The sequence below is a fragment of the Paenibacillus sp. FSL R5-0527 genome (genome assembly GCF_038008055.1).
Lineage (GTDB): Bacteria > Bacillota > Bacilli > Paenibacillales > Paenibacillaceae > Fontibacillus > Fontibacillus macerans.
Genome location: NZ_JBBOYI010000001.1, coordinates 3,252,201 through 3,482,886, shown reverse-complemented (window position 1 = coordinate 3,482,886; position 230,686 = coordinate 3,252,201). Strand labels below are relative to the sequence as shown.

The following is a 230,686-nucleotide window of genomic DNA, read 5'->3' as shown; positions in this document are numbered from 1 at the left end:
TCCGTGGTTTATCCCAAACTAATGACCTTCTCCGCCCATTCCCGATAAAACCGCTCCTCATGAGACACGAGGATGACGCTGCCTTGAAATTGGCGCAAAGCGTCCTGTAAAGCCGCTTTCGTTTCCGCATCCAAATGGTTCGTCGGTTCGTCCAGGATCAGAAAATTGCAAGGCGCAAGCACCAGCCCGCACAATTTGACTTTGGATTGCTCGCCGCCGCTCAAAGTGCGGATTTCCTGGGTAACCAGATCGTCCTTCAAACCGCACAACGCCAGGTAACGGCGGATTTCCTTCATGCCAAGACTCGGATATTGTTCAGAAATGATTTGCAGCGGGGTAAGCGCGCCGTTTGCCCATTTCAAATCCTGTTCGAAATACCCGACTTTGACCTGCTCCGAAAACCGGAACCGTCCGGAAACCGCGGCAATCCGCCCAACCAGCGTATTCAGCAGCGTCGATTTGCCGATCCCGTTGAACCCGGTAATCACGAGCTTTTGTCCCCCCATTACGGAAAAATGGATTTTCGGCAACAGCGGAGCGCCATACCCGACCTCAAGATCGCTGACTTTGAGCGAGGTTTGCGCGGACAGCGGGAGCTCGCGGAAACGGATCGACGGCTTATGAGTAAACGCGGGCGGAGCCAGCTTTTCCATCCGTTCGAGCTGCTTCCTGCGCCCCTGGGCAATTTTGGAGTTGACGCCGGCGATATTCCGGCGGATATACTCCTCGGTCTTTTCGATCTTTTTCTGCTGAGCGTGATACCGGCGCACGTAATCCTCCCGCAGATGCTCCTTTTGCCGCAGGAAGTCGGAGTATTTGCCGTAATATTTTTTGACCGTTCCGAACTCGATGTCGCAGATACAGGTCGTCACCTTCTCCAAAAACTCGAAGTCATGGGACACGACGATAAAGGCGCCGGCAAAATCCGCCAGATAACCTGCCAGCCACGCGACATGCTCCTTATCCAGAAAATTCGTCGGTTCATCCAGCAGCAAGACGTCCGGTTCTTCAATTAAAAGTTTGGCCAATATTACCTTTGCCCGCTGTCCACCGCTTAGCTCCCCGATTTGGCGCTGCAAACCGATAGCGTCGAGGCCAAGTCCCGAAGCGACCTTCAAAATCTGGCTGTCGACCTGGTAAAAATCCCGGGCTTCCAGCTTCTCCTGATATTCCGCAGCCTGGAGCAGCATGGCGCTATTGCCGGTCGCCGCGCTTTCCTCGTACAACCGGTTCATGCGGCGCTCCATCTCAAACAAATCGGCATACGCCGTCTTCAGATATTCGGCAATCGTATCGTTTCCGTCGATTTCGGCATATTGGTCCAAATGTCCGATCTGAATCTGGGTTTGCCATTTGACGCTGCCTTGATCCGGCATGATTTCGCCCAGCAAGACGCGGATCAGCGTGCTTTTTCCGGCCCCGTTTTGGCCGACGATTCCCATGTGTTCGCCTTTATATAATTCAAAGGAAGCATTGTCGTACAACTTTTTGTCTCCAAAACTATGCGATAGGTTTTCAACTTGAAGTAAGCTCATTTTTCATCCTCTTTTCTTGGCTCTGACCAGCACATTTTTACGCTAACGGTTGCCATTGCGCTTATTTGGCCGAAAAGATGGGGGTTCCTTTTCTAATGGTTGTCAAAGCGCTTATTGGTGCAAAACAGCCCCTTTTCCCAAGAAAAACCGGGAAATAAGCTACCTGGAAACCGTTACATTTCGAAACTCCCCATTTTGGCTCAACTAGCCGCGCTCACAACCGTTAGATTTTCGCACCGTAGAGCGAAATAAAAAAAGCAGAGAGCGGCGTCCTTCGGACGCCGGCCCTCTGCTTGATGTTTAAGGCGCAAGTCAGCCAAACGGTAAAAACGTACGGCGAACTCGCGGCCAAATACAAAGGGCCATCGACAAGCGTTGTCGACGGCCCTTGCGCTCAATCGGCTAATGGTCACACTTAAAGAAGCATAGTGAACCTACGCTTTTTAAAAAAGACCATTCAGCCGATGAATATAGGAAGCTTTACGCTCCCCCATTAAGCTCCGCACAACGCTTCATCGTGTTCATTTGTACGGAGCGGCTTGTTCTGACGAGTTTGACTAACTTGATATACATTCCAGACCCCCACCTTTTAGAGGTTGCTCAAAAAGTTACTTAAGAAATATTATCACATGCTGGTTACAGGGGTCAATTCGGATACAACGCCGCGTGTTGCATCTTCCGGTATTCGCTTGGCGGCAGCCCGGTCGCCTTTTTGAACTGGCGCGAGAAATAAAGGGCATCGTTAAAGCCGACCGAAGCGGCGATCTGGTCCACGGTGAGCGGTCCGGCCAAAAGTTCCTTCGCCTTCTCGATCCGCACTTTCATTAAATACTGCTTCGGTGAAAGTCCCGTTCGCGCCTTGAAAGCATGAAACAGATGGGCGCGGTGGTAGCCGAGCCTACGCGACAGCTCGCCGATGCTGATCGGCTGGTGGTATTGCAGCGTAATCCAGCGGACCGCCTGCTCCACCTGCCGGTCGATCATCGCGGGCTCCATCGTTTCGGGGGCAGGCAGCATTTCCCGGGTCGCGAGTCCGAGCTGATGGAACAACAGCGTCAGCCATCCCGACGCCTCCAGGCTCTCCAGCCTCGGGTCGTCCGCATGCCGGAACGCCGACCGAATCCGGGTGTAAGGGCGATGCAAGGCCGCGATGTCCCCGGAATGGCAAACAGGACTGCCCGGCGTAATGCCGACGTCGGCCAGCTGCCTGGAGACGCCCGCTCCTTTTAAGGCGACCCATGCATAATGCCACGGATTTTGCGAATCAGCCTCATACGAAAACAATACGCCCGGAAAAATGACGAAAGTATCGCCGGGACAGCAGCGGCGGTATTGATCCTTCCAGCGAAACTCCCCTTCCCCCTCCAGGACGCTGTGGATGAGATAATAGTCATGGACGGACGGTCCGATTTTATGAGCGGGATGAGGACGGCCTTCCCCGCTGAACAGCAGGGTGACGTCTTTTTCCCGGAAATCGGGATTGATGTTGTCTTCAAACATGTAATGGTCGGGAATCATCACAAACCTCCGGATCAAGACTTTTTCGGCTTCCTTGCCAGTTTACCGCACTCCAAATCCTCCATACAACAACATTTATCCATATCTTTCTTCGATTCCTCCATACTTTTCCCCTTCCGCCTAGGCTATATTGAAGGCATGAATATAAGCTCAACTGCATACTCAAAAGGAGGAGTTTTTTCATGTCGAAAATTACATTTATCGGGGCTGGAAGCACGGTTTTTGCCAAAAATGTGCTGGGCGACTGCATGCAAACGCCCGCTCTGCAGGGATTTGAATTGGCGCTGTATGATATCGATCATGAGCGGCTGCGGGACTCGGAGAACATGCTGAACAATCTGAAGCGCAGCAGCGGCAGCACCTGCGTCGTCAAAGCTTACAGCGACCGCAAAGAAGCCTTGCGGGGGGCAAAATACGTGATTAACGCCATCCAGGTCGGCGGCTACGATCCCTGCACCATCACGGATTTCGAAATCCCCAAAAAATACGGGCTGCGCCAGACCATCGCCGACACGGTCGGGATCGGCGGCATCTTCCGCAACCTCAGGACGATCCCGGTCATGCTGGAATTCGCGGCCGATATCCGTGAAGTCTGTCCCGACGCCTTGTTTTTGAATTACACAAATCCGATGGCCGTGCTGACGAACGTCATGAACACGTACGGCCAAGTCCGCACCGTCGGGCTGTGCCACAGCGTTCAAGCCTGCATTCCCGACCTGTTCAAAAGCTTGGAAATGGACAAAACCGGAGTGCAGGCGAAGATCGCCGGAATCAACCACATGGCCTGGCTGCTGGAGGTTACCCGGAACGGCGCGGATTTGTACCCCGAAATCAAACGGCGGGCGGCGGAAAAACAAAAACAGCCCCACAAGGACATGGTGCGCTTTGAGATGATGCTGAAATTTGGGTTTTACATCACGGAATCGTCGGAGCATAACGCCGAATATCACCCTTACTTTATCAAGCGCAATTATCCCGAGCTGATCGACCGCTTCCAAATCCCGCTGGACGAATACCCGCGCCGCTGTGTGAGTCAGATCGCCAATTGGGAAAAAATGCGGGAGGAGCTCGTGAACAACGCGGAATTGAAACACGAGCGTTCGCATGAATACGCCTCCTATATCATGGAAGCGATTGAAACCGACGTGCCGTTCAAAATCGGCGGCAACGTGATGAACACCGGGCTGATTCCCAACCTACCGAAGGAAGCTTGCGTCGAAGTGCCTTGCCTGGTGGACGCCAGCGGCGTCACTCCGACTTATGTCGGCGATCTTCCGCCGCAGTGCGCGGCTTTGAACCGGACGAACATCAACACCCAGCTGTTAACGATCGAAGCGGCTATCACCGGCAAAAAAGAGCATATTTACCACGCGGCGATGCTGGACCCCCACACTTCGGCGGAGCTGTCCATGGACGATATCGTTGCGTTATGCGACGACTTGATCGAAGCGCACGGCGACTGGCTGCCGGCTTACCGCTAAAAGCCCAAAGCGCGCGGGAGAAAAAATCTCCTGCGCGCTTTTTTTGACAATATTATGGCGCCCCTCGGCATCTTGCTCGAAGATAGACTTCTATGTTACTGTGATGACAGCAATCTTTTAATAGTAATAATTTCGTTTAAGTATAATATATGCAAACGCCTAGCGTAGAAGGGTGATATTCCATGACACGTTCTATAAATACGGCAAACACGGCAGAAGAATGCGATACGAGCTGCCTGGGATCGGCGGCGGATTTGGCTGCGGTCAAAGCGGAGTTAATCGATGACCAGGCGGCGGTTCAGCTTGCCGATTGGTTTAAGGCTTTCAGCGATCCGACGCGCGTGAAAATCATCAGCGCCCTGCTAAAAAGGGAATTGTGCGTGCATGATTTGACGGTGCTGCTCGAAATGGGGCAGTCGGCCGTTTCCCACCAGCTGCGGTACTTGCGCAACCTGAGAATCGTTAAACGGCGCAAGGTCGGAAAGACGGTTTATTATTCGCTTGACGACGCCCATATCGAGCAAATTTTTCTTCAAACCCTCCAGCACACCAACCACGGATGATACGAAAACCGCGGGTCGGCCCCGTCCCGGCCCCGGCGAATAGCACGCTCCGGCCCGGGACGGGAGCGGGATCGGCGATTGCCCATCTCGCCCACCCCCATTCCCTTAACTCAAGTTGGGCTTGATCTTTAATACGCGCATCGCGTTCAGAACGGCAAGCAGAGTGACGCCTACATCCGAGAACACCGCTTCCCACATCGTCGCAATCCCAAACGCGCCCAGGAGCAGGAAGACCGCTTTGACGAGCAGCGCAAAAATAATGTTCTGCCATACGATGCGCCGGGTGCTCTTCGCAATATGAATCGCCGAAGCCAGCTTGGAAGGCTCATCGGTCATGATGACGATATCGGCCGCTTCAATCGCCGCGTCGGACCCAAGGCCGCCCATGGCCACGCCGACATCCGCTCGGGCCAACACCGGCGTGTCGTTGATCCCGTCGCCGACGAACACGATCTTTTCTTTGCCCGCTTTCTGGCGGTCGATCTTCTCCAGTTCCTCCACCTTATGCTGCGGCAGCAGTTCGGCCCGGACCTCGTCGACGCCCAGCTTTTTGCCGATCGCTTCGCCTACCGCCTTGATGTCGCCCGTCAGCATCACAATCTTCTTCACGCCGAGATTTTTCAGAGAACGGATCGCCTGTGCCGAATCCTCCTTGACCTCGTCGGCAATGACCAAATAACCGGCATATTGCTTATCGATCGCGACATGCACGATGGTGCCCAGCTCGGCAGGCGCGGCGAAAGCGATATTTTCCCGCTTCATTAGCTTCGCGTTGCCCGCCAGCACCTCCCTGCCTTCGAACATAACCTGAATGCCGTGGCCCGATATTTCGTTGTACCCCGCAAGCAGCTCTTCTTTCAGTTCCCTTCCGTAAGCTTCCCTGATCGACTCCGCGATCGGATGGGTGGAGTGCATTTCGGCAAAAGCGGCCTGACGCAGCAGCTCCTGTTCGGTCCATCCGTTTTGCGGATAAATGCCGTTCACTTTAAAGGCGCCTTTGGTCAGGGTCCCCGTTTTATCGAACACCACATATTTGACGTCATTCAGGGCTTCCAGGTAATTGCTGCCCTTAACCAGCACGCCGTTCTTGGAGGAAGCGCCGATGCCGCCGAAGAAGCCGAGCGGAATCGAAACCACCAAGGCGCAAGGACAGGAAATGACCAGGAATACCAGAGCCCGGTATACCCAATCCGCGAAGGTCGCGCCGCTAATGATCAGCGGAGGAAGAACGGCCAGCAAAGCGGCGACGATGACGACAAACGGCGTATAGTAACGGGCAAATTTCGTAATAAAGTTTTCCGTCGGGGCCTTTTTGCTGCTTGCGTTCTCGACCAGATCGAGAATTTTGGCCACGGTCGACTCGCCGAACACCTTCGTAACCTCGACCGTCAAAACCCCGTTTTTGTTGATAAATCCGCTCAGCACATCATCGCCGGCGGCCACTTCGCGCGGTACGGACTCGCCGGTCAGCGCCGAGGTATCCATAGCCGAGCTTCCTTCCGCGACTTTACCGTCAAGCGGTACTTTCTCGCCAGGACGAACGACGATGAAATCGCCGATCCGCACTTCCTCCGGACTCACCCGTTTGATCTCGTCGCCCGCCTTCAAATTGGCAAAATCCGGGCGGATGTCCATCAGTGCGCTGATCGATTTCCGCGACCGGTTGACGGCAATGCTCTGGAACAGTTCGCCAATCTGGTAAAAGAACATGACGGCCACGCCTTCGGGGTACTCCCCGATCACAAACGCGCCGACGGTTGCGATCGCCATCAGGAAGTTTTCATCGAACACCCGGCCTCTGACGATGTTTTTCAGCGCCTTGTAGACGATATCCCCGCCCACAACGAGGTAGGAGGCCAGAAACAGGATCAGCTTAAGCTCCTGGCCCAAGGATAACGATAACGCCGCCGCGCCGATGATAAAACCTGCAGCCAGGCGGGCGACCATGATTTTAAGGGTTTGCGCCCCGTGGTCATGGGAATGGCCGTGTCCATCCTCAGCCGCTTCGGCACCGCGATCGTCAGCATGATCATGATCATGGCCGCGGCTGTGGCCGTGGTTATGGCCGTGGTTATGGCCGTGGTTATGGCCGTGGTTATGGCCGTGGTTATGGCCGTGGTTATGGGTACGTTTAATTCCCGCCGCTCCTTGCTCCAATACTCTGACGTCAGGCTCCAGCGCGCGGATTTTTTTCTTGGTCTGCTCAAGGATCTCCTCGCTGCGATCCATGGCCATTTCCATGGTTAACGTTTTGTTCACAAAATTCACCGAACAAGCCGAAACCCCGTCAATGTTCTGAACACCGGTTTCGATTTTCATAGCGCAGTTCGCGCAATCCAAGCCTTCCAGAACGAATTTGCGTTTAACTATACCTGCAGCCGTTTCCATCCGCTTGCTCACTCCTCAATATTAAAACGATATATGAGTAAATGTTCATATATAGTATATTCTTGTTGGTTAGCCAGTGTCAACGAAATTCGGCACAGCTTGGCCCCCTTTTTCTGCGGTTCCGACGCGGATAAAAAGGAGCCGGTTACCTGGCCCCGAATAATAGGTACCTAAAGTGCCGTTATTTTGAAGGCCGAGGTCCTTCGCGGAGGTGGGGAGGTCAGCGCAGCCGTTTCAATGGCCGGCCGTTCCAAGCACCGATTTCTAGGTTGATCCTCGCTTTTTTCCCCTAAGAAGAGCCGCCGCCATGCCCGCATGATTTGGAGAGCGGGTCCCTCCATGGCCCGGGGCTTCATTTTTTACTCATGCGCACCCATAAATATTCTTTGGGCCCTGCTGCAGATCAACATCCGTTGGCCAGACCCTTTGCACAATTATCCCGTTTGATCAGGAAGCAGAGATGAAGATATATTCAGGAGTGGAAGATTATTTGGGAAAAGGGGGTATGTTTGTGATAAGCAGTCATGTTCGAGATCATTATAAACAGATTCGGGAGAAGGGAAGCAAACCTGACGGGAGGAATGGGACAAGACACCGAAAAAAATGAAGAGACCGTGATCTTTCTGCAGCCTGAATCCGTTTGCAGCAACGTCTGTAACGTTCAATCACTTCTATCAGGCCGCAGCCGCAAGGGGCTGGTTCGGTTGGCGCGCGATCAGCTTGCGGTAAGGGATCGCCGGAATCGCCACACACATCTGCAGTAACTTCTGCCGCATCGTTTCTTCCGCTCCAGGCAGTCCTCCTTGCAGGCGCAGCCGGCGGCGTCCGGTGTATTCGTTCAGATACGCCTGCAGATGCTTCAGTCCCAAGGCTCCATACGTACTCTTCAGCGATTCCCACGCCTCTCTCACCACTTTCCGCAAAGGCGCATACAGCCGAAAGGCCTGAGGGAAGGACTGCACCGTCGATGTACGGACATCCACATGCCCGTTAATGTACTCGGTTAGATCGTGACGGTTTGCCTTTTCTTCGCCTCCCCGCTTATGCGGCACCAGGCGGATTTTGACCTGCTCCGGCTCGCCCGACTCCGTGACCGTGCAGCCGGCTACGACCGCCGAGGCGTACGGATGCGAAAGCTGACACCGGGACGGATTACGCCCATACTGATCGCTGTTCACCTTCACGTCTCCAGAGAGCAGCTCCCGGGCATCGAACTCCCCCACGGCATGGCGTATGTTGTGCAGCAGCGACCAGGCGGTCTTGTAGGTGACCCGGATCACCTTGCTCAGCCGCAGCGCCGAGATGCCGCCCTCCAGCAGGAATAAATCCAGCGCCTTGAACCACTTGAGCAAGGGCAGATGCGTTCCTTCAAAAATCGTGCCGACCAAAGGCGAGGTTTGATGCTTGCACTTTCCGCACTCGAACAAGGGGATATGCCGGGAGGTCAGACGGCTGCACCGGGTGTGAGCGCAGCGCGGGCAGACGAAGCCGCTTGGCCACTTCATCGCGATCAGCGCCTCCATGCAGTCCTGCTCACTGTTAAAACGGCTGCTGAATGGTTGAAGTTCCGTTCCCGCATTGACTTCCATATCCGCTCGCCCCCGAATCAAGAATATACGAACATAAGTTCCATTTATTTCATTATACCAAACACGCGTTCTCTTATCAAGCTGAAAATCTCACTTGAACCGCCTCATTTTTTCCTCATCTTTTTTGTTTTTTTCATCTCTCTTTTTTGGAACCCTTGACTTGCTCTAGCCCCACCCCCTGCTCCCTGAACGTAAGGGATAATCGTGCAAAGGCAGGAACACCAAGAGACGAACGCTATAAACAGCCGCATTAGATTTTTTTACATACTAAGGTATTTGTTAAATTCAGACTATTGAAAAGACACTTTAGTTGACATGGTTTTGACCACTTTGATCTGGGAGTGCTTATTATTGCAATTAAATTTGGAACTTTTTCTTTTATTTGTATACTTGGAGCCCCGTTGTTTTCATGTTGGCAGCTATAATCTTCCATCAACTTTTACCGCTACCTCCGCTTTTCTTGGAGTAATCCGATTTTTAGTTATCCCAATACTTGCACTTTTTGTCGTATTGAAATAAGGGTTCCAGCCGTTTTTCCCACACCTTCAAGATCTGGCCGATTCCACTCTCCGCCAGCACACCAGTGAAGAACCGCATATACGATCGGCTCACCCGAGTCGATCCATCCCTGGTCACTTTACAACAATCAGCAGCATTTTAAAGGCTTCCTCTACCGCCTTCAGGCCGTGGGGAATGTTTGCCGGCATAATAATAGTTTCGCCTTCTCTAACAGTGTGCACTTCATCGCCGATCGTAATCTCGGCTGTGCCTTCGATGACATTCACCATCGCATCCCCGGAAGAAGAGTGCTTTTTGATTTCTTCTCCTTGATCGAGCGCAAACAAGGTCATTCCAAGGTCCGGACGCTGCACTAGCGTTTTGCTGGAACTCTGGTGTTGTTCAACCGTTATTTCATCCGCCAATTTTAATACTTTTGCCTGCGGTAATTTATTAATGTTCATGTTCATTCCTCCAAATATATAAAATAATGTTGTTCGTCTTAGTCAATTAGCCAATTTGCACAAATTTGCATCTGCCCACCGCTTGGAGGGCATGTTTTTTTTGCGCCGAAATCACGACGGAATCCCCTTCGTTTAATGCCAGCTTCTTCCCGTCAACGGCAACTTCAAGCTGTCCCTCAAAAACATATAACAATTTGGGCGCCCCGGCAGATTCGGAGCTTATGCTTTCATTATCTTCAAAGGCAAAAAGCACCGCGTCCACGCCAAGATATGAAAAAAAGCGGCTGTTAATTTGCTGGCTGCGGTATTGCACCAGTTCCTTTACGGCAAACGTTTTTTCCGGCTCAAGGTTCATAGCTTTCTCCTTTCCCTTCGTAATTTACCTCATTGTAAATCCGCCAACCCGCAAAAAGAAGGATTCAAATCAAATTTTCAAGGCGGTTCAAGTAATTTTTTGGTTGGATTTCAATCCTCTGCCGGACAAGCCGCGAGATATACAATCGAGTTGTTCCTAAATCCATTCCACAGGAGGTTTTCAAATATGCAACCCGGATTCGAAATCAGCAAGGACGTATACTGGATCGGAAAAATCGACAACCGCGAGGTTCCCTTCCACCGGCTGCTTCTGACCAAAGGCACCACCTACAATTCCTATCTGCTGAAAGCCGGTAAACCCACGGTGATCGACACCGTCGATATGGAATTCGGCAGAGAGTTCGCCGATCATGTCACCGAACTGATCAACCCGCTGGATATCCAATATATTGTCATCAACCATACCGAACCCGATCATTCGGGCGGACTTGCGGCCTTGGCCGCCAGGGCAACCAATGCCACGATTGTATGTACGGAAGTAGCCGTTCCGGAAATCCAGCAAATGTACAAGCTCCAGCACCGGCAATATCTGGCGGTCAAGGACGGCGATATACTGGATATCGGCGGCAAAACGCTTCTATTTAAAGAAACACCTTATCTGCACACCGAAGAAACGATGATCACTTACTGCGTGGAAGATAAAATCTTGTTTCCTTGCGACATCTTCAGCACCCATGTGGCCGTAAACAGCTTGTTTGCGGATGAAGCCGGGTTTGATGTCACCGAGGATTTTACCGGCTATTACCGGGCCATCATTCATCCGCACAGAAGATATGTGCGAACCTTAATCGAAGCCGTCAAAGACTTGGACATCCAAATGATCGCCCCGTCGCATGGTTTTATTCTCCGCAGCGACATCGGCAAATTTATCCGTTTGTATGCCGAACTCAGCACGGAAACCAAGCAAGACAAAAAGGTGGCCATCGTTTATGCAACGCTTAAAAACAACACCAAAAAAATGGCCCAAATCCTAAAAGACAGCTTCGAGGAAAACCGTATCGGCGTTGAGCTATGGGACGTGGATAAAGCGGATGAAGCCGATGTGCTGAACAGCATCGCCGCCGCCGATGCCGTTTTTATCGGCAGCTCCACCAAATATGCGGATATGACCGGCAAGCTGGAAAGCCTGCTCAAGAAACTTCCGGACATGAATCTGGAGGGGAAGCTTGGCGCGGCTTTCGGTTCGTACGGATGGAGCGGCGAAGCGATCGAAGTCGTGCAGGATTACTTGAATGCCACAAATATGCAGGTGCAAAGCACCTCCAACGTGATCAAAACGACCGGCATGACCCATGTTGAATTCCCGGTGCGCATCCGATTCACCCCTAATGACGAAGACAAAGTCAGAAAAATCAAAAACGCCGCCGAGTTCGTCGCGGATCTGCTGCTTAGCGTGATCTAAGGGCCCTACGAAAGGAGAGAAAACCATGTCTGAACATCGTCATTACGTTATTGTTGGCGGCGGCGTAGCCGCCATCAGCGCGGCCAAAGCGATCCGCGATCGGCAGGAAGCGGCGGAAATCTCCATTTTCGGCGATGAATCCGGCCTTCCTTATAATCGAGTGAAATTGTCCAAAGGATTATTCACCGATTTGCACAGCGACAACGTGTTGATTAAGAAAGAGAAATGGTACCATGAGCACAAAATTGCTTATTATGGCGGGACACCGGTCACTTCCATCGATCCGGACTCCAGGACGATCACAACCGGAGACGGACAGACGGTCCGGTACGACAAGCTGCTGCTCTGTACGGGGGCCGTTAACCGTAAACTTTCTCTTGAAGGCGCGTCTTTGCCTCAAGTTCACAATATCCGCAGCAGAAACGACGCGGACAAGCTGAAACAAGCTTTGCGTGACGGAGACCGAATCTGCGTTATCGGCGGCGGCATCCAAGGGGTGGAAACCGCCTGGTCCCTGAACCGGGCCGGCTATTCCGTCACGATAGTCGAAGCGTCGCCGCGGCTGATGGCCCGCCAACTGGATGAACGGGCTGCGGCCATTCTTACGGAAAAAATCGCCGAACAGGGAACTGAGGTAAAGCTGGGACAAAGCGTCCGAAGAATTGCCGGCATCAACGGCGTCGAAGGCGTGGAGCTTGAAGACGGTTCATTTTTGCCCTGCGAGCATGTCGTATATTCGATCGGGGTGATTCCCAATGCCGAGTTAGCCCGCCAAAGCGGACTTGAAGTCGGAGCCGGGATTGTCGTTAATGAGCACATGCAAACCAGTGCCGAACACATTTATGCCGCCGGCGATGTTGCCGAATTTCACGGCAGGGCGGAAGGCCTGTGGAACAGCGCTATGGAACAAGGCAAAATCGCCGGGGCCAACATGGCGGGCCATGCCGCCGTTTACCGCCGGCCGGTGCCGATGACCGTATCCAATGCGTTTGATGCTCCTTTGTTCTCCATCGGCGTGACGGATGAGCAGCAATGCGACAATAGCCTTTGCGGTCCGGATTCTGGGCCATACAAACGGATTTTTATCAAAAACGGGGCGATTTGCGGAGCTGTTGTTTTTGCCAATGTCAGCGCTGCTCTGCCTTATAAAGCGGCCATAGAGCAATCCCTTGAAATCACGGAAAAGGAGCTTGTCCGCAGTTTAATCCATTAAAAATTCAAACCAGAGGAGATGCTGCAAGATGAAAAAATATATATGCCAGCCTTGCGGTTATATTTACGATCCGGCCGTTGGAGATCCCGATGAAGGTATTTCACCGGGGACCGCTTTTGAAGACCTTCCCGAAGACTGGGTCTGTCCGGTTTGCGGCGAAGACAAAAGCCAGTTTCTGCCTATTGAAGATTAGCCGTTAACCCAAACAACGCCCCGCTCTCCGCAAAACGACGGCGGAGAACGGGGCGTTGTTCTGATTAATCAATAAAGTCATTCAGTCTTTGGATATCGCAAATCGTAAGCTCCCGTGTTCCGTTGAGTTCAATAATTCCCGCCTGCTCGAATTTACTGAACTTGCGGCTGATGGTTTCTCTTGTAACGCCCACATAGTTGGCCATCTCTTCACGCGATAACGGAAGTCTGATCTTAATTCGATCTTGCTCCTGATCCGCTTTGCCGTATTTGCGGCCAAGCTCCAAAATCATATAGGCGATGCGGATTTCGGGATCGTTTGTGGCCAGACTTTGCGCCAGGTTCTCCGTAGCGGCCAAGCGCTTGGTAATGCTCTGCAGCAGCTTTAACGTTATATCCGGATTTTCCTGAATGATCAGTCCCATATCCCTTTTGGTCAACAGGCAAACATCGGTGTCTTCCAGCGCATAGGCGCTAAAATTGCTGGTCTCGCCGCTGTTGAATATACTCAATTCGCCGAAAAACTCACCCGTCGAAAGAACGCGCAAAATTTGCTCTTTGCCTTGCGCCGTAATTTTCAACAGCTTCACGTAACCCTCGCGGACAATAAACAAAGTTTCCGAAGGTTGTTCTTCCAAAATCAACGCTTGTCCCTTTCGATATTTCCGATGTTTGATCATCGTGCTGATCTTGGCCAGATCCTCTTCGGACAACGAAGCAAATATAGGAACTTTGCGAGTGCACAGCGCCTCGCTGCAATGGCGGCAGCTTTCCATCGTACTTTCCCCTTTTTTCCAACGTCAAGCTCTTAGGACATTAAATTTTTACTTAAAAATAGCATAAACAGGCTGTTCAGCTTGTGATTGGAGTCACGAACCATTGCTTTCACTTTTTGAATCCGCTTTCTCAAATCATATGATCGGTTTGCTCCGCACCCCGTTGACGCAGTACGAAACTTAATAAAAGACCGGCGAGCAGAAAGCTGACCAGCATGGCGATGAGGCCATTCCAGCCGTAATGGGAATAGAAAAGCCCTCCGATGGTGCCGCTCACGCCGGAACCCACATAATAAAAGAACAAATACAGCGATGAAGCCTGGGATTTGTGTTCGGTGGCGATCATGCCAATCCAACTGCTGGCAATGGAATGTCCTCCAAAGAAACCAAAGGTAAACACAGAGATGCCGGCGATGATCATGCCCAAACTTCCCGCGAGCGTCAGCAGGGCGCCGGTCAGCATCATGCCCAGCGCCAGACCCATCACGGCATACCGGCCGTATTGGTCGGCCAGCTTGCCCATCCATGTGGAACTGATCGTTCCCATCACATAAACGATGAAAATCCACCCCACCAGCGTCTGGCTCAATTCGTACGGCGGAGCCGTCAGCCGGTAGCCGATATAATTGAACAAGGTGACAAAGCTGCCCATCAGGACAAAACCGAGCCCGTACAAACAGAGCAGGCGCACATCCTTGCATTGGCCAAGCAGTGTGGACAAAATGTCCCCAAAGGCAAACGTCTGGCGTTTAAAATGGCGGGAAGCGGGCAGCCAATACCAAAAGAGCAGCACCGCCGCCAGACTAAACAAAGCGATTGCCCCTACCGCCACCCGCCAGTCAAAAGCATCCGTCAGCATGCCGGTGATCACGCGGCCGCCCATGCCGCCCACCGAATTGCCGCTGATGTACAGCCCCATGGCATAGCCAAGGCTGGCCGGGTCGATCTCCTCGCTCAGGTAGGTCATGGCGATCGCCGGCAGGCCGGCAAGTACGATGCCCTGCACGACGCGAAGCGCGAGCAGGGCGCCAAATCCCGGACTGCAGGCAATGAGCAGGGCGACGAGCGCCGCCCCAAGCAGCGAGCACCCCATGACCACCTTGCGGCCCAGACTGTCCGACACCGCCCCGACAAACAGCATCGTGACCGCCATCGTCAGCGTCGAAATCGACAATGACAAGCTGGCGACCGCTGGCGAAACGCCAAACTCCCGGGAAAATTCGGGCATCAGCGGCTGCAGGCAATACAAAATCGCAAAGGTGCAGAACCCCCCGGCGAACATCGCCAGGGCGGTGTTCCGAAATGACCGCGTGCCTTTCAGGATATATTCCATGGAGTGATCAAGACCTCTTTTCAAAGTTACACTCTCACCGCTACTTACAACTACTGTACAACTACTGTACAAAAAGTTTGCGGTCCAGATGCGTCAAAAACTCATATCCATCCTTCGTAACTACGACGGTATCCTCGATCTGGAAGCCTCCGGCGCCAAGCTCGTAATACGGCACCTCCACGCAGAACACCATCCCTTCCTGCAGTTCCCGGTGGTCTCCCGGGGCAAGCACGATGTCGTCATACAGCTCCAAGCCGATGGCGTGGCCTACATGCTGGCGGCGGTAATGAGGAATCCCGCCGCGCTGCACCGTTTCAACGGCGGCTGCGAACACCGCCGAAGCCTTGACTCCCGGGCGCACCAGCTCCAGCGCCCGCTCCCAGCCGCCGCGGACGGCCGCGAAATGCCGCTGCTGCCACTCGGACGGCTGTCCCAGCACCACGGTGCGTCCGGTATCCGCCCAGTAGCTGTCGAGCTGACAGCACAGGTCGAACCGCACCTGTTCACCCGGCCGTACCCGGTGGAAATAGTGCTCGATCAGCGGCAAGGCGCTGCGCGGTCCCGCCCCGACCGCGATCATCGCCGGCGTTCCGCCGGCGCGGATGATCCGGTCCCGGTAATGGGCGGCCAGCTCTTCCTCGTGGACCCCGTCCGCGATCAGATGGATCATTTCCTCCTCGATCCGTTCATTGAGCTCGGCGGAGCGCCGCAAACGGGCGACCTCTGCCGCCGTTTTCACCTGGCGGACCTCCCGGAACAAGCCGTAGGCCGGGCGGACATGGCCCGCCGGCAGCGATTCGCCGAGTCTGGCGTAGAGCGCCGGGTTGATGCGCATTTCGTCCACGCCAAGCGGTCCCTGCGGAATATCCAGATCCTTCAGAGCCGCGGCGAGCGCCTCAAGCGGGCCCGGGTACACCGCCGTTCGCCCCAGCAAGTCATAAAACAAATCGATATCGGGCGTCGAGGGCTGTCCTACGGGCGAACCTTCGACAAAGAAGTCGCTGAACAAATACAGCTCCGCGTCCGGCACGCCCATCTGCGCGATCACGCCCAGCCGGTTAGTCGGTAAAATTAGGCGCGGACGAGCCCCCGCATCCTTTGGCAATACGGCGTAAATCTGCATCGACCAGTTGGTCGTCCTTAGCGGCGCCCCGATCACGTAAGCGATGTTCTCCGGCGTGGTGGCGACCAGCGCCTGCAGCCCTTCCCGCGCCATCACGCTTTCCGCGCGTTCCCGGTTGGCCATGCCGCCCCGGACGGCCTCCGGCCGCACTCGCACTTCCTCTGCACTCATTGACGGTTCCTCCTTCGCTTTCCATAGCTTGCATTTGCAGCTATTCATCCTTTTTTCCCAGCACCTGCTGAACCTGCGGCGCCGAGCGCAGCAAAAATCTAAGCCCCAGGAACAATACCAGCGCCAATAGCAGCATCAGCGTCGATACGACCGCGATCGTCGGGTCCTGCCATTTTTCCATATACAGGAACAGCTCGATCGGCAGCGTATTATTCTGCGGGCGCAGGATCAACAAGGCCGTCTCCACCTGATCAAAAGTAAAGATAAACGACAGCGCTCCGCTCAGCAGCAGCCCCATGCGCATCTGGGGCAGCGTGACCGTGAAAAAGGTCCGGGCCGGACCCGCGCCCAAATCGGCCGCCGCCTCTTCGTACTCTTTTTTCAAATTGGCCAGCGTGCTTCCGATAATGGACAGCACAAACGGCAAAATCGTGACCGCTTCCCCAAGGATCAGGGCAAACAGGCCGCCGGCGATCTTCAGCCGGGAGAATAAAATCAGATAAGCGACGCCCAGGGCGATTTTCGGCACGACCATGGGGGACATAAAAATCGCGCGCAGCAGATTACGTCCGGGAAAACGGTAGCGCTGAATCGCCAGCGCGGCCAGCGTGCCCGCCGTAAGCGCCAGCAGCGTAGCGCAGCCGGAGGCGATCACGCTGTTGCGGAAAGCCCGCAGAAACTGCGGCTGCGAAGCCAGATTTTCATACCATCTGAGCGACAGCCCCTGCGGCGGAAACACGCTGTAAGAGGCCGGGGTCAGCGAGGCGATCACGACGATGATCAGCGGTGCAAGCAAAAAGAGGCACACCGCCAGCGCGACGACCGTCAGCGTTACCCCGATCCATTTCGGTCTAAGCCGCATGCCGTTTCCCTCCTTTGGACCGCTGAAAAGCAAGCAGATCGGCAAGCCGGTTCAGCGCCCAAACCGCCAGGGTCGAGGCCAGAATCAGAAACAGGCTGGCCACGGCGGCCATCGGCCAGTTGGTGTCCAGGGTGCGCTGATAAATAAACGTCGGCAGCGTCATCACTCTTCCCCCGCCGATCAAGGCGGGCGTCGTAAACGCGGTCAGGCATAACGTGAACACGATCTGAATGCCGGATACGATGCCCCGCACCGACAGCGGCAGGGTAATCGTCAGGAACGCCCGTACGCTTCCCGCGCCCAGGTCGTGGGCCGCCGCCTTCAATTGGCTGTCCTGCTGCACCAGCACGCTCAAAATCGGAATTACCATAAAGGGTAAAAAAATATGCACAAGCGCGATGATCACCCCGGTTTCGTTAAACGTCATCTCAAAGCCGTTCTCTGTGAGTCCGAGCTTGATAAACAGCCAGTTCAGCAGGCCTTGCCTAGATAGCAGCACCATCCAGGCGTAGGATTTGACGACCGCGCTGACCAGCAGCGGCATAAACGTAATCAGCAGCAGGGTTTGCCGCCATGCCGGCTTGCGGACGCCGGCCAAATAATAAGCCAGCGGATAGGCGAGCAGCAGCGTAATTCCGGTCACCTTCAGCGCCAGCGAAAAGGTGTCCCCGATCAGCTTCCAATAATACGGATCGCCGAGAAACGCGGCGTAGGCTTCCCATTGGAAGGCCGGAACAAGATGTCCTCCGGCAAACGAATCGAAGCTGTAGCGGCCGAAAATAAACAGGGAGCCGATATAAATAATGCCCATGAGCAGCAGGGACGGCAGCAGAAGCAGCAGCGCCGCGCCCCAGGACCTGTCCGGCGGCGACCAGCGCCGACGCCGGCGATTTGCCGCGGCCTTCACGCTTCCCCCTCCCCGTCTCCGGGCAGCAGAATCGCGTCCTTCGGCTCCCACCCGATCGGAACGGATTCACCGGGCTCATAGCGGCGGTTCCCCGGATAATGCGGGACGTTCGCCGTCAGCCGGTGCTCGCCGTCAAGCCGCAGCCCGTATTGCAGAAACGTGCCGCCGTAGCGCACGTCCTCCACGATCGCGTTCAGCGTGTTGCCGAGCTGCGCGGCGTCCTCTCCAACCCGGACGTATTCGTAGCGGATGGAGATATTGCCCTGCCCGCCCGCGGCTAGCGCAGCGCCGCCGGGACCGACATGGACGCGGGAGAGCGCGCCGGCCGCCCGGACGGTAGCCGCGCCGCCGGCTAGCGAAACAAGCGTGGCCGGCAGCAGATTCGTGTCGCCGATGAATTTGGCGACAAAGCTGTCCGCCGGACGCTCGTAAATTTCGTCGGGCGTGCCGTACTGCAGCAGCTTGCCGCCGCGCATCACGCCGATCCGGTCCGAGACGTTCAGCGCTTCTTTTTGATCATGGGTTACAAAAATAAACGTCGTCCCGGATTCCCGCTGAATCCGCTTCAGCTCGCGCTGCATGTCCAGTCTGAGCTGGGCGTCGAGCGCGGACAACGGCTCGTCCAGCAGCAGCACCTTCGGCTCGTTGACGAGCGCCCGGGCGATCGCCACCCGCTGCGCCTGGCCGCCGGAGAGCTGGGCGACGGAGCGGCCGCCGTAGCCGGGCAGCTGAACCAGCTCCAGCGCCCGTTCGACCTTGGCGCGGATCTCGGCTTTGCTGCGCCCCTTCATGCGCAAGCCGTAAGCGATATTTTTGTACACATCCATATGCGGAAACAAAGCAAGCTGTTGAAAAATCATGTTGGTGTCTCGGCCGTACGCGGGAATTTTCGTCACATCCCGGCCGGCGAGCAGGACCCTGCCTTCGTCGGGCCGATCGAGCCCTCCGAGCATGCGCAGCAGCGTTGTTTTTCCACAGCCGCTGGGGCCGAGCAGGGAGACAAACTCCCCCTGCTTCACCTCAAAAGAGACGGAATTCACCGCATACTGCCCGCCGAATTTTCTGACGACGTTTTGCGCTTCAATCGCCGTTTGTTTCTCTGTCTCGGGCATCCCAAGCCGCCCCCTCCCATGCCGTTTTGATTAATTCAGCTTCGTCTTGACCAGACGGTCCCAAAAATCCTTCCACACCGAGGCATCTTTCGCCATCGTCGCCCAGTCCGGGTTCAGGCCTTTGTTTTGCTCCTCGACGGAGAAGGACGGATCATCCTTGTATTTGTCGGGGATGGCCGCGGCGGTGCTCGTCACCGGCGTTCCCGTAACTTCCGCGTAGCGGGTCAGGTTTTCCGGAGCCAGCAGCTCGTTAATGATTTCGTTGGCCACCCGGGTCTGCTCCGGGGTCGAACCCTTGACGACTTGCAAGGAATAAGGGAACGAAATAAAGCCTTCCTTCGGAATGGCGACGCCCAGCGGCAGCCCTTCATCATCGATCCAGGTTTGCGCGGTTTGCGAGCTGAACGGAGCGATCAGCGCTTCGCCGGACACCAGCATATTTTTCAACTGATCGTTGGAGGTTACCAAGGAGCGGACTTGATCTGCGTGCTCCGCCCAGAATTTAAACGCCGCTTCCGGCTTTTCATAAGAGGCGCCGAGCTCCTGGCCCTTCAGTTCGATGACCGGCGCAATGTAGGCGTAAAACATATAGTCCCAAAGCGCGACTTTGTCCTTGAATTCGCTGTTTTCCCACAGATCGCTCCAGCTTGTCGGCGCTGTTTTCACCAGATCCTTGTTATACACAAGCGCAAAATTGCTCACGCCCCATACGATCCCCCGGTTGTCCGCGGTGTGGTACTGCTTGGGAATATCCTGCATATGCGTCACGATCGCCGGGTCCAGCGGCTCCCACATATCGTCGCTGATGCCCTTGGCGGAAGCGTCGGCATTGAAATAGCCGAAATTCACCACCGGATTGTTGGGGTCGGCGTTTTTGGCCGCCAGCATTTTCGGATACATCACGGAGTTGGAGGATTCCACAAATTCAACCTCCACGTTGGGATGCTCCTTGATGTAGTTCGCGACGACCTCTTTCGGAACGACATCCTGATTGGCGCCGGCCCAAATGAACATGCTCAGCTTGATTTTTTCCCCCGAACCGCCGTTACCGGCCGGAGTCGTCGGCGAATTGGCCGCGTTGCTGCCGCCATTGCCACCGTCATTGCCGCCTTCGGCGCTGCCGCCGTTTCCCGCGCCGTTGCCGCAAGCCGCAAGGAATACCAGGGACAGGACCAGCAGGATGGATAAAGATACGATCGATTTCGCTCTAAATTTCATTGCAATCGAACCTCCTGATTAAATATGAATTGGATTTTGAAAAAAAGTCCTTGCCGCGCGCCTCACATTATCCAAGCAGCAATTTGCGGTGAATTTCGCCCATGATGTCCGCGGCGTCGCTTGGCCGCACCTGCTCCCCGGCCGCAATCCTCCGGTCCGCCTCGGCCATCGTCCGGCGCTTCAGATAATCGCGCAGGGCGAGCGGATATGCCGCCAGGGCCGCGCCGACGGCAAGCTGCAGCTCATCGCTCCAGACCGCCTCGAAGCGTTCCCGCGCCTCTCCATAGTGGAAGGAAGCCGTCAGCTTAGGCGCTTCCGCTCGCGTGAGCCGGGTCGCTTCGCCATCCACTTGGCCGGCGCGCAGGATGACGCCGTATTGCTCCCGCGCGGCCGCCTCGGACACTAGGCCGCTGCGCACATCGTTTAACACGGCTGCGGGGTCCCGCTCATACGGGCTGCCGTATCCGCCGCCGCCCTGCGAGAGAAAGGCAACCGTGTCGCCCGGCTGCAGCAGCAGCTCATCGATGCGTCCGAGATTCTCCTCCGCGGCTTGTCCGGCGTTTTTCAAAGCCACCCCGTGCGCCCCGGCCCGGCCGCCAAGTCTCCCCCACGGCTGAAACTGGATGCGCTCCATGTTCCGCGCCGTCAGCACCGTATCGGGACTCAGCACCTTGAGCCGGAGCTCGATCCCGCTGCCGCCCCGGTATTTGCCGGCTCCGGCGGAATCGGCCCGCAGGCCGTAACGCTCGATCAGCACGGGCATGTCGGCCTCCACCGTCTCGACCGGAATGTTGCGCAGATGGCCGACGGCAAAATCCATGCCGTCGATCCCGTCCTTCATCGGCCTCGCTCCGGAGCCGCCGCAGATCGGCTGAATGACGCCCACCTTTCGGCCGCCGGAGACCGGATCGGTCATCGCCAGCATCACGATTGCGGCTTGTCCCGCGCCGGCCGCCGGCAGCTTGTTTTCCTGGGCCCGGCTGAGCGCACCGGTCAGCACATCCATCAGCCGGATGAAGGTGGAAGCCCGCGCGCCGACCGCGGCCGGGAATTCCGGATTCAGGATGCTGGCCGGCGGCGCCTCGTTGCCGATCATCCGCACCATCCCAGAGTTCCAGGGAATCGACGGGTCCAGCGTGCGGAAGTAGCGGGTTAGCGCCGGAACCAGGTAATAATGCCCTTGCTTGTTCAAGGTCGGGATATTAAACGACGCTCTCACCTGGGGATCGGTTCCCCGGAAATCGAGAAATATCCCGTCCCCCCTGACGATCAGAGCGCACCGCAGCCGCACCGGATATCCCCCGGGCCCGCCCTCGATGTAGTCCCAGAACTCGTACGTCCCGTCCGGGATGTCCGCGATAATCTGCCGCACCCGCGTTTCCGCGTAAGCGAGCAGATCCTCGATGCCCCGCTCGATCTGCTCCGGTCCGTATCGCGCGATCAATTCGGCAAGTCTCTTTTCCCCGCGGTTCAGCGCGGCCATCAGCGCCCGCAGGTCCCCCCAGTTCTGATCGGGGATGCGGCAATTGTGCAGGAACATGTTCAGCACCTGCTCGTTCAGCGCGCCGGCTTCGTACAGCTTGACCGGAGCGATCCGGATGCCCTCCTGATGAATATCGTAAGCGCTTGGCGAGACGCTGCCCGGCACCTTGCCGCCGACATCCGAGGAATGAATAAAGCAAAGCCCGAAGGCGATAATCCGCCCGTCATGAAAAAAGGGCTTCAGCAGATAGACATCCGGCAAATGGGTGGCCATGGCGCCGGTGGTATAGGGATCGTTGCAAATCACGATGTCCCCTTCCCGCCACGGCTCGCCCGCGGCGAGCACCTCCTCGGCCGGAATTCCCAGCGACAGGCTGTATCCGGTCTCCAGCGGGGAGCCGAAGGTTTCGCCCTTTGGCGACAGCAGATAGGTGCCGAAATCGCCCGTCTCTTTGACGAACGCCGTGAAGCCGGTGCGGAGAACGACACCCGCCATTTCCTCCACGATCGCCTGTACCCGGTTTTTGAAAATTTCCAGAAACACCCGGTCGGTACTCATGCTTCCGCCTCCCCGATCATATTGCCCAGCATGTCCCGGCGGACCCGATAACCTGGGGGAACAAACACCGTCGTATCGTACTCTTCAACGATGACCGGACCGGACAGCGCAGGTGCGGACTCCTCCGGCAGTTCGGACCGCTTCAGTACGCTGGCCGTCCATGACCGGCCGTCAAAGAACAACTGGCGCTTGTCCGGTGTGCCAGGGGCGGAGCGATCCGCCGTGCGTTCCGGCGGGCGGATCGCCCCCGCCTTGCGGGTAACCCCGACCACCGAGGCCCGGAGATTGACGAACATGACGGGATCGCCGGGCTGGCTGATGCCAAAAATGTCATGGTACCGCTGATGAAAACGCCGGATCGCTTCAGCTTCCGCCTCCGCTTCTTCCGCGGGAAGCGATACTTCAATATCGAAGGCTTGCCCTTCATAGCGCATATCGGCGCTGAACAGCACATAGCTCGTCTCCAGCGCGATCCCCCGGCTGCTCTCCTCGCTCAGCCAGCGCCCTCCCTGCTCCTTCAAGCCTTGTAACGTCGCGCCGACTTCTCCGGGCTGCAGCTGCTGCTCCGTCTTATAGACCGTGCGGACGAAGTCGTTGCGCAGGTCGGCGACCACGCAGCCGGTCGCGCACAGCGTGCCGGGGGAAGGCGGAACGAGCACCCGCCGGATGCCCACCTCGCGGGCCAGCAAAAATGCGTGGGTCGGACCGGCTCCCCCGTAGGCCAGCAGCGTAAAGTCCCGGGGATCGATCCCTTTGCGGGCCATGAGCGGCGTAAACTGCGCGTACATATTGGCGGTCGCCACGTCGATGATCGCTTGGGCGGCCGCGCGGGAATCAAGGCCGATCCGCTCCCCGAGCCCGGTCAGGACCGCGGCGGCGAGCCGCTCGTCCAGCGGCATGGCGCCGCCGAGAAAGCGCTCGGGGTGAATGATGCCGAGATGCACGTAAGCGTCCGTGGTCGTCGCCTCCTGGCCGCCCCGGCCGTAGCAGGCCGGTCCGGGATCGGCGCCCGCGCTGCGCGGACCTACCTTCAGCACGCCCGCCGCATCCACCCAGGCGACCGAACCTCCGCCGGCGCCGATCGCCGTCACATCAACCGCCGGAATGATGACCGGAAAATCGCCGACCTGGTTTTCGCTCGAGTAGGCCGGCTCGCCATCGATCACCGCCACATCGACGCTCGTGCCCCCCATATCGAAGGTGATCACCTTGTCGATGCCGGCCAGACGGGCGACATGCGTGGCGCCGATGACGCCGGACGCCGGACCGGAGAGCAGCGTTTTGACCGGCTCCTGGGCCGCGCGCCAGGCGGTCATGATCCCGCCGTTGGACATCGTGGACAACACCTGCGCCCGCAGCCCCTGTTCCGACGCCCCGGCCTCCAGGCGCTGAAAATATTCGCTCATGCGCGAGCCCACATAAGCGTTCATGACGGTGGCCAACGTTCGCTCGTATTCCCGCTGCTGCGGCCAAACCTCGCTGCTCGCCGAAACGAATACGCCGGGAAATTCACGGCGGATCAGCTCGGCCGCCTGGCGCTCATGCTCCGGGTTATGATACGCGTGAAGGAACGAGACGGCGATTGCGGTAACCCCTTCTTCCAGCAATTCCGCTACTGCCCGACGCAGTTCTTCCGGACGCAGCGGACGGTAGATCCGTCCATCCGCCAGACAACGCTCATCGATCTCCTTGACGAGATGGCGGGGAATCAGGGGCAAAGCCTTGTCCCCGTATAAATCCGTCGTATTCTCCAAACGCAGCCGGCGGATTTCCAGCACATCGCGAAAGCCGCCGGTAACAAGGAGACCCGTCTTCGCTCCGTTTCGCTCAATCAAGGTGTTGACTCCCAGCGTCGTACCGTGGACAAACAGCTCAATCGCCCCGATGTCGATGCCGTTGTCCTTTAACTGCCGCAGCGCGTTAAAGATCGCCTGCTCCGGAGCGGAAGGTACGGATGGCGTTTTAAGCGCCGCCGCTACCTCGCCCGAACGGCCGGTCAGCATCACGTCGGTGAAGGTTCCGCCAATATCGATGCCCAGACGGTATTTTTGGGTCATGTTGACCTCCCCTTTGTAATTTTTAGTGAGAGTTTAAAAAATCAGGCAGCTACCTCTTTTATCGTTTTTTTGGTTCCTTGGCTTAATACCGCTTTAAGAGCGGGGACCGCCAAAGTAAGTGCGGACATCCTCGATTAGCTGATTGATATGGTTGACCATGGCGGACGCCGCCTCGTAGGGAGAATGGCTCTCGATGCAGCCGATGATTCTGCGATGATCGACAACCAGTTCGCTGCCGACCGCTTTCCGGATCGTGGCCGTTGCCGGCAGATGGGCTCCCTCGCCCCAAACGAGCCGCAAAGCGTGAAGCAGGATCGGGTTGCCGGCAGCCCTGGCGATTCGCTCATGGAACTCCCGGTCCTCCGCGATCGGAATCCTGCCCTCGGACAAAGCGGTTTCCTGCAGGGCGATCGATTCCCATAAAAGAACGATATCCCGTTCGCTGGCGTTAGTGGCCGCAAGCCATGCGGTCTCCCGTTCCAAAGCCCGTCTCGTCACCAATATATTGATTAGCGATTGCTCGTCGGATATTTTCAGGGCGTCAAGCAGCTTGGAATTGTCGCGCAGTTGGGCAAGCTGCCGGTTCAGCTCCGTGAGCCGCTCCTTGCCCGCAGCCGTAAGCAAACGCCCTTTCCGGCCGACGCTTTCGGTATACCCCAGCGTATCGAATTCCATCAGCTTCCGGCCGATCGACGCCTGGCTGAGCCCGAACTTCTTGTCCAGCACAAGCACCAGCGTCGTGGCGCCGACCGGGGTTTCCTGCTTATCCAAATAAGAGAGCAGCTCATACTCCAGTTTCATCTGGTCGTATTCTTTGGCAATCATACGTTCCTCCTGCCTGAAGATCATTAATAATCAGTGATGATTAACAAAAATTTAAATGAATAATCGGCTCGGATTCCAGGATGAATTTTATTCCCAGTTATGGAATCCTCAACGATTTAAAGAGATTATATAGCCGTTTTTGCGTCTTGTCAATTAATCTCATGGGATAAGTAAGGATTTAAATATTCAATATTTTTCCATTCCTTTTGTTCGCGGCGGAGCGGCGCTGGGCATATCTAGTTTTACAGCCTTACAGCTTTATAGCTTTACATTATTTACAGATTTACAGACTTACAGATTTTCAGATTTACAGCCCAACAGATTAACAGCTTAATAGCTTAGTAGATTAATAGCTTTACATCAGGCTACCCATGAGAAACTCTGGCGAAAAACATAAGGACAAAAAAGGGCGTTATTCCAGCGGTATCCATCCATTTGAGAGAAATAGAGACGATTTTTGCCGCTATTTTCCCCAGTCGCAGGGAAATGCCCCCAATCTAGACCATTCATAGGGAAATAAGTACAAAAATGCCGCTAATGAGGATGAACGGGCCTGGCTCCGAATAATAAGTACATAAAGTGCCGCTATTTTAAAGGCAGACGGCCGGCCGGCAGCGGTCGTCGGCAGGCGATCGGTCATTCCAGCAGTCGGCTGTCAAGCACCGATTTACTACATCTGTCAATTCAATCATAACAAAAAAGCCCCGACCACAACCGTAAAAGCTATGATATCGGAGCCATTTTAATGAACAAACTAATCTTATTTGTTCAGCGTTACTTAGTGCTGGTGAAACAGGTTTTAGAGTAAAGTATGTCCGTTACTGAAAATAACTTTGGAATTCGGGATAATGGATATACTTGAGGCCGCCAAAGCTGCTTACCGCGCCGGTATATGTCGTCGCGAACTTTTTGACATCGTTGCCGGAAGCGGAGTAGGCTTTAATAATCGGGTAACTGTACTTCGTTGCAGGATTAAAGCCGGTCACCGTTCCGTTTGGCGCCGGTAATGCATAAGGGGTCGCAACCGGCCCGTTCTGCCCTTTGTTGGTATAGGAACCCACATCCTTAACCGTTGCCGCCGGGTCAATCGTAATCTCCGTATCCCAATATCCGCTGGAAGCTTTTCTGAAGTTGTTGAACCTGTTGGCATCGGAGTACACATGCGCCCCTGCTCCGCCGATAATAGAGGCATATCCCGCGTCATCCGTGCTTGGCAATGTTCTTTGGATAAAATTGTTCAACACGTGCAGGCGCCCGTTTCCCGACTGTGGGGTCCGCCGGACGCAGGAATCAAAATAATTGAGCATCACGGTGGCATTGTTTCTGATTAAAGAGCTCGTTGTCCCAAAAGCCACTGTCCAGTAACGATGATAAAATTTATTGTACGATAAAGTAACGTAGTCCGGATCGGTATTGGTATAGGTGCTGGTATTTACCCAAACGAATTTTCCGACTTCATCCTTGTCTATCGGCAAGCTTGAATTAAAGGTGGTATGGTCGATCCAGACATTGCGCGATCCGTAGATAGCAATCGCTACAACGTCCTCCCTGTTCTTTACTTCAATATCAAGGTTCTTGATAATAATATTATTGCTGACTTTCTCAACCTTGAAATAATCGTCGGTACGCAACCGGGGGTCAGTAAGCCGATTGGCGGCAAATGAACCGATGATGGTCTTGTTTGAAGCGATCCGCAGATCATAGGTTTCCGAATTGGCATTGTCTATATTGCTGGAGATGACAACGGTCAGCGGATTCGGATCGAGCAACGCGCTTTTTAGTTCGGCGAGCGTGTTAACGAATACTGTTTTTCCCAAAACGCCGCCAATAGTCCCCGTTTTCTCCACTCCGTTCAAATCTTTGGCAAAACCCGCGAACCCAACGAGACCATCGGACACCAATTTCCATTTATGCGTAGTGTTTCCGCTGTACTTTCCAATCATCGTTTTGTTTGTGTGCAAATTCAGCACCAGCGCCATGTTGGTGTCGGCCTTGTTGACAATCCGGTAAGTCAGATAATCTCCGTTAATATCCTTGTCCACCCCGATGATTCTCCATAACTGCTCATCCTTTCCGGAATCCTGATAGAGAACAAGCGCATTGCCCTCCGCCAGGGACCAGTTTAAAGGAGACAGCAGAAGATCGGTTTTTTCATTGATCAGCTTAAAGTAAACGCCATCCGCAGTAACAAATCTCCATCGCTCATTGCTCTCGCCATTCGTCGGCCACACATTAACTTCGGAATTGTTGCTGTATCCGAGAATGTTGAGATTCCAGCCTTTGTTCACATTTTCAAGACGCATGGCCTGATACGGATATGAAAGCGAAGCCGCAGCTGTTTCAGCGGAAGCCATACTGGTTTCCGTCGTGGCCGCGACCACATTCAACAGCATGGCTAATGCAAGAATGATTACTCCAATCCTCAACCGTTGAGCGACTTTTGACATGAATCCCCCTCCTCTTCATACATGAATTTGAAAAAATAATAATTTTGAATATATTTCCACCTCCCTTCCCAATTATATAACAGCGCTTTCATAGTTTACAATATTTATATATTTTTTCCATTAAAAATAATATAACGTTTATAGATGGTTTTTCTTGTAATATAAGGAATTTACGGCTCCGAAACTTATTCTTTCTTATATCTTAAAAAAGCACTTAGACAAAGCCCGCGTCATCCGAAAATGAATACAGACTCCAGCCTAAGTGCTTCTATCAAATTATTCTCTACCTTATATCCCTATATCCCTGAGTCGTTTTATTATCTGCTTAGCTTCCCTTTCTGACGAAGGGCGTCCGTGCCTTCACGGTCCAGGATAAAATCCGTTCCTGCCTCCAGAATGATAACTCCATAATCCTGGCGGGCGCCTTCCACGGAGACAAATCCGCTAAGAACATCTTCGAGGACGAGCCGGGGATCACGCTGCCACGGATCTCCCCAGCCGCCCCCGCCGGCCCGGTGAAACTCGATGATGCCACCGCCGTTCATAGGCACGTGAAACGCCGTTTCCCGCACTTCCAGCGGTGCTTTGTCTCCGGAGTGAAGGACAACCAGATTGGAAGGCGCATCCTCCCCGCCGCACAAGCCGCGCGTGGTGTTCCGAACCCCCGCCATCATGACGCTGGTATGGCTGGGTTCCAGGTGCTGGATCAGCACATGAAGCCCTGGTGCGCCCCGCCACTGTCCGACACCGGTATAATCCGCGGTGTATTCGTGTTTCAGCACGCGGCTGGGATACTGAATTTCATTCATCTCGATGGACGGCAGGATAACCCCGGTCATAACCGGAGGGTACAGCCCCCAGCCGTCAGTTTCATAGGCCCCGCCGGCGCCGCCGGTATAGCCGAAGAAATTCAGGTTCACCCAAGGACGCCCGTCTTGATATTGTCCGTTTGTATAGGCAAGCGGAAGCTTATGCGCATTCACTCCGACGCGCTCGGGGGCGCATTGGGAGATGGCCAGCAAGACGGCCTCGGCAATTTCCGCTCCCGTACAAGCCGTCGCATGTCCGCACGGAGCCGGCGGCTTCGGGTTCACGACGCTGCCGAGCGGGGCTTTGACCGTAACCGGGTTCATGTACCCTTCGTTGATCGGGATACTCTCGTCACAGCAAGTGGAAATAGCGACAAACGCAAACGACGTTGTATTCGACAGCGGGCTGTTGATGAACCCGGGCACCTGTGGCGCCGAGCCTGCAAAATCGATCGTCAGGTCACTGCCGGAGACGGTTACGGTAGCCTTCACTTTAATATCCCGGTTTCCCTGAAAATCATGGTCCGCATACGTCTCCGCGGTATAAGTGCCGTCCGGCCAGCTTGAGATTTCTTCCCGCACCCGCCGCTCGGTATACTCGATCCGCTGATCAATCGCCTGCCGCACCGAAGCGTAGCCGTATCGGTTAAGCAGCATTTCCGCCCGCTGCGCCGCCAGCTTGCAGGCGCCGATCATAGCATCTAGATCGCCTTCCAGCCAGTGAGCCAGCCGGTTGTTGGCCGTAATCAGCTCGAATACGTCCTGTCTTTTCTCACCGCGTTCGTACAGCTTGAGCGGCGGAATCCGCAATCCATCCTGCCAGATGTCGCGGGATCGCGGATTGTACCCGCCCGCCACCGGCCCGCCGTTATCGCCCATATGGCTGCGGACGGCCGGAAGCAGCACCGGCCGCCGCCCGTGAAAGACCGGCATGACAATCGTCCAGTCCAGACTGTGGGAGCCGCCGTAATAAGGGTCGTTCACGAGCAAAATGTCTCCGGGATGCAGATCGTTTTTAAACGCGTCCAGCAGCTCATCGACAGCGCTGACCACCGCGTACAAATGCAGGGTACAGCCGGGGGCCTGGGCCACCAGCCGGGTACGGCCTTCCATAAAATCGAAGACGCCGGTCGTGAAGTCGTGGGCTTCATTAAACAGAGGCGATCTGGCGGTCCGCGTTACGGCGGCGCTCATCTCCTCCGCTACGGAATCCAGCGTTCCGCCAACGACCTGCGACAAAATCCATTCATTAACGGGACGGGCCATCGTTATCCTCCTTTACCAGTCGTTTCAAAGGTTCGGCCGAAGCGTAGCGGTATTCGAGCGCGGCCCCTGCCGCAACCGGGATGCCTTTTGCCGTTCCGCTATGAACTCCGTCTCCGGCAACAATACGCACATCCGTGCCTCCTTCGGGAACAAAAATAGAGGCCTCATACTTGCCGCGAAGCACGTCCAGCCGCACCTCCATATCCCCGTCTTCAAGCCGCTTCCGGTATCCGATGCGCAGCCCGCTCCGCCACTCCAGCTCCTCGGCGGAGACCAGCCGGCGGGCTCCCTGCAGCACGGATGCGCTCCATCCGTTTTCCGCAATCGCGAAACCGGGCTCCAGAAATACCGGCTCCATTGGGGTCTGCGAACCGACGGGCGGATACAGAACGGTCAAGGGAGAAGGGCCGTGAACCGCCGGAAATGCAGGATCGGCTTCGGCGCGCATCGCCTGCGTTACCGCAGCGGCCACGGCTTGTCCGGACGTCAAGAACCCAAACGCGGTCGCCGCCGGAAAAGCCGCGTGGACCAGGCTGCCTTCCGGCAAAACAAATTCAAAGACGTCCAGCAGTCCGTCATTGATCTCCAGATCTTCCAATGAACCGGCCAGAAGCGCCGTCACCGCACAAGCCGACGCAGTCTCCCGGCGAATATTATAAGGAAGCGATGCCTGCTCCGAAGTTCCGGTAAAATCAAACTTCCAACGCTGATCCCGCCGCTCCATTTGCAATTGCACGCTGACATCCGCCTCGGCTATAGGCAGCTTCGCCGCGCCCGAAAGAGGGCCTGTCACAGCAGGCAGCAGTTCAACCGTCCTAAGTCGCATACGCTCGTTCATCCGCTCGATCGCTTGATGCACCGCAGGCAATCCGTAACTGCCGACCACCGCTTGAATCGATCGGCGCGCTTCCTCAAGGCAGGCTTGCATGGCCAGCAAGTCGGATTCCAGCAGTTCCGGAGATCTGCTGTTGGCCAGCACGAAACGGCGCACGTCGCGCTGGAGCTTGCCTCCCTTGTACAGCTTCACCGGCGTTAACCGCATGCTTTCCTGCCACACTTCAAAGGCTTCCGGATTATAACCTCCGGGGATTTCACCGCCCAGATCGGCCATCTGGGCCCGGATCACCGGACTAACGATAAGCTCCCCGTCCGCAAATACCGGCAGCAGCATCGTCAGGGTCTGTCCTTTGGTGCCGCCTTTATATACATCCGCGGAAATCAGAACGTCGCCTTCCTCAAGATCGTAAGCGAAATAATCCAGCAGATGGCGGGACACCGACCTGAGGGCGTACAGGTGCTCGATTTCGGATTGTACCTGATGGACCAGCGATCCGTCCCCTGTGACCAATCCGGCGGCATAAGCTCCGGATTCGGCGATCAGAGCGGAACGGGACACGCGCCGAAGCCGCTCACCCGCAAAACGGCTGACCGAAGCCAGCTTGCCGTAAATGATCTGATCTGAAATCTGGTGTGCGGACGACATCGATTACACCCCTTCTCTCTCGCGTCTGACTTCAATGATGCAGTTCCCGCCCGCATCGATTAACGCTTCATGGCCCGGATAGACGACGACCGTCGTTCCCCATTGTTCAATGACCGCCGGACCGACAATCAGATTGCCGGGCACCAGCTTCGAACCGTCGTAAATGTTCGTCTCTTCCGGTTCGATTCCGAAATGAACCCGGCGCACTTCCATGAGCGCCGCCTGCGGATCTTCGCCTTGGAATGGGGCTTCCCGCAGCTCAATGCGTTCGCGAACCCCGATCAAATCCAGGCGCAAATTCAGGATTTCCACCTCTTGTCCGGTATTTTTATGCGCATATAAGCGTTCATGCATGTCATGGAACTGGGAGATCGTGGCATCCATATTTAAAGCGGTCACTTTGCGCGTTCTCGTCCGGATCGGCACGGTCACTTCATGAACTTCGCCCGCATACCGCATATCGACATAACGGCGGATTTCTTCGTGCAGCTTCAGCCGCGAATGGCCGCCAAGCTTCTCTCTCGCCGCTTGCTCCATGCCTTCGAATACTTCATTCATTCTGCTTAGATCCAGATCGCCGCCCGCAGCATAAAAGGTCCGCAGCTCCGTTACCTTCAAGTTGGCGACAACGTCGCCGAGCGCGCACAGAACAGGAGCAAATCCGGGCACAATGACCATTTCAATGCCCAAATCCTCGGCCTGCCGGCCGGCGTGCACAGCTCCGGCTCCGCCGGCGGCAAGCAGCGCAAACCGGCGCGGATCATGCCCGCGCTGCGTCGTGACAAAACGGATCGCGTTGGACATATTATTGTTCACGATCTCGGAAATCGCCAACGCCGCCTCGATCACGCTAATCCCAAGCGGTTCGGCGATATGTTTGCGGATGGCCTCCTCGGACAATGCCCGGTCCAGCTTCATCTCGCCGCCAAGAAAATGGTCCGGATTCATGTAACCAAGCACCAGGTTCACGTCCGTTACGGTCGGTTCCGTGCCGCCACGTCCATAACACGCCGGGCCCGGTGTGGATCCGGCGCTGCGCGGACCGACGCGCAGCATGCCGCCGGCGTCGATCCATGCGATGCTGCCGCCTCCCGCTCCCACCGTATGGATGTCCAGCATCGGCAGCGCCACCCGGTAACGGCTGATCCAGCTTTCCGTTGTGAGGGTTGGCTGCAGGTTCTCGATGACGGATACATCGTAGCTGGTTCCGCCCATGTCTACCGTGATCAAGTCGGTATAACCAAGCCGCTCCCCCAAAAATGCGGCGGCGGTAACGCCGCCCGCAGGGCCTGACAGCAGGCAGCTGGCAGCCAGCCGGCCGCTCTGCACGATATTTTGCACGCCGCCCCCCGACTGCATCACGAACAGCTCTCCGGCAAACTTAAGCTCCTTCAGCCGGTATTCAAGACGCTCCAGATAATGCTTCATGGCCGGAGCCGTGTACGCATTGACCACCGTCGTACTGACCCGCTCAAATTCACGGATTTGCGGAAGCACCTCCACCGACAGCGTGACGAAGATATCCGGGGCAACCTCCGCGAATATCGCTTTCACTCTCTCTTCATGCTCTGAATAAAGGAAGCTGAACAGGAAACAGACAGCCACCGCCTCGACACCCTCGGCCTGAAAGAACGCCGCCGCCTCCCGCACGGCTTGTTCATCCAACTCGCGAATAACTTCCCCCTGTGCGCTTACACGCTCAGGCACGCCGATCCGCAACTTGCGCGGAACAATCGGATGCGGGGCCGGAAGACGCGGAGAAAACACGCTCTCTTTATAAGAACGGCGAAACTCGATTTCATCGCGGAACCCCTCCGTCGTGATCAAGCCGACCTTGGCACCGGAATACTCCAAAATCGTATTGGTGGCCACGGTTGTGCCATGGACGAGGAGCGTGCAGTTTTTCAACAGCTCTTCCGCCGTCATCCCAAGCTCGCCGGCGATCTTGGCGATCCCTTGGATCACGCCGTCCGACGGATCGGGAGTGGAAGGGGTTTTCGTCGCCGTAATGCGCCCTTCATCATCGAGCGCGGTAAGATCGGTAAACGTCCCGCCCACGTCAATTCCTAGTTTCCAGCTTTTTGTTTCAGTCAAAGCCATCGTTTACAACCTCCTGCTGTGTTCATCGTCATCATCGAATTGAAAATCATGCCTAGGCTTAAGATCAGTAGCCGGTGGAATCCTCGGTGGACTTGCCGAGTTCGAACGGTATCCGCAGCGCCCGAAGTACCCCGGTGATAATCGGGTAAATAAGCAGACCCAGGATGGTGGAATTAATCGGACTGATCCCCCACGCGATATGGGAGGCGATAAGCCCGGCCGCAATGACGGCCAAGATCGCCGCCGCGTTGATGGCCGCATACTCCGTTCCCTGTCCGAATGCATACTTTCCGCGGCGCACAAACCAATGATCCGCAATCATGACCCCAGCAATCGGCGGTACATATACCCCTAAGAAGTTCAGAAAAGGCACGAAATGATCCTGATACCCGGTCAAAGCGATCACGATGCCGAGTGCGCCCATGACAATCACAAGAATATATTTCGGCAGCCGCACGACATTGCGCAGCCCCAAAGCGCCGGTATAAAGATTGTTGTCATTGTTGGACCACTGGGCAAAGACGAGGATCAAAAAGGCGAAAAAGCCCATGCCCAGCTTGGCCATTACGGCCGGAATGTTCGGGGTCGAACCGAGCTCCGGAATCTGGGCGGCAAAGGTCATGGCCGCACCGGCGATCACCGAGAAGATACCGCCGATGAAATACCCGGCCGCTGCGCCGAATCCGCCGGAGAAAGGGGTTTTCCCGTATCTCGTTACATCCGGAAAAACGACGGCCCCGAGCGCTGCATTGCCGACCACCAGCGTAACCCCGGCAAAGAGGCTCATCAGATCGCCTGTCGGCTGCACCGCAAATAAATTGGCGAATCCGCCCGTTTGATCGGCGGCGACCCAAATGCCCCAGATGGACAGCAGAACGACCATCGGCACAGCTACAAAACTGAGGTACGTAATGCCTTTGTACCCGATCAGCGCGGTCAGCATCATCAGCGCGCCGCCCCAAATGATGGCCACGTTCGGATCCGCAAACCAATATCCGGGGAACATCTGCTCGATGGTGGAGCCGAAGAAGGCGACCTGCCAGCCGAACCAGCCGATGCCCATGGTGAGCGAGAGCAGAATTCCGAACAGGCTGGCCCCCGTCCGGCCGAAAGCTTGTCTGGCCAGCACGGTGGTGGAAACGCCATATTTTGCGCCCATCCAGCCTTGAAAAAAGCCGTATACCGCCAAGATCAGCATGCCCAGCAGTCCGGCCAAAATCGCCTTTCCGAAGGTCATGCCCGCCGCTAACGAACCGCCGACAAAAATGGTGGACAACGAAATAATCCAGCCGCAGCTGGTGAAAGCAACGTTTAACAATCCTTTTCGCTCGGATTGCGGTACTGCCTGAATGGCATAATCATCCAGTGTAACAGGTTTCGTCTGTTGTGGTGCCGTTGACATGTGGATTCCCCCGTTTTCGTGAATATGAGCTTACCGCCCTTTATGCTTTTATTTCGTATTCAATCTCGGCGCCCCGTTTGATCGTATTGCCGATGGTGCAGATTCTGGAGGCTTGGGTAAGCAGCCTCTCCTTATAAGGCTCTTCCAAATAAAAAGGGAGCTCCACCTGTACGCGGAATTTCTCCACCCGCGGCGAGCCTGCCTGCGCTTTGAAAGGTTCGACTTCCACACGAAGCGCTTCGTCCGTGATTTCATCCTGTTCCAGGAGGCGAACCAGCGAGACGGCAATACACATGCCGAGCGCCTCGCACATAATATCCATCGGCGAAAATTCAGCGCCTTCCGGCGGTTTATAAGCATAATCGCTTGTCGTTCGATAGGAGCTTCCGTCCCACGCTACAGTAATCAATGCTGTCCCTTCTTTCCATCCGGTTAATTAGATGCCCAGCAATCCGAAGAATTCGAACCTGGCCGTCTGGGCCGAAATTTCGTCCAGCGTAATATCCGACAACGGCGACTCCGGAGCCTGAGGGCCGAACAGCCATCTGGCGATCATCCCTTCAATAAGGCTCATCAGCATCGCCGCCCGCAGCTTCGGGTCGATGGTCTGCGGGAGCATCCCCAGTTCCATGGCCCGTTCTATGTTGCGCCGGAAAGCCTGCTCCATCTCGATGCGTGCCTCGCTCGCCGCCTGGCGGATCGCTTCGTCGGAAGCCCCGCTGCCCAGCAGCAGCTCCATCAGATACCGGTTCGCGCTGGCAAAACGGAACAGATTTTTCAAAAGGGCTTCGGATGCTTGAACCATGTCAACCACCGTGCCCGAATGGGTCCGGTACCCCTGTGAAATCACCTTGGAAATTTCCTCGCGTCCATTGGCGATAATCTCCAGCGCGATGGCCTCTTTGCTTTTGAAATGCCAGTAGAACGTGCCCTGCGCCACGCCCGCCTGATGCACGATGTCCGATATTTTGGTTTTGTGATAACCATTTTTGGCGAATAATTCAACCGCGATACTCAGCAGCTCCCGCCTTCGTTCCATGCTTTTTCCTGAGTAAGCTTCCTCCGGCAACGCCATCCCTCCCGATTGACTCGTCAGTCAGTTTTTTGTAATTAATCCTATCTAAAAACTATGAATTCGTCAATGGGAAATTCCCGTAAAAGATTTGCCGCCGGTTAACGGCGGGGTGAAACCCAAACAAGGCCTTTCTTCAAAGCGGACGCACCGGGCTTCCATTCCTTGAGAAAGGCTCTTTATTCTTCTCTTCTATGTGTTTGATAAGGTGGATACAGTAGAATGGCGGTTCGCCGGCACAGGCAAACCAAGGTTTTCCCTTAGCGTGCCGCCTTCGTATTCGGTTCGGAACAGGCCGCGATTCTGCAATTCAGGAATGACGCCATCGACAAAATCTTCAAAACCGCCCGGCACATAAGGGGGCATAATGTTAAACCCGTCAGCCGCAAAACCTTCGAACCATTTCTGGATATGGTCGGCCAGTTGGATGGGCGTACCGACTACGATCCGATGCCCGCGCGCTCCCGCAACCTCCCGGTATAACTGGCGCAGGGTGAGCCCCTTGTCCCGGGCCAGCTTCATCAGCAGCTGAGGCCTGCTCTTGCGGCCGCTCGATTCCGGAATATCCGGAACAAGGCTGTCCAAGGAGTAGCCGTGCAAATCGTAATCAAAACGCTCCTGCAGCGTCGCATATGCCTTGGTATCATCAATGAAGCTTTGCAATTCCTCGTATTTGTCCCGGGCTTCCTTCTCCGTTGCCCCGATAACGGGGAACAATCCGGGCAGGATATGAAGGTGCTCGGGCCGCCGGCCGTATTTCGGCAGCAGCCCCTTCAGGCCGTTGTAGAACGCCTGCGCATCTTCGAAGGTTTGCTGCGCCGTGAACACCACCTCGCCAATCCGGGCGGCCAGCTCCTGCCCCGGTCCCGACGAACCGGCCTGGATGATCACGGGTTGCCCTTGCGGGCTTTGGGATACATTCAGCGGACCCTTCACAGCGAAATATTTGCCCTTATGATTCAGCTCATGCACTTTACGCTTGTCGATGTACTCCCCTGTCTGCTTGTTCACAATATAAGGATCCGGTTCCCAGCTGTCCCAAAGCCCCTTTACGACCTCTACGAATTCCGCCGCGCGTTCGTACCGGACACTGTGCTCCAGATGATCCGTTTGGGAGAAATTCAGGGCCGCTTCACGGGTTGATGTGGTCACTACGTTCCATGCGGCCCGGCCTTGGCTGAGCTGATCCACCGACGCGAGCAGACGAGCCAGATTAAAAGGATCGTAATAGGTCGTTGAGGCCGTCACCGCCAGACCAATCCGGCGGGTGACGGTGGACAGCGCCGCCAGCAAAGTGATCGGCTCAAAGCGGGCCACGACGGATGGTGAACTGTCGGCCGACGTTGTCAGTCCATCCGCCAAAAAGATCATATCCAGCTTCGCCCGCTCCGCGGTCTGGGCAAGCTGCTTGATCAGCTCAAAATTTTCGCTCCCGGACTGCGCTTGGGGATGCCTCCATCCAACCGCATGATGGCCTGCACCTTGGATAAACAGCCCGAGCTTCAGCTTCAGCTTCCGACTCATCTATAGCCGCACCCCTTCCTGTTCCTGATGTTCCGCCGCGAATTGATTGGCCGGGCGGGCCAGCCCCAGATTCTCGCGCAGGGTCGTACCGCGATAATCGGTATGAAACAGCCCTCTACGCTGCAGCTCGGGAATGACCAGATTGGCGAAATCCTCGAGTCCTGACGGCAGCGCCTGCGGGCGAATAACAAACCCGTCGCAGGCTTCCCTGGCAAACCAGTGCTCCAACTCATCCGCAACCTGCTCGGCCGTGCCGGCAAAGGTGCGATGCCCGTTGCCTCCGGAGACCCGCTCAATCAGCTGGCGGATCGTGAGCTTCTCGGCTTCGATCATATTTTTCAGCAGCTCGAAGCGGCTCCGGTTCTCATTAATGGCGGCGGGTTCCGGCAGCTCCGGCACAGGACCGTCAAGCGGGTAGGAGAAAAGGTCCACCTTCAGCCGCTTGGAGAGCCGATGCAGGCCCAATTCGGGAATGATGGATTCGCGAAGCTCGGCCTCTTTTTCCTTGGCTTCCGATTCGGTGGCGCCGACAATGACGCTGAAGCCCGGCACGATTTTCACATCATCGGGGTTGCGCCCGTATTTTAGGACCCGGGATTTCACGTCCGCATAGAAGGCCTGGGCATCCTCCAATGTCTGCTGGGCCGTATAGATCAGCTCCCCGATACGGGCCGCCAGCTCCTTGCCGTCTTCCGAGGAACCGGCCTGGGCCAGCACCGGATAACCTTGGGGCGGGCGCGGCAAATTCAAAGGGCCTTCCACCGCAAAAATATCACTCCGGTGCCCTACCGTATGAATCCGGTCCACATCGGCATAGATCCCTCCGGCTTTGTCAAAGAGCAGCGCCTCGTCCTCCCAACTGTCCCACAGCTTGGTGGCAAGCTGCACAAACTCCAGCGCGCGCTCATATCGCGCGGTATGCTCGAAATTACGTTCCCGGCCAAAATTGAGATGCGTCTTCCCGATGCCGGTGGTGACGATATTCCAGCCCGCACGCCCGCCGCTCAGATGATCCAGGGAAGCAAACAGTCTGGCCGTGTGGTAGGGTTCCGTATAGGAAGTGGATACGGTTGCCACAAGCCCGATCCGGTTCGTTACCGCCGCCAGGGCGGATAGCAGCGTATAAGGCTCCAGGCGGTTTAGCGCCTGGAACTTCACATTTTCCCCCAGCTCATAACCATCCGCCAAAAATACGGTATGGAACTTGGCTTGCTCGGCAAGCTGAGCCATTTTTTTGTACAAGGTAAACTGCGTGACCCCTTCAGGCTCGGCTGAAGGCAGCCTCCAGGCGGTCTCGTGAAAACCGGTGCTGTTCATAAAAAAATTCAATATCATCTGGCGATTCCGATGCGTGCTCATTCGTTCCTTCACCTCAGCCTTTTTTTGGATTATGTCAGCGGAAAGTGACACGCCGCACGGTGACCCGGCATATGCTCTTTGAATGCAGGCCGCTCGCGCCGGCAAATGTCCCGGGCAGCCGGGCAGCGCGTATGAAAGCTGCACCCCTCAGGCGGGTTGGCCGGACTGGGAACCTCCCCCTGCAGCACAATACGCTGCTTGTTCTCCCGCGGATGCGACACGGGAATGGCCGACAGCAGCGACCGGGTATACGGATGCAGCGGACGCTTAAACAATTCATTCCTGCCTGCCAGCTCAACCATTTTGCCTAGGTACATGACAGCGATTTTGTCGCTGACAAACTTCACCGTGGCCAGACCGTGTGCGATAAAAATAAACGTAATGCCATGCTCCCGCTGGAGCTTTTTAAGCAAATTCAGAATCTGGGCCTGGATCGATACATCAAGCGCCGATACCGCTTCATCACAGACGATCAGCTTGGGCCTTAAAGCCAGCGCTCTGGCGATGCTGATGCGTTGTCTCTGCCCGCCGCTGAACTCATGCGGATAGCGGTTCAAATGAAACTCGCGCAGGCCGACGGTTTCCAACAGCTCGATCAGCCGGCTCTCCAAGGACTCCCCTCTCGGCAGCCCATGGATGCGAAACGGCTCGGCGATTATATCGCGAACCTTAAGCCTTGGATTAAGCGAAGAGTACGGATCTTGAAAAATCAGCTGCAGGTCGGCCCGTACGCTAAGCAGCTGCCTCTCGGACATACCGGTCAGCTTCCGGCCCTCAAACCATACTTCGCCTCCGGTCGGCTCCTGCAATTGAAGGACCAGTTGACCAAGCGTTGACTTGCCGCAGCCCGATTCCCCGACAATCCCCAGCGTCTCCCCTTTATTCACAACAAAGCTAAGATCATCCACCGCCCGGACGAGCCCTTTTTGGGTGCCCAGCCAGCCCGTTCTGTAGGGATAATATTTTTTCAGGCCGGTTACTTTCAAGAGCGGACTTGCTTCGTTCTCTACAATAGCGCTGCTCATGATTCCCCTCCCTGAATCAGCGGGTAAAAGCATCTCACCGCATGGCCCGGATGCACCCGCTCCAGCTCCGGCTTCTCCGTTTCGCACCGTTTGGCCGCATAGGGACATCTCCGCTGAAAAGCGCAGCCGCGCGGGAGCTCGTGCAGTCCCGGAACCGATCCCTTGATGGAATACAGCTCCTCCTGCTCCTCATAAATCCGGGGAAGCGACCTGAGCAGGCCGGATGTATACGGATGGAGCGGCTCGTCGAACAGCCTGCTGACCGGCGCTTCCTCAACAATCTCGCCGGCATACATGACCATGACCCGGTCGGCCATTTCGGCAACAATCCCTAGATCATGGGTGATCAGAATCACGCCCATATTGCGGCTGCCGCTCAGCTCCTTGATGGTTTCAAGGATCTGGGCCTGAACGGTAACATCCAGCGCCGTGGTCGGTTCATCCGCAATCAGCAGGCTGGGGTTGCAGGATAAAGCAGAGGCAATCATCACGCGTTGTCTCATCCCGCCCGAAAGCTGATGGGGAAAATAATGCACCGCTTTTTCCGGGCTCGGAATGCCGACGATCCGCAGCAGCTCCACGCTTTGAAGCCTGGCCTCTTTCCGGCTTAAGCCCGCGTGCGTTCGCAGCGCCTCCGCGATTTGGCTGCCAACGGTAAATACAGGATTAAGTGAAGTCATTGGCTCTTGAAAGATCATCGATATTTCATTGCCGCGGATTTTTCTCATTTCGTGTTTGCTCAAATCCAGCAGGTTGCGCCCTTTCAGCCTGATCTCGCCGGCAATTTCCCGGCCGGATGAATCAAGAAGGCCGATAATCGACAGGGATGTCACACTTTTGCCCGAACCCGATTCTCCGACAATGCAGAGCGTCTCTCCTCTTTTTACCTGAAATGAAACCCGGTTTACCGCAGGAACGAGACCTTCCCTTGTCCTGAAAGACGTACGCAGTTCCTTTACTTCCAGCAGCACTTCGGGCATACTCTCATCTCCTCCCTAATTGGCTTAACCCGCACGCCCATGTTCTATTTCAGTTTGGGATCCAGCCAGTCGCGCAGCCAATCCCCCACAAAAATAATCGCCAGCACCGTAAGCGTGATAGCGAGTCCGGGAAAAGTCGCCACCCACCAGCTTGTCGCCAAATACTGCCTGCCGTCGCTGAGCATGCCTCCCCACGAGACCGCAGGCGGCTGAATGCCCAGCCCCAAAAAGCTCAGCGCCGCTTCGGATATAATGACTCTGCCCACGCTCAGTGTAGCAATCACGATAAAAGAAGACATCATGTTCGGAAGAACATGGACGACCATAATCCGGAGCGCTTTGGCTCCGCTGACGCGGGCAGCGCGCACATAATCGCGCTCGCGAACGCTCAGCACTTCACCGCGGACCAGCCGGGTATAATTGACCCAGCCGGTGATGCCAATGACAAAGATCAGGGTGCCAAGCCCTTCGCCAAGCACCAGCATGAACAGCATCATGAACAAAATGTTCGGAATCGAGACAAATGCATCCGTCACCCGCATAATGATTGCATCAACCCATGAACCGTAATAACCGGACAACAAACCGAGCGCAATGCCGATAAGGCCCGAGATCGCCACGGAGCAGAAACCGACGATGAGCGACACGCGGGAGCCATAGATGATTCGGCTCCATATATCCCGGCCCAGCCCGTCAGTCCCCAGCATATATTCCCGTGAACCGCCCTCCTCCCAGGCCGGAGGAAGCAGCTTCAGCGCGATTGCGGCTTTTGCCGGATCATGGGGCGCAATATAAGGTGCCGCCAGCGAGATCGATACGATCAGCAGCAGCATAATCAAGCCGACGGCGCCGGTCTTGCTTTTCAATAATCGCTTCAAGCCCTCCCCCGGTTTACGAGTGTCTGTACGGGAGGACAGAGCAGGCAAGGCCGGGGAAGCTTCTGCCTGAACGGATTCGGCCATTTCCATCCCCTCCAGTCTCCATGAAAAATGGTCGCTGCGCTCCGGGTCATTCTTTGAGTGTGATGTCCTCCACATAGAACATTTCGTCCGGACGCGGCGTGAACTCGATTCGGTTGTTGACTCCATAGTTGAATTTATTTTGATACAGGAAAATTCTCGGGCGATCCTCAGCCAAAATCTCTTGTACTCGCTGATACTGCTTTTCCCTTTCCTCGTCATTCAGATTGACGGCGGCTTGCCGCAGCAGCTCATCCACTTCCGGGTTGCTGTAGTCGGTCTGGCCTTTGGCGTTGTCCGATCTGAATATTTCCAGCGGCAGCGGGGCTTCAAACATGGAGTTGCCTTTGCCCTGAAGCGCCAGTTCCTTAAAGGTGTTGGAGTTGTCTTTTTGCTTGTATTGGGTCTGTTCCAAAATTTCAAGGTCGACTTTAAAGTTGGCCTCCGCCAGATAGGCGGCAATCGCTTCCGCTACTTCTTTCGTACTGGCCGGGCTGCTCAGCGTCAAGTCCACGCCGTCCGGATATCCGGCCTCGGCCAGCAACTGCTTGGCGCGTTCAGGATCGTAAAGGTTCGTGTCGAACAGATCCGGATTAAAGCCAAGAATGCCCGGCCCCACGGCTTGCTGAGTAGGCACGCCCGCTCCTCCCAGCACATTGTCCACCAATGCCCGCTTATCGATGGCAAGCTCAATCGCTTCGCGAATCCTGGGATCGGCCGTGACCGTACCCGGGGTCTGGCGTACGAGCAAGCTCTGAACCCTGGCGCTCTCAAGTTCGGTATAGTAGGTTTTGCCGCTGTCCTTCACCCGCTGAATATCACCCGGCGGAATGATGACCGCGATATCAACGGAGCCGGTCAAAAGCTCGGAGATGCGTGTTGTCGCTTCGGGTATGGTACGAAAAACGACCCGGTCCCACTTGGGCTCGCCACCGTAATAGTCCGTGTTTTTAACCAATTCGACCCGATCGTCTTTAATCCATTGCACAAACTTGTAAGGCCCTGTACCCACCGGCGCGCTGTTAAAGCCTTCCACGCCTTTCTCCTGGAAATAGGCCGCCGGCAAAATGCCGGAGCTGATGCGGCTGAGCCTTGACAGCAAAATCGGGTCCGGTTCCTTCGTAATGATATCGACGGTAAAATCATCAATCACATCCACACGGTCAATGATGTTATAGGAGGAATAGTCGATCAGGGACGGATCACGAGCGGCCCGCTCCAGCGTGAATTTCACGTCGGCAGCGGTAAACGGGTCGCCGTTATGAAATTTGACTCCCTCCCTCAGCTTGAAGCGCCATGTCAACTCGTTCGTTCTTTCCCAGGAGACGGCAAGGCCCGGCAGTTTCTTTTTCGGGTCGGAGCCATCCTTTTTCACGAGATAATCAAACAGATTGACATGAATCGATTCAACTTGCGTATTGCCGTGGTCATGAACATCAAAGGTGATGTTGTCAATGGTGTTGGCGATGGTCAGCACCTTCTCTCCCCCACTGCCTCTGCCGCTGGCAACACCTCCGCCGTTGCCGCCGCAGCCGGTGATCACCAGTATCCATACGAGTACGGCCAATGGCATTTTGATCCATCGTTGCATGTTTTCCCCCGCCTTTCTCGAACTAAATGGACCAAAGAGACCTATGAGCTGTATTTGATCCGCGGATCGAGCAGTTTATAGGTAATGTCCGTGAACAAATTTATTAAAATGACAATGAATGCTATTACAAACACCGCGGCCTGAATGATCGCCATATCATGCGTATTGATCGCTTGGACAAGCAACTGCCCCATCCCCGGCCAGGAGAATACCGTTTCCGTAACCAGAGAGCCGCTGAGCAGATTGGTGAACTGCAATCCGGAAATGGTCACGACCGGAATCAGTGCGTTGCGCAGAGCATGCTTGCCCAAAACGATGATTTCCCGCAGTCCCTTGCTTCGGGCTGTTCGGATGTAATCCTGACCGATAATATCGAGAAAGCTCGATCGAATGAGACGTGTCATTTCCGCCGCAATGCCGGAACCCAGCGTGAGGGCGGGAAGAATCAAGTGGGACAAGCCGCCTCTGCCCGATACGGGAGTCCATTCAAGCTCCACGGAGATCAGCAGGATCAGCATGATGCCGACCCAAAAGCTGGGCATCGCTTTGCCGAGAACCGATATGCCCGAGATCAGCAAATCCAGAAAAGAGTTTCGTCTGACCGCCGACCAGATGCCAAGCGGAATGGATAGGCAGCACGCCACCGCCATGGAAGCCGCCGCCAGCTCGAAGCTTGCGGGCAATCTCTCCAATACGATCGGCAAGGCGGTTTGTCCGTAGCGGAAGGAATCCCCGAAATCTCCCTGCAGCAAATTGGATACAAAAATTTTATACTGCACCCATACCGGCTGATCCAGGCCGAGAGCCACCCTTAAGACTTCCCTGTCTTCCGGTGTAGCTGTATCCGGGAGCAGCATGGACACGGGATCGCCGGTGACATGCACTAGGATGAACACTATCAGGGTGATGATCAAAAGCACCGGAATCACTTGCAGCAGAGAGCGGATGAGATACTTGGCCATAGGCTATTTTCCTTGGGTCGCGGCTTTTTTCCCGGAATCGTTGGCAGCGTTCAGCACTACTTCACCCGTAATCGTCTGCGGGTTAAGCAGCAAATTGTAAATCGGGCAGACTCGCTCGACGGTTTCGTGAAGATGCCTAATTCTCTCCGGCTCCTCATTAGAGGTAATATGAATTTTGTAATGAATGTTATGGGGGTAGATGGGAATCTCTTCGTATCCCTCTTGTCCGGCCAGCGGATGCTCCTGCCCATGAACTTCAACTTCCAGCGATTCCAGCGAGACCCCCAGCTTGGCAGCCTGGATCAGCGTGATATGGGTCAAGCAGCTCCCCAGAACGCCTAACTGGATCTCCGGAGATGCCGGTCCAAGACTGTAGCCCGCAAAATTTTCCGGACTATCGCTGATGATCTGAAAATCCCGGATGCGGATTTCACGGACCCCGCTCCTTCCTGCCGCACGTACTCTGGCCGAATAGTTTCTTGGCTGGGGATTGGCAAGCGCCTGCTCATGAAGCTTCTGTGCAGCGGCTCTTTTCTGGGCAAGGTATTCGTTTAATGTGGTCATAGGTGGTTGTCATCTCCTCTTTGCTCTACTTTTTGCTTACAACACTGCAGCTCGTGTCACCACCAAAACCCCGAACCCGGGACATTTATTCATCTTTATCCCATGGTTTTAGTAGGTATTAGAACGTGGAATCCCCGTCTTCTTCATGACACTGCGCTTAATGTGAAGTTGTTATTCACTTTAACCGAACTGACCTAATAAATAAAATACGAAATCGTGATGACAGGCCATATGAAATTCCTATGACTATTATATTGCGGGTTGAACTATCTATTAGTGAAATTGGTCGAAATCGATCGCTTTCATAAACTGCACAAAGGCCCTTACCTGATTAAGCTGCAACGATTCCTCATGATAAAACATGAACGTCCGGCGAATGATGGGCTCGCCTTTCTTGTTTTTAATTTGGATTTGCATCAGTGGTTCCCCGCTGAAATACAAACCCGGCATAACGGCATAACCCAGACCGCTCAGTACCATTTCTCTGGCGGAATCCGCGTGATCCACTTCCATCCCGACCTTGGGCGGCACGGAATAGTGATCCGACCACCAATTATCGATTTCGGCCTTCAGCGCGAAATCCGTAATGTAATCGATTCGCGGCCGATCCGGCAGCTCGTCCAGCGTTAAAGGCTCCTTGGACACGACACACAGCGTATCCTGGAACAATAAATGCTTCCCCTCATTCCATGTGTAATCGCCCCGAACGAATCCGATATGAATATCGTGATTGAAGATCATGTTGTGAATGGACTTGCTGCGGCCGGTAATCACCTTATATTCAACCTCAGGATACAACTCCTTAAACATCTTCAGAACCCGGGGAAGCTTGTTTTTCGTAAAAAAATAGCCGACCCCAAGCCTGAGCGTCCCCGTGACCTGTCCTTCCAAATTAAGCAGATCATCTTTGATTTTTTGATATTTTTTGATCATTTCCTCAGCGGCCTTGGCCATATATTCGCCTTGAGAGGTAAAATCCACGCCGCGTCTTCCCCGCTGGACGATCGTAATATCAAATTCCTTCTCAATCTGTTGGATCCGAGCTGTCAATGCAGGTTGTGACATAAACAAACTCTGGGCCGTCTTGGTGATGTTCCGATGCTTGTAAAGCTCCTGCAGGATGCGCCAATCCCGGGTTTCCAATTCATATCCCTCCGTTCTGTATATGGCAATCCCTTGGTTCAAAGGAATATTTAAAATAATATATATCACTTCTATTTAAATGTATAGTTTTTATATCGATTTAGTATGATTGAACCATTTAAAAAGAACAAGAGAGCTTTGATCCAACAAAACAGCGCCGCATACCTTTGTAATCAGGTTGCGGCGCTTCGCTGTTTCATTAATACATTCTGATATTATCGAAGCCCGAGGCTATTTCTCCAATTTTTTTTGCAGAGGTATAGATAGAAGCTTTTCGAGCAGCAAGGTGCCTGGACCCGTTAAAGCAAAAGCTATGACCGTTCCGATCCCCACGATCCCGCCGAACAAGAATCCGGTGCTTAAAAAGATCGCGTCTACACCGATTCTGCCGAGATCATACCTGATTCCTAATTTTGATTCCGTATATCGCAAAATCGCGTCTAAGGCGTACATGCCATTGCCAAAATTCATCAACAACACATAAGTCATGGAGAAACAAAAGTTAGCCAGGATGACGATGACGATTTTGCCTACTAGCGATAAATCCGCCAGCTCCATATTGGCAATAAACGGATGAATCCAATTAATCAAGGGCCCGATCAAAAAGGAATACATGATGGAAGAAAAACCGATCGATTTACGATTTAACAAAAGACCCGCAGCCAGAAAAACAATACTTACGGAAAAGCTTGCAAGACCGACACTAACTCCAAGACTTTTATGCAATCCATCCAACAAAACCGTTAATGTATCGGAGCCTATATTGCACTCGATAAATAAATTAACGGCTAGGGCGCTTAACAGCGTGGCAACGACCACAATCATCAAACGCCCGCCAAATTTCCCAAGGGCCGGGAGATTGCGCAACCTCAATCCAAGTCTTCTCCATTGGAAGCAATCACTTTTTGCATCCAGTAAAAGCTGTCTTTCCGGAGGCGCTTTTTGCTGCCCTTGCCGTAATCATCCTGATCCACGTAAATAAATCCGTAGCGTTTGCTCATTTCCGAGGAAGAACAGCTAACGATATCAATAGGCCCCCAAGCATAATAGCCTCTTAGATCCACCCCATCCTTAATGGCTTCTTTCATTTGCTCGATATGAGCCCGGTAATAGTCCACCCGATAAGGATCATGGATGGTATCGTCTTCTTCCAATTGGTCATGGTAGCCAATCCCGTTCTCCGTGATATAAATAGGGCACTGATACCGGTCATAGAACAGGTTGAGAAAAGTGCGCAGACCGATCGGATCAATCGTCCATCCCCAAGGGTTGGCCGGAAGTTCGGTATTGCGGTAAGGACCTGTTTTGTTTTTCATGCTCTCTTCATCGACAATACGAGTGTAGTAATAGGAGAACGACATAAAGTCGGCCGTATGCTTCAATGCTTCTTCGTCGCCCTCTGCAAATTCGACGGTAATATTGTTCTCGTGAAAATAACGGAAAGCATAACCGGGATAATATCCACGCAGTAACACATCGGAGAAGAAGTACTCCATTTGATTATTGCGAACGGTGGCGAAGACATCTTCCGGTTTGCAGGTTGCCGGATAGGCCGGTCCCCCGCAGAGCATCATCCCGATCTGCAAATTAGGATCCAGGCTTTTGGCATACTTCGTGACCAAACCGCAAGCCACAAATTCATGATGCACACCTTGATATTTGGCGGAGGCTAAATCATCCACTACATCTTCCGCAATGCCCAGATGATTAAAGGATTCGTGAATAATTAAGTTGATTTGATTAATAATAATCCAGTATTTTACTTTTTTATGATAACGATCCAGAATCACTTGGCTAAAGCGGACGAAGAAATCGATCATTTCCCTGGAGTACCACCCTTTATAGGCCAGGGTCAAATGCAGCGGCATTTCGTAATGGGACAGGGTGATCATCGGCTCCATGCCATTCGCAATAATTTCGTCGATCAGATCATCGTAAAATTTTAAACCTTCTTCATTTGGCTCCGCTTCGTCACCATTTGGAAAAATTCTTGTCCAATTGATTGAGGTGCGGAAAGTCTTTAGTCCAAGTTCACGGAGCAATTTCAAGTCTTCTTTATAAGTGTGATAAAAATCGATTCCCCAACGTTTCGGAAAAACGCGATCCTCGCTTTGCATAGCTTCCTTAACATAGTCCGTAGTCAGTTCCAAATTGTACTTTTTATCTAACGGAATTTCATCCGTAAATTCATTAATATCCGCTACACTTAACCCTTTTCCGTTCACATTATAGGCACCTTCCGCTTGATTGGCGGCGATGGCTCCCCCCCATAAAAAATCGGAGGGGAATCCTGTTGGAATGTTCTTCATTTGATTACTTCCTTTCATTATTTATTGATCATTTATTTATTTATTGATCATTTCCAATTGGGTCAATCTGTGGTTAAAGCTCTCGAAAATATCAATTAATCGCTTGGCAAGATTTATTTCACTATAGACCGTCATAAGCGTGTCTTGCGCATGGGCAAATAAAACCGAATACTCGCCTTGTTCGCCTTCCGTTTCTTTTTGGATGCAATTCGTTTGCACGCGATGAGCGATCACAATTTCGTCGTTGGCTAATTTCATCTTCTCCTTCGCTCCGGCAAAGTCGCTGTTTTCAATGTCCTTTAACGCATCCGTACAATGCTTTCTTGCTTCCCCGGCGTGCAAAATGATTTGCATCGCCTCTTGAGCTACTTGTTCCGAGATCATAATAAAGTCTCCTTTATAGAGGTTGTTCATAGTTTAATTGGTTTGCGGCATTTCTTTTTCAAGTTCTTGTTTTTCGTAGGTTTTGAAAAATGGGTACCAAATCAGCGTAGCTACCCCGACGCAGATGAGCATCAAAATAAGGCCTGTGATCGTTCCTGTCGTAATCCACGTGGAGATTGGAAAAGGAGCGTACCACAGATCGAAGATCACTTTCGGGATGGGGCCGAAAGGAATGACTTTCGTCCCGATCCAAACGAGCGCCGGCAAGATGATCCCTATGATCCACATCGGCAGCATCAATAAGGGGTTCCATACGATCGAACCGAATACCAAAGGCTCGTTGATATTAAAGACGGCGGGTATAAAGCTTGCCCGGCCCAGCGCTTTTAGCTTGGTGCTTTTAGAGAACGCATGCATAATAACCAAGGGTAACGTACAGCCCACGCCGCCTACAAACAAGTATGCGGAAAAAATCGTTTCGGCCGTTACGAGATTATGGGCCCCCATAGTCGCGTTAGCGGTAATCGCCGCCAGAAAAATCGGTTTGGTGACCGGGGTTAACACCCAGCTGGAGATCCCCATGGAATATAAGAAACAGTATAAAAATATAATCAGCATGAATCCCCAAGGCGTCTCTACCACGCTCGCCAACGGCATAAAAATATTTAAAATGATGTTGTAGATATCAACATGAACGAGATCGACCAACACCCAAGCCATAACCAACGTGATGCCGATAGGAAGCATGGAATCAAACCATGCTCTGACAAAGTCCGGGATGACAGATTCTTCTTTGAAAAAAGAGAATTTTCCGAAAAGACTCATGATATATCCGGTGAACAGAGCGGCGATGATGGCAACGAACATGCCGCCGGTTCCCAAAGAACTATGGGAAAAGCCTACCGTACCATCTTTGACGACCTGGGGACTGATGATGATCAAGAAAACAATCAAACTGGTGCAACCGGCGATAAACCGCTGCTTTCTTAACTTCTTTTTCTCCATCAAATTGAACGGAATCAGGAAAGAAACGAGCAGCGAAAGCATGCCCATCGTCCATCCGAACGGAACCCAAAAATTAGGGTAATTCTTGATCTGATAGACATCACCGGGGATGGTGAGCAGGCAAAATACCGATCCCAGAAGAATGAAAGGCAACAGTTGCATGACGGAATCCTTGAGCGTGACGATCCATACATTGTTATTGACTTTGTTCATCTTCGGAGAAAAGTCGTTTTTCAGCCATTCCATTAATTTGTTCATTTTTCTTATCCCCTTTTTAGCTGTTCAACTCACTCAGCAAATCATCTAAAGCCGCTTCCCCATCCAAAGTGGAATAATAAGAAGGCTTCATTAAGAGCACTTTAACATCGGTGTCTTTGGTAAGCTCATTGATGTCCTCCATGATATAAGCCAAGTGGGGGCCGACTAATAAGGCATCGATGTCATGGATGTAATTTTCGATTTCCGCTTCCCCTCTGGCTTTGATATCCATATTCAGGTTTCTCTTTTTAGCGGCCTTTCTAATATTGGCAGCCATGAAACCGGAACTTGCTCCAGATCCGCAAACTAATAACACGTTTAACATTTCTTTTGTATTTCCCATGGTAAATCCTCCTTGTTTTTCTGTGACTGTACATCGATTGAAGTTTTTCTTATAATGATTTGACAGCGCTATCTTTGTTACAACCAAACTATAATACAAACCCCAAAACGGGCTCAAATAAAAAACTGCACCCCTATGGTGCAACATTTTAAAGTGAGGAATCACCTATGAAAACGCAGTATATTGATTTAATTCAATATTTAACAAAAAACAACAATGATTGGATTTCATCGCAAAATTTAGCGGACGAATGCGGCGTGTCCAAACGCACCATCAAATCTTATATCAGCGAGATCAATGCGATTCACCACGGGTTAATCAGAGCGTCGAATAAAGGTTATAAGGTCGATACGGACAAAGTAAATCTGTTTCTGGCAAGTGAACAAAAAGCGATCCCGCAAACCCAATCCGAAAGAATGGCTTTTATTCTGAAAAAACTGGTGCAAACCACTGAGCCGATTTGTATTTACGATTTAAGCGATGCGCTGTTTATCAGCGAATCAACGCTTAGACTTGATCTGAAGCTGGTCAAAGAAAAGCTGGCTAAAAATAACTTGGAATTGCAGTTGAGTAAGGATCATATTGGGCTAAAAGGAAAAGAAAAAGATAAGCGCAAGCTAATGAGCAGTATTTTGTACGAAGAGGCCAACGGAAGTTTTATTGACATTGATAAAATCAAAGGATTTTATAAAGAGCTCAATGTCGATTACATTCGGGAAGTCGTCGTTGAAACCTTTTCCGCCCATCACTTTTTTACGAATGATTTTTATTTAACCAATGTGGTTATCCATATCACCATTGCCCTCGACAGAATGAAACATGATTTTCAGTTTTTAAATAAAACCGTGAATTATAACATGGACAATACCGCCTATAGCATCGCCAAAGAAATCGCCTTTAAGCTAGAATCGTATTTTCATGTCACCTATCCGGATGAAGAAATCGCCGATTTGGCGATCTTGATTTCGTGCAATGGGACCAATGTGAACTTTACGCAAATTGAAGTCAGCGACCTGGAAAATATCGCCGGCAAAGATTGCATTGATTTGGTCAGTGAAATCGCCACCGACTTGGATAAGTATTACTACATCAGTATTGCCGATTCCGATTTTATTACACGTTTTACGCTGCATGTCAAAAACCTGTTAATGAGATTAAAAAATCATCATTCGACGAAAAATCCATTAACGAGCACGATCAAACGAGAATGCCCGCTCATTTACGATTGCGCCGTTCATGCTTCGCATGTGATTAAAGAAAAAACCGGTTATATCATCAGCGACGATGAAATCGCTTATTTGGCTTTTCACCTGGGGTATGCCATTGAATTGCAGCGGCAATCGAACGTAAAAATCTCGTGTACGGTGCTGTTTCCGCTTTACTACAACATGAATGTGCAGATCATCAACAAATTGCAGCAGTATTTTGGCGATGATATTTCGATTCATTCGATTGTAACGGATGAGAGCGATTTGAATCATGCAACCAGCGATTTTATTATTTCCTCCGCCCAATTGCACAAAATTCCGGAAGTGCCCTATGTCGTGATTACGCCGTTTTTTATCGAAAGCGACCGGGAAAAAGTATCGGACAAAATTTTTGAATTAAAAGAACAAAAAAAGAAAAGTCAATTTGCGACCCATTTGAAATTGTTTTTGGACGAAAGGCATTTTTACAACTCGGCAACCTTGTCCGAGAAGGAAGAGGTTTTACGTTTTATCTGTCACATTATGCACCGGGACGGTTATACGGACGAGGATTTTTTGGACAAAATTATGGAACGGGAAGCTATGTCGTCGACCGCGTTCGGACACGTGGCCATCCCGCATGCGATTAAAATGGAATCCCGCAAAACGGGGATGTTCATTTATTTGAATCCGAACGGGATCAAATGGGATGCTTCCACCGTGAAAATCGTATTGTTGCTCACCGTCAGCGGAGAGGACCGGAAGATTTTCCGCGACGTGTTCGATGCGCTCGCCACCATCTTGACGGACGATAAAAATGTGAATTTGTTATCCGCTACTCACAGCTTTGATGATTTTATCAATAAATTAATCGCCTGCTGGGAGTGATCTATACCAGAAAACAATGGTAATGAACTATGACTTTTAGGGTTCGTGTCTTGGTGTCCCTGCCTGTCTGCCTTTGCACGATTATCCCTTTTGTTCTGAAAAACTCATTCTCTCGAATCTATCTGCTTCTTCACCAAATATTTACTTTTCCCGAGCTTGTCCGTTTCTCTGCTGCCTGATCAGACGGGATAATCATGCAAAGCGTCCGGACAGCGAGTGTTGATCTGCCGCCTAACCCATCGGCCTTCCTTGTCCTCAAGCTTTCGGGCGCCCTTCCGCGTTTCTTGCCACGATCGGTTGAGCCCTTACTTTAGGCGATTAGTTGCAAAAAAAAGCATGCGCTCCCGGAAGGGGAACGCATGCTTTTGGTTTTTTGGACAAATCCGCCGCCGGCCGGAACTACGCCTTGATGGCGTATTTTTCGCGCGCCTGCTTGGTGGCCTCGACCATATTGCGCAGGGAGGCGACGGTTTCCTCGTATTTGCGGGTTTTCAGGCCGCAATCCGGATTGATCCAGAATTGGGCCGGATCGAGAACACGCAGGGCCCGGTCGATCATCAAGCCCATTTCAGCGGCCGAAGGCACGCGCGGGCTGTGAATGTCATATACCCCGAGGCCGATCTCCTTGTCGTAGGTGTTCTTCTCGAAGCTTTCGATGAGCTCCCCGTGGCTGCGGGAGGTTTCGATCGAGATGACATCGGCGTCCAGCGCGTTGATCGAATCAATAATGTCATGAAATTCGCTGTAGCACATATGCGTATGGATCAGCGTCTCGTTTTGGACCGTGGAGGTCGACAGCCGGAACGCCCGTACCGCCCATTCCAAATAAGCCGGCCATTGTTCCCGTTTCAGCGGCAAGCCTTCGCGCAGCGCCGGTTCGTCGACCTGGATCATGCCGATGCCCGCGGCTTCCAGCGCCTCCACTTCTTCCCTTAGCGCAAGCGCGATCTGATAAGCCACTTCTTCGCGGGATTTATCGTCGCGCACAAACGACCAGTTCAAAATCGTCACCGGACCGGTCAGCATTCCTTTCACCGGCTTATCCGTTAGCGACTGGGCGTACACCGTTTCCGCCACGGTCATCGGCCCTGTCCATTCCACATCGCCATAGATGACCGGAGGTTTGACGCAGCGCGAACCGTAGGACTGCACCCAGCCGTTCGCCGTAAAGGCAAACCCGTTCAATTTCTCCCCGAAAAATTCCACCATATCGTTCCGTTCAAACTCGCCGTGCACCAACACATCCAGCCCGAGTTCGGCCTGCAGCTCAATCCAAATCCCGATCTGCTCTTTGATAAACGCCTCGTAACGCTCGCCCGTCCATTCGCCCTTGCGCCATTTTTGCCGGGCGCTGCGGATTTCCGGCGTCTGCGGGAAGCTGCCGATCGTTGTCGTCGGCAGCAGCGGCAGGTTCCAGCGCTTCCGCTGGAGCTTGCTCCGCACTTCATAGCTGTCCGGGCGGGAAGTCGGCTGCGTGTCCAAAGCGGCCATCCGCTGCTGGACCTGCCGGCTGTTGCGGGACGGCGACTGCTGCAACGCGCGGCGCGCATGGTCTGCCGTTTCCGCTTCAGCGCGAACGGCTTCATAGCCGAGCCGGCCGGCCTTCGCCAGCAGCGCGACCTCCTCCAGCTTCTCGTCCGCAAAAGCGAGTGCTCCGCGCAAAACAGGCTCCAGCGTCCGCTCATTTTCGGCGCTGATCGGGACGTGCAGCAGGCTGCAGGAAGGCTGGATTACAATCCGGTCCGCCGGCACCGCTTCCACCAGCGTCTGCAGCGTCTCCAGCTTGCTGTCCAGGTCCGCCCGCCAGATGGCGCGGCCATCGATCAAACCCGCGCCCAGCAGCTTGCCTGCGGGAAACCCGAACTCGCGAACCGCCTGCAAATTGCGCCCTTTGTCATGCACGAAATCCAAACCGATGCCGTGAACCGGAAGCGCCGTGACGGCTTGGTAGTGATCGACCGCTTCGAAGTACGTTTGCAAAAACAGCTTGATGCCCGGCGCTTCTTGCGCCAGCTTGTCATAAATGCGTGTGACGCGTTGAATTTCTTCTTCGGCCAGCGAAGTGGCAAGAATCGGTTCGTCGATCTGCACCCATTCGGCGCCTTCCGCCGCCAGTTCCTGCAAAATTTGTCCGTACAGCGGAAGCAGCTTGTCAATCCAGCTGTCTAGCTGATCCGCTGCGTACCCCTTGGACAGCTTCAGGAACGTATACGGCCCGACGATAACCGGTCTGCCTTCGATCCCCAGCTCCCCTTTGGCCTCGCGGTAAGCTTCAAGCGGGCGGTTGCGGGTCAGCTTGGGCTCGAGGTTTTCCTCCAGCTCCGGCACGATATAGTGGTAGTTCGTATTAAACCACTTCGTCATCTCGCAGGCCGCTGCCTCACGGCTGCCTCTAGCCATGGCGTAATAAACGGATAAATCCGGCGTTCCGCCTTCGTAACCGAACCGTTGCGGAATCAGCCCGAACATAACGGCCGTGTCCAGCACATGGTCATAGTAAGTGAAGTCGCCGACCGGAATCGCTTCGATTCCTTTTTCCTGTTGCAGCTTCAAGTTCTGAAGCCGTATGTTTTTGAGTTCCTCGTGGAGCTCCTTTTCCTCCAGCTTGCCGGACCAGTAAGCTTCCAACGCCTTCTTCCACTCGCGGTTTCGTCCGATGCGGGGATACCCCAAATTAGCGCTTTTCATATGCCTCTCACTCCTCGTTTCATCCTTCTCAAAATGGTTAGGAATAAGATAGCATACTTTAAAGTTTATAGAGTAAATCTAATTACCTATTACCTGTTATAACCAAAAACTATATCAACGCGCTTCGTTCACCACCGTTTGCTCCAACGCCTCAATATAGGCCGCACCCAGCTTGGTCAGTTTGGCGTTGCGATGGCAAATCCACCCCACATTGATCGTTTCGTCGCTGGCCAGCGGAACCGGAATAATCTCATTTCCGTTCAGGTCCGAGCTAAGCACGCCGGTGGAGATCGTGTACCCGTTCAAGCCGATCAGCAGATTAAACAGGGTGGCCCGGTCGTTCACCTTGATGCTTTTCCGATGGGAAAGCGTGCTCAATATTTCCTCGGCAAAATGAAACGAATTGAACTCCCCCTGCTCGAAATATAAATACGGATAATCCTGGAGCTGATCCAGCGTGACCACGGCATGCTGCGCCAAAGGATTGCGGATGCTGACAAAGATATGCGCCTTCGCCTTAAACAGGCTGTTAAAAATCAAATTCCCGTCCTTCAGCAGCCGGTTGATCACCTTCGAATTGAATTCATTGATATATAAAATGCCGATTTCGCTGCGCTGGCTTTTGACGTCCTGGATGATTTCGTGCGTTTTGGTCTCCCGCAAGGCCAGCTCGTATTCGTCCTGCCCGTATTCCTGAACCAGCTGCACAAACGCGTTAACCGCAAACGCGTAATGCTGGGTGGAAACCGAGAAATGCTGGGGCGACGGCTTGGCGTTCAGGTAGCGGTTTTCCAAAAGTTCCGCCTGCTCCATCACCTGTCTCGCGTACGCGAGGAACTCGGCGCCTTCCTTGGAGAGCGTAATGCCTTTGTTCGTCCGCTCGAAAATCGTCATCTGGATGTTCTCCTCGAGCTCCCGGATGGCGTTGGAAAGGCTGGGCTGGGAAATAAACAATCTTCTCGCCGCCTCGTTCATCGAACCGCGGTTGGCCACTTCCACGACGTAACGAAGCTGCTGTAACGTTATTTTCATAGATATATTCACCCTTTGGCATTCATCGATGATACAGGTTTCTCCTAACGTAACACCGAACCCGTTTTAGGGCAAGCACCCGGGGAATTTATACCAAAGCAAGTACCCGCCTCTCATTGGAAAAATCCAATAGATTGGCGGGATCGAACGTGATTTGCAGCTCTAAATGGAAAAATCCAATAGATTTTGCTCAGATTGGGCGTTTTGCTCCCTGCCGAGCTTAATCTATTGGAAATATCCAATGAGTGTCGCTGTATTCACTTTCCAATTTCAATTCTATTGGATTTATCCAATCAGAACATTGTGTCAGGCCGTATATGCTAATTCCTACTCGTTCAGCGCAGCCTTCAGGGCCTGCAGATTTTGACGCATCACGCCAATGTAATCCAGCCCCTTAGCCAAGTCTTCTTCGGTCAAGCCTTCGATCGGATTCAAAACCGCCGACTTTGCCCCGATTTCGGAAGCGATCGTATCGGCCACCTTGGAGGACACCAGGGTTTCAAAAAAGATCGTCTTCACGTTGTGCTCTTTGGCAAACTGGACGATTTCGGCCATCTGGGATGCCGACGGCTCCTGTTCCGGCGACAGCCCGGCGATCGGCACCTGGGTCAGCCCGTATTGTTTGGCCAGATAACCGAAGGCGGCATGCTGGGTAATAAAGTCCTTGCGCTTGCTGTTCTTGAGCGTTTCGGCAAATTCCTTATCGAGCGCCTCCAGCTCGGCTGCATATGCATCAGCGTTGGCTTTAAACTGGTCCGCGTATTGCGGAGCCGCTGCGGACAGTCCCTTTTCAATGTTGCGAACCTCCTCTATCGCCAGCGCCGGCGACAGCCACACATGCGGATCCAAGCCGCCGTGATCGTGGTGATGGCCGCTTTCACCGTGACCATGTTCGTCTGCTTCATGCGCATGTTCACCTTCCTTATGCGCATGCTCATCTTCCTCATGCACATGTTTACCTTCCTCATGCACATGTTTACCTTCCTCATGCGCATGCTCATCTTCCTCATGCGCATGTTCGCCATCTTCATGGACATGCTCACTTTCCTCATGCACATGTTCACCTTCTTCATGTACATGGTCACCTTCTTCATGTACATGTTCACCTTCTTCATGTGCATGCTCACCGTCCTCATGCGCTGCTTCGCCATGTGCATGCTCATGCTCATCTTCCGCGCCTTCCACGATCTTAAGCCCTTGGCTGGCTTCGATAGCTTTCAGCCCTTTTCCCGTGGCGCTCTCCAGCACCTGGTCCACCCAGCCTTCCATCCCAGCTCCGTTGTACACGAGTACGTCAGCCTCGGTAATCGCGGCCATGTCCTGGGGCGTCGGCTCCCAATCATGCGGCTCCATGGCGGCGGGAACGAGGTTTTCCACGTTGGCCAGATCCCCCGCTACATGGCGCGTAAATTCGTACATCGGATAGAAGCTCGTTTTAATTTCCAATTTTTCCGAGGCCGGTGTATTCGCGGACGCTTCCGGCGCAGTGGACGAGCCGCCCGTTCCCGCGCTATTAGCAGGCGTATTAGCGTTTGATCCGCAGCCGGCCGCAACCAACATCATGGATAGAGATAAAGCGATGAAACTACGATTCCAAAATTTCATTTTTCATGTACTCCTTCTTTTTAATTTGTTGTGTGGCAGCCCGCCGGCCGCGAACCCGCAGCAGCTTTTGCAATAGGATCGTGACCACCAGAAAAACGAGCAAAATCAAGGCGATCGTTCCCCCGGGCGGGGTGTTGATGTAATACGAAACGCTTAAGCCGGAAAAAACGCCAACCAACCCGGTGCCGACAGAGATGGCGATCGCCGCCGCAAAACCGGAAGCGATGCGCAAAGCCAGCGAGGCCGGCAGTACGATTAGCGCCGACACCAGCAGCACGCCTACGACGGGCATGGCCGCGGCTACGGTCATCCCGGTCAACACCGCGAAGGAAAAGGACAGCAGCTTAACCCGGACGCCGGAAATCGCGGCGGTTTCCTCATCGAACGTCAGATGATAAAGCGGGCGCCGCAGCAGAATAAAATAAATCAAACCGGCCAAAGCAACGACAGCGATCAGGAACAATTGAGTATCGCCAACGGCGACAATGGAGCCGAACAGATAAGAGCTGAAGCTTTGACTCAAATTTTGCTTCACGCTCATAAGCACGACGGCAAGCGCCAGCCCCGAATTCATGATGATCGCTACCGGCAGTTCGCTGTATGTACGGTAGGAACGGCGAAGCTGCTCGATGACGACTCCTCCGGCAATGGCCACCGCAAAACCGCTGAGCGCGGGATTCAGATGCAGCACCGAGCCCAAAGCCACCCCGGCCAGGGATACATGGGACAACGTATCCGCCATCAACGCCTGGCGGCGAAGCATAAGGTAAACTCCGAGCAGCGGAGCGATAATCCCGATTAAACCTCCTGCCCAAAAGGCGCGCTGCATGAATTCGTAACCAAACATCGCCATCCTTCATCCTCCTCCCGCTCCAACCTAATCAATGTGTCGAGATACGGCGCCGTTTCCTCCAGCCCGTGGGTAACCATAATCACCGTTCGGCCTCGATTTGTTACGTCTTGCCTTAACAGCTCGTAAAGGGCCGTCCGGCTCGCCGCATCCATGCCCGTAGCGGGCTCATCCAATATGAGCACCTGAGGCTCCTGGGCCAGGGCCCGGGCAATGCAGACGCGTTGTTTTTGGCCTCCCGACAGTTCGCCGATTTTACGATTACGAAGCTCCCACATGCCCACCTGTTTCAAGCTTCGCTCCACAACCTGCCGCTGTTCCTCTTTGAACCGGCCAAACAACCCCAAGCGGGAATAACAACCGGAACGCACCAACTCGATAACCTTGCTGGGAAAACCTGCATTAAAGGAAGACACTTGCTGCGGCACATAGCCGACAACCACCTTTGAACCGTCTTCCTGGAACCGGTTAAACCTCACCGAACCGCTCCAAGGCTTAAGCAGCCCCAGCATCAGCTTCAGCAAAGTCGACTTGGCCGTACCGTTAGCCCCCGCAATGCCGATAAATTGTCCGGTATGGATGTCAAGGGACAAGTTTTCGATGACGGGCTCGTTCCCGTATCCAAAAACAACCTCGCGCATGGACGATAAAATCATGCTAACCCCTTCTCTTAACCGTAATTATTACGTATTAACATCAAATATATTATCGTAATCATTACGATTTGTAAACCCCTTTGCTGTTTTACTTATTCATTAGTTGTGGCGGAATGGGCACCTTTCCCTGGATTTTTAAATATATTGAGGAAAAGGGGGGATTAGAAATGGAACTGAATGGGGCCGAGGTGCGGCGGGGGTTATTTCTAGCCGCGGTGTGCAGTCAGACCTACGCGCAATTTTCGAACGAAGACGGATCGTTTGTCCTCCCGCCCGGTTATTCGCTGTTTGATACGATCGAAGCCAAATCCTTCATCGGCGTTTGGGAACGGTTTGGGTTTATTCTGCAATCCCCGGAGGAGATCGTGATCGCTTTTCGCGGCACCAGTTCGACGACCAACTGGATCGCCGACGCCATCGCCTCGCAAAAAAGCTGCGGTTATATCAAGGAGTCCTCCCTCACTCACCGCGGCTTCACCGGCATTTACGCTTCGGCCCGGAAGCAGGTCTTGTCCGCCCTGCGCCGCTTGCCGCAGGAAAAACCCCTTTTCGTTGCCGGCCATAGTCTAGGCGGGGCCCTTGCCACCTTATGCGCCGTCGACATGGCGGCAAACACCGCGCGTACCCCCGTTTTGTTTACGTTCGGCTCCCCGCGCGTCGGTGATCCCGATTTTGCCAAAGCTTTTGCCAAATACGTCCCCAACAGCTACCGGATCGCCAACCCGTTCGACGTCGTTACCCATGCGCCGCCCTATATCTACAAGCTGCCGAAACGAGAAAAAACGTACTATTACCGCCACGTTCCGGCTTCCTGCCCGCTGATTTTCCAGAACGGCTCCGTACCCGCCAATCACGTCATCGAAAGTTACTTTGCGGAACTGGCCAAGCTGGATGCGGATTACGCCGAGCGGCTGGCCGCGGCAAGCCCGGGGTTTTGCCCGGTATCCTCTCGTCTATCGTCAAATTCATTTGTTTAAGAACGACAATAGGGGAGCCACCTCAAACCGACTTTTCCCAACATTGCTTTAAACTTGCCTGCCATAGAATAAAAAAACAACGAGAATTTTTTAATCCTCGTTGCTTCCTGTTTTGCGCTTTTGATATAAGCCATATAGCCCATATGCGTAACTGTAATCGTATTCAAGTGTTGTTGTTATTTGCTCTGGTAATGGCAATGAATAAGTTATCGCCATAGTTTGCAATGCGCTTAATGGGTATTGTTTCTTCTTATCCTTTTTCGTTCCAAATATTTCTTCAGAGCCATTTTCCTGCTTGGAAGGTCCATCACAGACGGTTTGATGAAATCCTATCTCACCATCTTCTGAAATAGTAACCAATGGGACATGCTTTTAACCGATTCCGGATCAATAGCTGCATTTAACTGAATATCGTTTTTGAAATATTTTTGAATCTTAGCTACAATCTGTTTTGCATATCCCGGGTCCTGGTCCATTTTCTCTTGAACAGCAGGATGAATCATGACAACATGAAGTCCCTGTTGTATTTTTTCAAGATCACGTTGTACCCAAGGTTCATATCCTGTAGCCGTTTGGGCCTGAGGTTTCCACGCCCTCAATTCATTGATCGTATTTTCATCAATCTTATCTTTAAATAACTTTGAAGTTGGAAAGTCCAACCGGTTCCAGTATTTAAATTGAGATGCATCCAGTACGTGATATTTCAGATCCGGATAAATTCCCTTCAGACTCTGCTCTGCATTAACAAAAGTGCTTGTTTTCTCTGACTTTTCTGTTTTCCGTGTTGCAGTACTTAATATGTTTTGAAAATCGAGCACAGGCACCGAACTGTCATTATTAACGTTGTTGGGGTAGTTTAGTAATCTAAAGTAATCCAATGACGCAAATGACGCAACATTATGTATGTTCATTCATATTCCTCCCCATGAAATTTTTGGTTGCTAATCTTATAGCAAATTTATCGGTTAAATTGCTCCGCTTTTTATATCATATTTGTCAGTTCATCTTCTCATTTACAACCGGCTTGTTTTTCGCTAATATGGTTTACATCTTGTAATTGGTTACACTGTGTAAATCAAGGGGTGTTATGATGAGCCGTCAACTATCCAAATCAGCTAAGTTTCCGCTTTACATTCTGATGCTGAATTTGTTTATCGCCCTGTTGGGGCAAGGTATGGTCATCCCTATCCTGCCCGACTACCTCAAACAATTTGATGCGGCGGGGACGGCGGCAGGGTACCTTGTGGCCGCTTTCGGAGCGGCACAGTTTCTTTTCTCGCCGATCGGCGGGCAGCTGTCCGATAAATGGGGCCGCAAAAAATTAATCATGCTTGGCCTTTTCCTAACCGTTCTGTCCGATCTAATGTTCGCCGCGTCGACTTCTCTGCAACTGCTGTATTTTGCCCGGTTTATCGGAGGCATTGGACTCGGCTTGATGGTTCCTTCCAACATGGCTTATGTCGCGGATATTACAACACCCGGAACGCGGGCGAAAGGGATGGGTTACTTGGGCGCCGCCATGAATCTGGGCATGGTGCTGGGCCCCGGACTAGGCGGCATCATTGCTGAATTGGGCATACGGGTTCCCTATTTTTTTGCGGCCGGGATGGGTCTTATAGCGACGCTGCTGACGATCTTCTTGCCGGAAACTTTGACGCTTGAAAAAAGGCAGTCGCTCAGCAAACAAACGAATCGCGAACCGATCACCCGGCAATTTCTGAATTCGTTCCGGACTCCCTATTTCCGCTATCTTCTGCTTATCCTGGTCATGACGTTTGGCTTGGTGAACTATGAAACGGTTTATGCCCTTTTTGTGGAACAGAAATATGGATTTAACGCCGGAAAAATCTCCATCATCATTACGGTAGGCGCCGTTGTAGGCATTATTGTGCAGGTTTGGCTGCTGGATTGGATCATCAAGCGGCTCTCAGAGATGAAGCTGATCCGGTTGTCCTTGATCATGACAGGCATAGCCCTCCTGCTGATGCTGATCAAGATCAATCTAGGATATCTTTTGGCCGTATCCGCTCTGTTTTTCGCTTTTAATGCCTTCTTAAGGCCAACGGTCAGTTCGCTGATCGCCAATGCGGCCGGGGACCGGCAAGGCTACGCTTCCGGGCTCAACACCACTTATACGAGCATAGGAAATATCCTCGGCCCGATGATCGCCGGGGGGCTGTTTGACAAACATATCGATTTACCCTATATTTTGGGGGCAATCATTCTGCTGGCTACCCTGTTTTTAACAGGGGACAGCCCAAAATCGAAGAAAGAGCGGATCGCTGTCCATGACTGAGAACTGGCACCAAACCCTGAAAAACAAAAACCGGGAAGAGCTGATCGCGGCCGGCAAGGAGCTTTTTATGAAGCAAAGCTTCCTCAATGTCAACATTAAGGACGTATGCGGCAGGGCCGGGGTCAGCCGGGTCACTTTCTATAAGCATTTCCAATCCATGGACGAGCTGATCTTTGAGGTCCAGATGGAACTGCTGGAGAGCATGACCGAATTTGTGCAAAGAACGGCGGCAGGCGCATTAAACGGCAAGGAACAGCTCCGCTCCATGCTGGACGCTTGGATTGATTTTGCCGGGCAGCATCCCGGATATATCAAGTTTATCCTGCTGTTTGACCTGCATTACGAAGCTTATGAATCAAACCAGGAGCTTAAGGAACGTTATGAACGCTTTATTGATGAGAGGAAGGAACAGCATTTTCTGGGCGAAGCTCTTGAAGCCGGAAAAAAAGACGGCTCCCTAAACCCCGACCTTGACGCTTTGGAAACCGCTCAATTCATCTTTACCTCGATGATGGGACTGCTGCAAAAATTGAGCCTGACTCCCATGAATCAATGGGGCCTCATTCCAAAACAGTTTGCGGAAATGCTGATGCAGCATGTAAGTGCCGCCCCGGCCTCCGGGTAGAGAGGCCACCCAAACCGGTGGCCCCCCTCTACAGAACCCTACTAAATCTGCCCGCTCTCCATTAAGCGTTTATCCAAGCTTCTGCCGAATTGCCTTTATTTTTTCCTCTGTAAAAACTCCCGAGTCCAACAAATCTAAAATCGACAGGACCCCTCCGCGCGAGCCCCAGCTTCCTTCTTCAATGACCTGAAAGGATACCCACCATGTTGGGGGAGGTTCCGGCACTTCAAGCGCTTTGCCTAAACAGTCAAGAATATTCTCAAGGACCTCTTTTCGAACTTCTTTAGGCCAATCGCCATCACCAATACATTAACTGTAATAATATCCCGCCCGGGCGCATCCGCCAGCAATTTACCTCCAATAGCCATATGTTCCGCGGAATACTCCGCAAAGCGGACTTGAAACCCGTCGCGTGCCGGGGGACAAAATTGACCTACTTCCGGGATAAGCACAGCATCGGTTAAGCTTTCCGCCAAAAGACGGCGTTGCTCCAATGTAATACGGCCTTCCGGATAATGGACTGCAATCATTGTCATCGTTTTGCTACACTCCTTTTTCTAATATGGGTTTGCAGGAAACCACAATACCCTGTTCCCCTACGAGCAACCAGCCCGTAAATACACATTAAATCCACCGCAACCCCTTGTCAACATTAATTATTAAAATAATATATATTATAAATATATATAGGGTGTGCCCGGAACTGAAATGCTTTATAATGAAAACAATCTGATTTTTCAAAAGTACAGGGGAAATAAGCTAGGAGGTAATGAAATGGCGCCGTCGTCCGGAAAAATGAACACCATGTTCGCCGTTCTAGGTATACTTACGTTAGGCCCGCACACGGGTTACGATATTAAGCAGCATATGGAGAAGAGCACCCGTTATTTTTGGAATGAAAATTATGGGCAGATTTATCCCGTGCTTGCCGAACTCCTGGAACGCCAGGATGTCACCGTGCATGTGAAACGTCAAAAAGGAAAGCCGGATAAAAAAGTGTACAGCATTACGGAGCAAGGGAAACAGACGTTAAGCGATTGGCTGTCCGAGCCTATGGAACATATGGTGATGCTCAAAAAAAACGAGCTGCTGCTAAGGGTGTTCTTTGGCAGCAATGCCCGGCCTGAAATAATCATTCAACATATAAAGGACCACAAAAAAAAGTTGGAAGAAGCGCTGCAGATGTTTCTGGGGCTTGAAGAGTGGCTTAAAAAACAAGAGTCGGACGACCCCAATATCAAGTATTGGCTGATTACAAATAATTATGGAAAAGCTCAGTTCAGCAGCCTGATGCGCTGGTGTGACGAGAGTATTAGAGAATTGGAAAACTATATCGCCAAAACGTGATATCCAAGTTAAAATAAGGTAATTCGAAAAACAGGCTTAAAACCAGGGAGGTATGAAAATGGTGCAGGATCATTTAATCCGTATCGAAGGAAAGGCCGTTGAACTGCGTTATGCGCGCGTCACGGATCTGGACGCCTATTTCGCCTTTTTGCAGGATGTGGAGATGCTCCGTCTGACGGGGAGCCAGGGGGATTTTACCCGGGAAAGTACGGAAGTTTGGCTGCAAAAGATCAGCCAGGCGAATGAGGACCGGATCGACTTGATCATCGTAAGGAAGGATTCGGGCGAATTGATTGGCGAAGTGGTCTTAAACGAGATCGATCCCGTAAACCGGAGCGCAAACATCCGGATCGGGATCAAAGGAACCGAACATCGCGGCAAGGGGTACGGAACGGAAGCGCTGATGCATATGCTGCGTTACGGCTTCGAGGTCTTGCGGCTGCACCGGATTCATTTGGGGGTTTACTCGTTTAATCCGCGCGCAATTCATGTGTATGAGAAAATCGGCTTCCACCGGGAAGGAGTGCTGCGCGACGAGCTCTTTATGGACGGCGGATTCCATGATTTGATCCTGATGTCGATGCTGGAGGACGAATTTCGCGCTCTGCATTCCCAAGAAAGTACATAACGGCGCCTAACAGGTGTAACTAAAGCAAAAAAAGGATGAGGTGACGGATATGGGCAACGAATTAATTCGAGCATTTCAATTGTTGAAAGAAAAAGAATGGGTGGACTTGACGCATACGTTTGGTCCGGACTCCCCTCATTTTGCGGCTTTTCCCGACGCCGAATTTACGACTTTGTTCGATCATGATGACGGTTTTTTGGCGCAAAGCTTTACGTTCGCAGGGCAATACGGAACCCACCTGGATGCCCCGATTCACTTTGTCCGGAACAAGCGCTTTCTGGACGAGCTGGAGTTGAAGGAGCTGGCGCTCCCGCTCATTGTGATCGATAAATCCAAGGAAGCTGCGGAAAACCATGACTATACCCTCAGCGTAGAAGATATTTTGCAATTTGAAGCCGAACACGGCGAGGTCGCGGAGGGCTGCTTTGTCGCTCTGCGCACCGATTGGAGCAAGCGCTGGCCGGATAAAGAGGCGTTCAGCAACAAGGATGCCGACGGCAACAGCCACACCCCCGGCTGGTCGCTGGCGGCGCTGAAATTTCTGTTTCAAGAACGGAACATCAAAGCGATCGGCCATGAAACGTTTGACACGGACGCAAGCAGCGATTATCAAAAAAACGGCGCCCTTCTCGCCGAGTATTACGTGCTTGAGCAAGACACTTATCAGGTTGAACTGATGCGCAATTTGGATAAAGTGCCCGCCACGGGCGCCGTTATCTTTAACATCGTACCGAAGCCGCACAAAGCATCGGGATTTCCGGTGCGATCATTTGCCATTTTACCGTAACCCCCCCAAAATGGAACGCGCCGTTGCCAAAGCGGCGTGTTTTTTACTACAGCCCGTCAGCCTCCAGATTTCTCTTCTCGCTCCATCCGAGCGTACCTGCTTCGTACTCCAGCTTTCTTGGTCTATTGTTGAAAGGAATAGTTGCAAAATGTACAGTTGCTTATCCGTAAAATGCTGCCACAGCACTTGATCAAGTGTAAAACCTGCAATTACTCCGCTATATTTCGATAAAGAAGCAAAGAGACGAGGAAGTAGTTGTATGATTTGCAATTAATGGTCAAGGTTAAGATTTTATTCGTAGTCCATCTGTACAGTATCGGCGGTTAAGCCGAATTTCGTCCTGCGAACGTTGAGTTCCGGTATCTTAAAAAAGGCGATCGGGCCGATATATCCGGCACCAATCGCCTCTCGCTTTGATCCATCCGGTATTTGCGATGCCCTAAGGCTCCAGCTTTAACATTTCGCTCATCATTTTAGCCATCTCGGCCCGGGTGACGGAGCCCTTCGGTTCGAAACGGCCGCTGCCTTTTCCGTTCAGCACGCCAGCGGCCTGCATTTGACTTACGGCATCCCGTGCCCATGCGGAGATGGAAGCAGCGTCGGCAAAATCCTTGCCTTGGCCGGACGGCGTCAGGGAAGCGTTCATGGCAAGGGCCATCTTACTTAAGATGACCGCCGCTTCCTCCCGGGTGATGCCGTCCGCCGGACGGAAGCGTCCGCCGCTGCCCTGAACCAGGCCAAGCGCCGCGGCTTGCTCCACCGCTTCCGCATAATACGCCCCGGGCGGCAGGTCGGTAAACCGAACCGCGGCAGTGTCAGAACGGGCCCCAAGCACCCGCATCATCACGACCGCAAAATCGGCCCGCGTCACCGGAGCGGAGGGGGCAAAACGCTCGGCATTCACGCCTTGAATCAGATGTTTGGCCGCCAGCTGCCGCACGACATCCTCCGACCAGTGGCCGCGCAGATCGGCAAAATCCTTCCGCAGCTCAACGATTTCATAGATTCCGGCATGATCGGCCTGGAAAGTAACCGACCGGCCGTCAAACGATCCGCCGATATAACGCAGTCCGCCGTTCACCCGTTCGTAAACTCCGGCATAAGCGGAATTCAGCAGCTTCGCTTGCTCCTCCGTAAGCGTCAACCGAATTTCCGCGGCAGCTTCCAGGTTCCCGTAATCCGCCGATTCGCTCCCCTTGACTAAAGACAACCCTAACTCATAAGCGATGCCCGTGGAGGTCATCCCTTTTTCCAGACCGCTATTTCCGGCAGCCCGGTAGCCCAGTTTAACGCTGAGTTTGTCGGCATCCCCGACGCGATTCCGAAGCGAATCCTGCGTAAAAGCAACTTGACTGCCCGGTGCGCTCAAAGACAAAGATACTTTGCGCTCCTTCGCCAGTTGGGCAAAGGCGGCCGCATCCAGGTCAACGATAACGGGACCCTTTATCTCGTCACCCTCGGGCTTCACCTGAACTTCAATCTTACCGTTCGCAGCTGCGGACGACGCTTTCCGAAGCTGATCGGCGGAAACCTCATATCGGCCGTTTCCGGCCGGAGCCGCCGCGATCAGGCCGCTGGTTACGCCGTCATTTGCAGGCGGCTCGGCCGCAGGCGGGCTGGCCGGCGCGGTGGTGACAGGTTTCGAAACGGACGAATTGGAACCGCCGCCGCTATTGCCGCCTCCCGGCTTGCCGCCGCCGGAGCCGGAGCCGGTATAAAAGCCCCAGATGTCCGACAGCGTTAGACCGCTGTTGGCATCCTCCGCCTTGGCGTACCATTGATAGTAGGCGTTGCTGTCCAGCCCGGTCCATTTCACCGCGGCGTTCTCCCCGCTTTTCACGCCCGCTTGCTTGCCGATCAGTTGATCGGTATACACTTTCACCCCGATATAATCGGTGGCTACCCTTTTGGTTACAGCCTGAAGGTCCAGGTCCAGCGAAAATTCGTCTTTGCCCGGATATTCCGCAGGGTCGTAGAAATTATAGTCATCCAAGTAAGGCGAATAAGTCTTGATATGCAGCTTGTTGTTCGCCATATCAAACTGCATCAGCCGGATGTAACCCAGGCCGCCCTCCGGAGCTCCCTGGTAATCGGCCAGCATTTGATACACGTTGCGGTCCGGGATGCCGTCCCCGTTGTCGTCAAGCGCATCCACCTTGAGCTCGGCATCATGATAGTGGCCGGACAAGGCCGCGATGACGTTTTTGTTCGGTTTGATCACTTTTTCAAAAATTTGATCTGCGATCGGTGCGCGATTGTTTGAGACGAGCAAATATTCATGCAGACACAGAATCGCCTTGCGTTCCGGATACATGGACACGACTTGATTCATCCATTCGATCTCTTTTTCGCCCAGTCCCCAGCCCATATACACGATAATGAAATCATTGCCGTTTGCGGAGACAAGGTCGTAATGCCCGCGGTTGTTCTCGTAGGAGCCCGCAAACACCGGACTGTTCCGGAAGCGCCAATCCCCGAAATATTTGGTGAATTGGGAGTAGTCGTTGTTTTGATGGCCCACATCATGGTTCCCAGCCAGCACCCCGTACGGAATATCGGCGTCCTCCAGCACCTTCATGTCCTTGTCGGCTTCGATCCACTGGTATTCCTGGTCGGCCTTATCGACAACGTCGCCGGTATGAATGACGTATTTCAGCTTCAATTTATCCTTATTTTCGGCGATCCACTGCACGTTCTTCTGATAGATATAAGGATAATCCTGCGAGTAATACTGGGTATCCGACATCCAGAGGAACGAGAAATCGTACGGATCTTCGGACACCGGACCGCTTTTGGCCGCCAAAGCCCCAGCCTCGCCGGCGATCTCATCCTGCACCATCACCGAGATAACGCCACCCGCCGCATAATCACCTGCGGTTACGGTCGACTTCAGGGTAAAATCCTCCGCGCCGGCGATCACTTGATCCAAGGTGACCCACTTCGATTCCGCCGCGTACCAAGCATACAGGCTGACTTTGCGTCCAGGCAGGGATTTGCCCTTCCATTCCACATCCACCCGGTCGCTTGGCTTCACGGAAGGATCGAGTTTGATTTCATAACGCTGGTAAGGGAAGCGCTCGTCCGCGTCCGTGGTCAGGTACTCACCGTCGACCGCCCCGATTTTGGCGTAATCCTCGTCGGTCAGACTCTTTTCCCCGGCAGGAGCCAGCTCGCCGGGCGGTTCCTTATCCGCCGCGTTCTGGAATCCTTCAAAGCGGTCCTTACGCGCCCCGTCATACAGATACCCGCGGTAAAAGGAAACGTTCATGTCGTCGCCGCCAGGATCCTTGACGTTTACCTTAAGTTCCGCCGGGCTGCCTACCCCGGTTTGGCCATTGGCCGGCGCAATCAGCTGCGGCGCCTCCGGATTTTCGGCCGGCACTTCAAAGCGAATCGTCTTCTCCGCCGCGTTTCCGGCCCTATCTGCTGCTTTAACGTACAGTTCGTGGCTGCCCGGCGCAAGCTTGGAAGAGCTGGTCTCCAGCGGCAATTGTACGGCTTTTCCGTCAAGCGCGGTTTCGAGCTTTTCCACCCCGGCAAGGACATCGCTGGCTTCGGCCCGGATCGTAAATTTACCGCGGTACACTTTGCCGTCTTCGACGCTCGCAGTAATGGCTGGAGGCGTGTTATCGACCGTCACTTTGGCGCTGGCCGCAAGCTCGCCGCTGACCGCTTTGACGATAGCCTTGACGATATGCTCCCCGTCCGATTCGCGGGTGGTATCCCACGTAAGCGCCTTGGACGCAAACAGACTCTCCGGAAGCTCGAAGCGGAATCCGATCGCTTCATGCTTGCCCGCCGAATCGCCCATCTTGATCTCTTTGTCCCGTTCGGCATAAGCCGGGTCGGTAATTTCCGTACCGTCGGCCAGCACCAGCCGTACATTTTTGATCTCGAAATCGTCCTTGTTCTCTTCCACCCGATCATCAAACGGACCGGATTTGGAACCGGCGCGGATATAGATGACGTTGCCATCGCCCGGCTGCAAACGGCCGGCTTCGATCGGGAAGCTCAGCGTCTGGTACGAAGTAATCGGATCAAGGAACGTATACAGGATCGTTTCGTCCTTAAGCTCCTCGGGCCCCATGGTAATGGCATTTTTGAAATAGTAGTCGACGTTTTTGACATCGAACACAAAGTAAGCGTCGTGCTCCAGAGCAGCGCTCGTGCCTTCCGTAACGGGGTTTCCGTCGATCTCAAAGGTCACGCTGTCAGGTCCGCCGGTTTTGGCCGTGCCTTTGACCGTCTTCGTTCCGCTGAGCAGGTCGCCGTCCTTCAGATTGAGGCGCAGCTCGGACTGATCCGGTCCGCCCGTAATCTCGACCTTGTATTCCGGGGACGTCACTTCATTGAAACCGTCGGATACCACATAGTAGTATTGGATGAACTTGCGTCCGATGAGATCGGCCGCATATACCTTGTGATGGTAATGCAAATCGCCGTAATCCTCGGTCAGCAGATACGGAACGTATTCGCTCTGCTTGTCCGATTTAACGTACAGGGTCACGGACGCAACCTCTTTGTCATCCTGCGCCCAGCCTTTAATTTCGAAGCCCTGGCTTTGATCCGTTGTCGTAATGCCCGTACGGTCTTCTATGGTAGGCGGCACCGTGTCATCGGCAATCGAGACCGGAGTATCCGGCACTTGAGCGGAATCCACGGCGGCCGGCGTAGGAAACTGCAATCCCCCGCTCACTTTAATCATTTGGTTGCTGCCGTTAACCGGATATTTATACTGGAGGCCGGTGTTCTCCTTCGTTTCCGTTTTGCCGTCTTCATAAACGGTGTCGGCATCATAATAAGCCGCCGAAACTTCCTTGCCGGCATTCGTTTTAATCACAAACCCGCGTCGGCCCGAGTTGGAAATGCCGCCGGCCGGGACTTTGAACAAGTCCACGTTCTCCTCGAGGCTTGTCCCGTAAAATTTATTGAAATCGGCAGCGGTCAACGCCGTGATGCTGTCGCTTATGATCCAGAACACAACCGCCTGCCCGGATGGAATCACGAAGTCCTGCTTGTCCGGAGACCATAATACGTCCCCCGACGGACCTTTATCCGTATAACGGTAGTACAGCTTGTAGTTCCGGAAATTCACGTCCCGGTCCGAATTGTTGTAGATTTCCACCAGTTCGTACCCGTCCGCTCCGTTAACGTTGGTGGTGTTGGCGACGATTTCCGTGATGAGCAGCGGCGGCGTCTTTTGCGGATCGAAGGCCGGCAGGTTCCCGACTTGAACCGTAAACGGGTTTGTTGATACCGGTTCGCGCCCGCCGGACGCTTCTATCCGATATTCCAAGGAAGGTTCGGTGAGCTGGTCCGCCGGGACGGAAGCGGTATAAACGCCGTCCAGCGCTTTCATCGGAACAACCGTGTACCTCGATTGGGAAGCCGTTTTATATAAAAGATTCAGGCTAACGCCCGCTGTATCCGGCCCAGCCGGTTCCAGCGACGCTTCTACGTTCATGCCGGCCGCGGCGTCGGCGCTTGCCACCGGCGTATGCTTAATCGAAAAAGCAGCCCCCGCCGGAGCTTCCGTCTGCTCCTGCGTTACGGTTCCCGGCGTTGCGGGAAGCGTTCCCGGACCGTCCATCATGATCATTGCAACGTTTCCGTCCGCCGGACGCTGATAGAAAATGCCCATGTTCATCTGGGTCTGCGCATCGTTCTCATAAGCGGCCGATACCAGCGTCGCGCCCGCAGCGTCCTTGATTTCAAGCTGGCGCGGGCCGGCATTGGACATACCGCCGCCGCCGCTGACCCGGAACAAATCCGTTCCTTCGGTCAGCCCCGTTCCATAATTCCGGTTAAAATCGCCGGCCGTAAGCTGATTGTTTTTGCCGTTCATGACCCACAAAACGATAGCTTTGCCGGCCGGGATGACGGCGTTTGCGCTTTCCGCCAGCGGCCACTCCGTACTCGTGTTATAAACGAGCTTGAAGTCGGCAAAATCCAAATCGCGCCCGCTGTTGTTGTACACTTCCACAAACTCGTAGGCGTCCGCTCCGTTTACGTTATCGCTGTCCGGCACCAGTTCGGTAATCAGCAAATCCAGCGGCTTTGCTTCGATGCCGGGCTGCCCGCCCCTTACAAGCTCCACAGTGAAGTCGTCGCTTCGTGCCGAAGTTCCTTCTTCATCGCGGGCTTCAATATAATAGGTCAGGCTGCTTCCGGTCAGCCGGCTGCCTTTCAGGGCAGCGGAATATTCATCTCCGCTGCCGCCGACCATGGACATCTCTTCCAAGTCCTGACCGTCCACCCGGTAATATACGGAAGCGGTCACCGTTGTTTGCGCGCCGGTGATGAGAGCCGATACCGTTAAATCCTGCCCGGCCTCGTGCGTGGCGGACGCCGGCGTATGTACAATCCTCAGCGTTTGCTCCTGCCCTTCCGCCGCGCTCCCCGTACCTCCGTCGGCCTGAGCCGGCTCGGCCGCGATCAAAGCTTGAAATCCGCTTTGACCGCCGGATTCCGCATAACCTGCAGGAGCCGCCGTTCCCAGCAGCAAACCGGCAACGGCCGCGATCGAACTCCATTTTTTCAAGTTCACCCAGTTCAACTTTCCTTACACCCTTTCTTATGCTGACTGATTTTGACACTCTGAAAAATATACAATGGTTATGTAAAACGTGGATTAGACAAATGTAAATTTTGTTGAAAGACTTCGCATAAGCGATAATGCAAAAAAGCCCGTAAACTTGCGGTATAAGCAAATTTACGGGCTACCTTATGTTAAGTATGATGGGGCGAGGTATTTAGTTCATTTTATAAAACTTGTTTTCTTCAGCTTCACCACTTGCTCTTCAGTTAGCCCCGTAACTTTGGCTACCAGCGATATCTCCATCCCCTCACGGAGCATATTGAGGGCAGTTTTCTCGATTCCCTTTTCCACGCCCACTGCTATGCCTTGTTCAATCCCTTGTTCTATCCCTTTCTCTATACCTTCCTCCATACCTTCTTTCAAACCTTCCTCGTATCCCAAACGACTCCACGCGGGCATCAGTTTCATAATGGATTCACCTTCCTCCGGGTATTGTTCCTTCAACTCTTCCAGCAACCGCTTATCTTCCTCGGGTTCGGTATTGAAATACAGATCCGCCACCGACATGATCAGGGCCATTCGCGCATCATCCAGCTTTCCTTGCAGCCGTAAAATCATCCGTAAATACGCCAGGCGTATCTCTCGCTCTTCTCCCTTAGTATAGCCCATTTTCGCCAGCAGCGCAGCAGCCACCGGATTAGCGGAATCGATAAATTGCCGCCAATGTTGCTTCCTTAGCTCCACCTTCATGAATTCAAACCGCAAAATCGGTTGCCGCCTTGGCCTCGTCCGCCGTAAAGACGGCAATGGGAATAATGAGTTTATACTCCTTCCGATGCCGCTCAAACAAACGGCTGAAATAGATGAACATTCGCTCATGGAAGTCGTTCTCCCGGTAGGATTGCGGCTCGATGTGGATCAGTATGTAGGTATCCAGCTCCAAGTATCTCGTTTCCAGCAGCAGATCCAGCGTCCGCTTTTCCCCGCCAACGATATCCACAAGCAGCTCCTGCATCAAAAAACGGGTATGGCGATGATCGAGCAGCTTGTCCAGCTCAGGAAAGAACAGTTCGATAAACTCCGCAAAAAAGGTTTGCAATAGCTTCTTGAACGCTTCATCATGCGGAGTGAATGGCCTGTCTTCCGGCCATCTTGCTTTCTCTTCTTTTACCGCTAATTCAAAAGCACCCATGTGTAATCCTTCCTTTCCCAGTATTGCGGCAATTTCGCAACAAAAAAAGCACACCGCCATAGCGTCCTAAAGACGCCAGCAAGTGTGCTTCACCTTTTCGTTCCATAGTTATAAGTAAACTATACCACCGATCAGGATGGGAAAGCAATGTTGTTTTCACTAAGCAATTCTGCGCCAAAAACGGAACGGAAAAATCCTCTTTAATAGCCGTTGTATCCAAGAATACTTCGGATCATTTCATCCATTTTTGCCTTTTCGTCCGGGCCTATTAAATTATACGCATGAACCTTAACCTTGTTCTCTATCCTTTCGTTAGATCCATCAGTTTCTGTATCGTCAATAACACGCCATTCTCTTCATTGGACTTTGTGATAAAACTGGCCGCTTTTTTGGTATTCTCGCAAGCATTGCCGACCGCAAAGCTGTACTTCGCAATGCGCATCAGTTCCACGTCATTTTCACCGTCCCCAAAGGACACCGTTTCCTCGAACGTCACTCCGAGCATATTCTGAAGTTTTTTGACCGTTTCCCCCTTATGGGTGTGGAGCGCGGTAATGTCCAGCCATTTGGGTTCAGAATCAACGATGTAGATTTGTCCCAGCAGCGTATTTTCCACATGTTTTCTCAACGCAGCGCTGCGGCCTTCGGGATCGTAAACCGTAATTTTAATAAAATGGCCGTCAATTTGCTTAAACGAGTCAATTTTGACCACTTTTTCATATGATCCTTTAACCACGCTGAACAATTCGTCTTTTATCGTGGACTCAACATAAGCCGCTTCGCCGGTACAGGCAATAATCGTCATTTTCGGATCAAAATTTTGAATCTCTTCAATGGATTTCTGGGCCAGATCATAATCAATCGTAAACGCCTTGACAACCTCCCCATCCCTTTTGATTCTTGTCGCGCTATCTCCCAGGATCCAGATGCCTTTGCCATGCTCTCCAAACAGCATCTCTACTCTCTCGCATTGCTTCCCGGTGCAGGCAGCGAAAGCCATACCTTTTTTCTGCATTTCGGCATATACCCGGTTAAACAAATCGATATCAAACGATCCCTCATTATTTAAAAAAGTACCGTCCAGATCGGTCACGACGAGTTTAATCATGTCAGTCCTCCTTCTAGTGCACGTTCTTATCTTCATCCTCATGCCCATTACCATTAATATTGCGAATAAATTTCTCATGTAAACGTCGGGCGTACATATGTGTCCGGGGAGATTCAGCCACACCTCTAACCGCAAAATATACGCCAATCAGTATGCACATACCTAAAACGGCTTGAACGATGATTGACATGGCGCACTCTACTCCTTTTTATAAAAATTATTAATACACTTCCTTTATAATGCTGTTTTATAAAGTGTCCGCACCAATCACGTGATAACTTGGCTGGTACAATAAGATAGTAAACGTTGGAACGCGTTACATGTCAAGGTTTAATTCTATTCAAATAAATCCTCAATGGAACGAACCGGTTTCACCTCCACGGGCTGTTTCGACATCGCTAGACACACGTAGGTTCCAGCCCATATGACGGCACATAAGATAATGTATGAAAGCATCTTAATTCCTCGCTTTCTCTTGTTTGCTTAAAATGCGGTTTATTTTCTCCGCACTCAACATCATGAAGATAAGAAAAGCAAGCACAACAAACGGGAACAAAGTTATGTCCGTCTGTGTGGCGATAATTCCAAAAAGCGGCGGAAGAAATGTGGTTCCCGTATATGCGGCCGCCATCTGATACCCCATCAGCCTCGCTGAATTTTCCCTCCCAAACCGGGCCGGCGTTTCATGAAGAAGCCCAGGATAGACGGGGGCAAGCCCGAGTCCAATCAGAATGAATCCAATCAAGGAAAGCGGAACGGACAGCGGAAGCAAAAGGATGATCCCGCCGGCAATGGCGACAATCTGACCGCACCGGATTAACACACGATTATGGACTTTCATCGTAATAAAACCGGTAACCAGCCTTCCGATCGTAATTCCCCCGTAGTATAAAGAGATCCAGCCGGCAGCCGTCTCCGCAGCAATATTTCCCGCACCGACCAGGTAGGTGGCTCCCCATAGCCCTACCGTGGTTTCAACCCCGCAATAGAACAAAAAGGCGATAAGGGAATATTTGACGCCTTTGATGCGGAGGACATTGGCTTTGGAACTTCCGTTCGGCTGTTCCATCACGGATTCAACTTGGGTCTGTTGTACTTCGTTTTGCGAACGTTCAAGCTCGCGGCGGGCGGCGACGCGTTTCCATAGGGGGAGCGTAACAAACAAGATAATGACGAGTGCGAACTGTACCATCGATATTGCCGCATACCCCCCTCTCCAGGAGTTATGGCCGGCAATATAGGAGGACATAATAATCGGTCCCATGGTTGCCCCCACACCCCAGAAACAGTGCAACCAGTTCATATGATAGGCGTTGTAATTTTCAGCCACATAGTGATTCAGGGCCGCATCAACGGCACCCGCGCCAAGGCCAAGAGGAATGGCCAGAAGAACAAGCCAGATCATCGAGGGGGCCATAGAGAATCCAAGCAGTGCACCGGCAGTCAGACAGCAGCTAATCAGGGTAACCTTGCCCGTCCCCAAGCGCTGAATTAGGCTCCCGCTAGCCAGACTGGATACGATGGTCCCTCCCGCCACAACCATGGACAAGATCCCGGCAGAGCCAAATGAAGCACCGATGTCGGGCCATATCACGGGCCAGGCCGATCCCAGCAAAGAATCGGGAAGCCCGAGGCTAATAAACGCCAGATATATAATAATTAAGAACCAAGTTGCCATAGCAGTTCCCCTTTCATAGTGAAGGTATATGATCCCAGTTTCATCTGCTTCCTAATGAAAGCACCATACTTAAACCACTTTATAAAGTTCATTTATTTAATATGCATCAGCAGCTTTCTTTTGTCAATACATGGAGTTGAATCGGCAAAAAAGAAAACCCCATGATTGCGATCAAGGGGTTCCAAGTTAATTAAAATGGCTTAAGGCCGGCTCCAATTCTTTGAGCGTCAGCCAGCGCATGCCCGCCTCAAAATCTTGTTGAAAGGTCTCCTGCAGAATCACTTCAGGATATGACGGCATAGGCTTCCTATTCCGATAAGCTTCCCATGCGGGGTTCCAGATATCCGCTCCCACCATATCCTGATATATCACGATTTTGTCCGGAGCCAGGACGGCGTTGACGCTTTGAATGATCTGACACACCGAGCCCACAAACGTTTCCTTGTCCATCTCATGGTACCAATCCAAATCCATAGGGAGAAACTTGATCTCTCCGGCCATACCGTTTTTCCCTTTGAATACTTTTCCATCCAGATAAATGCCCATGCCTGGCGGGTACCTCATGGGGAAATAAATACCCAGCACACATTGCGTATCATCCAAATCCAGCTTCGCACAATACCCGCTGATCGCGGCGTTAACATCATTCTCCACCATAACCGGCAATCCGAATTGCGTTTCAATGTCTTCAATCATGCGAACACCCATCAGCGCCTGACGACCGCTCACCGCAATCTCGCCATTGACGGCCTGTCCGGGAATGCCGATGCCAATCACTTTAATGGAAGGATATAACGCGAGAAAATGTTCAATCATGTCATAGAACTGTTGCCGGTCAAAAACAGGCATTACATATTCTTCTTTTTGCAAAATATGATCTTCCAGATTCACGACCGCCGCGGAAATAAGCTCCTGCCCTTGAGTCTCCTTCATGTAAACGACGAGCGCGAGACTAAAATCGTAATTGTATCGATAGGTTAGCGCCGGTCTTCCCCCGTTGGAGGGAACGGTTTCGTCCTCAAAGATCTCTCCAAGGTCATGCAGTTCCTTCACGAGGGAATTCACCGTAACAACGCTCAGCTTGGTCAACGCGGCCAGCTGTGGTTTGGTTGCCGTTTCCACCCGTTTCATCGCCTGGCGCACATTGTTTAAATTGATTTCTTTTATTAAATTAGCGTCTGCTTTTTTCATCAGCATCCCTCTTTAATGAGCTGTTTCCAATCCACAACCTGTTCGCACATATAGATAATTTTACACGGATATCCCCCGGTTTGCATCTTTAACTATTGTTGGACTTTGACGATTGGAAAAGTCCATGCCTCGCCCCTGCCGCCACCCGTTCATCTCAAGATTCTCCCCCCCTCATTGGAAAAATCCAATAGATTGGAGGAAATCAGGTGGAATTTGGGGTTCTCATTGGAAATATCCAATAGATGCCGGTCAGATCTCCCGTTTTCCGTCCCGCTAAGCCTGATCTATTGGAAATATCCAATCAAGCGCTGGATTTGCTAATGATTTTCTTACCCCATTGGATAATTCCGTTCAAAATATTGTATCAGGCTGCATCAACCCTGCCGCCGACCTATGTCAATCATTTTTCACACAACAACCCCCTCCGTCTTAACAATTCCTCGGTGGCACTCCACAACCGGCTTTGCATTTCGGGATCCCCGCCGGGATGTACCGGAACAATAGACTGTCCACTGCCCACGTTAAAATATCCCCCAGTTACTCCCTGATACTGCGATGCAGCAACTAATTGAAGGATGATGCCCGCCCCTCTTTGCGGATTTCCAATCCTTAAAAATCGTAATACGGATGCAAGTGCCGAAGAGAACCCTAACTCACGTCCAAGGCCTGTCACATTAAACCCGGGATTAAGAGCATTCACGGTAACTCCGGTACCCTCCAGCCGCCTTGCCAGTTCACCCGTAAACATAATATTGAAGAGCTTTGTTTTTCCATAAATACGGGAAGAGCCCGCCCTTGAAAATTTCGAAGTATCCGTTAAATCCTCAGGCAGTTTAAGTTCGCCATGGTTGCGAGATGCCTCTGAAGCAACATTTACAATTCTGGCCTGCTGCGAAGCCACTAACGATGGAAGTAAGATGTCCGTCAACAGCCAAGGGGCAAGATAGTTCACCGCGATCATTTCCGGAAGTCCCTCTGCGGTTATTCGCTGTTCGAAGCCATGCAAGCCTGCATTGTTTATCAATGCATCCAGCTTCGGATAAGCAGCTTTAATTTCGTTTCCAACCCGTTGGACATCTTCCATGAGAGAAAGATCGCCGTAGAAAAAGTCCACTTTAACATTAGGCGCCGCATGTTCCAATTTATTTCTCGTGATCTCAGCCCGTTTCTCACTTCTGGCGGTTAATACTAGATGCGCCCCCTGTTTAGCCGATTCCATTGCCGCCAGCTCTCCAATGCCGCTTGTCGCTCCGGTCATTACAATAATCGGCGTTGTCCGCATATATAATCCTCCTAATTCCTATGTTTATTTGTGTTCAAACCTTTTCTTTTCAGCTTGATGTATGACGGTGTTCCCAATATAATTGACATATATCAATTATATGAATTTACTTGATATATATCAATTAATTAAATTTGAATAGGAGATTCAACCGATGAAGGATAGAAATTCGAACGCTGACAGGATGCAGCTGGAGTTCAATCTTGGCGAGCAGCTCAATGCCCTTCTCAGTGCGTCGCACGCCATTAATGTGAAAACAGCGGAGATTTTCGATTCAGCCTTACAGCCTGCTGCCTTTGTGCTGGTTCGCTGGCTGCTGTCGTATGGACCGGCAAGCGCAACCCAGTTAGCGGAATCCACAGCGATGGATCGAAGCTCTGTGAGCCGCCTTGTCGCTCACTTGAAAAAATCGGGGTATGTGAAAAGTGAAAAGGACCCTAACGACCGCCGCGGAGTCCTGCTGTCTCTGACAGAAGCGGGGCGTGATAAAGCCGTCCTGGCTTTAAAAGAAAAAGAAGTGGAGTTTTATAAACGGATTGAGAATTGGGATAATGATAAGCTTGAATCGTTTGTTCATATGTTGAAAAGCTTTAACGGACTCGAGAATCACCAACAAGGCAGCAATCGATAAGAAACGTAAATTCAATTTTTCGGGTACAATAAAAACGATTGTCCACCTTATGATTTAGGAGGAAAATGTGATGAGTGATGCCAAGAACAGTTCGCCGACCAATCCCATCATCCCGCATTTGTGGTTCGACAAAGAGGCCAAGGAAGCCGCAGAGTTCTATTGTACCGTCTTCCCGGATTCTAAAGTCACGAGCGCAGTGACCTTGCGCGATACGCCCTCGGGCGATTCCGATCTCGTTACGTTTACCGTCTGGGGACATCCGTTTATGGCGATCTCTGCGGGGCCGTACTTTAAGATCAACCCTTCCATTTCGTTTATCGTAAATTTCGACCCGTCCCGGGAGGAGAACGCAAGGGAGATGCTCGACGAGGCGTGGAGCAAGCTGTCTAAAGACGGCACCGCGCTTATGCCGCTGGATAAGTACCCGTTCAGCAAACGGTACGGCTGGATTCAGGACAAGTATGGCGTTTCGTGGCAGCTGATGCTGACGAATCCGCACGGGGAGCCGCGGCCGACGATCATCCCCTCCATGATGTTCGTGGGCGAAAATTACGGCAAAGCGGAAGAAGCGCGCGAGTTCTATCTTTCGGTCTTCCGCAATGCCAAATCGGGCAACCTGTTTCGGTATGGCCCCGGCCATGAGCCGGACCGGGAGGACGCGGTGATGTTCACCGATTTTATGCTGGAGAACACCTGGTTTACGGCCATGGACAGCGCACATGAACACCATTTCAACTTCAACGAGGCGGTTTCCCTGTTGGTCACTTGTGAGACGCAGGAGGATATTGACTATTACTGGGAAAAACTTTCCGCCGTCCCCGAGGCCGAGCAATGCGGCTGGCTCAAAGACAAATACGGCGTCTCGTGGCAAATCTCTCCCGCCGCGATGGACGAAATGATGACCAAGGGTACGCCGGAGCAAATTGACCGCGTCACGCAAGCATTCTTGAAGATGAAAAAGTTCGACCTTGCGGAACTGCAAAAAGCATTTCAAGGGGAATGACGAGGGCGAATCGCCGCGCTTGAATGAGCTTGTAAAAAACGGGAGGATGACACGGCCCGCCGGCCGGCATCCTCCCGTTTTGTAATTCCTTTTTGCAGTTCAAATTATTCAGATATGCCCAAACTTCGTTTATACGCAAAAATCTCTTCGACGGCTTGCCGATAGCCGCCCGCCGCCCGGAACGAATCGCCGAGTTCAACGCATGCCTTGCGGATCGACGGATCGCCCAGCACCCGCTCCGCCGCCTCTCTGAGTTCTCCCGCAGTTAAGTCTGCTTGATTTAACTGTACGCCTGCGCCAAGTTCAGCCACACGCCGGGCTATTACAGGCTGGTCGGCGCTTTGGGGCAGCACGATCAGCGGCACGCCATAATACAGACCTTCACTGGTGCTGTTCATCCCGCCGTGGGTGATGAACAATTTGGCGTGCTGCAGCACTTCTAGCTGCGGTACGTAACCCGCCACGATAAAATTCGCCGGAATGTCTCCCAATTCCTCCATCCGGGTTCGGCTGCCGACGGATAAAATCACGGTGTACTTTGTTTCGGCAAATGCCGCAAAACAAAGCTTGTAAAAATCCGCCGCCTGGTTAAACACGGTGCCGAGCGATATGTAAATCAGGTGTTCCGTGTCCACATGCGAGAAATCAAATGAATCGTTGGAGCGCGGCACGACAGACGGCCCGACAAACTTGTACGTCTCATCGAAACTTGCTCCATCGGGTTGGAAGTGTCTCGAAGTGTAAACGATGGTCATGGGCGCTGGATTGCAAAAAACTTCGTAAGCGGAGCCCGCTTGCACATGGTATTTCGCTTGCACCTCGCTGACCAGCTGCTGGAATTCCTGCTTGGCCCGTTCATTCACGTCTGCCGGAAAATGGCGCGACAAGCTCTCCTGCAGACGGTCAAAGCCGGTTTGCTCCATGGCAAAACTCGAGCATGAGTTGATCGCCGGCAAGCCGAGGATTTGCGCAAGCAACCGCCCGCAGCCGAACATCGAGTCATGGATGATGTAATCAAAGCGCTCTCCCTTGGTTTGCTCCAGGACGCTGGGAATGACGATATCGGCGGTGCGCAATAGTCCGCCTACCCGCGCCCAAGGCGTTCTTCCGCCCGCAAGGAACGCCTCCAGAAATTTCCCGACGTCGAAGGTGATCGCTTTTGCGCCCGTCCGCTCCACGTGATCGCGAAATTGCTCGGCAACGAAATACACCACCTCTTCGCCGCGATGGACAAGTTCCTGCACCACACCGAGAGTTGGATTGATATGTCCCTCGGAGCCTCCATTGATAAATAAAACGCGTGCCATAACCATCACCCTTTCATGACAAAATACACCGCTCCGAGCTCCTGCCATTTTACGGTCTTCGCTTAAGTTTTCCGAATTTGCCTACATCCATCCATATCGTTTCTTCTATTCGTATTCTCCGCCGGTCGGCTTCAATTCGTCAAGAGGAACAAGCGACGCGGCGGCGAACAGCAATTGCTCCTTGCTGACCGACTTGGCCGTACTGATGGAAATATGCGTCGATCCGCGTGTGATATACCAAGTCCCGCTTGCTTCGCTGTCCGGAAGTCCGATCCATTCCGCCGTAAAATCGGGAAAATACCACTTCTCTCCGGACACCCCGTTTCCTTCCTCCTGCTGCCGCAAATCCATGCTCGACTGCCGGACGGCAAAATGCGGGTAGGTCAGCTTCAATACCCCGGCTTTCTCTTGCTCCGCTGTCATTCCGTAGTCCGTAGCAACGCCTTTTCGCGGTACGTAAGGATCAAAGACGCGGGCGGCTTTGGCTTGTTCCCGGATGTGTTGTACTTCTTCGCTTGTATATGGGATGGTAACGAAACGGTCAGAGTAGTATTCATCGCTTGCGTACTGACTGAATTCTTGCAGTCCGCCCTTTTTCAGCCAATACAGCTTGACGAGGGACTGATCCTTCCCGAACGCGGCCAAAACCGCCCCCTCCTCGGTGATGGAAACAGCTTCCGCCTGCAATGCTTCGTTAAGGTTGCTCCGCTCGATATGCCCGTCTTGCCACCGGTAAATCGACGTATGCGGGACCGTCCCCGAGCTCACGATCACCTCAGGCAAGCCGTCGTGGTCCACATCCGTTTCCGAGGCATAACCTTCATCGATCACCATAAGCTGCACCGGCTCCCCGTCTTGCAACTCAATGTAACGGGCCATGGAAGCGGCCGCGCCGACGGCGCCCTGGATTTTGACGACTTTTTTACCGAATAACATAATGCTCTCGACAGTCACAGCGTCGTCCTGATCGTAATGATATCCGGCTACCTTTCCCAAATCGTACACGAGATGATCTCGGACTAAGGCTGCATAGAGAAAATCGGTATCGTTCTTGCGGGTATAAATGGCGATCTTGTTTTCCCGGGAACCGTCACTCCCGCTCAAAGCTGTTTCTTTCACGATGCGATCCGCCTGCTGCAACCCTTCTTCCAGCACTTGGACTTTCCCGAAGCCTTCATATTTTTGCCACAATAGCGGCAGCACCCCGCCTTCAGCGGCGTCTGCGAAGGTTGCCGAAGCACCTGCCTTATTAGATATTTGCGGCGATGCCGGGCTGCCCTTTGCCCCGGATGCTTGCCCGGGAGCCACAACGTTCCCGTAAGCTGCGCTCAACAACAAGCAGGCGGCACCGGCGCTAATGACCAAAATTTTAAAATTCATAAAAGATCACTCCAAACGACTATGATACTCTTATAGACGCACGAACATGGAAAAAGTTGATATTACTCCTTGATTTGCTGTTACTCTTATTATACACATCAAGAAAAAAGAGGTAAAAACCAGGAAGCGATCCGATATCACGCGAATGATAAAGGATCGCTTCTTCATTGGGCTGTTTGTTGAATTAACCGTTCCTTTTTTTCTTCAAATCCTCCGCAAGCTGCAGAGTCCGATTTTTGCTCAACGGGTACAGCAGAACGATAACTAAAAATACAAGCAGAATAATGATCGCCGGCCCGAGTGTACCCAGCATATAAATACCATCCAGTGTTCTTTGTTCCTGAACTTCAAGCTTAACATTGTAGCCAATGAGTCCGATGGCAAATCCGCCAAAACCGCCGGCGACCGCTTGACCCACCTTTCGAGAAAATGAATAGACCGAATAGATGGTACCGTCCTCTCTCAGCCCCGTTAAGTGTTCATGATAATCAATGATGTCCGTGACAAAGGCCCAGATCATTAAGTTAAAGAAAGCATATCCGAACATGCCGACAGCTGAAATGGCCACAAATTGATTGGCTGTAAGACCCGGTAAGAAGTACAGCATTCCATATACTATGAAGGTCAGAAGAAAAGCCGCAGAGGTAACCTCTTTCTTACCAAACCTGGCAACCAGCGGTTTGGCCAGGGGCATGGCGATGAGAACGGTTACTACCTGCATTACACCTACCAGACTCAATGCTGAAGCGCTGCCAAAATAATCTTTAAACAAATATACGTTGACCGTTGAAATCAAGATCAAAAACACCATAAAAATCAACGAAGCAGACAAAATTGAAATCAACGGCTTGTTTTTAAGTAATCCCTTTAATGTTGCGGACATAGAGGATTTAGCTTTGTTATCTGTGTTGTAGGAAGTAATACGTTCTGTTGACAATCGGAAGCATCCGATATAAGAAGCCAAAGATAAAATGCCAAACAGAATAGCAGCAAGCAATATGCGATTTGCATCTATCTTATTGTCTACAAAGAGAATTAAAGGCGCTATCGCATTGACAAACAATTGAGCGATAGTGGCACCTAACGTACGGAATGTCGATAAGGTAGTGCGTTCAACAGGATTACTTGTGATGACGGATGCCATTGATCCGTAGGGAATGTTGACCGTGCTGTACAAAGTACCCCACAAAATATAAGTGACATAAGCATAAGCAAGATAAAAGCCCTCCGACAGTCCGGGAATGTGGACAAACATCAAGATCCCCGTAATGACTAGCGGAAATGACATTCTGAAAATCCAGGGCCGGAACTTCCCGTGTTTGCCGGGTTTTCTTGTGTCGATAAATCTGCCCCATGAAATGTCCGCGAGCGCATCCCACAGCCTTGCGATCATGAAGAGAAGCCCTACAACAACTGGGCTGATTCCCATAATGTCCGTATAGTACACCATCAAGTACGCTCCTACGAGCATAAAGAAAAAGTCATTGCCTAAATCCCCCAACATATAGCCGAACTTATCTCTAAAACCAAACTTCCTGGTCTGTGTGCCCGTTTGCTCAACTTGCAAAGTTTCGAGACTGTTTTCCGGATTCATGTTTCCTCCACCCCCGCTGATTATTCGCTCTGTTTATAATGGAAATCAGGAATTTGCGTCCACCGTTTCCTTAATTCATGGGCTGCGGCTTTAGGCTTGCGATCCCTGGTGAAGATCCCTTTTTTATTGCCCTGTACACGGATGATTCCCTGACTTGTGGCAAAATCCGCAAAATTCCAGACCTGCTCACCCACGAAATGGTCAAATTCATCAAAGATTTCGTGGTTTGCCTTGTAAAACTCCACTTGGTATTCTTCCGTAAACATAATGGGTTCCACATCATGAAGGCCGGCGATCGTATCGGTCCCATATTCGGTCATCATAATCGGCTTCTCCGGGCAGCGCTGCAGCCAATCGTTAAGTTCTTTGCGTAACTTGGCTTTCGCAGACTTTAAATCTCCCCCATCAACATACCAGCCGTAATAACGATTGAATGCCAGCACATCCACCAGCTCCGCAATTTTATCCGCCTTTGGCGAAGCCTCGATATGAGTGACTAAGGTTACCGGGCGTTTTTGCGGATCGGCTTCCCTCATCAGTTCAATAAGCGGTTTGAAGTATTCATAGGCACCTTCTTCGTAAGAAGCCGGCTCATTGGCTACATTCCACATCACTACGCAAGGATGATTTTTGTCGCGTCTGACTAAATCGTTGATCACCTGCTGATGATGCTCAAAGGTCTGTACCTCTTTCCACGTATTTTTCTTCTCGCCGCCGGTTAACATCACCAGAAAATTCAGATCCAGACCTACAGCAGGAGTTTCATCAATGACCACAAATCCTTCCCGGTCGGCGAGACGCATGATTTCTTCCGCATAGGGATAATGAGCGGTGCGGAAAGAGTTGGCCCCCATCCATTTCATCAAGTTAAAATCCATGATATTAGCGGCTTCATCCATCCCTCTTCCGTGAATGGGCGTGTCCTCATGTTTGCCAAACCCTTTAAAATAAAACGGTTTATGGTTGATCAGAAACTGTCCGTTCCTAACTTCCACAGTTCTCACGCCAAAGGGCTGCTCGTATACATCGATCAAGCTGTTATCCCGGATTAGCTCTATTTTTAAGGTATATAAATAAGCGTTCAAAGGCTGCCATAGCCGTACATCGGAAATGGTGACAGCACTTTCGGCACCGTCTGCCGCGGCTACCGCTCGCCCGTCTTCATCAAGCACGGTTACGTGAACGTCGGCGGAGCCCGAAATATCTACAGAATAATTCACCACACCGGAATTTCCGGCAATGTCCGTAACCACCGTGACATCTTGAATGAACGTTTGAGGAGTTGTGTAAATCTTCACGGGGCGCTGAATGCCGGCATAATTAAAAAAGTCAAAATTGGGCCGGTTTTTAAGTTCTTTGCCGCCTCCCGGAATTTCAACCTCCGTATAAAGCCCTACAGGCAGCGTCGAAAAATCAACAACATTGTTAACGGCCACAGTCAAACGATTTGCCCCCGCATGGACAAAATCATGAATTACCGCTTCGAAAGGAAGGAATCCCCCTTTATGCTCCACAACAAATTCCCCGTTGACATAAACCTTGGCCGTATGTGTGGCTGACCCAAACCTTAACACCAAACGCTCGTCCATCATCACACCGGGCAATGTAAATTCTTTCTCGTACCTAACCCAACCTACATGATCACGAATATCGGCGGTTACCCCGATATCATTGAAAGAGGCTGGGACGGCCATGGGAATCGTGTCTTGCAATCTGGATTTATACCACTGCTCATCAAAGCCGGCACCATGATCGAGCTTGAAGTTCCACACTCCATTAAGCTCAAGCAAACTGCGGGTTTCGGTCATTATGGGATACAACATCAACAACACTCCTTGTTTCATGCTCTGCTATGTACCCTCATAATAATGAAATCCTGTTTGTCCAACTACCGTTTCCCCGACTTCCTCTTTGCACTTTGCCGACTATTTTGCGCCAACAAAAAACCGGTCAACGTCAGGTTGACCGGAGCATAAGCAATTGCCGAACTCGTTACTTATTGTTTTTCACCCACTCGTCAAGCTGCTTTTGTTTCTCCGCGATAATTTTATCGATTCCGGCGGATTTCAACTTGGAAATAAATTCGGGCAATATCTTATCCGGATCGACGCTGCCCGTTTCGAGCGGAAGCTTGTATTCCGTAACCACATTGGACACCGCGGCGTATTCCGTCTTAACAGGACTTGCGTCGAACGTAAAGCCAAGCGCTTTGGATTTTATTGCCGACTTGTTGAATTCATCCATTTTCCGCCAAATCGTTGGGTCGCCTCCTTTAAATACATAAGACAAGAATTGATTGCCGAACATCCATCCCAAATTTAAACTGTAGCCCGAAGTTTGAGCGTCGATGCCATGAGGAAAATCAATGATGTTATCCGAGTGCGTCACATAATGCTTCCCTTCGATCCCCCAATCGAATAGATTCACGATATCTTTGTCCGAATACATCAGGTTCAGGAAATCCATTGCTTTGCCCGGTGTTCTGGAATTGACCGGAATCCCCCACATAACACTCGTTACGTTTGAGGTTGTGGATACCGGCGGAAGCAAGCTTGCCGTAACCACCGCTACGCCGCTGCTCTTCGATTCCTGTTGTTCAAACCCGGGCTTCATGTTGGAGAAGTAAGAAAAACCGCGATTGAACCTGATTAAATCGAACTGGGACGTTTTATTCGTTGCGGCATCTTTCTGGATTAAACCTTGAGTGTACCAGCTTCTCATCTTTTGGAGAAACTGCGCATATTCCTGAGATTCGTATAAATTGACGACTTTGAAATTGTTGTCGTAATTCGGCAATACGCCAATCGAATCGCCGAGCGTGTCGAACGTGTGGTACGAATCAAGCATGGACCGGCCAATGTTGCCCGGAATCAATGGCGCTACATTGGGCTCATAAGCCTTGATCGTTTTCAAGACCGCCTCTACATCATCCAGCGTACGAATGCGGCTGACGTCGATATGATATTTATCCACGAGATCCTGCCGCATGGTAAATCCATGATTATTGGCAAAGTCGCGTACCGTCGGAATACCGTAAATAGCCCCTGAAATTCGGGCCGCTTTCAAATAGACGGGGTCCAGCGCTTTTTGTATCCCTTGGCCATGCTGCTCAAGCAGCTGGTCCAGCGCAACGAGTTGCCCTTTTGCAACATAGTTGCTGTAATTATTTGCTTCGACAAACATCAAATCCAGCTTGTCCTCACTGCTGAGCATCAGATTGACTTGTTGGTCCCAGTTCCCGTAGCTGATCGGTATTAATTTTACGGTTGCATTGATTTTCTCCTGTGCGATCTTGTTAATCGAATCCTGCACCAAAGGCAAGTCCTTTGGCACTGCTCTGAAGATCGGGAAAGCCACATTCAGCTCCACCGCTTGTTCCGCCGGCTTCGCGGACTGATCTCCCGCTGTCGGCGCTTGTCCATTATTGCCGTCACATGCGGATAAAAGAAGCGCCGCCGCAACGAAAAGTGCGCTTACACCCTTTAGGCTTATCGTCATGACCATTCCCCCTGATTTGCCTGGCGATATTCGTTTGGAGTAAGGCTGGTGTACCTCTTGAACATCCGGGAAAAATGAGAAAAGTTAGCATAACCGATATGGGATGCGACGGCGCTGATCGGCATATCGGTATTGGCGAGCAGTTCTTGCGCCCGCTTGAGCCGTTCCTGAAACAAATAATCCGAGACAGCCATCCCGGTCTCTTTCTTGAAGATCCGGGTCAGATAGTCCGAGTTCAAAAACACGTGATTCGCTATGTCTTCCCGTGACAGATCTTGTGCGAGATGAAGTTTAATGTAATGCTTGACCCTTTCGATAACACTCTTCGATTGCTCAACCGTGTTTACATATTCCAGCGCTTTGCCAACCGTATGCTTCATCCATGCGGTCAGTTCGGTCACGGAACGGGTTGCGCTCGCAGCAAGTTCGACTGAGACGTTATCGCTGAACAATTGATGAGCCTGAATCCCTTTGGTCTGAAGCATATAATACAACATCTGCTCGAAATCCTGATAAAATTGGCGCAGCAGCTTCGCATCCAATGCATCCTGCTGCACGAGCCGATCTAAATAACCGGCCGCGTCTTCCAATACCCGGCTGTCCTTCCCCTCCTTCAGCATGACTGCCCACAAGCTCATATCGGGAAGCCGATTGCCGGATGCTTGCAAGCGAACAGAGGACAGCAGGAAAACCTTATTGTTATATGCAACATTGTTTACCTCTAAAGCGTTAAGCCGGTTTACCATATCGAACATCTCGTGTCCGCGGACACTTTCACCGATATAACAGGATAAATCGCAGTAAAAATACTGCCTGCAACTCGCTATGTAATGTTCGCAAGCTTCCCTCAGCGATGATTCGATCTCTCCATTGCTCTCCGCGGATAAGATGGCCAGCAATCGTCCGCTGCCGATCACAATTACTTTTCCGTCTTGACGGGGACCGAGCAAAATTTCTTCGGCAGAACTTCTAAGCGCAAATTCCAAAATCTTCTCATCGCGTAAAGTCAACGGTTTATGCCACCTCTGCACACTAATAAGAACCGGCACAAATTTCATATCTTCGGTATAGGGGATATTGCGCTCGTCCGCGGCCCGCTTTACCGACTCCACTTGCGGTGGGATCGTCTGGTCCAAAATATCCAGCCAAAACCGTTCGATCAACACCGGCTGATGCCGGAACCAGAACCGGCCATATTGGCTATATTCAGCTAATTCCGTTTTCTTGTTAATTTTATGAATCGCTTTAAGAAGTACTTTCTCAAGCTCGCCAAAAGGGACCGGTTTGAGAATGTAATCCAGACTCCCTAATTGGAGAGCCTGCTGGGCATATTTGAAATCGGCATGGCAGGTCAGGAAAATCGTTTCCGTCTGCGGATACCGCTCCCTGACCCATGCCGTCAACTCCAATCCTGTGGCCTGCGGCATTTCAATATCGCACAGCATCATATCGATCCGTTCTTTTTCGAACAGCTCCCTGGCTTGTTTTACGGTAAAAGCCGTGAACACGGCTGTTATGCCTAGCTTATGCCAATCCATTCCCGAACGGATTCCTTCTACGGCATGAATTTCATCGTCAACAATCAATAATTGAAGCATTCCTTAGACTCCTCTTTCCGAATAATATGGAAGCCTGATTTCTACAACGGCACCGCGCGGAAACCCGTTATAACAAGAAAGGGCCGCTTTATCGCCATACAACAGCTGCAATCGCTTGCGAACATTCCATATTCCGATATGCTCGCCTTTTTCGTCAACGACACGGTTTCCTGAGCGTATCTGAGTTAGTATCTCCTCCTCGAACCCTTTCCCCGTATCGCGGATGAAGATCTCGATATATGGCTCCAGCCCAGTTTCCTGCAAATCAATATCTACAGATAAATGTATAGGCTCCTCCAGCGTGACGCCATGCTTGATCGAATTTTCCAAGAAGGTTTGGATTACTAGCGGCGGTACGTGAACATTCTCCAAAAAGTCAGGAACGTTGATGGTACAGGTTAAGCTGTGCGGAAAGCGGAGTTCCTGAATCCGGACGTAGTTGCGGACATGCTGCAATTCCTCCTGCAGAGAGACGAACGTCAAGTTGCTGCGAAACATGAAACGGAAATACTGCACTAAACACAGGATCAATTCTTGAATCAATTCGTAGTTTTTTACTTGGGCCAGATTAAACAAAATGTTCAAAGAGTTCATGAAAAAATGCGGATTAATCTGAAGCTGCAGATGCTGCAGTTCCGCCTTTTGTTTACTCAACTGCTCTTCGTACACGCTGATTTTCAAATCCTCAATTTGCCCCATCATCGTGTTGAAGGTTTCATTAAGCAACAGAAATTCATCGGATGTACGGTACGGCTTGATCCGCATTTTTACGTTGCCCTCGTCGTTGATCCTTCTCATAACGGAAATCAACCGCTTGAGCGGCAGGAGAAGGATATGGCGAAGCAACAGCAGGCTGAGCGGGATAAGACCAATGGAAGCAAATGAAATGAGCGCAATGATTCGCGTCAAATGCGGCAGATTCTGCAAAATTTGCTCATTCGGGATAGCCGCTACCAGGTTAAAATCACCTATTTGCGAAGATTCCCCGACGATTAACACCTTATTTTTACTTCCAGACAGGTAAGACTGCTCAAACCCCTTCGTGAAATCGATATTTTCAACCATCAAAGGATTGGTGCTGACCATCGGTTTTCCCTGATTGGTTACGAGCAGCGCGCTTCCTTCCTTGCCCAGATCAATCAAATGAAGCGGGATAAGCAATGTTTTCGCGTTTACCCATGCCCCGATATAAAGGTCGCCCGATTGAAGCACTCGCAGCACATAGTAGTCTTGTCCGATTTTCCGCACAAACCATTTGCTGCTGCCGGTCTCCGCAAGAAAGGTGCGACCGCCAAGGAAACGGTGCAGAAACTGCTCTACCTGATCCCTTTCCGAAAAGGGAACCCCGTCCTTAAAGACGTCCAATAAATCCTCCCTTGCACGGGAATACACAAAAAAAGCATCGACGGATTTGTAGAGAGTAATATCGTTCGCAAGCGTAAGCGAGACACGGTACTTGGCCATTTGGTACTCGTCCTCCGAATTAGGGGCGCCCATAGACTGGATGCTATAGTCGTAAGTCAACAAACGAATTAGATTTCGATCCGCATCCTGCAGTTGGGTGTCGATCTGTCTTGTGTATAAAGAAAGTAAATTTTTATTGGAGAGCGTCACTTGGTTACGCACAACGTGGATGCTGTAGTAATTGTTGTAGATCAGCAGCGTGATGAGCGGAATCAAAACCAGCAGCAGCCCCACAACCATCTTGAATCGCAGCGAATTCCATGAAATATGCCGGATTTTCACGACTCCTCACCCCACGTTCTCATTAAAAAACTGCTGAAGCGGGCTAGGGCAGTCCTGTCATCATCCTATTATCGGTTATTTTACGATTACAAATCATAACAAATTTCTCATTTCCACACTACCGTTTTGACGACAATTCACTGTGCATCTTACGACATACTCTTATTTAGGCTCTCACAAGCGTAAGGCCATTTTCTCTAAACGTTAAAGAAGAGAAGGGGCCCCTCTCATAGCATGAGGTCTAATTTTAATGTTTGATGCTTCTTGCCCTCTTTTTTGGAGGATAGCGGGGGGAATTGCAAATTGACTTAAGTTACATCGTGTGTTAGCATGATTTTAGCCAATAACCGAATATAAAAGTTTTCTAGGGTTCCGCAGTCGCAAGACTGGTCCGGTCCGAGAGAAAACGCACAGCCAAGCGGCTGTGACACGGAGGGATAAAAGCCTGGGAGATAAACGCATGATGCGGTTTATTTCCCAGGCTATTTTTTTTGGCTAAATTTAGGTTCAACCTAATCATCAGTGCTTGACAGTCAAGCCGGCAACAGACCGTGGCCTGGAGCGAGACTCGCTATCCGGAGGCTTTGCACGATTATCCCGTTTGACCAGGTGACTTGGCTTCCTGAATCAAAGGAATAAAGGTGCAAAGCGGTTTGGAGAGCACACCCTCCATCTCCGTCATCATTTATTCTGTCAAGTACTGATTTTGGTCTTGAGCCCAAATTTAAAAAAAGAGTTTAAGGAGGAAAGAGTTATGAACAAAACATGGATTTCCGTCATTGTTGCGGCTATCTTCGAAGTTGCTTGGGTTATTGGGTTGAAGCATGCGGATCACTTCTGGGAATGGGGTGGTACACTGATCGCTATTTACATCAGCTTTTATTTGATGATCAGGGCAGCGCGTTCATTACCGGTTGGAACGGTATACGCCGTATTTGTCGGCCTGGGGACGACAGGGACTGTGGTTGCCGATATCCTTCTGTTTAACGCTGACTTAAGCGCTGCGAAAATAGTTTTGATCGGACTGCTGCTCATTGGCGTGATTGGACTGAAAGTGCTTAGCAAAAACAAGAAAGAGGAGGCAAGCGGAATATGAACTGGGTGTATTTGATTCTGGCCGGCCTGTTTGAAATGACCGGGGTACTGCTGATCAACAAGTTTAATCAATCCCGCAATTGGCAATCATTAACTCTTTTGATTACTGGTTTTGGCCTTAGTTTTGTATTTTTGTCATTGGCCATGACAACACTCCCGATGGGAACAGCTTACGCCGTATGGACTGGAATCGGCGCTTCTGGCGGAGCGATCCTGGGAATGATCCTCTATAATGAGCCACGCAACTTCATGCGTATTTTGTGTATAGGATTGGTCCTTGGCTCTGCTGTGGGGCTGAAATTAGTCAGTTAAGAAAAACGTATATCGACGTCGTGTACTTTCAAGGAAGCCAGACGAAGTTGACGGCTATCTTGGTCCTTTGTTGAATGGGATAGCATCAGCGGTTAAGCCGATTTTGGTTTTGCGAAAGTTGGGAATATCATTTTTTATTGCAAATGCAGTAAAAATAGATTAAATTAAATATATGTTGTTTTTTATTGCATTTGCAACAAAAATAAATTTTAAGGAGTTCACGATGAAAGAAATCCTGCGTGAAATCGGAATCATCGCCAGGGCATTGAACTCTATCAGCAATATCGAATTTAAAGAATATGACCTGACAAAAGGGCAGTATTTGTACCTTGTCCGCATATGTGAACACCCGGGCATCATTCAAGAAAAGTTGGCGGAAATGATTAAAGTAGACCGAACAACTGCGGCTCGCGCCATCCAAAAACTCGAAACGAACGGCTTTATCGTAAAGAAAGATGATGAACATAATAAAAAAATTAAAAAACTCTTTCCAACGGAAAAAGGGAACAACGTATTTCCTTTTATCCAAAGGGAACATGATCATTCGAATCGTGTGGCATTGGCGGGATTTACCGAAGAAGAAACGGAAACCATTTTCCATCTGCTGCAAAGAGTCAGAAAAAATATCGAAAGCGACTGGGAATCAGTAAAAAAGGGAAACAAGAGAAACTATTAATTTTTATTTAAGGGAGCTAACCATTAAAATGACCGTAAAAATAAAAAAATGCCGCCGTGAAGATTTGCAAACACTCCAAGAAATAAGCATTGAAACCTTCAACGATACATTTAAAGATCAAAATTCACCCGAAAACATGCAAGCCTATTTGGAAAAAGCATTTAACACTGAACAGTTGGAAAAGGAACTGTCCAATAGCTTTTCGGAATTCTATTTCATCTGGTTTAATGAAGAACCCGCCGGATATTTAAAGGTAAATATGAATGACGCCCAATCCGAAAAAATGGGTGATGAGTCCCTCGAAATTGAGCGGATTTATATAAGAAACAAATTTCAAAGAAAAGGGCTGGGAAAATTTCTAATCAACAAAGCGCTGGAAATCGCCATAAGCCAAACCAAAAAGACGGTCTGGCTGGGAGTTTGGGAAAAGAACGAAAACGCCATTGATTTTTATAAAAAAATGGGTTTTGTTCAAACTGGGGCTCACTCTTTTTACATGGGGGATGAAGAACAAATTGATTTGATAATGTCCAAAACACTAGGAGGATCACAATGATTTATAGGAATGCTACTGTTGATGATATATCTGCTATAGTGGATGCAAATGAGCAAAAAATTTCCGATTGATAACTTTTATAAACCACATCAATCATAGATCATACGCTGCCCATACCCAAAAGCTTGGTCTTGACGTGATTAAAAGCTTTGATTTCAACAATAATACTTACTATGAATTGGGTTGTTACACTGCAGAGTAATCAGCTTTCTGAATTTAAAAAAAGAAAAAGCGAGCATAAGTGGAAATCCGGCCACGAACACTCGCTCTTTTTGAATTTCAAAATGGATTCATTTAATACCTTTTCATAGACCCGACAGAAGCTGCTGAATTATCAGATCCGTAAAATGTGCGGCATGAGCAGCAACGGCATCCAAATTATCATCGAAGCTGTCAGCCGTCACACCGCCATGTCCGGCGATATCGGATACCGCTTTTACGGCTAATACCGGTATTCCATATTGCGCAGCGGCCTGCACTATACCCAGCCCTTCCATATCCGATACCTTGGCGGCGGGGAAGGTTGATTTGATCCTTTCTACCCTCTCCGGCTCACTCATGAATGAATCCAGGGTCAATACTAATCCGAAATCGAGAGAATACTGGAGCTCTGCCGCTGCCGCTACTCTCCTCGCCTGATCCAGCAAGCCAGCATCCAAATCGTAGCTGGCCGGCATTTGCGGAACCTGACCGGGTTCATAACCGAAACAAGTCGCATCAACATCGCCATAAATGTACTGCGTTGCGACAACGACATTGCCGACGCTCAATCCTGCGCCAAATGCGCCAGCAGATCCGGAATTTAGGATCAGATCCGGCTGATACCGTTCGATCAACAGCGTGGTTGCGACGGCTGCGTTGACCTTGCCGATGCCGCTTTCTACGAGGATCAGGGATTGGCCCCGGTACACAGCTTCCTCAATGGTAACCTTGCCTACTTGGGTCCTGGCCGTAATTTGTGCCTGACTGCGAAAAGGAGTTATCTCCTCCTCCATCGCCGCAATTATAGCAATCCGCATAGAGCCTCTCTATTCTTGCAGATAAGAGATCGGCTTATCTACAGGCACCTTTGTGCCGCCGAACTCCTGCTCAATATATTTCTGCGTATCCTCGTTGTGATACAACTCACCTAATTTCAGAATACCTGGATCATTCTGTTTATCGGAAGTAGTCGCCAGCACATTGATGCTATTCTTCGTATCTACGGAAATTTCCTCATGGAACAAGGAGTCCTTCAGGACATTCAATCCGCCTTCCAGAGCAATCGTATTGCCGATCAGTACCAGATCGACGTCTTGAATCACCCGCGGGCCGGTCGTATCGTCGATCAGCTTGAACTTCAGATTTTTCGGATTCTCGACAATATCGTTAACCGTACCTGTCCCCAAATTAAAATCATCCTTCAATTTGATCAGCCCGGCTGCCTGCAGCAGGCTTAAGCCTCTGGCCGTATTGGCCGGGTTATCTGCCAGGGCGACGAGGGCGCCGTCCGGAACCTCCTTAATATCCTTGATCTTCTGTGAATAGATGCCCATCGGTTCAAGATATGTGGTCGCTGTTGCTACCAGATTGCCATTGCTTTCTTTATTATAGTTGACGAGATAAGCCCAGGATTGAAAAGCGTTCACATCGACTTCGCCTTCCTTGGTAGCGTTGTTCAACTCAACGCCGCCATTGATCTCCTTGACTTCAATATTAAGCTTGGCATCCTTGGCCGCCTGTGATTGCGCGATATGCTTCCAAATCTGAGCATCGGAACCCTGCGAACCAATGACAATCTTCTCGCCATCGCCCGATGATTTGCCGCCGCAGCCCGCAGTCGCCAGTATCAATACCAATCCGAGTGCTAGTCCGCCCCATAGTTTACTTTTTCTCATATAATCTTCTCCCCTTTATATCTGGATGCAATTTCTCCTAATGCATGGTCATACCGCCAGTTACATTGATGGCTTGCCCTGTCATATACGAAGACAAGGGACTGGCCAAAAAAAGAGCGACGTTGGCAACATCCCTGACCTCGGCCGTTCTGCCCAGCGGAATTTGGGAACAATCCTCCGCATAGATCTCCTCGGCCGTCATGCCGCGGATTAATCCGCCTTCGATGCGCTCCCGATGCTTCATTGGCGTCTCCACAATACCCGGACATATCGCATTGACGAGTATGTTATGCCGTGCCAGTTCAATCGCCATCACCTTGGTTAATCCAAGCACCGCATGCTTTGATGCGCAATATCCGCCCATAGCCCGGTAGCCGTTCTTGCCGGCCTGCGAAGCCATTTGGATAATTCTGCCCGGCTTTCCGGCATCGACCATCGCTTTCGCAAATATTTTCGATACCAGGTATAACCCCGTAGAATTAATGGAGAATACCTTCTCCCAATCCTCCAGCTTGCTGTCAATCACGTAATCCATCGTGGAAATGCCAGCGCAATTCACGACGATATCCGGAACCCCCGCCTGTTCCAACACAATATTGGACCAGCGATAGATATCCTCCGATCGGGACAAATCCAATCCGGACTCAAACAACTGCCCGTTAACTTGTTTATAATCCCCTTCATGAGCGAGATCGGCAGAAATGACCCTGGCCCCGCTCTGCAGTAAAATTTGTACGATGCCTTGTCCAATGCCTGAATTGCCGCCGGTTACAACCGCCGTTTGAGGCGATAAATCCAAAGTAATCATGGCGATCACAATACTCTTTCAAAAGGATCTCTGCTGATTCCGGCTTGCAATACGATCTTCGCGTATTCTTGAGCAGAGAACAGGGAATGATCCTTGTAATTACCGCATTCCAGCGCGGAGACAGCCGGAACCTCGGTTGTTTCCAGCACGCGCTTCAGCGTTCTTTCCAATGCGGATGCGATCTCTTCGGGATCATGCTCATTCCAGAGAATCAGATAATATCCGGTTCTGCATCCCATCGGAGAAATATCGATGATGCCTTGAATCTCGTCTCTCATATAGGTAGCGAGCAGATGCTCAAGGGTATGAAGTGCTGCCGTCGGAATAGCGTCTCTATTCGGCTGCAGGAAGCGAAGATCATATTTTTGCACAGTGCTGCCTTTTTCGTCATGCTCAAGCCCTGCCGCCCTGACATAAGGAGCCTTTACGATCGTGTGGTCCAATTGGAAGCTTTCTACTTTTGCCATTGTTTTTCAGTCCTTTTTATAATGTTGTATATTTGACCGGTACCCGCCCAGAGATTAGAGGCAGTATACCGCGCAAACCCTAGTAATACCCCGATGTCAATGCGTCGTCTTCTTGGTGAAATAATCCCCGATGAATTGGCACACGAACACCAGAATCAAGATCAGAATCGTAGCTACAAGTGTAATATCCGTCTGGAATCGGTTGTACCCCTTATTGATAGCCAAACTACCCAAGCCGCCCGAGCCGATGGCCCCAGCCATCGTGGTCAGCCCGATCAGGTTAATGATCGTCACCGAGGAGGCCCTGATTATCGCAGACAAGCCTTCTTTCAGGTACACGCGGAAAATAATCTCAAGCGGTCCCAACCCCATTGACTGAGCTGCTTCAACAATCCCGGAATCAACTTCCACTAACGCATTCTGTATTTGCCGGGCATAGAAAGGCACGATGCCGATGACCAGGGGCACGATCGCCGCATTCATGCCGATCGATGTGCCTGTAATAAGACGGGTAAGCGGCACGACAACAGCGATAAGAATGATGAAGGGAATGGATCTGAACAGGTTGATGAGTTTCTCCAACACACTATAAACCAGCCTGTTCTCCAGAATCCCTCCCCTGTCCGCCACAACCAGGGTGACGCCAAACAATATTCCAAATAACACGGAAAATAATGAGGTAACGACCACCATATAAATCGTCTCATAGGTGCTTAGCAGGATGTCCTCCCTTAAATTCCAGATGTTAGGGAAATATTTTGTAAAAAACTCATTCATGCTGGATCACCCACCTTACTATTCTGAAGAAGCCGGGAATTGATAACTTCAACGTCTACCCGAGCCGACTGCAAGTAGCGCAAAGCTTCCTCCAGATCACTGGTAGAGCCGGACATCACTACGATCAGATTGCCAATGGGCGTCTGCTGTAAGATCTCCACATTCGCGAATAGAATATTCGTCTTAACCCGGTAACGAGCAGTAAGCTCGGAAATAACCGGTTCACTTGTACTATCGCCGATATAAGAAATCTTGCACAGCATATCGTTATCCTTCAGATGAAGGAGTGAAGGATGCAACGTGAGCTTGTCCAGCATTTGCTCGATATGAGTAGCCGTATTAATGAAATCACGGGTCAACGTATTTTGCGGACGGCTAAAGATAGAGACGATATCGCCCTGCTCGATAATGCGCCCGGCTTCCATAACGGCAACCTTATTACAGATCTCTTTCACGACCTGCATTTCATGCGTAATAATGACAATCGTCAGTCCCAACGTTTGCTTTAATTTTTTCAGCAATTCCAGAATGGATAGCGTCGTCTTCGGGTCCAAAGCACTGGTCGCTTCATCGCACAGCAATATTTCCGGATCATTCGCCAGCGCTCTGGCTATAGCTACCCTTTGCTTCTGCCCCCCTGACAATTGTGAAGGATAAGCATTCAGTTTATCCGATAAGCCTACCAGCTCTAGCAATTGTTTAACCTTCCGCTCCCTTTCACGCCTCGAGAGCTTGGAACTCTTCAAGGGAAAGTCCACATTGTCATAGATTGTTCTGGAGTTCATCAGATGAAAATGCTGAAAAATCATCCCGATCCGCTTCCTGGCCAAGCGCAAATCCTTAGGCTGTAAAGCCAGCAAATCCTGCCCATTTACTACTACACTTCCCGCCGTAGGCCGCTGCAGCAGATTGATCACACGAACCAGCGTGCTCTTCCCGGCCCCACTGTAGCCGACAATGCCGTATACGTCTCCCGCGTCAACCTGCAGACTGATATCCTGAACGGCTGTAACCGGTTGTGACCCAGTTTCAAAGGTAACTTGAATATTGGATAAAGTAATCATGATGCCCAACCCTTTCTAAACTTCTACACTACGACTGTTCCGGAAAATTTATTTCTGTCATTTTACATCAGTTTACTCGGAATTGCTACAAAATTTTTTCCCCTATTTATGGCTTAACCTAATAATTGGCGCTTGACAGTCAAGCCGGGAACCGATCATGGCAAGAAATATCGGCAGATCAACATCTGCTGTCCGGACGCTTTGCACGATTATCCCGTTTGATCCGGAAGCAGAGAGGAAGATAAATTCAGGAGAAGAAAATAGGTTTGGGGGAAGCAGACATGTTCGAGATCGTTAGACTAGCTTGTGAGAATGAGGTTTAGGAGAAGTGAAGCAGACCTGACGGGAGGAACGGAGCAAGACACCGGGAAAAATGAAAGGACCGTGATCAGCCCCTCCCCCCTCTACCCCCTGAACAAATGGGATAATCGTGCAAAGCAGCATGCAAGGATACCAAGACACGAACGCGTTTTCGAACTGTTCTTGAAGATAAGGCAAAAAGCAATATAAAAACCCATGACTACAAAATTCAGCCATGGGTTTAAATTTATCGGAGTGCTAATCAAAGACATTCGTTGTTTTCGCGCCGCGATTCAGGCCGGTGAGACGATCTCTTAGAAGTTGCTTGCCGTCGTTTCCAATTCCGTCATCATCCCAACAATTTCGATGCCATAAGTGGGGCTGGTCGCCCATGATCCGCCTAATGCTTCCACCGTAACGACCTGCCCCAACAAACCTGGAAAGTGCCTTGGATCGGGTGTATACGCTTTAGGATAACCTGGAGCGCCTGCGTACAGGGCCAAATGATCAATCTGCGCCTGAACCCCTTCCTGCCAACTGAAAAAGCGCTGGTGTGCCAGATGATCCGTGTCGGAGCCACCTACCTGCGTTTTTAAGCCGGCCGGATTATTAAACGTTTCATCCAATAAGCCGCCAAATTTTCCAAAGCCCGTTTCCTTTGCAGCCTGGCAGTACACCACAACCGGGTCGACGCCCGCTTCGAGTGCCTCCTCCCAGACAATATCCGCTAGATCTATGAACACGTCCGTCGCTCCCTTGGCCCTTGCCCATGCTTTGGCTTGCTCGACAGTAGCCCTTGGGGCGGACAATATGTAAGTATTGCCGGACGTGGTCCATTCCTCGGCATTGTCTTCTGGCGGTGCGGCGTGATCTTCTGCCGGTTTGGCGATGTCTTCTACCGGTTTGGCGATGTCTTCTACCGGCTTCTTGTAAGACAGTGTAACGGTATCGTCGGCGGAGCTCCACGTAATATCCATTCCGGCAAGTTCACTCAAAAATCGTAAAGGGACATAGGTTCTTCCCTGAAGTATCATCGCGCTAGTATCCATACTTATTGGCGTCCCGTTGACAACAGCGGAGTTGTCGCCGATTTTCAATTCGACATTCACATCGCCTTTGGATAAAATAAGCGTTTTTTGAGTCCCGCTTCCCTCCCATTTCACGTAAAAGCTCAGAGATTCTGCCATAAACCTGACGGGCACCTGTATTCTGCTGTTTGCATCCATATACGGTTTTGCATCCGGAAAATTAACTTCCGAGCCATTGTAAATCAAACGGATGTTGCGTTGGGTAGCGCTATTCGCCTCATCAAGTTGAGGCGTATCGCCCGAAGCATCCGACTTGACGCTTAAATAGCCGGCGCTTGCCCAACCCGTCCGTCCATCCGGCAACTTGACATGAAACCAATCCCCTTCATTGGCCAAAAGGGTGACTTGCGAGCCCTCAGGAATTTTGGCGATTACCTCATATTGCAAGCCGCCGCCGTTTCTAATGTTTAAACTGTCGACAGTAACCGTAGCTATTTTGTCGGTATCCTGCGAAGCCTGCGATTTTGCGGCGTCGGCAGCGTCGGCGGCGTCGGTAGCGTCCTTAGAGCTGCCGGAAGCTTTGGCTACTCCCAGATTGTCAGGCAAACCGTTAAGTTCGGCCATCGTAACAAAAGTGTAGCCTTTCGACCGGTAGTAATCAATAATTTGGGGAAGCGCCTTGACCGTCTTATCCCGCTTTCCTCCCCCGGAATGCATCAGCACGGTGATCTTGTTACTGGAGTTGGACTTCACCGCTTTGAGAATATCGGCAACAGAGCTGTCCGCCGCCCAGTCCCGGGTATCTATGTTCCACAGCGCCTCGGCATGTCCCAACGCCTTAATTTCTCCCTTCACCCGAGCCGATGTCGCCCCATAGGGAGGGCGCATCATGGTCGGTGCAGCGCCGGTAATCTCGCGAATCGCATTATCCGTCTTTACGATTTCTTGGCGGGCCTTCTCTTTGCTTAGCTTGGTTAGTTCAGAATGACTCCACGAATGATTGCCCAAAGCATGACCTTCTTGTACGATGCGTTTCATAACATCGGGATACTGCTTAACCCTGTCTCCTACTACAAAAAACGTGCCCTTCACTTTGTGTTCCTTCAAAATATCAAGCACCTTATCGGTATATTTTTTGTCCGGTCCATCATCAAAGGTTAACGCCACCATTTTATTGGCTTTGGTCCCCTTTGAGGAGGCCGCCGCCGCGTAATCGGCTCCGGCTGTAAAAACCAAGGCCAGCGCCATTACGGTAAACACAACAAGTCTGAACCAATGATGCCTTTGCTTCATTTCCATTGACCTACTTTCAGCAATATTATTTTATGTACTAAAATAGTATATATAGTAATTGTATCAGAGTTTTAGAGAACTAGTAGCTAAATTGTAAACTATGAAAACTTGGAGCAAATGAAAGACTATCATATAATCTATCATAATTGCAAATTAGACGCAGTATTCCGTACGAAAATAGAGCGCATTATTACAAGCACAAATTTATGGTGCTCCCGCATCCCCATTAACGTACGATATTGTTGGATTAGTTCAGTACAAGTGGAGGATCAGCACCTTACATATTCCGAATATGCAAAAAGCTCCTGAATCTCCATAAAAGGAAATTCAAGAGCTCATTCATTGACAAGCTGATGCGGTCGAGAGGACTCGAACCTCCACGGGGGGTTAGCCCACACGGACCTGAACCGTGCGCGTCTGCCAATTCCGCCACGACCGCGTATTTCGTCGATGCATTGTTTTGCAGCAACGAAATTTATAATATCATGCATCTCCAGAAGAGTCAACAAAAAATTCACACCCGCAGCAGCAGTTCAAAAGTGGTTAAGCACATAAACCCGCCAGAAAAGATTCCAGGAGGCTTTCCAGCCTTTCCACCGGCAGCCGGTCCGGTTGCATGATTTTATGCATGGCTAATCCGTCGATGAGCGCATACAATTTCTCGGTCTCCAGTTCGATATTCAGATCGGGCCGGGCCAACCGGTTTCGTATGATCTCTTCCAGCACGAAACGAGAAGCTTTATGTAACCCATCCTGAATATTCGCGCTTAACCTCCTTAATTCGGGATAAACCAAGGCTTTCGCATGAAAAGCAAACCATACCTCCATTTCCAGCGATCTCTCCTCATCAACAGGCAAAAACTGCAGCAGCAATCTTTTTAAGTCGGTCAGCAGAGGCCCTGTTAACTCAAAAGCTTCCAACCTTTTCTCAACCCGTTCGACGAAAATATTCATGCAAAAGGCAAACAGTTCAACCTGCGATGAGAAATAATGGCGCATAGACCCGACCGACAGCCCCGCCTCCTCCGCAATTTTGCGCACGGTAGCCTGTTCCAGGCCAGATTGCCGAATCACTCTTAATGCGGCTTCAGCGACTAAACGTCTTTGCGTTTCATGGTTCACGATTTTTGGCATAGTCCTATTATACGCTCTTCCCCTTTTTAGTACAACGTGCTAAAATCTTTTTAGTACATTGTGCTAAATAAACAGAAATGAGAGAGGAACCTTTACATGGGCAAAAGCGAAAAAAAGAAAACACAGGCATGGAGAAAATTGATATACAGTTTGGGGGTTACATTAGCCGTTGGGATCACTCTGATCAGCGCTGCTTTTATTTATGAAGCCATCGCTTCGAAACAAGCCGCGAAAGACTATCCTTCTCCCGGCCAAATGGTCGATGTGGGCGGATATGATCTGCATTTGGTGAAATCGGGCAGCGGGTCCCAGACGATTGTGTTCGAGGCGGGAAGCGGAGAAACAAGTTTGTCCTGGCGGGATATCCCGGACAAGCTCGCCCAATATGCGACGGTCGTCACCTACGACCGGGCGGGGTACGCATGGAGCGAGAAGGCCACGCATGAACGAACCGGGGACCAGATCGTCCATGAGCTTTACAGCGCATTGAAGCAGGAAAATATCCCAGGGCCTTACCTCATGGTTGGGCACTCTTTGGGAGGGATGTATGCCCGCCTATTTGCCCAAACCTACCCGGACGAAGTCATGGGCTTGGTCCTTGTTGACGCCAGACCCGAGGATGATGCCCGGGATACCCAAGCGATCCTGGAAGCGGAGAGTTTTACCGGAAACCCGCCGGCTTCCACACTTAAGCTGCTCAAGCAGTCGGGTATCCTGCGCCTGTTTCAAGACACTTTGCTGGAAGGCTTGGTGGCGGAGGAAGACCGGGGGCAATTTATCAATGTGATTGCGACCCCAAGCTATTTTGAAACAAAGGAAGAAGAAGCGGAACTCGCCTATACCACCGAAGATGCCATTCGGGGACAACGTTTAGGCGCTTTGCCGGTGCGGATTATTGCCCGCGGTCTCCCGCACGACTACGCCCAAGTGGGCATTTCGGAAACCGCCGGCCGGAAGCTTGAGGAAATTTGGCAGTCCGGACAGCGGAAAATGCTGGATATCTCCACGGACAGCCGTTTAATCGTCGCGGAAAAAAGCGGCCATATGGTCATTCATGACCAGCCGGAGCTGGTCGTGGATACCATTCTCGATGTATTGCCGGGGCGGTAGAACCTGATTCTCATAACATCCTAAATTTTGCTATAAATTCCCTTGATTTTCTATTCAAAAAAGCGCTTTAATAGATAGTAGTACCTGTGAAAACAGTAGATTAAACAACCGTGAACTTCATCGGCTACGGGCAGGCAGTTCAACGGATGAAGCACAAACGGACAGGTTAGGAGGCCTGAAGTAGAAAGCCGTCACCTGCTTTAGAACTTGAACTCCTCCACATTTCCTTATTACGAAAGGAGTTATAATCATGAAGGCTGCCAGGATGTCTATGGTCATGATTTTAAGCCTCGTGTTGTTGCTTGCGTTTAATCTCACTGTATTTGCCGCCGAACCCGGAACCGGAACCGAAACCGCGAATCAACCTGATGTTATTGACCATCTTGTTAAGGCTGAACCAGGGGTTGACGTTAGCGAAGCCAATCAGCATAAAATTGTCAGTGATTTGGATAGTATTGAAAGTTCTCAACGCATAGACTCACATGCCGCCCGTACACTTGCTAAAACAAGCGCCGTTTCCGCCACAACGGCCACTTATGCCACTTACACGGGGGTATTGGCCCGGGAAGGGGAGTCCGCGTACTTATACCCCGTTTATGTACAAGCCGGCGAAATATTGCAGGCCCAGCTCGACCTTCCCCGCTCGGAGCAGCTGGACTATGATCTGTATTTATATGAACTCGATATGTCTACGAATACCGCAGTTGCTCTAATCGACTACTCCATCTACGGCACCTATTTTAACAATTATAGTTACGGAAGATCCACCATTTCGGAAAATGTCGGAGTAAACAACAGTTCTGCGTCGGAAAAAGCTTATTTGCTTGAAGTTCACGCCAAAAAGGGCGGCAGCATCAATGATCCGTTTTATCTAACCGTTGCTATTAGTAGTGCGTATGACAGCTTCGAAACGGACGAAAATGCTTTTCATGCTTATGGGATCACGGTAAATACGGGCGGGTCCTATCTCTCCAGCCGTTCGCTTAACTCCATCGTCGATAATGACTGGTATGTGCTGACCGTGCCAAGCAGCCGGAATTATGATGCCATGAATATCACTTTAGACAGCGCTTCTGCCGCGAAAGGTTATAGAGCGGAAGTCTATGCGGTGCTGAGCGACAACCGGCTGCAATTAATCACGCCGGCCAACAATAACGTACCGCTAGGCACCGGCTCGTATTATCTCCGCGTTTATTCAACGGGGACATATTCCGAAACAACCAATTATACTTTGGCTCTGACGCCCGTATTGCGAGCCGAAAAAATTCAGATTACCGGATTCAACTCGGACGGCGGACCTAACGATTATCCATCTTATTATTACGGAAAAAAATATAGAATCACCGGACGAACATTTACGGTGAACGGCAAGGTTTCCACTGCGGATAATGTTCCGGTAGCGAACACAAGCGTCATCGTCCTGTGGGAAAATCCGTATTGGTCCGAATCCAGCGGTAACCGCACGAGAGTCGGGTACGCGAATACCAACAGCGCCGGAGAGTTTTCCGTAACCCTGAGTTTACCGCCCTCGACGGGAAGCATCAGCAATTATTTGCCCGGTCCGATCAGTTTCACCCATTATTACGATATATGCGGAGTGATCGCGGCGGTAGCCGACAATATCGACGTTAACGCCCAGCAACAAGTGTATCATTTTGCGTACAGCATCTACGGAGGATAAATGAGATTAAGTTAAAAATATGGGAGAATATGCCGATATATTTATGTATATCGGCATATTTTTTTATGGGGTTGTACAAGGAGGTATAACATGAAAATCGAAAGTAATGCGATCTCATCGCTTCCTAGACTCTACACTCAAAATCGGGATAACAACCAAGCGAACAACGAATTGAAACTGGAAACGGGCTTCGCCCTTCCGGGGCACGACAGCGTGGAAATCAGCGAGGCGGCCAAGCGGCTGGCTGAAGGGGTTAGCAGTCGCGAATTGCCTGTAGGCGCGATTAAGCACCATTCGATAAGGCCGTTTTTTACTGCTGAAATTGATACTTCCTTAGAGCAATTGCTTAAAGGAAAAGCGCCGGAAGTGGAGGAAGCCGTAAACTACTTAATTAGCTCCAACTTTGTTCCGGACGGCTCCGTCGCGGATGAAAGCAAACGGGCGGCGCTGCTTGAGAGCGGTCTGTCTCAGGCGAAATTTATCGCGGACAATTACATGACAAAGGGCGAAGCGGCCGAGTTCCTAGCCACTATGGATAAGATCGCCGCATATGCCAAAACCAGAACAGTCGATCCGGAGACCGGCCAAGCAAGCTATATCGATATCCCTCGCAAACCTGATGGCGCGCCCGATGATTATGTCAATTTCGATTCCTTGATGAAAAAATATGATCCGGAATCCGCCAATAAATTAGCCGAGATTGTCACAGATATGGCGAATGGCGGCAGCGGCGAAGGCTTTATGGAAATTCTGCTGGATTTCAATCAGAAGCTGATTAAGAACCCGCAATGGTCGAGGAATTACCGTACTGAAATCAACGATGTGAATTCGGTTTTGAACAACACGAAGATCGACAACCGGTTTGCAGGCGCCGACACCTCAAATATGGCTGCGTTCTTGGAAGATATGAACAGCAAGTTCCAGAATACATCCTTTGAGAACAAAGACTTTTTAACAAGAAATATAGAGTACTTCGCGCTTATCCTCGGAAAGCAGATATGAGAAACCGGCCCACAATTGGCTTACACAGCATTTGCGGGCCGGTTTTATACTCGATCGCAGGCGAAATCTTTGTGGATATCTCTACCTGCAAAAGGTCCGCCCTGACCGAGCCATAGAAAAAATTCCTTCGTTCCTTTATTCCCAGTAACCGGGCTGTTCGTGATACCCAAAACGTGAAGCCCGATGCTTTCTGTAAAATCGACAAGCTCTTTGAGAATTTGTCGAAATATTCCGGGATTGTCTATTCGAAACGGAACCAATATTGGTCTTTTCCAAGTTAACGACCCGGGAATCAAGCCTTAACTTGCCCGCCAATTGACCATACCCAGCATCGATCGCGTACACTTTCGCTACACCGCGCTGCAATAAACAATCGGTAAACCCACCCGTTGAGGCTCCCGTATCCAAAGCGATTTTACCGGAAACATCGATTTGAAAACGATCCAGCGCTCCTTCAAGCTTAAGACCGCCTTTTCCGACATATTTCTGTTCATAACCTTTTATGGCTATCTCAACATCTTCTCTAACCTGCTCTCCTTCATAAACCGCAGACCGGCCGTTTACCAGCACCTTATTCGACATGATCCAACTGACAACTTCCTTCCGCTCCTCAAAAAAACCCCGTTCCAGCAGCAAACGCCACAAAGGTAATTTCCGTTTGTTCAACCCGATTTACTCCTCTTCTTAAAGTCTTTAATCTGGACTTCGCAGAAGGCGGAGCACTTATAGGCCGATAGTAACGTTATATTTCAACTAATAAATGATACATGTAAATCAACTCCGTTTTTTAAAAATAGACGGTAATATGACCGAATCGCACTAAAATATTATTCAACAACATACCATTTTCTCTGGGATTCATACATATTTTTATATTCGCCATCCATACTAATAAGTTCACTGTGCGTACCATCCTGTACAATCCTGCCGTCCTTTAATACGATAATTCTATCGGCGATCCGAACCGAACCCAACCTGTGAGTCACGATGATTGCGGTTTTGTCTTGGCAGATTTCCGCAAAATCGTTATAAAGCCGTGTTTCCTCCAAAGGGTCAATAGCTGACGTTGGTTCATCTAAAATCATCAAATCACCTTCCCTGAATAATCCGCGTGCAATGGCGATCCGTTGCCATTGACCGCCGGATATCTCTATCCCGTCAAAATCGCGCCCAAGCATAGTGTTTAATCCGTCTTTATAGCTTTCACCTTTCAAAATCACCCCCGATTTATCACAAATATCCATAAGCATCGCTTCGTCTGTAGGCTTGTCCATCTGACTGATGATCAAATTTTCCCGCACGGTCATATTATATTTGCAATATTTTTGAAAGACAGCGGACGTGTGATCATAACTCAAATTTTTAACAGGCATATCTCCATAAGTGACTTCTCCTTGAGATGCCTCATATAATCCCATAATTACTCTGCATAATGTTGTCTTGCCGCTACCGTTTTCACCGACTATCGCTAAAGTCTGGCCACTTGGTATCGTCAAACTGATATTATCCAAGGCCTCCTTGTCAGTCATTGGATAGCTGAAACTTACATTACTCAATTTAATATCAACTTTTTGAGGTCTTGGCATCCTTTTTTCAGGTTTATTCCTCTCACTGACAAAGTCTAAGAAGTTTTCAACAGTTCCCACATTTTCAGATGCCCAACCGATCCTTTCGGAAACTAATTCGCTCATAAAACTATAAAGTCTGTAAATCGAGGCCAGCACGGCCGCAAACGCCCCAATGGAAATTTCTTGGTTCATGACAAATATAAATAGCATATAGATGATCATGCCGTAACCTATGACAGTTACAATATCTAAAATCAGATTGAGAATATTTTTTTTAAGCTGAGCTATAAAAACAAGCCGATTTAACTTTTTGAGAGAAGAGGTATACAACTTACTGAAGTATTCAGTTGCACCAAGCAGTCTGGTCTCTTTAAAAAATTCCTTGTTTGTCATACATCTTTCATAGTTCTCATATTCTCTTCTCACAGGAGCCGACTGTTCCTCCAATTTTTTAAACGAGAGGATTTGCGCAAACTTAGAAAGAACACAGGGTATGAAGACGATCACTATACTTAGACCTAAAATAGGCTTTAGAGTGAACAGATACCACCCCATAAAACCAAAATAAATCGTATAGAAAAATACCAAATCCAAAAGAGTTAAACATACCCAAACTAAATTTTGGCTTCCTGTTATAGCTTTATTAATAAAGTCCAGACGATGAGTGTCCTCAAATTCAACCACATTTAATCTATCTATACTTTGATGAATGAGTCTGTTCGTTCGTTTGCCCACGCTTATTTTGAGAATGAGTGCATGGCAATTATCCACCCCGTTCATTAGTTGACATAATGCATACGACAAGCCCATACCGATTAGATAGAAAATGGTTGTGCCCAAATCAATTTTATTCGCAACGAAATTTTGAGCCGCGTCAAAAAACTTTTGCATGAATACTACTTGCAGAGCCCATGACGCACCGTGAACGGTTGTAAAGAAAACATGCAAAAAAAACATGGAAGGATTCGCTTCAAACATGATTTTTATGCCCTTAAGGCTGTTGATTAAAAAGCCTTTACTCTTCATTTTTCCCATACTTTTAACATTCACCTTCTAAAAACACTGACTTCGTTTTCGGTTCATACCAAGATTTCTGGCTCGCAAACATCTTACTGTATTTACCGTTTTTCAAAGACATCAATTGTTCATGAGAACCTCGCTCCACAATGTGCCCCTCGTCGACAACCAAAATTTCATCCGCCATTTTGGCGGCGCCCAATCTGTGGGTTATGAATATTGTAAATCTGTCTTTATTCACATGACTAAACAGTTCGTAAACCTGGCTTTCGGCTAAGGGATCAAGCGAGGCTGTTGGTTCATCTAAAATATTTATTTTAGAGTTTGAATACAGCAACCTGGATATAGCCAGTCGCTGCCACTGCCCACCCGATAAATCCTTGCTGTTTTCTTTTATCTTGCCAAGGTAGGTGTCTATCCCGAATTCTAAACCGTTTACTACATCTTTCAGACCCATTTCCGAAACGATATTTTCAAGTCTCTTCTCATCCATTTTCGTAAGATTTCCAAGGAGAATATTGTCCTTTACGGTCAATGGATATTTGGCAAAGTCCTGGTACACAACGGAAATTAATCCTTTGATCTCAGCGAAGGTAAAGTCCCTTATACTTTTCCCGTTTATCAAAATTTCGCCTTCAAATTCGTCATACATCCCTACTAGCAATTTAGTGATGGTTGTCTTTCCCGCCCCATTCACTCCCACAAAACAATAATTTTTATGGTGACTCAATATAAACGAGCAGTCTTTTAAGATATAATGTTCCGTCCCCGGGTATTTAAAGCTGACGTTTCTGAATTCCAAGGATTCAAACGCAAAAGAGTCCACATCGGCCGGTAACACACTGGCATCTTTTTTTTCGCTAAGCCTGGTAAAGATTGAAAATTCTTTTAAATATTCTTTTAACCGTGCATAATCATACATAGTACTGGACAACTGCCACGACATATTCTGAACCAAACCGTAAATGGCGTTGACGAGGGCTATAAAGATGCCCAGAGAAGTTTCCCCGCGATGAAGCGAAGGCAAAAGCAAGGCCACAATAACAATTACGATTAACAATGTGACCATAGAGCCGCTTTTCATATGAATATAGCTTTTAATTTCGATTTTATTTTCAATCTTACTTGACTCATCGTAAAGCTGATCGAACTTGTCACGAATAGGCGTGCTGTAGGCAAATAACTTGCGCTCCTCGGCAAAGTCGCGATTGATTAAAATGCTTGATAAATAATTATATTTCCTCTGAATCTTTTTGGCTTCCATGCCCATTTCATAATTTTTTTTGCCCGTTCTCATCGCAATATAAAACAAAGGCACACTTATAATTAAAATGACGATGCCGCTTATTAAAGTAGAAGACATAACAATAACAAGCAGTGAAAATGAGCTAATTAAAAGCGTTGCTCCCCTAAACCAATTATTTAATCCCGCCATAAAATTTTTAATCGGGTCTAAGCACACCCTGTTTATTAATTCCTGTGTATCCTTGTTTTCAATATGCTTATACTCCAACCGAGCTTGCTTTAGTGCGATCTCTTTTTTTAAAGTTGCATTTAGTTTGTTTTGAGCCGAAGTATCTATAATTTGTGTGATAGAAGGAATTAAATTTGTAAATATGACATAACTCATTATCAAAATGATAGGTAAATAAATGGACGAATAATCAACCCTCCCCTTAAAAATATTCGTCGCCGTATTGATGAAATTAGCTACTACCAGGGTTTGATAGGCAGGTATCAGCGAATTAAGAATCGTTATTAGAATAGAATAGATCGTTTGCAACGGGATTATTCTTAAAGGTACAATTAGAAAATCCAATGTCGTATAATCTTTGGATTTAAGCATTTTGCCTCCAATGTTTCAACAATTAATTCATTTAGTTCTGATATTGAGAGTTGTCATTTCTACAGAACTAACAATAATTTGATCTTATTTCTGCACATGATCTTGCATATGTATCACAAGCAAAAACACTCTTGTTATCAAGTAATGCCATCCCTGGGCATCTATCACACTGAACTTTATATTCGCAATTAACGCATGCTTTCAAATCTGAGTTTTTTATATTTTTTATGAATTTTAAAGATTCAGACTCATACCAAATATTTTTTATAGAATCGTTAAAAATGTTCCCAACTTTATAGAAAAAGGAATTACAAGGGAAAACATCCCCATTGCAATCGATTGCAAATGAATAAAATAGCGCTGCGCACGGCACGTCATATTCATGTAAATGTCTATTTCTAGTTTGTTCATCAATCTCTTTCAAAATTGGGGCTAGATCTTCTTTTGCAATTCTTAACTGTTTCGGGGCTTCATCTCCATCTGTCTTGGAAAATATAAGTGGGGAAACATGAAAGTCAAATTTATTATGATGACAGAATTCTTTAATCTCTTTATAATCATGCATATTAACATTCATTAAAGGCGTTTTGACTCTTACTCGGATATTGTGTTTCCTCAAAATTTGCAAATTATTCAACAAGTTCTTAAGAGATCCTTTTGATCCTGTGATAGAATCGTGAATACCTTCTCGTAATGAAAAAACGGTGGTGGAAAACTCTGCGATGTGTAGGTTTGAAAGGCGTTCAACCATTTTATCATTTAGTAAAGTACCATTACTTAGAAGAAATACTCTCATATGTAGTTTTCGTGCAATCTCAATCAACTCAAATAAATCTTGCCGTAGAAAAATTTCTCCACCTGTAAACGACACGTTTACTACCCCCGCTTCACGAAGCTCATATAGTAAACTTTTTATTTTATCGAATCCAAGCCCTGAATTACTATGAGCAGGCAAATAGCAATGTTTACACCTTAAATTGCATTTTGTAAGCAGCTCTATCATTACACTAACTGGAACATTCTTCATAAAAGCTTGATGATAAAAATAATCTTTTATTAATACTTGTCTCATACTGCAACACTCCAAACTATTAAGTTATTTTCAACAAATTTTCTTGCTAGTTTAGTAATATCATTTTCAACTTTCATAAAATCAACATTATAGCTTTCAGCGATTTGATGTATAATATCCATCAGTCTCGTATTTTCCTGAATTAACAGCCAAAACTCTTTTGACAAATCCTTAAGTAGATATACTTTATCCGTTATTTCATCAAAAACAAATACTTCATCTCCAAGCAATATCCATGCGATATTTTTTGAATAAAAAACATCAGAACATGATTCCGTGCACATTTTAGTTCCCCCAATGATCAATTTGATTGTTGCGATCACAATAAATGACTTCTTCTATATGCAATAACAGCAAGAAAAACTCTTGCTGTTATTGCGGCCGTTCTTACTGATCTGTACTATCTTCCATTGCAAGTCCCTTGGTTACATTCAGACATATAGAACGCAACTAAATTTTTTTTCTTGGCAACTTTTTTAACTAATTTTTTCATAATGGATTCACCTCCTTTCCTTAATGATGTTATTTAATGACCAAAATACATTATTTCTCATGGATACCAAGCATTTGCTTAACGATGATACATATATTGTCAATATTAGATAGCTTCTCTATTAGTAAATATTCATCCGGAAACTCTATATTAAATACTTCCTCTAAGCTAACGATAGCTGAAATAAAGGCAAATGAGTCTACATTATCAAGCTTACCGTCGTCCAATACTTCAATTCCGTTTTCTTCTAGGCAATCCAATATCATCTGATTTACTTCCATAATACCCTCCTAAAATAGGAAAATTTTAATTTAAAGTATTCCTTATTCCCCAAAATAAGATATAATTAAATCGCAAAGATTATCTAAGTCTAAATCATCGAATACTGAATAGACTGGTATTTTAAAAGATTCATATATTTTTTCTTTAAAAACTTGTAGATTTTCCCCAAATAATTCCCTTGTCTTATATTTTATTCCAGTAACGGTTTCAATGGCTTGTATAGGGAAAATTGCAATTGCACGTACCTTCCCCTCATCAATAGAGTTAATAAAACTTATTGTTCTACTGATATACTCAATATCATCATGTGGATTTATACATAAAATACAGAAATCGGGCATCACTCCTAATGTAAATGCATATTGATATATCGTAAAATTGTTGATTTCTGAATTGTTGTAATGTAATGTACCCGACTGGCAACCTGTTATTAGAATATCTTTTTCTTTTAATTGTGTATTCCAAACCATTTTATTTAGTATTGAAATACATTCCCAAGGCTGAATTTTCAGGTTTGCACGATATCCGAAATGAAATACATAATCAGCGTCAAATAAATAGCCTGAAGGTTCTGTTGAAATATGACCAACACTATATCCTAGTTCTGATAATCTTCGTATTATATTTAATTGCAGCGTAAATTTACCTTGTTTTGAACTTGTACCGAATACCCCTACAATTGGAATAGTTGCTTTGTGAAGCTTGAAATAATTCCCATATGGGACTATATTGGATGTAATACTTGGATAAAATATTTCTTTATAATCGGATATTATCTTCTCAAATGTATAAATGTTCTTTTTTTGTTTTTCCGCCATATTGAGAATTTCTTCACTATAATTCCGTTTCGTAATTGTTGATAATTCTGATGTACACGATAAAATAATGGTGTCAAAATCATCACTCCAATTAATGGAATCAAACGATTCTATATATTCGCCAAATAATGTTCTTCCAACATTCCCAGATGTTTTTTCGTCATACACCCCTGCGATTTCAAACTTCAACATTTTTTTAAACCTTAACAAAACTTGACTTTCTTTATTCAATGGAAATAATATTGCCTTTTTTATTTGAAAACTGGGAGATTCTACATCGCTACTTTGTTTTACATTTATCTGAGTATTTGATATTGCCTTTAATAAATCATTTTTCTTATAAGGTAACATAAAATTTTTAATTATTTGAGATAACATTCCAGTTATACAAGCAGTAGCAAAACTTGATCCTTTCAAAATCGTTTTTCTGTCATTCCATATTGTGCGGTAAAATTTGTTAGGGACCAAAATATCAATGATACTATTCTCAACATAATAAATATCTTTCCGGTCCCCATATTCATCTTTCGTATCCACGCCTATCACAGCGTTCAAAGCGGCCGGATATGATATAGCTCCGTCATTATCAAAAGCGGATACAATAACAACTCCCTTTTTATATAAATTATTGCACACTTTGTTCATACCTTTATAATTACTTAAGTAGGTTATTCCTGCGCTAATATTTATAATATCTATGTCTACGTTTTTATAAATGTACTCTAAGACAAATATTAGTCCTTCCTCATCAACCTCCATTGTGTAATCACATATCCTTATACAAACTAGTTCAACATTAATATTTGTTTTGTAAATAATATGTGCAACGGCAGTTCCATGCCCAATGTAATCTATAGGTTCACACTTAATAATAGAATAAATTTCATCGGACTTATTCAGCATATAAGATTCAGATACATTTTCTATACATTCAGACTTTTTTGAAATACCAGAATCGATAATAGCAACCCTAACTTTATTCATGATCTACATCCTCATCTATAGAGTTGTTCTATTTATAGTAAATTAGCTCGTCAATTTTTTTTAACTGTATTAATGCTCTTTGTTGAATAAATCTTAGGTTGTTATCCACAGTAATAAATTGATTTTTGAATTCATCACACATTGAAATAGCACGACACAGTTTATGATTGTATTCATGTTTATTCGAAATGATGTCTTCAAAAAGATTACAAGAAAAATCATTAACTACTGATAACCATCTTTTATAAGCAGTATCAAATTTCTCAACAATAAAATCAAAGTCAAAAAAGTGATAATACCTATTCCTTATAAATTCCGAACCGTTAATATTACGAAGATTTAACTTCTTAATGCATGCAAGCACAATATCATATATTTCTTGAACATTCTTATTGATAAAACAGTATTCAAATCTATAGCTCATTAATTCTCTGAGAGAAAATTTGTCTATATTTTTTATGAACAAGTTGTCCCTATCAACAATTTTAGTAAGTTTTGTTAAGTAATTTAAACTAACTTTGCTTGAAATAATATACGGATCTACATGTACGTTGTACTTTCGTAAGTTGTTTAAATTGTTTTTTAACCCTTCTATATTTGAATATGGATTAAAATTAATGAAGCCATACTCGAACCTCAAATTATAATCATCATCTGCTGAATTAATATTCTGAAGTATATTGATTGCATTTATGTTTGATTTGATATTCGAAATTTTGCCATATAGTTTCAAATCAAATTCATTAAAACTTTCTAATCCAATAAATACTTTACCTAATCCAACTTTCTTTAATTTTTTCATACATGTTACTACTTCTGGAGTGATTTGCTCAGCTCTTAAATTCATTGAAAATTGAATCCAATATTTTTTTGGGCTAAGATAACTATATAGTTGTTCTAATCTATTAATTATGTTTGAGGATGAACAAAAAGTTGGATCAGAAAAACTAACAAATTTACAGTTGTATTCTTTAACTAGTAAATCAACTTCTCTGATTACATCGTCAATGTCCCTAAACCTCGGTTTTGTATAACCGCTTGTTGTATGTAAGATACTCCTATCACAAAATAAACATTTCCCCTCACATCCCCTTGACCCATAAATATGGAAAAACCTTGTATCAGTCGGGAAACATTTCCTATATGGAAAAGATATTGTCCCAATTTCCGCTGTTTGTTTGAAATTGTTTATTACGTAATTACCATTAAGTATGTAAGCAACTCCTTTACATTCTGTATAACTTTTTTTCTTCGCGATTAGAACACATAACTCAGATAAAGTATTTTCAAAGTCACCAATAACAGCAACGTCAATATGTTTAATATCCTTTAATAAAGGTTCGGCTAAACGTGATGCAAGACTATGGCATGCAACTAAAATCACATGCTTCAACAAACGTTTTAACTGAGAGCTAAGTTCTAACAACAAATCGTAACAATTATATGATAAAAAGATAACTATCATATTGGGTTTACTATATACGATATTATCAATTTCAGTTTGTATATTATGTTGATCTATTTTATGTATTGTTAAATCATTATCATGTTTTTTTAAAGCTGAAACTCCATATCCGACTTCTAAACAATGCAACTCATTGTTACTAAAGTATGCTGTTGCTATTTTTAACATGACAAGACCTCTTTTCTTAAAAACATATGTTGCAGAGCAAACACCTGCGCTACTCATCAATTTTTTTATATGCCTACTTTAGATATCGATTAGTTTAACCCCACATTAGAAATAAAAATAAATTCACTTTACACCACATAAGAGTTTTACATTTGAATACAATAGAAACACACAAATGTAAACTATTTTTTTCACTTCCATAACTTTACAAGTAAAAGTTACTATGATTCAATCTATAAGTCAACAACTTTTTGTTTACGTTTATAAAGTAAAAAAATGTGAATAAATAACTGTAATTTTACAAATATTTATAATATACTAATTGTTTTAGCTGGTTTTGAAGTAAAATTCATCAATCTTGGTAGTTAAATAATGTAAAGCACTCAAAATAATGCATATAAACTTTGTGTTCAAATGTTTATTTTTTTTTTGCTTTTGCACCCTTTCTCTCTAAACTACTGTCAATCAAATGAGGGTAGTAAGCTCAATATTGAAAAGTAAATTTGACAATTGTCATCTTATTTGTAATTATATTCACAAATAGTATTAAACCATTTCTACCACATCATTCTAAAACTCTGTATAAGTCGCTACCCTGTATTTTGATATAGCCCTATATAATTGAACGGTAATGGGGGGATTGAAAAATGAGTATGGAACGAAGGCTACCGGTAAAGGACCCGAGAATAAATTGTTATCCTTATTATGCCAACCCTTTGGCGATTTTGTCCGTAGCTGGAGATGAGAAATATCTCCCATGGTTTCTAAGCAACTTTATACAATTATCGTCTCATCCAGAGGGCTCCCGTATTAAGCTTGATTTCTTTCAACAATGGATCACATGGGTACCCTATTATAGTCCTTTTCTGGATGTGCAAATAATCAATAAGGATATAATCGGGAAACTAAATGCTATTTCGTTTATCGTAAATTGTATTGATTCAGGATATTATGTTCATTTGAAGGTGAATCATAAATACCTTTCAGCTTCGAGTCTTAAGTGGTATAACCGAACTGATTATGCACATGAGGTACTGATTTATGGCTATAATACTAAAACGCAAGCATTAGAAATTGCCGACAATTTCGGCGGCAAGTATAAGTTTGCATGGTGTACGCTTGAAGAATTTGAACAGGCTTATTCAAATCCGCCGATTTATAACAAAGAGAATTATGAGAAGGTGCTTTTGTTCAAGCCTAAAGAGGATGTAAAATTTCAATTCGATCTTCTTAAAGTTAAAGATTCGTTAGAGGACTTTTTAGCTTCAAGGGATACTCGCATGCGCGATGATCAAAGTTCAAGCTGGGCCAAAAATTTAACTTTAGGCGTAGCCGTTTACGATAAGATAATCGAGTACTTGTTTCTACTAATCGAGAATAAGGTTAGTATAGACGTTAGACTTTTTCATGTTTTATGGGAACATAAGAAGTGTATGATAGACAGAATTAAATATATGGAGACACTAGGAATCATAAGGAACCCAGACATCGCCAAAACTTACCAAGAAATTGAGAGAACCGCTCTAATTTACCGAAATCAAATGATAAAGCAAGCTGTCAGAAAAGACAACCAAAAAATTAATACCATGATTCAAGGCGTAAAATCCCTTTCTATTACTGAAATAAGTCTAATTCATAAAGTGTTAGAGCAAATTTATGTGAACGCTAAAAAAGAAGAACATATTATTCTTGGGAATTCAAATCGTTATGAACTGAAATGGTTTTTAAGCTAACTTCTTTAATCAGTTCTTTTATGATCGACTTACCAAGTAAAATACGGCAAATTGGCTTAACAGCAAATGCATCTACCCCCAAACAAAGCACTCGAAGATGATTATAGCGTTAAACAAGGCGATCGAACAGGGTAACCTTCTCGATCGCCTTACTTATGTTTTTCTTATATAAAATACTAATAAACGCCCCCAAAAAATTAAGGTTTGTAATCAAAATCAGGAATCGAATGCCAGCGCTTTCTCAACTCGTGTGCGGCGGATTTCGGTTTGCGGTCGCGGGTAAAGATTCCTTTCTTGTTGCCCTGAACCCGAATAATATTCTGACTGGTATGGAAGTCGGCGAAATTCCAGACATGTTCTCCGGCGAAATTGCCGCACTCGTCGAAAACTTCATGATTTGCCCGCAAAAACTCAACCTGGAATTCTTCGGTGAACATGACGGGATCGACATCGTGGAACCCGGCGATCGTATCCGCGCCGTACTCCGTCATGATGATCGGTTTATCCGGGCAGCGTTTTTGCCAACCAGCGAATTCCTGGCGGAGCTTGGCTTTGGCCAGCTCCCACTCCCCGCCTTCCACATACCAGCCGTAATAGCGGTTTAAGCACAGGACATCCGCCAAATCCGATACTTTGCAGTGCTCGGGACTACCTTCCTGCAAGGTCACGACGGTGACGGGCCGCTTTTGCGGGTCGCATTCCTTCGCCAGCCGGAACAGCGGTTCGAAATACTCATACGCACCGTCCTCCGCCGTCGCCGGTTCGTTGGCGATCGACCACATCACGACGCAGGCGTGGTTTTTATCCCGCGCGATCAATTCGCGGATCGCCTGCCGGTGCGCCTCGTGGGTTTTGATTTCCCGCCATGTGTCCCGTTTCGGGCCGCCCGATTGAACCGCCATAAAGTTCAAATGCAAGCCGACGGCCGCCACCTCGTCGATGACGACGAACCCTTCCCGGTCGGCCAAGCGCATAAGCTCCTCCGAATACGGATAGTGCGATGTACGGAACGAATTGGCGCCGATCCATTTCATCAAGCGAAAATCCATCACATTGGCCGCCTCGTTGAATCCTCTGCCGTGAATCGGGGAGTCCTCATGCTTGCCGAATCCTTTAAAATAAAACGGTTTTCCGTTGATGAGGAACTTGCCTTTTTTCACCTCCACGGTGCGGATTCCGAAGGGCTGCTCGTATTCGTCGATCGTCTCGCCGTTTTGCCGCAGCTCGATTTTCAGTGTGTACAAGTAAGCGTGCAGCGGCTCCCAGAGCTTTGCTTCCGCGACAAGCAGGCTGCCTTGCGCCCCTTCCCCCGCCGCGACAACGGCTCCGTCCTCATCCAGGATACTGACCTTTGTTGCGGCCGTCCCGCCGCCGATGTCCGCCTTATAATGCACCGCGGCGGAACCGTCCGGCCGCAGGTCGGATACGATTTCAACATCCCGAACGTAGACCCAAGGCGTCGTATAGATTTTGACCGGCCGGTGAAGTCCCGCGTAATTAAAGAAATCGAAATTCGGACGATTGCGAACGATTTTGCCGAGACCTTCCACCTCTTGCTCCGTATAGTTGCCGACGGGCAGCGTCGATTCATCCAGCACATTATGGACCGCAACGGTAAGCCGGTTTTTTCCCGCGGTTAAAAGTCCGTTGATTTCCGCCTCGAACGGCGTAAACCCGCCGGTGTGCCGGGCCGCCAGCCGGCCGTTGACGTACACCTTCGCCTCATGTGTGGCCGAACCGAAGCGGAGAACGATCCGCTCCGAGGAAAGCGCGCCCGGCACGGCGAATTCCCGCTCGTACCAAACCCAGCCGACATGATGGCGAATCTCGGCGCTAACGCCCGCATCGTTGTAAGAAGAAGGGACCGCCATCGGGATCGTCTCGGAAAGCGGCCGTTCATGCCATTTCTCGGCGAAGCCGCGGCCGGGATCGAGTTTGAAATTCCATATTCCGTTTAAATCAATGACCGCTCGGGAAGCGGTTACAATAGGGTAAAGCATCGGGGTCCCTCCTTATTTGGAATCGATGATTTTCTGAATGCGTTCCTGGGCGTTTTTAACGGTCGTATCCAGGTTCTGGGCCGACAGCATCATCGCGTCGAATTCTTCCACAAACACTTTTTCCAGTTCCGCATGGAACGGCACCGCGACCGCCGCCGTCGTTTGCTTCGTATTTTCAAGAACGTAGAGCAAGGAATCCTTGTCGATCATTTCCGGGGTTTTTGTGCCGGCAATAATACGATCGACGACTTCGTTCATATTTGCTTTCTTCCAGGAAGGGAAGTATTTCCCTTGCAGCGTAATTCCCTCCGTCGTGTACCAGCGGATGAACGTGTACGCTTCCTCCTTGTGTTTCGATTTGCTGTAGATCCCCAGCACATCACCGCTGACATTGCCCGAAATCGGATCTTCCTTGTTCACTTTTGGAAGGGGAGCGAATACCGTTTTGAACGTGGCCGGCACTTGTTCCGTCCCCCCGGCTTCAGGAACCAGGAACGAGCCCATCGTAATCATACTGGTTTCTTGATTAAAATATTGCGGACGATAGTTCAATTTCTGACTGACGACTTCGGCATACGGCGTCACAATGCCCTCCTTCTCCCCTTGCAGCCGGAGCTCCAACGACTTGCGAACGTTCGGCGTATCCACGTTCGCTTTTGTTCCATCGTCTGTGGTTAAGTTTGCGCCGGCAGCTTGATTCATATTTTGAATAAAGTACGCCTGCGTGGCCCAACTATGAAAATAGGTTCCGTATCTTGTTTTGCCGCCATCGGTTTTCGTCATCGCCTTGGCATACTGCATATACTCATCCCATGTCCAATCCTTCGGCAGCTCAAGCCCCGCCTCTTTGAGGTGGTTTTCATTGATGAAAACCATCGGCAGGACGGATTTGCCCGGCAACCCGTAGGTTTTTCCCGCGATTCCGGTATCTACCGTATACTCGTCCGCAAGCACGACGCCTTCTTTCTCCAAATAGCCGTCGATCGGCTCCAGCATGCCGAGCTCCATGCGCTGGCTGAGGTAGTTCATGTTGCTGAACATCATCACGTCCAGATCCTCCCCGGAGGCGGCCGCCAGATCAAGCTTCTTGTAATATTCGTTGGAATTGTTGTCTTCCGCGGAAACGAACTCCACTTTAATATTCGGATATTTCTTTTCAAATTCCGCGATGGCGACATCCCAATTGTCGGTTTTCTTCGGGTACCAGGTATGCAGTTTGATGGTTACCGTACCGTCCGCCGGCGCGCCGCCGTTCGAACCGGCCCCCTGCTTCTGACTTTCTCCCGAACCGGAAGCACATCCCGAAACGACGAGCGCAAGGATTGCCGACGCGGTGATAAAACGAGTCCATTTTCTTTTCAACATGCGAATTCCCCCTTGGTTTGTTAAAATTCGTGATCAAAAGATAACTTTTTGATTTCTTCCTTATCCTTTGACACTTCCCGAGGCCACCCCTTCAATGACTTGCTTCTGGCCTGCGATGAAGATGATCAACAACGGCAAGATTGCGGACACGGCGCCCGCCATCATAAGCGAATAAAATTCGCCGTTAAAATCGGCAAATTTGCGTATGCCAAGCTGCAGTGTAAACAACGAATCGGTACGCAGGAAGATAAGCGGGTTCTGATAGTCGTTCCAAGTCCAAATGAAACGGAGAATCATATAAGTCGCAAGCGCAGGTTTGACCAGCGGCAACCCGATCCGGAAAAAGATTCGCCAGTGATTCGCTCCGTCAATCCTTGCGGATTCGATAATTTCGTTATGAACCCCCATGAAAAACTGCCGCAGCAAAAACGTCCCCAGCACCCCCGAGGCGCCCAACAGCACGAGGCCAAGGTGATTGTCGAACAACCCGAGCCAGCGGAACATGATAAATTGCGGTACGAGAATGGCTTGATGCGGAATCATGTACGTGGCCAGCACCAGCATAAACACTGCGTCCCGTCCTTTGAAATTAACCTTGGAAAATCCGTAGGCTGCCATGGCGGAGATGATCAAAGACAATGCGGTCGTCAGCAAGGTCACTTTGATGCTGTTCAGGTAATAAAGCCCAAATGGGATGCTTCCAAGCCAAACCTGGCTGTAGTTTTCAACGATTTTCCACGTGCTCGGGATCCACTGAATCGGATATGTCATCACCTCAAGCTCCGGCTTGAACGATGCCGATAACATCCACAGGAACGGCAGAATAAAGAAGATTCCCGCCATGCCCATAAGCGCCGTGATGATGACCCGGTTTAGACGTATGGATTTCATGTTTAACGGCCTCCTAATAATTTACCCACTTCTTCTGTCCGACCCATTGGATCAAGGTGATGAACAGAATCAGAATTAAAAGAACGATGCCCATGGCGGAAGCATATCCGGATTCCAGATTCACGAAAGCCGCTTCATACAGGTAGAACACGATGACAGAGGTCGAGCCGGCCGGCCCGCCGTTCGTCAACACCATAATCAGGTCAAACACCTTGAAAGATCCCACCACCCCCGTAATCAACAGGAAAAAGGTCGTCGGCGACAGCATAGGCAGCGTAATGCTGAAGAATTGGCGGAGCGGCGAAGCGCCGTCCACGTCGGCCGCCTCGTAGAGATCCTGGGGAATCCCTTGCAGTCCGGCCAGATAAATGATCATGTTAAACCCTAGCGAAGTCCAGACCATGATGATCATGACGGCCAGCAGCGCATAATTCGGATCCGCCAGCCACATCGGCGGGTGATCGATGCCGATCGACCGCAAAAAACCGTTAATCGGACCGCTGTTGGGATGGAACAGCACTCTCCATAGCAAAGCGATCGCCACAATACTGGAAATAAACGGCATGAAATAGATAACTTTGAAAAAACTCTTAAAGTATGTTCCTTTGTTGATCAGTGCCGCGAGCACCATTGCGATGAACATGGACACCGGAACGACCGCAATCAGCACGACGTTGTTCCGCAAGGAGCGGTGAAACGCTTCATCCCGAAACAGCTGGAGGTAGTTGTCCCATCCGACGAATTTCAGCCCGTCCATGCCCGCGATGAAATTCCAGTCCGAAAAACTGATCACCCCCGACAGCAGAATCGGAATGACGACCAGCGTCATCGTCAGAGCCAGCATCGGTAAAATAAACAGATATCCGGTAACGGTTTCATATAACGCTTGCTTTCGAATCACCCTCATCACCTCATGATCGTTCTCTGTTTCTCCCTCATTATAGGCGCGGCCTATCCGGCGCACATGGAACGATTTTTTCTAATCGAAAAAAAATTTGCGATATTTTTTCCCGCTTAGAAAAAAATGTTGAATGAATCGGTCCAAGAAATGCTTTAATATTTCCTTATAACCCAATCGAATCATTGCGGCCGAGGTGGTGGACAACAAATGGGAATAAGGCTGAACTTCAAGCATGTGTCCCTGCGGAAAAAACTGATTCTTACTTCAATCGCTTGCCTTGTACTGCCTGCGCTCGGCATGCTTTACACGACCGGCGTGTATTCCAAGATCATCATTCGCGAGCATACGCTGGGAAAAGCGAGGCAATCGCTTATGATTGTACAGTCTCAAGTGGAAGCGATATTGGAGGAAATGGTATCCATATCGAATTTCGTCCAATTCGACCCGGAAATTAAAACGTTATTGGAAGAGGCCAAAGAAAGTCCGGTCGCCGCGCGGCAGCTGACGACCCGGTTGGAGCAAATCGCCGGCGAGAAGCGGGACCTGCGCCTGACCTTGCTGACGAGGGACGGCCGGGCGTATTCCGATTACTCGTTCTACGACTTTGAGCCGCAGCTTTTTTTCCGGGAGGACTGGTTTTCGCGGGCGGAGCACCTGACGGCTTACGAGACGTTATTTTTAGGCGGACTCGATAACTACCTGCCTCCGCTGTACCCTGAACAGAAGTATGTGTATATGACCGCACGCGCCTTGACCGAAACCGTAAATAAACCGCCGTTTGCCTATCTCATGGTCAGCCGTACGGAAAACACCGTCCGGGAGCTTTTTGCCGGTATGGAGGAGGACGTGTTTTTGCTGGACGAAAACAACCGGATCATCTCGAATCGTAATCCCGATTTGATCGGAAGCCGGTTTGAGAGCGTACTGCCGCGGGAGGTGCCTGCTTCGCCGGAGATCATTCAAACAGGCGGAGAAAATCAATTGTTTCTTTCGCTCCCGCTGCGTTTTTCGGGATGGAAGCTGGTGAGCGTAGCTCCTTACGAGCAGCTTACGGGAAAATTGAACGGAATGTATCGAACGATGTTAATACTGCAAGCCATGTTCGCCATCGGCTTTTTGCTCGCTCTAACCTATTTATTGCGGCGCTTCACCAAGCCGGTGCTGGCGCTCGGGGAAGCGGCGAAAAAAGTGGAGTCCGGGGATTTGAGCGTGCGTTCCAACATTCGCGGACCCGATGAAATCGGCCGGCTCGGCCGTTCGTTCGACTTTATGCTCGATCGTATCGAGCAAATCCTGACGCAGGTGAAGATGGAACAGGAATTGAAGCGGCAAGCGGAAATGGCGATGCTGCAGGCGCAAGTTCATCCCCATTTTCTATTTAACGTCCTGAGCTCGATCCGCTTGAAATTGCTGATGAAAGGCGATGAAGAAACCGCCCTCGTCGTCGGTTCGCTGTCCTCGTTGCTGCGGGCAAGCCTTTCCAAGCAGGATGAATTCGCCCTTCTCTACGCCGAAATCGAAACGGCCAAGCAATACACAGACTTAATGAAATTTACCACAAGATTTCCAATCGAGACCCGTTGGGATATTCATGCCGACCCGTTTGCCGTTACCGTTCCGCGTTTTATCTTGCAGCCGATTATCGAGAACGCTTACAAATATGGATTTTCCCGGAGCGGCGGGATGATCTGGGTCGAGGCGACGCAAACCGCCGGCTCCTCTTTAAAAATAACGGTTGAAGATAACGGCCGGGGCATGACTCCAGAAACGCTTGAGGCATTAAAAAAGCGGCTGAACTTCCAAAAGCGGGAGCTGATTGAGCAAATGGCCCTGGGAGAAGAAATCCCGTCCGCCGGAATCGGACTGTTTAACGTTTACAGCCGCTTGAAATTGCTGTACGGGGATCGGTTCGATATGGACATTCAAAGCGAACGCGGCCGGGGCACCAGCGTGGAGCTGCTGTTGCCGGTCGAGAAAACGTAAGGAGGATGACCATCATGTTTAAAGTTCTTATCGCTGACGATCATTATACGGTATTGGATTATTTAAGCGCCGGCATCCCCTGGCGGAACCTTGGCCTGGAATTGGCCGCCGTTTGTTCCGATGGCGGCCAAGCCTGGGAGGCTTGTCAACTCCATCGTCCGGACATTCTCGTTACGGATATCGGAATGCCCGTGATGGACGGACTGGAATTAATCGAAAAAGTGCGCGCGCTCAACCCTCGGCTGAAGGCGGTCATCTTGTCTTGTCACGAAGACTTTCACTACGCGCAGTCGGCCGTAAAGCTAAACGTAAGCGATTATATTTTGAAGGAAAGTCTCCAGATCGATCAGGTCGTTTCCGTACTGGGCCGGTTGGCGAATCAATTGACCGAGGAAAAACGATTGGAAAACGACCGGAACCAACTCCAAAACGTAGTTCAGCAGAATTTATCCGCTATACGTTCCCGATTCATCCGCAAGTTTCTTGAACAACCGGTCTGGAATGAAGCGGAATGGGCAAACGAATTTCAAAATTTCGGAATCCTTCTCAGCGGCGGCGTTCCTTATCTTCCGGTTGCCGCCTGGCCGGAACGGGCCGCTGAATTGGAAATCCGCTTTGGCGGAGCCGTCAACATGCAGTTCGTCATCGATAACGCCTTGCAGGAGTTAGTCCGGTTGAGCGAGAGCTTTATATTTGTGCTGAACGAACAGCAATACCTGTTTTTGTTCCCCTTTCCCCATACGTTAAAACGAAATCTTTATGAGGACGTGCGGGAAGAACTGCTGCGCGTTCAACAACAGATGTATCAACATCTGCGCGTCGGCATTTCGTTTGTCCGCGGTGAGGTCAGCGGCGATTTGCTCCAATTGAAAAAAGAAATTCAGCGGTTGTTTGACGCCAAAACGTTCCGTTTCTATGCGGGCGAGCGTATCTATGCGAAAATGCTGCCTGTGGAGACAACGAAAGAGGACATCTTCCTGCATTATTCCAAAGCCCTGCAGGAGATGAAAGATTGCATTGTTGCCGGGGACAAGGCCCGGATATCGCTGGCTGTCAAGGAATGGAAAAAATTTATCGAAAGCAGAGTCTATCCCGTCGAAGCCGTTAAATGCTGGGTGCTGAAAATGACCATGGAGCTCCAGCTCAAGTACACCGTCATGCAAAACTTCGTCACCAGCTTCAACACCGAAATGCTGCAGCGGAAAATCGCTTCGATCGAAACGCTGGACCATCTGCTGGAATGGCTTCAGGCATTTCTCGAAAAAAAATCCGTCGAAATAGAGGCGCTGCGGGAACAGACCGTACGCCGGGAAATTGCCGAGGCGCAGCGATACGTTCAGATCCATACGGGAGAGAAAATCGCGATGGAAGAAATGGCGCATCGTCTAAACCTGAACCCGTCTCATTTCAGCCGGATTTTCAAGCAGGAAACCGGCGAAACCTTTGTCGAATTCGTTACCCGTACGAAAATGGAAAGAGCGCAGGAATTGTTGAACCAGTCCGATTTGAACGTTGCGGAAATATCCGAGCAGCTTGGTTATGAGCATACGAGCTATTTTATCAAGCTTTTCCGGAATTTCGCCGGCATGTCCCCGAACGAATTCCGGAAGTCGATTTAACCTAGCCAAGAAAGGATGGAACTCTATGCTGGCTATCCGAAAAGCAACCGATAGTTTGGAAGAAGAAGAACTGAGGGCGTATCTACGTTTGATTCTAGTGCAGATCGAACGGATGAAGGAGGAGGGAGCTGCGCCAAACACCGCGATCACCGGACTCATCGAGTTATACGATGGGCTGATAGCGCTGCCGGACAAAAAGAGGATCGTCTGGGATCCGGCCCCGGCTTGCACCCATGTTCATATCGTGATCGGCGATTCTTTTGCGGGCAGTATGAAGCAAGCGCTGAAGGGGCTCGGCTGGGAAGAGGCGCATAAGCTGATCGTCCTGCGGGAAAATTACGCGATCGGGCCGCTCGCCGATCTGGATTCGCCGGCAGGCCGAACAGCGCGAAGCGAATGGTTTGGCGACAATATCATGAACGGGCTCGAAGCTTACTCAACCTACGAGGACGAGTATATGGTATTGCTGGGCAAGCTGGAGCAAATTCCGGAACAAGCGGAATTAGTGGTCTGGACCACGCGCAATGCCTGCGAACAGGCGGGCATGCGTTATGCGCTCCATTTGCTGCGACATAAACCCAACCCTCTCTCCGTTTACGACGCCTGCGCCATTTGCGAGGCGCTTTACAACCGGCCGGACGCCATCACCAGATATCGGCACTCGGGCGAACTGCCGCCGTCTAAGCTTCAAGCAGCGCTTGTCCGCATGGACGGAAGCGGCAGATTAAGCGGCACCGACATTGCCAAGCTGATTGAGGAATGGCGGGCGATCGCGGAGCAAACCGGAACGTTGCGTATTTGGCGGGATGGCGCGGTGATCGGCGTACCCGCCGATTATTACGATTCATACTTGCTGGACAAGCTGGATAGGCTGAAGCCGCCCGCCGGCGATCGCGGCTTCTTGCGATCCGCCAGGCTGATCGGCGAAGCGCTGGGGTATTGCGAGCAATATGTCGGAGACGAATATTTTGAATACCGCCTGCGAACGCTCATCTATAACGGCGTGCTGGAAATCAAAGGCGTGCCGGCGGCGATGAGATTCTACAGCGTCAGGCGTAAACGGTAACGGAATTGGGGGGGCCAACATACAAGCCCCCGGCAGACAAACTGCCGGGGGCGGCGGAAAACGGGGCTTTGTTAAATAAAGACGGCAAAAGCCAATTTTACCTGAGCACGGATAACAGCACGGCTTCGCTGTATTATTTGGTAAATATGGACATTTACTAGAGCCAAGCATAAAATAAATGTATACGCTAACAATCACAAAAAATGAAAGGAAATGATTTATATTAAGATCATCCACCCCGTCGCCGATCCGATTATCGACTGCTACCCCAACTACGGTGCTTTTCTCTCCATCCTACAGAATAATGAAACGGCCAAGTCATGGATTGTAAGCAATTTCGTTCAGCTCGAATGTCCAAATGACATGGAACAAAATACACGTATGGATTTTTACATGGGAAGTCCTTATTTTATTAGCATATGTCCGTGGATATTGCTGCAAAGAATTCGAAAAGATATGATTCAGCTAAAATGGAGTAATGATATCTCCCTTTTTGTTCGAGAAGCACTGCTGCAAGGATATTATGCTTTCCTAATGGCTGACCAATTTTTTATCCCGGCTTCAAGCGCATATCAAAAATACCATCGCATTCACGAACTATTTATCTACGGATTTGATGATATCGAGGAAGTGTTTTATATTTCGGATAATTTCCAAAATGGGAAATACAGTAGAGGGATTTGTTCTTTTACTGATGTGAATCACTCGTACATAGATTTAAAAATGGCAACAGACTTAGGACAAGAATTGATTTATTTGCTTTCATTTAATAATTCCGGAAAATTCAGCATAAACCTCGACATTCTAAAAGAACTGCTCTCCGATTATCTGCATTCAATCAATTCATCCCAAAAAAACAATCTCCTCAACCAACCCTTAAAAAGAGAGTGGATTTATGGTTTGGGATGTTATGACCACCTCATTCATTACTTAAAGAATATCGTACCAAAGGGAACTCGCTTAGATATACGTCCGTTCTATGTTCTAAAAAATCATAAGACCATGATGATCGAACGACTAAAATATCTTTCACAGATCCAACTCCTTAAAGATCCGGATACATACATAACGAGCTACACTAGAATCGAGGAGTTTACAACCATCGCTCTAAATCTATCAATAAAGTATACTATTTCAAAAAATGCAAACATTTTGACCAGTATCGCAGAAAAACTCGAACAATTGTCTAGCATGGAAGCAGACCTTTTACCACGGTTAATAAAGGCTTTCATAAACAGTTCGAAAAACCCAAGATAACCTGTGGTTATGAGCTCAGTTTTTAAAATCCGGAAATGGGAGGTAACCCCCTTATGTCTAAAATATTGCCGCTAGGCGAATCCCCCATTATAGGGTATCAATATCACGCATATCCCCTCTTAATAAGTTCGTTACACCCTTCTTTCTACGAATGGTTTTATAGCAACTATATTCAATTAGAATGTTCACCGCTTGTTTCACCATTAACATTCGACTTTTATACATTTGAAAAATTAAATTCCAAAAGCCCGTTCTTAGGCGAAATGTATTTTTTGAAAAGTATGATTAACAAATACACCTCTCCCATGCAGTTTATTATAGACGCTTTGGCTGATGAACATTATATCGTTTCGTTTGTGGACGAATTTTACATTCCAAATAGACAAGCCTATCAGCGGTTTCACAATGTGCATGACATCATGATTTACGGATTCGACCTAACACAAAAAATTTTTTATGTAGCAGGCTACAAAGAGGATCGAAAGTTCGGATTTACGGAGGTTGATTTCGATCATTTTGAAAAGGCGCTTCTTATCGGTGCTTCAGAAGGATCGCTTGGGCAATGGGCGGACGGCATGCATCTCATGAAGTTGAAATTGGACACGTCATTTACGCTGAACCTGAATGTTCTCGTCGACTTAATGGAAGATTACGTGCATTCGCGAAACACATCGATGAGATTTCGGATGATTCAGGACTCCAAAAAATCTATTTTCGGTATCGATACTTTTGATTATGTGCTTGAATATCTTCGTCAATACAACGGAGAAAAGTTGGATGTTCGGATATTTCACACGATTTATGAACATAAAAAAACGATGGTATCCCGAATACGATATTTGCGGGATGTTACAGGCATTGAGTTCACCCCTGCTTTAGTAAACGAATTTGTAGAACTGGAAAACAATGCACTCATCGGAAGAAATCTTTGTTTAAAGTATGAGTTAAGTGGTGTCAAGCAAAATGTTAAGAGAATGGCTGAAATTTATAAACAAATTAGAACGAAGGAACGAAATTTATTGGAGGCTGCAATCCATGAGATTAAAGCCCAGCTAAACCCAATTAATATTCATAATTGACTGATGCAGTGAGTTTACATAATATATCTTGTTCTCTATTTAAATTATTTATTATTTCATAATGTATTCTTGGTAGTAATGATTTGTTCTTTGTCAAATTGTATTTCAACGTCATATTTCGAATAATTAAAAAATTATTTTCAACACACTTATAGTTTTCAATTAATTCATTATTGATATCAATGTATACCTTTTGAAGATGCAATAAACGCTTCAACATGAGATTCTTGTGCTCCCAGAATAAATGAAAAGCTCTTCTATCCAAAAATTTATCCTCATTTTCCTGGCTTATTCTTTTAGCATAATGTAGAATCACATTCCGTCCAAATATAACATTTTCCTTAAAAGAAACATCAATTGAATTAGAAGAGTTAAGATAATTATCAATAGACATTATGATTTGCGGTACTTTAATTGTAAATTCCTTTTCATCCTTAACACTTAACAGATGTATATTCAAAAAGAAGTGATTGTTGGAATTTATAGCAGAATAACCTAGTTCAACCTCATTAAATGAACACTCTGTTCTAATGTATTTTCCTTCTAGCAGATTATCAGCGACTAAGAAAACCTTCCTTTCAGTATCATATCCATAAATAAAGATTTCATGCCATAACGATTTTCTTTTATAGCCCTGGTACTTTTTTATATGAAACCTATCAACATACAAGTAAACATAATTATTCAAATTCAAAGAATCGATGATCATATCCGTTAGTGATCCCCATTTTTGCCTTATAAAAAACTTCGGAACAATATGATGATTTAACCATGGACAATTATCAATAAGTAAATGATGGTTATCAAAAAATGTCGCATCCCAATCATATACATATCTTATTTGTATAAAGTTATTATAGATCCACGCCCAGCACTCTTCTTTATTGGATATAACAGAAGTAATACTTCCATAAATATTGTAAGTATCTATAATTGGATCGTACATGGGAAGTTCAATTCGTGTCATATAATTTCCTCCCAATCTATTTTAATTTACACAGTAACCTATATAGAAACTCAAGCACCTCTCTTTCCTTATTTTTAAGCGCTATCAATTTGTTGATAATTCGATTAGTAATCGCTCCCTCGCCGGTAATTAATAGTTTTATGTATAACGAATTGATAATCTTTGATTCTTCCACGATTCCAGAATATTGATTTGCCGGTTCACAAGATATTTTATATTTTTGCTGAAGAAAAATGATTCTCATTAACATGATTTTTTTATGCTCGGACAAAACAAACAAAGGCCTTTTATCAGTTGGTTTCTCCACCTCCTTTAAATAAGTTATTATAATATCATATACTTCTAGGCCAAATCCCATATCACTTGTATATATCATCCATTGGTCATGTGGATTTGCATATCTTTTAGCCGTCTTATACGAATTTAGGTAATCATCCAACTCAATTAGAAGCTTCTCCAAGTCAAATATATATTTTGTTTCCATTCCAAAATAAGCCCGGTTTTCTTTATATTTAATCAAATGCACGCCGCCCAACCAATCATCTGAATCATTTCTATTGATCATTTCGTATGCTTTCTCTATTTGATTAAAAGGAGTTTCTTCATAACTGTAGATACCATTTGAAAAATTATCAGCTACTAAAAATTTACCTTCATCACTATCGACTCCATAAATAAAAATGTCATGAACACTATGATTTTTTAGATAATCACTTTTATAATTAGATATTTCATATCTATCAATAATAAGATAAATATAACAATTCTCCTTTAAGGCATCTAACAAAAATTCAATCACTGAATTATAAGCATTTTGAATTAACGTTCTAGAGATTTTTTGATGATCAATAAAGGGACAAAAAGAATATAAGTTATTAGTGTAAAAATCTAATCTAAGAAAACCCTTCTTATAATCATTTTTATCTGCAAATAATTGAATGTAGTTATTCAGAAACCACGGTAAGTAGTCTTCATTCTGAGAAATAACCGAGACTAAATTAGCGTGGTTAGGGTAACATGTAATAAATGAAAATTTCATGGGCAGAATTTTTTTCAAATTTACACCTCTTTATTTATCCTAAATTTCGAAAGCTCGTAACAATAAGAGTCGATTAAGGATGGTGGAGAACGTTAACTGTAAAATAATGTTGAGGCTTCTCTGTGAGTCTTTGCTGCGTAGAAAGGCAGGCGTCAAGCGAATTACGCAAGAAAATTATTGACAGGGCACACCGAAGTTTCAAACCACATTTTGATTCAATTCAGTTAGTTTCGAAATAAGTTTCTCAAGTATTTTCTTTTCTTTTTCTATTACACTAGAAATTAATACTACAGCTCTATTTATTACTTCTCTCTTTTTATTGGCATTGTATTTTATTATAAGATTTCTTATACACAACCTTCCATTTTAGAGTCGGTAAAATAACTATCAGAGCGGATTATGCGACGGTTAATATGCTCATCATATTCTCGGTAAACCTCTCGGCAGTACATTTTAATTCCTTGCACCTTTTAATCATTTCATTGATTTTGTCAAGACTTGAAGTGATTTTTGTCCTTATGGCCAAATTTAGAATAATTCGCGCCTGTCTCTCAAGTATAATGGATTGCTCGAGGAGATTTTCATTTCGTAACGCATAGTGGTTATTAAAAATATAAATGAGGCGGTCTCTCATTATTTTTTTATGTTCCCAAAGAATATAAAATGCTCGATGGTCTAACGATGTCTTGGTTTCTAAAACCAGTCTTAAGTGGTCGCAGATCAAATCATAGACATTCAAGCCAAATACATAATCGTCTTCCGTCTCAAAAACAAAAGGTTGAGATTCCAAATAACATTTTAGTAGAAATACTACATATTCTTTGTTAAAGGCAACTGTGATATCATTATTTGGTTCATATACCCAATCTTTAGTCATATATATGGGCAATTTATTACTGGAAATTGCCTCGTTTGCGCTTTTATATGCCTCGTATAAAGAGGAAAAAGCTATGGATTGATTAGTTGGGTAACCCTTGTCATAACCCAAAATATAAAACTCTGCTTTTTCCACATCAAATCCATAAATGAGTAAATCATGATAAAGGTCTTTTGCTAATTCTCGATAAGGCAAATAGAAATCATTTAAATATACCGCCACATATCGGTCATTTTTAATATGTTCAATGAGTTTCTCAATGATCTGTGTCGCTGAAGATCGATTTTCTGAGTAATTTTGAACAAACGGCGCCCCTCCGTAAAACGGATACTGCTTATCGTAGTTGAAATAATTAACGATTTTACCCAAATCAAATGGAAAAGTTTTGGGACAGGACAGTTGAATGAAGTTGCTATAGAACCAATCCAAATAGTCATCGTTTCTACTTAAAATGGAAAACAGATTTAGATGCTGCGGGTATGTTTTGACTATAGGCTGACCTAAGTCTAATATGCGCCTCATTGGCATCACCCCATTTAATATAAAAATATGATTTCTGGAGAACTTACATTATCCTTAGTCCTGAGAATTTCTATTTCAATAACATTCTTGATAAGTTCCTGTATTGCAACGAGTTCTTATCGACCAAGCTTTTATTCGTTGAATCAGGTTGTCTAATTAACAATTGAAATCGCTCTAAATCCGTTACCAATCATGTCCATTTATTTTTATGCAATAAGGGAAAAAAATCTACTAGAAATTCATCAAGACTCAGAGTTTTAACTTTTTCAGGAAACAAGTTTGATATGGCACAAACTGCAAACTTGTACGAATCAGCGATATCATATTGCTTAAAATAAAATTTCTCATTTACATCGTTACTTTCAAAAACAATCTCATTTTTATTAAGTGCAAAGGAAAAAGTAGATAAAGGAATTGACAATCCATAACCAGTTGCCTTTAAGTAACTTTCCTTTAACGTCCATAGATCAAAAAAGAAATCATTTCTCTCGTTTGGATCTTTATTTATAATTTGATAATACTCTTTATATGAAAAGAATCTTTTCGCAATACCAAGACTAATTGGAACTATTTTTTCAATATCAATTCCAATCTGAAACTGATCTATTGCACAAACAACCCATTCACCTGAATGGGAGAGATTATATTCAATTTTTGAATTTCTAAGTAAAGGTTTGCCATAATCATTTATACTGAATTGAAGCTTGCTGTTCATTATTCCGATTCTCTTGATAAGTAAGGCACGAACAAGCAAATCAGCAAACAAGGAACGTTGAAAGTCTTTTTTGCTTTTAAACTTCGCCAACTTTTCTTTTTTTTCAAACGACACGAAGTTTGCCATAAAATTCAATTCGTGTTCAGATAACAATCTCGTCATCTTCACTCCATAAAGTTCCATACCATTCCTATTAACACCCATAGTTTAGAAACTCATATTATTGACTTACGGCTCGAAAAACTGCATCACTGAGGCCTTGCCGTTTGTTACTTCGATTTCCGCCAGTGCACCGTTGACGAACGTCATCTGCGGCGGAACATGCCCACAGTCGATATCATAAACAGTCGGTACGCCCAGCTCCTCAGCAAGCTCCCGGTACACATCTAATGCTACATAGCCGTCAATGGGCTTGTTCACATCGCTTCGGCCAAATAGAATCCCGCTACAATGGTCAAACCAACCTGCCAGTCTCATTTGAATAAGCGAACGGCGAAGGTCGGTTACGCTCAATTCGCAATTTTCCAGATACCAGATGATCGGCTCACAATGAATGAACTGATGATGGAATGTCCTCACATCGCCGTACGGTGTCCCAATTAAATGCCGGATAACATCAATGCAACCGCCGAGTAGGCGTCCTCGAATGCGGGCATCGTTGCCTGATGTCGTCTGCCATACGGTCGGCTCCGTTAGATGGAAAACACAGGGCGAAGGATGTTCGTGATCCCATGCCTTCTGATACAGCTTTGATGAAAACTGTTGAACGGTTTCTCCGGACCGCGTCGCAAGCACAGTTTCCCACATCGCCGTTGTCTCGTCCGCATACTCCCCTCTTATATCAATCAAATTAGTGCCGTGCGCTGTGGCTATTCCGGTGGAGAGCGTAACAGCCAGCAACAGCATGCTTGTATCTGAGTAGCCTAGAATCCATTTGGGCTGAATAAGTTTGTATTCGATCCGATCCACAATTTCGATCAACAGATCTCCACCCCATGGTGGTAAGATCAGACCGATCTCCTCGTTCTGCAACAGTGCGTTGAGTTCCGCAGCCCTTATGGTAGCCGGTGCCGACTTTGCTTTCTTTTGAGTCCATATTGTCTCCCCACAAACCACCAGATAGCCCTTCTCCTTTAAACGGTCGCTCGCCTGCTTTACCATTTCGTGAAAAGGCCCCTTAACGCCTGATGAAGGTGCAGTGACGCCAATAGTTGTCCCTTTATGCAAAAAAGGATAGCGTATCATTGACAGCTTCCTCCTCATAAAATGTAACTAGTCTAATATTTCAAAATTACATTGCGTACTTATCTCCTAGCCATTTCGCATCGAAAAAGAAATAGCCATAATCCTGAAGCTGATTGGATGCCCTGCATCACTTTAAGAAAGAAACACTTGGAATTAGCCGACAGGAGTTGGCGTAACAACCTTCCACTAGCTTCCCTGCAGACCCAGTGGACGTCAATTCAGGAGAATGTCAGATTGCCGGCCTTCCCCGTTCATCTCCTGGCGGCTGACAAGTTTCCGGTATATTTTTCCATCATCCATTAATTGTTTGTGTGTCCCCCATTCAACCATCTCCCCTTTATGCATGACTAAAATCATATCCGCATTCTGAATCGTAGACAGGCGATGGGCAATAACAATCGTTGTTTTACCGTCACGAAGGCGATCAACGGCATACTGGAGCTTTCTCTCCGTTGTCATATCCAATGCTGAAGTCGCTTCATCCAGAATCAGGATCTCCTTGTTCTGAATCAATGCTCTCGCGATAGAGAGGCGCTGGCGTTCCCCGCCCGAAAGTGTAACCCCCCGTTCACCGATGACCGTATCGTATCCATCCGGCAGACTCATAATGTACTCATCAATTTGCGCTGCCTCGCAGGCTTCGCGCATATTTGCGTTCCCTTGCTCGCCCAATCCCAGCAGCAGGTTATTTCGTATCGTATCTGGAAACAGATACGGTTCCTGGAACACAATTCCTATTATGCGGGTCCAATCGGTCCGACGCACCTGGTTAAGAGATCTTCCATTCACTTCTATGCTGCCGACCTCGGGCACGAAGTTATGAATCAAGAGCTGGGCAATGCTTGACTTCCCTGATCCGCTAGTACCGACAATGGCAATTTTCCTTCCAACGGGAAGCTCAAAGCTAAGATTTTTCAGAACTTGATTATCTCCTGGATGGTAGCGGAAGTCGACATTTTTGAAGGAAATGTGCTGCAGAGGAAACGGAACAGGCTCGTTTCCTTCTTCGTACTGTTCTCCTTCCATCACATTACGAAGCCTTTCCAGACTGGAAGTACTTGCCGATCCATCCATTATCAAGTTGAACAGATCTTGAAGATATTGGATAAACTGAAATCCGAACTGGAATAAAACAACGAACATACCAATTGACAGCTTTCCTTGCAGAACCAGCAGCCCTCCGTATCCCACAATAAGTACCCGTACGCCCCAATTGAGAGGTTCGCTGAAAATCATTTTTAAATTAACGAGTTTGCCTTCATGCATCACTCTTTCATAGTAATCTTTAAAGAATCTGTCATATCTATCTTTTTCCCAAGCCAGCCTATGGTAAGCAAGCACTTCTCGGGTAGACGATATTCCTTGTTCAATATGAACTAGCATGCGCGATTTGGCTTGCTGGACTTCCCCGGCGGCCTTCTTCAGCTTGACGGAGAAGAACCTTCCCAAGCCAATGTACACGGTCCCCAAAAAAAAACAGGTCGCCAACATTATCGGGCTCGCCATGCCAATGACCACAGCCAAAAAAATAACGGAGAAGAGCTGTTGGACAACCTTTGGAAACTGATTTCCAGCCATGTAGGCTACCCTATCCAGATCCTGAGTAACATAGTGCACATATGTAGCTGTCCGTTCTTTTTGGAGATGCTGCACCGGAATCCTGTACACATAGGACATAAAGTCGTCAGCAAGCCGAGCTTGAATGGCCGAATGGTTCCTATGCATCATGTGTGGGCCATATGTGAACAAAACAGCGTAAACAATGAATGCCGCCACAAAAAGAAGCGTGATGCCCGTTACCTTCTCATAATGGCCCGACAGGAGAATTTCGTCGATAAGGCGTTGCTGTAAGCTGATGATTGACAAGAAAGACAGGGACTCCAGAATCATCAATATAATTGAAAAGAGCAGTAACCAGGGGTTCAACATCAGATATTTTCTTAGAAATCCGATATTCTGTTTCATCAACATGGTTCACCCCTGTTCTCCCGTAATTAGATGATAATAGGCCCCTTGCCGGCTCATCAATTCATCGTGGCTTCCCATCTCGCGGATCCGCCCTTGTTCAAGCACTACAATGAGATCATAGTCCCTAATCGTGGATAATCGATGGGCAACGGTAATGGTAGTTCTTCCGACCAGCAGATGATCCAGCGCTGCCTGTACTTCTTTTTCGCTAGCCGTATCCAAAGCCGAGGTCGCTTCATCAAGCAGAACGACGGAAGGTTTCTTGATGAACATGCGAGCAATAGATATGCGCTGCTTCTGTCCCCCGGACAAGTTAACTCCCCTTTCACCAAGCAGCGTATCGTATCCTTCGGGCAGAGTGCATATGAATTCATGAGCACATGCGGCCTTGGCAGCCACCAGCATGTCTTCTTCCTTCGCTTCCGGATTTCCGAACAAGATGTTGTTTCGTATCGTGTCACCAAAAAGGAACGTTTCCTGAGATACATAGCCTATATTCTCTCGTAGTTGAGAAAAAGACAACTTCTGAATGGGCACTCCATCCAACAGAATCTCGCCCTGCAGAGGGTCGTAAAATCGGAGCATCAGTTTTAACACGGTGGATTTCCCATGTCCACTGGGTCCCACGATGGCTAACCTTTGTCCAGGCTTAATCATCAAATCAAAATCCAATAGTACCTCTGGCCCGTTATCATAGCGGTACGCGACATGACTGAAACGTATTTCTCCCTTCAACTCGCTTAAGGTGACCAGTTCAGCAGCCTCAACCACTTGAGGTTCGGTTTGAATGAAACGGTGGATTCTGGCAGCTTGATGCATAAGCACCCTTTGCTCCGTAATTACAGTAATTACCAGGGTCAGAGTCTGCATGACTTGAAAATAGTAGAGCAAATAAGCAGACATTTCCCCCACGCTCAAAGCCTGTTCCTTGACCAGATGTATTCCGTACAGGATGACGGCAATGCCACCGATGTAGTAGGACATCCGGCGTATCGACCCTCTCCAGAAGGCCATCCATAACATGCGAACCCTTCCGTCCAGAAACAACTGCAAGTGTTCCATAAGTCTCTTCCGGTCCCATGCTTCGGCACCATGGGCGCGCAACTCAGTTAGGGCCGACACACTTTCGTATACCTTTTGATTATAGGATATGCGTTGTTGCGTATTCTCCTTGGCCAGGACCGTCGCTTTTTTTTCAATCGAAGGCCCGACAAGATAATAAAGAAACATACACGGAACGATAATCAGTGTTAACGGAACACTGATGGCACACATCACCACTATGGAAACGATAGACACAACAATATTTTGAATCGTATGCGGAAGCAAGAAACGGTAAAAATCCTGAAGCACGCTGACCTCTGTATTCATGAAAGATAAGCTTTCTCCTATCGGCCGTTGTTCGAAATAAGGAATACCCATTTCTCTCATATGCTTGAAGATATCGTATTGTATATCTCGTGCGGCTTTCTCCTGAATTGATCGCTGCAGAAGATTCTGCAATGCCATCAGACCGAACATGATAAACATGCCGGCCACCAAGAATATAATAAGCCAGCGGAACCTGACTTGATCCCCCAATGGAACGATGACATCTATGAAATACTGGACACCTTTAGGAATCGAAATTTGAATCAGCGTGACCCCAAGACCACAACACACCAGAATTAGAAACATGACATAATACTTGCGAACGTAAGACAAGACCCATCGATAAGTGTGATACAACGAATCCTTATGTTGTGCCGCCCGTCCTGACTGCAACACTGCAGAGACTCTTTCCTTCATATGTCACCTTCATACCTGGTTGACCCATCAAGGCAGCAACCTATTGTCGATTAGATTCAGCCTGCCGTTAGCCAGCAGCAGTCGATCATTATGATACATCAGGCTCGCGGAACGAAGATCCCTGAACGCCCGTTCCAAAGGCAACCGATCATTTGTTATGAAACCGTAGGTTAGGCCTGCTACCTCAATCATATCATCCGTTGCTTTGAAGAGCGTCTCGGAGGCTATGATTTTAAGGTTGTTGATATGAATGTTGAAGCGCGGCTCTTCCAATTGCTCCAACTGCCCGTTATTACAATTTTTCTCGTAACGTTTCATCATCTCACCCAAGTAGATGTCCACCGTGTCCAACTGTAGCCGAATTCGGGCTATCCTTGCATAAAGCAGGTCGGATTGGAGGTTGAACCGGGAGCGGTTCCGGGGGTCCCGGATCAATTGTATCAACCTCTCGTACACCCCTTTTGCTGCACCTAGCCAACAAGCAGACCAAAGGATATGACCGATAGGAATTAACACTTGCACAGCCAATTGTTTAAAATTCGTTGCGACACCGATCATCTGCTCTCTCCCAATCTTTCCCCGAATTCTCATGCCAATGCTCCCTGTCCCTCGCATTCCCATGGCTTCCCATTCCGAAACGTTTTCAAATTCAAGTTGGCTACGTTCGGCAAGGACCAGTTTGACATCAGTGCTGGAGCTAAACTCTGACTCTTTCATCGTGATTAGAAACCAGTCCGCATATTCACCTCCGGTCACAATTGGCGCATGACGGTCAATATAAAGCTCACCGCCCTCATGGAATAATGGACTATGGGACGTTAGTAAGTGCCCCCCCTTTTTCTTTTCGGTGGTGACAGAAGCTATCAATGGCTGTTCTTCGGCCAGTTTCGACAACAGGTGGAGCAAAAATTCATTCCGCCCCTGCCGAATCAGCACCTCGACCTGCTGAACATGCATGGCCCAGATCATTCCCGTCGACAGACAGCCGCTGGACAGAACCTGGGCCATGGAGGCAAGGGAACGCAGTGAGGGCTGTCTCTCGTCTGATATATTGGGGAGAGATGCCGACATCAGCTTTCTAGCCTTCAATTCGGAAACATTTTCTACGGGAAACGTACCGTTCCGATCTACGACACTCGCTCGTTCAGCAAATCGTTCGGCTGCCTTCCTTGCTTCCGATAGCTTTTTTGCAAAGACAGAATCATTTGACTGGTAGGAATAACGCATATCAAAGTCCTTTCGCTTACTGGATTTGGTAAGCATGGCCTCAGGCCATGCTTACGAATTTCATTTGTTAAGGACAACCTTAGAAGGCCGATTCATGTCAAATAGCCGTTCCAACAAGGATACCTCCCAGCGTATGGCAATCTCATCACTATTATAATGGTAGACCTCATTCATAAATTCATGATTTTTGATATTTAGTGCTTCCAGCGTGCCATCCGGACCAGCTTCACCATATAAAACGCGCGTGTAATATAGAGCATAGAACACTTCTTTGCGAAAGTTCAGTTCCTGGACTCTCTGAAGAAACTTGTCCCAATGCACGAATACGCAGGGGCTATTCAGAAAACGATGAACGTCCATGAACTTATAGAGAAGAACATCTTTGTATGCCATGACATCCAGTTCGCTCGTCGCCTCCCTGGATAGATGAATTAGCATAAACAGCAACAAGTCCTCCCATTCCAGAGTACGGACCTTCTGTCCTGCAACATCGATGTTCTGGCTTCTCTCCAACATCTGCTTCACGGCGGCATCGGTTCTGCGACTGGTCATCAGATCAAGCGAGAACTGCAAATCCAGCGCGTGATATTCCAAGAATGGGCTACCCTCCACGACTTTAATTAAAGGAATCACTTCATGGGAGGTCATTGACCGGATCATAATCTCCCTGCGGGAAAGCGGTGTCACGCAATGGGTTTTGTGGTTGATCACTCCCTGTATGTAACCCTTCTCTTTCATGATTTTCACCGCTTCATCGATTTGACTGGAATGAATTAGTATGTCATTATCCTTGAAGTCCCTGCTTCCCAGATCGCCGTATGCTACTTGCGAGAGCACAATCCCCTTTAGCAGGCTGTATTCAACGCCTTGCCTATCGAGTTCTTGGCAGATATCCAAGGTTAGCTGACACTGCTGTTCGCCTCTAATTTTCTGCATATGGTACATTTGTTTCACGGAACTGATGAACTTTCCATAGATACCCTTCTCCGTTCCGTCCACCAAATAATAATGCGCGATATTAAGCCATGCTGTTCCCATGACACCATGGGTATGCAGTAATCCAAACACTCGGCTCCAATCCATATGTGTGGTCATTAATCGATTGAAATCGGCAATCTCTGCATCGTGCAATGCGGCTTTTGAGCATAACAGCACGAACCTCTCCTCATCAGTACGAGAATCCAACGTCATCGAGGACATACTCCTTTCGCTTAGAGAAGATTTACTTTTGTCCTACGATAAAAATGTTATTACCACGAGGCGCCAATTCTTCCTTATCAAGGAATATTGATTCAATCTCCAAAATTTGCTCGAATGTGAGCGGATCAAGCAATATTTCGCTCAATGTTTGGGTGTTCCCCTCAATCTGCGTCTCCAAAAAGCCAGGATAGATGAATGCTGGAAATCCTTTCAGGCTCTGGACTCTCAATCCACACTTGTCGTAATATCTCTGAAGCTGGTTCGGGGTAAACATATGAATATCGGGCATTTCCAGCGTAAAGCGACCTTTTCCTTTCGTGAGCTTTCGAGCCTCTTCGATTCTCCCGAGAGAAATGTTAAAATACAGGGCATGGTACAGATTCGGGGTAAAAGAAACCAGATACCCCTCCGGTCTAAGCAATGTTACTATTTCCTCTAAAACCTTGAGCGGCTCATCCACGAATCCCAATACGTTGTGGAAGTTGAAGCACACATCGACCGATGCTGGCTGCACGCCTTCAATTGCATGCAAGTCTCCCTGTTTGATGGACCATCTGTCCTGGAGTCCATTCGACTCCCGTTTGAGGCGGGCCTGTCTCAGCATGTCTTCTGACAGATCATACGTATATCCACGGCTATCGGGAAATTCCTGAAGCACTTTAAATGACCATCTTCCTGTACCTCCACCGGCATCGAAAAAGGTAAAGCCTTTCGGTAAGCGTTCCAGCACCTGCTTCTTGAACACGTTCCATAATAATCGGTCCGAGAGCTGCCAATACGCCTGCTCCTCTACCAAATCATACTTGTCCGCCTTATGCTTAAAGTAATCGATCGTGTCGTGTTTCGTCGTAGTCATCTTATTCCCCCTTTCCTCATATTCCATGGCAATCTGATTGAAAATACAAACGGATGCCCACTGCATCGATCCAACTGAATGCCTCCGGCTCCTTCTCAGCTAACTGCCTTAATGCATGGATGGGCATCCACTGGCCATCAAGAGTCTCATCCCCGGTACGTAATGGCATTCCCTCCGCTTCGCATCGGAAATAAACCCCCATCGAATCGATGGGACCCGCTAAGGTTTGATAGACGGCGAATGGGCGAATCGCCTCCACTCTCCCAGTCCTCGACTCCACTTCTACATAAGTATCCATCCCTTCGATCCGAACCAATTTAAGACCTGTCTCTTCTCGAACCTCCCGCTTCAACCCTTCAATCATCGATTCATACTCCTCCAGCTGACCCCCGGGCAATTCCAATGCCTTCGGCTGGTCAGGCTTATTCCGGACCTGCAAATACAGATGAAGTTCCCCTTGGATTCGTCTCTCGATTATGGCCCGCACGTTAACGTACATGATAACCCTCCCCAGGCAGGAAATCACTCATCACTTCTTCCAAATTTAAATTGAGATTAAACTGGAGATGATAAGCCTTGTACCGCCTCGTAATTTTACGCGTGTAACCTAGCAGCCGTTTGGCTAGTGTGCCCCCCAACCCTCCGCTGGTGAACGAAAAAATATGGCATAGATACTGAGTTTCAAATATACGCTCCTGCAAAGATTGCACAAAAGCTTCTTTGCTTGCCGGCATGACGGCATTAAAGGCATCCTTCTCCAGTAAAACAAAGGCATCCACCGGCCAGCTTCCGCATCCCCCAATTAGTCCTGACCTAGAGATGTAGGGGGTGGAATGAACTACTAATTCTCCCGAATAAAACATCATCAATGCTGTATCATCGGTAATGACAGAATATCCAGATTTAATCGCTTTCTGAGCTATTGTGGATTTTCCGGCGCCGCTTTGCCCCAGAAAGACAATCGCCCTCCCATGTTCGCCCACAACGCATACCGAATGAAGGAGAAAAGCATCCATTTGGATGAACTTGGGAAATAGAGATATTCTCTGGGAGAACTCCCATGACCGATCTTCATATTCGTCATATCCGGCTCGCTGAATGAATTTCAGCATGCTGTTCCAACAGGAATCCCACTCTATTTCATAATTAAATTGCAGTTTAGAGCGGATTAGTACATGGCTATCGCTCCAACGAACCTGATCATTAGCTGGATTACTGAGCAGAGGACTCGTATCCCACAGCTTGATGCTACATTGATGATGCACATCAACTGGTGGAGAATCAACAATGACGTGCGAATACCATTGTCGGGTTCGCTCTTCCAAGGCATGAAGCTGAGACGGAAAGTTCACCTGTACATGAATGGGGCCGTATCGATAAGTATACAGAAGCGTCCCTCCTTTCCTTATGATCTTTGGATTTTTCCAGTAGGGGTCCTGGGCAGCGTCTGAACAATCTCTACTCTCTTTGGGACCTTAAAAGCAGACAACCGAGAGCGACACAGACGAAGGATGTCATTAACTTCAATTCCGGTACCCTTTTCCCCAAGAACAATGAATGCCACTGGCACTTCCCCAAGCCATTGATCCGCCTCTGCTTTGACAACGACCTGGTCCACTGGAAAATGGTTCAAGATTAACTGCTCAATTTCCTCTGGATGAACCTGCTTTCCCCCGGATTTGATCAGCAATTTGCTTCTCCCCAGGATCCATAGATTGTTCTCTTCGTCTACGTATCCTCGATCCCCGGTCCGGAGCCAGCCATTTACCAATGTTACATCGGTCTCAGCTTGATTACGGTAATACCCTTTCATTACGCTGAGACTGCTTACCCATACCTCCCCTGGTTCCAGAAACCCCAAGGTGTTACCATGCTCATCTCTTATGCAGATCTCCACTCCTCTGATCGGTTTTCCGACATTGGAAGGATGGTATTCTTTCGGGATGATCCGGGTCGTAATCCGCGGTCCTGCCTCCGTCTGGCCATAGGTCTGGACCATTTGCACATTCGGTGGGAGCTTATCTCTTACCGCTTCCAGCACTTTGGGGGCTACCTGCCCTCCCCCAAAACAGATATAACGTAAGGCAGGCAACTGTTTATATTCCGATTTTAACAGGCTCACTGCCTGCAGCATCGTTGGAACAGCCGTCACGACGGTAATCTGCTGCTCCTGAATCGTTCTCAGGAAAGAGGAGGGCAGGAATAGTTCAGGCATAATCACTATCTCGCTGCCCAGATACATGTGGGTTAGGAACTGGGATGTATTGCAGTACCCAAAGGGCATAGGCAATGTAATCAGCACTTTATCCTTTTCTGTCAGGTTCAGGGAGTGGCAGTGCGCTTTGACGTTGGTGATCAGATTGCGGTGAGTAAGCTGCACGATCTTAGGATTGCCAGTCGTTCCAGAGGTTTGCAGCATAAGGGCAACCTCATCGAAAAGACAAGACCTGTATATCGGCTTCGCCTCCGTCTCCACATTCTGCAAGTCCTCCATGCATAGAATCTGTACGGCCGGAGAGGCATTCAAGGCCTGATCCGTCTGCTCAGCTAACTCCCTTAGCTTCACCCTCATCTCCGCTGTAGTAATGCAAAGGCGGGCATCAACCACACGACAAGCTCGGACAAGCTCAGCCCGGGAACTTCCGTAATAAAATGGCATGACAATTGCCCCAAGTAATGTAACTGCGAAGTAAGCCTGTATGTATGCAGCGGAATTGGGTAGGCACAATATTGCAATATCGCCCTTCCTGACGAATGGTTCAATTTGCAACTGCAGGGTGACAGTTCGGGACAAGAGCTGCTTATAGGTCCATTTCTCTTCGCCGAATGTTACGGCAACCCTATCTGGATTCCGTTCAGCCTGATGCAGTAGCAGGTCCCCGATGCACCCTGGTTCCAACTCCTTAATAAGAATCGCCTCCTTAACGGTTCTACCCTCTGCTATCAATTTGAAAGATTTGTCCGCTAACATTGGCAATGCTATCTGATAACAGGTAAAGGATGAAATTTGCAGTCTCATCTGTTGTGGAAATCCGGGACAACAGGCTCTCATCCAGAGCCTTTCGATGCTTTGCCTCATGATCCCGATTCAGATTTGTCAGCATGAATCCAGGGCAAACGGCATTGACAGCAATACCGTAAACGCCCAATTCTCGGGCCATTGATTTGGTTAAGGCATTAAGTCCGGCCTTGGAGGCCGCATAATTACTTTGCTGTGAACTACCTACAATGCCGCGATAGGAGGAGACATGAATAATTTTGCCTCTGCCCCGTTCCTTCATTCTTTGGCTGACCTTCTGGGATACCAGAAACGCCCCATCCAGGTTGACATGCAAAACCTCTTTCCATTGAGCATATGTCATATCTTGAAAACCCGAATCGTTAATAATTCCAGCATTGTATACAAGCCCATCTACCCACCCCAAACGATCAAGCAGTGTTTGGAGGGTCTCATCCAAATGATTGGCATTCGTTACATCCAGATGACCAGCATAAAGACGATCACGCCAACCGGATTGATCTTTCCTGATGCGGATCGGGGTACGGTTATATGTGGCAGCGACTATCGCACCTTCTTGCAGCATCTTCTCAAGAAGGCACCTACCCAATGTTCCCGAACCTCCAATCAGAAGTAATCGAAGTCCTTGAAGAGAAATGTGCACGGATATTCATCCTTTACGCAGTCTTGGCATCAACAAAGGCCGTCAATACTTCAACATTTTCAAACAATTGCGGTGCAAGCTCATAATCCTCTATCGTGATCCGAAACTCATCCTCGAGCTTGATGACCAACTGAAGAATCATAATGGAGTCAAATTGCAGATCGGTGATTAAGTTCTCTTTTCCCGAAAAAACATAGTCCTCCTCAACCCGATCGGCAAGTTCTTCCTTAACGAGCCTGCACACCGTCTCATAATGCGACATACGTTCACCCTCAGATTTAGAATAATTTTACAAAAATCTTACAACTCTATGAATGAGCCTTACGATACGGAATGAAATAATCAAATTTGGGCCCTTCCGTGTTCAGCCTGTCTTGATGGTCGACCGTCAGGTCCACGTCATCCGGAATTTTATTCCTCAATTCCTGCTTTAGAAGGAGCTCCGCCGCTTCTTGAAACCCTGTACCCGGTACAAGATGGAACAGGAAACTTTTCTCCTCCTCTTGCGTGACACGAAATTGACGAATGGCGTCTGGATGCAATCGATTGACCTTCGTTACCGCGTAGTGGAAGAGAATCGGACTGGATATCCAACTGCCTGACCGGATATATTGCGTCGCTCTGCCGCCGGTCACTTCGATAACGGGATGCGCTGAACCGCATGTACATCTGATGCCAGGCAACCTTCCAATATCTCCAGTGTCATAACGGATCAGGGGCCAGGTTTTGTTGGTCAAATCGGTAATTACCACGTTCCCGTATCCATCACTGTCGGCATTTAGAATCTCAACGTACATCTGATCACTTGATAGATGAAGATTTCCGTTTCTACAGCTCATCGCAATGCACCAAAATTCGCGCGAACCGTAATGGTTGTAAACGATGGGACCGAATGCCTTTTCAATGGCCTGTCGTTGATAATCAAATAGCATTTCTCCATTAATCTCAATATACTTGAGTGGAAGCATTGTTCGATCGAAATTGCGCTCTAATAGATGATTCGCGAACAAATAAAGTGCCGTAGATACCGAAAGCAACCACTGGGGGCGATATTCAAGTAACGCTTCATAATAGGTGTCCAATCGCTTTGAGGACATATCGAGCATGGACATATACATTACTTGCTGATATACAGACACTGTATCGGTCGTTAAATCGTCCTCATTGAAGGCATAGAACATCGCGTACGGGTCCTTGGGACCGATTCCCCCTTTGTTCCCGCGAATTCGCCATAAAAGCCTTGCCTTTTGCCATTTTTCCTGATTTGATTTATAACATTTGAGCGGCTGGCCCGTGGAGCCACTGGTAAATTCGGCATATAACTTGGCCGTGGAATCGGTGAGAAGTAATTCCTCCCTGCCAATGATTTCTCCTTTCTCCAATTTTGGAATCTGTTCGAATCTCTCCCGGCTCCAATTGGAAGTCGTAATTCCCGACAGTCTTTCCTTATAAAAAACCGAGTATTCAGCGGCGTACTCTGCCAATTCGTGCAACCTCTCCCGAAGACTTTCCCAACTATTCATTAACAATAGAATCCCGCCTTACGGTTTTAGTGTTACGTTAGTTCTCGGAAACTGAACAGCACTCCAAATATAAGGCATTTCAAGCAGGCCGTGGATTAGCCTCTCCCAACCAATACCAAAGCCTGATGTTTCCCTATAGTTATCCAAGGTTCTGGACTGAAGATAGCACTGGTAGTCCTCCTCCGGTAGGTTGAATATCACGGCTTTTTCTTTCAGTTGTTCAATGGTTCCGACACGCTGCCCACTTCCAATAGTCTCCCGATATCCGGGCCAGATAAAGTCGGTATTGTTCGCAACCCGTCTATCCCTACCTCTAAGCTCGGCATGATAGAATGGCACCTCAAGTAAAGGGAACTCGCTAATCGCCAGGAAACCTCCATATATTTCGGTGAGGCGGACTTCCTCCCAGGAACCGAAGTATTCCAGCGTAAAGTTATTGTAGACTTCATCCTTGGTGTCTTCATATAAGGCTTTCAGAGCCTCTTCAAAGGTTAGCTCGGTTATTTTCTTGCGCTGGCTGATCTCCTCCAGCATCACCAAGCGATCTTCAGACAGAAATACGCTTAGGTCGGCTTCATTATACCTTAGTAAATCCTGTATGATTCTGAATAACAAGCGGGTAATAATATTCTTGTTGGTATCTTGGTCAACCGCTCCTTCGTATTCAATATGATGAAACTCGGACAAATGGGACGAATCCACATTCTCTTTACGGAACGAGTTGTAGATGGAGTAGACATGATCCACCTTATTCTGAAGCACAGACAATTCCAGATAAATCTGCGACGATTCGGATAGGAATGCCTTGCTCGGCAAGTCGAACCATTCCAGGGAAATGGGACATACATCTGTTGTATAACTTATGGCTTCCCGTCCATACACCGCGCCTGGCGAAGAGATCATCCGAGTGGTTAAAGGCAGGAGTGTATATAGTGCGTTCATTTCCCCAAAAAACAGGTTGCATGACATATTGATCTGATGATTGATTCTGGCAATGGCGCCCCAATAGTTCTGTTGGCTAAAGCTGGCTACCCGGCTCTCAGCTTCAGCTAACGTATACCGACCCGCCTGCACATTATCCAAGGGTTCAAAAACATTATTCCCCCGATACCCCAGTTGATTGTCTTTCTTTGTATAATATGGTCCTAACATGAGATAACCTCTCCTCAATTTTAAATAATGCTTGTCTTTTCCTAATAAATTAACTATGAATTGCTCAACCTTTTCTTGAATCCGGATGATTTCATTAAAGTTGTCCCGCGATATAATTTTCCCTTTCTTTCTTGCTCCTTACCTTACGGAGCATCTCAACCGGCGACAGTGGATGGGACTCATCCCATTGTACTAAATTGGTCATCAATTCCCGGACCACGGGATGCATACGTTGAAGATATTCCGCCTCCTTCATTTCTGGATAAGACGTATGCCCTCCATACATTTCATCTTTCCCCTGTACGCTGTAATGCAGTGTCCTTCTATGATCCTGCGAATTACAGGCCCCGCGATGCAGGGTATGGGCATTCATGAATAAAACGTCCCCTGGCAAGCAGGATACTTGAGATTCACTCGGTAGCGGATGCGCATGGTTGTTATTCACTTCCTCCCTCTCCTGAATAGTTAGCGCTCGCCTGTGCGATCCCGGAATCGCGATAAAACAGGAGTCCGTGTAAAGCGGAATATTAAACTGAACATGATTGGGAATGCCTCCGGGATGGTAGTACTCGTTATCCCCGTAATCGCGATGCCAGCGCAACTGGTAGTTTACTTTATCTGGTGACCACAGCGCATGCGCCCCCCAGAACCGTAGTTCATCCCCTAAAATTCCCCTGAGAATGCTCATCAAACGCTCATTACCAAAAACGTCTCCAAAAGCCGGTTCATACAAGTCCGGTTTAAGGATATTATTCACGCCCCAGGTGTCGTAATCATCCTCCTGCTTCTTGGTATAACGGGTTATATACCGCAAAGGCTCCCTTTTCACCTTGACAATGACCTTCTCCATGGCATCCTTCAACCGGTCGAGTTCATGGATCGTGAAGACTCCCTGTACAACAACATAACCCTCGTTAATGAAGCGTTCTTTAAGGCTCATCATGGATGGGCACTCACCTTTCTTTGCTCTTTTGTTTAAGGAACAGCTTCCCACTCCTTATCAGCCTGCATCCTCCAGATATTACGAATGTTTTCATATAATTCTGATGGAAGGACTCCTTTGCTTGCCAGTTCCATGTTGTCAAGCCAACGCTCTGGCTTCGTAGTGCCGACCAGAACTGTGTGAACTCCTGGAATAGATAAAGCAAATCTCAACGAGTATTCCAGCATCAGGGCATGATCATCGCGAAAGGGGATGTCTAACTCACGCAAACGCTCCCAATAAGTGACCTTGGCTGGCTTGAGAAGAGTCCCCTTACTACTTCCCATTTTTTTCCACATGGCTAACTGGCGCTCGAAACGCTTGACATGCTCCTGTGCGTTGACCCAGGCGGCATTGGCGAGCGGACGCTTCACCATTACACCAAGCTGCTGTTGTCGCGCCAAGGGAATTAATTCCTTTATCGCCGATTGATCGACAATATTGGCGGTTACCTGCAATGTATCAAAACACTTCATGCCAATGGCAAATTTCGCGTGATTCCCGTCACCGCTGTAGCCCAGATATCTGACCTTGCCCTTCACTTGCATTCTTTGGAGCGCCTGAATCACTTCACCTCGTTGTAATATCTCCTTGGAGCATCCGTGCAATTGCAACACATCGATGTAATCCGTGTCGAGCCGTTTCAGACTCCGATCCACGCTAAGTTCCAGCCACTCCGGGTCCCAATCGTGAAACGAATCATCATTCGAATGGCCGCATTTGGTAAACAGGTAATATTCCTGTCGTCGACCGGAGATGGCATGTCCGATTAACTCCTCGCTATTCTGATAACATTCGGCCGTATCAATAACATTAAGTCCATGATCCAAAGCGTTGTTCAGCAATTGGCTGACATTTTCCGGAGAGGCTTGTTCAAAACCAATCTGCGAACCACCGAATCCCATGATGCCAACGTGCATATCCGTCTTTCCAAGCTTTCTCTTATCCACTGCTTACCTCCCATACATCAAAACATCCTGTTCAATTCATATAGATATTCCCGAGACGTCTCTGCCACATTAAGAATGTTCTCGGCATGCTGACTAACCGAGGAAATTGGCCAATCCCCCCGAATCAGCCCCAGACTTGCCAGCCTGATGCATGCCGTGCCCACTAGCAAAGGCAGAACTTCGATGTCACTAGGCATTAGGGGACAATATTCTGCATATCCTTCAAGAAATTGTTGGAAAGGAGAGAATGCCAGATCACGCATGTCTTCAAAACGGGAACTGTCGCTTCGATAGGTTATGCCTGAAAAAGTAAGCAGTCCTTCGGCGATGTCTACAAGGGGATCGGTCTTGCATGCATTGTCAAAATCAATTAATCCCAACACAGAGCCACTGTGCGAGAATATGTAATTCATCGGGTTTAAATCCCCATGCGCAATAGATTCCCCCGATGCCGACCATTCATCGTGTTGGTTGGCCCATTGGTCCACAAGTTCCTTGCATACTCGAATAAAATACTGAATTCCTTCCTGATTCTCTTTGCTCATTGCGCTGCGCTGATCCATAAACTTTCTCAGCAGAAGTACAAGCATATCCTTGGCTGAAGCATAGGTAGATCGTTGCGGTAGCTCCGATGAATGAAAACGATAAAAGGTCTCAACCCCCACCCGAAATTTACCCAACTCCGCTCCGGCAGCGCGAGCCTGCTCCATCTTCCCCTCATACATGGTGCCGTCCAACAGGTACTCCTGAAGATACAGCATCCTACTGTTATCCACGCGTGCTATTAACTGCCCAGATGTTGTCAACTGAACGGTTGGCACCTTGACTGCTGCTTTGGTCAGTTCATGCTGAAGCTGAATGATACTCACGGCATGCGGTTCGGATTGAATGTACCAGGGAATTTCTTTAAGGAAATAGAGGCTCCCGTCCCGGTCTTCAACAAGCGCTTTTCTGGACGTTTCCGAAATCCGGTTCACCGGGATGACGGTTTGGTTTATATTCAGATAAGGGTATGTGATATATTCTGTTATCCCATACTGCTCCAGAGCTTTGGCTAATGTCGCCTCCGGGATAAGGCCTCTATAATTATCCGGCGGCTTAAGCAAACGCATCCCCCCCCTTCGATAAGTCTACCGAGCTAATATACTTGCCACGTATCCAACTTCTGCTGCAGCAATGGCAACAATCTTCTCCCAAGTCTGGTCATTTGTTCACTGACGGGATGGTTCGGATACGCGAAAACAAATGGAATGCCGTCGTTTCCCTTTACACTAATCTCGGGTATGATAGGGAATTTATCCAGTAAATACAGGCGATTCGGGGATGCTAGCTTTCCTTCCGTATCTCCTGAAAAGATCGGAGTAACATGGCCGCAACATTCACACTGGAACAAGGCCATATTCTCAACGATACCGAGTAACGGAACCTCCATGCTACGCAGCAGATCGATGCCTTTTTGCGTATCCGAATAACTGACGGTCTGGGGAGTCGTAATCAGGAGACATTTCCCCTTCAATCTACTTAGCAGTTGATTATGAATTTCCGAAGTCCCCGGAGGCATATCGACGATCAAGACATCAACATTCCAATCGGCTTTAAACAGCAGTTGCTGGAGTGCACCCTCTAAATATTTTCCAGGAAGAAAGATGCCATTTCTTTTTTTTTCGATAAGTCCAAGCGAAGAAATTTTGACTCCCGCATAAGTACCCGGATGGATGCTTAGTCCTTCTGCGTGCATGTCAGCGTCTTTGATCCCGGATACCATGGTCGGAATGCTTGGTCCTTCGAAATCCGCGTCGAACACCCCTACGCTCACTCCAGATAATGAATAAGCCAAGTTCACGGCGAACGTAGATTTTCCGACTCCGCCTTTTCCGCTATAAATGAAAAGTACGTCCATAAGCTCCTCCCTTGCATCGGCATGGGCTAGGTTAAGTGTTCTTCTTCAAAGTATAGATCATGGTCACGATGTTACTAATGGAGGCAAACGTATCATTAATCATGTACTCATCGGGAATGGTCATCTCGAACCTCTCTTCGAGTTCGAGCAATAGGTCGATGGCTTTCATCGAATCCAGACCGGCACTCTTCAGGTCTTCCGTCATTCCCAGATCGCGATTGATTTTTTGCTTCACCAGTGCCGCCACTTCATGCTCAATTTGTTCGTTTGACATGTGTCGTCCTCCCTTCCACTTATTTTTCAATTCGATTTAAGGTAAGTTGGGATACCTGCTTGATTTCATCACCATCCACAACAATTTCAACCGGCATCTCCCTGCTCAGGAATCCCAAAAGACTTGCAGTAATACCATAAGCTCCCACATTTGGGACGTATACTAGATCTCCGGGCCGCAGGGCTGGCATTCTAGCGCTTTTGTTAAAGAAATCAAGTGGTGTGCATAAAGGGCCTACGACTTTGGCGGGCTCATGCCGATCAGCCGGCATTTCGGAAACTGGCAGAATATCGTACTGAACCCTGGGGATTCTCCCCAATCCTGCCATGCCTCCCAGATGATGAATACCGCTATCCAGAATGATAAAGCGACTGCCCTTGCTCTCCTTGATATCCATAACAGTACTGACCAACGTTCCGCTTGCGGCAGCCAGGTAACGCCCCGATTCAAACGCAATGGAGGGTTCTTCGCTTCTCCAGCCTGGCATAAGATCATCCAATGCAGATTCCAAACGGACCTTGAGTCCTCCAAAATTTGAGGGTGAACCTTCTACGGCATAGGGATACCCGAACCCTCCACCAAGATCCACGAATTTGAGCTTAATCCCGCATTCCCTGGCCAGTCTTGCCATAACCTGAATAGAAGACAGGAATGAATCCGAGAGCGTCTCAAAATTTCCGGTATTGGTACCGTTAAAGATATGAAAACCTGCAATCTGTACATTCTCACTTAGGTGTAATTTTTTCAATTCTCTCAGTAGTGCCTGTTCATCCGTTCCGAATTGGGAAGGCGTTCCTGTCATGGCCAGTCCGGCACCCGTATATTCCTGGTCAGGGTTGATTCGCATAATCGCTTGGAGCGGCGGGTTGCCATCAATGGCTACCGATCTCAATTTTTCTAGTTCCGTTAATGATTCTACTGAAAACCATCGAACCCCCATTTCCACCGCCCGCTGTAGTTCCGCTCTGCTTTTTCCAGGACCGGTATACAGGATGTCCGCCTTGTCGCCGCCGGCTTCCAGAACAACATGCAGTTCGCCAAGCGAGGACACCTCTGCCCAACACCCCAAATTTAGCAGTTCTTGGACAAGAAGAGGATGCGGATTTGCCTTCAGCGAGTAGAACAATATTGCCGGATTAGGCAAGGCCTGCCTCAGCATACTGCAGGAATGGCGAAGAATTTTAAGGTCGTATAGATAAAACGGACTGCCATACCTCGCCCTCAAGTCCTCGTAATCCAATCGCTTCACTCCTTTTTGATATCATCCAACAGCTTGTTTTTGTCTATTTTTCCATTCACGGATAGCGGCAGCTTGTTGGTTACATAGATGTGCTTCGGCATCTTGTAATCTTCGAGGCGCCTCCCTAATTCTTCGTTAATGCGATCGGAATCAAGAACCGATTTGGCAACCAAAATCGGCACTCTAGGGTTTCCTACAAGAACAAGTGCAGCTTGTTCGACACCATCTATGTCAACAGCAGCCAACTCTATCTCCGTAGGGCTAATCCGAAAGCCGTTCTGCTTGAACATATCATCTTTGCGAGCATGAAAGTATAAGAAACCCTCATCGTCCATCCAAAAGTAATCTCCCGTGTACAAACTACGGCCCAGCGAACCCATTTCACGGAAAAATTGCTCGGTCCGCTGCTTATCGTTCAGGTACCCCATCATAACATGCGGACCGTGAACAACAAGCTCTCCGACCTGGTATGGTGGAAGCGGCAACCCTTTTTCATCTACCACCGTGCATCGTGTTCCCGGTAGAGGCGTTCCTACAGAATTAGGTTTAGTGTTGAGATATTCTGGCTGAAGTATGGAGACCCGCTTACATTCCGTCAGCCCGTACATCAGATATACAAGACAATCTGGAAAAAATTTTCTCAGTCCCTCCAGATAGATCTGCGGAAATGCGGCTCCGGTATTAGTGATAAAGCGTAATGCGGGCAAATGTACCGTTCGTCTTTTCATTAACTTTATTAGAGCTTCTCCCATACTCGGCACAATTGGCAATCCGGTAATGCTCCATTGTTTTAATTTTTGAATAAGTACTGGACCAATATCAGCTCGTTGACCCAAAGCAAGTGTTGCGCCCTTACGAAATGCCAGAAAAACCTGATACATCCCATAATCAAAAGACAGAGGTAGGAAATTACCTATCACATCTTTACCATCAATCCTTAGACAAGATAGAATGCTTTCTAATACAAACAATATGTTGGCGTGATGGCATACAACTGCTTTAGGACGCCCCGTGCTTCCTGACGTGTATAGAAGACAGGCAATTTCATTGGAGGAGCCTCCTTGTTGAACCTGCACATTCTGAATGTCTTGACACGGCTCATCCGCAGCTACAGTACGCTCCAAAATGACTTTGATCCCTTTAACAGATGCTAGCTCCAATTCGACATAAAAGTCATCGGTCGTCAGCAGATAGGCGGCTTGCGAATCCTTGATGATATATTCTAACTGATATTTGGTTATGCTCTCATGCAAGAGGATATAGGTTGCTCCCACCTTCGATGCAGCAAAGATGGATGATATCAGGAACCTGCAATGTGATAGAAGCAAGATAATTCTGTCTCCGTCCCGAATGCCGCAAGCTTGCATATAAGCCGAGATGCAATCTCTTTCTTTGGATAACTGACTATAAGTAAACCAACCTTCGTCAGTAATTAAAGCGGTTTTATACGGATATTCTTGTGCCGAGTTCTCTAAGAGCTCACATAATCTTTTCAATTCAGCCCCTCGATTCCGGTAAATCTAGTAAATTAGACGGATTCAGTGATCTAACCTATAAGAATCGTATGTCGTGTATTTTCTGTTATAAGAAAGTATGTCTAATTTTAGAGTACTTAAATTAATCGTCCACCACATGTAAACATTAACCCCGAACTACCTTGCAGGATATTCTCGATTCAATGTCTTCTCCCCCTTCCTTTCGCTTCATTCATAAGCGTTATTCACTAAGTGAGAGGCCGTAATCAGAATACTGTTAGGTAATCGCTTCCAAAATTTTATTGATATTCTGCATACGGTTTCAAAATAGCCGGGGCTATCATCAATCTAGATACCAGACTGTACAAATTCTATGTCATATATTTATCATCCCTCTGATTAAAGAAGATTTAGTAATTTCTTAAAATTCTAGTTTATTTTGAAATACGGAGCAATAAAAATATATAAAATATGCAAAATTGAATGTATTCTGTAAATTTTTATAATTAATTTTGACTAATTTCCTGAAGTTCTTCTTCACTTTCAGCGTAAAACGACAAATCGTTTAGCAGATGGAACTAGACGCTCAAAATGACGGCCTGTGACTGGTAAAGTTTCTCCGCAACAGAGAAAATCAGATTTTTTGGATTTTCCCGGCTACTTCAAATGAATCGTTTCACTAAGAAGTTGCTCTAAGAGTATCTTTTCCGAATTGGCAATTCTTGCAACCTTTTCAGCTGCAGCTATTTTCACCAATTCATTATCGATGCTTTGCAAGTAACTTTTGTAAAGATAGCCTCTCAAAATCAACCATTCATCAGATAATGCGCTAAATTTTGAAGAATATTTCTCAGGAACACTATCGTTACAATTCTCACTAATGAAGTTAAGTGCTCTTGAGAAAAGGAATCTTCCGTTTGCAACTTTAGTTAATCTCACAAAAATAGGGCAACTGTTGACCTCATAATCTTCAAATTCATACTTTAAATCCAGACTAACTTTAATGTCCTCGCAAAACCAATCTATTCGGTTAAGGGTATTCTTATCCTTAAGAAATTGTAAATGAGAAGCTATGGCTTTACGCCAATTAGTAATTCCTGCATTTTCATCAACAATTGAGTAAGTTAGATAATTCTGAACACATCGATTAAAATCATCTGCCCCTATGATTTGATAGCTGTTAGAAAAGTTGCAGTCCATGCAAACAAATGAATTTTCATTTTCGATATACCCCAATACGGTGAAGGAATGTCCCGGAGCATCACGTTTAAGATAGTATGGATGCTCCCATGGTATCCAATACATATTTCCAAAAACAGTAACAGGAGTGCCTTTGCTGATCACTTTCTTTATTTCATCTGATGAAGCACCTTCAACGTAAGTTACTTTTACTCCATGAAAACGTTCCAAGTAAGTAAACCTATTTTCCCTTTTTCCTAAGGAGATTTTTTCTCCTAGTCGCACCTTTACATTATCTTGATAGTCAATTCCCCATGAATCAAGAAACATCATTTCATGAGAGCGTTTCATCCATTTTAGAACCGAACTCACTTCCGCTTCTAGACAGGTCATTTTTTTATCACCATGGGGTACTACTGCTATCATACAGCGTCTCCTCCATTTCTTTTTTAATACTTATTTTGCACATTGGAAAGGGTTACCGGTATTTTAACACCCTAAACCACCCTGTTTTTTACAATATACCATCAGATTATATTAATAATTTTTTTATGTTAAATTAGATAATATCTGTTATTTTCGAAGTATAACACTTTCAAAATTCAGGTTGAAACTTCTTTCTTTAATTGGTAATATTTCCTTAATGTAAAATAATTTTAAATTTAAATAGTTTGGTGATAACAATGATACAAATTTGTTCGGTTAAAACAAACGAGATCATTGCACCCGAGAATGCAACACAATGGCAAGACGATTCAAATCGTTACATGTTTGTCGAATCGATTGGTGATATTGCTATTGAATGGCGAAAAAAAAGAGAGCGTTTACAGTCAGGCGATATCGTAATAGGCCAACGTTTTTTCCTGGCGAATCACGGCCATTCTCCTGAGGCTATACGCGGGTTTGTGTTTGAATGGAAGGCTATTTCGCCGGATCAACTGCGGGAACCGTCTATTTTTCGTCGTCAAAGCACTTTAACACTGGAAATTGCTACTGCCGTTTCTCCTTTGTTCACGGAAGGCAATTGCACGTTAACGACCTTAATGGATACCGGACAACGTTGTCACCGGTTACTTCATTCCCTTCTTACAAAGCCAGGCAACTTGCCTGAAACAAGAACCGCAGCGCCTAAAGGCCGAATTGATCCAAGACTGCTTACTGTCAACCGCTACATCAGGGAGCATTATATGTTGCCGCTAACTTTACCAACATTAGCCGAACTCATCCGGTGTAATCCTGTCTATTTAAGCAACACCTATTCCAAAGTATTTCGGATCTCACCGATCAAGTATTTACAGCAATTAAAGATGTCAAAGGCGCAAGACTGGCTGTTGCATACAAACTGGAGTATCAATGACATTGCAAACCGACTTGGTTACGTATCGTCGTCTCAGTTCGCTGACCTGTTCAAAAGATACTACGGGGAAACTCCAACGAAATTTCGTCAAACGCACTTCTGCAAGCAACAAAGCATTAGCATCGTGGGGGAGGGATTGTATGAGCGCTGATTCCTTAGAACAGAATATCCGATTCAAACTGGGTAAAGTACTTGCTGTTCCGGCAGAAGATCTATCAGCAACGGAAGAATTAATTGCATGGGGCCTCGATTCCATTAAAACAGTTGAATTGATCGTTGAACTGGAAGAGTGCTTTGATATTACGTTCAGCGATGAAGAGTTGCTATTCGAAAATTTTGCTACCGTTCGGTTGATTGTCGATCGCATCCGGGGGAAGTTGGTGGCACCATCGTAAACATCCAACCGACTATTGATCCGTCTCCACTGCTCTGCGTTGGAAAAAGGAAGCTATATTGGTATTTGAACATCAATCAGGTTGTGATCTCCAGATAAGTCGGATCAATTTTGCCTTGTCTTAGGCGACCCACCGATACTAGTCCCTGTTCGAAAACGAGCAAGGGAAGCTTATCGCTCTTCTAGAAAACATGTTAAAATATCCACTCCGATCCGTTCTAATTTCGGCCAACGATTTTCCTTAAATAGCTTGCTTGTTTGTTACTTGACGCAAAACCAGGTAATCAAATAACAGGTAAAAAAAGCTTCCACCTCCACTTAAGTAGTGGTCTGGAAGCTTTCTTTATTGCTTGGGCCGGCCGATATACAAGGTCCGGCGGTCCACCGAACGCCGAAAGATGAGCCGTGTTAAGCCTTAAAACTTACCCAAGCCCCACCAGCATTCGCCGACTTCTCCTCCGCTTCGACCAGCGCCACCGAAGAGGCGGCGCTTTCCGGCGTGCAAATGACGATCGGTTTATCGTAGGTAATCGCCCCGATGAAATGCTTCAACTCCCGATAATAGCCGTCATCCGCGGCCAGTTCCGGCTTAAAGCCCGGCTGGTCGTTGGGATTTACGGTTACGGAGCTGCCGTCGAATACGATGTTCCCCCGTTCAAAGTTGACCCGGTACCCCATGTAAAAACCGAAATCCCCCTCCAGCGTCCAGTCTACTTGGGCGTTGATCACCTTGCCGTCCGGGTAGGCGTAGTGGGTGGACGCGATATCGTAGCCGCTGCCCGGGATGACATTGCGCCCGATGGCCGACACCTTCTCCGGGGCTCCAAACAGCCACTGGATCATATCAGCATCGTGAATATGCATATCCAGCAGAGCCGCGCCGCTTAACCGTTCGGTGAGAAACCAATCTTTCGGCGCTCCCGAGCCGCGGTAGAAATATCCGGCCGTCGGCTGGCCAAACCGTTGATCCTCAATCACTTCTTTCAGGTACTCGTAACCCGGCCAAAAACGCAGGCACTGTCCGATCATCAGCTTGCGGCCGTGCTTCTTGGCGGTCTCGGCCAATTGGCGGGCATCGGCGGAATAGCGGGCCATCGGCTTTTCGCAAAATACGTGATACCCGCGTTCCAAAAGCGAGCAGGCCATCTCCGCATGCAGGTAGGTGGGAACGGCCAGATCGATCATATCAAGTTGCTCTGCGGCAAGCATTTTTTCCACATGATCATACAGCCGGTAGGAAGACAGATCATAAATCTCCTGCCCCGTCGACATGTTGCCGTTCGCTTTGCTGTCCTTCAACTCATCGATCCTCAGATCGCAAATGGCCGCAAGTTCAATCGGCTCCCCTTCGGCCACCAGACGAACATAATTGTCAAAATGCATCCGGCCCATAAAACCGAAGCCAACCAATCCGATTTTCAGCATCGTGCTGCCTCCTTTAAAGTACACGTTCATAAAACTGCCTTTTCACGTTCATAAAACTGCCTTTTAAAGTTAATACGCTTCTCTGCGTCCCAGAATGGCATCCATCGCCGCCGAGGTATTGAAGATGATCTGTTCGGAATGATGTTCATAATGCGGGATCATTTCAGCCGTGACGTAATTGGTGTAGCCGGCCTCGCGCAGCGCGGCCACAACAGCGGGGTAATCGACATTGCCTGCCAGGAGGTCCACAAAACCATGCAGCCCACCGGCTTCGCGGCGATAATCCTTGAAGTGCACCTTCTTGATGCGCGGACCCAAGATGCGAACCCAATGCTCCGGATAACCCGAGTACAGAACGTTGCCGATATCCAAATAGGAACCGACATAAGGCGAGCCCACGGCGTCAAGAAAACCGCGCATTTCCAGCGGCGACAACAGGAATTTGTTCCACACATTTTCGATGCCGATGGAGACGCCGGCCTTCTCCGCTTCCCCCGCCAGCTTGCCGATCGCTTCCAAAGCGCGGTCGTAAGCCGCGTCGTAAGGCACCACCTCGGAGCCGGGAATAAAATCCACGCCGACCGCCCCCGGAATCACCAAAATCGTGTCAACCCCTAGCGCCGCCGCCAACTCCAATTGCTTTTTGCAGATGTCGGACGCCTTGATCCGGGTAGCCTCCTGCTCGCTGGTCATGGAATAAGACCAGTACAACCCGGTGGCCAGACCGCATATTTCCAAACCTGCGTCCTCCACCTGCCGGCGGATTTGGACAGCCTCTTTTTCCGTAATCTGCAGCCCAAGCTCGCCTTCCTCATTCAAGGACAGTTCAATCCCTTCAAAGCCGGCCGCCTTCGCCAGGCGCGCGCTTTCCGCAATGGTTGTCCCTTCGCGGAACGACCAGATGTTAATTCCCTTCTTCATCGTCCTTCCTCCCTATTTTGCATTTTTCCGTTAAGGTGATACCATAGTTATGAATTTTGTTTTTTTGTGTTTATACACTCATTATATTGACTCCAAGACATAATTTATTTAGCGAAAAAAGTTAATTTTTATCTCATTCCGTGATTTTGTGAGCAAGGAGGTTCTTCCCTTGAGTGAAAATCGCCCTTTATCCGTAAAAACGCGCACCGCCCCCTTCACGGCCTGGTCGCCCAACATTCATTACGCTCAATTTCAAACCCTCCCCCCATGCCGGTTTCCCGTAAGGAGGCTGTACGATTTCGAGCTGCTGTACGTCTGCCATGGCGAAATGGTCACGACCATGAATGGGCAGCGCTATCTGCTTTCGGCCGGGCAGCTCATCTTCCTGCCGTGCGGGGTCTACCATCAAAACGAAATTGTTTCCGCCCCTGAAGCCAAGCTGATGGGCATTCACTTTGATTTTTTCAGCGATGTTACGATTCAAAAGGAGGAGGATCTGCTGGTCCCCGAGGAAGAAATGGTGTGGGACAAGCTCGCCGCCGAGGCCGTGACGGGAACGGATCGAGGGCTGGCCTTTTCCGCGGATCCCATCTATTCGCCGTCTGTGGAGTGCGTTCAGGCGATGGAACAGCTTATCCATGAATTTGCCAGGCGTTCTCTGGGGTATGAGTTGGTATGCAAGGGGTTGATGTTGGAGATTTTGGCGCAATTGCTGCGTTCCCAAATGGCCCGCCGGATCGCCGGGGTTTCGGAGCACGGGGAGCGCATCAAACGCCTGGCGGAACGTATCGACGCCGCTCCTGCGGAGGACTGGTCGGGCAGACGGATTGCCGCTGAGCTGCAGATGAGCGTGGATCATGCCGCCAAGCTGTTCCGGCAAATCATCGGCGTGCCTCCCGGGGAATTCCTGCGCACCGTCCGGCATCGCGAGGCATGCAGACTGCTTCGGGATACGGACTGGACGATTGAAGAAGTAGGAGTTCAGGTGGGGTATTCCGATATTCATTATTTCAGCCGTTTATTTAACGCAAACGAGGGAATCTCGCCGCGCGCTTACCGCAAGCTTTCCCGGATTCTCTAAAGTACGGATTTGGCGCAAAGCGAAAAAAGGCCCTACGGCCAGCTTCATTCGCTGTTGCCGCCCGAGGACCGGCGAAGTATCATGGTGTAAGGTACGATCAGTTTGACCGGAACGGTATACCGGTTGTTCAGGTAATCCAGCAGCATTTTAACGGCAAACATGCCCATTTCCAGCTTGGGTACATGGATGGTGGATAAAGGGGGCGAGGTAAACTCCGATATTTCGATATTGTCCACACCAAAAAAAGCGATATCCTCGGGAATTTTCAGTCCCTGTTCGGCGGCCGCCCGCATCGCGGCAATCGCCATCATATCGCTGGCGGCAAAAATAGCCGTTGGCCGATCGTTATTTTTCTCGAAGGCCTGCTTGGTCAGCTCATAACTCAAAGAAACATCCCATTTTACATCGATCACCCAATCTTCCTGGATGGGCAATCCGGCCTCCTGCATCGCGCTTTGGTAACCGAGAAAGCGTTTCTCGCTGCGGAAATCATCATCGAGCTCCGCGCCGCCGATATAAGCGATCCGCCGGTGGCCTTGGGCAATAAGATATTGCACGGCTTCTTTCGCTGCGGCCGACCGGTCGTAGCTGACCACAGGGATATCCTTGTCCGCCAGATCAATCCCCACGATGATGCCGACGTTCGCTTTCAGCCACTTGTACGCCTCCTGCTCGATCCGTTCCACAATCAGCAGTCCGTCAAGGCGGCGTTCCTTCACCAAAGTTTGCAGCTGCTGGAGGTCGCCTTGCTTTTCCAGACTGTGCACAAACTCCAGACGCATTCCGGAAGCGGCCAGTTCTTTCTCGATCCCTTCCAGAATAATCGAAAAATAAGGATTGTTATATTTGTTCTGGGGCATCGCTACAACGCAACCGACCCGAAAACCGTGTTTGGGTTGGTTCTTTTTTGCCTTGGCGGCGCGCTGCGAATGATAGCCCATTTGCTCTGCCGTTTCCCAGATTTTTCGCCGTGTTTCCTCACTCACCGAGTGGTTGGCATCATTTTTCATTACCCTTGAAACCGTTGAGATCGACACTCCCACCTGTTCGGCTATATCTTTTAATCTCGCCATTTTTTAAGTTCCTCTCTACAATCCCGCTTCAAGTAATAAGGATATTTTATTTATGCAACTCGCAAAAAAATTGCGCAAAGTTGCGGCAAACTCATTTTATAGTTCATGCCATGATATGTCAAGTTCTCCCTAATTACCTGAGTTAGGCGGAGGCGGGCAGTTTTAGATTGGAAAAATCCAATAGAATGACGGTAATAAAATGCCTTTCTGAACTCTCATTGGAAATATCCAATAGATTTCGCTCAAGTCGCCCGATTTGCGCCCTGCTGAGTCTGATCTATTGGAAATATCCAATCAATCGGCCGTATGACCACTCAAGTTCCCATTCTATTGGATAAATCCAATGAGAATGATGATACCTCCCAGTTTCACTGTCAGAAAATGCCTCTCAACATATATTCATACTACGCAGGGAGGAAATAGGGAAAGGACCGGACCGAAAGGCCGGCCCCAAATTAAAGGCAAATCCTATCCAGCATGACGGTAACGGCCAACAAATCTGCCGACCCGCCAGGGCTGATATTTCTTGCGATGAAATCCTTATCCATAAGAAGAACCATTGATTTGCCCGCCTCCGTCAGCACCCCTCCGGCTTCTAATGCCCGGCGGGCATACTGCCGGACATACTCCAGCGTATCCAAATCTTGTCTAGCCACCACATTCGTATCCTCATTAACCGCCATTAAGTGAAGCAGGGTCTGCACGCAGATGTCGTTCATATGGTGCGTGTTCGCCGCCTTTAACTGCCGGAAAACCGGGAGTGATCCGTTTCTGACCGTGGGAAATCCCCTTTCCACTTCTCCGCGTATCCCCTTTAAGCCGTATTTACGGTACAGCCTCTCCCCATTGGAGAGTCCTGCGGATTTGTTCATGGATGCTAGCTCACTGCGGCTTAACCCTTCCGTCATGTTGGCGATCAGTCCGCAGAGTTCTTCCGCATCCAGCAGTTCCGTTTCAAGCACCGCCATGAGGTGTGCCGCGGCCGCGCATAAGATCCCGAGCGAAAATACAAGACCTTTATGGGTATTCACGCCTCCCGTGGCTTGAAACATCGTCCTTTCGGCTGCAATTCCGATGGGGCGCAAGCTGTTGAACAGTTCCTTAGGATGATCTCCCTGAAACTCCGCGCCCAACAACGCGCATTTGACGAAATAGCCGGATAAAGAGGCCGAACTCTCCATAAAGGTGAAAAAGTCCATATCCCGGTGAGCGCCGCAATTGAACCGGTCAACCAGGCCCGGTTTCGGGCTGGAGGAAACCTCAATTAGCAGCGACAGCACCGCCGTCCTTCCCAGCTTCCCGCTAATTTCCGTCTTCGGCATTTTCATCGATAGACATACTCCCCTTCCGTTTCCCCTCTTCCTTAATGGTTTTCCCGCAGCGAATATCGGCCCGCGAACCGCATGCTGCCTGAAAATAGGCATCAGCGATAGAACGAATGGCGTACAAAAGTTCATTTACGGAATGGGCCTTGCTTCTTCCGCAGATGTGCGCTTCCTGCCCGCACAACAGACACTTGCGGCGAGGATAACCCAGGTCGGTTCTGGAAATGGGTTGACCGGTTCGTCCCAAAACGTCGATATCCAGCAATCTGCCGAGAGGGTGAGTCGTCTCCATTTGAACGGCAAACTGCTTCAAGATCCGTTCATCCGCATTGACAACAATATATCCTTCGGGGCCTGTGATCAGGTCGTCTATCTGTTTAAAGACCGGGTTCAGATCGTTCGCGGCAAGCCGCTCAAGCAATGCATCGTAACCCTCCCGGAAAATCCGCCGGCTGGTCAAGGTGAATTTCTTCGGACCGGGAATATTGACCGTCATGGAAATCAGCGGCAGCGAATGGGCCAGAAGAAACTGCCTCTGCTTGGCCGCTCTGCGGTCCCGCGCTTCCAACATCTGTTCCAGCGTTACATTAAACTCATGCGTCATCGTAACCCTCCCCGTATGCAACGAATGACCTCACCAGCCTCGGGTGACTGCAGGAACCGGTAAGTGGTCTCTGGAACAAGCTCTTTCACCGCGTTCATATCATCCTTCCGGATCAGCTCCCGCACCCTTGACGCGCTAATCGCTTCCTGGCCGCTGCAAATCCGGGGCACTTCCTCCACTTCGATCCCCCATGCAGGAAGCAGCTTTTTCATGGTCTTGTTATAGGTTCGGGTTACCTTACAGTAGGGTTCCTCGCCGACAAACCGCTTGGTGATCTGCAGATGGGGCGCGATATGCCGTGAGAACAAGGTCAGATCCAGCTCGGCATGGACCTCGGCCGCATCCTCATCCTTCTTCAGAAAGTAAGACGGAAAGGTCGCGTCGGATATAATATAGTCCCGCCCTAGGTGAAGCACCACGTTGGATAGATGCTTGACGCCCTCCTCGATCAGCCTGTATCTGATCTCCTGCGGAAACACGGACCGGTCTTCCCATACCACGAATACGTGAAGCTTGTGTACCCTCGCGGCGGCGTATTCGATCAAATACCGGTGCCCCAGCGTAAAAGGATTGCCGTTGACAACCACCGCGCCTACAGCATGGACCTCATCCTCATGAACCCCTTCCTCTTCCCCGTCCCCGGACGCTCTCCTGAGCTCATCCAGATACCGGCTTAAGCCAACCTTCCGGTTCTCCAATAGAACAGCGGAAGGTGTCTCCGCAACGAGATGAAAGCCGAGTTCGGAGAATATCATCTTGTTTCTGGGTTTCGTAAAGATAAAGAGACGGGTTCTGCCTCTTCTATACTGCTCACGGATCAAGTGGTTCATAACACGGGCGGACAATCCCCTGCCTGCATACGCTTCGTCTACAGCGATACATTTCAGTACTCTTCCCGAAAAAGCCCCCGTTGCGACAATACGCCCCTCCTCTTCAATCGCCACCGCGTATTGGATGTCTTTATCCAACGTAAGACCCCGGGTCTTCAAAAAGGCAATCAGTCTGTCCTTGTCCCTGCCCGATTCCAGCTTAAGAACCTGCTCCTCCATTTCCAATATCCACATGCGAATTATTTCCTTGCGGCTCCCGTCTCCCGGGCGATTCGGATCACCGCTTCGCTGACGGCACGGCTCACGCTCTTGTCGAAGGCGTCCGGAACGATGTAATGTTCATTCCGTTCCTCATCCTTCACCAGCTCGGCGATGCCTTGAGCCGCGGCAAGCTTCATCTCGTCCGTAATATCCCGCACTCTTGCGTCCAAAGCGCCTCTGAAAATGCCCGGGAATACCAGCAGGTTATTGATCTGATTGGGGAAATCGGATCTGCCAGTCGCCACGATTCTTGCTCCGCCTTGATAAGCATCCTCCGGCATAATTTCCGGCACCGGATTGGCAAGGGCGAAGACGATGCTGTCCGGATTCATCGTTTGCACCATTTCCTTCGTCAACACCCCTTCAACCGACACCCCGATGAATACATCCTTGCCTTTAATGATCTCTTCAAGATTTCCTGTCTCGAAGTCTCTGTTCGTAACTTTCGCGATCCTTGCCTGGGCCTCGTTCATTGAGCCGGCGTTCTCCGAAATGGCCCCGTTAATATCGCACAGCACAATATGCTTCGCCCCCGCCGCAAGCAGCAATTTCGCGATAGCGATCCCCGACGCGCCCGCGCCGTTGATCACGACGCGTATGCTGTCCAAAGCTTTATCAACAATCTTCATGGCGTTGTACAGACCCGCGAGCACCGCAACGGCCGTTCCGTGCTGGTCGTCATGGTATACGGGAATATTCAGCGTTTCCTTCAGCTTATCCTCGATGTAGAAGCATTCAGGCGCTTTAATATCCTCCAGATGAATACCTCCGAAGCCGGGGGCGATGACTTGAACGGTTCTTACAATTTCATCCGGATCAAGGCTGTCGATACAGATCGGGAACGCGTCCACGTTGCCAAACTCCTTAAGCAGCAGCGCTTTGCCTTCTATGACGGGCAAGCCCCCCTCGGGGCCAATATTGCCAAGCCCCAAAACTGCCGTTCCGTTCGTTAGAATAGCGACGGTGCTGCCTTTAATCGTGTATTCATAGGCCTTTTCTTTGTCTTTGGCAATTTCTTTGCAGGGTTCCGCTACCCCCGGCGTATACGCCAGCGCCAGATCGTGCTTGTTATTAAGCGGCATTTTTGCGGCAATTTGCAGCTTGCCGTTGCTCACCCTGTGGGCCTGCAATGCCTCTTCCTTTATGCTCATTTGTCCCAACCTCCAGCATAAACATGTAATTGATAGCTCCAAATCTGTTCGGCTCTTATCGTTCCCTACTTGACCTGACGGATAACATCGATGACCGACCCGTCTCTGTATTTGACAACGCCTACGACCTTATCCGCCCACTTGATCGGCTCAGGATGGCCAACAACCCGGGTTGCCTTTTCCTTCAGCTCTTCGATGGACACAATCGGGAGTTTGGCCGACTTCAGGTTATTCAGCAAATCTTGCCGCAGCGGATTGACCGCAATGCCTTGGTCTGTTACCAGAACATCCACCGTATGACCCGGCGTAATGATCGTATTGACCTTGTCCAGAATCGATGGCATGCGGCCGCGGAGGAGCGGCGCGACAATAATGGATACGGCCGCTCCCGCCGCTGTATCGCAGTGGCCCCCGGATGCTCCCCGAATCATTCCGTCGGAACCTGTAATAACATTCACATTAAACTCCAAATCAATCTCAAGGGCGCTCAATACAACCACATCCAACTGGTGGGCCGCACATCCCGCGTTGTCGGGGCTCGCATAATATTCGGCGTCGATTTGGTGGTGGAACCTGTTGTTCTTTAAGGATTCCACCGCCCTCAGGTCAAAGCTCTGGACATCCAGCAGCCTGTGGATCAATCCTTCTTCATGGAGATCGACGATTTGCTGGGTAATTCCGCCGAGAGCGAAGCTGGCCTTGATGTTAGCGGCAAGCATCTTTTCCCGCAAGAACCGTGTAGTGGCCAGAGATGCTCCTCCGGATCCGGTCTGCATCGAGAAGCCGTCGTAAAAATAACCGGAAGCGCCGATCACGTCGGCCGCATGCCTTGCGATCAGCAGTTCCTTTGGATTGCTGGTGTACCGGGTTGCGCCCGATACAATTCCCTTGGGATCACCGATACAATCTACCACCACCACATAATCCACCTGAGACTCGGGTATCCCGAAGGGCACATTCGGGTAACTAACAAGATTGTCAGTAATGAGAACGACACTCTTGGCATGCTGGGCGTCTACTTTGGCATAACCGAGCGAACCGCACGCGGAAGCCGCATCGTTGCCTCGGGAATAGCCGTTGGCGTTTCCGTACGGATCGCAGGAAGGCACACCCAGGAAGGCGACGTCAATCGGACATTCTCCCGATGCGATAGCACGCGCCCGCCCTCCATGGGAGTTGATCGTGACGGGAATGTCAAACATCCCGCGGGAGTAAGCATGGGCAAGCTCGCCTCTCAGTCCGCTGGTTTCGATTCTGCGGACCACACCGTTTTGGATATGCTTTACCAGGGGGGCATGGATGTCGGTGAGGGAACTGGCCGCAACCGTAAGATCGCGAATTCCCATTTTGGCGATAACATCCATAACCATATTGACGATATAATCCCCGTTCCGGAAATGATGGTGGAAGGATATCGTCATCCCATCCTTTAAGCCGGTCGCTTCAATGACCTGTTCGATCGAGCCCATGACTTTATCCCTGGACGGGTTATGCTGGCGATCCTTCGATCTCTCCGTATTTTTATACTGGCCGTTGGCCGCTTTCTTGCGGTAGGGGACAAGTGATCCGATTCCGTCAATAAAGGATGGAATTTCTCGTCCGGCCTCGTTAAACATACCATTCACCTTTTTTCGCTTATATTTTTACGACAGCCGCCAGATCCAGCACCCTGCGGGCCCGTTCCACGATCGGTTTGTCAATCATCTTCCCGTTCAGGCTGATCACGCCGGAACCGTTGGCTTCCGCTTCTTCTATAGCTTCAATAACATGCTGCGCTTTCTCCACTTCATCTTCCGTCGGCGTATAGATCCGATGGACAATTTCGATCTGGCGCGGATTGATGATCGATTTACCGTCAAAACCAAGCTGCTTGATCAGCTTCACTTCCCCCGCGAATCCTTCATCATCCTTCACGTTGGAGAATACGGTATCGACCGCGGCTATCCCCGCTGCCCTGGCGGCGAATAAGACGAAGCTGCGGGCCGTAAGCAGCTCGATACCCTCCGGGGAACGGGTTGTCTTCAAATCCGTCACGAAATCTTCCGCGCCGATCGCGATCCCAATCAGACGGCTGCTCGCCGTGGCAATCCGCTCGGCGTTCAAGGCCCCCTTGGCGCTTTCGATGGCCGCAAACAGTTTAATGGTGCCGTGCGGCAAACCGGTCTTGGCCTCAATTTCGGATATCAGCTCATCCGCTTCAATCACATCTGCGGGCGTTTCGGTTTTGGGCAGCCGGATTGCATCCGGCTTGGCTCTTACGATGGCTTCGAAATCGTCTCTTCCGTAGGGGGTATTAAGCGGGTTGACTCTTACCAGGATCTCGGTGCCGCCGAAATCCAATGTCTTCAAGGCATGATAGACGAGAAGACGTGCGGCGTCCTTCTCATTCAGCGAAACCGAATCTTCCAGGTCAATCATTATGGAATCCGCGCCATATATATGAGCATCCCGGATCATTCCCGGGTTATTGCCGGGTACATAAAGCATCGTTCTTCTAAGCCTGCTCATTTATTTCTCCTCCCATGGGCGGAAGTCTTCAGCAACCGCACGGCCTACCGCCGTCTTGACTCTTGCTTGAATGGTGCAATCCAGGGCGCCTTTGTCATTGGCCCGCACCAATACGTCCTTGACTCCCAATCCTACGAGCGTTTCCCGGATTACTTTGCGGATTTGACCGCCAAATTGGTTTTCAACCGTGCTGACAAGCTCGATCTCGATCCCTCTGCCTTCATTATTTTCGACGGCAATGGATATGTCGCTTGATTCCAAAGTGCCTGCAATAGCCGCCTGTTTGATCTTCACATGAAACACCTCTTTTGATGATGTGCCGGTTGTAATGCCGGTTTACCAGGACTGGAAAATTTCACCGATCACCCTTGCCAATCCCGAGCCCGTAACCGGTTTGCACATATAATCGTCTATGATCAGACGTTCTTTGTACCGGGTAACCTTGTCTTCGACTAATCCCGTCACCAGAATGATCTTGATCCGGGGGTGCAGCGCCTTCATCCGTTCCGCAAGCTCCAGACCTTTAAGGTAAGGCATGGCCTGATCGGTAATGACAACGTCAAACCGGGATGGGTCCTGCTCGAAAATTTTCAGCGCCTCTATGCTGTCTTGCTCCGGGATCACCTTATAGCCCATCGACTCAAGGCTTCTTCTCATGGCCTTCAATACTTTCCAATCGTCATCGATCAACAGAATGCTTTTAGGCTCCGCAGCAACGGGCGGCAGATCGGATTGCCGGCCGGCAATCGGCGACCGTGCCTGAGGGAGGTACACCGTAAAGGTGCTTCCTTTCCCTATATCACTGTCGACAGTAATAAAGCCATTGTGATGCTTAATAATACCGTGAACGATGAACAGTCCCAGCCCTGTGCCTTCGCCGGCAACCTTTGTCGTAAAGAACGGGTCGAAGATTCGCGACATGGTGTCCTTGCTCATCCCGTGGCCCGTATCGGAAACGGAAAATTTCACATATGCGGCAGACGTATCGGTTGCTTCGTCCTGAATTTGCCCAAGCTCCTGTCCGGGCACATCCTCCAGCGTGACATTCAATACTCCGCCGTTATATTTCATGGCATGACAGGCATTGTTGCACAGATTCATAATTACCTGCTGAATCTGTACTTTATTGGCCAGAATCGCCGATGAGCCGCCCTTCTTTTCGAAAATCACTTTGATATTGGAGGAAATAATCGGCTTCACCAGGTTTAGCGTTTCAGCAATAAGCTCTTCTAAACTTACAACTGCATGCTTGCCTTTGCCGCTGTCGGAACGGCTGAAGACGAGAATCTGCTCGATGATGTTCCTGCCCTTCTCGGAAGCTTCGTAGATCTCGTTGACATACTCATGGATCTCATCCTTGGGGTCAAGCTTGTGCAAAATGATTTCCGAATAACCCTGAATCGGAGTCAACAGGTTGTTGAAATTATGGGCGATCCCCCCGGTAAGCATGCCGAGTTCCTGAAGCTTCTGGGAATGCAGCAGCTGCATATCTTTCTTCCTTAATTCCTCGTTGGTGGAATTCAGCTCCCGCAAATATTTGGTTTCCACTTCCAGTGCCGCTTTTTTCCGCTGAATCTTCATAATAATGAAGAAAGCGCAGGAAAGGATCAGCAGAATCATGGCAAAAATCTCGAGGAGGCTAATCCTGCTTTGAGCGACCGGGCCTTTAACCTCTTCATAATCCATAACGGCGGTAACGACCCAAAAGAACTCATTAAATCGGAGCCTGGAAAAAGATTCGAATTTCTTTGTTTTTTTGAAATCCTTATCCATCCACCAGTAAGAATTGTATTCCGCGGACCCTTCCTCCCGGCTCATCTGCATATCTATCAGCCTGTCCAGATCTTTGTAATCCAGGCTCGGATAGATCCTCTTCAAGGACTCAACGGACTTCCCGATATTGTCCTGTTTCGGGTTCATCAGATAAATCCCCTGAGCGTTTTTTACATGAATATAACCTTTCATCCCAACCTTGACGGGTTTGACGAGCTGTTCATACAAAGCGTTCAGATCCACGCTGCTGATCAGCATGCCTTCATATTCATTGTCCAGAAATACCGGGTGAATAATAGGCAAGACATACGATCCCGGCTGTTCAAGCTTCGCATCCCCAATCAAAGGTCGCTTTTCCTTCATGACCCGCTTTATGTCCTCTTTGAGCAGGTCATACATTTTTTGGGCTTCGGCATCGTTCATTCGGGGATAGGTGTTCACAATGCTTCCCGTTTTGTCGATCACACTAATGCTGTTAACCCGTTCTTTCTTGGCCTTGTAATAGGCTTCTATCGCTTGCTCTACAGGCCCGGAGTCACCGTCCGCCAAACCGGCAGCGACGCTGCGGTTTCCCGCCACAATTTCGAGATTGCGGATTTGTTCCTCAAAGGAAGCCTCCAGATTTTTGCTTGTCAATTTGGCTATGGTCAGCAGTTGTTCCTCTTGCTGGCGGATCACCGTCCGTTCGCTGTCCATATAAACCGAATAAGCCATCCGGACGAGGATCAGAACGATGAACGGAAGCGCAAATAATACTAAGTTATACAGCACACTTTTTCGTTTCAGCAGCTTTCTCATGTTGAAATGCATACAGGCTCATTCCCTCCGGGCTGTTCCATGAACGTTAAGAAATTGCTCAGAACGTCAGCCAGCGAAGCAGGAAGATAGCTGCTGTTACGGTAGCCGCGCCGCCCAGACGGGTGCACACCTGAGCGAAAGGCATCAGCTGCAGCCGGTCGCAAGCGGTCAGAATCGCCACATCGCCCGTTCCTCCCTGGCTGCAGCGGGTTCCGGTAATAATCGCCGCTTCAACCGGGTACATATTCATCCACTTTCCTACAAAATAGCCCGTTGCAACCATGGTGATGACGGTTACGGCAATGGTAATCAAATAAGCGGGACTCAATACGGAAATCAGGCTTTCCCAAGGTGTTTTAGCCACGCCCATACCAAGCAGCAGCGGGTAAGTTACAGCGACGACGAAGAAACGCTGCATCATTTGCGCTCCATCTTGAAGCTGCTTGGGCAGAAGATTGAAGTACTTCACAATAACAGCCGCGAACAGCATAACGATTACACCAGGCAGCCCAACAGCTTCAGCCGCCAAGTTCCCGAGCATGAAAAAACCGACGGCCATGACGGCACCTGTTGCCATTTGGTTCAGGTTGATCGGTTTTTTGTCCTTGTCTTCCGCATACTTTAATACATCGCTGTCTCCTGACTTGAGCAATGTGCCGTTCCCTGATAGTTCCGGTTTCTTCTGGCCCAATTTGTTCAGCAACCCCGATAAAATAATCGCGCATAAGCTGCCCAGCATCACTGCCGGTAGAACGGCCGCGAAATTTTCTTCCTGTGTCGTGCCAAGAATTTGGCTATAGCCAATGGACAGCGGAATCGCACCTTCCCCAACGCCGCCGGCCATAATCGGAACAAGCACATAGAAGAAGGTTTTGTAGGCGCCCAGCCCAAGCCCGATGCCCGTAAGCATCCCTACCCCCGTAGCAAGAAGAGTACCGGCAATGATCGGCACGAACAGCTTTACGATCGCATTCACCATTAAATCCCGATTCATCCCGAGAATGCTGCCGCAGATGACGATGGCAATGTACAGGTACAGGAAGTTGGTTTGTTCCATGAAAACGGTAACGGTATCAATGGCGGCTTGCGGCATCAGTCCGGCGTACACCATATAAGACGGTACGAATGTCGCCAAAATGGGAGCGCCTCCGAGATCCTTAAGGATCGGAATTCGCTTGCCGATTTCGCCCAGAATAAAACCATAAAGCACCATAATGGATGCAGCCCCGAGCATATCCTGCGGAAAATGGCCGCCGTGAATCAGAAAATAAACCACCAGCATAAACGGAATATACACACCTACCGGTATAACTCCGCCAATCCGATAACCTAACACCTTTTTCCACACCGGTTGCTGCTGCAGAGGGAGTTCTAACGGATTATTGATCATATTTTTCCTCCTTTACGTTAGGGATTTTTTTCACAACTTCATCATAAAGAGCAAAGCTTAAAGTATTCTGACTGAATCTTAAAATATTTTAAGAATCCCGCCATGCAAAAAAAAGCGGCCGGATCGGGAAATCTCCTAATCCAACCGCTTGTATTTCGAGCCTGTTTAATCCACAGCGAAACGGTATCCAATACCCCATACGGTCTGTATATGCTTGGGCTTCTCGGGGTTATCCTCGATTTTCATGCGCAAATGCCGGATGTAGACCATGATCGTATTATCGTCGATCACCGTTTCCTTCCAAACGTTTTGGTACAGCTGTTCCTTGCTGAATACTTGATTGGGATTCTCCATGAAAAATTTCATCAGCAGAGCTTCCTTGGAAGAGAGCGGCACTTCTGCACCGTTTTTATAAAATGTATAGGATTTCAAATTGAACAGGAACGGACCTTGAGTCAGCTTCGTATACGTGTCCTTTAATTCGATCAGCTCGCGGTAGCGCTTAATATGGTTTTTGACCTGTGCGCAAAGCACCGACGGACTGAACGGTTTCGTAATATAAGCGTCGGCTCCCAGACCAAAACCGATAATCTGATCTGTGTCTTCCTTTTTGCCGCTAAGAAAAATGATGGGTGTATAGATACCCATGGCCCGGGTTTTCCCAAGCACGTCATATCCGTTGAAATCGTCCATCACGATATCCAATATGATCAGATCAACAGCCTGGTTCCGGATTATACTGAGCGCATCGCTTCCGTTTTCCGCCTGAATCACCTGCATGTTATCGCTTTCAAGTACATTTTTGACAAGCTTTCGAATATAATCTTCATCGTCGGCGATGAGCACCTTGGCTTTACTCATTCCCTTGCTGCACTCCTTTGTCAAAAATCATGCCTCTCCCCTGTTAAGGAAACATCCGCTCCCTATTATAACATTAACTTGTGAATGAATACACAAGACATTGGCAAAAATGGGACAATTGGCTGGTATTAGGAATGAGCTCCCTGGAACGAAAAAAGCCCGCTCATGGAGCGGGCTTTTAGATACGTCACTTGATCTGTGCCGCCAAATCCTGAAGCGCGGCCTGCAGATCGCCCTCGCCCGCCAGCGGCAGCTTCAGCGCCTGCTCACCGTAGGTCCAGACGAGATCGGTTTTCTTCGCCGTAAATGGCGAAATTATGCCGAACTTCTGGGTGTCGAGGAAAATTTGATTCGCCTCGCCCGTGGTTTGCACATACGTGTCGGCTGCCGCTTTGTTGGCGGGCAAGGAATAGCCCTGCTTCGCCAGCGCAATCTGGCCTTCGGGACCCGCCAGCCAGGACAGCAGCTTATAAGCCGCCGCCTCATGTTTCGTATTCGCGCTGATCGCTACGCCGGCTGGCTGCACCACCGTCTGCGCCGTTTTAAACTTAGGCAGGTAAGTTATCCCGTAATCGATGCCCGCTTCTTTATAGTTTGTCGTATTCCAGTTGCCGCCCGGGTTCATGGCTACCTTTCCTGTGGTAATGCTTAGGTTCACCTGGCCGCCAAGCCCCTCAATCTGGGCGGGGGTCGTGTTGATCTTTTTGTTTTTCGTCAGATCGATAAACAGCTCAAGCACCTCTTGCGCCTCCGGGGTGTCCAGCGCCAGCGAACCGTCCTCGTTGACGAGCTTGGCCCCGTTCGACCACAGCTCCGGCTCAAGAAACCAGTCCATGGATGAGCCCGGAGAGATCGACATGCCCCACTGGACGATTGATTTGGCGTCAAAGCCAGCCTCGTCCGCGCTTTTGCCGTTTTTGTCGAGCGTCATTTTCGTCGCGATGTTGATGATCTCATCCCAGGTCGGTTCAAGCGATGGGACAGCCGCGCCCTGCGGATTTGTTTTGGGATCGTCAAACAGCGCTTTGTTGTAATACCAGACAATCACGTTGCCGTCGATCGGCAGCGATACCTGTTTATCTTTATATTTATGCAAACTCAGCAAGCTCGCATCGATATTGTTCAAATCAAACGAACCGGCGGACAGCAAACCGTCCAGTTCCTTATAGATGCCAAGCTCGGCGTATTTTTCAATGTAGGCATAGCTCGTTTTAAAAACATCGGGCAGCGTGCCGCCGGCGGCGTTCGCGGTCAGCCCGTCCCAGTAGCTGCCCCAATCCTTGCCTTCCAGCTTCACGGTGATGTTCGGATTGGCCTCCATAAATTGATCAAGCAGCTCTTGCACGCGCTGCAGTTCCTCAGCCGTTCCCCATTGGGAATACGTGATCTTGACGGGTTCTCCCGCCCCGCTACCGGCCGTTTGTCCGGCAGAATCAGAATCCGCCGGCGCCGCCGAGGGTTTATCCGCTCCTTGAGAGCAGCCTGCCAGCCCCATCACCAAAGTCAATATCAGAACCCAGCTGCCGATCAACCATCTGCGCTTTATTTTCAAGCGAAATCCCCCCTATTTGGATAGTGGAAAACAACAACCAAACCCCAGACCTCCGCTGAATTATCCTTTCGTTCCGGTCAGCACCACCCCCTCGACAATGTAGCGTTGGGCGAAGAGATAAAGCAGGCCGATCGGAATGATGCTGATGAAGGCTCCGGCCGCAAGCGCCGGGAAGTCCTGGCTGGTCTGGCCGATCAGCAGCTGCAGCCCCACGCTGAGCGTAAACTTGAGGTTGTCCTTGATGTACAGGAAGGGGCCGAGGAAATCAAGCCAGGAGTTAACGAAGGCAAAAATAATCGTGGTTATCATAATGGGCTTCGATAACGGCATCATCACCCGTGCATAAACCGTCCAGCGGTTCCCGCCATCCAAATAAGTGGCTTCATCCAGCTCCAACGGAATGGTCAGGAAAAACTGGCGAAACAAATAAATATAGTATGCGCTTCCAAGCCATGCTGGAACGATGAGCGGCAACCATGTATCGATCCACCCGAGTTTGGTATACAACACATAGGACGGAATCATCATGATGGAGGGTGGAATCATCAAGGTCACGAGCACAATCGCAAACAGCTTGTCCTTGCATTTCGCCCTGAAGCGCGAGAATCCGTAGGCCGCAATGGAGCTTGAAAGGACGGCCCCGAGGACGACAAGAATGGAGATGGCAAAAGAGTTTTGAATCCAGCGCCACATCAGCGGCTGTACGGCAAACAACCGTTCAAAAGCTTCAAAGGTAAAATGTTCGGGCAATAAAGCGGGAGGCACTTTGTAGGTCTCCGCCTTGGTCTTCATCATCGTGGAGAGAAGCCACACCAGAGGTCCGGCAAACAACAAAAGCGTTGCCGATAGCAGCAAATACTTGGATAAGATCGCAGCGAAACTGCTTTTTCGTCCATCATTCATTCGTGTTCCCCCTAATTTTCGGCTTCATAGTAAACATACCGGTTGGATAATTTCATGAGCGCGGCGGTCACCAAAGCGATCAGCACAAACAGGAAAAGCGATTGCGCCATCGCCATGCTGAACTTTAGATCGGTAAATGCGGATTTATAAATGTTGTAGACGAAAGTGTAGGAGGCATAGTTCGGTCCGCCTTTGGAGAGCAGCATGGCTTCCGTAAACATCTGGAAGTTGTACATCGTTTGAATAATGACCACGAACAAAATGGACGGGCTGATCATAGGAAGTGTGATCGAAAAAAATCGCCGGACATCGCTTGCTCCGTCCAATTCGGCTGCTTCATACAGATGCCGGGGAACATTTTTTAAGGCGGCCAGGAAGATAAGCACGCCGCTGCCGGAAATCCACACCTGAAGCAGGATGATAACCGGCTTGATGGTATGCTCTCCGCCAAGCCAATCGATCTTTTCCGCGCCAAATATACCAAGCACCGCGTTCAATATCCCGAATTCCGAGTTGAACACCAGCCGCCAGATAATCACGGTGGCTACAATCGGCACCAAAGTGGGCAAATAATAAAACGTCCGGTACAAGGCGATTCCCTTCACCTTGAAATTCAGCAGCACCGCCAGCAGCAGCATCCCTACGCAGACGATCGGAACCCCGATCATCACAAAAAACAGCGTATTTAGCAGGCTTTTGCCGAAGATGGGGTCGCTCAGCATTTCGGCAAAGTTGCCGAGGCCGATAAATTGATATTTGACCGCACCCGGCAGCTTTGCATCCGTAAAGGCGTAGAAGATAGAGGTGCCGAACGGAACCAGAAAAAAGACGGTAAACCCGATGATCCAGGGCAGGATAAAAAGAAAGAAAACCAATGTGTCATATTTGCGCAATTGGTTCATCACGACACCCCGTGATTGGTTAATTCCTGCAGATAAACGTAGCGCTCCTCGGTAATTGATTTTTCCGCGGCCAAAGCGATCAGCAAAGCATTCCTTCCCACCTCGGCGCTGGCAAAAGGCTGCCTGTTGCTGCGGATGCATTCCAGGAAATCAATGCGCTGAGCTTGCCCGCCGGTGTGTCCGCCCATAATCGAGTCCGAAATGACGTCGATGTCGAGATGGTCCCGGGTGGAATTCTCCCCGCCGGCGATATCGATCGTTTTGTCGTTTTTCACCACCATCTGCGCGCCATTGCTGCCGATCAGGCCGATTTCCAGCCCGTCTCCCAGCAAATTCATCGGCTTCAAGTAAAGGCACAGACCGAGGTTGGCCTTGCTTCCGTTATCGTAGTCGATCGTAATAAAGGCGTGGTCCACAACCGTCGGATTGTCGATATTTTTGGCCGGATAATGGCTGTATGAATTGGTGATCAGGTTCGGCTGCCCCTGCTTGATCATGTGCTGTCCGCCGGAGGCAAACACCCGAACCGGGCCCGCCCCAATCATCCAGTTGAAAATATCAAAGTGGTGGCAATCCTTCTCCACGATCGATCCGCCCGACTTCGTCTTATCATAAAACCAGTCCGCCGGCGGAAAAGAATCACGGAATTCCTTGCACCACATCATTTTCACCTCGCCGAGCCGCCCCTTCTCCACTTCATGCGCCAGTCTGCGGTAGACATTCGAATAGCGGTAGACCAAACCGATCTGCAGGAGGCGCTGATGCTTCTCCGCGGCCGCGATGATGGCATCGCAATCTTCCAGTGTGTGCGCGACCGGCTTTTCCAGAAAAACATGCTTACCCGCCTCCAGGAAAGCCACCGCGACCGGCCGGTGCATATAGTTCGGCACGCTGATGACGACGGCATCCAGATCTTCCTTGTCCAGCAGCTCGCGGTAATCGGAGCAGATAACCGGCTTGCTGTTATGAAGTTCCATTAACGCCCGGGCTACGTTCCCTTCGTTCATATCGCATATGTACCGCACCTCACAGTCGTCCAGTTGGTCAAACCCCAGGGCGTGGTGCGATCCCATATCGCCAACACCGATAAATCCCATTCTGATCTTCTCCATAGCAGCACACTCCTTTTTCGCATTGATTTGCCGCAAACAACTCAATTGAATACATGATAGAATCTCCGTGTTTTTCCTTTAAGGGATACAGAGTTAGCGAACGTCATCTTAAAAAAATATTGATCTCACGCAGACACGCTGCTGCTTAGATCCCGTTGTTCTATGCACTCTTGATCTTGTAACGCAGGAAAAACCGGCTTCACGCAATACGCAAATTTTATGAAATATTATACGTGTATTTGCGGCAAATTTAGTATTATTGAATTTAATTATTGCATGTTTTTTTTGTTTGTCAACGATTTTTTCGCCATTTTGTTTGCGCCTTTTTGCACATGGAGCATTGCCCCCATATGGCTTGGTTGGCATTATCCCAAGCACGCAAAAAAACATGCCTCCTCGACGAAGAGCGCATGTTTACAGAAAAAATTCAATATTTTGAATTTACCTGACCGCCAAAAGCATAATGATTCCGTTAACACTTCTAAACGCCACTAGCGTTGCATTCACTTTTGCTCAAACTTTCCCGTAAAAACTACCCGGAAATCTAACGGTTGTAACAGCGGCTATTCTCCGAAAAAAGACCTTTTCTAAATTCTTACGGTTGTGAGCGCCGTTATTTGTCTGAATCTAAGCAAAAATAGCCGGATTTCAGTGAAATAAGCACCATGGCAACCGTTACAATTTGAAATCAGCGTTTTTGGAACAAATAGCGCTTGTGGCAACCGTTAGCTTCAGAAGGAGATTCACGAGCTTATTCACGCTTAATATGGTGCGGTCGAGGACTCGAAGCTCCACGGGGGTGTTAGCCCACTGGATCATTTTCCATCACCTTCACATTTTTAACCTCTCACTGTTCCGGCTCCCCATCGTCCGCGGATGGCGTGCCGCTGTAAGCAATATTCTCCAGGACATCCGCGCTTTGATCATCCGCCCAAAGCCGCGGCGCGCGGGAATGGACAATTTCGGCCAGCATGTCGATCCGTTTTTGCAAGGCGCTGCAAAGGGCGTCTCGTCTTGCTGCGTCGATAAACAGCGAATCCTTCAGGATTTCCTGAAATTCTTCAGTCAAGCCATGCAGCGCGGACAAGTCGAGCCAGTCAAAGGACGTGACCAGCTTGATTTGCTCGTTGTGGTCATTTTTAAAGGGCTTGCACGTTAGTTTTGCCGTTGGTGAAATGAGCGTCAGCGGTTTGGAAAACCAAAGGGAGGAGCCGCTGTCGTAAATCGGAGCGGCCCCGATCCACTCCAGCGTTTCCGCATTCCGGATCACGCCGAAATTGTTCTGATGCCTGTCCTCATTGGCGATAAGATAGTCCACGACAATCATTCGATCCAGTGCATCCACGATACCGGGAACGCCGAGCGCTTCACAACAATCCACGTAATGCCGATACACCGAAACATGATTGGGCTTTTGCCGGGTCTGCATCACATACCATGCCGTCACAAGCTCAGTCTGCGGAGTGATGAAATCCTCGCACACGCTGTATGGATAATCCTCCTGCACCAGCAGAGTATAGGGAACGTGAGGAATGCCCAGGCGCTCCATCAATCGGCTTGCCAGCACTTCATTGTAGGGTTCCTGCTGAATCGCACCGCTGCCGCCTTTGACAAGGCAACGCTTCCCGTCCAATAAGGTCCATTTCTTTTTGAGCCAGCCGTCCGACGTGTTGTCCGGCGACATCAAGCTTAAGCTTTCTCCCGATACGCCTTTGCCAAGCAACACATTGCCTACATCTTCGGAAAAAGCGTTGTCGAAAAAATTAACCTGCGACCAGTCGGCATCTAAACCCGATGGGCAAATCCAATACTGGTCAGACAAACTGAGGCCCAAACTTTTGTCCAACAGTTTTTGGGTGGTGGTCAGCTTCAATTGGGCCAACGCTTCCTGGATGCCGTCCCGGCTGGCTGGAATAGCGCGCCCCCGCCACCATTCATTGAGCGCGGCGCGGTCGATGCGGCCTTTTTTGACCGGTATTCCGATGGGAACATGCTGTGCGTCATAAACCTCGCCGATCGCCGAAATGGCACTCGTCGCTTCGTCAAGCTCGATTTCCGCAACCGGGACGTTTTTGTGTTTCAGCACATATTTTTTGTTCCAAGCATCCGCCATATTTTCAACTCCTCTTACCATGTACCTCTATCATATCTCAAATTCGAGGAACTGCAAGGCTGCCGGAAAAGCTATTCATCGGTACGTGCAGGCACAGCATGAGAAACATATCTGTTCCTACGCTGTGCCCGCTGTTATCTATGTTTTATTGTTCTGTACCAGGCTCCAATATCCGCACCAATAAGGTCACCGCTTCCGCCCGGGTCGCAGTACCGTTCGGAACGAACTTATTGTCGCTGCGGCCATTCACGATGCCCAGCTTGCGAACCGCCTCAATCGCGCCTATCGCCCACTTCGGGATATCCTTATCGTCCGCGAAGCCGGTCGTGGCGCTTGCTTCAACAGACAGTTTAAGCGCTCTAGCGATCATCGACGCTATTTCCGCGCGGGTAATACGCGCATTCGGCCGGATGCTGCCGTCCGCGTACCCGCTCACAATGCCTGCTTCAACCGCATTCGCGATCGCTTGCTTCGCCCATCCGCCGATTTTGGCCTCGTCCGTAAACGCAGCCGCTGAACCTGCTCCTTCCAGCTTAAGCGCATTGGCCAGGATGACTGTAAATTCAGCACGGGTAATGGCGGCATTCGGCTTGAACGTTCCATCCGGATAGCCGCTGACAAGCTTCATGCCCGCCGCGCTCAGGATGGCGCTCTTCGCCCAATGTTCCGCGATGTCTGTGAACGATGGCGCCGGCTCGTTCGGTTCGCCGCTTTCGTCCTTCTTCTCGCCTACAGCCATGACCGCAAACTTGGTGAAGTGATCCACCTCGGCCGTAATTCGATCGTCTTTCACGACGCCGCCTATTTCAATCCATACTTTCTTTGCTTCGTCATAGTAGAAGATAGCGACTCTTTGCTTGTCTCCTATGAGAGACGGATTGAACTTCATCGAGATGATGATCGGCTTCTTGAAGTTTCCTGCCATATTTTTCGTCAATTCAAACACGTTGCTGACAAGCGTTTCCTTATCGAATACGAGGTTTGCCGTACTGAGCAGCTTCTCGATTTCGATGCGCAGCTCTTGCTCCGCCACCCCTGCGCCGATCGTAAGGATAACTTCGTTATCGATACTAACCTCGCCGGTCCTGCCGCTCGGAATAAGGATGGTGCCGTTGGCCGATTTGATAACGGAAGTATTATTGCCATTGTCATGATCATTGTCATTGCCTGTGCCGCTGCCCGGCGTCTCCGGTTGCGGAGCCTTCGGTGTCGCCGTTACGGCATTGGAGAACTTGCTCTCGCCCCCCGCTCCCACGGCTTTCACTGAGAACGCATATCGCGTGCCGTTCGTCAGACCGGTTACGGTGTATGCGGTGTCCGTGACGTTCGCCTGCACTTGCTCCCAATCGGCCGGATCAACTGGAGCCGCAGACCCTGCATACTTGTAAACGACATAGCGATCCGCTCCAGCCACGGCATCCCAACTCAGCGAAACTTTCCGGTCGTCCGCCAAAGCGGCAAGATGAGCCGGCGCTACCGGAACCTGCGACAATGTCGAATTCGGGGTCGCCGTCACGGCCATGGAGAAATCACTCTCGCCTCTCGCATCTACGGCTTTCACCGTGAACGCATAGCTCGTTCCGTTCGTCAACCCGGTTACCGTATACGTGGCTTCCGTTACGCTGGCTTGAGCCAGCTGCCAGTTGCCCGGATCGGCCGGCGCCGCCATGCCTTCATATTGGTACACGGAATAGGTGACGCTTTCCGCCGAAGCGTCCCATCTTAAGGTTACGGATCGATCGCCGGGCGCCGCCGTCAAATTCGCAGGCGAAGCCGGAACAGATGCTTCATCCGGCGATGGGATCACTTCGTTCGACGGCGCGGACGAGGCCGATTCCCATGTGGCGTTCCTTGCGATCACCGTAAAGGTATACGCCGTACCGTTCGTCAGACCAGTGACGGTGATTGGGCTGTCCGTACCTTCCGCCGTCGCAACAGCTTCTCCGTTTGCCCACGCGGTTACCTTATAGCCTGTAATTTCGCTTCCGCCGTTTTGGATCGGCGCGGCAAAGCTCACCTCAGCGGACCCGTCATGACCGACGGCATGCACATCGGCAGGTGCGTCCGGGGCAGTAGCAAGAGCCGAATATACTTTAAATTCCCAGAGTGAGTAGCCGTATGTGGTTCCTCTTTTCGTGCCATACATCTGAACGTATCTTGCATTCACGGGTTCGAAGGAGATTCTATCGATTCCGCCGTCTCCGGTTGTGGTGCTGTAAACGGTGGTCCAATTCGTCGCGTCGTCCGAAACCTGAATTTCGTACGCCTTGCCATATGCGTCTTCCCAATGTAGAGCGACCTCCTGGATGGACCTGCTAGAGCCAAGGTCGACATAGATCCACTGCGGATCGGAATAGTTAGATCCCCAACGGGTACTAAGTGAGCCATCGACTGCATAACCGGGCCCCACATTCGCGGCTTTGGACGAGCTTGCCGCTACCGGCTTGCCTTCTGCAAGATTGGGCGGTACTGCTTCATACACGTTAAATTCACGAAGTGAGTAGCCATTTCCGGTACCCTGCTGAACTCCTTGCATACGAACGTACCTGGCACTGACCGGACTGAAAGAAATGTCTTCGATTCCGCCTTCACCCGTCGTCGTTGAGTAAACATCCGTCCAGGTGACAGCATCGTTCGATACTTGAATTTTATAACTTTTCCCGTACGCTTTCTCCCAATTTAACCTAACTTTATGGATCAAAAATTGATTTTGCAAATCAACATAAATCCATTCATGATCCGCATCGTTTGAACTCCAATACGAAGTTCTGTAAAGATCCGTAGCATTCAAGGCATATCGATTGTCTTTGCTGGATGAAGCGGTCGCACCTTTATCGTAAGCGAGATCGAATCCGCTGTCGTCGATGGAGGCTCCCTCATTCAAAGTAATGCTTCGGCCTGTGAACGTATCCTTGCCGAGCGTATAGCTTGTCGTGGATGTTGCTCCGTTTCGATCCAGCGTCACGTTCACTGTAATCCCCGGTGTTTCGGGATTGGCGACCGAAATACGGACAGGTTCTGCGGATTCGTCAACGATAACCATGGCGGGTTGATCTACGGTGACAATCAAACCGTCTCTCACCGTTACCGTTCCGGGTTGATAAAACAGCAACTCCGCAATTCCCAGAGAATTATGCCGGACAGCCTGGACGGACGATGTATTCGAAAGAATACTTATCGGGTTGTCGCTCGCGTAGCTGCTGACCTCTTCGGAGGTTTTGTTCGGCAATACAATGTATTGGTAGGAAGCGTTTGTGGGTTTCACGCCATGATCGAGCCAAATCGAAAAAATCGGCTTGGTCATCGCCTCCGTTGAACTTCCCGAGATGACGTCGCTCCAGCTTCCGGTTTTCGTCTCCCGTTTTACTTGAAAGGTCGTCGGATTCGGGAATATATAGCCGATATGATCGTTATAGGCCCAGCGTCCGCTGGTTTGCATCGTTCCGTCCGCTATCGGATTGCCATCTACGAGAACTTCGCCTATCGCCTGACTTTGGTTCAATGTCGTGTGGATCGGCGCGGTATTCGTCGAAGCGATACCTGCACCAAGCGCTACCATTTCATCATCGAAAAAGAAGTAGCCTTTCTTTCCGCTTGTATTCAGCTTGTTAAAATCAAATGCGGTGGCCCCATAACGCTCGTTGGTCACTCCGCCTACAAACGTTTTGGGATTGTTGAAATTCCCGTCTTTCGTGAGTACGTACGGGGCCGTCGTACCGGGAACATGGGCCCAGTCCATCAACGGGTAAACGGGTCTGTATTCGTCGCCGGTTCTCTGAATGGCAGTGGCTCCTTGCGGCGTCCAGTACAACAGGTTATATCCGCTGGGATGAATCGTTCTCCATTCGCCGCCTTTTACCGTGCTGGAGGCCATCTTGACCGTAATCCCGTAGTCATTTCGCATATGGGAGGAGACAAGCGTCTGCCATTGCGTCATATTGTTGGCGTTCAGTCCGTTGCTCGTGCTCGTGCCGATCCTGCGAATATTGTCAAGGAAACTGGCAAACTCCGCAGCCCGCTTCGGATTGGCCGCCTGCATCCATTGCATCGGATCTTCATAGAAGGTCAAAGCCGCGCTCGCATAATCCGGCCAATCGGGTCCATTCATCCCCATGCCCAGATCGGCAACATCGCCTCTCACGAGATACCTGGTGCCGTCCAACAAATATGACGATAACGAATCAATCGCCGCCTCGCTGTACGAGAACGCGGTGCCCGAGGTAATGTAGGCCCAGAATGACATATCTCTGGCAAAGCTTCTTCCATAGCCCGTCGTATAATTCGTTTTGCCATGCATGAAAAAGGACATGTCCGACTGGATTCCCGTCACCGTCGTCGTCACATTCGACAGTACGTTAAATGCATTCACGGCGTTCCGAACGATCTGAGCATCCTCTAGCAGTAAGCCCCGGTACATATAATTTTGATTGTACCAGGACGAATTGGCTCCATCGACAGTGTGCGGGCTGCTGTCTAACGTGCCAATAATATTGGAGACTTGCGTTGCCGTTAAATAGCCTTCACATAGAAGCGCAATTTTTTCCAACCTTAATTGTTTGCCGATTCCGGTCTCCCACCAGTTGGTTGAAGTCGGCTTTACCGTGAACCAATAATCCAGCGCCTTTTGAATACCATCTAACAGTGTTGCACTATGATAGTTTGGATCATTCGGGTCAGCGAATGCCTGCGCCATCGACTGCATCCGGTCTAAGGCAAGGTAGGGCGACCAACCTCTCCCATTGGCGGCGGAAGTTGTACTCTTGTAATCGACATCGCTCCAGCTTCCATCCGGGTTTTGATTGGATAAATAAGTACCTGCCTGTGATTTGAAGGTCCATTCGACCCGACCGTTCGTTCCGTCATTTATGATATCTTTAGAGATGTAGAAATCAACCATACGCTTTTTCATCATTTTCATATCAGCGATCTCTTGAGAAGCATTCGTCTCCTCGGGAGTGCTCGCCGATACGGGCGAGTATATAAATATCGATGACATCATAAAACAAACCATAGCAAGACATATCCACTTCTTTACAAACCTTTGCCTTTGGTTAGCCATTCTCATGCTCCTCCTTTGTTAAGCTCAAAAAGTTGCTGATAACGCTTTCAAAATAATGGATTGAAGAAGGCAGCAAAAACTGCCCTCAACCCTTCAAAAAAACGTATTATATATATCCTCCAAGGGGATGTCCACTACAGCCATCACTTCGTCCGCGGCACCGTAATACATGCGGATCGTTTGATCTAGTAAAATGGCTCCGCACGAAAACACGACCCCGCCGAAAAATCCATTCACCTCATAGGCGGTTTCCGGCTCCAAAACGGGTACACGAGATCTTGCTATCACCTTGGCCGGATCTTTCAAGTCGAGCAGCACTGCGCCCATACAATAGCGATGCTTGCTGTCCGCGCCGTGGTACAACGCAAGCCAGCCGCGTTCGGTTCGAATCGGAACCGCGCCGCCGCCCATACGAGCCGAATCCCAGCCATGTTCGCTTAACCCCATTAAGAAGCGATGGTTCCCCCAATGTATGAGATCGGGCGATTCGGCAATCCACATCTCGGGGGAGCCGAACGACTTCGGCACCGGACGGTGCAAAGCGTAGTATTTGCCGTTCATTTTCTCCGGGAATATCATGACGTCCTTATTTTCGGGAGCGAGCATAAGCCCGTGACGCTTGAATGTTCGAAAATCCCGGGTCTCCGCCAGGCCAACGCCAACGCCGCGAGCGGAGGCGGAGCTGTAAGTGATATAATACATGTCCCCGATTTGGGTCACGCGCGGATCTTCAATCCCCCACGCTTCCGGAGCGTGTTCCGGAAACAAGGCCGGCTGAGGCTCGATGTCGAAATGAACGCCATCCTTGCTTCGCGCCACCCGCAGATGGGATAAAGATGTGAGCATGACCGTTCGTCCGTCCCTTGCTACGAAGCGCGAGTCGGAGAAATCATAGCTCGGATCGGCCTTGTCGTAGCGCTCTATAAGTACATCGGTGCCCGCTTCGTTAAGCCGGGGGACGAGCACTTCGTCCCCCCGGTCCGATACCGGCGCTTCCGAAACGCGCAGCAACAGAATAATTTCATCCCGTACTTGCGCAACGCCTGCATTAAAGGCTCCAAGCACTCGAAAGTCGGGGCGGGAGGGTGCAACGTCCCCGACCCGTATAACAGGATTTTGCGCGCAGCGTTTTACGTTCATGTGAGATACCTCTTTCCGTCTTTCAATGATTGTTATTTACCGGATGTAACGGCGTCGATTTGTGCTTGAATTTCATCGATCACTTTTTGTCCGCCGAGGCTCGCCATTTTTTCCTCCAGCGTCGCCTTGCCTTCATCCGCAGACAGCACACCTTGACTAAGCGGCAGGAAGATCGAATCGTGAAGCGGCGTAATTTTGGCATATTCCGTCTTCACCTTTTCAGCGTTAAAACTGAAGCCTGCCGTCGGACTAAGCGTGAAATTAGCCGGGTCGGCGGAGAAGTCGAACCACTTCTTGTCATCCGGCATCATCGTATCCGGCGTGCGGTTCAGCGTTGGCCGCCAGGTCAGTACAAAGCCCGGGAACGAATAGTTGGACAGCACCTTATAGCTCGTGTCGCCGACAGGCTCCCAATCCTTCCCTTGAATGCCGTATTCCATCAAATCGTGGTTTTCCTTAATGGACAACCAATTGACTACGTCCAGAGCCAAGTCGCTGTGCTTGGATGAAGCCGGAATGCAAAGGAAATTCCATTGCTGGAAAGCGGTATACGGCTTGGCCTTATCGCCGTTTGGAACGAAAACCTCAAGCTTGTCGCTGCCATCCTTCAGCATATCCGAATATTTCAACCCCTCCACACCATCAGCCGCATAGTAGGTGGCCGCATATTTGCCTTGTTTGAACAGCGTTTCCGCATTTTGCTCCTGCGCAATATTTTTAGAAATTATTCCGTCCTTGTAGTATTTGGTGACGCGTTCATAACCATCGGCAATCATCGGGCTTGCCCATTGACCGACAACTTTCTTGTCCTTGGTTGAATAGGAGAACATGCTGACGCCGATTTCCAGCACTTCATCAAGCGCCAGATTAGCGGATTCGCTCAGGATAAACGGAAGTTTATCGGCTTTGATGCCGTTAATGACGAAGGGTCTGACATCCTTCTCGTTTTCCTTGACCGTATACAAAAATTTCTCCAGATCTTCGAGCGTTTTCAACTCGGGAAGTCCGTATTTCTCGCGCAAATCTTTGCGGATAAGCAGGCCGTATACCGGGCCTTGGGTGGTGCCGAGCGGAATGCCCATAATTTTGCCGTCGAATTTGTTATATTCCCACATTTCATCGGGAATGGACGCTTTAAGTTCTGGACGCTCGGCCACCATGGCATCCAGTTCCAGCAAAGAATTGCTGGCGATCATCTGATTCATCGACAACCATGGGGCATCCAAATACATATCGAAGTCTTCCCCGGCAGACATCTTCACAGATACCGCATTCCCGTAATCGGACCACGGCAAGAAATTGATATTCAAGGCCGCTCCGACGTTGTCCGCTTTCAATTTGTCGTTGACCGCCTGCAGCACTTCGTCAAAGCCCGCCGGCTTATCCCCCGGGAAATAAGCTTTCAGGGTCACCGTTTCCTTCGGTGCGGATGTAGTGCTTTCCGTATTCGTTGGAGCATTCCCTTCATTGCCGCCAGTCCCCGTTTTGCCTCCGCAGCCCGCCAGCATCAATGACGAAGCCAATACTATGGCCGTCACCGCGCCAAACCATTTTTTCAATCTCATTTCGTTAACCTCCCTTTATATAATGAAGAAAAAAAGTAAAGTATCTATGATTAACCGGGCTGATCCGGTTAATGCCGGAAATCCTCGATTACCCTTTGACAGCTCCTACCGTTAGACCTTTGACAAAATATTTCTGAAGCATGGGATACAGCAAGACAATCGGGCCGATCGTCAGCACGGTTGTCGCCATCCGCACGCCATAGGTTGGTGGCGTCACGGCAATGGCTGCGGCGGCGGGAATGAGATTTCTGGCGGCCTCCATATTGGATACCATCCGGCGCAGAATCAATTGCAGCGGGAACAGCCTCTCATTATCCACGAACATCAATCCCATAAACCAGTCATTCCAGTAGTTCAGGGCATAAAAGAGACCGACGGAAGCCAGAATCGGCTTCGAGATCGGTATCATAATTTGAAAGAAAATTCTCATCTCATTCGCTCCGTCAATTCTTGCGGCTTCCTCCAATTCCTCGGGAATTGTACGGAAGAAACTGACAAGCAAAAAGACGAGGAACGGCTGGCATAATAATGTTAAAATTAGCACCCAAACGGTATTCTGCAAATGCAGCCACTGACTGACCACAATATAAAACGGAATGATGCCTCCGGAAAAAAGCATAGGCAAATAGCAAAAAATCAGAAAAGGCGTTTGCAGGACATTCCGCTTGTTGGCCAGAGAATAGCCAAGCATTGCGGAAATGCACAGTGCGCTTAATGCCCCTACGGCAGTGATAAAAATCGTGACCGCATAGCCATTTAGCAGCACATCCGATTTCAAAACGGCTTTATAAGCGTCCAGCGATAATTTTTGCGGAAATAAAGTATACCCATGCGCAATCAGTTCCCCCTCGTCCGTAAACGATCCGATAATCATCAGCAGAAAAGGAAACAGACAAAATAAGGTGAACAATAAAATGAACGTATAGGCAAATACCGTAAAAGTCCGATCCGCAGCACTCTGTTTCTGTCTCATCGTTACCTCCTAGAATAAAGCGGATTCTTTGGACACCCTTCGGGTTACCCAGTTGGCGGCAATGACAAAGATCAGACCCATAACCGACTGGAACAGGCCAACCGCCGAAGACATGCCGAAGTCATGCAGCTGTCTCATGGAGCGGAATACGAAGGTGTCGATGACGTCAGTAGTCGGATACAGCAAGGAATTGTCTCCAATGATGGCATAGATCATGGCAAAGTCCCCGTTGAAAATCTTGCCTACGGCCAGCAAAGTCATGATCATAACAGTAGGAACGAGCAGCGGCAGCGTAATGCGCAACACAATCTGCAGCTTAGATGCCCCGTCAATCCGGGCAGCCTCGTACAAATCCTCCGATATGCCGGTAATCGCGGCCAGAAAAATAATCGAAAGATAACCGGCTCCTTGCCACACGCGGATAACCGTCAGAATGAACGGCCACAGCTTCGACTCAAACATCCAGTTGACCGGTTCCAAGCCGAAATTTTGCAGCCAAGTATTGATCATCGGTTCTTCCCCGCCGAATAATGATTGGACAATCATTCCTACCACAATCCAGGACATAAAATAAGGAAGAAAAATGAGAGACTGCGAAATTCGTTTGAAATACTTATTGCGAATTTCATTGAACATTAGCGCGATTAATACAGCAGCCGCCGTAGTAAACAAAATGAACAGCATGTTCAGCACCAGCGTGTTGCGCAGGATGACCCAGAAGTCATCCGAAGTAAAAAAATAGTTAAAGTTTTTTAATCCGACCCATTCGCTTCCCGTAATTCCTTTGGCAAAATTATAGTCTTTGAAGGCAATCATAATCCCGTATATGGGAAAATAACTGAACACGAGAAAGAACAGCAGCCCCGGCACGGCCATAGCATAGAGAAAAGGATTACGAACAATATGCTTCAGCTTGGACCGTTTCCTTGCATTAAGTTGGTATTGCATAGTTTTACTTCCCCCTTTCATCGAAACAGGCAATCGCATCTGCGTCCCGTTATTTAAAGTGCGAGTTCAAAAAGTCGGGTTTTCAGGATGACTTTTTGAACAACCTCTTATACCGTTACCTTACCGATCCCTCACCGCAACGGCAATTCCGGCAAGCTCCAATTTTTCCTGCAAGCGCAGATTTATGAACTTCCCAAAAACAACACTACCCTCGAAAATAACCGATTCTGCAGACGAGAATGCTCGTTATGCTATAATTAATAATCTAAAAATGATAAAAATCGGGAGTTATAATAACGGGGGATTCAGAGCAATGAAGTTCAGACTTCCACTTCTCACATCGTTGAAGCGGCACCCTACTTATATGAAACTTATTTTTTATTTTGTCAGTGCAAACGTTCTGGTTCTGGCTATATCTTTTGCGTTGCTCTATTGGCAGTCTTCCCAGACGCTTCTGGAAGAGATCGGCGATCATTCCGAATCCTTGCTGGTGAACAGTGCCCGGAACACAGCGCGACTGATGGAATGGTCTTTGGAATTCAGCTTCTCCTCCAGCGATGACAGTACCCTTAAGGTAAATGCCCTTTCGGATCAATACAGCGATTTTGAAACTTATGAGGTATGGAGACGGCTTATCGACATTAAGAACGCCAATCCGTCTATCGATTCGGTTTACCTAATCAACGATTACACAAATACTGTAGTAGATTCCAGACTTGGATTGAGTGATGCGGAAGCTTTTTACGACCAGGACATTATTAAGCGCTTGCAGGATCCGGCTACAACGGATCACAGCGTTCTCATTCCGAGAACCTTGTCCATTCCGCTTGTCGGGATTAAGGCCAAAGAGGTGATTAGCATCGTAAGATTTTACGAAAAAGGCAGTTCCATCTCGGCTTTCGTTCTGAATATAGATACTGATAATTTAATGACCTTGCTTCAGAACAATTCGAATTATGCGAACAGGTCGGTCACTGTTCTGAATGATCGGGATGAGACGGTTTTTAGCAGCATTCCTTTGAATCAGGAACAAGTTGCGGAGCTCAGGAGCCAAGGGAATAAGGGCGAAAGCGGATGGAAGCTGTTTCAGCCCAGCAATCAGGAAGAGCAACTGATGGTTTACGCAGGCTCCTCCATCAAAGGCATTCAGGATTGGACCTTTATCGAAACTGTACCGAAGTCTGTCATTTTGGGAAAAATCACGGTTCTTCGCAACACAAGCCTGATCTTGTTCCTCATTCTGTTCGTAGCATCATTGACCGTTATCGTTCTGATTTCCAAACGGGTGTACTCGCCTATTCAAGAACTGATTAGCAGAGTGATGCGGCAGCATCAAGCTGAAAAGCCCGGCGAAGGATACAGCGCAAATGAACTTGACTACTTATCCCATGTGTTTACAGCCCAACGCAATCAGATTTATGAACTGACCGAGCACTGGCGGCATACTAAAATTCTGGGTAGGGAGCGGTTTTTACGGGATTTTCTGGGGGGTATCTACCATACGGCAGAGGAAATATGTTCTCAATTTCAAGAATGGGGAATTGCTCTGCCGGAAGATCAACTGTCGGTGGCCATCTTCCGGATCGACCACTTCTCGGAATTTACGGAGGCCTACCCGGAGAAGGACCGGCGTCTACTCCGATTTGCAATGTCCAATATTATCCAAGAGTCGCTGCAATTTTCCAAGCACAAGCTGCAAACGGTGGACATGGGGAACGATCACGTAGCGGTTGTCTTATCGGCTCCATTGTCCGAGGAATTTGCGAAGAAGCTGCAAGTGTCCCAACAGTTAATGGAGCAGTATTTGTCCATCGGCACGACCGTCGCTTGGGGTAGGACGTTGCCCCGCCTGACCGACATGCATGAGGTATATATGGAGACGTATGAACTAACGCACGAACGGTTCCGATTCGGGCACGGAGCGCTCGTCATGAAAGCATGGCTGGCCGACGCGCCAGGAGAACTGTATCATTTGCCTGTGGACAAAGAGCGGCAGATCGCTCAGGCTCTTCCCAAGGGTAACGCGGATACGGTTCTGGAAATCATACGTTCAGCCGTGGTCAAGCTGCGGGAACTGCCCTATTTTGAATGTAAAATGTCGTTGATTACCTTGTTTATGGACATACGCCGGCTCATGCAGGAGCACTCCAGTCAGCCGCTGCCCCATTCATGGGGGCTGACTTCCATCGAGAATCAGATCATACAGCAGGAGACGATGGAAAACGTAGTGCCATGGATGGAAGCGCTTATAATCAAGACACTTGAAGACATTGAGGCTGCCCGCAGTCTGTCCAAAAACGCAGCCCTGATCGAGCAGGTAGACCAGTTCATTGAAGAACAATTAACCAATTCGAACTTGTCCGCAAAAATGCTGGCCGACCATTTGGGGCTGTCCGTGAACTATTTCCGCAGTTTGTATAAAGCGGAGACAAACCAGTCGATTACGGATAAGATATCGGAGAAGCGCCTAAATTACATTTGTCAGGAGTTGCTTGCCTCCGACTCGCCGATTGAGCCGATCATCCAAAATTACGGATTTTCTTCGCTTAACACGTTTTATTCCATCTTCAAAAAGGTGTATGGAATGACGCCAGCCCAATATCGGAGGATGCATAAGAATGGAAATTGTTGACATGGAGCACATATCTCCAGGTTGTTCAAGAAAATGTATGGCTTTGGTAAATATTAACAAATAAAGACCTACCTGCACATCATCAAATGTGCAAGTAGGTCTAGCTTGTAATTATTTATAAAACTGCGGCAGATGCTCTTTATGCGCTTCCAACAATTCATCCAAAACCACTTTAGCTATGTCGCCGCTTGTCACCAGAGGATTTAATGTAAAGGCCTGCAATGCTGTTGCGTAATCTCCTGTGACGGCTGCTTCAATCGTCAGCTCTTCCATCGCCTTCATTAACTGCAATAGCCCTCTCTGAGCGGACGGGAATGCGCCAAAATGAACAGGCTCCGCACCGTGTGCCGTAATGATGCTCGTAATTTCAATGGCACTGTCATAAGGCAGATCGCTAATCGCCCCGCGGTTGCGCGTGTTGACTACCATGCGCGTTCCTTTGTTGTTATAGATGGCATTAATCACTTCACAAGCCGCGTCGCTGTAGTATGCTCCTCCCCGTTGCTCCAGTTCTTTGGGCTTGTAATCCAGGTTTGGATCTTTATAAAGTTCAAACAAGCTTTCTTCCAGACGTTTCACTACCTGCCCGCGGGTTCCTTCTTTATTGGCCTCTTCCTGTTCTTCTTTCAGCATGCTATCCGTCATGTAATAATAACGATGATAAGGACAAGGCAGCATTTCCAATTGAACAATTTGTTCATACAGGAAGCGCATGTTTTTTATATTTTCCACGATTTTTTCCGGTTTGGCATCGGGACCGTACAGTTTATCGATCACTTCAGCGGTAAGTTCTTTGCCGTTTCGGTCATAGACTTTGTGCCAGTGCAGGTGATTAATGCCGGCAAATTTGAAGAACAATTCTTCTTCGTTTTTTTCCAGTACAGCAGCTTCGTTCTTAGTCGCCATAATCGGAACGTTGCATAAGCCAATCACTTTCTCCCACCGGCCGTACAGCAGCACGGCTTCCGTTACCATTCCCGCCGGGTTCGTGAAGTTGATCAACCAGGCATCCGGGCACAGCTCTTTCATATCCTTGACGATCTCCAAGATGACCGGAATGGTGCGGAACGCTTTAAACATGCCTCCTGCTCCGTTGGTTTCCTGGCCGATCATTCCATGACGAAGCGGAATCGTTTCGTCTTTAATGCGAGCATTCAAAAGGCCTACCCTGAATTGGGTTGTGACAAAATCGGCATCCACCAGCGCTTCTCTCCGATTGAGCGTCAAGTGAATGTCACAGTCGATTCCCGCCGCCTTTACCATTCTTTTTGCCATAGCCCCGACAATTTCCAGTTTCTCTTTCCCCGCTTCAATATCGACAAGCCATAGTTCCCTGAGCGGAAGTTCATGGTGCCTTTTAATAAACCCTTCGATCAATTCAGGAGTATAGCTTGACCCGCCGCCGATCGTAACGATTTTTAATCCTTTTTTCATTGAAATACCCTCCTTCGTTCTTCGTTTCTTTTGACAATTCGATTGTAAATTGTGTAATGCATTACAGGTCAAACCCTATTTTTAGGGATTTTTAAAAGGCATCCGGTTCTACTTTGTAAGTGCTTAAAACAATGCTATGCTTAATGTGGAGGTGAGCCACAGGTGGCAAATATCCAAGAGATCGCACGTCTCGCAGGCGTTTCTACGGCAACGGTTTCACGCGTAATTAACCGGCATCCTTATGTAAGCGATATAACGAGAGAAAGAGTCTTAAAAATCATTGAACAGTTGGATTATGTACCCAATTCCAATGCGAAATCTTTAAAAAAAGGCATGACCCGGATCATTGGGGTTATCGCCGTTTCATACAGTACACTGTTAATGTCGCTCATTCGCTCATTTCATACGATTGCCCAAAAATACGGATTTAACATCATGCTTTTCATGACTAACGGAGACTGCGATAAGGAACTTGAAGCCCTTGAAATGTTGCGCAGCAAGCAGTTGGACGCCCTGCTTTGCCTGCTCCGCACGAATGAGTGGGATGTCATCGAATCCTACACGAAATACGGACCGATTGTAACTTGGCAACGTCTCACCAGTGACACGATACCGTCCGTTTTTATGGATCAATATCAAGGCTACATGCTTGGCCTCGAATATCTGTACGCCAAAGGCTACCGGAAAATTTTAAACGTATACTCGTCCAAAGGCCTGAATACCCTGGAACGAATCAGAGCCTATGAGGATTTTATTCAAAAATACGGATTAAAAGATAAAGGCTTCCCGCAATTTCATAATAAGATGACCATTCACGATGGAGAAGAAGTAGCGCGATGGTGGATAAAACAAACGGACAAGCCGGAGGCGATTTCCTGCTCGACCGACGAGGTAGCGGCAGGGATCTTAACGGAGCTGCGGCGCGCCGGATTTTCGGTGCCGGATGATGTGGGAATCATGGGATTTGATAATACAGATATCGCCCACTTACTGGATCTTACAACCATCCATTATCCCGTAGATAAACAAGCAGAGAATGCATTTAATATTATTAAGGGGATGCTGGAGCAAGCCGTCCCTAAACTGCATTCTCTGGAGTTTAACGTGGTTGAGCGAAGATCGACATAGATTTAATGAAGAGGGCCCGGCTCTTTCCAGATCATCCATTTGGTTTCAAGCATTTCGGTTGATTTAAGCAACGTGATCGTATAGGCGTCCCGTGCGCGCTCATTATGGAGGCCGGAAGTAGGAAATTGCTCGATCTTTTTCCCGTCTTTCATCACTAAAATATCTTGGCACAGTCCGGGCACAAGCGAAAGGTCATGGGTAATGAACAGAAGCGACAACCCTTGTTCCCGCTGAATGGACTTCAGCAGTTCTATGATCCGCTGCTGCAATACGATATCAAGGTTCGAGACGATTTCATCACAAATCAATAGTTTGGGATTGATGATCAGCGCTTTGGCCAGGCAGGCTCTTTGGTACTGTCCCCCGCTTAATCTACCTGGCCGGTATCTAAGAAGCTCCTCACGAAGCCCCACTTTGTCTAAATACTCTAGAACTCTCTTTTTACGTTCCGCTCTATTCAAGTTTGTAAAATTAATTAACGGTTCTTCCAGACACTGAAACAAGCTCAGCGCCGGGTTTAAGGTTGAGGCTGTATTTTGCAAAACAATCTGAATATCGCGATACCATTGTTTATACGCTTGTATTCCTTTGCGAGGCAGGTGTTGCCCATTAAATATAATTTGCCCCGAAGTCGGCTGCTTTAAGGCCATAATCAGCTGGGCCAGTGTAGATTTGCCGCTGCCGCTCTCGCCTACGATAGCGAGGGACCCTCCAGCTTCTATCGTAAAATGGATGTCATTCAAAATTTGCTTTCCATTCATTTCTTTGCATAGTTGCAGCACTTGAAGCATTCGGGCCGGCACCTCCTTTGCCAAGTAGCCTTTGCGAGCGATACCTGCATAATTGTTTGGTATATTCATGTTCGGGTTGCCCTAATATTCGCTTGGCGCTTCCCTGCTCGATGATTTCTCCGTCACGCATCACACCGATCGTATCCGCAAGATAACTGGCCAGAAGCACATCATGCGTAATAAACAACATACTCATGTTCAGCTCCAATATCAGATGGTGCAATAAGGAGATGACTTCAGCCTGAGTGGTGACATCAAGGGCGCTCGTCGGCTCATCGGCTATCACGACTTCAGGCTTTAACAGAAGCGCCATCGCAATCATGACACGTTGATTCATTCCGCCGCTCAGCTCATGAGGATAACTTTTCATCACATGTGCCGTATCTTTTAAGAGCACTTGAGACAACATCTTTTCCGCTTGTTGCTCAGCCTCATGCCTCGATACCGGTAAATGACTAAGCATAAGATCACCTAATTGTCTGCCAATCGGGAGCGCGGGATGCAAGGCTTGTTCAGGGTGCTGAAAAATGACGCCCACCTGTTTCCCCCTGATTTGGCGCCAGTCCTTTTGGGATAAACGATTCAGGTTTTGGCCGCGCAACAGGATCTCGCCTGACATTTGCAGACCGGCAGGAAGCATTCCTAAAATGGCTTTGCTGGTTAACGTCTTGCCGCTTCCGCTTTCCCCCAATAAGCAGTATGTTTTCCCCGACTCCAGACCAAAACTGCTGTTATGCACAAGCGATTGACCATTTGCGTTTCTAATATTCAGATGTTTTATTTCTACTGCGGCATCCATTACTGCCCCCTCCTGAGCCGCTCACCAACCATCTGGAACGAACAGGCGGTCAGAAAAATCATCAAGCCCGGGAAAAATCCCATCCATGGCGCAACCTGCAAATAATTTTTCCCATCCAACAACATCACACCCCATTCGGGTGAAGGCGGCTGCGCGCCAATTCCTAAAAAGGATAAACCGGATAAAGTCAAAATCACCTTGCTTACATCCAGAATCAGCATGGTTCCAAGCTGCGGGGCGATATTCGGGATCATATGCCGGATTATCGTTTTCATGCCAAATGATCCGCTTACCCTGCTGGCGATAATATACGGCTCCTTTTTCACATCATGGATTAGACCGCGAATTAATCTTACGTACTTGGCCCACCAGGAAAGAATCACCGCGAAATACACATTCTCCATGCCAAAACCTAGAAAGCCAACCACCACAATGGTGAGCAGGACATTCGGCAAGGCCGTAAAAATATCCGTCACACTCATCATCAACAGGTCAAGTTTATTCCCCCAAAAAGCGCTCAGCGCGCCGACGAACAGTCCGATCAACATGACGACGCTAAGCACGATAAAAACGGGGAACACAGAGTCGCCGATCCCGTGAATCACCCGGCTTAACAAATCTCTTCCCAGATAATCCGTTCCAAACGGATGAGAGAAGCTTGGGGGAAGGAGCTTCGCTTGATGATTGGTTCGGAACGGGTCATAAGGTGAAATCCACGACGCGCTCAACCCGGCAATCATAAGAACCACAATAAACAACAAAGCTGCTACTGGAAGTTTATTCGCCCGAACGAGGTTCATCATAGTTCCCACCTCTGCTTATCAAGATGAACACGCGGATCGGCCACAAAATAAAGGATATCGGCCACAAAGTTAAACCCAAATATAAAAGCAGCCACCAGCAGCGCGCTCCCTTGAATGACAGGAAAGTCACGGCGGTAAATGGCCTCGAGCATATATTTGCTGAACCCCGGAAAACTAAAAATCGTTTCCGTGATGATCGCGGCGCCAAAAAAGCCGGGCAAGCTGGTCGTGATTAACGTCAGAACCGGGATGAGCATGGCCCGGAATAAATAAGCCGGATAAAAAATAGCCGGCCGCAAACCTCTAGCTCTTGCCGCTTCAATATAAGAGAATTTGCTATACTGTACGGTGTATGAGCGCACCATCCGAATGCAGTAAACGCTTTGGACTAAGGAGATCGCCGTTACCGGAAGCACATAATGCTGTACGGAAGAGCTTCCAACGATCGGAAGAACGGGCCAGATCACACCGAAAGCATACATCAGCAGAATCGCGAGCCAGTATAAGGGAATGGATAGCCCCAAAATGGTAACCGAATAAACTACGCGATCCGTAAACGAACCCGCATTCAAGCCTAACCAAATTCCGGCCGGTATTGAAACAGACACCGTAAGCAAAAAGGAGCCGGCAATCAGTGTCAGCGTCGGTTCTAAGCGGCTCATGATTTCGTGCAACACCGGTTCGCCGGACATGAAAGAATTCCCCAGCTCCCCTTGGAATATCTGCACAACCCAAGCCATGTATTGCTGAATAAATGATTGATCAAGCCCCCATTGCGCCTGCAAATGAGCTACCAGTGATCGCTCCGGCACCGCTCCCATGTTCAGCAGCATCATCGACGCCGGATCCCCCGGCGCCAGACGCATTAGGGTGAAGACGAACAATGAAAACAGCACCAACGTAAGCATTAACATCAACAGACGCTGGGTAATGGAGCGCAGCATTACAGCGCTTCCTTCTTCAAGTGATGCCACTTTACAGGATCGTCTTCAATGGCATTAAAAGTAAAGCCGGCCAGTTCGCGCGTATGAACAAAGGTTTGCTTGGCGTAGTAGATCGGCACCGACATTGCTTCTTCGTGCATGCGCAGAAACACTTGGTCAAATAACGCCTGCTGCTGCTCCGCCGAGACGGTGGAAGCAATCTGATCCAGCAGGTCTGACAATGGACGGTCTTGATAAGCAACTCCCGGCGCGGACGGCGAACTGTAGAATAAAGAAGACAGGAATCGATACGGCAATTGCGCATCCGTATAAGTCCGGTACATAAGCAGATCATAATCCTTGCTGCTCCATAACGTATCGTAGTAAGCGGCCCGTTCCTGATTTACGATGTTTATTTGGACGCCGATCTGCTTCATGTTGTCCTGAAAAATTTCCGCCATCTCTTTCCACTCCGGATATTCTTCCGTTTGAATCACCAATCGCAGCTGCAGGACTTGTCCGTCTTTCTCGTAAAGCTGCTTTTTCTCATTCCATTCGTAGCCCGAGGCTGCGATCAGTTGTTTTGCCTTCTCCGGATCGTAAGGATAGAAAGGCTGGTTATCGTCCGTGACAAAGGCGACTTTCTTTTGAAACAACCCTTTGACCGGTTCACCGCTTCCATCTGCATATTTACTCGTATCATTTCCGTAATTGATGGCCTGGCGAATATTTTTATCCGATAGTACCTCATTGTTTTGGTTGATGACCAAAAAATAGGACATCGTACTGGTGCCCGTTTCCACCACGTACTTATCGTTATTTTGAAAAACACTTAGACTTTCCGCCGGAATATTGCCAAGTTCACCCCCTGCAAGATCCACCTCGCCGGATTGCAGCGCGAGCACCCTGGCCTGCGGATCCGTGATGACTTTAAAGACAAGTGAATACTCCGACGGTTTCTCCAACCAATAAAACTCGTTGGCAACCAGAACCGTCTCGACCCCCTTCTGATAGCTGCCTATTTTCCAGGGACCCGTGCCGATCGCTTGGTGAAAGGTCCCATTCACATCTCCCGAAGGACTTACCGCGTTTGGACTCATTATCCGAAATGGCCTTGCCTGACTAAGCTCATACAATACTTGCGTTGCGGTTTCTTTAAATGTAAGTACGACTGTGTTGTCATCAGGGGTTTCTATTTTTTCTAGTAAACGGGATATTTCAAGCGTAGCATTCTCTTCTCGGCTGACCGCCCGCTCCAAAGAAAACTTAACACCCGCGGAATTCAATGGACTGCCGTCCGAGAATTTCACTTGTTTTCTTAGATGAAAAGTATAGGTCTTTCCGTCATCGGAGATTTCCCATGATTCGGCCAAGCTGGGGGCAATCTTGCCTTCCCCTTCATATTCCACCAGCGCATCATATATAGCGGCATGCACATGCCGTGTTCCATTATAGGTCGCGGCATCCAGTTTATCCCCTTCAGCATCCTGGGTTACCGCTACAACGATTTGTTTGTCCACTTCTTGGCCCGAATCAGTAACCGGACCTTTGGCTTGGGAGCACCCCACAAGCAACAACAACGCCAAAACGACTGCAACACTGAAAGTATACCTGCTAAACATCCCTATTCCTCCACTTCTCTCCTTCGATGTTGGCGATTAAACTGTCGCAATGATCATGGCCACTTGCATACGGAGTAATCTTTGTATATTATTAATCGTAATTGTTACGATTTGCAACATATTTTTTTTTATAAAGGAGAACAGGTTAATGACTGAGCATAAGCTTGTACAACAATATCGTGATTATTGGGATAAAGGAGCAGCGGTGTATGATGAAATCATTAATACCGAATTTGCAACGGATACATATGATCAATGGAACGCGATTCTGAGTGATCTTTTATCCGGAAAACGGAATTTAAAAATCCTCGATGTTGGAACGGGGCCCGGATTTTTTGCGGTTTTGCTTAGCCGTATGGGGCACCTGGTTACCGCCATCGATTCCTCGCCTGAAATGGTGGCTAAAGCGAAACAAAATGCGCAAAAATACAACTGCAATATCAGGATTATAGAGACGGATATCATTGAATATAAGACGGAAGAAACCTTTGATATCATCATTTCCAGGAACGTCACCTGGTTTCTATACAACCCTGTAGCGGCTTATCAAAATTGGCATGGAATGCTTAACGGCGGGGGCCAAGTTATTATTTTCGATGCAAATTGGAATTTGTTTTTGAGTCATCCTCAAGAAGCAGAGCTATTCAGCAAAGCCAAGGAGGAGGCGATGGAGCAAGGTTACTTGCCGTACCGCGAAGAGAAAGACATCGAGGAAGGAGATCAACTGGCGCTTACCTTGCCGCTGACCTATGTAAGAAGACCGGGATGGGACAGCGAAATGCTTAAGTTTATTGGTTTTACAAAAATCCAAATCCATGAAGGATTCGATACCGGGTTCTATAGCGCAGGGGAAAAAATCCTAAACCGCCACCGGCCCATGTTTGCGATTGTTGCCGAAAAATAGGAGAAAAAATCTGCTGTTTATAATACGGGACTATGTTTTTGTCTTCTTACATGTGTCACATTATGAACACTATTTTCCATGCTCAAAAAACTAAGTACCAATGTAAATACAAGAACCGTTCCTCGTATAGGGAACGGTTCTTGTATTGTGCCTGTTTTGGAACCGAATTATCGTGGATCGCTGGCCGATGCTAAGCCAATTTTGATTCACGGATCGACCTACGTTCCTGTACGGGAGTTAAAACTACTGTTTCATTATTTGAATCTCCATCCCCCATGAAGTTGTTATATAGAAAAATCCAAGAGGGCTCAGTTCTCTAACTTTAACATCAGACTGTTCTACAAAATACTTCAAAGCCTCTTCTAAATCGGTAACTGTAATAGCTAGATGAGCTACACCGATATCACTGGGTTTTAGGTGAACATTCTGTTGATCTGGCGTCGACCATTGGACCAGTTCGATCTTTCTACCTCCGTATTGCAAAAATGCTGCCCCTTCTACAACTGAATTCTCGTGAACCCCAAAGTACCTCTTTAAACTATCGTCTTCAAACTGCAACCGTCCTGGCCGGAACAGGACTTCAAAACCCAAAATGTTAGTGAAGAATTCAACCGCTTCTTCGATATTAGGTACTACAAATCCCGAATGCTCTATTGTACCTTGAAAAATTGTGTTTTTCATATCGCTAAACCCCTTTATTTAGAAATAATCGTTTCAGAAAGCATTCCCCCCATACCCGATGGCTTTTGGTCTCCAAGGCTCCAATCAATAGTAATGACAATCAAAATAGGGATAATTTTATGTTAAATTCTCAGTTAGTCTATCAGCGAACGGTGCAGCTCATGCGGACCTCCCATAGTAAAACGATTAGACATTGGGATGCTGCCATCAATATCGGTTACTCCAAGTATCGCCCCTAATTCGGCGCCAATTAGTGCCTGTCCGGAAAGATTCATTCTACGATCCGTATTATAGAGAGCAGCGATCACACGTCCAGTAAATTCAGGTGATTCAAGCTTTTGTTTTGGTATCTTATCCGCTGGCAGAGTCGCAAAATAGGCTCGCGTACGTTCGGTATCGAGGCCCCCCATCCAAATGGATACAGCAGCCACGTTGTACGGTCGCAGTTCCTTCGCCATATCGGCTGCCATCTTGTCACCGCCAGCTTTTTGGGCGCCGTAAGCAGGATTCTGGAAATAGCTTACCGCACCATAATGTCCGGTATTGACGATCAGACCCTTACCATTTGCTATCATTAGGGGGGCTGCGTAATAGCTGGCAACATAGTGGGAGCGTAGACCAACGGTAATTAGGTCAGCAATTTCAAGTGATTTTTCCCAAAACCCGCCGGTGGCTGGACCCGCGACCTTGGAAGCATTGTTGACGAGAATGTCTAACTTTCCATGCTCCTGCTTTATCCGTTCAAACAAGTCTGCAACCGCAGCGTCGTCAGCATGATCAACAATGGTCGGAATACCTTCCCCCCCTGACTTAGTCACTAGTTCTGCTGTCTCACCTACGCTGCCGCCGTAAGGCGAATCTGTGTTGGCGGCACTGCGTCCCGTAACATATACAGTGGTGCCAGCTTGGCCCAGTGCGATAGCGATTCCTTTACCGGCTCCTCTGCTGGCACCTGTAACGACGGCAATCTTATTGCTTAATGTCCGTGTGATTTCAGTGATTTGTTGGGCCACGTCGATGCCTTCTTTCATATAGCTTTATAGTCTTTGACATGCTTTGGGTCATATCTGCTTCATCCGGTTTCCTATGAACAGGTGCCATGCATTAATGTAATTTACACGTTCCATCGGAACAATACTCATCGGATGACGGTTCCGATCTATGCTCTTTAGCTTTAGCATTGTCATAATCCTCTTTCCATACCTGTTGTAATAGCTCTAAAAATATTTCATTGGGCTGTGCTCCCGAGACGGTATATTTATCATTCACAATGAAAAAGGGGACTCCTCGAATGCCGATTTTCGATCCCTCCACCTTATCGCTTGCAATATTATCGCCATACCGATCACTTGCTAAAACATCCAAAGCTTCGTTCTCATCAAGACCTACTTCACCGGCAAGCCGGGCAAGTGTCGTGTGGTCACCGACATCCAGTGAATCAACTAGGTATGCCTTCATAAGACGCTCCATCATTTCTTTCATTTTATCTTTCTCTTTTGCATAATAGGAAAGACGGAGCGCATCATAGGAATTTGTAGGGATCAATGTATCAAAGCGATAATCCAACCCAACTTCTTTTGCTTGTTGTGCGACTTGATAATTCATCTGCTTTGCTTTTTCATACGAACAACCAAGCTTGACAGATAAAACCTGATGAATATCCATACCTGTATTTTTTTCCGCATGGGGATTTAATTGAAAGCTGCGAAAAGTGACTTTGACTTCTTCTTTATGCTCAAACCGCTCCAGCGCCATTTCGAGTTGGCGCTTGCCGATATAGCAAAACGGGCACATAACGTCAGACCAAATTTCTATCTTCATAGTTCTACCTATTCCTTTCGCTTCGCTCAAGGCACAAAACGGAATGAAATCCGTCCAAATTATTAGATTGTGAAATACATCTCTTCCATGTCTGGAATGAGTGCTGGCTGCACTGGTTCCCATCCAAACTGCTCACGGTTCAAAGAGCTCGATGCTGGAATGTCCAAAGAAGCGATCCACCCAAGAAAACTGAAATGGTTAGCTGCCTCTTCGGCAGATATAGAAGTAACCGGCAGATTCAGGCGTCGACCAATCACACCACCTCCTTTTAAAATTTTTTATATCCGAATTCAAACTTTATCTTCCGTAATAAATTCTTCGACTCGATCTCTTTTAGTGTACATGTCATACCAAATATCGGCGATTTTGTCTTGAACCCCCGAATTCGGCTGCATCCAGATTCCGATTGAAAGGTGCCCCGCATAAATCCCTTTGTCCTTTAATTCGCTGTTCAAATTAAAGATATAATTACGAAGGCCGGAAATTGCAATGCCGACATTGCCCATCATCGGTACAGGATGGATTGCGGCTCCGCCTGTCGTAAATAACAAAGCCCCGTTTTGTTTATCCAACATATCCGGAAGCAATTCCCGAACACTCGAAATCGCGCCTAAAACGTTGAATTGAAATTGGTACAGCGCATTTTCTTCCGTTACATCCAGTGGGTTCGCCAATGTATCGATACCCGGCGTTGGACTGTATTCCAGCACATCAATAAATCCGTATTTCTCTTTGATCGCTGCGAAAGCTGAACCAATTTGGGCTTTATTCAATATATCCGCTTGAAACGCCGCAGCTTCGATGCCTACTTGTTCCAGTTCTACAACCAGTTGGTTCAACTTTTCTTCATTACGGGCTATAAGCGCTACACGAAATCCATTTTGTCCGAATTTCTTCGCAATAGACATTCCTAATCCAGGCCCCGCTCCAACAATGGCTATCGTTTTCATTTAACATCTCCCTTTCATTGATCTTAGTTAATTATCATTTAGACAAATAATAAACATCGTGTTGTATATTTATCTTACGTCTATTATGATTAAATACAATTCGATATTCAATATTTAATATTTTTGTTTCTGAAGTATAAAATACAAAATGAAAGCTTTTGTCGTTTAACGATCAATAACAATTTGAGGGAATGATCTGTGATGAACAAAAAAACCGATTTGCGAATTATTCGCTCCAAGAACTCAATTAAAAAAGCATTTGTAGAACTTCTTAATGAAAAGGGGTATGAAGCGATTACGATCCAAGATATTGCCGATAAGGCGATGATTAACCGAAATACGTTTTATCTTCACTATCAGAACAAACCCGATCTTTTAAATTTATGTATGGACGAACTATTGGAAGAAGTAAAGAATACGCTCGCTCTTTGTCCCGGCAGCAACCGTCCCCTTAGTGCTTCCAAACTTGAACGAATCATGCAGGCTGTACTCGAAAAAATGATCGGCAACCTTCCTTTTTACAAAGCGATGTTGGGGGACGAGAATCGAATTCACGGTTTTCAATCGAAAATGGAAGAGATTATTAAAAACACGGTCAACAAAGGCTTGGACAATACACCGTTGGATATCTCCAAGGAATTACTGCTTCAATATGTTGCATCGGCTTTTATGGGGATTGTGGTATGGTGGGTTAGAAATGATCTGTCTTATACTCCAGAGGAAATTGCGTCCCAATTCGGCAAGATTCTAACCCAGGGTCATTTTAAAGCGGCTGGAATCGCCATCGATGAATGAAATGAAGATCTTGCGAGGCTTTGATTAGGAGAAGCGGGCAACCAGTACCAGTTGCCCGCTTCATACCTATACTATAACTCCCTGTAAATAAAATAATCAAAATCGGCATGTCTGCGAGTACCGCTTAAATCCTGCACGCACATTCCAATGAAGGTGCCTGTGAACCTGAGAGGATTGGCGCTGTCATCCGAAAGGTGGAGGATATTGATTTCCGGGCCTACCGGCTTCCATTCGGAGCCATTGGCAGCATACGAAAACTGAAGTTTCTCACGGTTTAGTGTCGCCTTTAACTTGACCGGTCCATCGTCCGGAAGCGGAACATCGGCTTCAAGAATCTCGTTGTACTCCCCTTGTACGGTTTGGATGATCCCAAGCACCCTTCCCGCCCCTTCCAAATGCGTTATTCTCAGGTAGACGTAATCATCCGTATCATAATATAGAATTAGGCCGGCCATTTGCTGAAAATGCTCCGGATTGAACTCGATCTCCGTTTCAGCCTCGCAGCAAAACGCTTGCTGCCGGCGAGCCACCAGGCTTTGTCTGTGCCATGAACTTAGTGATTCCATCCCCCTTAAACGCAAGTGCCCTTTTCTTTCACTAAGGGAGAACCAGCTTGAATCCGGCGGGATGCGAAGCGTGTTCCAGTGGATACGGAGCTGCGGTTCATCAAAATCATCTTTCTCGGGCTCTGTCTCAAACGGATGAGCCGGAAGATTTGGAGCTTTCACGCTCACGCTTGGAGTATTCCCCGCGCCATCCAGCCGCAGCCAACCGTTTTCGTCCCAAGAGCAGCGCTGCAGCGCCGTTTCCCGGCCTAAGGTGCAATAGCGATCCGCCGTAGGCCTTGCGCAAAGATGGGCCATATACCACTCGCCCGCTTGAGTTTCGACCAATGACGCATGTCCCGCCTTCTGGAGCGGCAGTTCAGGATTGCCGAAGCTTGTCAGAATCGGGTTATGGGGAGCCACCTCATAAGGTCCGAAAATAGAAGTCGATCTCGCCAGGGTGGCGGCGTGCTCGTATTTCGTTCCGCCCTCGGCGGTTAGCAGATAATAATAGCCACTACGTTTGTAGAGATGCGGACCTTCCGTACGCCCAAGCTCGGTTCCTGAAAAAATATTGGTCACTGGACCGATTAGTTTTTGTTCCGCTGGAGAATATTCCTGAATGACAGTCCCCCCGAACTGGTTCCTCCCTTTGCGAAAATCCCAGATCATATTCAACAGCCATTTGCGCCCATCATCATCATGAAACAAAGAAGGATCGAAGCCATTGCTGTTTAAATAGACGGGCTCCGACCACGGACCCATGATATCGGTTGAAGTCACCAAATAGTTATGCGTATCCTTGAAGGCCCCTTTTCGTGACTTGACATCCGTATAAATTAAGTAAAAGATCCCGTTATCGTAACTCAAACAAGGCGCCCAAACTCCCCCGGAATTTACGTTGCCCAGCATATCAAGCTGGGATGTCCGATTGAGCGGATGGGTCAAGACTCTCCAGTGAACCAAATCTTTGGAATGATGAATTTGTATCCCGGGAAACCACTCAAAGGTCGATGTGGCGATATAATAATCGTCTCCCACACGAACCATCGATGGATCGGGGTTAAAGCCGCGTAATATGGGATTAATAATGTTGCTCATCGGACTCCTCCTAAATCGTTTCATTTCCCTCATCTTACAAAAGCTCAATAACGCACACCTCGAAAGGCTGCATCCCGTAAACGCCGTGAAGAACCGCATCCGTGAGCAGATCGCGTTTGGGGACCCGAAAAGTGACCGTCTGCTCTGTATGAGCATAGTTCATTAAAAAGGCATAGCTTTTGTGCATTTCTTCGGGCATTCGGATGGCCAGCTCTACATCCTCAGGCAACTCGGCCCATTCCGCAGCCGGGGATGCCAGTCCGATCTCATCAAGCAGCGCGCCGGCCACCGCTTCGGTAAACACACTTCCGTAGTAATACGAGCTCCCTTCGCCACGCTTGCATCGTACGAGAGCAGGCTTGCCCGTATAATAATCGGATGCATACGAAGCCAGCACTTCGGCACTACCCGACGTCACGCACAAAATGTCGGCAAAGGCGTCTCCTTTAAGGACACCGCCGGCTTCCCATTGTATATCGGGGGCCTGCTGCATCGGTCCGATCAGCGTAAAGTCCTCCACCTCAATCCCGCACAAATCGGCAAGCGGTCCCGGAAACGGCAGCATATAGCACTGCCCCGTCATATCCTTGTAGCCGCTGCGGCAGCCGAGCACAAGTGTCCCCCCGCCCTCGACGTACTGTTTAAGCAGCGCCGCCGTCGACTCCGGCATGATGGCCGGATGCGGGTAGACGAGCACACGGTATTTGGTTAAATCCTCTACAGTCGTCGATGAACGAATGTACTTCGTGTCCGCCGGGATATGGCGGCGCTGCAGCGCTTTGTACCATTCCAGGACACTTTTCCCTGCAAGCGGTCCATACCACACATCCAGCTCCCCGTCCCATTCATTGTCGTAATCCTTCAGTATGCCAACCTCGGCCTGATAGGTGGAACCAAGCAAAGCCCCGCCAATCCGCTGCAGTTCGCTGCCGATGCGGCCGGCTTCCTCTACGCGGCGGTTCGGCCGGTTATGATAATCATTAATGCCATGCCAGTACATCTCCGTTCCCATGGTTGCCGTCCGCCAGCGGAAATAGAGCACCATATCGGCACCATGCGCGATCGATTGGTAAGTCCACAATCGCATTTGCCCCGGCTTCGGTGCCGGCATTTTCGTGTGGCCCGCCGACCCCCCGGGGCCGGATTGCTGCTCCATAACAATGAAATTCGGCGATACGTCGCGAACCGCGCTCAGATTCAGGCTCCACTTGCGGTCCAGCAGCGGCCGCTCGCCTTGATCCGGCTGAATCGTGCTGAAATTCGGATACGAATCGTAGGCGAACATGTCCAAGGCATCATCCGTCAGTTGGTGACTGTCCAGGTGGCCGAACATACCGTTCGTCGTGATCCATTGTTTTGGTGCTTTTTCCCGTAAAATGTCGGATTGAAGCTGGGCATAGGAAATCGCGCTGTCCGAGAAGAAGCGCTTCTCATCAAGCGCCAGATGCGGGTTCGCTGAACGGCCCGGTGTCGGCCGGGACAAAAAAACCTGCGACCAGTCCGTATACGTCTGATTCCAAAATACGGAGCCCCATGCCTGGTTCAAGGCATGAAGGCTCCCGTATTTCTCCTGCAGCCAAATGCGGAACGCCGCGTGATCGGCTTCGGAATAGAAGGTGTTGACTTCGCAGTTGAATTCGTTGTCGATCTGCCATCCGACCACTGCGGGATGGTCCCTGTAGTGTTCTGCCAACTGCGCAACAATCCGCGCGGAAAGTGTGCGGTAGACAGGCGCATTATAGTTATAGTGGCGGCGGTGCCCATGCCGGTATAACGTACCGTCCTGCTTGGCGTTTAAACTTTCAGGATACTTGGCGGTGAGCCACGCCGGAGGTGTTGCCGTCGGCGTTCCCAGAATGACAAGCATGCCATGCTTGTGCGCCAGATCGATCGCCCGGTCGAACAGCCCGAACTCGAAGCGGCCCTCCTCCGGCTCGAAGATCGACCAGGCGAACTCTGCCATACGAACCACCGAAAAACCGAGCTCCTTCATCCGCTTAAAATCATCTTCCCAAAGAAGCTCCGGCCAATGCTCCGGATAATAACATGCGCCAAGACGAAATTGTTCCGTTCTCCAGTTGCGACCGTCGACAAACTGATATTTATATTCCATATTTATAGGATTGCATACATATTTCATTAGTGCCTTCTCCCACTTTATTGGCATCAAACAACTCCAATTTGGCATACATATCTTCCAGAATAAACCGGACATCGATATCTCGATATATCCTGAAAATATGCGCCCGACTTCCAAGGGATGCCGGGCGCATCATCAAGATGATAAATTTATTTCTGCACTTTTGCGTACCATTCTCTGGCGCGCTTCGTTACTTCTTCACCCCCCGATTGATACCACTTATCGACGAACTCGTCGAACATGTTGATCGGGTATTGGCCGATAATAATCTTGGTGGCGTATTCCACGTATAGCGTACGATTGTTAATGTCAGGGTAGCCGTCGTATACGCTGGCCGGCATGCCGTCACCGGCTATGACTTTGACATACTTCTGAGCCTCCTGCATATTTCGATTCACCTGATCAATCGCCCACATTCTATCTTCCGAAGCTGTACTTTTGTTCAGATCGATCATGAAATCAAGGGTGGATATTTTGGAATACGGATCGAGAATCCGGTTTTCCTGCGTGCTCTTATCATCCGGAAGCACCGCAGCTTTGCCATCCTTTATCGTATGGTGCATTCCTTCTACACCAAGGAACAGATCCTTCCAATTCTTCTTATCATACATGTTGTTCAACAGTGTCATGGTGGCCATCAGTTTCTTCTCATCCATGTTGTTCTTGACCACCCAGGCTGGGGGCGTAAACCGCTTCCAAGTATAGAAGCCCTTGTAGCCTTCGACTTCCGGTACGGGAAGTACGGAAAATTCAGCCTTTACGCCGGTGTTTTTGTATAGATTTTCTAATTGCAAATAGCTAGACTCTACCCAATGGAAGTAGTTTCCTACCTTATCCGCATGAATCTTGCCGTCCCATTTATCCTTAGTGTTCAAAAGCGACTCTTTGTCTATTAATCCTTCCTTGTACAGCTTCGATAAAAACTCTAAGGAGGCCTTCATATTCGGAGTCACCGCGGAATAAGTCAGCTCACCGTCGTAAATGTCCCAGTCAGGATAGCCTTCGAACATGGCGACCCCGTACATGGCGAACAAATGATCCATCCAGCGGGCCTGCTCCCGGCCGCCTGTCGGAAGTTCATCCTTCTGGCCGTTGCCGTTAGGATCCTTGTCCCGGAACGCTTCCAAAACCTTAACGTATTCTTCTTGGGTCTTCGGCATCTGCAGCCCCAACTTATCGAGCCAATCCTGGCGGATCATACCGGCATATCTTCCGTAGTCCAACACACCGGGGATATAATAGATCCTCCCTTGACCGGTAGGGTCGTTCGCCTTGACCACATCCCACATATCCTGCGGAATGGCTTCCCATAAATTCGGTGCATATTTGGGTAACAGATCAGTCAGATCCGCAATCGCGCCATTTTTAGCCAGGCTGTCCTCAATGCCCTGCTGGGGTAAGAACAGTTCCGGCATTTCCCCCGCGGCGATTTTCAGATTCAACTGATTCAGGTAGTTAGTACCTCCGTTCCATTCTACATAGGGATGGATGACGCCAACGCCAAGCTTTTCCTTATAAAATTCATACAATTTGCTGCCTTTGGTGATCGGTTTATAACCGATGTTCGTTCCCCACACTTCAATATCGACAACTTCATCTCCGCTAGAGGTCTGGTTCGTAGCCGCAGAATCTTCGGAATCTTTTTTGTTTCCGCCACAACCCGTTAATGCTGTTGTAATTGCAAGGATGCTTGCCGCCAATAATAGGCCAATTTTTTTAAGCTTCATACTGTTCCCCCTTTTGATATCAGAAAAACAATTTGTCCCTCCCTGATATCTAGTTTTTGAATCCGCTTACAATATCACTATATAATTGGGGGAACCAATGCTCAATCGGTCGTTTTTAAGTTCTTACCCGGTCATTTTTAGGATTGTTCCTTTCGATTTACGCCTGCTCGCTTACATATTCTTTATTCTCTTTAAGTGAATCGCCGTCCATTCCCGAATCGGGAATATATACCCCTGCTTTACAACTTTTTTCTCTATCAATTCACAATTCCATACATCGTAGACCGTAGCTTCGTACTCGGGTTCAGTTCCGTCATAGGGTCCAAACCAGAATCTACTGTTAGGCATATCGTAACGGCAATAAAATAAATATTCATCGAAGCCTTTCTCCAGAGCGAAATAATGATGACCTTCCGAATTCCGCGATCTTTCCATTTCCTGATATGGACAAGACTCCAGAATTTGCTTCATAAATTTCAATCGGGGAGCACTTTCACCAATTAATGTCCCCCCATATGACCAAAACAAATCCTTATTGTTGCCGTCAACTTCAAACACCTCACCATGAGAGGCATATCCACCGGCCATTGCGGAGAGCCAATGGCGAAAAACCACGGTCCTCGCATCACTATTGCCCCATTCATACTTGATGTTTCCTTCATAATGGTACTTGTCATTGATAACCGGTTTATTATAGATGTTCTTGAGTTCGAGCAGCAAGGAATACGTATCAGCATGCTGATACGATACATGAGTCAACCAATCCCGATCCGGGTAAATATCCCCAAAAGGGTGTTGGTGGTTCGAGATCGGATGGTTGTGCGGGTCGTTCGCTCCAATAAAAGCTCCAATTAAATCCCAATCTTTACGATCCATCCCGACGCAGAATTTGCCGTCTACAGTTTCGCTTATGTTATATTCGTTTCCAAGCGACCACCACACATTGCGGAATGCCGCCAGTCTCGCAATCATGTATTTGATATAGAGTAGGTCGTCTTCTTGTTGCATGCCGCGATCAATACCCCAGCGATCATAGGGGTGGAATAAGATGACATCCGCCTCGATTCCAAGACGCAGCAAGTCCTTTACGCGCTCCTCATAATTTTGAAAGTACTCAGGCAGCAATGTTTGAAAATCAAATTCATTGGGTATTCCTGCAAAGGGAAAGACTGGCGGATCGTAGGAAATATCTACAACGTTGTCCTTGCCCCCCATATATTTGGGAAATACGAGCATTCGAATCTTGTTGAAGCCATACTTGGAGAAAGATTCCAGCGTTTTCCGCCGAACCTCCTCCGGCCTGTAGGTCCAAGCGTACGCTGTCGTTCCCATGACAAAGAAAGGCGTCCCATCGGCGTAGTTAAAATGTTTTCCATTCACCCTGACCGGACCATGATTGCCTTCCTGTTCCTTCGTACATTCGAAAGTTCCCGTTAAACCGTCAAACTCCTTATGATTGGAAGAAATCCGGAAGGTGTATGTCCCTTCTTCCTCAGGCATAAACCGGATTTTCCAAGTCGAACCACCGTCGTAGAACCCAAACACTTTTCTTCGTTTTTTATCCTTTTCAAAATAAGCTTGCAGCCTGACCTCTTGAAACGGCTTTGCGAAGCTTATGGAAGATAATATTTCTATCTCGAAAATACTCCAACGCTCAACGGTATGTGCGTATTTCATAACAGTTCCGTCCTCCTGTGGTATTTTGTTTCGTACGAAGTGACCAAACCCGAACGGGTCCGATCAGTCCGCTGGGTTCCTGCTGCGCAAAGGACGACAAGAAGTCGCGCTGATCTTTCACCAACGTATTCGTAACTTCAATGACCAGCTTGTTTTTGCCCTTCTTTAGCAGACCGTCGATCTCCAGGCGGTAAGGCGGACAAATGCGGACACCTATTTGCTCGCCGTTTAACCATACTTCCGCTGTTTCATAAACCTCGCCCAACTCCAGCAGAGCCCCGGCCCGTGATTCGTCCCATTCAAATTCCGTTTCATAACGGAAGGTGCCCGTAAACCGCGGCAGACAATCAGGTCCGCTCATATTCGTTAAAACCGCCCGTTTCCCCCATTCCTGGAAATGAGGATATTGTTCAGCATTAGCGAGAGATATCCTCCATTCGCCGTCAAGCTCAATACCCGAACCCGTCGCATACCGCGGTGACACGGCGGCATAACCATCAAGGTCAGCCCCTTGAAGCAGCACAATCGATTCATAGGGATGCAGGACAAGCTGCACCGTTCCCGCGTCATCCCCCTCGGCCGTATCCACACGAGTTAACCGATTCAGGAAGGCATCATAGGCATATACTTCGCCTTCGGCAGGCAAAACCAACTTCGTGCGAATCGTTTGATGCGGGTGTTCGTTAAAGAACATATACACATCCAAATCGTCATGATTGTAGTGATAGTTCCGCAGATACGGTTCATATTGGTCAGCTCTAATATCGAAATGTCCGTCTGTAATAAGGTCTTGCGCCAGTTTATCCAATAAAACGATCTTTACATTCTGGTGACCGGCAAGCTCGGAAAGTTCGGCGGAAACATCGCCCCCCTCGCTCGATCGCAACGGCAGTCCGTCAACAAAACGAACGGCCAGCCCTTGTTCGGCAAACCGGACCAAGCGCTGGACCATCGCGGCAGGAAGCGCCTCTGCATAAGGTACGATCAGGCATTCATAATCCTCTTGATTTACAAATAACTTGCTATCCTTCACGCTCGCCGCTTCCAAAATAACATCGATGGGCAGAACGTCGCAGTCGATCTGATGCTGCATCAATTCCTTCACCGGCTTATGAAAATACATCGATTTCCCGGACCATTCAGCTTCAGCGTGATACACGACGGCTGCGGTCGCCACATGCCTTCCTTCCGAAATCAGGTGACTGATCCGATTGATATACCGATTTAAATGCTTGTAGTAACGATACTGCGGATTTTTCCCGCTCGCATACATATGCGGCGGACAATCCGGATCCGGAAAAGCTTTTTGGGTAAAAGCATGCGGGACAAACTGGTTGACGCCGCGAACCAGCATATGGTCGGTGAGCCACTTCATCAGCTTTAACCCTTCCGTCCAGCCATAGGCCCCATACAGCTCGCACATCGTCCGGCCTTGTTTTTTCGGATCGATATGTCCGAGCGACACGCCTAGCTTAGCGAGGCCATAGTGGAAGAATTCACTGTCCGTCTCCCCGGTTGGCTGGCGAAAAGACAGTTCATCGAAGCCGGGAACGATCTGCCACAGCACCACATCAAGACCCGACATGTCTTGGCCCCAGAGCGAGCGGAAGAAGTGTCCGGCGCCGGAACCAAGCCTGGCATGAACGTTGTTGTCTTCCAGGACATGCCCGATGTATTCTACGCCGCGGGCTCTGCACCATGTTCCGATTTGGCTGCAGAACTGGTCCGCATAAAGCTTGCTAACGATATTCATATAAGTGTACCGCACGATATTCGATTGTTCTCCTGTATCCTGCCAGAGGAGATACAGAAGCTCACGATAGCCGGGGCCCAAGGCTTGCTCAAGCAGGGCCGGCATTTCCCGGCTCCAAGGGAGCGGCACCCTCTGTTTTCCAGGCTTCGAATCGAAATCAAAGGTTGCCGGGTCATTGTAGAATCCGGGCTCATCCGAGAAGAACCCGGCAATCGTCTTGCCGAAATCCTCCCGATACCGTTCGTAAAAAGCTTCATACACCGTATCAAGCAAAATGCGCACCGATTCCCGGTTCAGCGGGTTCAAATAATCTTCCTGCGCCTTGCTGCCGCCATCCTTATTTTCTGAAATAATAAATACTCGCCAATACCCTTCAGGGATATCCCAATAAAGGATACCGTCATGCATAAGGTCAGTTAAATCAACACGGTCATTGAGCAATGTTCCATTAGTTGGATCGCGGCGGACCGCGACCACCGAAACCAGCTTATTTTTGCCGCTCGCGTGTTGGCTAAGCGATATAGTGGGTCGAAGCCCGCTCATCAGCAAAGTATCCAGCAGCAGAGAAGTTCCTTGGGCTGGACCGAGGGTATCGACGTAACGCTCACCCAAAAACATCCGGTGAAGCTCCGCAGGAGCCTCCTTCACTTGTCCTCCCGCATGTCCCGTTGGAAAATGATCGTCATCAAGAATCCATACCTTCATGCCCCGCTTCCGGGCTTCCTCCATAATAATGTCCATATCCTTCCACCATTTCGGTCCAAGAAAATCCGGATGAGGCCGGGACTCCACGCAAACAGCGCCGATTCCAGCTTCATGAACACGGGCCATCTCTTCCCGAATCGCCCGCTCTTCCTCGCCATGCTGCCAAAGAAAAGGAAGAATATAATTTTGTTCCTGACCCTCAAGCACTTCTTGTAGACGATTTCTCATGACAGCCCCCTGCTTCAACTTAGTTTTAACCATCAGATGTCGCAGCTTAGATGGAAATATCCGCCCGACTTCAAACGGATGCCGGGCGGATCATCATGGTGAAAAATTTATTCATGCACTTTTGCGTACCATTCTCTAGCACGCTTCGTCACTTCTTCACCACCCGATTGATACCACTTATCGACGAATTCGTCGAACTTGCTGATCGGGTACTGGCCAATGATAATCTTGGTGGCGTATTCCACGTACAACGTACGATTGTTAATGTCCGGAAAACCATCGTATACGCTGGCTGGCATGCCGTCACCGGCTATGATTTTGGCATATTTCTGAGCTTCCTTCATATTTCGATTCGCCTGATCAACAGCCCACATTCTATCATCCGATGCTGTACTTTTGTTCAGATCGATCATGAAATCAAGGGTGGATATTTTGGAATACGGATCGAGAATCCGGTTTTCCTGCGTGCTCTTATCATCCGGAAGCACGGCAGCTTTGCCATCCTTTATAGTATGGTGCATTCCTTCCACACCAAGGTACAGATCTTTCCAATTTTTTTTATCGTACATATTGTTCAACAACGTCATGGTGGCCATCAGCTTCTTCTCATCCTTGTTGTTTTTGACCACCCAGGCTGGTGGTGTAAATCTTTTCCAAGTATAGAAGCCCTTATATCCATCGACTTCCGGTACGGGAAGTACTTCGAATTCGGCCTTCACACCCTTGTTCTTATATAGATTTTCCAAGGCCAAATAGCTGGTCTCTACCCACTGGAAGTAGTTTCCTACCTTATCCGAATAAACCTTGCCGTCCCACTTGTCCTTTGTGTTTAACAGCGATTCCTTGTCGATTAATCCTTCCTTGTACAGCTTCGACAAAAACTCTAAGGAGGCTTTCATGTTCGGAGTTACCGCGGAATAAGTCAACTCGCCGTCGTAAATATCCCACTCCGGATAGCCTTCGAACATGGCAACCCCGTACATGGCGAACAAATGATCCATCCAGCGGGCTTGCTCCCGGCCGCCTGTCGGAAGTTCATCCTTCTGACCATTGCCGTTGGGATCCTTGTCCCGGAACGCCTCCAAAACCTTGACGTATTCGTCTTGAGTCTTCGGCATCGGTAACCCCACCTTATCGAGCCAATCCTTGCGAATCATACCGGCATATCTTCCGTAGTCCACCACACCGGGGATATAATAGATTCTCCCCTGACCGGTAGGGTCGTTCGCCTTGACCACATCCCACATATCCTGCGGAATGGCATTCCATAAATTTGGTGCATATTGAGGCAACAGATCAGTCAGATCCGCAATTGCCCCGTTTTTAGCCAAGCTGTCTTCAATACCCTGCTGGGGTAAGAACAGGTCCGGCATTTCCCCGGCGGCGATTTTCAGGTTTAATTGATTCAGGTAATTGGTACCTCCGTTCCATTCCACATACGGATGGATAACGCCGACGCCAAGCTTTTCCTTATAAAATTCATACAGCTTGCTGCCTTTCGTGATCGGTTTATAACCGATGTTCGTTCCCCACACTTCAATATCGATAACTTCATCTCCACTGGAGGACTGGTTCTGGTTCGTAGCCGCTGAACCTTCGGAAGCGTTTTTGCTTCCACTGCAGGCTGTTACAGTAGTAATTGCAAGGATACTTGCCGCCAATAATAGGCCAATCTTTTTAAGTTTCATACTGTTTCCCCCTTTAGAGGTAGTTTTGAACCCGCATTTTTAATTACCCTTTTACGGAGCCGATCATGGCCCCTTTAACGAAATATTTCTGCAGGAAAGGGTACACCAGAATAATCGGGATGATCGCAAAGATCACGGTCGCTGCTCTCAAGGTCCGCTCGTTGTAGTTAAGATCAACCGTTGATGCGGCGCCTGCCATAATCACGCTGTCGTCGGTGATGAACTGGCGGATTTTGATCTGCAGCGGAAACCAGCTTGTATCCTGCAGAAAGAAAAGCGGATGCTGAAACTGATTCCACAGCACCACACCGTAGAATAAAGCAAGGGTTGCCAGAACAGCCTTGGATAGCGGAAGCACGAATTGGAACAGCATTCGGAAATATCCGCAACCCTCAAGAAAGGCGGCTTCCTCCAATTCCTTAGAGAATTGCTTGAAGAAGGTCCGCATGATGATTAAATTGAATGGATTCAGAATATGCGGCAGGATCAGGACCAGCGGATTATCATAAAGGCCAATACCGCGGACCGTCAGGAAATAAGGCACAATCGGCGCCTTGAAGATCATGGCGATCACAACGCACACCATAATTACGGAACCCCAGCGGAATTCGGGCTTCGACAGCGGGTACGCGAACAAAGCCGTCATCAGAAGTGCCAATGCCGTGCCGATTAACGTTGTAGCGAGCGTCAGGAAAAACGATCTCCATAAGTCGGGACGATCGAGAATGTACTTCCATGAGTCTAGCGTAAATTGCTTCGGCCATAAGGTTACCAGGTTCATATCGACAGCACTTTTGGAACTAAACGAGGTTGCAATCACGGACAGCAGCGGTATGATCGCTATAATAGAAAACAGGATAAGAAAAACGGTAATTGTCGTAACGAATATTTTTTCCCCTCTTGATTCAGCCATACCTACCAGAGCCCCCCATCCGAAACTTTCTGCGACAGCTTATTGAAGGTGTACACCATAATAAATCCAATCACCGATTGAAACAGCCCTACCGCCGTGGCAAAACTGTACTGCGCCTGCTGAATGCCCGTCCGGAACACGTACGTATCCAGGATATCACCTACGTTATAGGTCATCGGGGTAAGCAGATTATACACTTGATCAAAACCAAGATTCAGGAAATTGCCTATTTCCAGCAAGAACAGCACCATCACGGTAGGTAAAAGAATCGGGAACGTAATGTGGCGAATTTGTCTGAACCTGGATGCGCCGTCGATCATCGCCGATTCATAGAGCTGCGGGTCGATCGCGCTGATGGCGGCCATATACACCACGGTTCCCCATCCGGCATCCTTCCATATCGAAGCAAGCACGTAAATAGGCCGGAAGTATCCGCTTTCTTGCATGCCCAGCACAGGCTCGCCTCCAAACCACCCGATGACAATGTTGAACAAACCGCTTAACGAAAAGAAATCGAAGAGAATACCGCCCACGATAACCCAGGATAAAAAATGCGGAATGTACAGGGCGGTCTGGATTCCTTTCTTCAGCGCCGATTTGCGAATCTCATTGATCAACATCGCCAACAAAACGGGCACCGGAAAAACCAATATGAGCTTAAAAAATCCCAGCAACAGCGTGTTGCCGAACACTCGGGCAAAGTCCGGATGGTGAAGCAGCGTACTAAAATGTTTGAAACCTACCCAAGGACTATCGATGAAACCTTGGAAAACCGAATAGTCCTTGAAGGCGATTACAGAACCGGCCAGCGGAATGAAATTAAATACGATCAGAAAAGCGATTCCCGGGATCGCCATCACATATAGCGGCCAATAAACCTTCATCCGGTGAAATGCAACTGCTTTCAATTTATTCCCCCTTCTAAATCTAGTTGTTGAATTCGCTTACAATATCACTATATAATTCAGGGAACTATCGCTCAATCGGTCGTTTTTAAGTTCCTACCCGGTCATTTTTTAGGATAGCTACGAATCTCCCCTTGCCTTGCATCATGTATTCTGTCCCGTCGGGCAGTTTGACACATGCAGCGACGCTGCCGGGCACTTTAACATTCAAAAATAAGCGGCTCCCATCTCTCCGCCAATCAATGTCCACAATCCCTTGCACCGTTGCCACACTTCCTTTTGCCCATTGAAGATTTCCGAGCCGTGGTTCAATATTAATAACATTGAAGCCCGGCTCAGCAGGCGTAACCCCAAGAATCGTTGCAGGGAATTCGGCAAGTGGAACTGAACTCCAGGCGTGGCAATCACTGCGTGGATTCATTTCCGTTTCTGGCAACGTTGTCAACCCCTGGCTAAGGAACGGCCTCCAACGATCCCATAACTGAAATGCCTGATCGTGCAAGCCCGTCTGCTTTAACGCCTGGAATAGTAGATAGGAGAAAGGTAACGTAACGCGATGAATTGGCTCCCTCAGCGCTCGTTCCAAGAGAGACTTTGCCTCTTCTCCGTTTACCACTCCGGATAGTACGGCCATGATTTGCGTATGCTGGGTGTATATTTCTGTATCGGGCAACTCACGAAACAATTGCCGTTCCTCAGACCAAGCCAATCTTTGAACTGCTTGAGCGATGCGAACCGCTCTTTGTTCCATCTCACCTGCCGCATCATGCCAGCCTGTTACGGCCAGAAGTCTGGATAATTTTCTTAAGCTTGCCACATACATCAGGCTGAGGAGGAACATTGGCTGATCCGCACTCTCCGGCGGAGCACCGAGCGGCCAGACATTAACCCAATCAAAGTAAGTCCAATATCGGTTGGAGGTTGCACCGATGATGCCATCGTCCGTCAATCGAGTTTGAAACCAATCCATAAGCTCGATCATCGCCGGCCGATACATTTCGATTAGTTCTTTATCGCCGCTGAATTCGTAATGTTCAGCAATCATATCCACCCAATATAAACTAAACGATGGTATAACCTGTGCTTCCATGGAAGGATACCGGGACTGAAGAAGCCCGGACGGTAACCTCGACCGGTAGAAATCTGCAATCGTTCTGCGCGCCATTCTATCATCCGCGCTAACATAATAGGTGAAGAGCATCATAAGTCTGCTATCCATCGCGTATTGCAATTGTTCATAATATGGACAGTCTTCGTACGTTTCGTGCATACAACGGCGCAACGTTCTTAAACTGATGTCCCAAATTCTGTTCAGTTCTTCGTCCGAAGACTCGAACCAGGCCTTCGCTTCGAGCGGATAACCAGTCTCCCGATATTTTAAATAAACAATTTCAAGCGGATGTTCCTTTGTCTCGATCTCAAGCCGCACGAACCGGAACGTACGGAACAAGAATGGCTCATACACTTCTTCTTTCTCGTTCCCGTAACCGGCTACTCGATAAACGTCGAACTCCCCAATCAGTTTCCCGCTTACATCCTCTCGATTCCCTTTTTTACGTTGCGACTGGCTGCTATCCTGTGCTTCATAACATTCCGAGCTTAACAAGCGGACGACGCTGCCACGGCCACCACGCAAGCCAACTGTCAGATATCCGGTCGTCAGTTCTCCGGCATCCAATTCGATCATGATGCTGCTGTCTTCAGATAAAACAAGAGGATCCGTGCTGCCATTTATTCGAAGCAGTTTCTCCGCTTGCCTAATCTGAACACCCTCTTTCTTCGTCACCTTTACAAAGTTTCGCTCTTCTTCATAAAGCAAAGGAATCGGTCTTGGCGTCAAATTCCAAGGACTCAAGTTACCAAAAGGCTTACGTGTATCCGCGAATGGAATAGCTTGCTCCCAATCAGTGTCGTCATAGTCGGATTCCTTCCAACCTTTAGGCACACCTGTGCCGTCTACATCCTCGACTCCACCCATCCAATGTATGAGCCTTTTAGGAACATTCCGATAACCTTGATGACGAAATACCCGCCATTGCGGTCCACTATGAAGCGACTCCAGTTCCATTCCGTGCTCATTAAAAAGCTTGGCTTCAACTAACAGGCCGCCTGATTGAGTACGCCAAACAGACTTTGGTCCACATTTGCCGTCTACGAAAGGCTCTGCTGCGGGATAATGAAGTACTTGAACCGCAAGTACATTGTGCCCTGGCCGCAAGTACTCGCTAACGTCTACTGTCTCGTAATAATGCACGTACCGGTCACCCTTACAAGGGCCTACAGTTACTGAATGGCCGTTGACGTAGAGCCTGTATCGGCTGTCAGCGGTAATATCCATGGCAAGCTTTGGCTTGCAGTTTTTAGCTATCTGAAAGGATCTGCGGAAGTATACAAGCTGGTGCTTTAATTCAACATTGGATTCGGGTTGTGGGACATCCCAAATCCATTTGGCCTGCCAATTACGGTTCTCCATTATCTACTTTCTCCTTTTCCAGCATCCGCCTAATGTATTCGTTTACATTCACTATACTTAGGCGAATCCAAACGCACAAAGGGACATTTTTAAGTTTTCACAGGGGCATTTTGGGGCAGTTAGTAATGAGCCTTCAGAAGAACGCAAAGAAGCCAGGTGGATTTCCCTGGCTTCTTCTTCCTCTAATTTCAGTTTTTAGCCGAGTAACCTCATGAGCAGAATTATCTCTGCCAATCGGATGATGATTCGTCTCCTGCGCCCTCTAATAATGGCGCTTAGAATAAGAAAGTCTGTACCAACCGATAAGATTGTGCCAGTAAAAATGCCGCTGGTAGTTGTAACCTGTACTCTCTTTCCCCGTAATAATTTAGCTTGTTTGCGAAATGACATGGTCGTTAATCCCCCTCTCTTAATTGATTAGGACACGTATTAGATTATTCCTGATCGTAATAGATTGAAAGGTATAACTGTCCAAGCTGCTATTATCGCAAAAGTGCTATTAATTATAAATTGAAAACCACTCCTGCTTGGAGTGGTCTAGATTACGAACTTCAATTAAGCGCGCGACCGGCTCTTGCGATATTCGCTAGGTTTCAAGCCTGTCAATTTCTCGAACAGCCGCGCAAAATACTGCGTATCCGAGTACCCTACCCGCTCGCAAATTTCATAAACCTTCAGATCCGTTCGCTCCAGCAGTTCCTTCGCTTTGCCGATTCGGACTTGGGCCAGAAAGTTGATATAGGTATCCCCCGTCTTTTGCTTGAATAACTGGCTTAAATAGTAGGGGCTGATAAAAAAGCGAGCGGCCAAATCCGCAAGGGTGATGGGATCATTGTAGTGCTGCGCTACATATTCCTTGATCTCGGCGATGATATCCTTCTTTTTGGGCACATGATGCTCTACTTTAAACACAATGATGCAGCGAATGACCTGAATCATCCATTTCTCCAGGCGCTCCAGCGTTCGGAAGCTGGAGATGGCCTCCAGAGACAGGATATTGCGCCCCAGAAAATCATTCTGCTGCAGCTGCTGAAACGACATCTTCCGCACACTCGATAAAAGGATGTTTATACAATGCACCTGGAGATCCGTGGGGCTCATGCCTTGCTGCGCTTCCATGCCCCGGAAAATCTCGCGGATGATGCCGACACATCCCTCTTCATTCATATTGTCGAGCTCTGCTTCCAGTTTGTTAATCAGTTCTTCAGGAACGGGATGGCGCCGTCCCGTCAGATTGACCGTCTCGGGATAAGCGATCACGGCCCCCTCCCCCTTGATGACCTTGTAGCTTAAGGCATAGCGGGCTTCCTCAAAAGATTGGCCAAGTCCCGCCGCCCGTTCCTGAAAAGTGCCGATTCCGGCGGTGACGGACAATTTCAGTTCCCGGAACAGCGTATCCTTTAGGCTGTGAATGGTACGGACCAGTTCCTCGTACCCGGCAGCTCCGTCATGGGTGACTACAACGGCGACCCGAGATCCGGAATATCGAAACCGGTATACGGCCCGGTACCGCTCCAAGGCCCGGTCGATTTGCTGAAACACCGGCTTGAGGCCGAATTCTTTTAAGCAACCGAAACCATCGTCGAATTCCAACAAGGTACATATGAACCGGACACCTTCCGTTTGTATTCCGGCGATCCGCAGGGCTTCTTTCACATCAACCGCATTATCGTTGCCGTTATCAAGAATATCCCGCAGTACATTTTCCTGCATCCGGCTGTGAGCCTCCTGCTTCAGGTCGACCACTTCCTGAAGCTTCGCCCGTTCCGTCCGGATGTCCTCCATGACCTGACAGACGCAGTCGCGAAGCTCCTCTTCCTCCACCGGCTTATTGATGTAAAATTGGACCCCCAGCTGCATGCCCCGCCTCGCATATTCGAAGTCGGCATACCCGCTTAAAAGAATGAATTTGGCCGGGTTGCCCGCCTCTTTCAGCATTTTGATCATTTCCAGGCCATCCGCCTGCGGCATCCGAATATCCGTGATTACGATGTCCGGGTGCTGTTTTTGAATTAACTTGACCCCTTCCAAACCGTTATAAGCTGCGCCGACGACCTCACAATCCGGAACATAGCGGCCGATTATTTTTTTAAGGCCGTCCACGATCCCTTTCTCGTCATCCACTAAGACCAGCTTCATCCCAAGGCCCCTCTCTTTTTCATTTCCCACCAACACAGCGTTTTTAGATCTTGGGGATTAAAATTTCTACCGTCGTCCCTTGCCCGATTCCAGAACGAATCATCAGATAATACCGGTCTCCATAATGAAGCTTGATGCGTTCCGCGATATTTTTTAAGCCCAGCCCTTTACCGGCTGGTTCATCCGTCATATCCAGCTTGTATTTGTCCGACCCCGCCGACTCCAACAGAGCTTGCAGCTCCTTTTGCTTGTCCTCAGTCATGCCGATTCCATCGTCCGTAATCCGGATCAGAATCTCGCCATCTTCCGTCCAAAAACCATCAATCGCGATATTCATCGTCCGGCTGTAGTCTTCGAACCCATGGTTGATGCTGTTCTCCACGATCGGCTGGAAAACCAGGGGGATGATGCCGCATTGCTGTATTTCCTCGGGAATTCTAACATCCAGCAGGAACTTATGATCGAACCGCAGGTTCTGGAGCTGTACATAATTCGCCGTATATTCCAGTTCATGCTTCACCGAATGCTGCCTGCCTTCCTTTCCCAAAGCAAGCCGAAACATGCGAGCCAGAAGCTTGATCATGCCGGCCGTCTCTTCATCATCATTCAGCAGCGCCTTCATGCGGATGGATTCCAAGGTGTTGTACAGCATATGCGGGTTGATCTGGTTTTGGAGGGCGATGAATTTGGCTTTGCGATGCTTAATCTCCCCGATATACACATCCTCAATCAAGGTGCGGATCGTTACGATCATCTTGTTGTAACTATTGACCAGGCTGCCGATCTCGTCATTGGCCTGCTTTTTCTCGATGGGCTGGTATTGGCCTATTTCCGCTTGCTTCATGCTTTTACGGAGCGCCTTAATCGGCTTGGTGATCGTATAGCTTAATCCAAACGACATGAACGTGATGATCAAACAGCTCGCCAGGATCACGATCACAGTCACTCCTTGGATCTGATTAATCTTGGCCAGCAACTTCTCGCGAGGGATCTCCGTCCTGATTAGAAGATTGCCCAGTTCGGTGTTTCCCGTCAAAATAATCCTGTTCTTGCGGCCTGTATCCTTGATATAAGCCTCCCCGCTGGATTCCAATACCTGCTGCCAAGGCAGCCGTCCGCTGGCGGCATCGGATTGATAGACGATTTCTCCATGGCGGTTGCTTATGGTGACGCTCATCCCGTATTTGTCCCGGGCCGAGACGAAATCTTGATCAAGCTGGAGCAATGCAAAGGGGTCCAGATCGATGAGCAGGATTCCGGCATAGGCCCCATCCGAGTTGAGGAGGACTCTTCCCACCGTCACCATGGCTCCTTCTCCTTTGTCATCGTAATAGGAACGATCATGCAGCCCGGTAATAAAAAACGGTTCATCGGAGCTGCGGAGCCGCTTAAACCAATTTTGGGATAATAGTGCGTTCTCGTTGACCACGTTAGTGGTCGTGGTATACTGATACACGGCGTTATCGCGGCTGACCAGCATCACGGTACCGATCTCCGGTTTAAGCAGGGCGACCCGCATGAGCAACCGCTGAACGGCGACCCGCTGTAAAATCAATTCATCCATCAACCTGCTTCGCTCGTCTCCGAGCTTATAGATCAGTTCACCATCGATGAGCACCGACTTGGTCACCTTGTCGTATTCTTTCATGAGTTCGTTCAAGGAAGTCCTGATCTGGGACGTATACAGAGCCGCGAACTCTTGAGAGGAATCTTCCAGTTCCACTGCCGATTGACGAAAGATGATTGCGCTTACAATAATAAGTGGAATAACGCAAATGAGCAGGTATCCTAACATTAATTTGTTTTGGAACCTCATGTTTTTTATTCTCAAAACCGCCTTGCGGATCCAATGGTTATGCTCCATATTCGAGTCCTTCCTTGAATTAGTGTCTCATATTGCCGTAAACCCACCCTCCACCATTTTACCACATTAATTGTATCCGCTTTCAAATTCTGATTATATTCCTTTTACAAATAACGTAAAGAGGACGAATTTAAGTTGCTGCCGGGTCATTTTTGGGATTAAAATAGTTCCCATGAATACGCCAAGAACGCAAACAGCTCTTGAAACGGCCTTTGAGGCTGGTTCAAGAGCTTATACGCGCGTTCACCGCATCATAATGCGATAAAAATCCGCTGAAAGAAGCAATCCCGAGACCAAGCGGATCAATCCGCCAGCCTCATTCTAATAGATGAGTCTCCAGCGTAGTTCAACTTAGACAACAAGCGTCAGCAACTTATCTTGGGCTGTAACCGTTGAGCTTGTTGTTTCAATAACATCCAAATAATCGTCGGTATTCGAGATAATAATTGGTGTGATCGGATTGTAACCGGCTTCCTTAATTTTCTCCAGATCAAACTCAATCAATAGATCCCCTTTGCGGACCTGATCTCCTTCCTTAACCCGAGGGGTGAAATACTGCCCTTTTAATTGCACCGTATTGACTCCAATGTGAATAAGTACTTCCGCACCACTCTCGGATAGCAGAACTACAGCATGACCTGACTTGAGGATGGTACCGATCGTACCGTTCACTGGCGATACGGCTTGGCCAACACTCGGAACAATGGCAATCCCTTTCCCCATAGCACCTTCTGCAAAAGCAGGATCAGGAACCTCAGTCAAGGATTTCACATCTCCAGTTAATGGGCTGAGAAGCACCTCCTTCTTCAAGCTCGGCGAATCCCCTGTAGAGTTTGAACTTGCTTTCGCCGGAACAGCTTGCCCTTCTGCAGTAGGAGCTGCAGCACTTGCCTCAGTCACTGAAACAGCTTTTTTGTCCTGGTATCCGAGAAGAATCGTCAGAACCAAGCCAATGCCCATAGCAGCGGCAATCCCGACTAAATAATAACTAACAGGTTCAAATGCACCGATCGAGAAAATATTTTGGAAAACAAATGCTGTAGCATACGTATGAAATCCCCCGTTAATCGCTCCTCCAATAGCTCCCGCAATAATAACATATGGCATTGTGCGCTTAAAGCGCAGTAAGATACCATAGACCGTCGGCTCAGAAACGCCCGCTAACAACAGACTTAACGTAGAGGAGCCCGCAATTGATTTCAGCGTCTTTTCTTTGGATTTCAGGAATACTCCCAGCGCCACCCCGGCCATTGCAAAGTTAGAAGCTGCCCACATCGCAAGGATTGGATCGGTTCCCTTCGACAGATTTGCCAGCACGATCGGAATAATGCCCCAATGAAGACCAAATACAACAAGGAAGAAGATTAACCCGCCAATAACAGCACCGGTTAATAGCCCGCTTACTCCCATAAGATAATTGATCCCATCCGCTATCGCATTTCCGATATATACACCAAACGGACCGAAGATCATCGCAGTAAGCGGCACAATAATGGCTAAAGACAACAATGGAACCAAGAACGTTTGAAGCTCTTTATGAATGATTTTCTTTAAAAATTTCTCCACGTAAGAGAAAATCCAAATGGCTACAAATACCGGAAAGACGGTTGATGAATAATCCATCAAGACTACCGGGATGCCCAGAAAAGAGGTCTTATCTCCGTTAGCTAATAATCCCGTAAAGTTAGGTTCCATTAACGCTGCACCGATAACTCCGCCTACATAAGGATTGGCTCCAAATTTGGTCGCTGCGGTGACGCCCAGAAATATAGGCAGGAAATAGAAGACGGCATTAGCTGCTGCAGCCAGAATGAGGTAGGTCCCACTTTCCGCAGATACCCATCCAAAGGTTGTAAACAGGGTTAAAAAGGCTTTTAGTATCCCTGCTCCGGCCATGGCAGGCAAAAGGGGAGACAAGCTTCCAGAAATCACCGCAAAAATTCTGGACAGAATCTTCTCCTTAGGTTGATCTGCATCCGCTGATGCGGAATTTCCCGCTCCCAATTTACTGGTTTTCACAATCTCTTGATACACGTGTGCAACGTCATTGCCGATAACCACTTGGAATTGACCGCCGCTTTCTACGACGGACAGCACACCCTCTAAGCTTTTCAGCTTCTCTTTATCGGGCAATCGATTATCTTTCAAATTAAATCTCAATCGGGTTGCACAATGGACAAGATTCGTTACGTTCTCCTCTCCCCCAATATTCTGCACAATATCCTTGGCTAAATCTTCGTATTTCATTTGCACTCTCTCCTCTAGACCTCATTCTTGTATATATAAAATAAAAAAACCTGAACAGGTGATGAAGCACACTGGACGACCAGTACACTTATCACTTATCCAGGCTTTGCCCAACTAATGGTAACAACCCTGTTATTTATTGTTATAGGCTAATTATCTGCTGGTCACTCGCCTAATATGGAGCATAAAATAGACCATTTCGGCATTGGTTGTCTCAACTTGATACTTATCCTTTAAATAAGCCCTTACCTTCTCGCTGCAGGCGAAAGCTTCGGGATACTTGGCACTAACTTGTTCGTACAGCTCGTCATCCTCTGAAGGAATTGATTCATGACGCATCGTGCGATACGAAAAATATTTCAAGTGAGTCACAAAGCGGCTATAATTCAACGATTCTTCATCCAACTTAATTCCATAGTGGAGAGTTACTATATTAAGTATTTCTTGAACCATCTGGGTTACCATTAAGGTTTGTTCCATTTCCTGGCCATCCTGCTGTCCATTCACAAAATGCATGGCGATAAAACCGGCTTCATCTACAGGCAGTTTGACCCCTGTTTCCTTTTCAATTAAGTGTAAAGCATGCATTGCCGTGTGATATTCTTTCGGATAGAATTTCTGTATCTCCCAGAGCAGCGCATTCTTAAGACTCAATCCCTGTGTATGGCGAGTGATTGCATAACTAATATGATCCGTAAGAGCCAGGTAGATATTATTGCTAAAGGAGGTCTTTAGATCTTTTTTAGGCATAACGGATGATCTGATCTGTCAATTCTAGATGCTTGGGAGGAATCTCACTCAGCAATGCAGATAGCCGCTCAGATAATTCCTTGGTCTCCATCACAAAAGTCTTCTCAATTCTTGACGGATCTATATCTTCACCTGGAGTTTTCTGATAAGCCAGCCCCTTTCCAATAACGATGATCTCAGATCGATTTGGTCCTTCAACCAATGCAACATTATTGTTAAATATTTTTTTAATCCTCATGAGTTCGCCCACTTTATATTTTTTGCTGACAAAAAAAAGCCTAAACTAATCCCCCACTAAATATAATCTAGCACGGATTGGTTTAGGCTTTGCCTGCAACGCAGTAACAACCCTAAAATAAATTATATGGCCATTATATAAAATGTGGAGAACGTTTTCAAGTAAAACTTGATATCAAAATTTGGATTCGGACACTTTCATTTTAGCAGAGATGGGAAAAATAAGTTGTTGACTTTTTTAGTGTCCGTATGTATGGTTTTACATGTACATACGATGTGGATTGTAACCGTTTCCTCGGGCAAAACCTAAATCGACTCGGCATTGGATTTTTTTCCATGTCGGTTCGGGTTAGGTTTTTTTCATTTTAAACGGCTTGATCCGACTCGCTATGTAAAAAAATAACACAACTTTGCAACTGGAGGTACGTAGGAATGACATTGAAAAAGGGTACAGGTCTGATCCTAACGTTAGTATTGTCGATCGGCACCATACTGACCGGTGGGCTGCCTGCGAAAGCCGAAGCGGCTCCACCTGCGCAGATTACGGCAAACACGTATATCGGCGATACGGGAAGGATGGTTGAATCGTTTGATCTGAAAGTAAGCAATGCGAGCGAATATGCCGATTTGAAAGCATCCGATTTTGAGATTACCGGCAACTACAACGGATATCCGGTGAACGAGAAAAACGAGACTGTGCAAGCGGATTATACCGATGACGGGGTTGAATTGAGCTGGCATGAAAACGCTCTATCTCTTAAAGTAAAGCCGTTTAAATATCCTGGGGGGCCGAAGTTCGAGTTTGCCGTGACGAACGAGCGTTA

At 48.9% G+C, this 230,686-nt stretch carries 186 protein-coding genes, 1 tRNA gene, 1 pseudogene and 1 riboswitch (1 of these 189 running past the window's edge); of the genes and pseudogenes, 36 read left to right on the top strand and 152 right to left on the bottom strand.

Features of this window, described 5'->3' with window-relative positions; genetic code table 11:
* Positions 1-8: 8 nt before the first annotated feature.
* A complete protein-coding gene (locus NYE69_RS15365; protein WP_340926863.1) occupies positions 9-1,535 on the bottom strand; it encodes an ABC-F family ATP-binding cassette domain-containing protein in 1,527 nt (508 codons plus the stop codon).
* Positions 1,536-2,180: 645 nt separating this feature from the next.
* Positions 2,181-3,071: an AraC family transcriptional regulator gene (locus tag NYE69_RS15360; protein WP_340926862.1), complete on the bottom strand. Its 891-nt coding sequence runs from the start codon at positions 3,069-3,071 to the stop codon at positions 2,181-2,183.
* A 164-nt stretch (positions 3,072-3,235) separates the two neighbouring features.
* Between NYE69_RS15360 and NYE69_RS15355 the strand changes: the two genes are divergently transcribed.
* Together NYE69_RS15355 and NYE69_RS15350 are read left to right on the top strand one after the other, a co-directional pair.
* On the top strand, positions 3,236-4,534 hold the full coding sequence (locus NYE69_RS15355) for an alpha-glucosidase/alpha-galactosidase (protein ID WP_340926861.1): 1,299 nt from the start codon (positions 3,236-3,238) through the stop codon (positions 4,532-4,534).
* A gap of 182 nt (positions 4,535-4,716) precedes the next feature.
* Positions 4,717-5,097, top strand: coding sequence for an ArsR/SmtB family transcription factor (locus NYE69_RS15350; protein WP_340926859.1), 381 nt, complete (start codon positions 4,717-4,719; stop codon positions 5,095-5,097).
* 105 nt (positions 5,098-5,202) lie between these two features.
* On the opposite strand, the gene NYE69_RS15345 is transcribed toward NYE69_RS15350, so the two are convergent.
* The 4 genes from NYE69_RS15345 to NYE69_RS15330 form a co-directional block, all read right to left on the bottom strand.
* Positions 5,203-7,485, bottom strand: a complete 2,283-nt coding sequence (locus NYE69_RS15345; protein ID WP_340926858.1) for a heavy metal translocating P-type ATPase — start codon at positions 7,483-7,485, stop codon at positions 5,203-5,205.
* A 674-nt stretch (positions 7,486-8,159) separates the two neighbouring features.
* Entirely contained in the window at positions 8,160-9,074 is a 915-nt protein-coding gene (locus NYE69_RS15340) for an IS1595 family transposase (RefSeq protein WP_340926857.1), read from the bottom strand.
* A gap of 632 nt (positions 9,075-9,706) precedes the next feature.
* Positions 9,707-10,036 (bottom strand): cupin domain-containing protein, encoded by a 330-nt coding sequence (locus NYE69_RS15335; protein ID WP_340926856.1) that lies wholly within the window; start codon positions 10,034-10,036, stop codon positions 9,707-9,709.
* A 46-nt stretch (positions 10,037-10,082) separates the two neighbouring features.
* Positions 10,083-10,391 carry a cupin domain-containing protein gene (locus NYE69_RS15330; protein WP_340926855.1) on the bottom strand — a complete coding sequence of 103 codons (309 nt, stop codon included), beginning with the start codon at positions 10,389-10,391 and terminating at the stop codon, positions 10,083-10,085.
* A gap of 186 nt (positions 10,392-10,577) precedes the next feature.
* Between NYE69_RS15330 and NYE69_RS15325 the strand changes: the two genes are divergently transcribed.
* From NYE69_RS15325 to rd, 3 genes are read left to right on the top strand one after another with little or no spacing between them, the layout of a single operon-like run.
* Positions 10,578-11,813, top strand: a complete 1,236-nt coding sequence (locus NYE69_RS15325) for an FprA family A-type flavoprotein (protein ID WP_340926854.1) — start codon at positions 10,578-10,580, stop codon at positions 11,811-11,813.
* A gap of 25 nt (positions 11,814-11,838) precedes the next feature.
* Positions 11,839-13,026: an NAD(P)/FAD-dependent oxidoreductase gene (locus NYE69_RS15320; RefSeq protein ID WP_340926853.1), complete on the top strand. Its 1,188-nt coding sequence runs from the start codon at positions 11,839-11,841 to the stop codon at positions 13,024-13,026.
* A gap of 28 nt (positions 13,027-13,054) precedes the next feature.
* Positions 13,055-13,219 carry a rubredoxin gene (gene rd, locus NYE69_RS15315; protein WP_128632785.1) on the top strand — a complete coding sequence of 55 codons (165 nt, stop codon included), beginning with the start codon at positions 13,055-13,057 and terminating at the stop codon, positions 13,217-13,219.
* Between the two features lie 64 nt (positions 13,220-13,283).
* Here the strand turns inward: rd and NYE69_RS15310 are convergent, their stop codons facing one another.
* From NYE69_RS15310 to NYE69_RS15160, 31 genes are all read right to left on the bottom strand, one after another.
* The gene (locus tag NYE69_RS15310) at positions 13,284-13,994 is read right to left on the bottom strand and encodes a Crp/Fnr family transcriptional regulator (RefSeq protein WP_340926849.1); all 711 of its coding nucleotides are present in this window, start codon (positions 13,992-13,994) and stop codon (positions 13,284-13,286) included.
* Positions 13,995-14,124: 130 nt separating this feature from the next.
* Positions 14,125-15,327 (bottom strand): MFS transporter, encoded by a 1,203-nt coding sequence (locus tag NYE69_RS15305; protein ID WP_340926848.1) that lies wholly within the window; start codon positions 15,325-15,327, stop codon positions 14,125-14,127.
* A gap of 61 nt (positions 15,328-15,388) precedes the next feature.
* On the bottom strand, positions 15,389-16,621 hold the full coding sequence (locus NYE69_RS15300) for a M24 family metallopeptidase (protein WP_340926847.1): 1,233 nt from the start codon (positions 16,619-16,621) through the stop codon (positions 15,389-15,391).
* A 40-nt stretch (positions 16,622-16,661) separates the two neighbouring features.
* Positions 16,662-17,483 (bottom strand): ABC transporter permease, encoded by an 822-nt coding sequence (locus tag NYE69_RS15295; RefSeq protein ID WP_340926846.1) that lies wholly within the window; start codon positions 17,481-17,483, stop codon positions 16,662-16,664.
* Positions 17,473-18,390, bottom strand: coding sequence for an ABC transporter permease (locus NYE69_RS15290; RefSeq protein WP_340926844.1), 918 nt, complete (start codon positions 18,388-18,390; stop codon positions 17,473-17,475). Before NYE69_RS15290 ends, NYE69_RS15295 begins: the two co-directional genes overlap by 11 nt.
* Positions 18,387-19,502, bottom strand: a complete 1,116-nt coding sequence (locus NYE69_RS15285) for an ABC transporter ATP-binding protein (protein WP_340926842.1) — start codon at positions 19,500-19,502, stop codon at positions 18,387-18,389. Before NYE69_RS15285 ends, NYE69_RS15290 begins: the two co-directional genes overlap by 4 nt.
* Before the next feature lie 30 nt (positions 19,503-19,532).
* On the bottom strand, positions 19,533-20,720 hold the full coding sequence (locus tag NYE69_RS15280) for an ABC transporter substrate-binding protein (RefSeq protein ID WP_340926841.1): 1,188 nt from the start codon (positions 20,718-20,720) through the stop codon (positions 19,533-19,535).
* Positions 20,721-20,787: 67 nt separating this feature from the next.
* The gene (locus NYE69_RS15275; protein ID WP_340926839.1) at positions 20,788-22,761 is read right to left on the bottom strand and encodes a hydantoinase B/oxoprolinase family protein; all 1,974 of its coding nucleotides are present in this window, start codon (positions 22,759-22,761) and stop codon (positions 20,788-20,790) included.
* Positions 22,758-24,818: a hydantoinase/oxoprolinase family protein gene (locus NYE69_RS15270; RefSeq protein ID WP_340926838.1), complete on the bottom strand. Its 2,061-nt coding sequence runs from the start codon at positions 24,816-24,818 to the stop codon at positions 22,758-22,760. Before NYE69_RS15270 ends, NYE69_RS15275 begins: the two co-directional genes overlap by 4 nt.
* A gap of 93 nt (positions 24,819-24,911) precedes the next feature.
* Positions 24,912-25,643: a FadR/GntR family transcriptional regulator gene (locus NYE69_RS15265; protein ID WP_036624019.1), complete on the bottom strand. Its 732-nt coding sequence runs from the start codon at positions 25,641-25,643 to the stop codon at positions 24,912-24,914.
* 818 nt (positions 25,644-26,461) lie between these two features.
* Positions 26,462-28,090 (bottom strand): pectate lyase family protein, encoded by a 1,629-nt coding sequence (locus tag NYE69_RS15260; protein ID WP_328272848.1) that lies wholly within the window; start codon positions 28,088-28,090, stop codon positions 26,462-26,464.
* A 317-nt stretch (positions 28,091-28,407) separates the two neighbouring features.
* Positions 28,408-30,165 (bottom strand): hydantoinase B/oxoprolinase family protein, encoded by a 1,758-nt coding sequence (locus NYE69_RS15255; RefSeq protein ID WP_328272847.1) that lies wholly within the window; start codon positions 30,163-30,165, stop codon positions 28,408-28,410.
* On the bottom strand, positions 30,149-31,648 hold the full coding sequence (locus tag NYE69_RS15250) for a hydantoinase B/oxoprolinase family protein (protein WP_328272845.1): 1,500 nt from the start codon (positions 31,646-31,648) through the stop codon (positions 30,149-30,151). Before NYE69_RS15250 ends, NYE69_RS15255 begins: the two co-directional genes overlap by 17 nt.
* 3 nt (positions 31,649-31,651) lie before the next feature.
* Positions 31,652-33,748, bottom strand: a complete 2,097-nt coding sequence (locus NYE69_RS15245) for a hydantoinase/oxoprolinase family protein (RefSeq protein WP_340926835.1) — start codon at positions 33,746-33,748, stop codon at positions 31,652-31,654.
* Positions 33,749-33,812: 64 nt separating this feature from the next.
* Complete coding sequence (locus tag NYE69_RS15240) at positions 33,813-35,150, bottom strand: cytosine permease (protein ID WP_328272407.1); 1,338 nt, start codon at positions 35,148-35,150, stop codon at positions 33,813-33,815.
* A gap of 40 nt (positions 35,151-35,190) precedes the next feature.
* The gene (locus tag NYE69_RS15235; RefSeq protein ID WP_328272408.1) at positions 35,191-35,559 is read right to left on the bottom strand and encodes an OsmC family protein; all 369 of its coding nucleotides are present in this window, start codon (positions 35,557-35,559) and stop codon (positions 35,191-35,193) included.
* A gap of 27 nt (positions 35,560-35,586) precedes the next feature.
* A complete protein-coding gene (locus NYE69_RS15230) occupies positions 35,587-36,225 on the bottom strand; it encodes a TetR/AcrR family transcriptional regulator (protein WP_430126704.1) in 639 nt (212 codons plus the stop codon).
* A gap of 189 nt (positions 36,226-36,414) precedes the next feature.
* On the bottom strand, positions 36,415-37,746 hold the full coding sequence (locus tag NYE69_RS15225; protein ID WP_340926833.1) for an LLM class flavin-dependent oxidoreductase: 1,332 nt from the start codon (positions 37,744-37,746) through the stop codon (positions 36,415-36,417).
* Entirely contained in the window at positions 37,747-39,105 is a 1,359-nt protein-coding gene (locus NYE69_RS15220; protein WP_340926832.1) for an LLM class flavin-dependent oxidoreductase, read from the bottom strand.
* Between the two features lie 29 nt (positions 39,106-39,134).
* On the bottom strand, positions 39,135-40,130 hold the full coding sequence (locus NYE69_RS15215; protein WP_340926830.1) for an ABC transporter ATP-binding protein: 996 nt from the start codon (positions 40,128-40,130) through the stop codon (positions 39,135-39,137).
* A complete protein-coding gene (locus tag NYE69_RS15210; RefSeq protein WP_340926828.1) occupies positions 40,127-41,110 on the bottom strand; it encodes an ABC transporter ATP-binding protein in 984 nt (327 codons plus the stop codon). Before NYE69_RS15210 ends, NYE69_RS15215 begins: the two co-directional genes overlap by 4 nt.
* Positions 41,111-41,154: 44 nt before the next feature.
* Positions 41,155-42,072 (bottom strand): ABC transporter permease, encoded by a 918-nt coding sequence (locus tag NYE69_RS15205; RefSeq protein ID WP_340926827.1) that lies wholly within the window; start codon positions 42,070-42,072, stop codon positions 41,155-41,157.
* 46 nt (positions 42,073-42,118) lie between these two features.
* Positions 42,119-43,660, bottom strand: a complete 1,542-nt coding sequence (locus NYE69_RS15200) for an ABC transporter substrate-binding protein (protein WP_340926826.1) — start codon at positions 43,658-43,660, stop codon at positions 42,119-42,121.
* A 41-nt stretch (positions 43,661-43,701) separates the two neighbouring features.
* The gene (locus NYE69_RS15195; protein ID WP_340926825.1) at positions 43,702-44,622 is read right to left on the bottom strand and encodes an ABC transporter permease; all 921 of its coding nucleotides are present in this window, start codon (positions 44,620-44,622) and stop codon (positions 43,702-43,704) included.
* Positions 44,623-44,625: 3 nt separating this feature from the next.
* Complete coding sequence (locus tag NYE69_RS15190; protein ID WP_340926824.1) at positions 44,626-45,186, bottom strand: OsmC family protein; 561 nt, start codon at positions 45,184-45,186, stop codon at positions 44,626-44,628.
* A 273-nt stretch (positions 45,187-45,459) separates the two neighbouring features.
* A complete protein-coding gene (locus NYE69_RS15185; protein ID WP_340926822.1) occupies positions 45,460-46,329 on the bottom strand; it encodes a LysR family transcriptional regulator in 870 nt (289 codons plus the stop codon).
* A 231-nt stretch (positions 46,330-46,560) separates the two neighbouring features.
* Complete coding sequence (locus tag NYE69_RS15180) at positions 46,561-47,202, bottom strand: YczE/YyaS/YitT family protein (protein ID WP_340926821.1); 642 nt, start codon at positions 47,200-47,202, stop codon at positions 46,561-46,563.
* The gene (locus tag NYE69_RS15175; RefSeq protein WP_340926820.1) at positions 47,199-48,638 is read right to left on the bottom strand and encodes a glycoside hydrolase family 1 protein; all 1,440 of its coding nucleotides are present in this window, start codon (positions 48,636-48,638) and stop codon (positions 47,199-47,201) included. The genes NYE69_RS15180 and NYE69_RS15175 overlap by 4 nt, the downstream gene beginning before the upstream one ends.
* A 36-nt stretch (positions 48,639-48,674) precedes the next feature.
* Positions 48,675-49,022 (bottom strand): PTS lactose/cellobiose transporter subunit IIA, encoded by a 348-nt coding sequence (locus NYE69_RS15170; RefSeq protein ID WP_340926819.1) that lies wholly within the window; start codon positions 49,020-49,022, stop codon positions 48,675-48,677.
* Positions 49,023-49,055: 33 nt separating this feature from the next.
* Complete coding sequence (locus tag NYE69_RS15165; protein ID WP_340926818.1) at positions 49,056-50,285, bottom strand: PTS sugar transporter subunit IIC; 1,230 nt, start codon at positions 50,283-50,285, stop codon at positions 49,056-49,058.
* Positions 50,286-50,301: 16 nt separating this feature from the next.
* Positions 50,302-50,610: a PTS sugar transporter subunit IIB gene (locus NYE69_RS15160; protein ID WP_445744835.1), complete on the bottom strand. Its 309-nt coding sequence runs from the start codon at positions 50,608-50,610 to the stop codon at positions 50,302-50,304.
* A gap of 185 nt (positions 50,611-50,795) precedes the next feature.
* On the opposite strand from NYE69_RS15160, the gene NYE69_RS15155 reads away from it, so the two are divergent.
* Positions 50,796-52,703: a BglG family transcription antiterminator gene (locus tag NYE69_RS15155; protein WP_340926816.1), complete on the top strand. Its 1,908-nt coding sequence runs from the start codon at positions 50,796-50,798 to the stop codon at positions 52,701-52,703.
* A gap of 399 nt (positions 52,704-53,102) precedes the next feature.
* Here NYE69_RS15155 and metE read toward each other — a convergent pair whose 3' ends face one another.
* From metE to NYE69_RS15130, 5 genes are all read right to left on the bottom strand, one after another.
* Entirely contained in the window at positions 53,103-55,391 is a 2,289-nt protein-coding gene (gene metE / locus NYE69_RS15150) for a 5-methyltetrahydropteroyltriglutamate--homocysteine S-methyltransferase (RefSeq protein WP_340926815.1), read from the bottom strand.
* A 114-nt stretch (positions 55,392-55,505) separates the two neighbouring features.
* Positions 55,506-56,417 (bottom strand): LysR family transcriptional regulator, encoded by a 912-nt coding sequence (locus tag NYE69_RS15145; protein ID WP_036628402.1) that lies wholly within the window; start codon positions 56,415-56,417, stop codon positions 55,506-55,508.
* Between the two features lie 333 nt (positions 56,418-56,750).
* A complete protein-coding gene (locus NYE69_RS15140; protein WP_340926814.1) occupies positions 56,751-58,028 on the bottom strand; it encodes a metal ABC transporter substrate-binding protein in 1,278 nt (425 codons plus the stop codon).
* Positions 58,009-58,881 (bottom strand): metal ABC transporter permease, encoded by an 873-nt coding sequence (locus NYE69_RS15135; protein WP_340926813.1) that lies wholly within the window; start codon positions 58,879-58,881, stop codon positions 58,009-58,011. The genes NYE69_RS15140 and NYE69_RS15135 overlap by 20 nt, the downstream gene beginning before the upstream one ends.
* A complete protein-coding gene (locus NYE69_RS15130; RefSeq protein ID WP_340926812.1) occupies positions 58,827-59,534 on the bottom strand; it encodes a metal ABC transporter ATP-binding protein in 708 nt (235 codons plus the stop codon). The genes NYE69_RS15135 and NYE69_RS15130 overlap by 55 nt, the downstream gene beginning before the upstream one ends.
* A 167-nt stretch (positions 59,535-59,701) precedes the next feature.
* Between NYE69_RS15130 and NYE69_RS15125 the strand changes: the two genes are divergently transcribed.
* On the top strand, positions 59,702-60,511 hold the full coding sequence (locus tag NYE69_RS15125; RefSeq protein ID WP_340926811.1) for a lipase family protein: 810 nt from the start codon (positions 59,702-59,704) through the stop codon (positions 60,509-60,511).
* A gap of 90 nt (positions 60,512-60,601) precedes the next feature.
* On the opposite strand, the gene NYE69_RS15120 is transcribed toward NYE69_RS15125, so the two are convergent.
* Entirely contained in the window at positions 60,602-60,871 is a 270-nt protein-coding gene (locus tag NYE69_RS15120; protein ID WP_340926809.1) for a hypothetical protein, read from the bottom strand.
* Positions 60,841-61,422 (bottom strand): hypothetical protein, encoded by a 582-nt coding sequence (locus tag NYE69_RS15115; protein WP_340926807.1) that lies wholly within the window; start codon positions 61,420-61,422, stop codon positions 60,841-60,843. Before NYE69_RS15115 ends, NYE69_RS15120 begins: the two co-directional genes overlap by 31 nt.
* Before the next feature lie 179 nt (positions 61,423-61,601).
* On the opposite strand from NYE69_RS15115, the gene NYE69_RS15110 reads away from it, so the two are divergent.
* Together NYE69_RS15110 and NYE69_RS15105 are read left to right on the top strand one after the other, a co-directional pair.
* A complete protein-coding gene (locus NYE69_RS15110) occupies positions 61,602-62,807 on the top strand; it encodes an MFS transporter (RefSeq protein ID WP_340926806.1) in 1,206 nt (401 codons plus the stop codon).
* Positions 62,800-63,432 (top strand): TetR/AcrR family transcriptional regulator, encoded by a 633-nt coding sequence (locus NYE69_RS15105; RefSeq protein WP_340926805.1) that lies wholly within the window; start codon positions 62,800-62,802, stop codon positions 63,430-63,432. Before NYE69_RS15110 ends, NYE69_RS15105 begins: the two co-directional genes overlap by 8 nt.
* Positions 63,433-63,671: 239 nt before the next feature.
* Here the strand turns inward: NYE69_RS15105 and NYE69_RS15100 are convergent, their stop codons facing one another.
* Positions 63,672-63,968 (bottom strand): tautomerase family protein, encoded by a 297-nt coding sequence (locus NYE69_RS15100; protein WP_340926803.1) that lies wholly within the window; start codon positions 63,966-63,968, stop codon positions 63,672-63,674.
* Between the two features lie 172 nt (positions 63,969-64,140).
* On the opposite strand from NYE69_RS15100, the gene NYE69_RS15095 reads away from it, so the two are divergent.
* From NYE69_RS15095 to NYE69_RS15085, 3 genes are read left to right on the top strand one after another with little or no spacing between them, the layout of a single operon-like run.
* A complete protein-coding gene (locus tag NYE69_RS15095; protein ID WP_340926802.1) occupies positions 64,141-64,779 on the top strand; it encodes a PadR family transcriptional regulator in 639 nt (212 codons plus the stop codon).
* Positions 64,780-64,837: 58 nt separating this feature from the next.
* The gene (locus NYE69_RS15090) at positions 64,838-65,407 is read left to right on the top strand and encodes a GNAT family N-acetyltransferase (protein WP_340926801.1); all 570 of its coding nucleotides are present in this window, start codon (positions 64,838-64,840) and stop codon (positions 65,405-65,407) included.
* 49 nt (positions 65,408-65,456) lie between these two features.
* On the top strand, positions 65,457-66,194 hold the full coding sequence (locus NYE69_RS15085; RefSeq protein WP_340926800.1) for a cyclase family protein: 738 nt from the start codon (positions 65,457-65,459) through the stop codon (positions 66,192-66,194).
* A gap of 439 nt (positions 66,195-66,633) precedes the next feature.
* On the opposite strand, the gene NYE69_RS15080 is transcribed toward NYE69_RS15085, so the two are convergent.
* The 8 genes from NYE69_RS15080 to NYE69_RS15045 form a co-directional block, all read right to left on the bottom strand.
* Positions 66,634-72,741 carry an S-layer homology domain-containing protein gene (locus tag NYE69_RS15080; RefSeq protein WP_340930409.1) on the bottom strand — a complete coding sequence of 2,036 codons (6,108 nt, stop codon included), beginning with the start codon at positions 72,739-72,741 and terminating at the stop codon, positions 66,634-66,636.
* 210 nt (positions 72,742-72,951) lie between these two features.
* Positions 72,952-73,482, bottom strand: a complete 531-nt coding sequence (locus tag NYE69_RS15075) for a hypothetical protein (RefSeq protein WP_340926799.1) — start codon at positions 73,480-73,482, stop codon at positions 72,952-72,954.
* Between the two features lie 4 nt (positions 73,483-73,486).
* Positions 73,487-73,924, bottom strand: a complete 438-nt coding sequence (locus tag NYE69_RS15070; RefSeq protein ID WP_340926798.1) for an Rpn family recombination-promoting nuclease/putative transposase — start codon at positions 73,922-73,924, stop codon at positions 73,487-73,489.
* A gap of 301 nt (positions 73,925-74,225) precedes the next feature.
* Positions 74,226-75,032: an HAD-IIB family hydrolase gene (locus NYE69_RS15065; RefSeq protein ID WP_340926797.1), complete on the bottom strand. Its 807-nt coding sequence runs from the start codon at positions 75,030-75,032 to the stop codon at positions 74,226-74,228.
* Positions 75,033-75,045: 13 nt separating this feature from the next.
* Positions 75,046-75,222: a hypothetical protein gene (locus NYE69_RS15060; RefSeq protein ID WP_328270820.1), complete on the bottom strand. Its 177-nt coding sequence runs from the start codon at positions 75,220-75,222 to the stop codon at positions 75,046-75,048.
* A 267-nt stretch (positions 75,223-75,489) separates the two neighbouring features.
* On the bottom strand, positions 75,490-76,710 hold the full coding sequence (locus NYE69_RS15055) for an MFS transporter (protein ID WP_328270819.1): 1,221 nt from the start codon (positions 76,708-76,710) through the stop codon (positions 75,490-75,492).
* A 186-nt stretch (positions 76,711-76,896) separates the two neighbouring features.
* Positions 76,897-77,901 carry an ROK family protein gene (locus tag NYE69_RS15050; RefSeq protein ID WP_340926796.1) on the bottom strand — a complete coding sequence of 335 codons (1,005 nt, stop codon included), beginning with the start codon at positions 77,899-77,901 and terminating at the stop codon, positions 76,897-76,899.
* A 400-nt stretch (positions 77,902-78,301) separates the two neighbouring features.
* Positions 78,302-79,183 (bottom strand): SDR family NAD(P)-dependent oxidoreductase, encoded by an 882-nt coding sequence (locus tag NYE69_RS15045; protein ID WP_328270817.1) that lies wholly within the window; start codon positions 79,181-79,183, stop codon positions 78,302-78,304.
* A 154-nt stretch (positions 79,184-79,337) separates the two neighbouring features.
* On the opposite strand from NYE69_RS15045, the gene NYE69_RS15040 reads away from it, so the two are divergent.
* Both NYE69_RS15040 and NYE69_RS15035 read left to right on the top strand, forming a co-directional pair.
* Positions 79,338-79,814: a MarR family winged helix-turn-helix transcriptional regulator gene (locus NYE69_RS15040; RefSeq protein WP_328270816.1), complete on the top strand. Its 477-nt coding sequence runs from the start codon at positions 79,338-79,340 to the stop codon at positions 79,812-79,814.
* 70 nt (positions 79,815-79,884) lie between these two features.
* Positions 79,885-80,817 carry a VOC family protein gene (locus NYE69_RS15035; protein ID WP_328270815.1) on the top strand — a complete coding sequence of 311 codons (933 nt, stop codon included), beginning with the start codon at positions 79,885-79,887 and terminating at the stop codon, positions 80,815-80,817.
* A 104-nt stretch (positions 80,818-80,921) separates the two neighbouring features.
* Here NYE69_RS15035 and NYE69_RS15030 read toward each other — a convergent pair whose 3' ends face one another.
* The 7 genes from NYE69_RS15030 to NYE69_RS15000 all read right to left on the bottom strand — a co-directional run bounded on the left by NYE69_RS15030 (position 80,922) and on the right by NYE69_RS15000 (position 91,940).
* Complete coding sequence (locus tag NYE69_RS15030; RefSeq protein WP_340926795.1) at positions 80,922-82,124, bottom strand: macrolide family glycosyltransferase; 1,203 nt, start codon at positions 82,122-82,124, stop codon at positions 80,922-80,924.
* A gap of 105 nt (positions 82,125-82,229) precedes the next feature.
* Entirely contained in the window at positions 82,230-83,504 is a 1,275-nt protein-coding gene (locus NYE69_RS15025) for a hypothetical protein (protein WP_328270813.1), read from the bottom strand.
* A gap of 184 nt (positions 83,505-83,688) precedes the next feature.
* Positions 83,689-85,098 carry an MFS transporter gene (locus NYE69_RS15020; RefSeq protein WP_340926794.1) on the bottom strand — a complete coding sequence of 470 codons (1,410 nt, stop codon included), beginning with the start codon at positions 85,096-85,098 and terminating at the stop codon, positions 83,689-83,691.
* Between the two features lie 20 nt (positions 85,099-85,118).
* The gene (uidA, locus tag NYE69_RS15015; RefSeq protein ID WP_340930407.1) at positions 85,119-86,921 is read right to left on the bottom strand and encodes a beta-glucuronidase; all 1,803 of its coding nucleotides are present in this window, start codon (positions 86,919-86,921) and stop codon (positions 85,119-85,121) included.
* A 169-nt stretch (positions 86,922-87,090) separates the two neighbouring features.
* Complete coding sequence (locus NYE69_RS15010; protein ID WP_340926792.1) at positions 87,091-88,596, bottom strand: ABC transporter substrate-binding protein; 1,506 nt, start codon at positions 88,594-88,596, stop codon at positions 87,091-87,093.
* A complete protein-coding gene (locus NYE69_RS15005; protein WP_340926791.1) occupies positions 88,593-90,194 on the bottom strand; it encodes a response regulator in 1,602 nt (533 codons plus the stop codon). Before NYE69_RS15005 ends, NYE69_RS15010 begins: the two co-directional genes overlap by 4 nt.
* Positions 90,195-90,197: 3 nt before the next feature.
* Positions 90,198-91,940 (bottom strand): sensor histidine kinase, encoded by a 1,743-nt coding sequence (locus NYE69_RS15000; protein WP_328270809.1) that lies wholly within the window; start codon positions 91,938-91,940, stop codon positions 90,198-90,200.
* A gap of 353 nt (positions 91,941-92,293) precedes the next feature.
* A riboswitch (guanidine-I (ykkC/yxkD leader) is annotated at positions 92,294-92,394 on the top strand.
* Positions 92,395-92,694: 300 nt separating this feature from the next.
* Here NYE69_RS15000 and NYE69_RS14995 point away from each other — a divergent pair.
* The 4 genes from NYE69_RS14995 to NYE69_RS14980 all read left to right on the top strand — a co-directional run bounded on the left by NYE69_RS14995 (position 92,695) and on the right by NYE69_RS14980 (position 94,579).
* Positions 92,695-93,036, top strand: coding sequence for a DMT family transporter (locus tag NYE69_RS14995; RefSeq protein ID WP_036624064.1), 342 nt, complete (start codon positions 92,695-92,697; stop codon positions 93,034-93,036).
* Entirely contained in the window at positions 93,033-93,347 is a 315-nt protein-coding gene (locus NYE69_RS14990) for a DMT family transporter (protein WP_328270807.1), read from the top strand. The genes NYE69_RS14995 and NYE69_RS14990 overlap by 4 nt, the downstream gene beginning before the upstream one ends.
* A 223-nt stretch (positions 93,348-93,570) precedes the next feature.
* A complete protein-coding gene (locus NYE69_RS14985) occupies positions 93,571-94,023 on the top strand; it encodes a MarR family winged helix-turn-helix transcriptional regulator (protein ID WP_328270806.1) in 453 nt (150 codons plus the stop codon).
* Positions 94,024-94,051: 28 nt separating this feature from the next.
* The gene (locus NYE69_RS14980; RefSeq protein ID WP_328270805.1) at positions 94,052-94,579 is read left to right on the top strand and encodes a GNAT family N-acetyltransferase; all 528 of its coding nucleotides are present in this window, start codon (positions 94,052-94,054) and stop codon (positions 94,577-94,579) included.
* A 305-nt stretch (positions 94,580-94,884) separates the two neighbouring features.
* Here NYE69_RS14980 and NYE69_RS14975 read toward each other — a convergent pair whose 3' ends face one another.
* The 9 genes from NYE69_RS14975 to NYE69_RS14935 form a co-directional block, all read right to left on the bottom strand.
* Positions 94,885-95,598 (bottom strand): 5'-methylthioadenosine/adenosylhomocysteine nucleosidase, encoded by a 714-nt coding sequence (locus tag NYE69_RS14975; protein WP_328270804.1) that lies wholly within the window; start codon positions 95,596-95,598, stop codon positions 94,885-94,887.
* 9 nt (positions 95,599-95,607) lie between these two features.
* On the bottom strand, positions 95,608-96,456 hold the full coding sequence (locus tag NYE69_RS14970) for a MetQ/NlpA family ABC transporter substrate-binding protein (protein WP_328270803.1): 849 nt from the start codon (positions 96,454-96,456) through the stop codon (positions 95,608-95,610).
* 37 nt (positions 96,457-96,493) lie between these two features.
* Positions 96,494-97,264 (bottom strand): SDR family NAD(P)-dependent oxidoreductase, encoded by a 771-nt coding sequence (locus NYE69_RS14965; protein ID WP_328270802.1) that lies wholly within the window; start codon positions 97,262-97,264, stop codon positions 96,494-96,496.
* 5 nt (positions 97,265-97,269) lie between these two features.
* Positions 97,270-97,731 (bottom strand): S-ribosylhomocysteine lyase, encoded by a 462-nt coding sequence (locus NYE69_RS14960; RefSeq protein ID WP_328270801.1) that lies wholly within the window; start codon positions 97,729-97,731, stop codon positions 97,270-97,272.
* A 96-nt stretch (positions 97,732-97,827) separates the two neighbouring features.
* Positions 97,828-98,508, bottom strand: a complete 681-nt coding sequence (locus NYE69_RS14955; protein ID WP_328270800.1) for a methionine ABC transporter permease — start codon at positions 98,506-98,508, stop codon at positions 97,828-97,830.
* Positions 98,505-99,572: a methionine ABC transporter ATP-binding protein gene (locus NYE69_RS14950; RefSeq protein ID WP_328270799.1), complete on the bottom strand. Its 1,068-nt coding sequence runs from the start codon at positions 99,570-99,572 to the stop codon at positions 98,505-98,507. Before NYE69_RS14950 ends, NYE69_RS14955 begins: the two co-directional genes overlap by 4 nt.
* Before the next feature lie 614 nt (positions 99,573-100,186).
* Complete coding sequence (locus NYE69_RS14945) at positions 100,187-102,199, bottom strand: polysaccharide deacetylase family protein (protein WP_328270798.1); 2,013 nt, start codon at positions 102,197-102,199, stop codon at positions 100,187-100,189.
* Between the two features lie 348 nt (positions 102,200-102,547).
* Positions 102,548-102,632 (bottom strand) — tRNA-Leu (locus NYE69_RS14940).
* 104 nt (positions 102,633-102,736) lie between these two features.
* Positions 102,737-103,327, bottom strand: a complete 591-nt coding sequence (locus tag NYE69_RS14935; RefSeq protein ID WP_328270797.1) for a TetR/AcrR family transcriptional regulator — start codon at positions 103,325-103,327, stop codon at positions 102,737-102,739.
* Between the two features lie 96 nt (positions 103,328-103,423).
* Here NYE69_RS14935 and NYE69_RS14930 point away from each other — a divergent pair, with 96 nt between their 5' ends.
* The 3 genes from NYE69_RS14930 to NYE69_RS14920 all read left to right on the top strand — a co-directional run bounded on the left by NYE69_RS14930 (position 103,424) and on the right by NYE69_RS14920 (position 107,120).
* Positions 103,424-104,437 carry an alpha/beta fold hydrolase gene (locus tag NYE69_RS14930; RefSeq protein WP_328270796.1) on the top strand — a complete coding sequence of 338 codons (1,014 nt, stop codon included), beginning with the start codon at positions 103,424-103,426 and terminating at the stop codon, positions 104,435-104,437.
* A gap of 250 nt (positions 104,438-104,687) precedes the next feature.
* A complete protein-coding gene (locus NYE69_RS14925; protein WP_328270795.1) occupies positions 104,688-106,118 on the top strand; it encodes a hypothetical protein in 1,431 nt (476 codons plus the stop codon).
* Between the two features lie 90 nt (positions 106,119-106,208).
* Positions 106,209-107,120, top strand: a complete 912-nt coding sequence (locus NYE69_RS14920) for a hypothetical protein (protein ID WP_328270794.1) — start codon at positions 106,209-106,211, stop codon at positions 107,118-107,120.
* Positions 107,121-107,255: 135 nt separating this feature from the next.
* On the opposite strand, the gene NYE69_RS14915 is transcribed toward NYE69_RS14920, so the two are convergent.
* From NYE69_RS14915 to NYE69_RS14880, 8 genes are all read right to left on the bottom strand, one after another.
* Positions 107,256-107,786, bottom strand: a complete 531-nt coding sequence (locus NYE69_RS14915) for an SAM-dependent methyltransferase (protein ID WP_328270793.1) — start codon at positions 107,784-107,786, stop codon at positions 107,256-107,258.
* 161 nt (positions 107,787-107,947) lie between these two features.
* On the bottom strand, positions 107,948-109,723 hold the full coding sequence (locus NYE69_RS14910; protein WP_340926790.1) for an ABC transporter ATP-binding protein: 1,776 nt from the start codon (positions 109,721-109,723) through the stop codon (positions 107,948-107,950).
* 4 nt (positions 109,724-109,727) lie between these two features.
* Positions 109,728-111,551: an ABC transporter ATP-binding protein gene (locus tag NYE69_RS14905; RefSeq protein WP_328270791.1), complete on the bottom strand. Its 1,824-nt coding sequence runs from the start codon at positions 111,549-111,551 to the stop codon at positions 109,728-109,730.
* Between the two features lie 67 nt (positions 111,552-111,618).
* Positions 111,619-112,623 carry a radical SAM/SPASM domain-containing protein gene (locus tag NYE69_RS14900; protein WP_328270790.1) on the bottom strand — a complete coding sequence of 335 codons (1,005 nt, stop codon included), beginning with the start codon at positions 112,621-112,623 and terminating at the stop codon, positions 111,619-111,621.
* Entirely contained in the window at positions 112,620-112,946 is a 327-nt protein-coding gene (locus NYE69_RS14895; RefSeq protein WP_328270789.1) for a PqqD family protein, read from the bottom strand. The genes NYE69_RS14900 and NYE69_RS14895 overlap by 4 nt, the downstream gene beginning before the upstream one ends.
* Before the next feature lie 220 nt (positions 112,947-113,166).
* Entirely contained in the window at positions 113,167-113,397 is a 231-nt protein-coding gene (locus NYE69_RS14890; protein WP_328270788.1) for a hypothetical protein, read from the bottom strand.
* A 42-nt stretch (positions 113,398-113,439) separates the two neighbouring features.
* Positions 113,440-115,200, bottom strand: a complete 1,761-nt coding sequence (locus NYE69_RS14885; protein ID WP_328270787.1) for a S8 family serine peptidase — start codon at positions 115,198-115,200, stop codon at positions 113,440-113,442.
* Between the two features lie 28 nt (positions 115,201-115,228).
* On the bottom strand, positions 115,229-116,833 hold the full coding sequence (locus NYE69_RS14880) for a B12-binding domain-containing radical SAM protein (protein ID WP_340926789.1): 1,605 nt from the start codon (positions 116,831-116,833) through the stop codon (positions 115,229-115,231).
* Between the two features lie 647 nt (positions 116,834-117,480).
* Here NYE69_RS14880 and NYE69_RS14875 point away from each other — a divergent pair.
* Complete coding sequence (locus NYE69_RS14875; RefSeq protein ID WP_340926788.1) at positions 117,481-118,566, top strand: hypothetical protein; 1,086 nt, start codon at positions 117,481-117,483, stop codon at positions 118,564-118,566.
* 197 nt (positions 118,567-118,763) lie between these two features.
* On the opposite strand, the gene uidA (NYE69_RS14870) is transcribed toward NYE69_RS14875, so the two are convergent.
* From uidA (NYE69_RS14870) to NYE69_RS14855, 4 genes are read right to left on the bottom strand one after another with little or no spacing between them, the layout of a single operon-like run.
* Positions 118,764-120,566, bottom strand: a complete 1,803-nt coding sequence (gene uidA / locus NYE69_RS14870; RefSeq protein WP_328270783.1) for a beta-glucuronidase — start codon at positions 120,564-120,566, stop codon at positions 118,764-118,766.
* 12 nt (positions 120,567-120,578) lie between these two features.
* Positions 120,579-121,931 (bottom strand): ABC transporter substrate-binding protein, encoded by a 1,353-nt coding sequence (locus NYE69_RS14865; RefSeq protein ID WP_328270782.1) that lies wholly within the window; start codon positions 121,929-121,931, stop codon positions 120,579-120,581.
* Between the two features lie 60 nt (positions 121,932-121,991).
* Positions 121,992-122,822, bottom strand: a complete 831-nt coding sequence (locus NYE69_RS14860; RefSeq protein ID WP_328270781.1) for a carbohydrate ABC transporter permease — start codon at positions 122,820-122,822, stop codon at positions 121,992-121,994.
* Positions 122,823-122,835: 13 nt separating this feature from the next.
* Positions 122,836-123,729 carry a carbohydrate ABC transporter permease gene (locus NYE69_RS14855; RefSeq protein ID WP_328270780.1) on the bottom strand — a complete coding sequence of 298 codons (894 nt, stop codon included), beginning with the start codon at positions 123,727-123,729 and terminating at the stop codon, positions 122,836-122,838.
* A gap of 201 nt (positions 123,730-123,930) precedes the next feature.
* Here NYE69_RS14855 and NYE69_RS14850 point away from each other — a divergent pair, with 201 nt between their 5' ends.
* From NYE69_RS14850 to NYE69_RS14825, 6 genes are read left to right on the top strand one after another with little or no spacing between them, the layout of a single operon-like run.
* Positions 123,931-125,706 carry a sensor histidine kinase gene (locus tag NYE69_RS14850; RefSeq protein ID WP_340926787.1) on the top strand — a complete coding sequence of 592 codons (1,776 nt, stop codon included), beginning with the start codon at positions 123,931-123,933 and terminating at the stop codon, positions 125,704-125,706.
* Positions 125,707-125,720: 14 nt separating this feature from the next.
* Complete coding sequence (locus NYE69_RS14845) at positions 125,721-127,325, top strand: response regulator transcription factor (RefSeq protein WP_328270778.1); 1,605 nt, start codon at positions 125,721-125,723, stop codon at positions 127,323-127,325.
* A 25-nt stretch (positions 127,326-127,350) separates the two neighbouring features.
* Positions 127,351-128,391, top strand: coding sequence for a DUF1835 domain-containing protein (locus NYE69_RS14840; protein ID WP_340926786.1), 1,041 nt, complete (start codon positions 127,351-127,353; stop codon positions 128,389-128,391).
* A 5-nt stretch (positions 128,392-128,396) separates the two neighbouring features.
* A complete protein-coding gene (locus NYE69_RS14835; RefSeq protein ID WP_340926785.1) occupies positions 128,397-128,552 on the top strand; it encodes a hypothetical protein in 156 nt (51 codons plus the stop codon).
* Between the two features lie 52 nt (positions 128,553-128,604).
* Positions 128,605-129,648, top strand: coding sequence for a hypothetical protein (locus tag NYE69_RS14830; protein WP_340926784.1), 1,044 nt, complete (start codon positions 128,605-128,607; stop codon positions 129,646-129,648).
* Between the two features lie 53 nt (positions 129,649-129,701).
* Positions 129,702-130,727 carry a hypothetical protein gene (locus tag NYE69_RS14825; protein WP_340926783.1) on the top strand — a complete coding sequence of 342 codons (1,026 nt, stop codon included), beginning with the start codon at positions 129,702-129,704 and terminating at the stop codon, positions 130,725-130,727.
* Here NYE69_RS14825 and NYE69_RS14820 read toward each other — a convergent pair.
* The 25 genes from NYE69_RS14820 to NYE69_RS14700 all read right to left on the bottom strand — a co-directional run bounded on the left by NYE69_RS14820 (position 130,711) and on the right by NYE69_RS14700 (position 157,894).
* On the bottom strand, positions 130,711-131,694 hold the full coding sequence (locus NYE69_RS14820) for a hypothetical protein (RefSeq protein ID WP_340926782.1): 984 nt from the start codon (positions 131,692-131,694) through the stop codon (positions 130,711-130,713). The two genes, NYE69_RS14825 and NYE69_RS14820, sit on opposite strands and share 17 nt — an antisense overlap.
* Positions 131,695-131,710: 16 nt before the next feature.
* Positions 131,711-132,751: a hypothetical protein gene (locus tag NYE69_RS14815; protein ID WP_340926781.1), complete on the bottom strand. Its 1,041-nt coding sequence runs from the start codon at positions 132,749-132,751 to the stop codon at positions 131,711-131,713.
* 379 nt (positions 132,752-133,130) lie between these two features.
* Positions 133,131-134,132, bottom strand: a complete 1,002-nt coding sequence (locus NYE69_RS14810) for a hypothetical protein (RefSeq protein WP_340926780.1) — start codon at positions 134,130-134,132, stop codon at positions 133,131-133,133.
* Between the two features lie 190 nt (positions 134,133-134,322).
* Entirely contained in the window at positions 134,323-135,009 is a 687-nt protein-coding gene (locus tag NYE69_RS14805) for a 4'-phosphopantetheinyl transferase family protein (RefSeq protein WP_340926779.1), read from the bottom strand.
* A gap of 66 nt (positions 135,010-135,075) precedes the next feature.
* On the bottom strand, positions 135,076-136,092 hold the full coding sequence (locus NYE69_RS14800) for a S66 family peptidase (RefSeq protein WP_340926778.1): 1,017 nt from the start codon (positions 136,090-136,092) through the stop codon (positions 135,076-135,078).
* Positions 136,093-136,305: 213 nt separating this feature from the next.
* On the bottom strand, positions 136,306-138,057 hold the full coding sequence (locus NYE69_RS14795; RefSeq protein WP_340926777.1) for an ABC transporter ATP-binding protein: 1,752 nt from the start codon (positions 138,055-138,057) through the stop codon (positions 136,306-136,308).
* 9 nt (positions 138,058-138,066) lie between these two features.
* Complete coding sequence (locus NYE69_RS14790) at positions 138,067-139,848, bottom strand: ABC transporter ATP-binding protein (RefSeq protein ID WP_340926776.1); 1,782 nt, start codon at positions 139,846-139,848, stop codon at positions 138,067-138,069.
* A gap of 27 nt (positions 139,849-139,875) precedes the next feature.
* On the bottom strand, positions 139,876-141,111 hold the full coding sequence (locus NYE69_RS14785) for an acyl-CoA dehydrogenase family protein (RefSeq protein ID WP_340926774.1): 1,236 nt from the start codon (positions 141,109-141,111) through the stop codon (positions 139,876-139,878).
* A gap of 24 nt (positions 141,112-141,135) precedes the next feature.
* Positions 141,136-142,266 (bottom strand): nucleotidyltransferase domain-containing protein, encoded by a 1,131-nt coding sequence (locus NYE69_RS14780; RefSeq protein WP_340926773.1) that lies wholly within the window; start codon positions 142,264-142,266, stop codon positions 141,136-141,138.
* 31 nt (positions 142,267-142,297) lie between these two features.
* A complete protein-coding gene (locus NYE69_RS14775) occupies positions 142,298-143,131 on the bottom strand; it encodes a class I SAM-dependent methyltransferase (RefSeq protein WP_340926772.1) in 834 nt (277 codons plus the stop codon).
* A 16-nt stretch (positions 143,132-143,147) separates the two neighbouring features.
* A complete protein-coding gene (locus tag NYE69_RS14770; RefSeq protein WP_340926771.1) occupies positions 143,148-143,630 on the bottom strand; it encodes an NUDIX hydrolase in 483 nt (160 codons plus the stop codon).
* Positions 143,620-144,243, bottom strand: a complete 624-nt coding sequence (locus NYE69_RS14765; RefSeq protein WP_340926769.1) for a hypothetical protein — start codon at positions 144,241-144,243, stop codon at positions 143,620-143,622. Before NYE69_RS14765 ends, NYE69_RS14770 begins: the two co-directional genes overlap by 11 nt.
* 293 nt (positions 144,244-144,536) lie before the next feature.
* Positions 144,537-146,102 (bottom strand): class I adenylate-forming enzyme family protein, encoded by a 1,566-nt coding sequence (locus NYE69_RS14760; RefSeq protein ID WP_340926767.1) that lies wholly within the window; start codon positions 146,100-146,102, stop codon positions 144,537-144,539.
* Positions 146,062-146,793, bottom strand: a complete 732-nt coding sequence (locus tag NYE69_RS14755; protein ID WP_340926766.1) for an SDR family NAD(P)-dependent oxidoreductase — start codon at positions 146,791-146,793, stop codon at positions 146,062-146,064. Before NYE69_RS14755 ends, NYE69_RS14760 begins: the two co-directional genes overlap by 41 nt.
* Positions 146,794-146,806: 13 nt before the next feature.
* Positions 146,807-147,055 carry a phosphopantetheine-binding protein gene (locus tag NYE69_RS14750; RefSeq protein WP_340926765.1) on the bottom strand — a complete coding sequence of 83 codons (249 nt, stop codon included), beginning with the start codon at positions 147,053-147,055 and terminating at the stop codon, positions 146,807-146,809.
* A gap of 46 nt (positions 147,056-147,101) precedes the next feature.
* On the bottom strand, positions 147,102-148,277 hold the full coding sequence (locus NYE69_RS14745; protein WP_340926764.1) for a hypothetical protein: 1,176 nt from the start codon (positions 148,275-148,277) through the stop codon (positions 147,102-147,104).
* A 57-nt stretch (positions 148,278-148,334) separates the two neighbouring features.
* Positions 148,335-149,468, bottom strand: a complete 1,134-nt coding sequence (locus tag NYE69_RS14740; RefSeq protein ID WP_340926763.1) for an amino acid--tRNA ligase-related protein — start codon at positions 149,466-149,468, stop codon at positions 148,335-148,337.
* 94 nt (positions 149,469-149,562) lie between these two features.
* A complete protein-coding gene (locus NYE69_RS14735; RefSeq protein ID WP_340926762.1) occupies positions 149,563-150,411 on the bottom strand; it encodes a phytanoyl-CoA dioxygenase family protein in 849 nt (282 codons plus the stop codon).
* Positions 150,412-150,443: 32 nt separating this feature from the next.
* The gene (locus NYE69_RS14730; RefSeq protein ID WP_340926761.1) at positions 150,444-151,400 is read right to left on the bottom strand and encodes an aldo/keto reductase; all 957 of its coding nucleotides are present in this window, start codon (positions 151,398-151,400) and stop codon (positions 150,444-150,446) included.
* A 17-nt stretch (positions 151,401-151,417) separates the two neighbouring features.
* Positions 151,418-152,506 carry a phosphotransferase enzyme family protein gene (locus NYE69_RS14725; RefSeq protein ID WP_340926760.1) on the bottom strand — a complete coding sequence of 363 codons (1,089 nt, stop codon included), beginning with the start codon at positions 152,504-152,506 and terminating at the stop codon, positions 151,418-151,420.
* Between the two features lie 32 nt (positions 152,507-152,538).
* Positions 152,539-153,300, bottom strand: coding sequence for a P-loop NTPase (locus tag NYE69_RS14720; protein ID WP_340926759.1), 762 nt, complete (start codon positions 153,298-153,300; stop codon positions 152,539-152,541).
* A gap of 31 nt (positions 153,301-153,331) precedes the next feature.
* Complete coding sequence (locus tag NYE69_RS14715) at positions 153,332-153,574, bottom strand: phosphopantetheine-binding protein (protein WP_340926758.1); 243 nt, start codon at positions 153,572-153,574, stop codon at positions 153,332-153,334.
* A 19-nt stretch (positions 153,575-153,593) separates the two neighbouring features.
* Entirely contained in the window at positions 153,594-154,814 is a 1,221-nt protein-coding gene (locus NYE69_RS14710; protein WP_340926757.1) for a decarboxylase, read from the bottom strand.
* Positions 154,815-154,819: 5 nt separating this feature from the next.
* A complete protein-coding gene (locus NYE69_RS14705) occupies positions 154,820-156,310 on the bottom strand; it encodes a class I adenylate-forming enzyme family protein (protein WP_340926756.1) in 1,491 nt (496 codons plus the stop codon).
* A 636-nt stretch (positions 156,311-156,946) separates the two neighbouring features.
* The gene (locus NYE69_RS14700; RefSeq protein WP_340926755.1) at positions 156,947-157,894 is read right to left on the bottom strand and encodes a C39 family peptidase; all 948 of its coding nucleotides are present in this window, start codon (positions 157,892-157,894) and stop codon (positions 156,947-156,949) included.
* Positions 157,895-158,151: 257 nt separating this feature from the next.
* Here NYE69_RS14700 and NYE69_RS14695 point away from each other — a divergent pair, with 257 nt between their 5' ends.
* Both NYE69_RS14695 and NYE69_RS14690 read left to right on the top strand, forming a co-directional pair.
* A complete protein-coding gene (locus NYE69_RS14695; protein WP_340926754.1) occupies positions 158,152-158,976 on the top strand; it encodes a helix-turn-helix transcriptional regulator in 825 nt (274 codons plus the stop codon).
* Complete coding sequence (locus NYE69_RS14690; protein ID WP_340926753.1) at positions 158,966-159,220, top strand: acyl carrier protein; 255 nt, start codon at positions 158,966-158,968, stop codon at positions 159,218-159,220. The genes NYE69_RS14695 and NYE69_RS14690 overlap by 11 nt, the downstream gene beginning before the upstream one ends.
* A gap of 407 nt (positions 159,221-159,627) precedes the next feature.
* Here the strand turns inward: NYE69_RS14690 and NYE69_RS14685 are convergent, their stop codons facing one another.
* Positions 159,628-160,644 carry a Gfo/Idh/MocA family protein gene (locus NYE69_RS14685; RefSeq protein WP_340926752.1) on the bottom strand — a complete coding sequence of 339 codons (1,017 nt, stop codon included), beginning with the start codon at positions 160,642-160,644 and terminating at the stop codon, positions 159,628-159,630.
* Between the two features lie 69 nt (positions 160,645-160,713).
* Complete coding sequence (locus NYE69_RS14680; protein ID WP_328270776.1) at positions 160,714-161,565, bottom strand: sugar phosphate isomerase/epimerase family protein; 852 nt, start codon at positions 161,563-161,565, stop codon at positions 160,714-160,716.
* 169 nt (positions 161,566-161,734) lie between these two features.
* Here NYE69_RS14680 and NYE69_RS14675 point away from each other — a divergent pair, with 169 nt between their 5' ends.
* Complete coding sequence (locus NYE69_RS14675) at positions 161,735-162,646, top strand: helix-turn-helix transcriptional regulator (protein WP_328270775.1); 912 nt, start codon at positions 161,735-161,737, stop codon at positions 162,644-162,646.
* A gap of 44 nt (positions 162,647-162,690) precedes the next feature.
* Here the strand turns inward: NYE69_RS14675 and NYE69_RS14670 are convergent, their stop codons facing one another.
* The 21 genes from NYE69_RS14670 to NYE69_RS14570 form a co-directional block, all read right to left on the bottom strand.
* Positions 162,691-163,719, bottom strand: coding sequence for a LacI family DNA-binding transcriptional regulator (locus NYE69_RS14670; RefSeq protein WP_328270774.1), 1,029 nt, complete (start codon positions 163,717-163,719; stop codon positions 162,691-162,693).
* A 455-nt stretch (positions 163,720-164,174) separates the two neighbouring features.
* Complete coding sequence (gene citG / locus NYE69_RS14665; protein WP_340926751.1) at positions 164,175-165,047, bottom strand: triphosphoribosyl-dephospho-CoA synthase CitG; 873 nt, start codon at positions 165,045-165,047, stop codon at positions 164,175-164,177.
* Positions 165,022-165,648, bottom strand: a complete 627-nt coding sequence (gene citX / locus NYE69_RS14660) for a citrate lyase holo-[acyl-carrier protein] synthase (protein WP_340926750.1) — start codon at positions 165,646-165,648, stop codon at positions 165,022-165,024. The genes citG and citX overlap by 26 nt, the downstream gene beginning before the upstream one ends.
* Positions 165,645-166,712 carry a [citrate (pro-3S)-lyase] ligase gene (gene citC / locus NYE69_RS14655; protein ID WP_340926749.1) on the bottom strand — a complete coding sequence of 356 codons (1,068 nt, stop codon included), beginning with the start codon at positions 166,710-166,712 and terminating at the stop codon, positions 165,645-165,647. Before citC ends, citX begins: the two co-directional genes overlap by 4 nt.
* A 5-nt stretch (positions 166,713-166,717) precedes the next feature.
* Complete coding sequence (locus NYE69_RS14650) at positions 166,718-167,890, bottom strand: NAD(P)-dependent malic enzyme (protein ID WP_328270772.1); 1,173 nt, start codon at positions 167,888-167,890, stop codon at positions 166,718-166,720.
* Between the two features lie 65 nt (positions 167,891-167,955).
* Positions 167,956-169,506, bottom strand: a complete 1,551-nt coding sequence (gene citF / locus NYE69_RS14645; RefSeq protein ID WP_340926748.1) for a citrate lyase subunit alpha — start codon at positions 169,504-169,506, stop codon at positions 167,956-167,958.
* A gap of 19 nt (positions 169,507-169,525) precedes the next feature.
* The gene (citE, locus tag NYE69_RS14640; RefSeq protein WP_340926746.1) at positions 169,526-170,398 is read right to left on the bottom strand and encodes a citrate (pro-3S)-lyase subunit beta; all 873 of its coding nucleotides are present in this window, start codon (positions 170,396-170,398) and stop codon (positions 169,526-169,528) included.
* Complete coding sequence (gene citD, locus NYE69_RS14635; RefSeq protein WP_326047978.1) at positions 170,399-170,692, bottom strand: citrate lyase acyl carrier protein; 294 nt, start codon at positions 170,690-170,692, stop codon at positions 170,399-170,401. It abuts the gene before it with no gap.
* Between the two features lie 42 nt (positions 170,693-170,734).
* Complete coding sequence (locus NYE69_RS14630; protein ID WP_340926745.1) at positions 170,735-172,981, bottom strand: ATP-binding protein; 2,247 nt, start codon at positions 172,979-172,981, stop codon at positions 170,735-170,737.
* A gap of 46 nt (positions 172,982-173,027) precedes the next feature.
* The gene (locus tag NYE69_RS14625; protein ID WP_340926744.1) at positions 173,028-174,359 is read right to left on the bottom strand and encodes a 2-hydroxycarboxylate transporter family protein; all 1,332 of its coding nucleotides are present in this window, start codon (positions 174,357-174,359) and stop codon (positions 173,028-173,030) included.
* Between the two features lie 165 nt (positions 174,360-174,524).
* On the bottom strand, positions 174,525-175,220 hold the full coding sequence (locus NYE69_RS14620; RefSeq protein ID WP_340926743.1) for a response regulator transcription factor: 696 nt from the start codon (positions 175,218-175,220) through the stop codon (positions 174,525-174,527).
* A 187-nt stretch (positions 175,221-175,407) separates the two neighbouring features.
* Positions 175,408-176,772, bottom strand: coding sequence for an ABC transporter substrate-binding protein (locus tag NYE69_RS14615; protein ID WP_340926742.1), 1,365 nt, complete (start codon positions 176,770-176,772; stop codon positions 175,408-175,410).
* A 60-nt stretch (positions 176,773-176,832) separates the two neighbouring features.
* Complete coding sequence (locus tag NYE69_RS14610; RefSeq protein ID WP_340926741.1) at positions 176,833-177,675, bottom strand: carbohydrate ABC transporter permease; 843 nt, start codon at positions 177,673-177,675, stop codon at positions 176,833-176,835.
* Between the two features lie 11 nt (positions 177,676-177,686).
* Complete coding sequence (locus NYE69_RS14605) at positions 177,687-178,577, bottom strand: carbohydrate ABC transporter permease (RefSeq protein WP_340926740.1); 891 nt, start codon at positions 178,575-178,577, stop codon at positions 177,687-177,689.
* The gene (locus NYE69_RS14600; protein ID WP_340926739.1) at positions 178,577-179,689 is read right to left on the bottom strand and encodes a Gfo/Idh/MocA family protein; all 1,113 of its coding nucleotides are present in this window, start codon (positions 179,687-179,689) and stop codon (positions 178,577-178,579) included. Before NYE69_RS14600 ends, NYE69_RS14605 begins: the two co-directional genes overlap by 1 nt.
* A gap of 847 nt (positions 179,690-180,536) precedes the next feature.
* A complete protein-coding gene (locus NYE69_RS14595; RefSeq protein ID WP_340926738.1) occupies positions 180,537-181,802 on the bottom strand; it encodes a HipA domain-containing protein in 1,266 nt (421 codons plus the stop codon).
* A 145-nt stretch (positions 181,803-181,947) separates the two neighbouring features.
* A complete protein-coding gene (locus NYE69_RS14590) occupies positions 181,948-186,720 on the bottom strand; it encodes a polysaccharide lyase family 8 super-sandwich domain-containing protein (protein WP_340926736.1) in 4,773 nt (1,590 codons plus the stop codon).
* Between the two features lie 234 nt (positions 186,721-186,954).
* Entirely contained in the window at positions 186,955-188,001 is a 1,047-nt protein-coding gene (locus NYE69_RS14585; protein ID WP_340926735.1) for a glycoside hydrolase family 130 protein, read from the bottom strand.
* 32 nt (positions 188,002-188,033) lie between these two features.
* Positions 188,034-189,566 (bottom strand): ABC transporter substrate-binding protein, encoded by a 1,533-nt coding sequence (locus tag NYE69_RS14580; protein WP_340926734.1) that lies wholly within the window; start codon positions 189,564-189,566, stop codon positions 188,034-188,036.
* A gap of 88 nt (positions 189,567-189,654) precedes the next feature.
* Entirely contained in the window at positions 189,655-190,539 is an 885-nt protein-coding gene (locus tag NYE69_RS14575; protein ID WP_328270609.1) for a carbohydrate ABC transporter permease, read from the bottom strand.
* Between the two features lie 9 nt (positions 190,540-190,548).
* Positions 190,549-191,487 carry an ABC transporter permease gene (locus NYE69_RS14570; RefSeq protein ID WP_340926732.1) on the bottom strand — a complete coding sequence of 313 codons (939 nt, stop codon included), beginning with the start codon at positions 191,485-191,487 and terminating at the stop codon, positions 190,549-190,551.
* Positions 191,488-191,851: 364 nt separating this feature from the next.
* Here NYE69_RS14570 and NYE69_RS14565 point away from each other — a divergent pair, with 364 nt between their 5' ends.
* Positions 191,852-194,119, top strand: coding sequence for an AraC family transcriptional regulator (locus NYE69_RS14565; RefSeq protein ID WP_340926731.1), 2,268 nt, complete (start codon positions 191,852-191,854; stop codon positions 194,117-194,119).
* A gap of 111 nt (positions 194,120-194,230) precedes the next feature.
* On the opposite strand, the gene NYE69_RS14560 is transcribed toward NYE69_RS14565, so the two are convergent.
* The gene (locus NYE69_RS14560) at positions 194,231-195,553 is read right to left on the bottom strand and encodes a 6-phospho-beta-glucosidase (protein ID WP_340926730.1); all 1,323 of its coding nucleotides are present in this window, start codon (positions 195,551-195,553) and stop codon (positions 194,231-194,233) included.
* A gap of 162 nt (positions 195,554-195,715) precedes the next feature.
* Between NYE69_RS14560 and NYE69_RS14555 the strand changes: the two genes are divergently transcribed.
* Positions 195,716-196,681, top strand: a complete 966-nt coding sequence (locus NYE69_RS14555; protein WP_340926728.1) for a LacI family DNA-binding transcriptional regulator — start codon at positions 195,716-195,718, stop codon at positions 196,679-196,681.
* 2 nt (positions 196,682-196,683) lie between these two features.
* Here NYE69_RS14555 and NYE69_RS14550 read toward each other — a convergent pair whose 3' ends face one another.
* From NYE69_RS14550 to NYE69_RS14530, 5 genes are read right to left on the bottom strand one after another with little or no spacing between them, the layout of a single operon-like run.
* Positions 196,684-197,472 (bottom strand): ABC transporter ATP-binding protein, encoded by a 789-nt coding sequence (locus NYE69_RS14550; protein WP_340926726.1) that lies wholly within the window; start codon positions 197,470-197,472, stop codon positions 196,684-196,686.
* Positions 197,417-198,271, bottom strand: coding sequence for an ABC transporter ATP-binding protein (locus NYE69_RS14545; protein ID WP_340926725.1), 855 nt, complete (start codon positions 198,269-198,271; stop codon positions 197,417-197,419). The genes NYE69_RS14550 and NYE69_RS14545 overlap by 56 nt, the downstream gene beginning before the upstream one ends.
* Positions 198,271-199,074, bottom strand: coding sequence for an ABC transporter permease (locus tag NYE69_RS14540; RefSeq protein ID WP_340926723.1), 804 nt, complete (start codon positions 199,072-199,074; stop codon positions 198,271-198,273). Before NYE69_RS14540 ends, NYE69_RS14545 begins: the two co-directional genes overlap by 1 nt.
* Positions 199,071-200,018 carry an ABC transporter permease gene (locus tag NYE69_RS14535; protein ID WP_340926722.1) on the bottom strand — a complete coding sequence of 316 codons (948 nt, stop codon included), beginning with the start codon at positions 200,016-200,018 and terminating at the stop codon, positions 199,071-199,073. Before NYE69_RS14535 ends, NYE69_RS14540 begins: the two co-directional genes overlap by 4 nt.
* Positions 200,018-201,619, bottom strand: coding sequence for an ABC transporter substrate-binding protein (locus NYE69_RS14530; RefSeq protein WP_340926720.1), 1,602 nt, complete (start codon positions 201,617-201,619; stop codon positions 200,018-200,020). The genes NYE69_RS14535 and NYE69_RS14530 overlap by 1 nt, the downstream gene beginning before the upstream one ends.
* Before the next feature lie 148 nt (positions 201,620-201,767).
* Here NYE69_RS14530 and NYE69_RS14525 point away from each other — a divergent pair, with 148 nt between their 5' ends.
* Positions 201,768-202,523 (top strand): class I SAM-dependent methyltransferase, encoded by a 756-nt coding sequence (locus NYE69_RS14525; RefSeq protein ID WP_340926719.1) that lies wholly within the window; start codon positions 201,768-201,770, stop codon positions 202,521-202,523.
* 243 nt (positions 202,524-202,766) lie between these two features.
* Here the strand turns inward: NYE69_RS14525 and NYE69_RS14520 are convergent, their stop codons facing one another.
* From NYE69_RS14520 to NYE69_RS14505, 4 genes are all read right to left on the bottom strand, one after another.
* Positions 202,767-203,204: a VOC family protein gene (locus tag NYE69_RS14520; RefSeq protein WP_340926718.1), complete on the bottom strand. Its 438-nt coding sequence runs from the start codon at positions 203,202-203,204 to the stop codon at positions 202,767-202,769.
* A 134-nt stretch (positions 203,205-203,338) separates the two neighbouring features.
* The gene (locus tag NYE69_RS14515; RefSeq protein WP_340926716.1) at positions 203,339-204,235 is read right to left on the bottom strand and encodes an SDR family NAD(P)-dependent oxidoreductase; all 897 of its coding nucleotides are present in this window, start codon (positions 204,233-204,235) and stop codon (positions 203,339-203,341) included.
* 73 nt (positions 204,236-204,308) lie between these two features.
* Positions 204,309-205,025, bottom strand: coding sequence for a DsbA family oxidoreductase (locus NYE69_RS14510; RefSeq protein WP_340926715.1), 717 nt, complete (start codon positions 205,023-205,025; stop codon positions 204,309-204,311).
* 290 nt (positions 205,026-205,315) lie between these two features.
* Positions 205,316-205,975, bottom strand: coding sequence for an SDR family NAD(P)-dependent oxidoreductase (locus NYE69_RS14505; protein ID WP_340926713.1), 660 nt, complete (start codon positions 205,973-205,975; stop codon positions 205,316-205,318).
* 201 nt (positions 205,976-206,176) lie between these two features.
* Between NYE69_RS14505 and NYE69_RS14500 the strand changes: the two genes are divergently transcribed.
* Entirely contained in the window at positions 206,177-206,770 is a 594-nt protein-coding gene (locus NYE69_RS14500) for a TetR/AcrR family transcriptional regulator (protein WP_340926712.1), read from the top strand.
* A 71-nt stretch (positions 206,771-206,841) separates the two neighbouring features.
* Here the strand turns inward: NYE69_RS14500 and NYE69_RS14495 are convergent, their stop codons facing one another.
* From NYE69_RS14495 to licT, 13 genes and pseudogenes are all read right to left on the bottom strand, one after another.
* A complete protein-coding gene (locus NYE69_RS14495; protein WP_340926711.1) occupies positions 206,842-208,416 on the bottom strand; it encodes a glycoside hydrolase family 43 protein in 1,575 nt (524 codons plus the stop codon).
* Positions 208,417-208,450: 34 nt separating this feature from the next.
* Positions 208,451-210,556: a beta-galactosidase gene (locus NYE69_RS14490; RefSeq protein WP_340926710.1), complete on the bottom strand. Its 2,106-nt coding sequence runs from the start codon at positions 210,554-210,556 to the stop codon at positions 208,451-208,453.
* Positions 210,557-210,705: 149 nt separating this feature from the next.
* Positions 210,706-212,283: an ABC transporter substrate-binding protein gene (locus NYE69_RS14485; protein ID WP_340926709.1), complete on the bottom strand. Its 1,578-nt coding sequence runs from the start codon at positions 212,281-212,283 to the stop codon at positions 210,706-210,708.
* A gap of 171 nt (positions 212,284-212,454) precedes the next feature.
* On the bottom strand, positions 212,455-213,960 hold the full coding sequence (locus NYE69_RS14480; protein WP_340926708.1) for a DUF5060 domain-containing protein: 1,506 nt from the start codon (positions 213,958-213,960) through the stop codon (positions 212,455-212,457).
* A complete protein-coding gene (locus tag NYE69_RS14475; RefSeq protein WP_340926707.1) occupies positions 213,938-216,646 on the bottom strand; it encodes a glycosylhydrolase-like jelly roll fold domain-containing protein in 2,709 nt (902 codons plus the stop codon). Before NYE69_RS14475 ends, NYE69_RS14480 begins: the two co-directional genes overlap by 23 nt.
* A gap of 107 nt (positions 216,647-216,753) precedes the next feature.
* A complete protein-coding gene (locus tag NYE69_RS14470) occupies positions 216,754-218,334 on the bottom strand; it encodes an ABC transporter substrate-binding protein (RefSeq protein WP_340926706.1) in 1,581 nt (526 codons plus the stop codon).
* 43 nt (positions 218,335-218,377) lie between these two features.
* On the bottom strand, positions 218,378-219,247 hold the full coding sequence (locus NYE69_RS14465) for a carbohydrate ABC transporter permease (RefSeq protein ID WP_340926705.1): 870 nt from the start codon (positions 219,245-219,247) through the stop codon (positions 218,378-218,380).
* A gap of 2 nt (positions 219,248-219,249) precedes the next feature.
* A complete protein-coding gene (locus NYE69_RS14460) occupies positions 219,250-220,155 on the bottom strand; it encodes an ABC transporter permease (RefSeq protein ID WP_340926704.1) in 906 nt (301 codons plus the stop codon).
* Positions 220,156-220,240: 85 nt separating this feature from the next.
* Complete coding sequence (locus tag NYE69_RS14455) at positions 220,241-222,625, bottom strand: alpha-L-rhamnosidase-related protein (protein ID WP_340926702.1); 2,385 nt, start codon at positions 222,623-222,625, stop codon at positions 220,241-220,243.
* A gap of 555 nt (positions 222,626-223,180) precedes the next feature.
* Complete coding sequence (locus NYE69_RS14450) at positions 223,181-224,764, bottom strand: response regulator (protein WP_340926701.1); 1,584 nt, start codon at positions 224,762-224,764, stop codon at positions 223,181-223,183.
* 43 nt (positions 224,765-224,807) lie between these two features.
* A complete protein-coding gene (locus tag NYE69_RS14445; protein ID WP_340926700.1) occupies positions 224,808-226,628 on the bottom strand; it encodes a cache domain-containing sensor histidine kinase in 1,821 nt (606 codons plus the stop codon).
* A 351-nt stretch (positions 226,629-226,979) separates the two neighbouring features.
* Positions 226,980-228,875 carry a beta-glucoside-specific PTS transporter subunit IIABC gene (locus NYE69_RS14440; protein WP_340926699.1) on the bottom strand — a complete coding sequence of 632 codons (1,896 nt, stop codon included), beginning with the start codon at positions 228,873-228,875 and terminating at the stop codon, positions 226,980-226,982.
* Positions 228,876-229,028: 153 nt separating this feature from the next.
* Positions 229,029-229,863 (bottom strand): annotated as a pseudogene (gene licT / locus NYE69_RS14435) (BglG family transcription antiterminator LicT).
* A 431-nt stretch (positions 229,864-230,294) separates the two neighbouring features.
* Here licT and NYE69_RS14430 point away from each other — a divergent pair.
* Positions 230,295-230,686: the start of an S-layer homology domain-containing protein gene (locus NYE69_RS14430; protein WP_340926698.1), read on the top strand. 1,258 nt of this gene lie beyond the right edge of the window; 392 of the gene's 1,650 nt are visible here — the first part of the coding sequence; the start codon lies at positions 230,295-230,297; the stop codon falls past the right edge of the window.

Bases quoted from the DNA above. Each gene is read 5' to 3' on its own strand.
- NYE69_RS14605 (WP_340926740.1), bottom strand. From the start codon at position 178,577: ATGAACCAATTGCGCAAATATGACACATTGGTTTTCTTTCTTTTTATC.
- NYE69_RS14455 (WP_340926702.1), bottom strand. From the start codon at position 222,625: ATGGAGAACCGTAATTGGCAGGCCAAATGGATTTGGGATGTCCCACAA.
- NYE69_RS14785 (WP_340926774.1), bottom strand. From the start codon at position 141,111: ATGCTTACCAAATCCAGTAAGCGAAAGGACTTTGATATGCGTTATTCC.
- citF (WP_340926748.1), bottom strand. From the start codon at position 169,506: ATGTTTAACGAGGCCGGACGAGAAATTCCATCCTTTATTGACGGAATC.
- NYE69_RS14850 (WP_340926787.1), top strand. From the start codon at position 123,931: ATGGGAATAAGGCTGAACTTCAAGCATGTGTCCCTGCGGAAAAAACTG.
- NYE69_RS15040 (WP_328270816.1), top strand. From the start codon at position 79,338: ATGAAGGATAGAAATTCGAACGCTGACAGGATGCAGCTGGAGTTCAAT.
- NYE69_RS14920 (WP_328270794.1), top strand. From the start codon at position 106,209: ATGAAAATCGAAAGTAATGCGATCTCATCGCTTCCTAGACTCTACACT.
- NYE69_RS15090 (WP_340926801.1), top strand. From the start codon at position 64,838: ATGGTGCAGGATCATTTAATCCGTATCGAAGGAAAGGCCGTTGAACTG.
- NYE69_RS14485 (WP_340926709.1), bottom strand. From the start codon at position 212,283: ATGAAGCTTAAAAAAATTGGCCTATTATTGGCGGCAAGCATCCTTGCA.
- NYE69_RS15365 (WP_340926863.1), bottom strand. From the start codon at position 1,535: ATGAGCTTACTTCAAGTTGAAAACCTATCGCATAGTTTTGGAGACAAA.
- NYE69_RS14900 (WP_328270790.1), bottom strand. From the start codon at position 112,623: ATGAGACAAGTATTAATAAAAGATTATTTTTATCATCAAGCTTTTATG.
- NYE69_RS14810 (WP_340926780.1), bottom strand. From the start codon at position 134,132: ATGAGGCGCATATTAGACTTAGGTCAGCCTATAGTCAAAACATACCCG.
- NYE69_RS15265 (WP_036624019.1), bottom strand. From the start codon at position 25,643: ATGATTGCCAAAGAATACGACCAGATGAAACTGGAGTATGAGCTGCTC.
- NYE69_RS14445 (WP_340926700.1), bottom strand. From the start codon at position 226,628: ATGGAGCATAACCATTGGATCCGCAAGGCGGTTTTGAGAATAAAAAAC.
- NYE69_RS14910 (WP_340926790.1), bottom strand. From the start codon at position 109,723: ATGGGAAAAATGAAGAGTAAAGGCTTTTTAATCAACAGCCTTAAGGGC.
- NYE69_RS14465 (WP_340926705.1), bottom strand. From the start codon at position 219,247: ATGGCTGAATCAAGAGGGGAAAAAATATTCGTTACGACAATTACCGTT.
- NYE69_RS14490 (WP_340926710.1), bottom strand. From the start codon at position 210,556: ATGAAATATGTATGCAATCCTATAAATATGGAATATAAATATCAGTTT.
- NYE69_RS14945 (WP_328270798.1), bottom strand. From the start codon at position 102,199: ATGGAAATGAAGCAAAGGCATCATTGGTTCAGACTTGTTGTGTTTACC.
- NYE69_RS14980 (WP_328270805.1), top strand. From the start codon at position 94,052: ATGACCGTAAAAATAAAAAAATGCCGCCGTGAAGATTTGCAAACACTC.
- NYE69_RS15220 (WP_340926832.1), bottom strand. From the start codon at position 39,105: ATGAGCACGCATCGGAATCGCCAGATGATATTGAATTTTTTTATGAAC.
- NYE69_RS14825 (WP_340926783.1), top strand. From the start codon at position 129,702: ATGTCTAAAATATTGCCGCTAGGCGAATCCCCCATTATAGGGTATCAA.
- NYE69_RS14855 (WP_328270780.1), bottom strand. From the start codon at position 123,729: ATGAGGGTGATTCGAAAGCAAGCGTTATATGAAACCGTTACCGGATAT.
- NYE69_RS14520 (WP_340926718.1), bottom strand. From the start codon at position 203,204: ATGAAAAACACAATTTTTCAAGGTACAATAGAGCATTCGGGATTTGTA.
- NYE69_RS15035 (WP_328270815.1), top strand. From the start codon at position 79,885: ATGAGTGATGCCAAGAACAGTTCGCCGACCAATCCCATCATCCCGCAT.
- NYE69_RS15130 (WP_340926812.1), bottom strand. From the start codon at position 59,534: ATGATTTTATCGTCCATGCGCGAGGTTGTTTTTGGATACGGGAACGAG.
- NYE69_RS15110 (WP_340926806.1), top strand. From the start codon at position 61,602: ATGAGCCGTCAACTATCCAAATCAGCTAAGTTTCCGCTTTACATTCTG.
- NYE69_RS15310 (WP_340926849.1), bottom strand. From the start codon at position 13,994: ATGGAAAGCTGCCGCCATTGCAGCGAGGCGCTGTGCACTCGCAAAGTT.
- metE (WP_340926815.1), bottom strand. From the start codon at position 55,391: ATGAAAAGCGCTAATTTGGGGTATCCCCGCATCGGACGAAACCGCGAG.
- NYE69_RS14620 (WP_340926743.1), bottom strand. From the start codon at position 175,220: ATGAGTAAAGCCAAGGTGCTCATCGCCGACGATGAAGATTATATTCGA.
- NYE69_RS15195 (WP_340926825.1), bottom strand. From the start codon at position 44,622: ATGGCCAAGTATCTCATCCGCTCTCTGCTGCAAGTGATTCCGGTGCTT.
- NYE69_RS14735 (WP_340926762.1), bottom strand. From the start codon at position 150,411: ATGATGAGCCTTAAAGAACGCTTCATTAACGAGGGTTATGTTGTTGTA.
- citG (WP_340926751.1), bottom strand. From the start codon at position 165,047: ATGAAAATGCCGAAGACGGAAATTAGCGGGAAGCTGGGAAGGACGGCG.
- NYE69_RS14695 (WP_340926754.1), top strand. From the start codon at position 158,152: ATGATACAAATTTGTTCGGTTAAAACAAACGAGATCATTGCACCCGAG.
- NYE69_RS14525 (WP_340926719.1), top strand. From the start codon at position 201,768: ATGACTGAGCATAAGCTTGTACAACAATATCGTGATTATTGGGATAAA.
- NYE69_RS14540 (WP_340926723.1), bottom strand. From the start codon at position 199,074: ATGATGAACCTCGTTCGGGCGAATAAACTTCCAGTAGCAGCTTTGTTG.
- NYE69_RS15275 (WP_340926839.1), bottom strand. From the start codon at position 22,761: ATGAGTACCGACCGGGTGTTTCTGGAAATTTTCAAAAACCGGGTACAG.
- NYE69_RS15215 (WP_340926830.1), bottom strand. From the start codon at position 40,130: ATGAGCAGCGCTATTGTAGAGAACGAAGCAAGTCCGCTCTTGAAAGTA.
- NYE69_RS15270 (WP_340926838.1), bottom strand. From the start codon at position 24,818: ATGACCCAAAAATACCGTCTGGGCATCGATATTGGCGGAACCTTCACC.
- NYE69_RS14625 (WP_340926744.1), bottom strand. From the start codon at position 174,359: ATGATCAATAATCCGTTAGAACTCCCTCTGCAGCAGCAACCGGTGTGG.
- NYE69_RS14680 (WP_328270776.1), bottom strand. From the start codon at position 161,565: ATGAAGAAGGGAATTAACATCTGGTCGTTCCGCGAAGGGACAACCATT.
- rd (WP_128632785.1), top strand. From the start codon at position 13,055: ATGAAAAAATATATATGCCAGCCTTGCGGTTATATTTACGATCCGGCC.
- NYE69_RS15115 (WP_340926807.1), bottom strand. From the start codon at position 61,422: ATGAACATACATAATGTTGCGTCATTTGCGTCATTGGATTACTTTAGA.
- NYE69_RS14885 (WP_328270787.1), bottom strand. From the start codon at position 115,200: ATGAATAAAGTTAGGGTTGCTATTATCGATTCTGGTATTTCAAAAAAG.
- NYE69_RS15345 (WP_340926858.1), bottom strand. From the start codon at position 7,485: ATGGAAACGGCTGCAGGTATAGTTAAACGCAAATTCGTTCTGGAAGGC.
- NYE69_RS15230 (WP_430126704.1), bottom strand. From the start codon at position 36,225: ATGGCGTTGCCGGAGGAAGCTTACTCAGGAAAAAGCATGGAACGAAGG.
- NYE69_RS14740 (WP_340926763.1), bottom strand. From the start codon at position 149,468: ATGTTAGGACCATATTATACAAAGAAAGACAATCAACTGGGGTATCGG.
- NYE69_RS15075 (WP_340926799.1), bottom strand. From the start codon at position 73,482: ATGAAGGTGGAGCTAAGGAAGCAACATTGGCGGCAATTTATCGATTCC.
- NYE69_RS14805 (WP_340926779.1), bottom strand. From the start codon at position 135,009: ATGACGAGATTGTTATCTGAACACGAATTGAATTTTATGGCAAACTTC.
- NYE69_RS15300 (WP_340926847.1), bottom strand. From the start codon at position 16,621: ATGAGTGCAGAGGAAGTGCGAGTGCGGCCGGAGGCCGTCCGGGGCGGC.
- NYE69_RS14545 (WP_340926725.1), bottom strand. From the start codon at position 198,271: ATGGATGCCGCAGTAGAAATAAAACATCTGAATATTAGAAACGCAAAT.
- NYE69_RS15305 (WP_340926848.1), bottom strand. From the start codon at position 15,327: ATGGAATATATCCTGAAAGGCACGCGGTCATTTCGGAACACCGCCCTG.
- NYE69_RS15330 (WP_340926855.1), bottom strand. From the start codon at position 10,391: ATGAACCTTGAGCCGGAAAAAACGTTTGCCGTAAAGGAACTGGTGCAA.
- NYE69_RS14550 (WP_340926726.1), bottom strand. From the start codon at position 197,472: ATGCTTCAAGTGCTGCAACTATGCAAAGAAATGAATGGAAAGCAAATT.
- NYE69_RS15325 (WP_340926854.1), top strand. From the start codon at position 10,578: ATGCAACCCGGATTCGAAATCAGCAAGGACGTATACTGGATCGGAAAA.
- NYE69_RS14650 (WP_328270772.1), bottom strand. From the start codon at position 167,890: ATGAGCATAAAGGAAGAGGCATTGCAGGCCCACAGGGTGAGCAACGGC.
- NYE69_RS14690 (WP_340926753.1), top strand. From the start codon at position 158,966: ATGAGCGCTGATTCCTTAGAACAGAATATCCGATTCAAACTGGGTAAA.
- NYE69_RS15350 (WP_340926859.1), top strand. From the start codon at position 4,717: ATGACACGTTCTATAAATACGGCAAACACGGCAGAAGAATGCGATACG.
- NYE69_RS14750 (WP_340926765.1), bottom strand. From the start codon at position 147,055: ATGTCGCATTATGAGACGGTGTGCAGGCTCGTTAAGGAAGAACTTGCC.
- NYE69_RS14860 (WP_328270781.1), bottom strand. From the start codon at position 122,822: ATGAAATCCATACGTCTAAACCGGGTCATCATCACGGCGCTTATGGGC.
- NYE69_RS15285 (WP_340926842.1), bottom strand. From the start codon at position 19,502: ATGCCCGAGACAGAGAAACAAACGGCGATTGAAGCGCAAAACGTCGTC.
- NYE69_RS15095 (WP_340926802.1), top strand. From the start codon at position 64,141: ATGCTTTATAATGAAAACAATCTGATTTTTCAAAAGTACAGGGGAAAT.
- NYE69_RS14630 (WP_340926745.1), bottom strand. From the start codon at position 172,981: ATGCATTTCAACATGAGAAAGCTGCTGAAACGAAAAAGTGTGCTGTAT.
- NYE69_RS14960 (WP_328270801.1), bottom strand. From the start codon at position 97,731: ATGGCAAAAGTAGAAAGCTTCCAATTGGACCACACGATCGTAAAGGCT.
- NYE69_RS15170 (WP_340926819.1), bottom strand. From the start codon at position 49,022: ATGATCTCGGAACAAGTAGCTCAAGAGGCGATGCAAATCATTTTGCAC.
- NYE69_RS15335 (WP_340926856.1), bottom strand. From the start codon at position 10,036: ATGAACATTAATAAATTACCGCAGGCAAAAGTATTAAAATTGGCGGAT.
- NYE69_RS14840 (WP_340926786.1), top strand. From the start codon at position 127,351: ATGCTGGCTATCCGAAAAGCAACCGATAGTTTGGAAGAAGAAGAACTG.
- NYE69_RS14440 (WP_340926699.1), bottom strand. From the start codon at position 228,875: ATGAAATACGAAGATTTAGCCAAGGATATTGTGCAGAATATTGGGGGA.
- NYE69_RS15060 (WP_328270820.1), bottom strand. From the start codon at position 75,222: ATGTCAATCATCGTTCAAGCCGTTTTAGGTATGTGCATACTGATTGGC.
- NYE69_RS14510 (WP_340926715.1), bottom strand. From the start codon at position 205,025: ATGAAGATAGAAATTTGGTCTGACGTTATGTGCCCGTTTTGCTATATC.
- NYE69_RS15105 (WP_340926805.1), top strand. From the start codon at position 62,800: ATGACTGAGAACTGGCACCAAACCCTGAAAAACAAAAACCGGGAAGAG.
- NYE69_RS15205 (WP_340926827.1), bottom strand. From the start codon at position 42,072: ATGGCCGAATCCGTTCAGGCAGAAGCTTCCCCGGCCTTGCCTGCTCTG.
- NYE69_RS14590 (WP_340926736.1), bottom strand. From the start codon at position 186,720: ATGAAAATGATGAAAAAGCGTATGGTTGATTTCTACATCTCTAAAGAT.
- NYE69_RS15050 (WP_340926796.1), bottom strand. From the start codon at position 77,901: ATGAAAAAAGCAGACGCTAATTTAATAAAAGAAATCAATTTAAACAAT.
- NYE69_RS14765 (WP_340926769.1), bottom strand. From the start codon at position 144,243: ATGCTGAAATTCATTCAGCGAGCCGGATATGACGAATATGAAGATCGG.
- NYE69_RS14950 (WP_328270799.1), bottom strand. From the start codon at position 99,572: ATGATTACTTTATCCAATATTCAAGTTACCTTTGAAACTGGGTCACAA.
- NYE69_RS15020 (WP_340926794.1), bottom strand. From the start codon at position 85,098: ATGAATCCGGAAAACAGTCTCGAAACTTTGCAAGTTGAGCAAACGGGC.
- NYE69_RS14970 (WP_328270803.1), bottom strand. From the start codon at position 96,456: ATGAGAAAAAGTAAACTATGGGGCGGACTAGCACTCGGATTGGTATTG.
- NYE69_RS14585 (WP_340926735.1), bottom strand. From the start codon at position 188,001: ATGAACGTAAAACGCTGCGCGCAAAATCCTGTTATACGGGTCGGGGAC.
- NYE69_RS15260 (WP_328272848.1), bottom strand. From the start codon at position 28,090: ATGTCAAAAGTCGCTCAACGGTTGAGGATTGGAGTAATCATTCTTGCA.
- NYE69_RS14595 (WP_340926738.1), bottom strand. From the start codon at position 181,802: ATGGCGGATGCTTGGAACAAAAAATATGTGCTGAAACACAAAAACGTC.
- NYE69_RS14955 (WP_328270800.1), bottom strand. From the start codon at position 98,508: ATGAATGAGTTTTTTACAAAATATTTCCCTAACATCTGGAATTTAAGG.
- NYE69_RS15200 (WP_340926826.1), bottom strand. From the start codon at position 43,660: ATGCAACGATGGATCAAAATGCCATTGGCCGTACTCGTATGGATACTG.
- NYE69_RS14570 (WP_340926732.1), bottom strand. From the start codon at position 191,487: ATGCAATACCAACTTAATGCAAGGAAACGGTCCAAGCTGAAGCATATT.
- NYE69_RS15255 (WP_328272847.1), bottom strand. From the start codon at position 30,165: ATGGCCCGTCCCGTTAATGAATGGATTTTGTCGCAGGTCGTTGGCGGA.
- NYE69_RS14795 (WP_340926777.1), bottom strand. From the start codon at position 138,057: ATGAAACAGAATATCGGATTTCTAAGAAAATATCTGATGTTGAACCCC.
- NYE69_RS15045 (WP_328270817.1), bottom strand. From the start codon at position 79,183: ATGCGGACAACGCCGATTATTGTAATGACCGGAGCGACAAGCGGCATT.
- NYE69_RS14535 (WP_340926722.1), bottom strand. From the start codon at position 200,018: ATGCTGCGCTCCATTACCCAGCGTCTGTTGATGTTAATGCTTACGTTG.
- NYE69_RS15280 (WP_340926841.1), bottom strand. From the start codon at position 20,720: ATGAAATTTAGAGCGAAATCGATCGTATCTTTATCCATCCTGCTGGTC.
- NYE69_RS14925 (WP_328270795.1), top strand. From the start codon at position 104,688: ATGAAGGCTGCCAGGATGTCTATGGTCATGATTTTAAGCCTCGTGTTG.
- NYE69_RS15155 (WP_340926816.1), top strand. From the start codon at position 50,796: ATGAAAACGCAGTATATTGATTTAATTCAATATTTAACAAAAAACAAC.
- NYE69_RS14865 (WP_328270782.1), bottom strand. From the start codon at position 121,931: ATGTTGAAAAGAAAATGGACTCGTTTTATCACCGCGTCGGCAATCCTT.
- NYE69_RS15245 (WP_340926835.1), bottom strand. From the start codon at position 33,748: ATGGCTTTGACTGAAACAAAAAGCTGGAAACTAGGAATTGACGTGGGC.
- NYE69_RS15175 (WP_340926820.1), bottom strand. From the start codon at position 48,638: ATGAAGAACATTCCAACAGGATTCCCCTCCGATTTTTTATGGGGGGGA.
- citC (WP_340926749.1), bottom strand. From the start codon at position 166,712: ATGTGGATATTGGAAATGGAGGAGCAGGTTCTTAAGCTGGAATCGGGC.
- NYE69_RS14890 (WP_328270788.1), bottom strand. From the start codon at position 113,397: ATGGAAGTAAATCAGATGATATTGGATTGCCTAGAAGAAAACGGAATT.
- NYE69_RS15250 (WP_328272845.1), bottom strand. From the start codon at position 31,648: ATGTCGTCCGCACACCAGATTTCAGATCAGATCATTTACGGCAAGCTG.
- NYE69_RS14670 (WP_328270774.1), bottom strand. From the start codon at position 163,719: ATGGCGAGATTAAAAGATATAGCCGAACAGGTGGGAGTGTCGATCTCA.
- NYE69_RS15240 (WP_328272407.1), bottom strand. From the start codon at position 35,150: ATGTCAACGGCACCACAACAGACGAAACCTGTTACACTGGATGATTAT.
- NYE69_RS15210 (WP_340926828.1), bottom strand. From the start codon at position 41,110: ATGCCCGAAGTGCTGCTGGAAGTAAAGGAACTGCGTACGTCTTTCAGG.
- NYE69_RS14790 (WP_340926776.1), bottom strand. From the start codon at position 139,848: ATGAAGGAAAGAGTCTCTGCAGTGTTGCAGTCAGGACGGGCGGCACAA.
- NYE69_RS15355 (WP_340926861.1), top strand. From the start codon at position 3,236: ATGTCGAAAATTACATTTATCGGGGCTGGAAGCACGGTTTTTGCCAAA.
- NYE69_RS15190 (WP_340926824.1), bottom strand. From the start codon at position 45,186: ATGACCACATTAAACGAATACCTTGCCCAGAAAAGAGCCGCTGCACAG.
- NYE69_RS15340 (WP_340926857.1), bottom strand. From the start codon at position 9,074: ATGGAAGTCAATGCGGGAACGGAACTTCAACCATTCAGCAGCCGTTTT.
- NYE69_RS15005 (WP_340926791.1), bottom strand. From the start codon at position 90,194: ATGCTTCAATTATTGATTGTTGACGATGAAATTCATGCCGTAGAAGGA.
- citX (WP_340926750.1), bottom strand. From the start codon at position 165,648: ATGACGCATGAGTTTAATGTAACGCTGGAACAGATGTTGGAAGCGCGG.
- NYE69_RS15140 (WP_340926814.1), bottom strand. From the start codon at position 58,028: ATGAAATTTTGGAATCGTAGTTTCATCGCTTTATCTCTATCCATGATG.
- NYE69_RS15160 (WP_445744835.1), bottom strand. From the start codon at position 50,610: ATGTTAAACGTGTTATTAGTTTGCGGATCTGGAGCAAGTTCCGGTTTC.
- NYE69_RS14935 (WP_328270797.1), bottom strand. From the start codon at position 103,327: ATGCCAAAAATCGTGAACCATGAAACGCAAAGACGTTTAGTCGCTGAA.
- NYE69_RS14760 (WP_340926767.1), bottom strand. From the start codon at position 146,102: ATGTTAGCGGACAAATCTTTCAAATTGATAGCAGAGGGTAGAACCGTT.
- NYE69_RS14985 (WP_328270806.1), top strand. From the start codon at position 93,571: ATGAAAGAAATCCTGCGTGAAATCGGAATCATCGCCAGGGCATTGAAC.
- NYE69_RS14480 (WP_340926708.1), bottom strand. From the start codon at position 213,960: ATGAAATACGCACATACCGTTGAGCGTTGGAGTATTTTCGAGATAGAA.
- NYE69_RS14685 (WP_340926752.1), bottom strand. From the start codon at position 160,644: ATGCTGAAAATCGGATTGGTTGGCTTCGGTTTTATGGGCCGGATGCAT.
- NYE69_RS14515 (WP_340926716.1), bottom strand. From the start codon at position 204,235: ATGAAAGAAGGCATCGACGTGGCCCAACAAATCACTGAAATCACACGG.
- NYE69_RS15100 (WP_340926803.1), bottom strand. From the start codon at position 63,968: ATGACAATGATTGCAGTCCATTATCCGGAAGGCCGTATTACATTGGAG.
- NYE69_RS14505 (WP_340926713.1), bottom strand. From the start codon at position 205,975: ATGAAAACGATAGCCATTGTTGGAGCGGGGCCTGGATTAGGAATGTCT.
- NYE69_RS14720 (WP_340926759.1), bottom strand. From the start codon at position 153,300: ATGGACGTACTTTTCATTTATAGCGGAAAAGGCGGAGTCGGAAAATCT.
- NYE69_RS14500 (WP_340926712.1), top strand. From the start codon at position 206,177: ATGAACAAAAAAACCGATTTGCGAATTATTCGCTCCAAGAACTCAATT.
- NYE69_RS14820 (WP_340926782.1), bottom strand. From the start codon at position 131,694: ATGACACGAATTGAACTTCCCATGTACGATCCAATTATAGATACTTAC.
- NYE69_RS15135 (WP_340926813.1), bottom strand. From the start codon at position 58,881: ATGGCGATGTTTGGTTACGAATTCATGCAGCGCGCCTTTTGGGCAGGA.
- NYE69_RS15225 (WP_340926833.1), bottom strand. From the start codon at position 37,746: ATGAGTCGGAAGCTGAAGCTGAAGCTCGGGCTGTTTATCCAAGGTGCA.
- NYE69_RS14560 (WP_340926730.1), bottom strand. From the start codon at position 195,553: ATGAAAAAAGGATTAAAAATCGTTACGATCGGCGGCGGGTCAAGCTAT.
- NYE69_RS15085 (WP_340926800.1), top strand. From the start codon at position 65,457: ATGGGCAACGAATTAATTCGAGCATTTCAATTGTTGAAAGAAAAAGAA.
- NYE69_RS14580 (WP_340926734.1), bottom strand. From the start codon at position 189,566: ATGAGATTGAAAAAATGGTTTGGCGCGGTGACGGCCATAGTATTGGCT.
- NYE69_RS14470 (WP_340926706.1), bottom strand. From the start codon at position 218,334: ATGAAACTTAAAAAGATTGGCCTATTATTGGCGGCAAGTATCCTTGCA.
- NYE69_RS14990 (WP_328270807.1), top strand. From the start codon at position 93,033: ATGAACTGGGTGTATTTGATTCTGGCCGGCCTGTTTGAAATGACCGGG.
- NYE69_RS14930 (WP_328270796.1), top strand. From the start codon at position 103,424: ATGGGCAAAAGCGAAAAAAAGAAAACACAGGCATGGAGAAAATTGATA.
- NYE69_RS14880 (WP_340926789.1), bottom strand. From the start codon at position 116,833: ATGTTAAAAATAGCAACAGCATACTTTAGTAACAATGAGTTGCATTGT.
- NYE69_RS15125 (WP_340926811.1), top strand. From the start codon at position 59,702: ATGGAACTGAATGGGGCCGAGGTGCGGCGGGGGTTATTTCTAGCCGCG.
- NYE69_RS14875 (WP_340926788.1), top strand. From the start codon at position 117,481: ATGAGTATGGAACGAAGGCTACCGGTAAAGGACCCGAGAATAAATTGT.
- NYE69_RS15065 (WP_340926797.1), bottom strand. From the start codon at position 75,032: ATGATTAAACTCGTCGTGACCGATCTGGACGGTACTTTTTTAAATAAT.
- NYE69_RS15010 (WP_340926792.1), bottom strand. From the start codon at position 88,596: ATGACGATAAGCCTAAAGGGTGTAAGCGCACTTTTCGTTGCGGCGGCG.
- NYE69_RS15030 (WP_340926795.1), bottom strand. From the start codon at position 82,124: ATGGCACGCGTTTTATTTATCAATGGAGGCTCCGAGGGACATATCAAT.
- NYE69_RS14530 (WP_340926720.1), bottom strand. From the start codon at position 201,619: ATGTTTAGCAGGTATACTTTCAGTGTTGCAGTCGTTTTGGCGTTGTTG.
- NYE69_RS14975 (WP_328270804.1), bottom strand. From the start codon at position 95,598: ATGCGGATTGCTATAATTGCGGCGATGGAGGAGGAGATAACTCCTTTT.
- NYE69_RS14450 (WP_340926701.1), bottom strand. From the start codon at position 224,764: ATGAAGCTGGTCTTAGTGGATGACGAGAAAGGGATCGTGGACGGCCTT.
- uidA (WP_328270783.1), bottom strand. From the start codon at position 120,566: ATGCTTTACCCTATTGTAACCGCTTCCCGAGCGGTCATTGATTTAAAC.
- NYE69_RS14610 (WP_340926741.1), bottom strand. From the start codon at position 177,675: ATGAATGATGGACGAAAAAGCAGTTTCGCTGCGATCTTATCCAAGTAT.
- NYE69_RS14575 (WP_328270609.1), bottom strand. From the start codon at position 190,539: ATGAGACAGAAACAGAGTGCTGCGGATCGGACTTTTACGGTATTTGCC.
- NYE69_RS14780 (WP_340926773.1), bottom strand. From the start codon at position 142,266: ATGACGTTGGATTCTCGTACTGATGAGGAGAGGTTCGTGCTGTTATGC.
- NYE69_RS15320 (WP_340926853.1), top strand. From the start codon at position 11,839: ATGTCTGAACATCGTCATTACGTTATTGTTGGCGGCGGCGTAGCCGCC.
- NYE69_RS14905 (WP_328270791.1), bottom strand. From the start codon at position 111,551: ATGCTTAAATCCAAAGATTATACGACATTGGATTTTCTAATTGTACCT.
- NYE69_RS14700 (WP_340926755.1), bottom strand. From the start codon at position 157,894: ATGATAGCAGTAGTACCCCATGGTGATAAAAAAATGACCTGTCTAGAA.
- NYE69_RS14830 (WP_340926784.1), top strand. From the start codon at position 128,605: ATGATTTATATTAAGATCATCCACCCCGTCGCCGATCCGATTATCGAC.
- NYE69_RS14565 (WP_340926731.1), top strand. From the start codon at position 191,852: ATGAAACTTATTTTTTATTTTGTCAGTGCAAACGTTCTGGTTCTGGCT.
- NYE69_RS15055 (WP_328270819.1), bottom strand. From the start codon at position 76,710: ATGGCAACTTGGTTCTTAATTATTATATATCTGGCGTTTATTAGCCTC.
- citE (WP_340926746.1), bottom strand. From the start codon at position 170,398: ATGAGCAGGCTTAGAAGAACGATGCTTTATGTACCCGGCAATAACCCG.
- NYE69_RS15295 (WP_340926846.1), bottom strand. From the start codon at position 17,483: ATGCGGCTTAGACCGAAATGGATCGGGGTAACGCTGACGGTCGTCGCG.
- NYE69_RS14845 (WP_328270778.1), top strand. From the start codon at position 125,721: ATGTTTAAAGTTCTTATCGCTGACGATCATTATACGGTATTGGATTAT.
- NYE69_RS15025 (WP_328270813.1), bottom strand. From the start codon at position 83,504: ATGAATTTTAAAATTTTGGTCATTAGCGCCGGTGCCGCCTGCTTGTTG.
- NYE69_RS14715 (WP_340926758.1), bottom strand. From the start codon at position 153,574: ATGTCAAACGAACAAATTGAGCATGAAGTGGCGGCACTGGTGAAGCAA.
- NYE69_RS14965 (WP_328270802.1), bottom strand. From the start codon at position 97,264: ATGATTACTTTGGATTTATCGCCTCAAACGGCGGTTGTAACCGGCGGC.
- NYE69_RS15070 (WP_340926798.1), bottom strand. From the start codon at position 73,924: ATGGGTGCTTTTGAATTAGCGGTAAAAGAAGAGAAAGCAAGATGGCCG.
- uidA (WP_340930407.1), bottom strand. From the start codon at position 86,921: ATGTTGTATCCCATAATGACCGAAACCCGCAGTTTGCTTGAGCTTAAT.
- NYE69_RS14475 (WP_340926707.1), bottom strand. From the start codon at position 216,646: ATGAGAAATCGTCTACAAGAAGTGCTTGAGGGTCAGGAACAAAATTAT.
- NYE69_RS14770 (WP_340926771.1), bottom strand. From the start codon at position 143,630: ATGTACGTTAACGTGCGGGCCATAATCGAGAGACGAATCCAAGGGGAA.
- NYE69_RS14995 (WP_036624064.1), top strand. From the start codon at position 92,695: ATGAACAAAACATGGATTTCCGTCATTGTTGCGGCTATCTTCGAAGTT.
- NYE69_RS14800 (WP_340926778.1), bottom strand. From the start codon at position 136,092: ATGATACGCTATCCTTTTTTGCATAAAGGGACAACTATTGGCGTCACT.
- NYE69_RS15165 (WP_340926818.1), bottom strand. From the start codon at position 50,285: ATGAACAAATTAATGGAATGGCTGAAAAACGACTTTTCTCCGAAGATG.
- NYE69_RS14495 (WP_340926711.1), bottom strand. From the start codon at position 208,416: ATGAGCAACATTATTAATCCCATATTACGCGGCTTTAACCCCGATCCA.
- NYE69_RS14775 (WP_340926772.1), bottom strand. From the start codon at position 143,131: ATGACTACGACGAAACACGACACGATCGATTACTTTAAGCATAAGGCG.
- NYE69_RS14600 (WP_340926739.1), bottom strand. From the start codon at position 179,689: ATGGAGAAGATCAGAATGGGATTTATCGGTGTTGGCGATATGGGATCG.